Source organism: Paenibacillus sp. NPDC058367 (assembly GCF_042723305.1).
Classification (GTDB): Bacteria; Bacillota; Bacilli; order Paenibacillales; family Paenibacillaceae; genus Paenibacillus_AQ.
Window position 1 is genome coordinate 1880804 of sequence record NZ_JBHXIZ010000001.1, and the last position, 230686, is coordinate 2111489.

The 230686-nt window shown below is 44.2% G+C and carries 222 protein-coding genes, 5 tRNA genes and 1 riboswitch (2 of these 228 cut by a window edge); of the genes, 70 read left to right on the forward strand and 157 right to left on the reverse strand.

The window, feature by feature from the left end; genetic code table 11:
- The 8 genes from ACFWMP_RS08105 to ilvB form a co-directional block, all read right to left on the reverse strand.
- A protein-coding gene (locus tag ACFWMP_RS08105) for a response regulator transcription factor (protein WP_379422965.1) crosses the window boundary here: on the reverse strand, nt 1-189 show its 5' portion. The gene continues 1152 nt to the left of window position 1, outside the view; only the first 189 of its 1341 coding nucleotides appear in the window; the start codon lies at nt 187-189; its stop codon lies beyond the left edge, outside the window.
- Between the two features lie 2 nt (nt 190-191).
- Nucleotides 192-1931 carry a sensor histidine kinase gene (locus ACFWMP_RS08110; protein WP_076298237.1) on the reverse strand — a complete coding sequence of 580 codons (1740 nt, stop codon included), beginning with the start codon at nt 1929-1931 and terminating at the stop codon, nt 192-194.
- A gap of 130 nt (nt 1932-2061) precedes the next feature.
- Nucleotides 2062-2904 carry an MBL fold metallo-hydrolase gene (locus tag ACFWMP_RS08115; protein ID WP_042125099.1) on the reverse strand — a complete coding sequence of 281 codons (843 nt, stop codon included), beginning with the start codon at nt 2902-2904 and terminating at the stop codon, nt 2062-2064.
- 289 nt (nt 2905-3193) lie between these two features.
- Nucleotides 3194-7084, reverse strand: a complete 3891-nt coding sequence (locus ACFWMP_RS08120) for a collagen binding domain-containing protein (RefSeq protein WP_379422968.1) — start codon at nt 7082-7084, stop codon at nt 3194-3196.
- A gap of 320 nt (nt 7085-7404) precedes the next feature.
- Nucleotides 7405-8946: a 2-isopropylmalate synthase gene (locus ACFWMP_RS08125; protein WP_042125095.1), complete on the reverse strand. Its 1542-nt coding sequence runs from the start codon at nt 8944-8946 to the stop codon at nt 7405-7407.
- A 102-nt stretch (nt 8947-9048) separates the two neighbouring features.
- Nucleotides 9049-10041 carry a ketol-acid reductoisomerase gene (gene ilvC / locus ACFWMP_RS08130; protein WP_036679485.1) on the reverse strand — a complete coding sequence of 331 codons (993 nt, stop codon included), beginning with the start codon at nt 10039-10041 and terminating at the stop codon, nt 9049-9051.
- Between the two features lie 179 nt (nt 10042-10220).
- Nucleotides 10221-10709, reverse strand: a complete 489-nt coding sequence (ilvN, locus tag ACFWMP_RS08135) for an acetolactate synthase small subunit (protein WP_170880323.1) — start codon at nt 10707-10709, stop codon at nt 10221-10223.
- Nucleotides 10706-12448 (reverse strand): biosynthetic-type acetolactate synthase large subunit, encoded by a 1743-nt coding sequence (ilvB, locus tag ACFWMP_RS08140; RefSeq protein WP_042125091.1) that lies wholly within the window; start codon nt 12446-12448, stop codon nt 10706-10708. Before ilvB ends, ilvN begins: the two co-directional genes overlap by 4 nt.
- Before the next feature lie 590 nt (nt 12449-13038).
- On the opposite strand from ilvB, the gene ACFWMP_RS08145 reads away from it, so the two are divergent.
- The gene (locus tag ACFWMP_RS08145; protein ID WP_042125089.1) at nt 13039-13485 is read left to right on the forward strand and encodes a GNAT family N-acetyltransferase; all 447 of its coding nucleotides are present in this window, start codon (nt 13039-13041) and stop codon (nt 13483-13485) included.
- 22 nt (nt 13486-13507) lie between these two features.
- Here the strand turns inward: ACFWMP_RS08145 and ACFWMP_RS08150 are convergent, their stop codons facing one another.
- From ACFWMP_RS08150 to ACFWMP_RS08170, 5 genes are all read right to left on the reverse strand, one after another.
- Nucleotides 13508-13861 carry a hypothetical protein gene (locus tag ACFWMP_RS08150; RefSeq protein ID WP_042185715.1) on the reverse strand — a complete coding sequence of 118 codons (354 nt, stop codon included), beginning with the start codon at nt 13859-13861 and terminating at the stop codon, nt 13508-13510.
- A 200-nt stretch (nt 13862-14061) separates the two neighbouring features.
- Entirely contained in the window at nt 14062-15018 is a 957-nt protein-coding gene (locus tag ACFWMP_RS08155; protein WP_042125085.1) for an ABC transporter permease, read from the reverse strand.
- Nucleotides 15019-16092 (reverse strand): ABC transporter permease, encoded by a 1074-nt coding sequence (locus ACFWMP_RS08160; protein WP_042125082.1) that lies wholly within the window; start codon nt 16090-16092, stop codon nt 15019-15021.
- On the reverse strand, nt 16085-17623 hold the full coding sequence (locus ACFWMP_RS08165) for an ABC transporter ATP-binding protein (protein WP_042125080.1): 1539 nt from the start codon (nt 17621-17623) through the stop codon (nt 16085-16087). Before ACFWMP_RS08165 ends, ACFWMP_RS08160 begins: the two co-directional genes overlap by 8 nt.
- A 179-nt stretch (nt 17624-17802) precedes the next feature.
- Nucleotides 17803-18858: a BMP family lipoprotein gene (locus tag ACFWMP_RS08170; RefSeq protein ID WP_042185713.1), complete on the reverse strand. Its 1056-nt coding sequence runs from the start codon at nt 18856-18858 to the stop codon at nt 17803-17805.
- A gap of 307 nt (nt 18859-19165) precedes the next feature.
- Here ACFWMP_RS08170 and ACFWMP_RS08175 point away from each other — a divergent pair, with 307 nt between their 5' ends.
- On the forward strand, nt 19166-19708 hold the full coding sequence (locus ACFWMP_RS08175; protein ID WP_042185711.1) for an acyl-CoA thioesterase: 543 nt from the start codon (nt 19166-19168) through the stop codon (nt 19706-19708).
- 138 nt (nt 19709-19846) lie between these two features.
- On the opposite strand, the gene rplT is transcribed toward ACFWMP_RS08175, so the two are convergent.
- From rplT to ACFWMP_RS08195, 4 genes are all read right to left on the reverse strand, one after another.
- The gene (gene rplT / locus ACFWMP_RS08180) at nt 19847-20206 is read right to left on the reverse strand and encodes a 50S ribosomal protein L20 (RefSeq protein WP_042125073.1); all 360 of its coding nucleotides are present in this window, start codon (nt 20204-20206) and stop codon (nt 19847-19849) included.
- A gap of 31 nt (nt 20207-20237) precedes the next feature.
- Nucleotides 20238-20438 carry a 50S ribosomal protein L35 gene (gene rpmI / locus ACFWMP_RS08185; protein ID WP_036679507.1) on the reverse strand — a complete coding sequence of 67 codons (201 nt, stop codon included), beginning with the start codon at nt 20436-20438 and terminating at the stop codon, nt 20238-20240.
- Nucleotides 20439-20498: 60 nt separating this feature from the next.
- Nucleotides 20499-20996: a translation initiation factor IF-3 gene (gene infC / locus ACFWMP_RS08190; protein ID WP_042125071.1), complete on the reverse strand. Its 498-nt coding sequence runs from the start codon at nt 20994-20996 to the stop codon at nt 20499-20501.
- A gap of 279 nt (nt 20997-21275) precedes the next feature.
- Nucleotides 21276-22514, reverse strand: coding sequence for a glycosyltransferase family 2 protein (locus ACFWMP_RS08195; RefSeq protein WP_042185708.1), 1239 nt, complete (start codon nt 22512-22514; stop codon nt 21276-21278).
- Nucleotides 22515-22917: 403 nt separating this feature from the next.
- Here ACFWMP_RS08195 and ACFWMP_RS08200 point away from each other — a divergent pair, with 403 nt between their 5' ends.
- Both ACFWMP_RS08200 and ACFWMP_RS08205 read left to right on the forward strand, forming a co-directional pair.
- Nucleotides 22918-23445, forward strand: coding sequence for a phosphatase PAP2 family protein (locus ACFWMP_RS08200; protein ID WP_042185706.1), 528 nt, complete (start codon nt 22918-22920; stop codon nt 23443-23445).
- Nucleotides 23446-23494: 49 nt separating this feature from the next.
- Entirely contained in the window at nt 23495-24610 is a 1116-nt protein-coding gene (locus tag ACFWMP_RS08205; RefSeq protein WP_081382712.1) for an MGDG synthase family glycosyltransferase, read from the forward strand.
- Nucleotides 24611-24694: 84 nt separating this feature from the next.
- Here the strand turns inward: ACFWMP_RS08205 and trmB are convergent, their stop codons facing one another.
- Both trmB and ACFWMP_RS08215 read right to left on the reverse strand, forming a co-directional pair.
- Nucleotides 24695-25411 (reverse strand): tRNA (guanosine(46)-N7)-methyltransferase TrmB, encoded by a 717-nt coding sequence (gene trmB, locus ACFWMP_RS08210; protein ID WP_379422977.1) that lies wholly within the window; start codon nt 25409-25411, stop codon nt 24695-24697.
- A gap of 196 nt (nt 25412-25607) precedes the next feature.
- Nucleotides 25608-25793 (reverse strand): hypothetical protein, encoded by a 186-nt coding sequence (locus ACFWMP_RS08215; protein ID WP_042125061.1) that lies wholly within the window; start codon nt 25791-25793, stop codon nt 25608-25610.
- Between the two features lie 323 nt (nt 25794-26116).
- Between ACFWMP_RS08215 and mnmL the strand changes: the two genes are divergently transcribed.
- Genes mnmL through ACFWMP_RS08235 form a run of 4 tightly spaced genes read left to right on the forward strand, consistent with a single transcriptional unit; the run spans nt 26117 to nt 29668 of the window.
- Nucleotides 26117-27073: a tRNA modification radical SAM protein MnmL/YtqA gene (mnmL, locus tag ACFWMP_RS08220; RefSeq protein ID WP_379422980.1), complete on the forward strand. Its 957-nt coding sequence runs from the start codon at nt 26117-26119 to the stop codon at nt 27071-27073.
- On the forward strand, nt 27073-27675 hold the full coding sequence (gene mnmM, locus ACFWMP_RS08225) for a tRNA 5-(aminomethyl)-2-thiouridylate-methyltransferase MnmM (RefSeq protein WP_379422982.1): 603 nt from the start codon (nt 27073-27075) through the stop codon (nt 27673-27675). The genes mnmL and mnmM overlap by 1 nt, the downstream gene beginning before the upstream one ends.
- A 46-nt stretch (nt 27676-27721) precedes the next feature.
- Nucleotides 27722-28690: a type I phosphomannose isomerase catalytic subunit gene (locus ACFWMP_RS08230; RefSeq protein WP_042185697.1), complete on the forward strand. Its 969-nt coding sequence runs from the start codon at nt 27722-27724 to the stop codon at nt 28688-28690.
- Nucleotides 28691-28717: 27 nt separating this feature from the next.
- Complete coding sequence (locus ACFWMP_RS08235) at nt 28718-29668, forward strand: alpha/beta fold hydrolase (RefSeq protein ID WP_379422985.1); 951 nt, start codon at nt 28718-28720, stop codon at nt 29666-29668.
- 310 nt (nt 29669-29978) lie between these two features.
- Here ACFWMP_RS08235 and ACFWMP_RS08240 read toward each other — a convergent pair whose 3' ends face one another.
- The gene (locus tag ACFWMP_RS08240) at nt 29979-31886 is read right to left on the reverse strand and encodes a B12-binding domain-containing radical SAM protein (RefSeq protein ID WP_379423562.1); all 1908 of its coding nucleotides are present in this window, start codon (nt 31884-31886) and stop codon (nt 29979-29981) included.
- Nucleotides 31887-31902: 16 nt separating this feature from the next.
- The gene (recQ, locus tag ACFWMP_RS08245; protein ID WP_076284133.1) at nt 31903-33738 is read right to left on the reverse strand and encodes a DNA helicase RecQ; all 1836 of its coding nucleotides are present in this window, start codon (nt 33736-33738) and stop codon (nt 31903-31905) included.
- A 170-nt stretch (nt 33739-33908) separates the two neighbouring features.
- On the opposite strand from recQ, the gene ACFWMP_RS08250 reads away from it, so the two are divergent.
- The 10 genes from ACFWMP_RS08250 to ACFWMP_RS08295 all read left to right on the forward strand — a co-directional run bounded on the left by ACFWMP_RS08250 (nt 33909) and on the right by ACFWMP_RS08295 (nt 43045).
- Nucleotides 33909-35522: a spore germination protein gene (locus ACFWMP_RS08250; RefSeq protein WP_197071268.1), complete on the forward strand. Its 1614-nt coding sequence runs from the start codon at nt 33909-33911 to the stop codon at nt 35520-35522.
- Entirely contained in the window at nt 35515-36618 is a 1104-nt protein-coding gene (locus ACFWMP_RS08255; protein WP_379422988.1) for a GerAB/ArcD/ProY family transporter, read from the forward strand. The genes ACFWMP_RS08250 and ACFWMP_RS08255 overlap by 8 nt, the downstream gene beginning before the upstream one ends.
- A complete protein-coding gene (locus tag ACFWMP_RS08260) occupies nt 36611-37834 on the forward strand; it encodes a Ger(x)C family spore germination protein (RefSeq protein ID WP_042185689.1) in 1224 nt (407 codons plus the stop codon). The genes ACFWMP_RS08255 and ACFWMP_RS08260 overlap by 8 nt, the downstream gene beginning before the upstream one ends.
- A gap of 24 nt (nt 37835-37858) precedes the next feature.
- Nucleotides 37859-38047, forward strand: a complete 189-nt coding sequence (locus ACFWMP_RS08265; protein WP_042185688.1) for a CLC_0170 family protein — start codon at nt 37859-37861, stop codon at nt 38045-38047.
- A 93-nt stretch (nt 38048-38140) separates the two neighbouring features.
- A complete protein-coding gene (locus tag ACFWMP_RS08270) occupies nt 38141-39133 on the forward strand; it encodes an RluA family pseudouridine synthase (RefSeq protein ID WP_042185686.1) in 993 nt (330 codons plus the stop codon).
- Between the two features lie 103 nt (nt 39134-39236).
- Nucleotides 39237-39656: a GNAT family N-acetyltransferase gene (locus ACFWMP_RS08275; protein ID WP_042185684.1), complete on the forward strand. Its 420-nt coding sequence runs from the start codon at nt 39237-39239 to the stop codon at nt 39654-39656.
- Between the two features lie 97 nt (nt 39657-39753).
- Complete coding sequence (locus ACFWMP_RS08280) at nt 39754-40275, forward strand: hypothetical protein (RefSeq protein WP_042185682.1); 522 nt, start codon at nt 39754-39756, stop codon at nt 40273-40275.
- 47 nt (nt 40276-40322) lie between these two features.
- Entirely contained in the window at nt 40323-40718 is a 396-nt protein-coding gene (locus ACFWMP_RS08285; RefSeq protein WP_042185681.1) for a hypothetical protein, read from the forward strand.
- Between the two features lie 20 nt (nt 40719-40738).
- Nucleotides 40739-41308 (forward strand): TetR-like C-terminal domain-containing protein, encoded by a 570-nt coding sequence (locus ACFWMP_RS08290; RefSeq protein WP_042125036.1) that lies wholly within the window; start codon nt 40739-40741, stop codon nt 41306-41308.
- A gap of 156 nt (nt 41309-41464) precedes the next feature.
- The gene (locus ACFWMP_RS08295) at nt 41465-43045 is read left to right on the forward strand and encodes an oleate hydratase (RefSeq protein ID WP_379422993.1); all 1581 of its coding nucleotides are present in this window, start codon (nt 41465-41467) and stop codon (nt 43043-43045) included.
- A gap of 141 nt (nt 43046-43186) precedes the next feature.
- On the opposite strand, the gene ACFWMP_RS08300 is transcribed toward ACFWMP_RS08295, so the two are convergent.
- On the reverse strand, nt 43187-43909 hold the full coding sequence (locus ACFWMP_RS08300) for a DsbA family oxidoreductase (RefSeq protein WP_076298246.1): 723 nt from the start codon (nt 43907-43909) through the stop codon (nt 43187-43189).
- Between the two features lie 273 nt (nt 43910-44182).
- On the opposite strand from ACFWMP_RS08300, the gene ACFWMP_RS08305 reads away from it, so the two are divergent.
- The 3 genes from ACFWMP_RS08305 to ACFWMP_RS08315 all read left to right on the forward strand — a co-directional run bounded on the left by ACFWMP_RS08305 (nt 44183) and on the right by ACFWMP_RS08315 (nt 47401).
- Nucleotides 44183-45115, forward strand: a complete 933-nt coding sequence (locus tag ACFWMP_RS08305; RefSeq protein WP_379422995.1) for a glycosyltransferase family 2 protein — start codon at nt 44183-44185, stop codon at nt 45113-45115.
- A gap of 180 nt (nt 45116-45295) precedes the next feature.
- On the forward strand, nt 45296-46402 hold the full coding sequence (locus tag ACFWMP_RS08310) for an FAD:protein FMN transferase (protein WP_379422997.1): 1107 nt from the start codon (nt 45296-45298) through the stop codon (nt 46400-46402).
- Nucleotides 46403-46549: 147 nt separating this feature from the next.
- Complete coding sequence (locus ACFWMP_RS08315; protein WP_379422999.1) at nt 46550-47401, forward strand: RCC1 domain-containing protein; 852 nt, start codon at nt 46550-46552, stop codon at nt 47399-47401.
- Nucleotides 47402-47474: 73 nt separating this feature from the next.
- Here the strand turns inward: ACFWMP_RS08315 and ACFWMP_RS08320 are convergent, their stop codons facing one another.
- From ACFWMP_RS08320 to ACFWMP_RS08365, 10 genes are all read right to left on the reverse strand, one after another.
- A complete protein-coding gene (locus ACFWMP_RS08320; protein ID WP_042185668.1) occupies nt 47475-48185 on the reverse strand; it encodes an HAD family hydrolase in 711 nt (236 codons plus the stop codon).
- A gap of 36 nt (nt 48186-48221) precedes the next feature.
- Nucleotides 48222-48686 carry a GNAT family N-acetyltransferase gene (locus tag ACFWMP_RS08325; RefSeq protein WP_339269381.1) on the reverse strand — a complete coding sequence of 155 codons (465 nt, stop codon included), beginning with the start codon at nt 48684-48686 and terminating at the stop codon, nt 48222-48224.
- Between the two features lie 100 nt (nt 48687-48786).
- Complete coding sequence (locus ACFWMP_RS08330; protein WP_042185664.1) at nt 48787-49293, reverse strand: metallophosphoesterase family protein; 507 nt, start codon at nt 49291-49293, stop codon at nt 48787-48789.
- Between the two features lie 183 nt (nt 49294-49476).
- Nucleotides 49477-50670: an anti-sigma factor gene (locus ACFWMP_RS08335; protein WP_379423002.1), complete on the reverse strand. Its 1194-nt coding sequence runs from the start codon at nt 50668-50670 to the stop codon at nt 49477-49479.
- Nucleotides 50663-51166: a sigma-70 family RNA polymerase sigma factor gene (locus tag ACFWMP_RS08340; RefSeq protein ID WP_339245738.1), complete on the reverse strand. Its 504-nt coding sequence runs from the start codon at nt 51164-51166 to the stop codon at nt 50663-50665. The genes ACFWMP_RS08335 and ACFWMP_RS08340 overlap by 8 nt, the downstream gene beginning before the upstream one ends.
- A 197-nt stretch (nt 51167-51363) precedes the next feature.
- Nucleotides 51364-52356 carry a siderophore ABC transporter substrate-binding protein gene (locus ACFWMP_RS08345; protein WP_269321807.1) on the reverse strand — a complete coding sequence of 331 codons (993 nt, stop codon included), beginning with the start codon at nt 52354-52356 and terminating at the stop codon, nt 51364-51366.
- A 122-nt stretch (nt 52357-52478) separates the two neighbouring features.
- Nucleotides 52479-53234: an iron ABC transporter ATP-binding protein gene (locus ACFWMP_RS08350; RefSeq protein WP_042185659.1), complete on the reverse strand. Its 756-nt coding sequence runs from the start codon at nt 53232-53234 to the stop codon at nt 52479-52481.
- Nucleotides 53228-54172, reverse strand: coding sequence for an iron chelate uptake ABC transporter family permease subunit (locus tag ACFWMP_RS08355; RefSeq protein WP_042125012.1), 945 nt, complete (start codon nt 54170-54172; stop codon nt 53228-53230). The genes ACFWMP_RS08350 and ACFWMP_RS08355 overlap by 7 nt, the downstream gene beginning before the upstream one ends.
- A 2-nt stretch (nt 54173-54174) precedes the next feature.
- Nucleotides 54175-55122, reverse strand: a complete 948-nt coding sequence (locus ACFWMP_RS08360; RefSeq protein ID WP_042125010.1) for an ABC transporter permease — start codon at nt 55120-55122, stop codon at nt 54175-54177.
- A gap of 232 nt (nt 55123-55354) precedes the next feature.
- Complete coding sequence (locus ACFWMP_RS08365; protein WP_379423006.1) at nt 55355-55615, reverse strand: YqkE family protein; 261 nt, start codon at nt 55613-55615, stop codon at nt 55355-55357.
- A gap of 91 nt (nt 55616-55706) precedes the next feature.
- On the opposite strand from ACFWMP_RS08365, the gene ACFWMP_RS08370 reads away from it, so the two are divergent.
- Complete coding sequence (locus ACFWMP_RS08370; protein WP_042185654.1) at nt 55707-56051, forward strand: winged helix-turn-helix transcriptional regulator; 345 nt, start codon at nt 55707-55709, stop codon at nt 56049-56051.
- 18 nt (nt 56052-56069) lie between these two features.
- Here the strand turns inward: ACFWMP_RS08370 and ACFWMP_RS08375 are convergent, their stop codons facing one another.
- Both ACFWMP_RS08375 and ACFWMP_RS08380 read right to left on the reverse strand, forming a co-directional pair.
- On the reverse strand, nt 56070-56573 hold the full coding sequence (locus ACFWMP_RS08375; RefSeq protein ID WP_339245735.1) for a GNAT family N-acetyltransferase: 504 nt from the start codon (nt 56571-56573) through the stop codon (nt 56070-56072).
- Nucleotides 56557-57441: an SDR family oxidoreductase gene (locus ACFWMP_RS08380; RefSeq protein WP_379423009.1), complete on the reverse strand. Its 885-nt coding sequence runs from the start codon at nt 57439-57441 to the stop codon at nt 56557-56559. Before ACFWMP_RS08380 ends, ACFWMP_RS08375 begins: the two co-directional genes overlap by 17 nt.
- Nucleotides 57442-57732: 291 nt before the next feature.
- On the opposite strand from ACFWMP_RS08380, the gene ACFWMP_RS08385 reads away from it, so the two are divergent.
- Both ACFWMP_RS08385 and ACFWMP_RS08390 read left to right on the forward strand, forming a co-directional pair.
- The gene (locus ACFWMP_RS08385; protein ID WP_339245732.1) at nt 57733-58827 is read left to right on the forward strand and encodes a M24 family metallopeptidase; all 1095 of its coding nucleotides are present in this window, start codon (nt 57733-57735) and stop codon (nt 58825-58827) included.
- Between the two features lie 541 nt (nt 58828-59368).
- Nucleotides 59369-60148, forward strand: coding sequence for an alpha/beta fold hydrolase (locus ACFWMP_RS08390; protein WP_341126001.1), 780 nt, complete (start codon nt 59369-59371; stop codon nt 60146-60148).
- 160 nt (nt 60149-60308) lie between these two features.
- Here the strand turns inward: ACFWMP_RS08390 and ACFWMP_RS08395 are convergent, their stop codons facing one another.
- The 10 genes from ACFWMP_RS08395 to ACFWMP_RS08440 form a co-directional block, all read right to left on the reverse strand.
- The gene (locus ACFWMP_RS08395) at nt 60309-61274 is read right to left on the reverse strand and encodes an NAD(P)H-dependent flavin oxidoreductase (protein WP_379423564.1); all 966 of its coding nucleotides are present in this window, start codon (nt 61272-61274) and stop codon (nt 60309-60311) included.
- 6 nt (nt 61275-61280) lie between these two features.
- A complete protein-coding gene (locus tag ACFWMP_RS08400) occupies nt 61281-62084 on the reverse strand; it encodes an energy-coupling factor transporter transmembrane component T family protein (RefSeq protein WP_379423012.1) in 804 nt (267 codons plus the stop codon).
- Nucleotides 62077-62934 (reverse strand): ATP-binding cassette domain-containing protein, encoded by an 858-nt coding sequence (locus tag ACFWMP_RS08405; RefSeq protein WP_379423014.1) that lies wholly within the window; start codon nt 62932-62934, stop codon nt 62077-62079. Before ACFWMP_RS08405 ends, ACFWMP_RS08400 begins: the two co-directional genes overlap by 8 nt.
- On the reverse strand, nt 62919-63719 hold the full coding sequence (locus tag ACFWMP_RS08410; RefSeq protein WP_379423016.1) for an energy-coupling factor transporter ATPase: 801 nt from the start codon (nt 63717-63719) through the stop codon (nt 62919-62921). The genes ACFWMP_RS08405 and ACFWMP_RS08410 overlap by 16 nt, the downstream gene beginning before the upstream one ends.
- Complete coding sequence (locus ACFWMP_RS08415; RefSeq protein ID WP_379423018.1) at nt 63720-64541, reverse strand: SDR family NAD(P)-dependent oxidoreductase; 822 nt, start codon at nt 64539-64541, stop codon at nt 63720-63722.
- A gap of 2 nt (nt 64542-64543) precedes the next feature.
- Nucleotides 64544-64885, reverse strand: coding sequence for a MaoC family dehydratase (locus tag ACFWMP_RS08420; RefSeq protein WP_379423020.1), 342 nt, complete (start codon nt 64883-64885; stop codon nt 64544-64546).
- Nucleotides 64860-65261, reverse strand: coding sequence for an FAS1-like dehydratase domain-containing protein (locus tag ACFWMP_RS08425; RefSeq protein ID WP_379423022.1), 402 nt, complete (start codon nt 65259-65261; stop codon nt 64860-64862). The genes ACFWMP_RS08420 and ACFWMP_RS08425 overlap by 26 nt, the downstream gene beginning before the upstream one ends.
- A complete protein-coding gene (locus ACFWMP_RS08430) occupies nt 65258-66409 on the reverse strand; it encodes a thiolase family protein (RefSeq protein WP_339245715.1) in 1152 nt (383 codons plus the stop codon). Before ACFWMP_RS08430 ends, ACFWMP_RS08425 begins: the two co-directional genes overlap by 4 nt.
- Nucleotides 66406-67887, reverse strand: a complete 1482-nt coding sequence (locus ACFWMP_RS08435) for an AMP-binding protein (protein ID WP_379423025.1) — start codon at nt 67885-67887, stop codon at nt 66406-66408. Before ACFWMP_RS08435 ends, ACFWMP_RS08430 begins: the two co-directional genes overlap by 4 nt.
- Before the next feature lie 209 nt (nt 67888-68096).
- A complete protein-coding gene (locus ACFWMP_RS08440) occupies nt 68097-68810 on the reverse strand; it encodes a queuosine precursor transporter (RefSeq protein ID WP_379423027.1) in 714 nt (237 codons plus the stop codon).
- 10 nt (nt 68811-68820) lie between these two features.
- Nucleotides 68821-68866: riboswitch (PreQ1 riboswitch) on the reverse strand.
- A 343-nt stretch (nt 68867-69209) separates the two neighbouring features.
- Here ACFWMP_RS08440 and ACFWMP_RS08445 point away from each other — a divergent pair.
- On the forward strand, nt 69210-70898 hold the full coding sequence (locus ACFWMP_RS08445) for a methyl-accepting chemotaxis protein (protein ID WP_042185629.1): 1689 nt from the start codon (nt 69210-69212) through the stop codon (nt 70896-70898).
- A gap of 58 nt (nt 70899-70956) precedes the next feature.
- Here ACFWMP_RS08445 and ACFWMP_RS08450 read toward each other — a convergent pair whose 3' ends face one another.
- The 8 genes from ACFWMP_RS08450 to ACFWMP_RS08485 form a co-directional block, all read right to left on the reverse strand.
- On the reverse strand, nt 70957-71283 hold the full coding sequence (locus ACFWMP_RS08450; RefSeq protein ID WP_042185628.1) for a YnfA family protein: 327 nt from the start codon (nt 71281-71283) through the stop codon (nt 70957-70959).
- Between the two features lie 187 nt (nt 71284-71470).
- Nucleotides 71471-72286, reverse strand: a complete 816-nt coding sequence (gene cobS / locus ACFWMP_RS08455) for an adenosylcobinamide-GDP ribazoletransferase (RefSeq protein WP_379423030.1) — start codon at nt 72284-72286, stop codon at nt 71471-71473.
- Entirely contained in the window at nt 72283-72831 is a 549-nt protein-coding gene (gene cobU / locus ACFWMP_RS08460) for a bifunctional adenosylcobinamide kinase/adenosylcobinamide-phosphate guanylyltransferase (RefSeq protein ID WP_042185626.1), read from the reverse strand. The genes cobS and cobU overlap by 4 nt, the downstream gene beginning before the upstream one ends.
- On the reverse strand, nt 72828-73889 hold the full coding sequence (gene cobT, locus ACFWMP_RS08465; protein WP_042185625.1) for a nicotinate-nucleotide--dimethylbenzimidazole phosphoribosyltransferase: 1062 nt from the start codon (nt 73887-73889) through the stop codon (nt 72828-72830). The genes cobU and cobT overlap by 4 nt, the downstream gene beginning before the upstream one ends.
- Nucleotides 73890-73981: 92 nt before the next feature.
- Nucleotides 73982-75145 (reverse strand): aminotransferase class I/II-fold pyridoxal phosphate-dependent enzyme, encoded by a 1164-nt coding sequence (locus ACFWMP_RS08470; protein ID WP_379423033.1) that lies wholly within the window; start codon nt 75143-75145, stop codon nt 73982-73984.
- Nucleotides 75138-76070 carry a D-alanine--D-alanine ligase gene (locus tag ACFWMP_RS08475; protein ID WP_379423566.1) on the reverse strand — a complete coding sequence of 311 codons (933 nt, stop codon included), beginning with the start codon at nt 76068-76070 and terminating at the stop codon, nt 75138-75140. Before ACFWMP_RS08475 ends, ACFWMP_RS08470 begins: the two co-directional genes overlap by 8 nt.
- A gap of 19 nt (nt 76071-76089) precedes the next feature.
- Nucleotides 76090-77541 carry a MocR-like pyridoxine biosynthesis transcription factor PdxR gene (pdxR, locus tag ACFWMP_RS08480; RefSeq protein WP_379423035.1) on the reverse strand — a complete coding sequence of 484 codons (1452 nt, stop codon included), beginning with the start codon at nt 77539-77541 and terminating at the stop codon, nt 76090-76092.
- Between the two features lie 125 nt (nt 77542-77666).
- Nucleotides 77667-78203, reverse strand: coding sequence for a P-loop nucleotide/nucleoside kinase family protein (locus ACFWMP_RS08485; RefSeq protein WP_379423037.1), 537 nt, complete (start codon nt 78201-78203; stop codon nt 77667-77669).
- Between the two features lie 167 nt (nt 78204-78370).
- On the opposite strand from ACFWMP_RS08485, the gene catA reads away from it, so the two are divergent.
- A complete protein-coding gene (catA, locus tag ACFWMP_RS08490; protein ID WP_042185618.1) occupies nt 78371-79030 on the forward strand; it encodes a type A chloramphenicol O-acetyltransferase in 660 nt (219 codons plus the stop codon).
- 106 nt (nt 79031-79136) lie between these two features.
- On the opposite strand, the gene ACFWMP_RS08495 is transcribed toward catA, so the two are convergent.
- The 6 genes from ACFWMP_RS08495 to ACFWMP_RS08520 form a co-directional block, all read right to left on the reverse strand.
- On the reverse strand, nt 79137-79823 hold the full coding sequence (locus tag ACFWMP_RS08495; RefSeq protein WP_379423039.1) for a histidine phosphatase family protein: 687 nt from the start codon (nt 79821-79823) through the stop codon (nt 79137-79139).
- Nucleotides 79802-80761: an adenosylcobinamide-phosphate synthase CbiB gene (cbiB, locus tag ACFWMP_RS08500; protein ID WP_379423041.1), complete on the reverse strand. Its 960-nt coding sequence runs from the start codon at nt 80759-80761 to the stop codon at nt 79802-79804. The genes ACFWMP_RS08495 and cbiB overlap by 22 nt, the downstream gene beginning before the upstream one ends.
- Nucleotides 80762-80810: 49 nt before the next feature.
- Nucleotides 80811-81590 carry an adenosylcobinamide amidohydrolase gene (locus ACFWMP_RS08505; RefSeq protein WP_256721602.1) on the reverse strand — a complete coding sequence of 260 codons (780 nt, stop codon included), beginning with the start codon at nt 81588-81590 and terminating at the stop codon, nt 80811-80813.
- Nucleotides 81591-82153: 563 nt separating this feature from the next.
- Nucleotides 82154-83242: a pyridoxal phosphate-dependent aminotransferase gene (locus ACFWMP_RS08510; protein ID WP_379423044.1), complete on the reverse strand. Its 1089-nt coding sequence runs from the start codon at nt 83240-83242 to the stop codon at nt 82154-82156.
- A 260-nt stretch (nt 83243-83502) separates the two neighbouring features.
- Entirely contained in the window at nt 83503-84249 is a 747-nt protein-coding gene (gene map / locus ACFWMP_RS08515; protein ID WP_076284095.1) for a type I methionyl aminopeptidase, read from the reverse strand.
- A gap of 7 nt (nt 84250-84256) precedes the next feature.
- A complete protein-coding gene (locus tag ACFWMP_RS08520) occupies nt 84257-84841 on the reverse strand; it encodes a TetR/AcrR family transcriptional regulator (RefSeq protein WP_076298271.1) in 585 nt (194 codons plus the stop codon).
- Between the two features lie 281 nt (nt 84842-85122).
- On the opposite strand from ACFWMP_RS08520, the gene lplA reads away from it, so the two are divergent.
- Entirely contained in the window at nt 85123-86124 is a 1002-nt protein-coding gene (gene lplA / locus ACFWMP_RS08525; protein WP_042185606.1) for a lipoate--protein ligase, read from the forward strand.
- Between the two features lie 85 nt (nt 86125-86209).
- Here the strand turns inward: lplA and ACFWMP_RS08530 are convergent, their stop codons facing one another.
- Entirely contained in the window at nt 86210-86923 is a 714-nt protein-coding gene (locus tag ACFWMP_RS08530; RefSeq protein WP_341061352.1) for a metal-dependent hydrolase, read from the reverse strand.
- Between the two features lie 229 nt (nt 86924-87152).
- On the opposite strand from ACFWMP_RS08530, the gene ACFWMP_RS08535 reads away from it, so the two are divergent.
- Together ACFWMP_RS08535 and ACFWMP_RS08540 are read left to right on the forward strand one after the other, a co-directional pair.
- Nucleotides 87153-88100 carry a DMT family transporter gene (locus tag ACFWMP_RS08535; RefSeq protein ID WP_379423048.1) on the forward strand — a complete coding sequence of 316 codons (948 nt, stop codon included), beginning with the start codon at nt 87153-87155 and terminating at the stop codon, nt 88098-88100.
- A 12-nt stretch (nt 88101-88112) separates the two neighbouring features.
- A complete protein-coding gene (locus ACFWMP_RS08540; RefSeq protein ID WP_060624902.1) occupies nt 88113-88916 on the forward strand; it encodes a Cof-type HAD-IIB family hydrolase in 804 nt (267 codons plus the stop codon).
- A 224-nt stretch (nt 88917-89140) separates the two neighbouring features.
- Here the strand turns inward: ACFWMP_RS08540 and ACFWMP_RS08545 are convergent, their stop codons facing one another.
- The gene (locus ACFWMP_RS08545; RefSeq protein WP_379423050.1) at nt 89141-90868 is read right to left on the reverse strand and encodes an ABC transporter ATP-binding protein; all 1728 of its coding nucleotides are present in this window, start codon (nt 90866-90868) and stop codon (nt 89141-89143) included.
- A 414-nt stretch (nt 90869-91282) separates the two neighbouring features.
- Between ACFWMP_RS08545 and ACFWMP_RS08550 the strand changes: the two genes are divergently transcribed.
- Nucleotides 91283-92440, forward strand: coding sequence for a sugar efflux transporter (locus tag ACFWMP_RS08550; protein ID WP_379423052.1), 1158 nt, complete (start codon nt 91283-91285; stop codon nt 92438-92440).
- Nucleotides 92441-92469: 29 nt separating this feature from the next.
- On the opposite strand, the gene ACFWMP_RS08555 is transcribed toward ACFWMP_RS08550, so the two are convergent.
- The 5 genes from ACFWMP_RS08555 to cysT all read right to left on the reverse strand — a co-directional run bounded on the left by ACFWMP_RS08555 (nt 92470) and on the right by cysT (nt 97536).
- Nucleotides 92470-93261, reverse strand: a complete 792-nt coding sequence (locus ACFWMP_RS08555; RefSeq protein ID WP_379423055.1) for an MBL fold metallo-hydrolase — start codon at nt 93259-93261, stop codon at nt 92470-92472.
- Nucleotides 93262-93470: 209 nt separating this feature from the next.
- Nucleotides 93471-94538 (reverse strand): sulfate ABC transporter substrate-binding protein, encoded by a 1068-nt coding sequence (locus ACFWMP_RS08560; protein WP_379423058.1) that lies wholly within the window; start codon nt 94536-94538, stop codon nt 93471-93473.
- Between the two features lie 322 nt (nt 94539-94860).
- Nucleotides 94861-95925, reverse strand: a complete 1065-nt coding sequence (locus tag ACFWMP_RS08565) for a sulfate/molybdate ABC transporter ATP-binding protein (protein WP_042124940.1) — start codon at nt 95923-95925, stop codon at nt 94861-94863.
- Between the two features lies 1 nt (nt 95926).
- Nucleotides 95927-96724, reverse strand: a complete 798-nt coding sequence (locus ACFWMP_RS08570) for a sulfate ABC transporter permease subunit (RefSeq protein WP_042124938.1) — start codon at nt 96722-96724, stop codon at nt 95927-95929.
- Nucleotides 96721-97536 (reverse strand): sulfate ABC transporter permease subunit CysT, encoded by an 816-nt coding sequence (gene cysT / locus ACFWMP_RS08575; protein WP_379423060.1) that lies wholly within the window; start codon nt 97534-97536, stop codon nt 96721-96723. The genes ACFWMP_RS08570 and cysT overlap by 4 nt, the downstream gene beginning before the upstream one ends.
- 206 nt (nt 97537-97742) lie before the next feature.
- On the opposite strand from cysT, the gene ACFWMP_RS08580 reads away from it, so the two are divergent.
- On the forward strand, nt 97743-98144 hold the full coding sequence (locus tag ACFWMP_RS08580; RefSeq protein WP_379423063.1) for a secondary thiamine-phosphate synthase enzyme YjbQ: 402 nt from the start codon (nt 97743-97745) through the stop codon (nt 98142-98144).
- A 141-nt stretch (nt 98145-98285) separates the two neighbouring features.
- Here the strand turns inward: ACFWMP_RS08580 and ACFWMP_RS08585 are convergent, their stop codons facing one another.
- The 3 genes from ACFWMP_RS08585 to ACFWMP_RS08595 all read right to left on the reverse strand — a co-directional run bounded on the left by ACFWMP_RS08585 (nt 98286) and on the right by ACFWMP_RS08595 (nt 100991).
- Entirely contained in the window at nt 98286-98867 is a 582-nt protein-coding gene (locus tag ACFWMP_RS08585; protein ID WP_076284085.1) for a TetR/AcrR family transcriptional regulator, read from the reverse strand.
- A 4-nt stretch (nt 98868-98871) separates the two neighbouring features.
- Nucleotides 98872-99504 (reverse strand): YigZ family protein, encoded by a 633-nt coding sequence (locus ACFWMP_RS08590; protein WP_076284084.1) that lies wholly within the window; start codon nt 99502-99504, stop codon nt 98872-98874.
- Nucleotides 99505-99635: 131 nt separating this feature from the next.
- On the reverse strand, nt 99636-100991 hold the full coding sequence (locus tag ACFWMP_RS08595) for a glucose-6-phosphate isomerase (RefSeq protein WP_042185583.1): 1356 nt from the start codon (nt 100989-100991) through the stop codon (nt 99636-99638).
- Between the two features lie 234 nt (nt 100992-101225).
- On the opposite strand from ACFWMP_RS08595, the gene ACFWMP_RS08600 reads away from it, so the two are divergent.
- The gene (locus ACFWMP_RS08600) at nt 101226-102125 is read left to right on the forward strand and encodes an NAD(P)-dependent oxidoreductase (protein ID WP_076298279.1); all 900 of its coding nucleotides are present in this window, start codon (nt 101226-101228) and stop codon (nt 102123-102125) included.
- Between the two features lie 180 nt (nt 102126-102305).
- On the opposite strand, the gene ppnP is transcribed toward ACFWMP_RS08600, so the two are convergent.
- On the reverse strand, nt 102306-102623 hold the full coding sequence (ppnP, locus tag ACFWMP_RS08605; RefSeq protein ID WP_042185578.1) for a pyrimidine/purine nucleoside phosphorylase: 318 nt from the start codon (nt 102621-102623) through the stop codon (nt 102306-102308).
- A gap of 33 nt (nt 102624-102656) precedes the next feature.
- A complete protein-coding gene (tkt, locus tag ACFWMP_RS08610; RefSeq protein WP_042185576.1) occupies nt 102657-104699 on the reverse strand; it encodes a transketolase in 2043 nt (680 codons plus the stop codon).
- Nucleotides 104700-105001: 302 nt separating this feature from the next.
- On the opposite strand from tkt, the gene ACFWMP_RS08615 reads away from it, so the two are divergent.
- A complete protein-coding gene (locus tag ACFWMP_RS08615) occupies nt 105002-105634 on the forward strand; it encodes a hypothetical protein (RefSeq protein ID WP_042124922.1) in 633 nt (210 codons plus the stop codon).
- Nucleotides 105635-105700: 66 nt separating this feature from the next.
- Here ACFWMP_RS08615 and ACFWMP_RS08620 read toward each other — a convergent pair whose 3' ends face one another.
- The 15 genes from ACFWMP_RS08620 to ACFWMP_RS08690 form a co-directional block, all read right to left on the reverse strand.
- On the reverse strand, nt 105701-106543 hold the full coding sequence (locus tag ACFWMP_RS08620; RefSeq protein ID WP_379423068.1) for a GNAT family N-acetyltransferase: 843 nt from the start codon (nt 106541-106543) through the stop codon (nt 105701-105703).
- 33 nt (nt 106544-106576) lie between these two features.
- A complete protein-coding gene (locus tag ACFWMP_RS08625) occupies nt 106577-110407 on the reverse strand; it encodes a hypothetical protein (protein WP_379423070.1) in 3831 nt (1276 codons plus the stop codon).
- 13 nt (nt 110408-110420) lie between these two features.
- Complete coding sequence (locus ACFWMP_RS08630) at nt 110421-112685, reverse strand: PKD domain-containing protein (RefSeq protein WP_379423072.1); 2265 nt, start codon at nt 112683-112685, stop codon at nt 110421-110423.
- A 5-nt stretch (nt 112686-112690) separates the two neighbouring features.
- Nucleotides 112691-113353, reverse strand: a complete 663-nt coding sequence (locus tag ACFWMP_RS08635; protein WP_379423074.1) for a hypothetical protein — start codon at nt 113351-113353, stop codon at nt 112691-112693.
- Nucleotides 113354-113388: 35 nt separating this feature from the next.
- A complete protein-coding gene (locus tag ACFWMP_RS08640) occupies nt 113389-113886 on the reverse strand; it encodes a hypothetical protein (RefSeq protein WP_379423076.1) in 498 nt (165 codons plus the stop codon).
- A 20-nt stretch (nt 113887-113906) separates the two neighbouring features.
- Complete coding sequence (locus tag ACFWMP_RS08645) at nt 113907-114287, reverse strand: hypothetical protein (RefSeq protein ID WP_042185567.1); 381 nt, start codon at nt 114285-114287, stop codon at nt 113907-113909.
- A gap of 15 nt (nt 114288-114302) precedes the next feature.
- A complete protein-coding gene (locus ACFWMP_RS08650) occupies nt 114303-114446 on the reverse strand; it encodes a hypothetical protein (RefSeq protein WP_156113062.1) in 144 nt (47 codons plus the stop codon).
- Nucleotides 114447-114453: 7 nt separating this feature from the next.
- A complete protein-coding gene (locus tag ACFWMP_RS08655) occupies nt 114454-114663 on the reverse strand; it encodes a hypothetical protein (protein ID WP_042185565.1) in 210 nt (69 codons plus the stop codon).
- Between the two features lie 56 nt (nt 114664-114719).
- Nucleotides 114720-115589, reverse strand: coding sequence for a hypothetical protein (locus tag ACFWMP_RS08660; protein ID WP_042185563.1), 870 nt, complete (start codon nt 115587-115589; stop codon nt 114720-114722).
- An 11-nt stretch (nt 115590-115600) separates the two neighbouring features.
- Nucleotides 115601-116650, reverse strand: coding sequence for a hypothetical protein (locus tag ACFWMP_RS08665; protein WP_379423079.1), 1050 nt, complete (start codon nt 116648-116650; stop codon nt 115601-115603).
- A 12-nt stretch (nt 116651-116662) separates the two neighbouring features.
- Nucleotides 116663-118108, reverse strand: coding sequence for a P-loop NTPase family protein (locus ACFWMP_RS08670; protein WP_042185559.1), 1446 nt, complete (start codon nt 118106-118108; stop codon nt 116663-116665).
- Nucleotides 118105-119169 (reverse strand): CpaE/TadZ family protein, encoded by a 1065-nt coding sequence (locus ACFWMP_RS08675; RefSeq protein WP_042185557.1) that lies wholly within the window; start codon nt 119167-119169, stop codon nt 118105-118107. The genes ACFWMP_RS08670 and ACFWMP_RS08675 overlap by 4 nt, the downstream gene beginning before the upstream one ends.
- Nucleotides 119170-119181: 12 nt before the next feature.
- Nucleotides 119182-119922: an SAF domain-containing protein gene (locus tag ACFWMP_RS08680; protein WP_042185555.1), complete on the reverse strand. Its 741-nt coding sequence runs from the start codon at nt 119920-119922 to the stop codon at nt 119182-119184.
- Between the two features lie 178 nt (nt 119923-120100).
- Nucleotides 120101-121000: a formyltetrahydrofolate deformylase gene (gene purU / locus ACFWMP_RS08685; protein ID WP_042193405.1), complete on the reverse strand. Its 900-nt coding sequence runs from the start codon at nt 120998-121000 to the stop codon at nt 120101-120103.
- Between the two features lie 65 nt (nt 121001-121065).
- The gene (locus ACFWMP_RS08690; RefSeq protein WP_379423083.1) at nt 121066-122175 is read right to left on the reverse strand and encodes a deoxyribonuclease IV; all 1110 of its coding nucleotides are present in this window, start codon (nt 122173-122175) and stop codon (nt 121066-121068) included.
- A gap of 172 nt (nt 122176-122347) precedes the next feature.
- Between ACFWMP_RS08690 and ACFWMP_RS08695 the strand changes: the two genes are divergently transcribed.
- Nucleotides 122348-122812, forward strand: a complete 465-nt coding sequence (locus tag ACFWMP_RS08695) for a DUF2621 domain-containing protein (protein WP_042124904.1) — start codon at nt 122348-122350, stop codon at nt 122810-122812.
- A 40-nt stretch (nt 122813-122852) separates the two neighbouring features.
- Complete coding sequence (locus tag ACFWMP_RS08700) at nt 122853-123758, forward strand: TIGR01777 family oxidoreductase (protein ID WP_379423085.1); 906 nt, start codon at nt 122853-122855, stop codon at nt 123756-123758.
- 28 nt (nt 123759-123786) lie between these two features.
- Here the strand turns inward: ACFWMP_RS08700 and ACFWMP_RS08705 are convergent, their stop codons facing one another.
- From ACFWMP_RS08705 to ACFWMP_RS08770, 14 genes are all read right to left on the reverse strand, one after another.
- Nucleotides 123787-125442 carry a DUF6382 and FHA domain-containing protein gene (locus ACFWMP_RS08705; RefSeq protein ID WP_379423087.1) on the reverse strand — a complete coding sequence of 552 codons (1656 nt, stop codon included), beginning with the start codon at nt 125440-125442 and terminating at the stop codon, nt 123787-123789.
- 18 nt (nt 125443-125460) lie between these two features.
- A complete protein-coding gene (locus ACFWMP_RS08710; protein WP_379423089.1) occupies nt 125461-125970 on the reverse strand; it encodes an A24 family peptidase in 510 nt (169 codons plus the stop codon).
- A 24-nt stretch (nt 125971-125994) separates the two neighbouring features.
- Nucleotides 125995-126987: a TadE/TadG family type IV pilus assembly protein gene (locus ACFWMP_RS08715; protein WP_379423091.1), complete on the reverse strand. Its 993-nt coding sequence runs from the start codon at nt 126985-126987 to the stop codon at nt 125995-125997.
- Between the two features lie 18 nt (nt 126988-127005).
- The gene (locus tag ACFWMP_RS08720) at nt 127006-129264 is read right to left on the reverse strand and encodes a hypothetical protein (RefSeq protein WP_379423093.1); all 2259 of its coding nucleotides are present in this window, start codon (nt 129262-129264) and stop codon (nt 127006-127008) included.
- 60 nt (nt 129265-129324) lie between these two features.
- Nucleotides 129325-129999: a TadE family protein gene (locus ACFWMP_RS08725; RefSeq protein WP_339245629.1), complete on the reverse strand. Its 675-nt coding sequence runs from the start codon at nt 129997-129999 to the stop codon at nt 129325-129327.
- The gene (locus tag ACFWMP_RS08730; RefSeq protein WP_379423095.1) at nt 129996-130184 is read right to left on the reverse strand and encodes a Flp1 family type IVb pilin; all 189 of its coding nucleotides are present in this window, start codon (nt 130182-130184) and stop codon (nt 129996-129998) included. The genes ACFWMP_RS08725 and ACFWMP_RS08730 overlap by 4 nt, the downstream gene beginning before the upstream one ends.
- A gap of 13 nt (nt 130185-130197) precedes the next feature.
- Complete coding sequence (locus ACFWMP_RS08735; RefSeq protein ID WP_379423568.1) at nt 130198-131073, reverse strand: type II secretion system F family protein; 876 nt, start codon at nt 131071-131073, stop codon at nt 130198-130200.
- A 10-nt stretch (nt 131074-131083) separates the two neighbouring features.
- Nucleotides 131084-131887: a type II secretion system F family protein gene (locus ACFWMP_RS08740; RefSeq protein WP_339245626.1), complete on the reverse strand. Its 804-nt coding sequence runs from the start codon at nt 131885-131887 to the stop codon at nt 131084-131086.
- A 22-nt stretch (nt 131888-131909) separates the two neighbouring features.
- Nucleotides 131910-133151 (reverse strand): TadA family conjugal transfer-associated ATPase, encoded by a 1242-nt coding sequence (locus ACFWMP_RS08745; RefSeq protein WP_379423097.1) that lies wholly within the window; start codon nt 133149-133151, stop codon nt 131910-131912.
- The gene (locus ACFWMP_RS08750; protein ID WP_379423099.1) at nt 133144-134307 is read right to left on the reverse strand and encodes a P-loop NTPase family protein; all 1164 of its coding nucleotides are present in this window, start codon (nt 134305-134307) and stop codon (nt 133144-133146) included. The genes ACFWMP_RS08745 and ACFWMP_RS08750 overlap by 8 nt, the downstream gene beginning before the upstream one ends.
- Before the next feature lie 187 nt (nt 134308-134494).
- Nucleotides 134495-134929 (reverse strand): DUF6526 family protein, encoded by a 435-nt coding sequence (locus tag ACFWMP_RS08755; RefSeq protein WP_339801166.1) that lies wholly within the window; start codon nt 134927-134929, stop codon nt 134495-134497.
- Nucleotides 134930-134965: 36 nt separating this feature from the next.
- Complete coding sequence (locus ACFWMP_RS08760; RefSeq protein WP_379423102.1) at nt 134966-135874, reverse strand: copper amine oxidase N-terminal domain-containing protein; 909 nt, start codon at nt 135872-135874, stop codon at nt 134966-134968.
- 74 nt (nt 135875-135948) lie between these two features.
- The gene (locus ACFWMP_RS08765; protein ID WP_340974479.1) at nt 135949-136368 is read right to left on the reverse strand and encodes a thiol-disulfide oxidoreductase DCC family protein; all 420 of its coding nucleotides are present in this window, start codon (nt 136366-136368) and stop codon (nt 135949-135951) included.
- A gap of 93 nt (nt 136369-136461) precedes the next feature.
- Entirely contained in the window at nt 136462-136740 is a 279-nt protein-coding gene (locus ACFWMP_RS08770) for a hypothetical protein (RefSeq protein ID WP_042124803.1), read from the reverse strand.
- A gap of 339 nt (nt 136741-137079) precedes the next feature.
- Here ACFWMP_RS08770 and ACFWMP_RS08775 point away from each other — a divergent pair, with 339 nt between their 5' ends.
- Nucleotides 137080-137559: a glutathione peroxidase gene (locus ACFWMP_RS08775; RefSeq protein ID WP_042124801.1), complete on the forward strand. Its 480-nt coding sequence runs from the start codon at nt 137080-137082 to the stop codon at nt 137557-137559.
- 174 nt (nt 137560-137733) lie between these two features.
- Here the strand turns inward: ACFWMP_RS08775 and ACFWMP_RS08780 are convergent.
- Nucleotides 137734-137816: transfer RNA gene (locus tag ACFWMP_RS08780), tRNA-Leu, on the reverse strand.
- A gap of 83 nt (nt 137817-137899) precedes the next feature.
- On the reverse strand, nt 137900-138265 hold the full coding sequence (locus ACFWMP_RS08785) for a helix-turn-helix domain-containing protein (protein WP_340974476.1): 366 nt from the start codon (nt 138263-138265) through the stop codon (nt 137900-137902).
- A 230-nt stretch (nt 138266-138495) separates the two neighbouring features.
- Between ACFWMP_RS08785 and ACFWMP_RS08790 the strand changes: the two genes are divergently transcribed.
- Nucleotides 138496-139119, forward strand: coding sequence for a nitrogen regulation protein NR(II) (locus tag ACFWMP_RS08790; RefSeq protein ID WP_339269271.1), 624 nt, complete (start codon nt 138496-138498; stop codon nt 139117-139119).
- Between the two features lie 75 nt (nt 139120-139194).
- Here the strand turns inward: ACFWMP_RS08790 and ACFWMP_RS08795 are convergent.
- The 11 genes from ACFWMP_RS08795 to ACFWMP_RS08845 all read right to left on the reverse strand — a co-directional run bounded on the left by ACFWMP_RS08795 (nt 139195) and on the right by ACFWMP_RS08845 (nt 144610).
- Nucleotides 139195-139277, reverse strand: a tRNA-Leu gene (locus ACFWMP_RS08795).
- Between the two features lie 6 nt (nt 139278-139283).
- Nucleotides 139284-139355: transfer RNA gene (locus tag ACFWMP_RS08800), tRNA-Glu, on the reverse strand.
- Nucleotides 139356-139439: 84 nt separating this feature from the next.
- Nucleotides 139440-140300 carry a cation efflux transmembrane domain-containing protein gene (locus ACFWMP_RS08805; protein WP_340974473.1) on the reverse strand — a complete coding sequence of 287 codons (861 nt, stop codon included), beginning with the start codon at nt 140298-140300 and terminating at the stop codon, nt 139440-139442.
- 139 nt (nt 140301-140439) lie between these two features.
- Nucleotides 140440-140631: a hypothetical protein gene (locus tag ACFWMP_RS08810; protein WP_379423106.1), complete on the reverse strand. Its 192-nt coding sequence runs from the start codon at nt 140629-140631 to the stop codon at nt 140440-140442.
- Nucleotides 140632-140679: 48 nt separating this feature from the next.
- Nucleotides 140680-141285: a class I SAM-dependent methyltransferase gene (locus ACFWMP_RS08815; protein ID WP_379423108.1), complete on the reverse strand. Its 606-nt coding sequence runs from the start codon at nt 141283-141285 to the stop codon at nt 140680-140682.
- Between the two features lie 48 nt (nt 141286-141333).
- Nucleotides 141334-141759, reverse strand: coding sequence for a GNAT family N-acetyltransferase (locus ACFWMP_RS08820; protein ID WP_339245609.1), 426 nt, complete (start codon nt 141757-141759; stop codon nt 141334-141336).
- Nucleotides 141760-142404: 645 nt separating this feature from the next.
- The gene (locus tag ACFWMP_RS08825) at nt 142405-142596 is read right to left on the reverse strand and encodes a hypothetical protein (protein ID WP_339245606.1); all 192 of its coding nucleotides are present in this window, start codon (nt 142594-142596) and stop codon (nt 142405-142407) included.
- A 96-nt stretch (nt 142597-142692) separates the two neighbouring features.
- Nucleotides 142693-143154, reverse strand: coding sequence for a CDI toxin immunity protein (locus tag ACFWMP_RS08830; RefSeq protein WP_379423111.1), 462 nt, complete (start codon nt 143152-143154; stop codon nt 142693-142695).
- 378 nt (nt 143155-143532) lie between these two features.
- Nucleotides 143533-143621 (reverse strand) — tRNA-Ser (locus ACFWMP_RS08835).
- A gap of 7 nt (nt 143622-143628) precedes the next feature.
- Nucleotides 143629-143704, reverse strand: a tRNA-Asn gene (locus tag ACFWMP_RS08840).
- Nucleotides 143705-143857: 153 nt separating this feature from the next.
- The gene (locus ACFWMP_RS08845) at nt 143858-144610 is read right to left on the reverse strand and encodes an MBL fold metallo-hydrolase (RefSeq protein WP_379423113.1); all 753 of its coding nucleotides are present in this window, start codon (nt 144608-144610) and stop codon (nt 143858-143860) included.
- Between the two features lie 126 nt (nt 144611-144736).
- Between ACFWMP_RS08845 and ACFWMP_RS08850 the strand changes: the two genes are divergently transcribed.
- A complete protein-coding gene (locus tag ACFWMP_RS08850; RefSeq protein ID WP_149645207.1) occupies nt 144737-145168 on the forward strand; it encodes an Lrp/AsnC family transcriptional regulator in 432 nt (143 codons plus the stop codon).
- A 200-nt stretch (nt 145169-145368) separates the two neighbouring features.
- Here the strand turns inward: ACFWMP_RS08850 and ACFWMP_RS08855 are convergent, their stop codons facing one another.
- On the reverse strand, nt 145369-152196 hold the full coding sequence (locus ACFWMP_RS08855; protein ID WP_379423116.1) for an S-layer homology domain-containing protein: 6828 nt from the start codon (nt 152194-152196) through the stop codon (nt 145369-145371).
- A 203-nt stretch (nt 152197-152399) separates the two neighbouring features.
- On the opposite strand from ACFWMP_RS08855, the gene ACFWMP_RS08860 reads away from it, so the two are divergent.
- A complete protein-coding gene (locus ACFWMP_RS08860) occupies nt 152400-153038 on the forward strand; it encodes a pentapeptide repeat-containing protein (RefSeq protein WP_379423118.1) in 639 nt (212 codons plus the stop codon).
- Nucleotides 153039-153051: 13 nt separating this feature from the next.
- Here ACFWMP_RS08860 and ACFWMP_RS08865 read toward each other — a convergent pair whose 3' ends face one another.
- Complete coding sequence (locus tag ACFWMP_RS08865; protein ID WP_379423570.1) at nt 153052-153522, reverse strand: SprT family protein; 471 nt, start codon at nt 153520-153522, stop codon at nt 153052-153054.
- Between the two features lie 120 nt (nt 153523-153642).
- Here ACFWMP_RS08865 and ACFWMP_RS08870 point away from each other — a divergent pair, with 120 nt between their 5' ends.
- Both ACFWMP_RS08870 and cmpA read left to right on the forward strand, forming a co-directional pair.
- Nucleotides 153643-154005: a hypothetical protein gene (locus ACFWMP_RS08870; RefSeq protein WP_042124766.1), complete on the forward strand. Its 363-nt coding sequence runs from the start codon at nt 153643-153645 to the stop codon at nt 154003-154005.
- Between the two features lie 65 nt (nt 154006-154070).
- Nucleotides 154071-154208, forward strand: a complete 138-nt coding sequence (gene cmpA, locus ACFWMP_RS08875) for a cortex morphogenetic protein CmpA (RefSeq protein ID WP_094874036.1) — start codon at nt 154071-154073, stop codon at nt 154206-154208.
- 73 nt (nt 154209-154281) lie between these two features.
- Here cmpA and ACFWMP_RS08880 read toward each other — a convergent pair whose 3' ends face one another.
- Complete coding sequence (locus ACFWMP_RS08880; protein ID WP_379423121.1) at nt 154282-154452, reverse strand: hypothetical protein; 171 nt, start codon at nt 154450-154452, stop codon at nt 154282-154284.
- A gap of 122 nt (nt 154453-154574) precedes the next feature.
- The gene (locus ACFWMP_RS08885) at nt 154575-157937 is read right to left on the reverse strand and encodes a DUF5107 domain-containing protein (RefSeq protein WP_379423123.1); all 3363 of its coding nucleotides are present in this window, start codon (nt 157935-157937) and stop codon (nt 154575-154577) included.
- Nucleotides 157938-158111: 174 nt separating this feature from the next.
- On the opposite strand from ACFWMP_RS08885, the gene ACFWMP_RS08890 reads away from it, so the two are divergent.
- A complete protein-coding gene (locus tag ACFWMP_RS08890; protein WP_052404181.1) occupies nt 158112-159005 on the forward strand; it encodes an AraC family transcriptional regulator in 894 nt (297 codons plus the stop codon).
- Nucleotides 159006-159084: 79 nt separating this feature from the next.
- Here ACFWMP_RS08890 and ACFWMP_RS08895 read toward each other — a convergent pair whose 3' ends face one another.
- A complete protein-coding gene (locus ACFWMP_RS08895) occupies nt 159085-159579 on the reverse strand; it encodes a DinB family protein (RefSeq protein WP_042185502.1) in 495 nt (164 codons plus the stop codon).
- A 168-nt stretch (nt 159580-159747) separates the two neighbouring features.
- Here ACFWMP_RS08895 and ACFWMP_RS08900 point away from each other — a divergent pair, with 168 nt between their 5' ends.
- From ACFWMP_RS08900 to rsiV, 5 genes are all read left to right on the forward strand, one after another.
- Nucleotides 159748-160311 (forward strand): CGNR zinc finger domain-containing protein, encoded by a 564-nt coding sequence (locus tag ACFWMP_RS08900; protein ID WP_042185500.1) that lies wholly within the window; start codon nt 159748-159750, stop codon nt 160309-160311.
- 138 nt (nt 160312-160449) lie between these two features.
- Nucleotides 160450-161535, forward strand: a complete 1086-nt coding sequence (locus ACFWMP_RS08905; RefSeq protein ID WP_379423126.1) for a stalk domain-containing protein — start codon at nt 160450-160452, stop codon at nt 161533-161535.
- A gap of 188 nt (nt 161536-161723) precedes the next feature.
- The gene (locus ACFWMP_RS08910) at nt 161724-163604 is read left to right on the forward strand and encodes an acyltransferase family protein (RefSeq protein WP_379423128.1); all 1881 of its coding nucleotides are present in this window, start codon (nt 161724-161726) and stop codon (nt 163602-163604) included.
- A 58-nt stretch (nt 163605-163662) separates the two neighbouring features.
- A complete protein-coding gene (locus ACFWMP_RS08915) occupies nt 163663-164169 on the forward strand; it encodes an RNA polymerase sigma factor SigV (protein WP_042124760.1) in 507 nt (168 codons plus the stop codon).
- A gap of 1 nt (nt 164170) precedes the next feature.
- Nucleotides 164171-165049, forward strand: a complete 879-nt coding sequence (rsiV, locus tag ACFWMP_RS08920) for an anti-sigma-V factor RsiV (RefSeq protein WP_042124758.1) — start codon at nt 164171-164173, stop codon at nt 165047-165049.
- A gap of 69 nt (nt 165050-165118) precedes the next feature.
- On the opposite strand, the gene ACFWMP_RS08925 is transcribed toward rsiV, so the two are convergent.
- Nucleotides 165119-165640 carry a GNAT family N-acetyltransferase gene (locus ACFWMP_RS08925; protein ID WP_076298377.1) on the reverse strand — a complete coding sequence of 174 codons (522 nt, stop codon included), beginning with the start codon at nt 165638-165640 and terminating at the stop codon, nt 165119-165121.
- Nucleotides 165641-165646: 6 nt separating this feature from the next.
- The gene (locus ACFWMP_RS08930) at nt 165647-167626 is read right to left on the reverse strand and encodes a GTP-binding protein (protein ID WP_379423134.1); all 1980 of its coding nucleotides are present in this window, start codon (nt 167624-167626) and stop codon (nt 165647-165649) included.
- A 176-nt stretch (nt 167627-167802) separates the two neighbouring features.
- Here ACFWMP_RS08930 and ACFWMP_RS08935 point away from each other — a divergent pair, with 176 nt between their 5' ends.
- The gene (locus tag ACFWMP_RS08935; protein ID WP_042185493.1) at nt 167803-168594 is read left to right on the forward strand and encodes an SDR family oxidoreductase; all 792 of its coding nucleotides are present in this window, start codon (nt 167803-167805) and stop codon (nt 168592-168594) included.
- A gap of 86 nt (nt 168595-168680) precedes the next feature.
- Nucleotides 168681-169643: an S-layer homology domain-containing protein gene (locus ACFWMP_RS08940; protein WP_379423136.1), complete on the forward strand. Its 963-nt coding sequence runs from the start codon at nt 168681-168683 to the stop codon at nt 169641-169643.
- Between the two features lie 140 nt (nt 169644-169783).
- Here ACFWMP_RS08940 and ACFWMP_RS08945 read toward each other — a convergent pair whose 3' ends face one another.
- Nucleotides 169784-170530 (reverse strand): hypothetical protein, encoded by a 747-nt coding sequence (locus ACFWMP_RS08945; protein ID WP_379423138.1) that lies wholly within the window; start codon nt 170528-170530, stop codon nt 169784-169786.
- Nucleotides 170531-170699: 169 nt separating this feature from the next.
- Here ACFWMP_RS08945 and ACFWMP_RS08950 point away from each other — a divergent pair, with 169 nt between their 5' ends.
- Nucleotides 170700-171755 (forward strand): UvrB/UvrC motif-containing protein, encoded by a 1056-nt coding sequence (locus ACFWMP_RS08950; RefSeq protein WP_379423572.1) that lies wholly within the window; start codon nt 170700-170702, stop codon nt 171753-171755.
- Nucleotides 171756-172036: 281 nt separating this feature from the next.
- Here ACFWMP_RS08950 and pbfA read toward each other — a convergent pair whose 3' ends face one another.
- From pbfA to ACFWMP_RS08980, 6 genes are read right to left on the reverse strand one after another with little or no spacing between them, the layout of a single operon-like run.
- Complete coding sequence (gene pbfA, locus ACFWMP_RS08955; RefSeq protein ID WP_379423140.1) at nt 172037-173392, reverse strand: (R)-1-hydroxy-2-aminoethylphosphonate ammonia-lyase; 1356 nt, start codon at nt 173390-173392, stop codon at nt 172037-172039.
- Nucleotides 173382-174197, reverse strand: coding sequence for a phosphonoacetaldehyde hydrolase (phnX, locus tag ACFWMP_RS08960; protein WP_339269232.1), 816 nt, complete (start codon nt 174195-174197; stop codon nt 173382-173384). The genes pbfA and phnX overlap by 11 nt, the downstream gene beginning before the upstream one ends.
- Nucleotides 174194-175288 (reverse strand): 2-aminoethylphosphonate--pyruvate transaminase, encoded by a 1095-nt coding sequence (phnW, locus tag ACFWMP_RS08965; protein WP_379423142.1) that lies wholly within the window; start codon nt 175286-175288, stop codon nt 174194-174196. The genes phnX and phnW overlap by 4 nt, the downstream gene beginning before the upstream one ends.
- A 24-nt stretch (nt 175289-175312) precedes the next feature.
- Complete coding sequence (locus ACFWMP_RS08970) at nt 175313-176314, reverse strand: extracellular solute-binding protein (RefSeq protein WP_076284032.1); 1002 nt, start codon at nt 176312-176314, stop codon at nt 175313-175315.
- Nucleotides 176315-176361: 47 nt separating this feature from the next.
- Nucleotides 176362-177981, reverse strand: a complete 1620-nt coding sequence (locus ACFWMP_RS08975) for an ABC transporter permease subunit (RefSeq protein WP_379423145.1) — start codon at nt 177979-177981, stop codon at nt 176362-176364.
- Nucleotides 177974-178726 (reverse strand): ABC transporter ATP-binding protein, encoded by a 753-nt coding sequence (locus tag ACFWMP_RS08980; protein WP_042124736.1) that lies wholly within the window; start codon nt 178724-178726, stop codon nt 177974-177976. The genes ACFWMP_RS08975 and ACFWMP_RS08980 overlap by 8 nt, the downstream gene beginning before the upstream one ends.
- A gap of 197 nt (nt 178727-178923) precedes the next feature.
- Between ACFWMP_RS08980 and ACFWMP_RS08985 the strand changes: the two genes are divergently transcribed.
- Nucleotides 178924-179697 (forward strand): DeoR/GlpR family DNA-binding transcription regulator, encoded by a 774-nt coding sequence (locus ACFWMP_RS08985; protein ID WP_339801095.1) that lies wholly within the window; start codon nt 178924-178926, stop codon nt 179695-179697.
- Between the two features lie 294 nt (nt 179698-179991).
- The gene (locus ACFWMP_RS08990) at nt 179992-181335 is read left to right on the forward strand and encodes a methyl-accepting chemotaxis protein (RefSeq protein ID WP_379423148.1); all 1344 of its coding nucleotides are present in this window, start codon (nt 179992-179994) and stop codon (nt 181333-181335) included.
- Nucleotides 181336-181427: 92 nt separating this feature from the next.
- Here ACFWMP_RS08990 and ACFWMP_RS08995 read toward each other — a convergent pair whose 3' ends face one another.
- The 11 genes from ACFWMP_RS08995 to ACFWMP_RS09045 form a co-directional block, all read right to left on the reverse strand.
- Complete coding sequence (locus tag ACFWMP_RS08995; RefSeq protein ID WP_379423150.1) at nt 181428-183656, reverse strand: Tex family protein; 2229 nt, start codon at nt 183654-183656, stop codon at nt 181428-181430.
- Between the two features lie 118 nt (nt 183657-183774).
- A complete protein-coding gene (locus ACFWMP_RS09000; RefSeq protein WP_379423152.1) occupies nt 183775-184974 on the reverse strand; it encodes an MFS transporter in 1200 nt (399 codons plus the stop codon).
- A 171-nt stretch (nt 184975-185145) separates the two neighbouring features.
- Nucleotides 185146-185754 (reverse strand): TetR/AcrR family transcriptional regulator, encoded by a 609-nt coding sequence (locus tag ACFWMP_RS09005; RefSeq protein WP_379423154.1) that lies wholly within the window; start codon nt 185752-185754, stop codon nt 185146-185148.
- Nucleotides 185755-185910: 156 nt separating this feature from the next.
- Entirely contained in the window at nt 185911-186261 is a 351-nt protein-coding gene (locus ACFWMP_RS09010) for a type II toxin-antitoxin system PemK/MazF family toxin (protein ID WP_042124727.1), read from the reverse strand.
- Between the two features lie 3 nt (nt 186262-186264).
- The gene (locus tag ACFWMP_RS09015) at nt 186265-186546 is read right to left on the reverse strand and encodes a CopG family ribbon-helix-helix protein (RefSeq protein WP_025698676.1); all 282 of its coding nucleotides are present in this window, start codon (nt 186544-186546) and stop codon (nt 186265-186267) included.
- A gap of 214 nt (nt 186547-186760) precedes the next feature.
- Entirely contained in the window at nt 186761-187942 is a 1182-nt protein-coding gene (alr, locus tag ACFWMP_RS09020; RefSeq protein ID WP_094872535.1) for an alanine racemase, read from the reverse strand.
- Between the two features lie 221 nt (nt 187943-188163).
- On the reverse strand, nt 188164-189249 hold the full coding sequence (locus ACFWMP_RS09025) for a LolA family protein (RefSeq protein ID WP_042185477.1): 1086 nt from the start codon (nt 189247-189249) through the stop codon (nt 188164-188166).
- A gap of 234 nt (nt 189250-189483) precedes the next feature.
- Nucleotides 189484-189657: an aspartyl-phosphate phosphatase Spo0E family protein gene (locus ACFWMP_RS09030; RefSeq protein WP_076284026.1), complete on the reverse strand. Its 174-nt coding sequence runs from the start codon at nt 189655-189657 to the stop codon at nt 189484-189486.
- 122 nt (nt 189658-189779) lie between these two features.
- Nucleotides 189780-191180: a helix-turn-helix domain-containing protein gene (locus ACFWMP_RS09035; RefSeq protein ID WP_379423158.1), complete on the reverse strand. Its 1401-nt coding sequence runs from the start codon at nt 191178-191180 to the stop codon at nt 189780-189782.
- A 256-nt stretch (nt 191181-191436) separates the two neighbouring features.
- Complete coding sequence (locus tag ACFWMP_RS09040; RefSeq protein WP_339245543.1) at nt 191437-192195, reverse strand: DUF3600 domain-containing protein; 759 nt, start codon at nt 192193-192195, stop codon at nt 191437-191439.
- Nucleotides 192182-192769: a sigma-70 family RNA polymerase sigma factor gene (locus ACFWMP_RS09045; RefSeq protein ID WP_076284023.1), complete on the reverse strand. Its 588-nt coding sequence runs from the start codon at nt 192767-192769 to the stop codon at nt 192182-192184. The genes ACFWMP_RS09040 and ACFWMP_RS09045 overlap by 14 nt, the downstream gene beginning before the upstream one ends.
- A gap of 290 nt (nt 192770-193059) precedes the next feature.
- Here ACFWMP_RS09045 and ACFWMP_RS09050 point away from each other — a divergent pair, with 290 nt between their 5' ends.
- From ACFWMP_RS09050 to ACFWMP_RS09065, 4 genes are all read left to right on the forward strand, one after another.
- Entirely contained in the window at nt 193060-193479 is a 420-nt protein-coding gene (locus ACFWMP_RS09050) for a MarR family winged helix-turn-helix transcriptional regulator (RefSeq protein ID WP_076284020.1), read from the forward strand.
- A gap of 137 nt (nt 193480-193616) precedes the next feature.
- Entirely contained in the window at nt 193617-194264 is a 648-nt protein-coding gene (locus ACFWMP_RS09055; protein ID WP_042185468.1) for a hypothetical protein, read from the forward strand.
- A 103-nt stretch (nt 194265-194367) separates the two neighbouring features.
- Nucleotides 194368-195501, forward strand: a complete 1134-nt coding sequence (locus ACFWMP_RS09060) for a copper amine oxidase N-terminal domain-containing protein (protein WP_379423162.1) — start codon at nt 194368-194370, stop codon at nt 195499-195501.
- Nucleotides 195498-196280 (forward strand): TatD family hydrolase, encoded by a 783-nt coding sequence (locus ACFWMP_RS09065; RefSeq protein WP_379423164.1) that lies wholly within the window; start codon nt 195498-195500, stop codon nt 196278-196280. The genes ACFWMP_RS09060 and ACFWMP_RS09065 overlap by 4 nt, the downstream gene beginning before the upstream one ends.
- An 85-nt stretch (nt 196281-196365) precedes the next feature.
- Here the strand turns inward: ACFWMP_RS09065 and ACFWMP_RS09070 are convergent, their stop codons facing one another.
- From ACFWMP_RS09070 to ACFWMP_RS09085, 4 genes are all read right to left on the reverse strand, one after another.
- Nucleotides 196366-196932: a histidine phosphatase family protein gene (locus tag ACFWMP_RS09070; protein ID WP_042185462.1), complete on the reverse strand. Its 567-nt coding sequence runs from the start codon at nt 196930-196932 to the stop codon at nt 196366-196368.
- Nucleotides 196933-197333: 401 nt separating this feature from the next.
- Nucleotides 197334-198632, reverse strand: a complete 1299-nt coding sequence (locus ACFWMP_RS09075; RefSeq protein ID WP_379423167.1) for an MFS transporter — start codon at nt 198630-198632, stop codon at nt 197334-197336.
- 81 nt (nt 198633-198713) lie between these two features.
- Entirely contained in the window at nt 198714-199865 is a 1152-nt protein-coding gene (locus ACFWMP_RS09080; RefSeq protein WP_379423169.1) for a winged helix-turn-helix domain-containing protein, read from the reverse strand.
- 145 nt (nt 199866-200010) lie between these two features.
- Nucleotides 200011-200688 carry a YjgB family protein gene (locus ACFWMP_RS09085; RefSeq protein ID WP_379423171.1) on the reverse strand — a complete coding sequence of 226 codons (678 nt, stop codon included), beginning with the start codon at nt 200686-200688 and terminating at the stop codon, nt 200011-200013.
- Nucleotides 200689-200968: 280 nt separating this feature from the next.
- Between ACFWMP_RS09085 and ACFWMP_RS09090 the strand changes: the two genes are divergently transcribed.
- From ACFWMP_RS09090 to ACFWMP_RS09100, 3 genes are read left to right on the forward strand one after another with little or no spacing between them, the layout of a single operon-like run.
- On the forward strand, nt 200969-201499 hold the full coding sequence (locus tag ACFWMP_RS09090; protein ID WP_379423575.1) for an RNA polymerase sigma factor: 531 nt from the start codon (nt 200969-200971) through the stop codon (nt 201497-201499).
- Nucleotides 201496-201852 carry a hypothetical protein gene (locus ACFWMP_RS09095; RefSeq protein WP_339245522.1) on the forward strand — a complete coding sequence of 119 codons (357 nt, stop codon included), beginning with the start codon at nt 201496-201498 and terminating at the stop codon, nt 201850-201852. The genes ACFWMP_RS09090 and ACFWMP_RS09095 overlap by 4 nt, the downstream gene beginning before the upstream one ends.
- Nucleotides 201842-204154 carry a hypothetical protein gene (locus ACFWMP_RS09100; protein WP_379423173.1) on the forward strand — a complete coding sequence of 771 codons (2313 nt, stop codon included), beginning with the start codon at nt 201842-201844 and terminating at the stop codon, nt 204152-204154. The genes ACFWMP_RS09095 and ACFWMP_RS09100 overlap by 11 nt, the downstream gene beginning before the upstream one ends.
- An 86-nt stretch (nt 204155-204240) precedes the next feature.
- Here ACFWMP_RS09100 and ACFWMP_RS09105 read toward each other — a convergent pair whose 3' ends face one another.
- The 12 genes from ACFWMP_RS09105 to ACFWMP_RS09160 all read right to left on the reverse strand — a co-directional run bounded on the left by ACFWMP_RS09105 (nt 204241) and on the right by ACFWMP_RS09160 (nt 215500).
- A complete protein-coding gene (locus ACFWMP_RS09105; protein ID WP_042185448.1) occupies nt 204241-205050 on the reverse strand; it encodes an SDR family NAD(P)-dependent oxidoreductase in 810 nt (269 codons plus the stop codon).
- 46 nt (nt 205051-205096) lie between these two features.
- Nucleotides 205097-205531 (reverse strand): MarR family winged helix-turn-helix transcriptional regulator, encoded by a 435-nt coding sequence (locus ACFWMP_RS09110; protein ID WP_042185446.1) that lies wholly within the window; start codon nt 205529-205531, stop codon nt 205097-205099.
- Nucleotides 205532-205660: 129 nt separating this feature from the next.
- Entirely contained in the window at nt 205661-206200 is a 540-nt protein-coding gene (locus tag ACFWMP_RS09115; RefSeq protein WP_052404175.1) for an RDD family protein, read from the reverse strand.
- A gap of 212 nt (nt 206201-206412) precedes the next feature.
- Nucleotides 206413-206808 (reverse strand): hypothetical protein, encoded by a 396-nt coding sequence (locus ACFWMP_RS09120; protein WP_339245516.1) that lies wholly within the window; start codon nt 206806-206808, stop codon nt 206413-206415.
- A 57-nt stretch (nt 206809-206865) separates the two neighbouring features.
- Nucleotides 206866-208716 carry a ribosomal protection-like ABC-F family protein gene (gene abc-f, locus ACFWMP_RS09125; RefSeq protein WP_379423177.1) on the reverse strand — a complete coding sequence of 617 codons (1851 nt, stop codon included), beginning with the start codon at nt 208714-208716 and terminating at the stop codon, nt 206866-206868.
- 384 nt (nt 208717-209100) lie between these two features.
- Nucleotides 209101-210015 carry a L,D-transpeptidase family protein gene (locus ACFWMP_RS09130; protein ID WP_231573390.1) on the reverse strand — a complete coding sequence of 305 codons (915 nt, stop codon included), beginning with the start codon at nt 210013-210015 and terminating at the stop codon, nt 209101-209103.
- Between the two features lie 204 nt (nt 210016-210219).
- Nucleotides 210220-210612 (reverse strand): VOC family protein, encoded by a 393-nt coding sequence (locus ACFWMP_RS09135; RefSeq protein ID WP_339245508.1) that lies wholly within the window; start codon nt 210610-210612, stop codon nt 210220-210222.
- 149 nt (nt 210613-210761) lie between these two features.
- Nucleotides 210762-211460 (reverse strand): copper homeostasis protein CutC, encoded by a 699-nt coding sequence (locus tag ACFWMP_RS09140; protein ID WP_379423180.1) that lies wholly within the window; start codon nt 211458-211460, stop codon nt 210762-210764.
- Nucleotides 211461-211613: 153 nt separating this feature from the next.
- Nucleotides 211614-212582: a sugar phosphate isomerase/epimerase family protein gene (locus ACFWMP_RS09145; protein ID WP_339245500.1), complete on the reverse strand. Its 969-nt coding sequence runs from the start codon at nt 212580-212582 to the stop codon at nt 211614-211616.
- Nucleotides 212583-213314, reverse strand: a complete 732-nt coding sequence (locus tag ACFWMP_RS09150; protein ID WP_042124690.1) for a ThuA domain-containing protein — start codon at nt 213312-213314, stop codon at nt 212583-212585.
- Nucleotides 213315-213459: 145 nt separating this feature from the next.
- Entirely contained in the window at nt 213460-214539 is a 1080-nt protein-coding gene (locus ACFWMP_RS09155) for a Gfo/Idh/MocA family protein (protein ID WP_042185435.1), read from the reverse strand.
- Between the two features lie 7 nt (nt 214540-214546).
- Nucleotides 214547-215500, reverse strand: a complete 954-nt coding sequence (locus ACFWMP_RS09160; protein WP_339245496.1) for an AraC family transcriptional regulator — start codon at nt 215498-215500, stop codon at nt 214547-214549.
- A gap of 392 nt (nt 215501-215892) precedes the next feature.
- Here ACFWMP_RS09160 and ACFWMP_RS09165 point away from each other — a divergent pair, with 392 nt between their 5' ends.
- From ACFWMP_RS09165 to ACFWMP_RS09185, 5 genes are all read left to right on the forward strand, one after another.
- Nucleotides 215893-216897 carry a LacI family DNA-binding transcriptional regulator gene (locus ACFWMP_RS09165; RefSeq protein WP_042185431.1) on the forward strand — a complete coding sequence of 335 codons (1005 nt, stop codon included), beginning with the start codon at nt 215893-215895 and terminating at the stop codon, nt 216895-216897.
- Between the two features lie 155 nt (nt 216898-217052).
- Nucleotides 217053-218312 (forward strand): ABC transporter substrate-binding protein, encoded by a 1260-nt coding sequence (locus tag ACFWMP_RS09170; protein ID WP_052404174.1) that lies wholly within the window; start codon nt 217053-217055, stop codon nt 218310-218312.
- 82 nt (nt 218313-218394) lie between these two features.
- Entirely contained in the window at nt 218395-219261 is an 867-nt protein-coding gene (locus ACFWMP_RS09175) for a carbohydrate ABC transporter permease (protein WP_042185429.1), read from the forward strand.
- Nucleotides 219258-220079 carry a carbohydrate ABC transporter permease gene (locus ACFWMP_RS09180; RefSeq protein ID WP_179085741.1) on the forward strand — a complete coding sequence of 274 codons (822 nt, stop codon included), beginning with the start codon at nt 219258-219260 and terminating at the stop codon, nt 220077-220079. The genes ACFWMP_RS09175 and ACFWMP_RS09180 overlap by 4 nt, the downstream gene beginning before the upstream one ends.
- 37 nt (nt 220080-220116) lie before the next feature.
- Nucleotides 220117-221805, forward strand: coding sequence for a glycoside hydrolase family 13 protein (locus tag ACFWMP_RS09185; RefSeq protein WP_076301066.1), 1689 nt, complete (start codon nt 220117-220119; stop codon nt 221803-221805).
- Nucleotides 221806-221918: 113 nt separating this feature from the next.
- On the opposite strand, the gene ACFWMP_RS09190 is transcribed toward ACFWMP_RS09185, so the two are convergent.
- Genes ACFWMP_RS09190 through ACFWMP_RS09205 form a run of 4 tightly spaced genes read right to left on the reverse strand, consistent with a single transcriptional unit; the run spans nt 221919 to nt 224887 of the window.
- Nucleotides 221919-222464 (reverse strand): GNAT family N-acetyltransferase, encoded by a 546-nt coding sequence (locus ACFWMP_RS09190; RefSeq protein ID WP_339245492.1) that lies wholly within the window; start codon nt 222462-222464, stop codon nt 221919-221921.
- A gap of 4 nt (nt 222465-222468) precedes the next feature.
- Nucleotides 222469-222840 (reverse strand): cupin domain-containing protein, encoded by a 372-nt coding sequence (locus tag ACFWMP_RS09195; RefSeq protein ID WP_379423186.1) that lies wholly within the window; start codon nt 222838-222840, stop codon nt 222469-222471.
- Between the two features lies 1 nt (nt 222841).
- The gene (locus tag ACFWMP_RS09200; RefSeq protein WP_379423188.1) at nt 222842-223375 is read right to left on the reverse strand and encodes an NAD(+) diphosphatase; all 534 of its coding nucleotides are present in this window, start codon (nt 223373-223375) and stop codon (nt 222842-222844) included.
- Between the two features lie 36 nt (nt 223376-223411).
- Nucleotides 223412-224887: an amidase family protein gene (locus ACFWMP_RS09205; protein ID WP_042185419.1), complete on the reverse strand. Its 1476-nt coding sequence runs from the start codon at nt 224885-224887 to the stop codon at nt 223412-223414.
- A 269-nt stretch (nt 224888-225156) separates the two neighbouring features.
- On the opposite strand from ACFWMP_RS09205, the gene ACFWMP_RS09210 reads away from it, so the two are divergent.
- From ACFWMP_RS09210 to ACFWMP_RS09235, 6 genes are all read left to right on the forward strand, one after another.
- Nucleotides 225157-226002, forward strand: coding sequence for an STM4015 family protein (locus tag ACFWMP_RS09210; protein WP_379423191.1), 846 nt, complete (start codon nt 225157-225159; stop codon nt 226000-226002).
- Nucleotides 225962-227299 carry an STM4014 family protein gene (locus ACFWMP_RS09215; protein ID WP_231573389.1) on the forward strand — a complete coding sequence of 446 codons (1338 nt, stop codon included), beginning with the start codon at nt 225962-225964 and terminating at the stop codon, nt 227297-227299. Before ACFWMP_RS09210 ends, ACFWMP_RS09215 begins: the two co-directional genes overlap by 41 nt.
- The gene (locus tag ACFWMP_RS09220; RefSeq protein ID WP_042185413.1) at nt 227299-228081 is read left to right on the forward strand and encodes an STM4013/SEN3800 family hydrolase; all 783 of its coding nucleotides are present in this window, start codon (nt 227299-227301) and stop codon (nt 228079-228081) included. Before ACFWMP_RS09215 ends, ACFWMP_RS09220 begins: the two co-directional genes overlap by 1 nt.
- A 22-nt stretch (nt 228082-228103) precedes the next feature.
- The gene (locus ACFWMP_RS09225; protein WP_379423194.1) at nt 228104-229453 is read left to right on the forward strand and encodes an STM4012 family radical SAM protein; all 1350 of its coding nucleotides are present in this window, start codon (nt 228104-228106) and stop codon (nt 229451-229453) included.
- Nucleotides 229450-230316 carry an STM4011 family radical SAM protein gene (locus ACFWMP_RS09230; protein ID WP_379423578.1) on the forward strand — a complete coding sequence of 289 codons (867 nt, stop codon included), beginning with the start codon at nt 229450-229452 and terminating at the stop codon, nt 230314-230316. The genes ACFWMP_RS09225 and ACFWMP_RS09230 overlap by 4 nt, the downstream gene beginning before the upstream one ends.
- A gap of 158 nt (nt 230317-230474) precedes the next feature.
- On the forward strand, nt 230475-230686 hold the 5' portion of the coding sequence (locus ACFWMP_RS09235; RefSeq protein ID WP_379423196.1) for a glycerophosphodiester phosphodiesterase. 517 nt of this gene lie beyond the right edge of the window; only the first 212 of its 729 coding nucleotides appear in the window; the start codon lies at nt 230475-230477; the stop codon falls past the right edge of the window.

Genomic DNA, 230686 nt, shown 5'->3' on the forward strand with positions numbered 1-230686 from the left:
ACCATTCTTCTGAGGCATACGAATATCGCTAACCAAAATATCCAATTTCGTTTTCTTAGCAATTTCAAGAGCTTCGCTTGAGGAGTAAGCTTTTCGTATATCCAGTTCAAATTCCGAGTTATCCTGAAACAGTTGGACTAATCCATTCACAATCACAGGCTCGTCATCTACGATTAGTAATCTATACATAATCACACTTCCTTACTCTCATATTTAACTATCAGTTCTACCCTCAATCCTCCGTATTTGCTGCGTGAGACAAACAAGCCACTATCTGGTCCGTACTTCAATTGGAGTCTATTATTAACGTTGATTAATCCCGTCTTCTCAACTTGTTTCAGACCCATCGCAAGTTTCTTCTGCAAGTACTCTATTTCCTCATCTTTTAAAAGATTACCGTTATCTTCAATTGTGATAATTACTATTCCCTCTTCGCATTCGGCACCAATATAGACAACCCCTTGTCGGGAGTCGTCTTCGAAAGCATGCTCGAAAACATTCTCAACAATCGGCTGAATAATCAGCCTCGGTACTAAAATCGCGTTCGCCAAAACGGGTATTTCTTCATATTCGAAAGAAATACGATTCGAGAAGCGAATACACTGAATTTCACAATAATCAAGCGCATGCTGATACTCCTTAAAGAAAGGCACCTCGTCCGATCCACTTCTTGTGATGTATTGGTAGTAGCTCCCTAGCTTTTGTGAGAGCTCAGCCGCACTATCGGAATCTCCTACTTTACACATCATGTAAATATTAAAGAAGCTGTTATAGAGAAAATGCGGGTTAATCTGTGACTGCAATTGCTTCAACTGCGAATGCTGCAGGGCAATCTTCTGTTCATAATTCTCCTCAATAGAACGCTTAAGTCTAGAAGCCATGCGATTAAAACTATTAAATATATAGTAAAACTCATCTTTGGTCTTTGACTCGATGACTAAATCAAGATTATCCGTTTCTACCATACGGAATGTCTTAACCAATTTGGATAAGGGCCTATGAATCATTAGATTTACCGAATAAGAATAAAGTATCATTACCACAATAGCGATGACGAAAGAGGCGTATAGTAGTGTATTAAATTGGCTTAAGGGTCTTGTGATTTCATTCTGATTCACGTACATAATCAAGGATAGATTCAAAGAACTGATAAAGTTATGGGCAATAAAGTAACTTTTACCGTTCACCTTGTTTATTTCTGGGATATCGGAATTAAACTGATCCTGTTTGGTGATGAGCCTAAGGACCTCAGTAGATACTAACTGATCGTCTGTAGTAGATAGAATATTGCCCAGCTCATTACTTCCCAGAAATACCTCCGATTCTTGATATAAGGTTGCGATTTGATTTAGTGCCTCCAATAGCTTACCTTTTGAGATTTCAATATACGACCAAAGCTCCGCATTATCTCCTGTTTCTATAAGGAAAATCGCATCACCGCTCCGATAGAATGAAGGCTTCTGCTTAACCTTAAGTAACGAGGAAATTTTCTCGTACTCCATATTAGGAATGGCCGTGACCCCCGTCTTACCAGAGATCGTTTTGCCCAGAGACTTAATATATACCCCGGCGTTAACCACATATTCGCTTGAGGCAATGATCCGATTCAATAGATCTTCAGCATTACCGATTAATTCTACCTCTTCATACTTTTCTAAGCTTTCGCCTCGGAAACTAAGCTTCTGTATGTTTTTATCTTCTTGAAATTGTAATTGTTGATTGCGGATGAAATATATCTCTTTATCCAGTTGCTTGGAATAGAATGACGCCCCAGCCAGGGATGAGTCCAAAATCGTATTTTTGGTGAATGACATCCCCTTATAATTCACCCAAATATTCATAGAAATGAGCGGAATCAAAAAGACGATAAATACGATGACAACTTTCTGATAGACGAACCATTTTACTTTTCCCGTAGCCAGCAGCTTCATTCTCTACCTCCGTATCTACTCATTTTGAGCCCTTAAAGCTATAAAAAAGACCCGTAAAGTAGTCCTTTCCTCAAGGGAGGATTTTACGGGTAATGACTATTCTTTTAATTATAGATAGACTATCATCACATCATGCTAAGAAGACTTTCATCCCATCATAGGAAATGATGAAATTCTCCTCTGCTGTATTCTTAACTAAAGTATCATGCAACTCTGCGCTGTAGTGAGAGAAATGAGTCAGAATAAATGATGTACTAGTATCACAACTATTTTGGTCAAGCAAACGTTCTCTTACAATCCGACAACCGGAGATCCCCATATGATAATCATATCTATCCTCTAGCCCATAATTACAATCCAGACTAACAACGTCCAGGTGCTTATCACGTAGATAATTGAAGGTTTCATCACTGAATATACCACTATCATTGCCGTATAAGAATCTTGTGTTATTCTGCTCAAGTAGATAGATAAAGCTATGTTCATCCGGCTTGTGATGGGCTGGCAATGCGGTTACTGTCACTTCTCCAAGAGTGAAGGGCATAAAAGGCTGTATGATATGAAACTCGTAAAAAGGATCTTCAATCGTATCGGTTCCATAATCATAGCGAAGAGCTGATTTCATCGTTTCTTCTACCGTTTCATTTCCGTATATATGCAATTTTTTTCCACTCTCCTGCAGCTGACAATACCAATGTTCATGCCTCATCATGAGCTCTGCTGCTGCAAAATGATCCGTATGCGAATGCGTAACAATCAAATGATTAACTTTCCCCAAATCCAATTTGTAACGAAGCTTATTCATATACATGTCAGGTGAGAAATCCAGCAGCAAATCAGAGTTAATAAGCGCTCCTGTACGAGCGCGAATATTCTTGCCACCAAGCTCCATCGCCATAGAGCAACGTTCACATTGACAAAATAAAGCTGGATAACCCTCGCTTGCTCCAGTTCCTAAATACATAAATTCCATGGTATCATCTCCCAGCGCATTTTATGATAGCGCTTACTAATTAGTAAAAAAAAGATATATGCTAAATAGTGTCGCTGGCGCTACATTACGAATAATGAGTGAAAATCCCATTTTCGTCAAGGTTCACTTCGTTGGGAGTTGGGTAGCAAGTGAAGAAGGTTATGAAACGAGTAGCCATAGACCAAAAATAAAGAGCAAGGCTCCTCCAATAACAGGAGGAGCCTTGCTCCGTTGACTTTTATCCTATGGGTGTTGAGTGCCGGGACAGCACCCTTATCATTACGATATATTAATTACTTCGTTTAAATCTTCGAGCTAACACAAATCCCACAAGAACTAGACCTCCACCTACTAAGTAAATAGGAAGTGCACTGTCTTCTCCCGTTTTCGGAAGCTCTGTTGGTTTACTGCTGTTATCCCCTGGTTCTTTCACTGTACCTGTCGGTACTTCCTCGACATCAATCTCGATCTCGATCTCTTCTTCATTTCCATTCTCATCTGTCACAATGATCGTGAACTTGTCTTTGCCAATGAAGCCTGGATCTGGTGTATAAATCCACTTGCCATCCTTAGTAATTGTCACCTTACCATGATCTGGCTTTTCACCGACACTCGGCACGCCCCCAAGTGGGATTTCACCTTCAAGAGGAACTTCCTCATCTGTAGTCAGTTTCTCTACAGGTGGCGTCACCTTCGGAACAATAGGCGTGCTAGTTGGCACCGCCGTAATAGTTGGTGTTGCTGTTGGTGCTACCGTTGGTGTCGCCACCACAGGTGTTGCGGATGGAGTAGCCGTAACGATTACTCCCGGTATTGACGTCGGGGTCGACACAGGGAAAATTGGATTGTCTGGCGTCGACGTAGGTGTTACTGTCGACACAGGTGTTTCCGTCGGTGTTGCTGTCGGCGTTGCCGTCGGTGTTGTTGTTGGTGTTGCTGTTGCTGTCGGCGTCGGTGTTGCTGTCGGCGTCGGTGTTGCTGTCGGCGTCGGCGTTGCTGTCGGCGTCGGCGTTGCTGTCGGCGTCGGTGTTGCTGTCGGCGTCGGCGTTGCTGTCGGCGTCGGCGTTGCTGTCGGCGTTGGTGTTGCTGTCGGCGTCGGTGTTGCTGTCGGCGTCGGCGTTGCTGTCGGCGTCGGTGTGACCGTTGGCGCCGGTGTTACTGTCGGAGCGGGTGTTGCTGTTGGTGTTGGAACTTTATTCTTCACCTCAAGACTTACCCCTGTCGTCAAGGCAACAGTCACTTCATGTGGTGTTTGATCAAGTACATAACCCACAGGTGCTGTTTTCTCAATCACTACATATTTCCCACCGGTTAGCTTGGTAAATTCGAGTATCCCATTTATATCTGTAGTACCGTCCTTTATCCAGATCTTATCGTTGTCAACAACGCGATATAGATCAAATGTAGCTCCACTTAGTAGCTTTGCAGGATTACTAAAGTCTATCTTCGTAATGGTCAGGGGTCCTCTTACACCACTTCCTGTTCCAGAACCGCTGGAAAGCTTAACTGTAATTTCCTTGGTACTTTCATTTGTTATTACCTTGACGTTCTTACCATCAAAACTAACTTTATTGGTTACTTTATCATTGTTCTGTGCTGTAATCAGGGAGTCATATTTCAGAATATAAGCCTCCGAAATATCCTTTAGGAAACTAAGCTCAAAGCTTTCCTTTCCATTGCTGTCCGCAGTAATCTCCAGCTTATAATCCGTATCTTTGATCAACTCTTGATTGGTTGGTGTTATAGTCCCATCAGCTTTAACAGTCGTTTTATAGACATGAAAAGTATTAGACAGTAGGATCTGATTATCACTCGGAATATCTGTAATTACCGCTTCTTTTACAAAAGATTGGTTACGGTTGATGTTAACTGTCCAATGTATTTTATTGCCGTCCTGATCGCCGCCTTTATTAACGTATTCCCCACCTTGTGGAATACTAACAGTGGCTTCCAGTTTTGCGGATTCTTCTTTCGTACCGTCATACAATATGGCTGTATTTTTAATTTCATTTGAATCAATCGCTTGATCAGCGAATGTAGTTTTGAAAGTGACGTAGAACGCATAATTAATGGTTTTATTAAATGTCACCTTCAGCTCATTACCATTTAGCTTCACATTATAATCAGCGGAATTCACGTTAGCTTGAGGAGAAGGATCACCATTCTTCCCATATTCCCATTTATAAACTTTTACAGAATCCTCGTTGACGACTTGCCCAGCCGAAATGGTATCTACCAATTGTGCTTGGCTTAACGTTTTCTGATTATAATTGGCACCAATATTCCAGGTGATCTCTTTGGTTACAGCATTGTAGGACCCACTCTTTTTCCCATTTTTTTTAACTTCATCTCTTGGATTAAAGGTTGAGGTCGCTTCTTTATGCTTTGGCTCCTGTACCCCATTCACCGTTTCTTTCCAATCGAGTGCACCTTTATTTGAAAATTGCGTTTTGCCCGAAGCCAGCCAATCATAGTTAAAGCTTGTTGTATAAGTAATAGTATAAGGCTCATTAATTGAACCATTAAAAGTAATTACAAACCCATCGTCCACTGCAGGTGGATTATGATCATTGTATACAACAGTATGAACGGTAGCAGTTCCACCTTTGGTCGGTTTAACCTTTAATGTGCCAGGAATTAGCTTTAATCCCGCGTTGCCAAAAGTATCGGTCACCACTAAATTTTCCATAGTCTTGCTGTCATCGTTAATTTGAATCGTCCAATCAATAGTCTTTGTCGCATAATTAACATTGCTATAGTTCTTATGAAGAATTTGCTGTTTAATATCGCGATTTCCAGTTTCTGATTTTCCATCATAAGTAATCTTGTTCGTAATTTGGCCATCATCAAATACACGGCCATTTGCTTTTGTCTGATATTCAATTCGGTAAGCAGAACTTAAATCATTGTTGAATTTCAGATCAAAACCATTTAACCCCGTTGCAGTTGTTGGCGTCACCGTATATTCGCTTGAAGCAAGTTCTGCGCCTTTGATCCCTTTACCATTGCTGTCAATCGTTACCGGATAGACTTTGACAGAGGTAGGGATTAAATCTTGGGAGTTGTTAAACATATCCTTTAAGATAGCATTTGCCGCTAAAATTGTTTTTTCATTGTAATTGAAATTAACAGCCCAAGAAATCGTCTGAGTTGCCGCATCGTATCCAGTGGACTCTTTCGACAGCGGCTTGCCGCGCCCAACTGTAACTGTAGTACTAGCTTTCTTAGAAATCCCGCCATCCCCAGTTAGAATAGCCTCATTATAGAACGATGCTGCATCTATACCTGAACCGGTAATATCTGTATAAAATTGAACTCGATAGGCCTTGGTAATCGGGTTATCCGTAAATTTAAGTTTAAGCTCACCTGAAGAGGAGGCGGATACATCATACTTGCCGCTATTCACCAAACTACCAAGACTTGCAGTCCCATCGACATTCACGTCAAGCTCATAAACAGCAATAGATACGGTATTTAAAGACAATCCCAAAGGAAGCTTGTCTGTAACCTCTGCATTGTAAACACTATCCAGAACCTTGTTTACATCAACCGTCCAAGCAATGCTTGTTGGGTTATAATACTGCGGTTTCGGTGAACCGTTTTTTTCTATCGTAGAGCTAACCTTTGGCTTAAAATTAAGCTCAATGGTCTGAGTTCCTCCCTGAATAGGGAATGTTATTGTCTGCTTAGCAGAGCCTGTAATCTTTTTGGAGCTCAGTAGCGACCTTACTGTAAAGGTGCCGCCCACTTGATCATGGGATTCAATATATTTGTTAAATGTGAATACAACTTTATTGGTATTTTTGTCAACCGAATAAGTCCCTACAGGCTCATCGTCAAAAATGAGATTACCATTCAGATCATTATAAAGTTCAAACTGTGTTGGAAGATCAAACGTAAAGGTAGAACCCTCCTTATACCCATGCCCATCTGAAATTGCCCATGTATAGTTTAATTCCGAATAGGAATCAAGCTGATATACGCTTTCCGTAACCGTATTTGTGTATTTATCATCGGTGTATACTGCAAGCGAAACACTAGTAATGAGATTATCTCCAATCACAGTACCATTTCCACTCGCATATGCTGGCGTATTGAACCCGAAGCCAAAGCTATAAGCCCACTGCGTCACAAGTAATAATACTATGAGCCATGCGCTTATTTTCTTTTTTGATAACATTATTAAAATGCCTCCTTTTCAATTCGTTTATTGTGCTTTCCCAAGTTCTATACTTTGGATCTTGTGCTCTAATGCTCCGCAGTGACCTCCTTGATTTTTTCTCCTTCTACTAATCGCCATGCTTACATCTATTGTAAATAATGCATCTATACATAATCTGAACAGAGTCCTGTACAAGTCTTTTCCATACTTTTTCTTCCAAATAAAAAAACAGGGATATGCGATGTAAACTCGCATATCCCTGTCGTATCTCATGTATTCTCTTCTAGATCTTAATAGTAAGCGTAATACTACTTTTTAAAAAAAATACAATGTACATTTTATATACTTGCGTGGTCACGTTTGGTGTAAGTTTTACGCTTCTCTAGAAGCTTGTTAAGCGCATCAATATAAGCACGGGCACTCGCTTCCAGAATATCGGTACTAAGTCCACGGCCCTGTGCAGCAACTTCACCCTGCGACAGTACTACATGAACCTCGCCCTGTGCATCTTTACCACGGGAGACGGATTTAATGGAATAGTCCCCAAGGGTAACTTCCTCACCCGTGGCTTTATCAATTGCATTGTAGATGGCATCTACAGAACCATTGCCTTCTGCCTCTGCTACAATAGGCTCCGCTTCCGGACCATCGATAATCACCTTAGCAGTTGGAACAGCTTTATTACCGTAAGTAACGTAAATCGTCTGAAGTCTGAATACTTCTGGCGTATCAATTAGTTTCTCTTCAATTAATGCTAAAATATCTTCATCCGACACTTCTTTTTTCTTATCCGCCAAGTCCTTAAACCTTGAAAAAGCTGTATTAAGCTCTTCTTCAGATAAATCATACCCTAGATCACTTAACTTATCGCGGAAAGCATGGCGTCCAGAGTGCTTACCAAGTACCAGTTTGCTCTCTTTAAGTCCAATGGTCTCCGGTGTCATGATCTCATAAGTGGTTTTCTCTTTCAGCATTCCGTCCTGGTGAATACCCGATTCATGAGCAAATGCATTAGCTCCTACAATCGCCTTATTCCCTGGGACTACCATACCTGTCAACTTGCTGACCAAGCGACTTGTGCGAGAAATCTCGGACAAAGTTAAGGAAGTTTTTGCGCCAAAGAATTCAGCACGTGTCTCCAGCGCCAATGCCACTTCTTCAATCGCTGTGTTCCCGGCACGTTCACCGATACCGTTGATCGTTCCTTCGATCTGATCTGCACCATTCTGAATCGCGGCTAACGTATTGGCCGTAGCCATGCCAAGGTCGTTATGACAATGAGCACTAAGCTGTACGCGTTCAATATCAGGCACATTTTCTTTTAGATATTTAAAGATAGCTCCGTACTCAGAAGGATTCAAATAACCTACAGTATCCGGGATATTAACAACATTAGCCCCTTCCCGGATAGCCATGCCGACCATTTCAGCCATGAAATCATACTCCGTACGGCCCGCGTCTTCTAATGAAAACTCGAGCTTAGGGAAATATTTCTTTGCGTATCGGATAGCAGACTGTGCAGTTTCCAACACCTGAGCCTTATCCATCCGCAGCTTATGCTGCCGGTGAATAGGAGATGTAGCTAGAAAAATATGAATACAAGGGTCCTGCGCTCCCTGTAGTGCTTCTTTTACAGCATCAATATCTGTCTCTCTAGAACGAGAAAGGCCGATTACCGTGACGTTCTTCACAGCTCTTGCCACCGCATTAACAGAAGCTAGATCTCCTGGAGAAGCTGCTGGAAAACCCGCTTCCATGCGATCAATTCCCAGCTTCTCTAACTGGTAAGCGATCTCCACTTTCTCACGCGTGTTGAGGTTCACACCTGGTGACTGCTCTCCATCTCGCAGTGTCGTATCGAACACATAAATTTTCCGCATGCTAAGCACCTCCCAAAAATTGTGCTGAAACTCTCAAATGCGGCTCGCAAAGTCACGGCCGCATTTGAAGGTAATACTATTTAATCATAAGTATGATTATAATTATTTCTTAATCCAGTGCATCATTTCACGCAATTGGCTACCTACAACTTCTACTGGGTGAGCAGCTTCGTTGCGGCGAGTAGCGGTAAGGAAAGCACGTCCGGATTGGTTCTCAAGGATAAAGTCACGAGCGAATTTACCTTCTTGAATATCTGTCAGAACAGCTTTCATAGCTTTTTTAGTATCTTCAGTTACAATGCGTGGTCCAGTTACATAGTCACCGTACTCAGCAGTGTTACTGATGGAATCGCGCATGCTGGACAATCCGCCTTCGTATACCATGTCAACGATCAGTTTCAATTCGTGCAGACATTCGAAGTAAGCCATTTCAGGAGCATAGCCTGCTTCTGTCAAAGTTTCGAATCCAGCTTTGATCAGTGCGGATACACCACCACAAAGTACTGCTTGTTCGCCGAACAAGTCGGTTTCGGTTTCTTCGCGGAAAGAAGTTTCGATAACTCCTGCACGTGTACAACCAATACCTTTTGCATAAGCAAGACCGATTTCTTTCGCTTTACCTGTTGCATCTTGTTCGATAGCAATCAAGCCAGGAACGCCAAAGCCTTCAACATAAGTACGACGAACCATGTGACCTGGAGATTTTGGTGCTACGAGCAGCACGTCCGCATCTTTAGGAGCAACGATTTGTCCAAAGTGTACGTTAAAGCCGTGGGAGAACATCAAAGCTGCGCCTTTTTTGAGGTTTGGTTCCACTTCATTTTTATATACGGATGCTTGAGTTTCATCTGGCATTAAGATTTGCACAACATCTGCACGGGATACTGCTTCAGCTACTGGCAATACTTCAAAACCGTCATTTTTCGCAGTTTCAAAAGATTTACCTTCACGAAGACCGATGACAACTTGAAGACCACTGTCACGTAGGTTTTGTGCTTGGGCATGTCCTTGGCTACCGTACCCGATTACCGCAATTGTCTTTCCTTTTAATACACTAAGTTCTGCATCCTGTTCATAGTACGTTGTAACTGCCATTGTCAATATCCTCCTTTAATTTGAGACCCATCATAAAGAGCGGGTGCTTCAAGAGAACTGGATTCGTCGATTAGATCAAGCTGCTCCTCAAGCTCCCGCTCTTTAGCGGGAATGTCATTCATATCATATCAGATTAATGCAATCAAGCAGTAATCCGTTAAAGTCGCAAAATAAACTATTTAAGAGTTGCCACGTACCATAGCCGTAACACCTGTGCGAGACAGCTCTCTGATTCCATAAGGCTTCAATAGCTCGATCATCGCGTCAATCTTCTGTGTCTCCCCAACTACCTGCACCAGTATAGTGGTGCTGCCGATATCGACAACTGAAGCACGGAAAGTCTCAACTACACCCAAAATTTCCGGACGCTCACTTGGATCAGCATTCACTTTAATCAGAGCCAGCTCGCGTGCAACCATAGGCTTAGCTCCAAGATCAACAACTTTGATAACATCAATTAGCTTATAGAGCTGCTTCTCGATTTGTTCAAGGGTATGCTGGTCGCCAAGAGTAACGATAACCATCCGGGATAATCCAACCTCTTCGGACTGGCCGACTGTAATACTCTCAATATTAAATCCACGGCGACCGAACAAGCCTGACACCCGTTGAAGCACACCTGGCTGGTCATTTACGAGTACAGAAATCGTATGTCTTGTCACTGTTATTCATCCCCCATCAGCATATGATCGATGGTTGAACCTTGAGTTACCATCGGGTAGACATTCTCGTCTTTTGGAACAACGAATTCTACCAATACTGGACCCGGTGTTTCCAGAGCTTTCTGCCATGCATCACGTGCTTCTTCCTTATTCGTCGCCCGTAGACCTTTTACACCATAGGCCTCAGCCAGCTTAACGAAATCCGGACTACCTGCAAGGTCAGTATAGCTATAACGTTTGTCATAGATAAGATTCTGCCATTGGCGAACCATTCCAAGCACTTGATTATTAATAACAACGATTTTGACAGGTATATTGTTAATCGCACAAATCGCCAGCTCTTGGGAACACATTTGCATACCGCCATCCCCGTTAATCGATACTACCAACCGTTCAGGATGTGCCATTTGCGCACCGATAGCTGATGGGAATCCGAAGCCCATCGTTCCAAGACCACCTGAAGTAATCCATGAACGCGGATGATTGAACTTGTAATATTGTGCTGCCCACATTTGATGCTGGCCAACGTCCGTAGTAACAATCGCTTCACCATTAGTGGTGTCATTAATCATTTCAATAACCCATTGTGGTTTAAGCTCTGTCTCCGAATCTTTATACCGAAGTGGCTGATCAAGCTTCGACTGCGCGATATGCGTTCTCCAAGCATCAGCCTTAGATGCACGGCCAACCTCAGGAATCAGCATTTCCAGTACAGTTTTTACATCTCCAACGATCGGAATATCAGGCGATACATTTTTTCCGATTTCTGCAGGATCGATATCGATATGCACGATCTTGGCTTTTGGCGCGAAGCCGTCCAGCCTACCCGTAACACGGTCATCGAAGCGGGCACCGATATTAATGAGCAAATCGCATTGCTGAATCGCATTGTTTGCGGTATATGTGCCATGCATACCTGGCATTCCCATCCAAAGCTCTTCAGCACTTGGGAAGGCTCCAAGTCCCAGCAGGGTTGTAGTTATTGGAATCTCTGTCCGTTTCACGAATTCGAACATAGCCTCATGTGCTCCGGAGTAGATAACTCCACCACCTGCAATGATAATCGGACGTTCAGCAACCTCAATCGCACGAACCAGTTTATCAAGCTGCAGTTTGTTTGGAACTGTACAAGGGTTGTAGCCACGAAGATTTACGGTCTTCACTGGTGTGAACAACGTCTTTGCTGCCGACACATCTTTCGGTATATCGATCAATACTGGACCTTTACGACCGGTATTCGCCACATGGAAAGCTTCATGTATTACGCGAGGGAGATCCTCAACATCTCTTACAAAGTAGCTGTGCTTAGTGATTGGCATCGTGATTCCAGTTATGTCTGCTTCCTGGAAAGCATCTGTACCGATCAGGCTTGAGAAAACGTTACCTGTGATTACGACCAATGGAGTGGAGTCCATATATGCTGTAGCAATACCTGTTACAAGGTTTGTTGCGCCTGGACCCGAGGTTGCGATACACACCCCTGGTTTGCCACTTGCTCTAGCATAACCGTCAGCTGCATGAATCGCTCCTTGCTCATGACGTGTTAACACGTGATTGAAATCCGTAAAACCGTACAATGCATCATAAATGTACAATACAGCTCCACCTGGATATCCGAATACTGTGTCTACACCCTCCAATACAAGGCTGCGGAGTAGTATTTCCGAACCGGTAATAACTTCCGGCTCCATCCATTTTTCTTTTAGCTGCTCTGTAGACCGTAATTCCGGTATTTGCGCGCTCATCAGTATTCCTCCTCCGATATTTAACATTCATTATGCAAATGACGGACCGTCCTCTATACATCAGCAAATAGTTATTTATAAAACAAAAAAACCTTCCGCCTCCCACGCACAGTATTAGCGCGTGAGGGACGAAAGGTTGATCTTCCGTGGTACCACCCATGTTTGCATTACATCTCGCGATGCAACGCCTTATCAGGTATACAAAAATCCATCGATGTAGGCAAGGGCCCTAATCTCTGTAACCTGAAGTCCGTAACGCGGACTAAACGATTCCCCCTAATAATTCCACCACTCTAGCCAGTGGACCTTTCAGGGAAACAGCTCCGAGGTGAGCTCGTATATAAGGGATTTCGGTGGAGGTTGCAGCAAATCCTCACACTCTCTGAGCAAAAGAGCCCTTAAAACTTCGTCCTCATCATTGCCGATACATGTATGTTCGTTAAAATGTTTAGACACATTATATGATTCCTATCACGGATAGTCAATACCCTTATTTTTAAAATCGTCACAACTCCTGCTTCTACCCTCTCGGAACGCCTGCCCCTCTCCCAACATATGATGTACGACAATGCGTGGAAAGGGGACGCTCTATGATTCGTTATCGTCGACCGAAGCAGGATGACGTTGTTATTTTTGATTTAATCGAGCGACAGCTCGTTCCATTATCTCATCTGCCGCAAACTGAAATCACTAAAATCAAAAAGGATTTACCCCGTCGTCTAGGACACGGAATCACACTTGTCACCTGTCCCGACTATGAAAGCGATCCAAACGGGTTTGTCCATTTCTTGCTGCATGGTGATTTACTCTACATCGATATGCTAGCCATTGCACCAGATGCTCGGCGAAAACACTTGGGAAATATGCTTATGGATCGGGCAGAAAGATTTGCACTTTCTCGCGGTTGTCATCGTTCTAAGGTATCTGTCGATCTAGGGAATGCAGCAGCGCTAGCCTTTTATCGAAAATTGGGCTACAGCGTAGCCCGTTATCAATCGCTAAGTTTTTGTTACGAGCTTGAGAAACGATTCTCCTAGCCAAAGCAGCACTTATCGGAACTCAAAAGAATCCAAAAGGTGAATATGGTGTGCCTCCGTACCCATAACCTCCATAAGGAGTTCCATATCCGTAACCGCCACCATAAGGTGAAGCTCCACCATAGCCTCCTCCATAGCCTCCTCCATAACCTCCACCATAAGCATAAGGGGCAGTACCAATGGCGAGCAAATCAAACAACACTAATGGAATGATTGCTTTAGTTTGTACTTTTTTACCACTTACACGTTGCAAAATAAGACGATTTCCTGATACACGAAGCAGCTTTCCTGTAACCTGTGTGCCATCTTTTTTCACAGCGATGATCTGTTTACCTATGAGCCTCATAACCTGCTTTTTCGTAACTGGCTTAGTCATAATATCCCCTCCAAAAAGTTTTGCATGCCTCTGATTCCCACCATCTTCAAAACAGTTTATTCGCACAAAAGTACCTTCGCCTGTACACTTGCCCTTACCTCTTAATGTTTATCCATATCGATCCTAACAAAAAAAGCCGTATCTCCGGAAAAGTCCGGAAATACGGCTTGATAATGATATAAGCAAAAAATCGAAAAGATCTAGCGTTTACCAGGATCGTAAGGCTGACCTAATGCCTTAGGAGCAGCGGAACGACCTACAGCACCCACCAATACAATGATCGTTAATACGTAAGGAATCATAAAGATGAACTCTTGTGGTATGTCCTTTGACCATTCAAACAATTGTACGTAGTTACGGATCGCTTGAGAGAATCCGAAGAATACAGCAGCGCCAAAGGCACCAAGCGGATTCCACTTACCAAAGATCATCGCTGCAATAGCGATAAAACCTTGACCTGAAATCGTATTATGCCCAAAGGTTCCAGTTGTAGTTAGAGTGATTGTAGCACCACCGATACCAGCCAGCAATCCACTCAGCATTACGCCGATATATCTCATCCGCTTCACCTTGACCCCTAAGGTGTCTGCAGCACTAGGATGTTCACCTACTGCGCGTAAACGCAGTCCAAATGGCGTTTTAAACAAAACGAAATAAATAACAATAACCAGCACAATGGCCAGATAAGTGGTCGGATAGGAATTAAATATCCCTTCACCGATCACTGGGATTTTGGAGAGTCCAGGAATTGAAACCTTGTTAAACCCATCGATTAGTGGAGTTTCAGCAGATCCATCAAACAGCAGCTTTACCATGTAGAGCGTACTGCCTGCGGCTAAAAAGTTAATAACCGTACCACTGATCGTCTGATCCGATTTAAAGGTAATAGCTGCAACTGCATGAATTAGTGAACCAATTACCCCGACGGCCATAGCACATAGTACGCCAATCCAAGGAGCCCATTCACCCATCCCAGCATCTTGAGCATAATAACCGCCTACTGCTGCGGCAAAAGCACCAAACATCATCAAACCTTCAAGTCCAATATTTACGACACCGGAGCGTTCAGAGAAGATGCCGCCAAGTGAGGCAAAAATGAGCGCTGTGGAAAAAACAAGCGTTGTATTAAGCAGTTGACCTAACGTCTGCAGATCCATCTATAACACCTTCTCTTTCTTGCGCTTGAAGTAAAAGGGCTTAAGCACCCAGCGCACAATCCCTTGTGCCGCAATAAAGAATATGATTGAACCTATAACGATACGAATAAGCTCTGGAGGAACATCTGCAGCAAAACTCATTCCTGCAGAACCATAAGTCAACGTACCATAGAGAATCGCAGCAAGAACAACACCAAGTGGGTGTGTTAAACCAAGTAGAGCTACTGCGATACCATCAAAACCATATCCTGGTGATGCCGCGAACACAGATTGATAATGGAATACACCCAGTACCTCCCCTGCTCCGGCCAACCCTGCAAATACTCCACTTATGAACATTGCTTTTACAACGTTACGGCCAACATTCATACCTGCGTACTCGGCAGCATGAGGATTGTAACCAACAGCACGCATTTCATATCCTTGCTTAGTCTTCCATAAGTAAACATAGAAGAATACTGCTGCGGCAAGGGCAATAGCTGTTCCCCAGTGCAGACGTGCATTGTCAAATAACGAATTCAAAAACGTCATAGAAAGTGAAGCTGGAATATCCTCGGAACGATTCTGTCCCGGGAGTAACAGAAATGCTCTTACAATATAATTCGACAAGTACAGAGCAACCCAGTTTAACATGATCGTGGTAATAACTTCATTAATCCCACGTTTGGCCTTCAAGTAGCCGGCGATGCCAGCCCACAGACCTCCACATAACCCCGCTATAATAACAGCAAGCGGAACCAATATGAATCCTGGCAAGGCTGCAAATTTAATGCCCACCACGGTCGCAGCTGTCATACCAATCATCACTTGTCCGTCTGCCCCGATATTAAACATCCCTGAACGGAATGCAAAGGCTACGGCTAAACCAGTGAGCATTAATGGCGTCATTTCGCGCACGGCTTCACCAAAGTTGTACAAGTTACCAAATACACGTGAGAACAGTGCGGAGTAAGCAGTTATCGGATCATAACCACCCATAAGCATAACTATTGCTCCCACAAGAAAACCAAGTACGATGGCGACAAGAGGAACGATATAGCTGTCAGTTGTGAAGATTTTTTTGAACTTATTCAACTGCCTTACCTCCCCGCTTCAAGCTGCCTGCCATCATAAGACCCAGTTCCTGGTCATTCGTATCCTGCGGGAACACTTCACCGACAATTTTGCCTTCATAGATAACAGCAATTCTGTCTGATACATTCATAATCTCGTCCAATTCAAACGAAATGAGCAATACAGCTTTTCCTTGGTCACGCTGTGCGATAAGCTGCTTTTGAACAAACTCGATAGCCCCAACATCTAGACCACGTGTTGGTTGTGCTGCAATAAGTAATGTCGGATCTTTATCTATTTCCCGAGCAATAATCGCTTTCTGTTGATTTCCGCCGGATAGAGAACGTGCTTTGGTCTGAATTGAAGGTGTACGCACATCAAATTGCTCCACAAGACCTTCAGCATATTTATCAATGACATCATTTTGCATAAAGCCATTTTTGTTATATGGACTCTTATAGTAAGTTTCCAGAACCATGTTCTCACTTACTGAGAAATCAAGCACCAAACCATGCTTATGACGGTCCTCTGGAATATGAGACACATTCATCTCCGTAATCTTACGCGGGGATAAATTAGCTATCTCGTTCCCGGACACCTGAATAGAACCAGAATCAATTTTACGCAGACCTGTAATGGCCTGAATCAGTTCACTCTGTCCATTGCCATCTACACCAGCTATTCCGAGAATTTCTCCGGCTTTCACATCAAAGCTAAGGCCGTCCAGCACTGAGACACCATCTTTACTCTTGCTGTTCACATCCTTCAGCTCGAGTACAGTTTTGCCAACCTCAGGAGCCTTCTTATCTACCTTGAAGGTTACGCCACGTCCAACCATCTTCTCAGCTAGTTCATTCGGATTAGTCTCTGCGGTATTTACGGTATCGATTACTTTTCCGCGTCTAATAATGGTGACCCGATCAGATATTTGCATAATTTCTTTAAGCTTATGCGTAATCAGGATAATAGATTTTCCCTCTGCAACAAGCCGCTTCATAATCGCCATCAATTCCGTAATTTCTTGAGGCGTAAGTACTGCAGTCGGCTCATCAAATATGAGAATATCCGCTCCGCGGTACAGGGTCTTCATAATTTCTACCCTTTGCTGCATACCTACAGAAATGTCATGAATAACGGCATTTGGATTCACTTGCAGGCCATATTGCTCCGATAGCTTCCGAACCTGTTCCGCAGCGGATTTATAGTCAATTTTAAGACCTTTCTTCGGCTCCATCCCAAGAACAATATTCTCGGTTACCGTAAAAGGTTCCACGAGCTTGAAATGCTGATGCACCATACCAATACCAAGCTCAATCGCTTTATTGGGATTATCAATTATAACCGGTTTCCCGTCGATTTCAATACTACCTTCGTCCGGTTGATACAATCCAAACACGATATTCATTAGGGTTGATTTACCTGCACCATTCTCACCGAGCAATGCAAGAATCTCACCCTTTTTTAAGGTCAAGCTAATGGAATCGTTAGCAACAATACCAGGAAATCGTTTTGTGATTTGCTTCAACTCTACGACAGGAGCCGCAGCACTCATGGAATCACCCTCATCACAGAATATATAACTACCATGCAGACACGGATGTACCGCCCTTTTCAAGACGGTATAACTGTGTCCAACTTATCATAACCAGTGCTTTAACAAGGAATAAGGCCAGCACATAACCGGCCTTATTCTTTGTTGCTTATTGTAATCCGATAAATAAAAGGGAGATCTTACTCGGTAGGAACTGTAATTGTTCCATCAATGATTTGTTTTTTGTAATCTTCAACTTTAGCCAAGATCTCTTCAGAAACGTTAACTTTAGATGTATCAGAGATACCTACACCATTGTCTTTCAAACCAAGAACAGTTGTAGTACCACCTTTGAAAGTACCATCGATTACTTCTTTGGAAACCTTCTTCACAGCTTCGTCAACGCGTTTGATCATAGAAGTCAAAGTTACGTCCGTACCAAATTCAATGGATTGGTCTTTGTCTACACCGATAACCCATACTTTAGCACCGCCAGCTTTGTTACGGGATTTAGCTTCGTTAAATACGCCATTTCCTGTTGCACCAGCTGCAGGGAAGATAATGTCATTACCATCGTTATACAATGTAGCTGCAAGAGATTTACCAGTATCTGGCTTGTCATATGCACCTGCATAAGTAATTGTAACTTTAGCGTCAGGCTTAACTGCTAATACACCAGCTTTGAAGCCTACTTCAAAACGTTTGATTACTGGGCTTTCCATACCGCCGATAAAAGCTACTTTGTTAGTTTTTGTAGTCAAACCAGCAACCACACCAACCAAGAAGGAACCTTCGTTCTCAGAGAAAGTAACGGATGCTACGTTAGGAGCATCTACAACGCTATCGATAATTGCCAAGTTAGCATTTGCGTTCTCACCAGCAACCTTTTTAATTGCGTCGCCAAGATCAAAACCAATACCCCAAGTCAAGTTGTAGCCATCTTTAACAAATTGGTTAAGGTTTGGCTCATAGTCAGCGTTTGATTTACTTTGCAAATATTTAACGGAAGAACCTGTTTCTTTTTCAAGAGCTTGTAATGCTTCCCATGCGGATTGGTTAAACGATTTATCGTTTACGCCTCCGATGTCAGTAACCATACCAAATTTGAAATCAGATTTTGCGGCATTTGTTCCGCCATTTGTTCCTGCATTAGTCTCGCCATTTGCAGCATTCTTAGCGTTGTTGTTTCCGCAACCGGCCAATACTACTGTGAATGCCAGCAACATTACAAGAGATAGCTTGAAAACTTTTTTCATTGAATGTGATCCCCCTTAAAATATTGGATGTCATCTGTGTTCTACTTGGACATTCCATAGATCAAATTATAACTGCAATAAAATCTAAAATCCAGTCCATAAATGACCTCAGGTCAATAAATATTTGTACTTTTTCGTAAGTAACCGCTTTCCATGACACGACATGTTATCATCATGTTTGAATGATGTTAGAAAACCTTATTTTACTTTGTATAGTATTCCAACACATTACAAATATTATTGCACACTTATGTGTTTTCTATTATTATGATTGCTTAGTATTTGCACTGAAAGGAAGTTATCAGATATGACCGATGAAAAAAATCCACAAACGATGCCAGCTTTTAAATATTGCCGTGAATCCCGTGTCTTCAAAACCGGACGCGTTTTCCCTAATGATGTTAATAATCACAAAACATTGTTTGGCGGTAAGCTTATGAGCGGCATTGATGAAGTAGCCTCCATCTCAGCTATGCGCCATTGCCGTGCTAATGTCGTTACAGCCTCTACAGACTCTGTTGACTTCTTGAGGCCCATCCGACCTACAGACTCCGTATGCTTCGAATCCTTCGTTTCTTGGACCGGACGTACAAGCATAGAGGTATTCGTAAAGATCATTTCAGAAAACTTATATACGGGTGAGCGCGCCGTCGCTGCCACTTCATTCCTTACCTTTGTTGCAGTTGGGGAGGATGGTACTCCCACTCCAGTTCCTGCCATAATCCCAGAAACCGATGAAGAGAAATTGATCAGCGAATCAGCTAATGAACGTTCTGAGCTACGTAAAGTAAGAAGAACCATCAGTAAAAAGCTCGCTGCCGAGCTCAATACTGTAAAGTACTGGGAATAACTCTGCATTAAGCAGAGTTTTTTCTCGTTTTTTTACGGCAGAGAAATCATTTCCTCATTCTATATACTTCATACCACACAAAAAAGCACCGCTGCATGGGCAACACGCAGGCGGTGCTTTTCGATTATATTACAACACTTACGCGTTGATTTTCTCTTTGGCAATACCAGCCAAGGAGTTGAATGCGTTAAGATCGTTTACAGCCAGATCAGCCAGCATCTTACGGTTAACTTCTACACCAGCCAATTTCAGGCCGTATACAAGCTTGCTGTAAGAAAGACCGTTCAAACGAGCTGCTGCATTAATACGAACGATCCACAGTCTGCGGAAGTTACGTTTAGTTTGACGACGGTCGCGGTAAGCGTAAACCATCGATTTCATTACTTGTTCTTTAGCTGTTTTAAAAATGCGGTGCTTAGAACCGAAATAACCTTTTGCCAATTTCAATACTTTTTTATGTCTACGACGAACTACAAATCCGCCCTTAACTCTTGCCATATTAATAAACCTCCCAAAAATGTGTGATAAACTATTTCAAGTTAGCCAATCCTTGTTTCAAACGTCTTACATCCCCAGGGGCCATTACTGGATTACCGTTCAGAACGCGCTTAGCGCGTTTAGATTTGTGGGACAGCAAGTGGTTTTTGTGAGCTTTGTAACGTGTTACTTTACCAGTTCCGGTAATTTTGAAGCGGCCTTTCAGGCTGCTATGTGTTTTCATCTTAGGCATGGTGTTTCCTCCTTGAATATTATGCGGCGCCAAATTGCATGTAAGCAAGTGACTCCAGATTTATTGGGCTTTAGGAGCCAAGATCATAATCATGCTGCGACCTTCCAGCTTAGGCTGGCGCTCAACAACAGATATATCAGCCACTTCGTTCTTAACACGCTCGAGGATTTTCTGGCCGATATTCGCATGTGTAATCTCACGTCCGCGGAAACGAACGGAGCACTTTACTTTATCGCCTTCACCCAAGAACTTGATCACATTGCGGAACTTGGTTTGATAATCATGTTCCTCAATGTTAGCACGGAACCAGACTTCCTTGATATCAACGATCTTCTGGTTCTTACGGGCTTCCTTCTCTTTCTTCTGCGTTTCATAACGGAACTTGCCGTAATCCATGATGCGGCATACCGGCGGCTTAGCCTGTGGTGCTACATTGACTAAATCTAGATTAAGATCGATCGCCATTTGCAACGCTTCGCGGATCGGTTTAATTCCGATTTGTTCACCTTCCGCACCAACCAACCGTACCTCTTTGGCCCGAATTTCATCATTGATCATATGTTCCTTACTGATAACTCTCCACCTCCGGATCTTTTTAACAACTATACTGCCTTACTCCATAAAAAAGGGGTGCCGGTAACACCCGACACCCCGTGTTTGATCAACGTTCATGAACATTAACATTCATAAAGCATTGAGATCAAAACCAGCCGGCGAATATGCCAGTCAGGTGAGAAGCAGGTGCTTCTTCTTGCAATCCCTATGATTTGCGTACTTGAATACTATACACCACTCCAAACGGAGTGTCAATTCTTTTATTCAATATTCTTAAATATCTTATACCTGCTTGCTTTGCACTTCTTCAAGTCTTACGACACGCGTATGCTTGGTATGGCTCCATTGCTTGTTGTTCTGCGTGAAGAACGCATAGAACGTAATAGGATACCAAGAGATCAGGTAAATTGGGAAGAACACCAGATAAGCGTACACCTTCTTAAATTTAACCTTCTCCAAAGCCATCGCAATCCCAAAGGTCACCAGATTCAAACCGATCGCAAGGAAACCGAGCCAGACTGGCAAGCTGCCGTAAATATTAGCAATATTCGGTCCGTTAAAAAGGGCCATATCCACCCACATTACCGCCGTCATCAAGAAGGTGAGCAAAACAATGTACACATTTGCTCCGTAAAGCGCAAGGTCAAACTTCGTTAAGCTACGTTCTTTAATACTTTGCCAAAGTAATGGGAAAAAATAACGACGAGCTACAGTAAAGTGTCCTTGCATCCAGCGCAGACGCTGTCTTGAAGAGGCCTTGAAAGTTAGAGGCTTCTCATCAAATACCTTTGCGTCATAGTTGAACTTAGGATATACACCATGAGATGCACTGCGCATCGTAAACTCCAGATCCTCAACTAAGCTTGTAGCTCCCCAGCCCATCTCTTTAAGGAGATTGGTCTCGAAACACATTCCTGTTCCGCCAAGGAAGTTCGCCATATTCAAATTATGGCGTGAAAGTTGCCACAAACGGTTAATATACCAATACGACACACCATACGCTGCAGTAATCCAGGAATCTTCTGGATTCTTGGTGTCAATATAACCTTGAATAACACGCGCTCCTGAACAAAGATCATTATTCATCTCCATCAGGAATTCAGTATGTGCCAGATTATCGGCATCAAACATTACAACTGCGTCATATTGACGCTGCATGCCCCAAAGCTCCTTGAGCATCCATTCAATGGCATAACCTTTACCACGTAGATTCGGGTTAGTACGGACACAAGCGTTCATTCCGTGCTCTCTAACGATGCGAGCTGTGCCATCTGTACAATTGTCACAAATTACAAATACGTCAAACAGTTCTGAAGGATAGTTAAGCTGCTTCAGGTTCTCCATTAACGCGCCGACGACTTCTTCCTCGTTATGTGCAGCAACAAGTACTGCAAATGTTTTTTCTGGCTTATACTTTGTCTTTGTCTTTTTCTTGTGCAGACCAAATAACGAAAAGGTAAACTGATATACTGCGATTGCTGCCAAGATCACTTGGAGCGTAACAAACAGTGCGTCTGTCATGACCTTTTGATGCCCCCTTTTTTCACTCTCGGTGTTCTTTTTTTTCTCTCTAGCTTGCTTGACGTTCCTTCTGACCCTTTTGTTGCATCCCTTAACAATAGACCAAGAGTATTCTTATTCTAGGCAGACTTCACAATTTTTATATGTGTTGTTTAAAAGAATTGTATGGATTCCATTTATTTGGATCCTTATTTATCTCTTACCCTTTTAAACATGTTTAGTCCGCTTGAATCATTGTACGGCGTTAGCGGCTCTAAGTCAAAACTAGCAAATTTCTAGCAAAACTGAGCTTTTCCTTGAAATGGACTACCTTTAAAAAGTATGATTAAGACAGATCTAATGCTAAAGAACGGACTGCTCATAAGCACCTGTTATCGGTAGCCGACTGGCGGAGGGACAAGATATGAGACATTTATTCATGAAGCTACATCTCTGGGAGCGGCACCTTTTTAAGTGGATCAACGGTCGAATGCATAATCGTTTTCTGAACTTTTGGCTCTTCTATCTCACTCATTTGGGTGGAGCTACAAGCACAATTGTTATCAACATACTGATATGGGCATTTGCTCCTCAGCCATGGAGAACCGCTAGCCTGCAAGCAATGACGGCTCTAGCTGTTAGCCATTTGCCCGTTGCTGTCGCTAAAAAACTGTATCCACGCATGCGGCCTTATCTGGCGTTACCGGATACGAACACATTTCGTAATCCATTAAAGGATCATTCCTTTCCTTCTGGTCATACTACAGCTATCTTTGCTTCAACGGTCCCATATATGGTAGCATTTCCTGCCTTGACCGTTATTCTGCTGCCGCTGGCCTGTATTGTTGGGTTTTCACGCATTTATCTGGGATTACATTATCCATCTGATGTCTTTGCAGGCTTAGTGATCGGAACCAGTGTTGCAGCGGGCACTATAGCCTTATGGATCTGAAGTATATATGGTTAAACCGGGAAAACCTTTGAGAATAGGTGAATCAAAATTGCAAAAAAAAAGAATTTTAATACTCTCAGAAGGCTTTGGAGCAGGACATACTCAAGCAGCTTATGCGCTGTCGAGCAGTCTGCGCCAACTGTCACCTAATTTACAAACGAAGGTGCTAGAACTTGGGAATTTCCTTAATCCCAAAATGGCACCCATTATTCTGTCTGCTTACCGTAAGACGGTAACGACTCAGCCAAAGCTGATGGGGTACGTCTACCGTCACCAGAAATCATTTAATCGTCTTACCACGCTTGCCCTGCATCGTATATTTTATACGCATACCAAAAATGTTGTAATGCAGTTGAAACCTGACGTTATTGTCTGCACACACTTCATTCCGGGTGCTGTAGTATCTCGTCTTAAGAGAGTGGATCCTACCCTAAAGATGCCTCTCGTAACTGTTATAACGGATTATGACGCACATGCCAGTTGGATCAGTCCAGAGGTAGACCGTTATCTGGTATCAACACCAGAGGTTAAATCCAAATTGCGTATGCGAAACATTCCTTCTGCAAAAATTCAGGTTACTGGGATACCCGTACACCCTAACTTTTGGCAGCATCCTGGAAAGCAGGAGATTCGACAGCAATTCAATCTCAAGGATATGCCAACGGTACTAGTCATGGGCGGCGGCTGGGGGATCATGAACGATCAGGTTGTAAATGCCTGTCTGGCGGAATGGCGAGAGAAGATTCAGATTGTTTTCTGTCTCGGCAAGAATGAAGAGCTGCTTCAGGAAATGAAAGAAGACTCACGTTATAATCATCCTAATATATCCTTGATAGGCTTTACGCGAGAGATTGACAAGCTGATGGAGGTGTCCGATCTGCTCGTCACGAAGCCGGGTGGAATGACCTGCAGTGAAGGGCTCGCTAAAGGAATACCGATGCTTTTCTATAACCCTCTGCCCGGGCAGGAGGAGGAGAATTGCCGCTATTTTACCGCAGCAGGTTTCGGAGAGCCGATAGAGTCTTTAGACGTAGTCGTAATGTGGATGGAACGTCTATTAAACAACTACGAGGATGTGCAGAATAAGCGAAAACTTCATCTTGAGGAAATCGCCCGTTACCACCCATTGCAATGTGCTCAGAGCATTATCGAATTATTGGAATAGTTAATTTAAATGCGGCAGCCTCCAAACCACTTGGAGGCTGCCGCTTTATTATTGAAGCACATCTTTTGGAGTAGTGCTTTGTAACTACAACCGATATTTGTCCAAACGGGTAGCTTGATACTGCTTGAGCGCTTCCGTACCTACAATGGCCTCACAACGATGGATATTCACGCCACGTCCGACAAATTTCGTCTCGTATTCCGTCATAATATGATCCTCATTTATGATGCCGTCCGCATGTAGGTCTAACGAGATATTTTTCATCTGTAGACCAAAGTCCGCAAATGCATTTAATGAGAATTCAAATAGGCTTCGAGAATCTGTTTTCAAATGAATTTCACCTAAGTCGCTTAGCAGCCCCCGATATTTGTCAAGAAAACGCGGGTGTGTCAAACGACGACGAGCATGCTTACTCTTTGGCCATGGATCACTGAAGTTAAGATAAATTCGTTCCAGCTCTCCTGGAGAAAATACTTCCTCTGCATAATCAATATTGGCGAGTGCCAATTTCAGGTTGGGCGGCGTCTCATGACCTGCCGGCTCCCATACTGCTCTAGCCTTATCTCCAGCACGGCGGATCAGCTCATCATACATATCAACGCCGATAAAATTAATATCGGGATATTTGAAGCTCATTTGGCTGATAAACTGTCCCTTGCCCATTCCGAACTCCACATGGATCGGATGATCATTTCCGAATAGCTTGGACCACTCACCTTTATAACTCCGAGGGTCAAGAATGACTAGATCGGTCTGTTCTTCCAAACTTTCACGTATTCCTTTTCTTCCGCGTAAACGCATAGGTATTCCTCCGATTATCTCTTATACGATAACTGTCACTTGCAATATTGTGCCGAAATTGTCCCGAAAAGTAAAGGGATTGGGGTAAAAAAGAAAAAGGAATTCTCTGGCTCAGCTCTTAAATGAGCTATCCAGGGGAATTCCTTCGTTGTGTATATTTGGAATTAAGGCTCATTCTTGTCCGGTAGATTAGGATCTACTTTGTGTTTGAGCTTGTGGCAAATGTCTTTTTTTCGAATGCGCTGCGAATTTTACGCTGTGCATCTGTCTTGATCTTAGGGTTGCCGTTAAATTCCACACCTGTTAGTGCAAGGGCTTCATCTGGCGTTAAGTGGACTTCAATCGAATCTTTACCCTCAGCATATACCGTTTGAGAATTCATTGCTATCACCTCACGGTTATTATTATGGATCGGACGACACGAAATTATGAACTCCTGGCTGAATTTCTTTAAGCCACAGCAGCTTTTCACACTCTGAATATAACATACTATGTAAGCATTTTCAAGTTGAAAGCGCCTTACTTTCGGCCTATTTTTCATGCCAGTACCGGGAGTGAATGTTACGCCGAGCTCTGTTTTTTGATACAATGTATTGGATTATAAGAAACGGCTGTGTATTCTTTTATAAAGGATGCCATCCGTCTCAGAAAAATATAAGGATAAGGATACTTATCTATGTTTATATTTTCAGAAAGGGGCTCCTCGTGTCTAATCTTCAATACACTACTCCTCCGCAGCTTTGGGGAGATAAACGTTTTCATACCTGGAATTACGAAATGCGTGAACATTTGAACACCAAGGTATTCAAAGTTATGCTTGATGCAGGCTTTACCTGTCCCAACCGTGACGGCTCCATCGCTAAAGGTGGTTGTACTTTTTGCAGTGCCAGAGGTTCTGGTGATTTTGCGGGAAGTCGCCGAGATGATCTCGTCACCCAATTTAATAATATCCGTGACAAGCAGCATCTAAAATGGCCAAACGCTAAATACATCGGATATTTTCAGGCCTATACGAATACGTACGCTCCGGTCGAAGAGCTTAGAGAATATTTCGAAGTGATTTTACAGCAGCCAGGTGTCGTTGGACTATCTATTGCTACACGGCCTGACTGTTTGCCGGATGATGTTGTCGAATATTTGGCCGAGCTAAACGAGCGCACGTATCTGTGGGTAGAGATGGGTCTCCAAACTATACACGATTCCACTTCTGAGCTAATTAACCGGGCTCACGACAGCCAGTGTTATGTAGATGCTGTTGAGAAGTTGCGGCGTCACGGCATTCGTGTCTGCACCCATATCATTCACGGTCTCCCACAGGAGACGCATGAAATGATGCTCGAAACGGTATCTGCTGTGGCTCGCATGGATGTACAAGGAATTAAGATTCACCTTCTGCATCTCATGCGTAAAACACCCATGGTGAAGCAATACGAAGCTGGGTTGCTACGATTCATGGAACAGGACGAGTATGTGAAGCTCATTGCCGATTCACTCGAAATTTTGCCCCCTGAAATGATTGTACATCGCTTGACTGGAGACGCTCCTCGGGATCTCTTAATCGGACCGATGTGGAGCCTCAAGAAATGGGAAGTGCTAAATGCCATTGACGATGAGCTAGTTGCTCGTGATACTTGGCAGGGTAAGTATTGGAGGAAGAGCTAATGGGCTTTATGTCCGTTTTAAGCTTTGCTCATAAATTAATCTCTGAGCGGTTAACTTTAGGTGATCGTGCGATTGATGCCACTGTAGGTACTGGTGCTGATACGCTTTTTCTAGCCAAAACAACCGGAGCTCGCGGTGAAGTCTACGGCTTTGACATTCAAGCTGCAGCGCTGAACCTGGCTGAAGAGCGCCTGCGGCTTGCAAGAGAGGAAGCTCCCTCGCTCGCCACCGTCACCTTACTGGAACGTAGTCACGCCGAAATGGCTGAAGCTGTTCCAGCGAACTGGCATGGCACCGTTGGAGCTGTAATGTTCAATCTAGGCTACTTGCCTTCAGGAGATGCCGACAAGAACATCATTACTCAGCCGGACAGCTCCATTACAGCCTTGGAAGCTTCTCTCCAGTTACTGCGTCCAGGTGGGATCATTACGGCAGTTCTTTATCCCGGCCATGCAGGCGGAGATAAAGAAGCCGCTGCCGTTGAATCTTGGGCAGCAGCTGTTTCCCAAAAGGTAGCACAAAGCATTGTTTATCGTCAGCTGCAGCGCACGGATTCACCTTATATGATTGCGCTCGAAAAGAAAAAAGGAAACCCCTCTTAAGCTGTAAGCATCAAACTATTTTATATTTGGGAAGGAAGATGTAGCAATGACTCAACCATATCCTTTGAAATTTCAACCGGAGTTTAAAGAACGTGTCTGGGGAGGACGCGCGCTGGAGAAATTCGGCCTAGATCTACCTGAAGGACATATTGGCGAAGGCTGGATGATCGCCGATCACGCGAATGGAACGTCATCGGTGGTAAACGGAGAGTTAGCTGGTCAAGGCTTAGATCAAATTCGTGAGCAGTTCGGCCATGAATGGTTCGGAAGCAAAGGGATTTCAGAAACGGGTGGAAGATTTCCTCTACTAATCAAATTGTTGGATTGCAACGACAATCTTTCCGTTCAAGTCCACCCTACAGATGATTATGAGGGATTGCCACAAGGTGAACTGGGCAAAACAGAGATGTGGTACGTGTTAGACGCTAAGCCAGGTGCCAAAATCATCTATGGTCTTAAAGAAGGCGTGGATCGTGAAACTTTGCGGGAAGCACTGGAGAAAGGCACCGTTATGGATAGCCTTCAAGAAGTATCTGTCTCTGCAGGAGACTCCTTCTATATTCCCGCCGGAACCGTTCATGCGCTATGTGCTGGTGTCGTTGTAGCAGAGATCCAGCAAAATTCCGACACTACATACCGCATTTATGACTATGACCGTCCAGGCCTGGACGGAAAACCACGTGAGCTTCATATTGAAGATTCACTTAATGTTACAGCTTATGAAGGCGCCGGGGCTACTTCGATGAAGACAGATAACGCAGTCCCTGGAGAGTGGCTGCAACTTGCCGCTTCGCCATATTTTATCGTAGAAAAAGGAATCGTAAATGGTTCATGGGACCTCACCACTACAGAAGACAGCTTCACTATTCTAGTCATCTGTGAAGGCAGCGGACATCTTACTTGGGATGGCGGCTCCCAACCTTATGCTGCAGGAGAATGCTATCTGATTCCTTCCAGTCTCGGCCGTTACGCTATCGAAGGTCATTCTACTGTGCTTCGCTCTTATTTACCATAAGTCGAGAACCTTTAGGAGGAATGGACCATGAAGGAAAATAGCTTTACCCTAACGGATCCCATAGGTGTAAATATCCATGTCTATGAATGGTTACCTGAATCCGATGTGCCAGTTAGAGGAATCGTGCAAATTTCTCACGGTATGTGTGAAACAGCTGTCCGCTATGCTCGTTTTGCGGAAGCATTAACCGGAGTAGGTTATGCAGTATATGTCAATGACCACCGGGGACATGGTAAAACCGCTGGTCAAGTCGATCTGCTTGGCGATGTTGGGGAGGACGGATTCTATTGGATGCGGCGCAATCTGCTCCAGGTAGCAGCCAAAGCACTCTCCAAACATGAAGGTAAGCCCATCTTTCTATTCGCTCATAGTATGGGTTCCTTTCTGGCTCAAAAGCTGATGTGTGAAGAGGGTAACGAAATCTATGCAGGATTTATCCTAAGCGGTACAAATGGTCCTCGCGGTATGCTGCGCCTTGGAGAATCTCTGGCTAGTGCACAGCTCAAGTTAAAGGGTGAACATCACCGAAGTGTACTACTGAACAGCTTAGTATTCGGCAGTTACAACCGTGCTTTTTCTCCCGTAAGAACTGCATATGACTGGCTGAGCAGCGATGATGCGGAAGTTGATAAGTACATTGCCGATCCATTCTGCGGAGCCATTTGTACAACACGCTTTTTCCGTGGTTTTTTCCACCTCCTAAGGGAGATCCATTCCGAGGAATCACTTAGGACATTATGTACAAGTAAGCCCATTTATATATTTGGTGGGGATAAGGATCCTGTAGGGATGAGCGGCCAAGGCATTCCTCGCCTTGCGGAGCTGTACAAGAAACGAGGGATATCGGACGTAGAGTATCGGCTCTATCCAGGAGGCAGGCATGAAATGCTTAATGAGGTGAACCGGGATCAAGTTACAGCCGATGTGCTTAACTGGTTAGAACAGCATCTCCCTTCTGAGGTTACGACTACAGCTTAAAAGAAAACCGTAGGTTTTTTGGATTATTTGAGACAGAGCAGCGATCCTCCCGTTATTAGGGGATCGCTGCTCTTCGTTTTGGGTTGTGAGCAGCTTACATTACTCCTAGCTCCTTTCTTCCCCTCCGCTCCCGGACTCATCTGGCGCTTTTGGCAGCCATTACTATCCCACTTCGTTTTCGGTCTTAGAAGACTTTTATGGCCAATCATCACTTCCCTCCACCACTTGCGAATTCAGAAGACGCTTGCGCATGTAACAAAAAAAGACCGCCCCCAAAGGAACGGTCTTTCCTCCCAACACAATCGCCCTATTACAAAGGCAGCGTATAATACTGAGCGCGTTGGCTCTCGTTCTGCTGATACATTACGATTAGCAGCGTGCGACCTTCTCGAACGGAAGGTGATTCAGCTATGGCTACAGCAGAGCTTGTGGTTTGGACAGACTCTTCTAAACTACTCTCTGTAACTCCCTGTATCAATGACTCAGGAGAAGGTACAGTCCCGTCGTTAGCATCGCCTGCTTCCTCTTCCTCTGAACCCCCATCCGCCCGTAGACCGCTGATGGATTCCAGCACCGCTTCAAGCGAGAACGGTAGCACTTCAAGCACCGTATATTTTTGCAGCTCTCTTTCGCTGAGTCCGGTTTCTGCCAACTGCGCAGAGATTTGACCCGGATTAGCAGCAATATCCCTCAAGTAACTCGACCAATCCGACTTATCCAGCACGAAATCCCACCAGATTTTGCGAGGCTTATACTTGTGTCCTAGGAAATAATCAAGCTTCATTAGCCCAGTAATAATATCCATAGACGGAGTCCCTCGATCTATCAAGAAGGACTGCAAACGGGTAAAGAGATCTTCTAGCTGATGCCCAATCTTTTGCCAGCCTCTCTCCTCCCAGTAGTCACCGAACTCCTGAAAGAAATCAAATGGTGAATCAAACACGTGACGGATCAAGTATTTGGCTGTATGGTCCATCCGGTGGCTGTTCCAGTATTTCTCCAGCACATCCTCAAGCCGCTTCAAACGAATAATATCCGAGAAGGTCATCATATGACTGCTAAGAATTTCGTAAGGGGCATGTTCCATATACGTATACTCATATTTTGCCGCCTGTGCACGCAGACCCGTCCCGCGAAGCATTTTGAGGAATCCAAGTTGCAGCTCTTCTGGCTCCATAACGAATACATCATTAAAGGTTTTGCGGAAGGTGGAGTAATCCTCCATCGGAAGCCCCGCGATCAAATCCAGATGCTGATCGATATTGCGGCTTTCCTTAATCTTCATTACCGTACGAGAGAGCTTCTTGAAATTCTGGCGGCGTTTAACAAGCTCGTTCGTCTCATCATTTGTAGACTGTACACCAATCTCAAATCTAAAGATGCCCGGAGGCGCATTATTCGACAGGAAATCCAGAACTTCTGGCCGCATGATATCTGCTGTGATTTCAAACTGGAACACACAGCCTTGATGATTATCGATCAGGAATTGAAACATTTCCATCGCATAGTTGCGGTTGATATTGAAGGTGCGGTCCAAGAATTTAATGATTTTGGCGCCATTTTCAATTAAGTAGAGTAAATCAGACTTCACTCGTTCAATATCATAATAACGTACGCCTACCTCAATACTGGATAAACAAAATTGACAGTTAAACGGGCACCCACGGCTCGTCTCAAAATAAACAATACGTTTGCTCAGATCTGGAATATCCTCTGGAAAACGATGCGGTGTAGGCAGCGTATTTAGATCGCTTTTGGGACGAGGTGGATTTACAATGATCTCCTCTCCCTTACGATAAGCAGCTCCGTACACAAAATGAAATTTCCGGTCGTCTCTCAGCTCCTGCAACAAATGATGAAAGGTCTCTTCTCCATCTCCGTTTACGATGAAATCAATGCCAGCTTCTCTCTTCATCCAATGCAGCGGCTCATAAGAGACTTCCGGTCCTCCGAGAACAATCGTAACCTCAGGCATCACTTGCTTAAGAATTCCGATCAGCTTGAGCGTCTCTTCGATATTCCAGATATAACAGGAGAAGCCAATCACATCTGGCCGTTTCTGAAACAAGTCGGACACGATATTCATCACGGGATCTTTAATGGTGTACTCCACCAAATGAATATCTTTAAATTCATGCTCACTGTAGGCTTTAAGCAAACGGATCGCCAGTGAGGTATGGATATATTTTGCGTTTAGCGTGGTCAGAACGATTTTCAATGCTACACGACCTTTTCTACATTTCATTTTGAAAAAACTCTAGGAATGCCTTACCATACTTCCGGTATTTCACTTCCCCGACACCCTTTACCCTCAGCATTTCCGCTTCGGTCTGCGGGCAAACCACACTCATCTCACGCAGCGTGGCATCATTAAAAATAATATATGAGGGCACATGCTCACGTCCCGCCAACTCTCGCCGGATCAGACGCAGCTGCTCAAAGACGGTCTCATTGACTGCCGAAGGTGACAGGTCATGCCCGCGACTACGAACTCGCGTACCAGATGCCGCACCTGCTCGTGATGGCCGCGCTACTCGCTGCATGACCTCACGCTGTCCGCGCAGTACCTCAGCAGCCAAAGGCTGGAGCCGCACTACGGGGTATTGTCCTTCAGATAAAGCAAGATATCCCTCAGAGATGAGTACATTGATGCTCTCTGAGATCTCCTTCTCTGTCCGGCTCGACATCGCACCGTGGGTCGGCAGCTTATCAAAACCATACTGCATCACCTTCTGATTACGAGAACCTTTCAGCACAGAAGCCACCAACGCAACTCCATAACGTTCCCGCATACGGTGAATGCAGGAGAATATCTTCTGCGCATCTACGGTCATATCTACAAGCTCTCGTTCATCTGTACATGAGCTGCAAATGCCGCATAACTTGTCCTCATGCTCCTCACCGAAATAATCCAGCTGGGCACTGCGCAAGCAGCGGGTAGTATAACAATAATCAATCATTTGCTGAAGCTTGCGATATTCGTTAGCTTTACGGTCCGTATCCTGTGGATTCTGCTCGATCAGGAACTTTTGGGTCATAATATCCTGCGCGCTAAAAAGCAAAATACATTCACTCGGCTCCCCGTCACGACCAGCACGGCCTGCTTCCTGAACATAAGCTTCCATATTTTTTGGCATATTGTAATGTATTACGTACCGGACATTGGATTTATCAATCCCCATCCCAAAAGCGTTGGTGGCCACCATGACCCGGATATCGTCATAAAGGAAGCCTTCCTGGCTATCTGCCCGCTCCTGATCATTCATACCTGCGTGATAACGGCCTGCCGCTATTCCTGAAGCCTGCAGCCTTTGATATAGATCATCCACTTCTTTGCGTGTAGCCGCATATACAATACCCGGCTGATGAGAATGCGTTGCGGTGTAATCCATGACGAACTCCCGCTTATTCTCTCCACGTAGCACAGACATCGCTAAATTATCTCTTCCGAGTCCAGTCATGAAAATACCCGGCTCGCGCAGACGCAGCAGCCGAACCATATCCTCCATAACCTCTGGTGTTGCCGTCGCTGTAAATGCAGCCAAAATTGGCCGTTCTGGCAACTCGTTCACAAAAGGCGATACCGACAAATAGCTTGTACGGAAATCATGTCCCCACTGAGATACACAGTGCGCCTCATCCACAGCCACACAGGAAATCGCCAGCTCAGCCATCTCCAGACGGAACCAGTCCAGCTCTAGCCTTTCGGGCGCAACATAAAGCAGCTTCAAATCGCCGCGACGGGCAGCCCGAATCCGCTCATTTACTTCTTTCCCGCTTAACGTGCTATTAATAAAGGCTGCCGGAATACCTGCCGTGGTTAACGCATCGACCTGATCCTTCATCAGAGAGATCAATGGTGAGATCACCAGTGTCAGCCCAGGAAGCAGCAGTGCGGGAACTTGATAGCAAATCGATTTCCCACCTCCCGTAGGAAGAATACCGAGTGTGTCGCGACCTTCCAGCAAGTTCTGAACAATCTTCTTCTGACCATCCCGAAAATCCGGATAACCGTAATATTTTTGCAGCTCAGCCTGCGCCTGTTCAATAGTAGGTGCTTGCATCATCATATCTCTCATAACCCCTTAAGCGTTTCTATCTTTAGTTTAGCGGTCAAAAGTGTATTGAGCAACACTCCTTAACTATGGTCCCCATGTTCTTCCTTTGAAATATTTACATAAAAGGCCTTCTTTTTAGCCAAGCTTTAAGAAGAGAGATTTCAAAGAAGGGTGGAGCGACCGTGCAAAATTGGAAACAAAAATATACCTCCTTTAAACATAAGCCTGCACGCAAAGAGTCCTCTGCCCAGGACAATCGTCCGGTAAAGCCACTGGATTCCAGCCTGGAGAGCAATATAAGCTTCATTCAACAAGTCTTTGGAGAAGACAGCGATCTTATAGTCCGTAACTTCAAGGTGTACGGTAGACATGATGCGGCTATTATCTTTTTTTCTTCTGTGGTGGACCAGAATCAAATTCAGAACTATGTTTTAAAGCCATTAATGAATGTTTCCTCTGATCTCTCAGAAATTCCAAAAGATCTAAAGGATTTACCTGATTACATCTGGAGTATGACAGTACAAGTAACACAAGGTAACCGTACTAAGGACCTAAATACTCTAGCCTCCATCTTGTTGGAGGGAAATGTAGTTCTAATCATAGATGGAATGGATCAGGCACTTTACTTCAATCTGCGTAAAATTGAGCATCGTAGCATTGAGCAACCTCAAACTGAACAAGTTATACGCGGTTCGCGTGATGGGTTTATAGAGAATTTAGAATCCAATATCTCTTTACTTCGCTATCGACTACAAACGCCGGATTTTCGTGTAGTAACTGCCCCTCTTGGCGTACGGACGCGCTCAAAAGTAGCTGTTTGTTATATCGAAGGAATAGCCGATCCAGGGCTAGTTCAAAAGGTGATGAGGAGATTATCAGCAATAAATGTAGACGGCATCCTTGATGCGGGGTATATCGAGCAATTCATAGAAGATCATCCCCTCTCCCCGTTTCCACAGGTTCAGCCAACCGAACGCCCGGATAAATCTATAGCCTCTTTATTAGAAGGACGAGTCATCATCCTTGTAGACGGTTCACCATTCTGCCTCATCGTCCCGGCGCTTTTCAATCAGTTCTTTCAGACGATGGATGACTATACAGAACGTTTTGTTGTAGGAAGCCTCCTAAGAATGATCCGCCTGATCGCATTATTATTTTCCCTTTTCTTCCCAGCCTTATATGTATCCATTATCTCTTTCAATCCTGAGCTACTGCCGACAGAGTTCGCCGTAGCAATAACTGGTGCAAGAGCTGGCGTACCCTTTCCAGCCGTATTGGAAGTTCTGATTATGGAAGTCTTCATGGAGGTGCTGCGCGAAGCAACCATTCGCTTACCGCAAATGATTGGCGGGGCTCTTTCTATTGTAGGTGTGCTTGTCATTGGTCAGGCAGCCGTAGCAGCAGGTCTGGCGAGTCCAACTACCGTAGTTGTTGTCGCTATAACGACCATAGGGTCTTTTGCCACACCCGCTTACAATGCCGCAATCTCTTCAAGAATGCTTAGATTTCCACTGATCATATTGGCAGGCTGCTTTGGTCTGTACGGAGTAATGCTTGGCACTATTGTTATTGTTAACCACTTATTATTCTTGGAATCCTTCGGCGTTCCCTACATGACACCCTTTGTGCCTACGATTTGGAAGGACCTCAAGGATAGTATTGTTCGTGTACCTTTATGGTGGATGCGAAGTCGCCCAAGCTTTCTCAATACACCTGATCCCGATCTTCTTGCGAATGATATTCCCAAAATGCATACCGATCTGATTTTTAAGGAGAAAAGTGAAGCTGATGAATAGTAACCGCCCCATAACAACGATCCAAGTCATGGCTGTAATCATCAGTACGATTATAGGAATAGGAATCTTAAGTATTCCTCGTTATATGGCTGAAGCCGGAGACAGTGGTGCACCGCTCGTAACTGCTTCTGGCGTACCTGTTGCTTTTTTAGGTTGCTGGTTTACAGCGGTTGTCTGCCGAAAATTCCCTAACGAAACGTTGTTCTTATTCAGCCGCCGCCTTCTCGGAACTTGGCTCGCGGATATTTTCTCCATGCTTATTTCTTTGTTTTTTGCTTTCTCTGCTGGGATCACCATGCGCCAATTTGGAGAAGTATGTGTTGCGGTTGTCTTTAAAAAGACACCCATAGAAGTAGTAATTCTCTTAATGCTCCTACTGGTTTCCTTATCAATCCGTAGAAATATTGTAAAATTCACTTATGTACATGTTTTTTATTTACCCTTTATTCTATTATCCGCTATCGCAATTATATTGGTAGCTATGAGAAATGTTGATGTTCTGAACTTGCTACCCCTCACCGGAAATCACACCACCTTTTCAAGCTTTTCCAAAGGAACGATTACGTCCGCTGGCCTTTATCAAGGTACATTTGTCATCATCCTGCTGGTTCCTCTAATGAAAAAACCTCAACAGATCCTTAAAGCAGGCACTATTGCGCTTGGTATCATTGGATTCATTTATGTAATGATCGTTTGGGTCACTCTAGGCATGTTTGGAGCTCAGGAAACCAAATTACTGTCCTATCCAACCCTAGAAGCAGCTCGCTCCATATCCATCGGCGCAGGACTATTAGAACGGTTTGATGCTCTTTTTATAATAATTTGGGTGATTTCTATATTCACTACCATCTTTACGAACTACTACTTAGCCGCATACTCTCTGCAACAAGTGCTGCGGCACAAGGATCACCGCCTAATATCCAGTTTCTTACTTCCACTTATCTTCACTTTTTCACTTTTGCCGAGAAACATATTTCAGGTCTATTCATTTGCTAGCATTACAGCGATAATCGGTTTGATTTTTTTGACCTTCTATCCTCTTTTATTATGGTTAGTCTCTCTAATCCGAAATAAAGGAGCCATTTCTCATGAATAAAAAAATTTATAAGCGTGTAGTTCTTATTTTTATTCTCTCACTCCTGTCTGGATTGCTCGCAGGTTGCTGGGACCAGCTCGAAATTGAAGATCGTGCATTGGTGCTAGGGTTATCCATTGATTCCGTCCCTCCAGACAGCAAAACAAATGATGACCAAACCACTCATCTTAAAAGCGCAAATATTAACTTACCCCAAATTCGTGTAACCGCCCAAATTGCGGTTCCGGGAAGAGTTCCACTCGGACCAGGCAGTGGGGGTGAAGGCGGAGGCGGAAATCAAAATCCAGTATGGGTCGTAGAAGTATACGGGTACACATTAGATGACGCCATGAACAATTTGCAGCAGCAAATTTCTGATCCACGTTATCTGATTCATTTACGAGTGATTATTATTAGTGAGGACATAGCAAGAAAAAGCATGGATGACTTAAATGATTATTTGCGTCGCAATCCAGAAGTTCGTCGCCGGACCTGGCTGCTAGTATCCGAAGGGGAGGCTGCCAAATTTATGAATATTAATCCTCCGCTGCAGCGAGTGCCGACCCTTTACATCCTCTCTACCATGGAAAAAGCAGTGACATCGGGGAAATTTCCTGCTGATTATATAGGTGTATTCTGGTCAGCAGATTCCAAATGGGGCGAAAGTGGTTATCTGCCTTACGTCTCATTACATCAGGAAGACAATATCATGATTAAAGGCCTAGCTTACTTTAGTGGTGGAGTGATGGTCGGTTCGACGATTCCCATTGAGATTGGCGCATATATGTCCATGAAGGGCATTAATCCCGGGGGATACTCCGATCTTTTTTATGCTGATGAATTCGGTCCGGTGATGCTCAAGGTCAACGACCGGTTCACGAGGGTGAAAGTTCAATTCAAAGAGGGCAAACCTCACATCACCTATAACCTCTCTTTAGAGGCGGCTCTAGATGAGCATTTACGTAGTGATATCCCTATCAGTTCCAGCCGTTCTTTAGAAAAGATTGAAGATATCTTTCAAAAGAGAGTGATCGGTATTTTCAACCACCTTATCGAAGAAACTCAACAAGCGCATTCCGATGTCTTTGGCATGGGTGAATATATTCGTGCATATGCTCCCTCCTACTGGAAAGCCCATGTTCGTGACAAACATGACTGGGAGCAGCAGTATTCCAATCTCAGTATTGAAGTTAAGTTGAAAACTCACATCGACAGAGTAGGTCTTAAACAAAATTAAATGACCTTTATAGGAGGCTCTACTATGTTCTATCACCAGCTAACCTACGTAATTGTTGCGCTGCTGATCTCCAGTGTTCTGTTGCTTACTGTGGATACTAAAATATATGCAGTCAATGCTATGCACCGGGAAAAGAAATACGCTAATGTGATCGGTTGGATATATTTCAGCTTATTCCTGCTGATAGGACTAGCTCAGCTATTCTATCTATAAATCGAATTCGTTTCTTGCTGCCCTTCACATAGTATTTCTTAACCGCCCATGGTATATTGAGGAGTACAATATTAAAGGACGGAGAATGCAGTCATGAACACAAGAAGAAATCCTAAAGAAACAGCCAAAAGAGGTACTCGTTCCCACAGCAATTCCCACAGCAAGCCAAATGGCAAGCTTAATCATAAAGCTAAAGCACCCGCAGCGCCCAAGTCTTTTACAGTAAATGAACCTTCTGAGCTGCTACCCTTCTTACTCATCCATATCACAGGCCGTGGACGAAATGCTATTAAATCTATCCTCTCGCGTGGACAAGTAGCAGTGAATGGCAAAGTAGTCACACAGCATAATTTTCAATTGCATCCGGGTCAAACTGTGACGATTGATCAAGAGAAACCTGTACAAGTAGCGGAAATGATCGGACTCACCATCGTCCATGAAGATGATGATCTAATCATTATTCAGAAGGATGCTGGACTGCTGTCGATTGCCACTGCGGAAGAAAATGAATTAACAGCTTACCGCCAGCTTATGGAGCATGTCCGCATCAGCAATCCTAAGAATCGAATTTTTGTCGTTCACCGCTTGGACCGCGATACGTCTGGGGTAATGATGTTTGCCAAAAGCGAACGGATCCAGCAAGCACTGCAAACTACGTGGAAGGATACCGTGAAAGAACGTTCTTACGTAGCTCTAGTCGAAGGCGCCGTTAAAAGACCTGAAGGTACAGTGAGCTCTTGGCTAAAAGAAACCTCTACCCTGAAAATGTACTCCAGTCCTCATGAAGGCGATGGTCTACATGCGATCACACATTATAAGCTCATTCAGGCGAACCGCCACTTCTCGTTACTTGAGGTAAAGCTTGAAACTGGACGCAAAAATCAGATTCGTGTTCATATGGCAGATATCGGCCATCCGATTGCAGGAGACAAGAAGTATGGTGCAGAGACCAAAACGGTAGGCCGTCTCGGTCTGCATGCTCGTGTACTTTCTTTTATTCATCCTACTACAGGAGAGTTAATGACCTTCGAAAGTCCAATTCCGAAGACATTCCTGAAATATACCGCACCTGCACCTACGAACTAACAAGATCACAGTGAATACCCATTCATCCTAAGGGGGCTGATTACAGTGGAGCTTACTACACTACAATCGCTACAATAACTTAACAAAGAATGGGTGATTAGCTATGACAACAGCACATCATTATGAATGTATTGAACGTTTACCCACGCCTGAGGAGCATGCCTCCTTATGGGAAGCTGTCGGTTGGGGGAACGTGAATACGGAAATGACCGCAGCCTCTCTCGCTCATTCGGTGTATGGTATGGTCGTTGTACAGGAAGACAAGGTTATCGGTATGGGGCGGATCGTCGGCGATGGTCATATGTATTTCTATATTCAGGACGTAGCCGTGTTTCCCGAATTTCAGGGCCAAGGCATTGGTAATGTCATTATTGAGCAGCTACTACACTATATTCGATCTCATTGTTTTTCTGGCGCGTTCGTCGGACTTTTCGCATCACATGGGAATGATACCTTTTACGAACGATACGGCTTTCAGAATCATGCCCCGGGTATGACGGGCATGTTCAAGGTCATGGAGTAACAAGCGAAAGATGCCCGGTCCATATGGTCCCTGGGCATCTTTTTCACTTCTATTTAGATCATGTTACAATACTAATAAACAAAAGAAGGTGCCATTATTGTTCCATCCTACTGTCTTCGATAATATTAAAATTGCTTTTGAGAACCAAATCTACGATTACGATAATTTGGACGGAATTCTAGTAGTTACGGATCGTTCCGACCTTCTGAATATGGCATTGATGTCCAGAGAATTTAGCCTTTCCTTCCAATTGACGGCTGGCAGGAGCGTAACAGCCGAAGTCTTTCTTACTTCATCTGTGAAAGATCTTAGCGATGAAATATTGGAAGTGCCTAACACGGATCCCGGCTGCAATCTTTCGTTACGTTTTTATATGGAGATCGAAGATATTCCTGCTGAATGTCAGGCAATCGAGAGTATTCTCAAAGCGATCTGGGGGCCTGAATTCCAGCCCGTGCAATCTTTAAGCTTCATTTATGGTCAAGAAGGTGAAACCTACAACAACTGCATCGAGCTGCGATTCAAAAGGCAAATCACGGAGGAGCAGATGGAGGACATTCCGAACCTGCTGAATCATCTTCTGCAAAGTGTAGAAGAACTGGAATCTTTCTCCGTATAATCCCTACTGCACACCGTTCGTACTTTGGAAAAAGAGGTGAGCCAGAAATGAAATTCCTGCCTGCTACCAAAAGTAACCGTTGGTTTATCTGGATGGCTGTTTATGGTGTTTTTCTGTGGTTGCTTTTCATTCTGCACAGATTCGTTATGATGGCTCATACATTAGATGTCACACTCTTGCTGCGCTTCGCACTCTTTTCCATTATTGTATCTGGTATCGTTAACGTCTTAGCGTGGTTCGGAGCTCGTCTACTCTGGTTAATCACTACAACAGGAATAATCATCGGTTCAGTAATTATGCTAAGCTACACCTATAGAGAGATGTCCGGTTGGGAGGATCTCGCGGGACTCCTTGCTTTTTTCTTTTTTACATGTGGAGGATTTGCACTCGGTTTATTGGCGGAAGGAATTCGTCTGCTAGTTAAGCAGTGGCCGAAAGCTTGAACGGAGGAGATGATCGATCGTTGTCCAATTCTTTTCTAACCAAAAATGCATTGTCCCATTCCTTAAAAGAACTAATGGAACATACGTCGCTCAATAAAATTACAGTCAAACAGCTCGTGGACCATTGCGGACTAAATCGACAAACTTTCTATTATCATTTTCAAGATATATTTGATTTACTCGGTTGGATCTATAAGACTGAGGCTGTAGAGAGCATCGCCCAGTATCGTAGCTACAGTACGTGGACGGACGGTTTTTATAGAATCTTCTGCTATATCGAACGAAATAAAACCTTTTGCTGCAACACCTTGAACTCGCTGGGCAGAAATCATCTGGATGCGTATCTATACGAAGTGACGAATGATCTCATTATGGGTGTCATAAACGAACTGTCCGCCGGGATGGAGGTTAGCCACGAAGATAAACATTTCATTGCTAACTTCTATACACTGGCCTTCACAGGCCTTGTCATTCAGTGGATGAGAGACGGGATGAAGGAGCATCCGGATCACATTATCGAGAAGCTAAGTGTACTCATTGAGGGGAATTTTCTAAAAGCTTTGCACAAATATGAGAACAAACCGTTGTAACCTTTGGGTTCAGCGGTTTTTTTGTCTAAAAACTAGACACATAGACCGTAATGACTAAAATCCATACACTCTAAAAGGATTGATTATACCTTCGAAATTGGAGTTGGTTTACATTAAGAATGTGATTATTTCAACAACAACTTGGAGGCGACCATTGTGAAAAAAGAGTACGGTAATAAACAGGTTTATTTTGTCGGTGGCGGAATTGCATCCTTAGCGGGCGCGGCTTACCTGGTCAGAGACTGTGACTTTCCGGGACAGAACATTCACATTATTGAAGAGATGAAGATTCTCGGTGGCAGCAACGACGGCGCAGGTGACGCTGAGCACGGTTATGTCATTCGCGGTGGCCGGATGCTCAACGATGAGACCTATGAGAATACATGGGATCTACTCATGTCGATTCCCTCCCTCGACCATCCTGAGAAATCCGTTAGAGAAGAGATTATAGAATTCGATACCGCCAATCCAACACATGCTAACGCTAGACTCGTTAACCGCAACGGTGAGGTGGAAGATGTATTATCCATGGGCTTCGATATGGCTGACCGGCTTGCGATGGGTAAATTGATTATTACACCGGAAGAAAAAATGGGAAAAGCTCGGATTAACGACTGGTTTGGTCCACACTTTTTCACCACGAACTTCTGGTATATGTGGGCTACTACTTTCGCCTTCCAACCTTGGCATAGCGCGGTAGAGCTTAAACGATATATGATTCGCTTCGTTCATGAGTTCCCAAGAATACAAACCCTGGAAGGCGTAACCCGCACTCCATATAACCAGTATGATTCCATCATCTTACCTATGCACAAATATCTCGAAGGCTTTGGTGTAGACTTTACATTGAAATGTACAGTAACTGACCTGCAGTTCAAAGATGGAGATGGCATTACCGTAACCCAAATGAACGTCCTGCGCCAAGGTGTCCCAGACGTTATTAACATAAGCGAAGACGATATCGTAATCGTCACGAACGGCTCCATGACTGAAGGATCAAGCCTTGGATCCATGACCTCTGCCCCACGTCTCAATGGGAAAGGTAGCTCATGGAAGTTATGGGAGAACATCGCCGTCAAAAAACCAGGTCTCGGCAATCCATCCTCCTTCAATGATCATATCGATGGTTCGAAATGGGAGTCCTTTACCGTGACCTTCCGAGATTCCAAATTCTTCGATCTTATGGAGAAATTCACTCGCAATCGTGCGGGTACTGGCGCATTGGTTACCTTTAAAGATTCAAGCTGGTTAATGTCCGTTGTCTTAGCCTTCCAACCGCATTTCCGCAATCAACCAGAACATGTAAAAGTATTCTGGGGTTACGGTTTGTACCCTGACAACGTAGGAGACTTCGTGAAGAAGAAAATGAGCGAATGTACCGGTGAAGAAATTATGGAAGAATTAATCGGTCATCTTCATTTCGAAGAACATAAGGACGAGATCATGGCAACTGCTAATTGTATTCCATGTATGATGCCTTATATCACTTCACAATTCATGCCTAGATTAAATAGTGACCGACCTAAAGTAGTTCCTGAAGGCTCCACTAACCTTGCCTTCGTTGGCCAATATTGCGAAATTCCAGATGATGTTGTATTCACGGAAGAATACTCTATCCGAGCAGCAAGAACTGCAGTATACACATTGCTCGGCATTAACCGGCCTATCGAGCCAATCAATCAACATCAGTACGATGTCCGCACCTTGTTCACAAGCTTTATCACTTCTTTTAGATAAACACATCATAAAGAGACAAGCGCTCCCGGATAGATTCGGGGGCGCTTGTCTCTTTAGTGTGTAAAACAGAGCAGAGTTTCGGAATTAAAAAAAGAAGAAATGGATACTTCCCCATCTCTTCTTCTCCACACTATACGAACTTTATATATTGCAAGATCCGTCCGCGCAGCCATCATCCGTGGATACTTCGGATTTTCCATTGCCAACCACCTGCAGCGTTGGTCCTGCTTGCTCCTCCGCCCACACGGTATCCAATACCTCTGTAAATACAGGTCCTGGCTGTGCACCAGATAACGCATATTTATTGTTGAATACGAAGAATGGCACACCGGTAATATTAAGACGGCTTCCTTCTTCGATATCGCCGTTCACTTCAGCTGTATAAGCATCTGTCTCCAGCATTGCCGCAACTTCTGCCTGATCCAGCCCTACCTCGGCAGCAAGTGTAGCAAGTACACTGCGGTCTCCAAGATTCAATGAATCCGTAAAGTAAGCACGTAACAGACGTTCAGACATTTCTGCACCTTTTCCTTTTGAGCTTGCAAAGTGACTCAGGCGGTGGCTGTCGAATGTATTCGTATGCTTCACTGTATCAAAATTGAATTCCAATCCCACATCTTGTGCTTGCTCAGCTAACTGAGCATTCATTGCTTTTGCTTTTTCGATTGACATGCCGTATTTGGTAGCCAACAGCTCATGAATATTCTTATCTGTACTCACCTCTGCGTGTGGATCTAGTTGAAAGCTACGGAATACCACCTCTACTTGATCACGGTTCGGAAATTGACTCAGCGCATTCTCCAAACGTCTTTTACCAATATAACAAAATGGACACGCATAATCGGACCAAATATCTATTCTCATGAAAAAAACCTCCTAATATTATTGTTCATTTGTAACTGCTGAATAAGATTGATAACTAAATATTCGTCGCTTACTATTATATAGTTAAAAACCGAAAAATACAAACTTAACTTTTATTTTCAAAAACTCTCATTAGACCTGAACCCCAACTAAAAGTATACGAAAGTGGTATATACGCTCTTCATTAGGAACGATAGAATCAAGGTAACCATTTCGCCGGCAGACTACATTCAGATTAGCGGACGAAAGAAGTCCTGAAGGGAGATTCAAGATATGTATGATCTATCTATAGTGATTCCTACCCGTAACCGAATCGACGACCTTACGGTGTGCATAGAATCCATTGGCAAGCAGACACAGCTTGAGGACATCTCCATCGAGCTATGGATTGTGGACGACGGTGAGATCCCTGAGGACAGATTAGCCTATTATCGTGAAATACTAACTGGATTACCGCAGGCTAAACTACATTATCATCGCAAAACTAAGCCTGGTCTCTGGCTTTCACGTTACGAAGCGCTAGGACTGATCCATGCAGAAATTATGCTCCACTTAGATGATGATGCAGAATTAGATGACTCCTTATATATTCGACGACTGCTAGATACTTATGCAGCTGATGATTCCATTGTTGGAGTAGGTGGTGTAGCCAAAGGCATACATAGTAGCATGCCAAGCAGGCTATTCGGTATGCTAACCGGACAAATGTCCGGATCACCAGGCAGATTGTCGGCAAGTATGTTTGCAGGCTCGCAATTCCTTTGGGGAGAGAAGGAGCATGTATTTGAAACGGATTTTTTTCACGGATGCAATATGTCCTTCCGGCGTTCGGCACTGCGTGATATTAAGCCCTATCCATGGATGACAAGCTATTCCATAGCCGAAGATATTTATTTGTCCCATTTGGCTAGCCGCTATGGCAAGCTTGTAATTAATCCCGCGATGAAGATCGTCCATCATGAGTCGCCAGGCTCTCGCGATAAGGCAGGCGTTGTAGCACGTGCTACCGCCATCAACCACTACTATCTGCTCAACTTGCGTAAAGCTCCTTTTATGAATTATGCTGCCTTGATTTGGACACTGACTTGTCTGACGGCTAAAGCAACTCTAAAACGGAATTTCAAAGCCGTTAGCGGATATGCCAAGGGTATCCTCTTCGTATTAAATCCTCGCAAGAATAAATATAGTGAATATATGCTCGATTAAGTAGCATCGTATACTTCTAAATCTGTAGCACCGCTCCGAATCAGGATACGGGGCTTTTTTCTATGTCGCCCGATTATATCCCTAAATGTGTCATGAAATTAATTTCCATCAACTTGTTATCTGGGGTATGATATAAATAATGTGTTTTGTTTTAGAAACTAACTTTATGGATGGTGGAATATGTTCAAGAACAAAAAAACGACGCTGATCCTCGTTGTAATCGTCATCGCCCTCATAGCTGTCGGCGCTTGGCTAATTACTAAGGATAAGGACGATAAAACAGCGGGAACTACGGGTAGCGCAACAACAGCCGGAAAAGGAGAGGAAAAGTCTCTCTCACAAACCTTTTATATTTATGACACTGTTGTGAATATCAAAGTGTTCGGTGCTACAGTAGAACAGAAAAATATGGATGATATCCAGCAGATGCTGGAGCGAATGGATATGGAGCTTAGCCGCACCAAAGAAGGTGGAGAGACTTACGCAGTCAATCAGGCAGCAGGAAAAGAAGCGGTTGTTGTTTCTGACGAGACCCTGGATGTAATTAAACAATCCATACAATACGCAAAGGAAATGGACGGGCTATTTGATCCTACAATCGGTCCGTTAATCGATCTATGGAATATTGGTAGCGGTGGAGATAAGGTCCCTCCCCAAGCTGAAATTGATAAAGCGAAGAGCCTAACCAATTACAAGGACGTTGAAATTGATGAAGCTGCGAAAACTGTAAAGCTGATGAAGGAAAATATGGTGCTAGATCTGGGCGGTATTGGTAAAGGTTATGCTGCTGACCGTATCGCTGATTATTTGAAAGAGCAAGGTCTAAATAGCGCTATGATTAATCTCGGAGGCAGCAGTATTATTGCTCTCGGTAAGAAGCCAAACGGAACGGAATGGAATATCGGATTACAGGATCCAGATCAAAGCCGTGGCACACAGCTAGGAACCATTAAAATCTCAGATGAGGTCATCGATGCTTCAGGTGTATATGAACGGTATTTTATGCAGGACAATATTCGTTACCATCATATCCTTGATCCACGCACAGGATATCCTTCACAGAACAGTCTCAAAAGCCTTACCATTATGAGCCCGAATGCAACAGATGCGGATGCCTTATCCACTGGGGTATTCCTGATGGGAATCGAGGAGGGCATGAAATATCTTGAATCTTTACCTGAAGATGTTGAAGCTTTCTTTATTACCGACGACAACAAAATCTATGCCACTAAAGGTATAAAAGAAAGAATGAACCTGACAGATCCAACGTACAGCTTCGCAGATTAAACGAAAAAAGCTTGTCCCTTTGAGCCGAAGCTGGCTTTCTAGGGAGCAAGCTTTTTTTTGGATAGAAGGAGCAACAAGAAGAGCACTTCTCCCTCTGCGAAACATGAGAAAATCGAAACATCCACCATCAACTAAGGAGCGAGATTTATGAACCTTGTGAAACCCCTAACTTCCATAGCGGCGGGCTATCGTCATACCGCCCTCCTTAAATCAGACGGCACGGTGACGGCTGTAGGTGATAATAAATATGGCCAATGTGATGTAAGTGACTGGTGCGATATGATAGCGGTTGCGGCGGGTAATGCTCATACCGGTAATGCTCATACCATCGGGCTTAAATCAGATGGTACGGTGGCGGCTGTGGGTTGGAATAAGTATGACCAATGCGATGTAAGCGGCTGGGCTGATATTGTGGCGGTAGCTGCGGGTTGGCGTCGTAGTGTCGGACTTAAATCGGATGGCACGGTAGTTGCTGTGGGTCGAAATAATGAAGACCAATGCAATGTAAGTGACTGGCGTGATATAGTAGCAGTTGCTGCGGGTGATTGGCATACCGTCGGGCTTAAAACGGACAGCACGGTGACAATTGTGGGTAATAATCGGTATGGCCAACGCAATGTAAATGATTGGCATGACATAGTGGCTATAGCGGCGGGTTACCTTCATACCGTCGGTCTTAAATCGAACGGCACGGTAGTTGCTGCGGGTCGAAATCATGAAGACCAGTGTAATGTAACCAGCTGGCACGGTATTGTGGCTATAGCGGCAGGTAGTCATCATACCATCGGTCTTAAATCAGACGGTACAGCGGTTGCTGTGGGTTGGAATAAGCACGGCGAATGCAATATAAGTGACTGGCGCGATATAGTGGCGGTAACGGCAGGTTGCACTCATACCATCGGTCTTAAATCGGACGGTACGGTGGTTGCTGTGGGTAATAACGAACATGGACAATGCGATGTAAGCGGGTGGCGCGGCATTCAACTACCCGAAAATTAGTTATAAAAGTAATGAAAGCCATGCGCAGGTTTCTCTCGCATGGCTTTCTAATATCTTTGGAGGACTTGTTCTCTCACACCAAAGGAAGCTCGCCAAATTCCTTATAATTAGTAAAAATATAACTAGGCTTATGATCCGTAGCCGGTTGTCTTCCTCTCGGATTGTACCAGCAAACCTTCCATCCAGCCGCAAGTGCTCCAACTACATCGTTAGCCCAAGTATCCCCTATATAAAGCGAATTGTCCGCCAAAGTACCCGTCTTTTGGTTTACGTGTATGAATATTTCTGGGTCTGGTTTAGCAAGACCTACAGCATCAGAAATAAAGATCATGTCCTCGGGAATAATCTGATCTAAGCCTAGTCCACGAATCTTACTCATCTGATGATCCTTCGGTCCATTCGTAATAATGCCTACCTTATGACCATCCGCAATAAATCGTTCAAGATGCTCACGCACGCCATCAATCATCTGAATCGTATATTGACGTCCAATATATGCCGCTTGAACCGCCGTGGCTTGATCACGATTAATCTGCAAACCATACTCGGCAAAAGCAAGCTCCAAACGGCGCACCCTCGTCTCTTCAAGCGGAATCTCACCGCGCAAATACATTGGCCACAACACATCGCTATGATGTCTCACTTTATAAAATAATTCTGCAAAGTCCAGACTACTCTCATCTGGGCTGAGCACTTCCCGTACCGCTTCTTTAAATGGTACCAGATGATCATACAACGTATCATCGAGATCAAAAAAGATTGCCAACTTATGACTTGTTTCCACTTTAACGCCCCTTACTCGTCTTTCTCTCTAGCTGCTTTAGAAAAAAAGGTTATAGGTAAAAAATTCATCATCCCGAATGTAGCCATGCGCTTCATATAACCGCTGTGCCACCACATTCTCCGTCATCGTTGTCAGGGATAAGCCCTTCGTATTCGTAGAGACCGCATAATCTCTAGCACTTTCCAGTAGCATAGCACCTAGCCCTTGCCCTCGGATTTCTGCAGTAACGAACAAATCATTCAGTATCCAAAGGCGCTCCATCGTAACCGATGAAAAAGACGGATAGAGCTGTGTGAAGCCCCGCACGCGTTTCTCATCGCCTTCCCCCTCAACCACCATAAGGATCACAGATTCATTCAGCTTTAGTCTGTCAGCTAAGAAGACGCGTGCACCTTCCCGATCTGAGGCTGCTCCATAAAATACTCGATACTCATCAAATAATGGGATGAGCCGTTCTAAATCATCCAGAACCACTCGTTCTATCCGATAATTGTTCATCATCAGCGCTCACTTTCCGGCTTCGCCCGTTTTAACCTCATTGTAAATGGTTACCGAGCCGTTCACCATGGAGAGAACGCCGAATGATTTGGACAATTGAGCCTTATTCCTTTGAATCGTAGAACACATGCCGGGCACTAACTTTACCCGCTTCGATATCTAAAATTCCGAAAGAATACAATTTCTCACGCCGCTTATCTGTAGGAGAACCTGGATTAAATAGCAGGATACCATTCTCCTCTCTTAGCAAGGGCTGATGTGAATGACCGAAGAGAATACAATCCACCTCATCATTCGCAAAAGCAAGCAGTGCATTCCCATCCGTTCCTTTGCGGGAATGTGGCGTATGTCCATGTACCATGCCAATCCGGATTCCTTCAAGGGTAATGATCTTGCGCTCTCCGAAACGCGCAATGATCTCATCGCCATCATTATTTCCGGCAATCCCCTCCACCGGTGCTAGTTCTGACAGTAAATCATAGATTCCCATACTCACCCAATCACCGAGATGCAAGATTAAATCCACATTTTGAAACTCTGCTATCAACGCCTTTGGCAGAGACTTAGCCATTCTTGACATATGTGTATCAGATACGACTCCTACTTTCATAAATCTCAGCTCCTAATCTATCATACTTAACTTCGCTTATCATACTTATTCATAAATCTAATATTCAAATAATTGTACGATTTGCTTAAGCGAGAAGCAAGTTCTGTGACTCTATCACTATCTAGCTAGACCAAAAGCCGGGTACACCCTCCCATACAGGGCATATCCGGCTTCTATTAAATCTTAGTTCTCTCTATCCTGCCAATTCCACAGCCTTACTTCCCCAACATGCATTCTGCTGACCCATGTTTCTTCCTTCAGCTTGAGCAGTTCTTTCACCGGACCGGTTACGACAGCTCCATAGAGCTTAACTCCATTCTTCTCTATATAACTAATGGAATCATCCAAATCAATGAATGGAATCACCCTTTTGGAGATGGATTTATACTCTTGCATCAAGTGCAGCGTCTTGAGGAAGTTTGCATTACGCAGTTCACCATCCCCATATGACTCAACAGATGGAGAAATACTCGAACGGCTAGTCACCCCTCCAAACCATCCTCGCTTCTCCCTCGATTCCTGTGTCACTTTCATATCATCCGCATGCCAAATTGGCATATATGGAAAACCTAATGGATCATTAACTACTGGCTGTCGTGTCCGTGGACCTGTATCTGCCGCAAACCACAAAGGCTGAAGATTCTTAGGCTCAAACTTCTTCAACAGCTCATCTGTCGTAAATAATTGGTCAAAAGACAAGTATGCTTCCGCTACCGTCCCCTCAGGGAGCTTCTCTAATCTCTCCCACTCACTGCCATTATCCATACTATTTGCCGCATCATTCTTCCCCTGTGGATATAGAAAGTAATAACCAACACTTCTACTCTCATTCGTCCAGGAATAGTTGTAGAGCCTAGCCCAGCCAAATAGAAGCTTCATTGAATAATCTCCGACAGTGATTTGTTCATCTCCCACTTGTTTCTCTATCTTACTTGTCAGATTCATACTAAAAAATGGACCGGTACCACTGCTCAAATGTACAATCGTATTCGGCTGTGAGACAGCAATAGCGGAAGAAACAACATCACTATAAGTCTCTCCTCTTTCTCCAGTGCCATAAAATATCGCGGTGATGACACTACTGATAATCAAGAAAATTAAGAACGCAGAAATTACCGTAAAAGTATTCGATATACGGGCTCTCCATTTACCTCGGCGGATGATCTTTTTTTCCTTGTCAGATCTGTTTCTTTTACCCTTTCCGAATTTTATGCTCTTATCCTCACTTGAAGCCGGCTTTTCTTCACCCATGAGTTCATCCAGATAAGCCTGATAAGCTTCCATCTTCTCCAGTTCGCGCTCCACTTCATCCCTATCCTCGTCAGTAAGAGTACCTTCGCCGTATCTTCTTAACTTCTCCTTGAACTCCTCACTCATGTTCATTCCGCCTCCGCTCTGCTTCACGCAGCTTCTGTCTAGCTCGAAAGATTAAGATCTTATATTGGGACAGACCCACATTCATAATGTCCGATGCCTCCAGGTAACTAAGACCATGAAAATCATGTAGCAGAAGTGCATGCCTCTGATTGTCCGGTAGCTCACCTATCGCAATCCTCATTTCTTCCCAACGTTCCTGCCGAAGCAGCGTGCTTTCCGTGGTATCTGGATGGGCGAGCTGTTTAAAAAAATCCTCACTGTGAACAGTACTGCGTCCTTCCTTCCGCTTATAATCTACGAAGGCATTGTACGCGACACGGAACAACCACGGCTTAATCTTCTCGTCTTTACAATCCTCCAAATATAAATAAGCACGGTAAAAGGTCTCCTGCATTAAATCTTCGGCCGCGTGATGATCACCACAAAGGGAGCGCAAATAGCGGTAAATATCCATCACATACATCTGATATATTTCATCCAGTGAATTTCGCTTCATGCACTCCCCCCTTAACCTAACCACGTATACTCGCATAAAAAGTTACAGCTAAATTTAGCAACTAGTATGAATATACCAGTATTTCTATGGAAGAATGCGAAAAAAAGCCCGCTGACAAGGAGGTTAACTCCTGCCAACAGGCTTGTTAATAATTATCTGAATATTCATTGATCATTCAATTCCCCAGGTTACTCTGCTTACAGAACAACCTCAACTTCTTTGAGCATTTCACTAACAGAGATTAAACCGCCACCGGACAAGTACCAGTAGTTAGGATCAAGGTAAATGATTTTACCGTTTTTAAAAGCATTTGTGTTCTTCACGAGATCGTTCTCAACTGCATCCTTCGCTGAACCGGATTTGCTGCCATCACTCTTCACAGCCGCATCTCTATCTACTACGAACAGATAATCCGGATTCTTGTCGGCTACATATTCGTAAGATACGCTTTGACCATGAGTGGATACTTCGATTTTATCATCCGCTTGTGCAAATCCGAATACATCATGGATAATACCAAAACGTGAACCTGAACCATAAGCACTGATTTTTCCTTCATTGGCAAGAATGATAAGAGATTTTTTACCATCGGCTTTAGCTTTCTCATTCAGAGCTTTAACGGAGTCAGTAATAGTCGCAAGCTCAGCTTCTACTTCAGCTTCCTTGCCAAAAATTTGGCCCAGCGTCTTCACATTTTTCGTGAAGGATTCCATATAATTCGCATTATCTACAGCAACGTACAATGTAGGTGCAATTTTGCTGAATTCATCATAAGAATCTTGCTGTCTGCCGGAAATGATGATCAGATCAGGAGAAAGACTATTTATTTTTTCGAAGTCAGGCTCTTTCAAACCACCGACATTCTCATATTTGGCATCGCTATATTTAGAGAGATAAGAGGGTACATTGCTTTGAGGCACTCCAGTCACCTCTACGCCCAGTTTATCCAAAGTATCGAGTGTACCGAAGTCAAATACAACCACTTTCTGCGGATTAGTCTTAATCGTAATTTCTCCAAGTTCATGCTTAATAGTAAGCTCTTTGGATTCTGTATTCGGTGCAGTAGTAGCCTCTGTATTGCCTGCCGCTGCTGTATTATTATTTGAAGTTGCTGCATTATTGGAGCCACAGGCCGCCAAGATTACGGCAAGAAACACTGTCATGATTAGTAAAGATACGTTCTTCTTCAAAATATTCACCCCTATAATTTATAGTCAAGCTATTTGAATTATTCGCGTATACGTCAAGAAGCTGGCGCCTATCACTTCTAGCGTTACGTCATAATAATTTCCGAATATAAGCGGCGTCTTGTTTAAAAATAGACACCAATTTTACGACCACCTATTGTTTCTATAGGGATATCCATGTCATATACATCCCTAAGCACTGCTGTATCAATAATTTCATCCACCGTACCCGATGAAGCTACCCGCCCATTCTTGAGCGCTACAATGTAGTCAGAGTAACAAGAAGCGAAATTAATATCATGAATGACGAGCACAATCGTCTTGCCCTTCTCTTCTACCAATCGGCGTAACACCTTCATAATTTGTACAGAATGCTTCATATCCAGGTTGTTGAGTGGTTCATCGAGTAAAATATACTCGGTATCCTGAGCCATAACCATCGCAATATATGCTCTCTGACGTTGTCCACCGCTAAGCTGATCAATATATTTATCCTGCATCTCTTGAAGGTCCATGTAAGCAATCGCTTCGTCAACGAACGCTCGATCCTCAGGTGTGAGCTTTCCCTGTGAATAAGGGAACCTTCCGAAAGAAACAAGTTCCTTTACGGTAAGGCGTACGCTGATATGATTGGACTGCTTTAGTACCGATATTTTACGAGCAAGCTCATTACTCTTACAGCTGCCAATTTCCTTCCCTTCAATCAGTACTTCCCCTGCGTCTTTAGAGATAAGTCTACTGATCATGGAGAGCAACGTGCTTTTACCAGCTCCGTTAGGGCCGATAAACGAGGTGATTGCACCCTTTTTAATGGTTAAAGACACATCATCTACAACGGTTACTCCGCCATAACGCTTGCTTACATGCTTAACTTCTACCACGACTTATTCTCCTTTAACAGCAGATAGACAAAGTAGACGCCACCTGCAAAATTAATGATTACACTAACCGTAGTAGTGAATCCAAACACACGTTCAACTAGAAACTGTCCCCCGACAAGCGCAATAATGCTTAGCAAAATCGTGCCGGGAATCAGATAGGAATGCTTATACGTACGGAACAACTGATGCCCCACATTGGCTACTAGTAAACCCAAGAAAGTAATCGGCCCCACTAAAGCCGTTGATATTGAAACGTAGATGGATACAATTACTAACAATCTTTTGACTACATAGTCATAATTGATCCCTAAGTTAATGGCTTCATCTTTTCCTAAAGAAATAACATCTAAGTACTTCACAAATCGCATGAAATACAGCGTAGTTAGCGCTAGAACAACTGTAGACAATATCAGTAGATCACTGCTGACGTTGTTGAAGCTGGCGAACATTTTTCCTTGTAGAATCAGGAATTCATTCGGATCAATGAGCACTTCCATAAAAGAAGATGCACTCTGGAACATCGTCCCCATAATAAGTCCTACGAGCAGCAGGAAGTATATGTTTTGCCCCTCTCTTCGGAACATTAGCTTATATAGCACACCTGAGAACAGAACCATGATGCAAGCTGAGAACAAGAAATTCACATTTTTATTCATAAACGTCATATTGGATGAGCCTAGGGCGTATACACCGAACGTCTGGATCAACATGTACAAAGAGTCTAGCCCCAGAATACTAGGTGTCAAAATCCGATTGTTCGTAATGCTCTGAAAAACTACGGTAGAGACAGCTATCACCGCTCCGGTAATTAAGATGGCCGCCAGCTTTCTCCCCCGACTGGGTAGAACATAATCCCAATTTCCCATAACATGATAGGTCATAAACAAGACGATGAGAGCAACAGCGCTTAAGGATAATATAGTTAGTTTCGTCTTCATCACTAATTCGCCTTTCTTCTCATCAGCAAGTAGATAAATAGACCACTTCCGATGACGCCTACCGTGAGACTGATGGATATTTCGTATGGATATATAATGAGCCTGCCCAGAATATCACAGAACAGGAGGAACACCGCACCGAGAATGGCAGTATGCGCCAGATTTTTTTTCAAGTTATCGCCTATGTATAGCGTTACTATGTTAGGTACAACAAGACCCAGGAATGGAATCGTACCTACGGTTAAAATAACAACTGAAGAGATTAACGCTACAATCACCAATCCTACGTTCACTACCGCTTTGTAGTTCATACCGAGATTGACGGAGAAATCCTCCCCCATACCGGCAACGGTGAACTTATTGGCGAAAACATACGCGAGAATGACAAGTGGAATACTGATATAGATTAATTCGTATTGCCCCTTAATAATCGTTGAGAAATCGCCAAGCATCCAAGACGAGATATTCTGAACCAAATCATTTTTGTAAGCAAAAAATGTAGTAATCGAGCCTACAATGTTCCCGAACATGAGTCCGACCAGAGGGATAAAAATACTATCCTTGAACTTGATCCGATCTAAGATTCTCATAAATATAAATGTTCCCAGTAGGGCAAAAACAAAAGCAACGAGCAGCTTCTGCATTGGTGTCGCCCCTGTGAACAGCATCAGGGACACGAGAATACCGAATTTCGCGGAATCCATCGTGCCCGCCGTAGTGGGAGAAACGAATTTATTTCGTGATAATTGCTGCATAATTAATCCGGCAATACTCATGCTTACACCAGCTATAATCAGTGCAGCTAAGCGTGGAATCCGGCTGACTAACAGAGTCTGCATCTGAGATTCTGTAAGCGAAAAAAGATCCAAAGGTGAAATGTCTTTTACGCCTATAAACAAAGATATAAATGAGAATACTATTAGAAGTAGGGACAAATATTTTAGTTTCATGAGTTGTTCCTTATCTGTTTAATAGTTAAATATTTTAGGAAATAGATGATATGATCGGTATTGATAATGATTTTCATTTGCACTATGTTCGATTATACCTAAGCCCACTTTGAGGGTCAACCCTTTCGTATAGTAAAATTTAAAACAATTGATTTTTATAAATAACATTAAAAAAGAGACACCCTAATAGGCATCTCTTTATCACATGATCTATTTCCGCTAGCTATAGCAGTTATTTATACTTGTGCCAATCCTGATTACTGTTCTCCAACAGATGTGCAAAATCATTCTCAAGCCGCTTTTGCTCAGCTTTTCGCTGATCTTCAACCGCTTTACGAGCAGATTCCTTGCGGTCATTCTCTTCCGCTTTCAACGCATCAGATTGCGCCTTCAGCTTTCCAAGAACATCACTGCTCAACAGGTCTTTTAGCGTAGCTGGTGCATCGGTCGCAGCAGGACGCGGAGTGGTAGGCATTTTCTTTTTTTTAGCCACTGTCAATCATCCCTTCTAGTTATGAATTAAATTGGAATTTGTTTAAATTATTGGTCTTTTCGTTTATAATGTTCACTAAGAGGTGAGCCATATGAAGTCCACTGATTTATGTCCCCAGCTACAAAAAAGTATGGATATTATCGGCAGGCGTTGGACAGGTTTAATTATCTACCAGCTCCTCCAAGGACCGCAACGTTTCAATGTGATTGAAGCAGCCTTGCCCATCAGCGGAAGATTGCTCTCCGAACGACTTAAAGAGCTGGAACTGGAAGGGATTGTCCTTCGAGAAGTATTCCCTGAGACACCTGTGCGAATCCAATATTCCTTAACGGATAAAGGACTTGCCCTGGAGACAGTTATCCGGGATTTGCAGCGTTGGTCAAAAATATGGATTGATTGTGACACAAATAGCGTAAGCTCAACACTCAAAATGTAAGCGTTTCAATTGCGGCAATTAGATTTTAAGTCCAACAATCACTAAATCACGTTCTATACCATCCAATTCAGCTACACCGGGCAGTAATCCCCACTGCTTAAAGCCGAATTTTTCTAGCAAGCCAAGGCTTGGATCATTATGTCCAAACACAAAACCAACTAGATTCTTAATGCCGAGACTAGGTGCTTTCTCAATGGCCTCTTTCAAAAGAATTCTACCGGCTCCACCACCACGGAACTTTTCACTCACGTATACACTAATTTCTGCTGTTGCATTATACGCTGGACGACCATAGAAGGATTGAAAGCTGAACCATGCCGCAATCTCATCTCCCTGCCTAAGTACCCATAAAGGACGATGGTGGCTGTTATGCTCATTGAACCATTTTTCTCTGTCAGAAACAGTAATAGGTTCCAGATCCGCAGTTACCATCCGTCCAGCAATCGTTGAGTTATAAATCTCCACAATAGCTGCTAAGTCTGTAGGTTTTGCATCTTCAATCCTGCTATTCTCCCAATTCATCCCTTGATTCCTCCAAATGTGTTAATTCACTCAGGCCGACCTGCTCCTGGCTCCATTGCCACAGCCGCTGCGCCTCTTGTTTATTCTGTGCTCTGGGAGTCAGCTCCTGATTCTTTCGTCGATAATAATATTGACCGGTTACCTCTTGCAAATCCGATTCTGTAGCCAAATAGATCGCTGTATCGGCCCCTTGTTCAGGAGTTAAAAAGAAGTATGACAGCAGCTTAAGGATCGACTTGCCAAAGCCTGTCTCCCGGTTAACACCTATATTTGTGCCCACTGCTCCTGGATGCACGCAATTCACCGTTACTCTTGTCCCTTGCAGGCGTGCTGCCAACTCTTTTGTGAACAGTATATTGGCTAACTTGGATCGAGCATAGGCTTTTGCGGGATTGAAACGGCGTGCGAGAGTTGGATCTTCATAGTGAAGTGCACCTATTTTGTAAGCACCGGAAGCAACCACAACGATACGGCCTTGCTCTGCTGCTTTTAAAGGCTCCAGTAACAGATTCGTGAGCAAAAAATGACCCAAATGGTTCACACCAAGATCCATCTCAAAGCCGTCCTTCGTAAGCTGACGCTTAATCGTGACTACCCCAGCGTTATTGATGAGTATATCTAGAATCGGATATTTCCGGGTGAATTCCTCCGCAAAACTGCGAATGCTCTCCAGCGAGGCCAGATCACACAACATTAGCTCGATATCCTCAGAGTGGCTCTTTTGCTTGGCGGCAGCCAGTGCTTCCTCTCCACGCTGGCGATTACGGCATACCATAATTACTTTGGCTCCCTTGCGAGCCAGTTCAACTGTCGTCGCTAGCCCCATACCAGAATTCGCTCCAGATACAAGTGCAATTTTACCTCTCATCCCAAGAATCACTCCTCTCTCAACAACCGTACCCCAATAAGCTTCCGCCTAACCTTACGAGAAGTATATTTAAGATTATGTTACACCAACTAGTAGGCTCAAGAAAAGCTTCTTGTCAGGTTTTAAAAGTATAGGTGATCAAATATGCATCCTTGTTACGGAAAGCTTGCGAATAGGCATGTTATGATTAGCCCACGATAGATGTATTCCGTCTCGTGCGTCTAGTCTATTTTTGATCTATAATAGGAATATTGCAGTTCTAATCGTGAAGTTGAAAGGGGAACACCAACTATGAATAATGCTCTGACAAGCCTAGAGCAGCAAATGGCGGGCGAAGGCCTTGATGCCCTGCTCGTAACAGATCCCAAGCATGTCTACTACTTGACCGGATTCGCCAGCGATCCGCATGAACGTTTTCTCGGTCTGCTGTTGATACGCGGAGAAGAGCCAATGCTCATTCTACCCGCACTGGATGCGGAAGCGGCTCAAGCAGCTTCTTCGGTCACCAAAATCCTAACTCATAATGACACCGATAATCCCTATAACCTGCTTAAAGATTGTTTCGGCAGCAGTAAGCTAGGTACTCTTGGTATAGAGAAGGAACATTTCTCAGTAGCCCGTTTTGAGCATCTAACCGCAGCCGTTCCAGCAGAACGTTTTAGTGATATAGGTCCATTGCTGCGCAGCATGCGCTCCAAAAAGACCCCAGATGAAGTTAAGCGCATGAAACATGCCGCTGAGCTAGTTGAGGAAGCTTTGCGCCGCGTGCTTACCCATGTAAAAACAGGCGTTACAGAAAACGATTTAGTAGCGGAACTGGAATATCTAATGAAAAAGGTTGGCGCTTCCGGCCCTTCCTTCGACACTATGGTGCTTTCTGGTCCGAAAACTGCTCTGCCTCACGGTGTTCCAGGCAACCGGGTCATTCAGCCAGGCGACTTCCTGATGTTTGATATTGGGGTGTATGCTGATGGTTATGCTTCTGATATTACACGTACCTTTGCTATTGAATCCGTGGACGACAAGCTAATCACGATCTATAACACCGTGCTGGCTGCCAACGAAGCTGGGATCGCTGCTTCCAATCCTGGAGCTCCCTTCGGTTCTGTCGACAAAGCTGCGCGTGATGTGATTGAGGAAGCCGGATTCGGAGAATATTTCTTGCACCGTGTCGGACACGGACTCGGTATGGATGTGCATGAATATCCATCACTCCATGGACAGAACGATGACATTATTGAGATCGGCAATGTGTTCACCGTCGAGCCAGGGATTTATGTACCGGGACTAGCGGGTGTGCGTATCGAAGATGATCTGATTATTACAGCTGAAGGTGCGGAAACCTTAACAAGCTTCCCTAAGGAACTGACTATTCTTCATTTGTAGAAAAGAAAATATCAAGAGTATCCGAAAAATATTAGAATCAAAGATAACCCATCCCTAATAAGTTGGAAAAGAATCACTTTCAACTTATTGTGATGGGCTTTCTCTTTTTCCCGCACCATACTCGACTTGTTCAGACCTTTTCAAATCCATAATCCCTTTCAACCTTGCAAATTCTTGTTTTATAAGCGAGATACCAATCAGATACAGTAAAACCTTTTATGTTTTAGCAATCTCACTCATGACTTTGCCTCCGTTTTTTGGTTATTGCTATATCAATATTAGCGCATATATTCCTGAGTATAGGTTGCTAAACTAATCTTTCTGAAAGTTGAACAAATAAAAAAACGGCTGCCAAAGCAACCGCTATTCCACTAACGTACCCCGTGAGCTCAATGATCTGAAGAAATTGTTTCACTCAAGCTATTCCTCAGAAATCTCTACGTACTATCTTAACCCAATTTGACGCTGAAATTAGGCATTAACCTTGCCTAGGGCGAATATCTTAACGGGGAAATACATTAAAAAAAATGAGGCGATACACTTGGGATACTTCGTTACTGTGGAACCGGGCGTAAAAGTATTTATAGAGGACATCAATCCGAAGGGAAATAAAACGATACTTTTTATTCATGGATGGCCGCTAAACCATAACCAGTTCGAATATCAGTTCAATTTCCTTCCTAAGCTCGGATATCGTTGTATCGGAGTGGACTGGAGAGGATACGGAAATTCGGATAAACCATTCGATGGTTACGGTTTCGATAGATTAGCAGATGATCTTCGTATGGTCATCGAAGCGTTACAGTTAAAAAACATAACACTGGCAGGACACTCTACCGGAGGAGCTATATCAATTCGTTATATGGCTCGTTATAAAGGGTACGGGGTATCTAAACTCGTCCTGATCGACGCTGCGTCTCCATCAAGCGTTCCAAAAGAATTTACGAATAAAATCATCGAAGAGACAAACAATGACCGTCCGAAAATGCTGCAAAACCAAACGGAGATTTTTTTCTTTCAGTACATTTCTGAAGCGAAATCCGAATGGTTCTTTCTAATGGGTTTACAAGCTGCGAATTGGTCGACCTCCGCCATTATGGTCACGCTAAGAGATGAGAATGTTTACAACGATCTTGGACAAATCGATGTGCCCACATTAATTATTCATGGAATTCATGATAAAGTCGTTCCGTTTACCCAAGCTCAGGAAACAAATAAGCTGATTAAAAATTCGCAATTAGTTCCATTCCAATACAGCGGCCATTGCCCTTTTTTGGAGGAGCGTGATAGATTCAACCAACTGTTATCTTCTTTTGCATAACGCCTCGGATTAGCCGCACCATCGCTCCCCATAAATATAGTCCGATAATGCCCGATGATTGAGCAAACCTGCCCGTTAGCTTAATAAAGTATCGTCAATCTAATACCTATCTTTCAGTTCATTAATTCATCTTTTGGATACAACTGCTCTGCTGACAACTTCACGCCTGCATTCCCCACATCCCGCGAATCGACTCTGCGTCTTTGACCATCCTGCCGACTAGTTCCGAGACTGTAGGGATATCATGGATCATCCCTGTTACTTGGCCTGCCCAGCCAATGCCCTCTTCTTTGACATCATCATAAATCCAGCGCTTGTTGGCTGCACCGCTAATATATTCTTTTAAGGCTTCATAAGTCGGAGTCACACGCTCAATTTCGAGAATCTTATCTATGTACTCACTACGCAAAACTCGCGCGGGCGCTCCGATAGAGCGTTTGATTACGACTGTATCTGACTCGGAGCTTTCTACTAGGGCTTTTTTATAAGAAGCAGCCGCATGAACACATTCAACCGTAGCAACGAATCGTGTGCCCATTTCAATTCCCTCAGCCCCCAGTGCATGGGCCGCCATCCATCCGCGGCCATCCCCGATCCCACCTGAAGCAATCACAGGAATATCAACCGCATCAACTACTTGAGGAACGAGCACCATAGTCCCTACATCATCACGTCCCAAGTGGCCTCCTCCCTCCTGCCCGACAACAATAACCGCAGAAGCGCCTAATTGTTCAGCTTTTTGGGCTTGTCTAAGTGAAGAGACGAGCACGAGTGTTTTAATATCAGTCTGCTGTAGCATTTCCAGTATTGGGGCCGGATTCCCACCGGTGAGACTCACCACGGGAACCTTCTCGTCGATGGCGACCTGTACCCGATCTTCATAACCGATACCATGCACACCGATGGCAAAATTAACGCCAAAAGGCTTGTCGGTCATAGTACGGACCCGTTCGATTTCTGAACGTAAAGCCTCTGCGCTCGGAAGACTCATCGCTGTAACCTGACCCAATCCACCAGCATTCGAAACGGCAGCTGCGAGGTCTGCATAACCTAAATAAGCAAGTCCACCTTGAATAATAGGATACTCTATGTGCAATAACTCCGTAATACGGGTGTTCCATTTCATCTTCATCTACACCTTTCCTATCTTTAACCACAGCAGAATCACAGCAAATAAAAGAGCAATTCCCCCTGCCAGATAATCCATTTTCTGAAATTGCAATACCCTATAAGAAGTTCTTCCTTTACCATTTCCATAAGCACGTGCATCAATCGCATAGCTTAGCTGTTCAGCACGTTGAATCGTCGTGAAGAGCAAAGGAATAATGATCGGGATATAAGCAAATATCTGTTTAGGCAGTGATAATGCTGCAAGATCATAACCTCTAGCCTTTTGTGCGAGCAGAATACGATCAAGCTCCTCCTTGATGGTAGGAATAAAACGGATCGCAATCACTATCATTAAGGAAAATTGTTCTACGGGTACCCCCATTTTGGATAGAGGAGCAAGCAGCTTTTCAAGACCATACGCTAAGTCTAGCGGTTTAGTAGTTAACGTTAATACTGAGGCTAATAAGATGAGCAATATTATACGCCAAACGAAACGTAATCCTGTTCGCAGTCCCTCTTCAGTTACCTCAATAAAGGACCAAGACCAGAGGATCGTTCCTTTGGTGAACACAGCATTATACAGAAGGGTAAACAGCAAAACAAATAATAACGGCCGCAGCCCCCGCCAGAAGAAATGAATAGGAACCTTCGACAGCAGCAAAATTCCGAATACAAAAACGGTTGCAACTGCATAGCTAAGCCATGTTCCAAGCATCAGAAAGCTAAGCATGAGAATCACGATACTAACAAGCTTTATACGAGGATCTAAACGATGGAAAATCGAATGCGTCTCCACATATTGACCCACTATTACGGAATCAGCCATGTAGACGCCCCCTCGAATGCCAAATTGGCTGAACAGCATCGAAGATATCCTGCTCTTTACAGCTAGCAACCTCTATTTTTTGGCCAGATAGTTCCTCTACTAGCTTCAAAAGCTGTATGGGTTCAGGCATGGACAAGCCCAGCTCCACCAATAATTCTTCCTTTTCCATAAATAGTGTTCTGGGGTCAAAATGTCCTTCTAGCTGACCTTTATGAAAAACCAAAACCTCATCCGAGTACTCAGCAACATCCTCCATCTGATGCGAAACGAAGAGAATGGTACTCTGATTTTGTTGCTGCCAAGTCTTCAGTAGCTTCAGCAAAGATACTTGGCTAGCTGGATCTAGCCCCGCTGTCGGTTCATCCAAAATTAGCAGCTTCGGATTCGTCATCAGCACGGCGGCAATGGCCACACGGCGCTTTTCTCCACCGCTTAATTGGAATGGATTTAACGGGAGAATGCTCTCTGACAGACCCACTTGCGGTAAAATCCTTTCAATCGCCTCCGTGATTCGCTGGCGTGAAGCACCCTGCAGATTCAGAGCAAAAGAAAGCTCCTTTTGCACCGTAGTTTCGAATAGCTGATGCTCTGGATATTGAAACACGAAGCCCAGCTCCGGGACCACCTTTAATTGTCCTTTGGCATCTCTGGGAGCAGGCTGCTGATCAATCCAATAGTCTCCTTTTACGGTGGGAATCAAACCCTTCAGCACTTTGACAAAGGTAGACTTTCCTGCACCCGTGGGACCGATGATCGAAATCCATTTGCCCGCAGTAATGGTACAGTTTATATTGTGCAAAGCCACATGATCAGCATAGTTTACACTTAAATTATCTAATTTGTAGACCATTGTGATCGAATTATCCCCTTCCAATCGGCTGTTGGCGGCACTTCTGAATGGAGCAATGCATGTACACGCACGGCAAAAGGCAGTTGTAATTGATAGTCCGCAACAGGCATCGTTTCAAAAAAAGCCAGTGGAGCACCATCATACTCAAGTCGCCCTTGATGCAGGAGTAATAATCGTTCTGCTGAAAGCACTTCCTCCATATGGTGAGTGATCTGAATAATGGTCAGACCTTGACGATGCAGCTCTTGCATAATGGCAAGCACCTGCTGCCTTCCCTGAGGATCAAGCATAGAGGTGGCTTCGTCAAAAATAATGACTTGCGGGCGCATCGCCAATATAGCCGCAATAGCGACACGTTGCTTCTGACCTCCAGAGAGCTGATGTGGCATGGCATCCAGATAATCCTCCATATGAACGGCCTGCAAGGCATCCTCCAACCGGCTGCGCATTTCCTCCCTTGGCACACGGATGTTCTCCAAACCAAAAAGCACCTCATCCATAACGGTTGTGGTGATAAATTGATCCTCTGGGTTCTGAAAAATAAAACCGATTTGCTGATGAATATCTGCAAGGTCAGCTGGATTTGTGGTATCTAGACCCTTAAATTGTACCGATCCTTTTCGCGGCAGCAGCAGTCCGTCCATGAGCTTTGCAATGGTGGATTTGCCAGAGCCATTCGCGCCAACAATCGCCACAAACTCCCCCGCTTCTATCGTAAAGCTGATATCCTCTAGGACAGGCTGACCCTTTTTATAATAAAAATGAACTTGATCGAAGGTAAGCATTTATTCACTCCCCTTTTGACGATGCCAAGTAGCGAAAAATGCCCCAATGCTGTTCTCGGAAAATGCAGGTGCAGGCTTCTCCCATTTCGTCACTTTTGATCCATTCACAGCAAAGATTTCACCGGTTAAATCCGCGTCAGACTCACTCAATAATGCAGTCACAAAGGAAGCAATATCCTCCGGGCCACCTATTTTCCAAAAGTCTGGGAACGGTTCATTAAGACTGGCATGTTTCGCTTTCAAATGATTAATGACAGGTCTGGTCATATCTGTTAAAGCGGCTGGTGAAATCGCATTGACCCTAATTCCATCACGTTTCAGCTCCGCTGCGAGTGTCCACGTCATTCCAAGTATTCCAGCTTTGGCTGCACTATAATTCACCTGACCCACAGAACCTGTTAGTCCAGCCGTAGAGGTCATCAACAGGATATCGCCACCTGTCTGGCGCATATATGGAAGTACGCGTTGAATGCTATAGTAGGTGCCATTTAGATGCACATCCAGCACAGCCTTCCACTCTTCATCCGTCATCATTAGACATTTCTGATCCTGCAAATTCCCAGCGTTAGCTATCAATACCTCAATACGGCCATACCGTGTAATAACCTCATCCACCATTGCAGTGACCGCAACTGGATCTGCTACATTAGCAGAGTATCCTGATGCCTCACCACCCGCCTGACGAATCTCGTGGACAACCTCATCGATTAAGACTTGTTTTGTACCATTTACAACTACTATATAACCGGACTTGCCGAGCTGCACGGCAATACTACGCCCGATCCCTCTGGTTGCTCCAGTAATTAAGGCTACTTTGTTCATCACTACACCTCTTTCACTGAAAAAGCTCCCGAAGCAATAACATCGCCAGCTTCTGTTGTAAGGGTCACTTTAACCATGCAGTCATCCTCCGAAAAATCAAAAATCACGACATTATCGACCTCTATAGGCTTATGAAATTTCATATCATATTGAGTGATCCACTGTGCCTGATGCGCCTCGATATATAAGGATTGGGCTAATCCCATTAGATACATCCCATGCGCAATGGGCCGATTAAATCCAGCCTCAGCTGCAGCATCCTCATCTAGATGAATAGCGGCCAGATCTTGGGAAGCTGCTGCATATTGCCGGATGGCCTCAGCCGTTATGCATTTTCTCATCATGATCATCACCTACCCGAATTAACACCGTTTCTGCGGTGACTATAAGCTCGTCCTCACATTTACAAACCAGCGTATGTGTGTAAAAGGTCAGCTTGCCCTGCCGGCCATCTTTTTGCACCTTGCTCGTTAATGCTAATTCACAATCTAACGTCATCCCTGCCGTAATCGGAGCTTGATATGAGAATCTCTGACTGCCGTGAAGCAAAGGCTCTCCCTTGCTAAGCCAAGGAATATCGAAGGCCTGCCAGAAAATAATAGGCATCGTAGAAGGAGCAATTAGATTACCATTTATCGTCTGCAAGGGTGCTGCAATACTCTGTGCATAATCTGAAATCCGCTCAGCAGACATATGAATCTGATGTCGGACACTGTTCATTCTGTAACCTCCACAAGCGTTGCCAGCCCCAACCCGCCGCCAATGCCCAAAGTGGCAAGTCCCCTTTGATAAGGCGTATGCTGCATTTCAGCACATAAACGCGTCATTAAAATCGCTCCGGACGCCCCATATGGATGACCGATGGCTAATGCGCCTCCTCCAAGATTGACCTTTTCCTGTGGGATTTGAAGCTCATTCAGTGAGGCTAGAACTTGTGAAGCAAAGGCTTCATTAAACTCTACGATATCTAAATCTGCTATGGTCAGCTGTTGACGATGTAACACCTTTTGTACAGCTGGAACTGGGCCCATACCTAAATAATTCGGATCTACACCTGCTGCTTGCGCATCTACGACACGCAGGATAGGTTTAAGCTTGAGTTGCCGACATTTCTCACGGGACATCATTAATAGAAGCGCCCCCCCATCATTAATAGGACAGGCATTTCCAGCGGTGACAGTGCCCTTTTCTTCAAAGATTGAAGGTAGCTTTCGCAGCTTGTCCAGGCTCGTATTAGCCCTCGGACATTCGTCGGTGTTCACCCACTCCCCCTCAACCAGAAGAGGTACAATCTCCTGCTGAAACCTACCACTTTGCTGAGCATGAACGGCCTTCTGATGGCTTTTCAAGGCATATTGATCCTGCTCTTCTCGCGAAATCCCATACTTCCGCGCTACATTTTCCGCAGCAATTCCCATATCCGGATCACCGTAAGCGCTAGGTGTAAAATGAGCACGGGTATATAGCTGCGGAACCCCCATCAAGGTTTGGGGCTTAGCCATTTTCCAAGGGGCACGACTCGTGCTCTCAACACCGCCCGCTAAATAAATCTCACCTGCGCCACTTTGAATAAGCCGTGCTGCTATATTAATGGCCTCTAGCCCAGAACCGCACTGCCGATCCACAGTAACGCCCGGAACCGAAACAGGCAGTCCCGCTTCAAGCGCAGCTACCCGGGCAATATTTCCACCCGGACCGACCACATTTCCAATAATCACATCATCGATCATATCGACGGGCAGATTCGTCTCTGCCACAATATGCTGAATAAGCGGCGCCAGTAATGCTTCCGGCTCAAATGTACTTAATAAGCCGCCCATCCTGCCAATCGGTGTACGTTTTGCCATAACAATTACTGCTTCTATCATACCATCGCTCTTTTCACATAGTCTTTCATCGCTTGCCGGGCAATTTTGCCACTGCTTGTATAGATAAACTCATCAACTGTCAGCAGCTGCTTCGGCGCTTTGTAACTTGCTAAATACTGGCGACAATAATTCTTTATTTCGTCTATAGATAAATGCTTTGCACCATTCCATTTCACGAGGACTGCCAGCTGTTCTCCCCAATAATCGTCAGGGACACCAAGCACCATTACTTCTTGTATTTCCGGAAGATGCTCCAGTACTCGCTCTATTTCCTCTGGATAAACGTTCAGCCCACCCGAGATGATTCTATTTTTCAAGCGACCCGCCAGATATAAATAACCAGCTTCATCCTGATAAACATAATCCTCCAACACAAGCCATCCCTCTCGAAAAGCTGCTGCGGTCTCCTTCGGCAATTGATGGTAGCCTAGAAATATCATATCACTTCGCACATATAACTGCCCAATCTCCCCCGTAGGGACTTCACGGAACTCTTCATTACAAATGGAAATTTGCACTCCGGGATAGGGCTTGCCTACAGAGTTCGGATTATGCTCTTCCAGAACATCCAAATAACTAATATAACTCGCTTCTGAGGAACCATAGGATTCATAGAGACGCGTTCCAGCGAACACTTCTATGCCCCTTTTTTTGGACAACTCCGACCACTTTGCACCTGAGCTAATAATCGCATCAATCTGCGTCTGCCCAGGAACAGCCTGCTGCATCATGGATTCAAGCATTGTCGGTACAACAAACAACACCACACCCGGAATCTGCCTGCACAGCTCTAACACCTGTGTGGCGCTAAATTTTTGCGTAATATGAAAGTTTGCTCCACCATACAGACTCTGCATTACAGCGAACAAGGACAGCGAATGCACAAACGGACCCGGTGCTAAAACATCCTTTATAGCGTCCAATTCAAAGGCAGCACTCGATACCTCAAAGCTCTTTAACCACGATAAATGGGTACGCATATATCCTTTGGGTAGCCCCGTTGTGCCTGAAGTAAAGCCGATAAATAATAACTCGTTCGTCTCATCCAATTCAGCTTCTGGCTTCTGAGCCTTCAACCACTGATCATAGGAACCTGTTCGTTCATTTGAAAAAGTCAGCGTTGGGATTGCTTGGTCCTTGAAGACCAAATTCTTTGCAGCTTCCGGCTCGGCAAAAATCATTGTCGGCTGGCACTGCTCTATAATAACCCGCAGTTCATTTGCACTCCACTTGGGATCTAAAGGAATGGGAACGCAGCCTGCATAAATAGCCCCCAAGAAAACCTCGACAAATTCAATGCGATTCGTAGATAAAATAGCGATTTTGTCATGCTTAAGGCCCTTTTGCTGTAGACCATTGGCAATTCTCCGCATCGCTTGCACTAATGTTGCATAGGTATGAGTTGCTTGGTCATGGGTTAAGGCAATGCTGTCGGGCTGTTCCGCTGCATGACGGAGTATAGGAACTACTAGATTCATCCTTCACCACACCTATTCGTAATTTCTGTGACTACCGATTATGTACACTCTCTTCGCTCGGGATACAATTAGAATGGCTACGATAGCTTATTTTAGCTTTATATTAATTTTATGTACATATTTATATGGAACGATTGAGCCCTCTTACGACTGAAAAAATCAAACAGCGCGCATCGATTATGATCGGTACGCGCTGGCTGTATTGTTGTTTATTCCTTCTTATGAGCGGATGATGGTATTCCATCTTCAGCAAAAGTAAAAGTTCGGGCGATATATAAGATAGGTGTGCTTACTGCGGTTAGTAAGAATTTGGCTAGATACGTTGTAAGCAAAATTTCAAACCACACACTCCAGTTATACAACCCAGCAAATGCAATGGTACAGAAGATTAGTGTATCCACAAAGGAGCTAACCATCGTACTGCCGTTGGAACGAATCCACAACTGACTTGAGGTGCTGTAATATTTGCGAATCCAGGAGTACAACCGAACGTCTAGGAACTGACTAATGAAGTAAGCAGTTAGACTACCCAACGCTAGTCGAGGCATCAGACCAAAGATCGTCTCCAAAGAAGACTGAGCAATATCGGTCTCTTGCGGCTTAAATACTAGTACCATTTGCATAATGACTGTCGTCATAAGCAAGGTGAAGAAGCCAAACCAAACCGCTTTACGTGCTTCTGCTCTTCCGTACTTCTCATTAAGCAAATCGCTGGTCATATACAAAGTGACATACATCGTATTTCCGAGTGTCATCACGATATCAAATGGCATAGCAATCGTCTTAGCTACCTGAATGTTTGCAATTACAGTAGCGATACCTACCCAGGCATACATTCCACTTTTGCCGAACAGGCGGTAACAGAGTAGAAAAAAAGCAAAATTGACAACAACAAATAAAACTCCCCACATCAAATTAAACATATTGCTTAAACTCCTCCTAGTTTTGTTTACGCGGGATGGTTACGAACCGCGGCTTACATTAATTTTTGGAACAAAACATTAATACTCTATCACACTGTCGTCAAACAATCCATAAAAATAAACAATTTATGAAATGGGTATTTATACCCATTTTTATTAACTAAAAATAAAAGTGTCAGTAATAATTCATCTTTTTCAGAAAAATATGCTCTATAAACTAAAACTTTCACTATTCATCCAGAGGTTAATTCTATAGAATAGTATCAAACACTTCATTCCCGATCCATTTAGTTGATATATTACATAACTATGGAATATATTGCAGGTTGCCAGTCACTAGCAGTCGGTAGGGATATAAAGAAATGGGGCTTCACTGCCCATAAAAAGGGGGAGAACAATATGTTTCGTTTCAAGCAGTCGATCAGTCGCAGATTTACGCGTTTATTATTTGTAGTTCTATTACTCACGTCTCTTTTGTTAAGTACCAGCTTCTACTTTATATCCACCAGTATTTTCAACAGCTATGTCATGCCACAAATCAATCAAATTCTAACTGCAGCTGCTCAGGACGTATATAAGAATATAAATACAATGCATGCTCAGCAAGCACTAAAGAAGAACGAACAAGCAGCCACCAATCTTGAATTCTATTTCCAGGATAAGAGAAAGCAGCATGGGGTTGAGACTATTTTTCTACTCAATCTAAAAGGCAAGGAAGCTGAGGTTCTGTCTGTAGATCATGATGCAAAATTAAAGCCGGAGGAAATTGTTAAGGTGTCCTCTGCAATGCAGCAAGCTCTTAAAGGAAAGAGCGGACTAAGCGATACATACAAGGACTCGCATGGTGTACATAAGTCAGCTTATATCGGAATTCCCGGAAGTACGATGGTTATCGGAATCAGCAGTGATGTAAGCTTTATTCAAGAAAAAACAGACAGTATTCTGTGGACCAGTGCCGGGATCACTCTGCTAACGCTGATCATAGGCTCAACTGGTGCCTGGTTTATGAGTATGCGGATTACTCGTCCTATCTCAAAGCTTGCAGCTTACAGTGCCCGTCTCGCAGAGGGAGATTTCACAGAGGAATTAACGGTTAAAGGCAGTGATGAGGTAGCTCAACTGTCCAGAAGCTTCCAAGCAATGACCCTGCGCTTAAAAGAAATGATCGGACATGTACTCGTCACCTCAAATACTGTGGTCACCGATTCCAATTCTTTAAGAGAACGTGTTGAGGTCTTAAATGAAATGGCAGACCACTCTAGTACATCTGTTGTAGAAATTGGCAAAGGTAGTACGACCATCGCGAGCAGCGCTCTAGATAATTCAAAAGCTATGGAAGAAATCAATTTCGGCATTCAGCATATTGCTTCAGCAGCCACCGAAGTCACTGAGCAGATCAGTGAAGCTTCCGCTGAAGCCATTGGCGGTAATGAGATTGCCCAAAGTGCCGTTCTGCAAATGCGCCATGTTGAACGTGCCTCCCTGCAGTCGCTGGAGCAATTACAAGTTATGAATGAACGTTCAGTAATGATCGGAGAAGTCGTTCATAGCATTACTGAAATTACGAAGCAAATCCAAATGCTGTCGCTCAATGCTTCGATCGAAGCAGCACGTGCAGGAGAACATGGACGCGGATTTGCCGTGGTTGCCGGAGAAGTACGCAAGCTTTCCGAACAATCCCGTAATGCGAATGAGCAGATTCGTGATTTCCTACTCGGACTTCAGGAAGATATGAATCGCTCCGTTACTGAGATGAACCATGTGAATTCTGAGGTAGCCTCCGGGGTAGGCAAGGTGGCAGAAGCGGGCGATGCCTTCAATCACCTTCTGATTCTGATCCAAAGCATCAATCAGAATATTCAATCCGTATCTGCGGCTACGCAGCAAATCTCAGCAAGTACAGAAGAAGTTAGTGCTTCCGTCGAGGAAACCGCACAAATCACTTCAAGATCCCAAGAAAGTGCGGACACACTATCCGAGAACTCCGAGCGCCAACGTATAGAGCTTGAAGGACATGCAGTAACCGTGCAGCATCTATATGAGCAGGCTAAGAAGCTTCAGGAAGCTGTGCAACAATTTAAGATCTAAAGCTTAGGCTTAAATAAAAACAACCCGTTCACACGAAAGTGTTGAACGGGTTGTTTTGTTAGTGTCTTGGCGCCCAAAGAATGACCGAAACGCCGATCACACAAATAACAGCACCAACCCAGTCATATACATCGGGTGTTTTCTTGTCTACTAGCCAGCCCCATAACACAGCGAGCACGATAAACACCCCGCCGTAGGCTGCGTACACTCTTCCGAAGGACGGAAACTTCTGCAACGTAGGGATGATGCCATAGCTTATCAGAATCAAAGAACCTACCAAACCGTACCAGAGAGGTCTTGATTCTCTTAGCCATAACCATACTAAGTATCCACCTCCGATCTCAGCAAGGCCGGCAATTACAAATAGTAGAATGGCAGCAACCATGTCATCCCTCTTTCCTATTGAACTCTAAAAATATCAAATGATTCGCAAAATATGATACAACGTCATCACGGTTAGCAAGTATCTGTACAAGCAAGAATCGGGCCACCAAATAGCTAACCAAAGGCATCAATAGAGTATAAAATCAGATTGAGCGAGCTGGTTACTATGCGTCACCCGCAAGAGCGACTCACATGAAATTGTGCTGGAGCAGCACTAATACTAGTAGGAGCACAGCCTCTAGCAGTTCATTCAGCGCGCCGTACACATCGCCGGTGAGCCCGCCGAGCCGGCTGCTAATCCGCCGCGCAGCCACGGTGCCGCTGGCCAAGGCCGCAGCCGGCAGCAGTAACGCTGCCGCCAGATGCAGCGGCCACGCGGTTATGCCCGCGCCGAGCGCCAGAGGCGCACCGGCTGCGGCTAGCGAGAGCAGCGCGGCTATCGCCAGCGCGCGCCGCTCATGCGAGGGAGCGAGGCCGGCGAAGCTCGCGGCCAGCCCCTCGTTCCCGCGGGCAATGGGATAACGCACCATTGCCCGCACCATATACCAGCGGCTCCAGATCGCTGGCAGCAAGAGCAGTGGCAGCTCGTAATAGGCGTAGCCTTCGATTAATGCTGCCACTAAAGAGGCCTTTAACAGCAAGAGCAGCACGCAGGCGAGCACACCCATCGCACCCACACGGCTGTCCTTCATAATCTCCAGGATCCGTTCCCTCGGTCGGTAGCTTAGCAGACCATCCGCACTGTCCATCCAACCATCGAGATGCAGGCCGCCAGTAAGTCCTACCCATAAGATGAGGGTAATAACAGCTGCTGGCCAAGCCGGTAAAATCCAACCCGTCAAAGCTGCCCCAGCAGCTACGCACAGTCCGATAGCTGCACCCACCACAGGATAGAACAGCACACTTCGGCGCAGCAGCTCAGGAGAAAATCCAGGGTCACTCTTTACAGGAAACCGGGACAAAAACTGAAAGGCAGCCGCGGCAGCATCCCTGCGCTCCCTCATAAACGATACTCCCTGCTCTTGAGTTCAATTGGAATGCCCGCAGTCACTAAAAAAACCTGCTCGCATTGCCGAGCAAGCAGCGCGTTCATACGTCCTGCCAGATCACGGTACAATCGGCCAAGCGCATACTCCGGAACAATACCATCTCCAACCTCATTAGTGACCAAAATGAGGTTTCCTTGAAATGTGTGTACACTGTCTTCAAGTCTTGTAATCTCGCTCTCAATCAGCTCTTGCCTATCCGTAAATCCTTCCATGGCTAGCAGTACATTCGATAACCACAACGTTAGACAATCTACGAGAACCGCCTTTTCACCAGATAAGCGCTTAAGAAGATCTGGCAAATCATAAGGCTCCTCTAACGTCTCCCAAGCATATCCGCTTTGCGAGCGCTGTTGCTGATGCAGTGCAATCCGTTCATTCATTTCATCATCAAACGCTTGTCCGGTTGCAACATAGAAGGCCTGATCTGCCAGCGACGACATCAGTTTTTCTGCAAAACCACTTTTCCCGCTACGCGCCCCTCCCGTTACAAGAATACTCATTGTTTCCCAGCTCCAGAGATGCCTGCACTTTCAAAGGTGGCCATTTCGCTCAAAATGCGGCATATCGCCTCAATTAAATGAAGGGACAATACGCCTCCAGTTCCTTCACCCAAACGAAGACCCAGGTTAAACAACGGTTCAAGCCCAAGCCGCTCCAGCATCAGCTTATGTCCTTGTTCTCCAGATAAATGGGAGCCTATCATATAAGCAATGGATTCTGGCGCAAGCGCCTTCGCCACAAGAGCTGCCGCACCCGAAATAAAACCATCCAAAATGACAGGTACCCTGGCAGCAGCTGCGCCAAGAATCAGACCCGTCAAACCGGCGATTTCCAGTCCCCCTACTTTGGACAATACATCCAGTGGATCTGCCGGATTCGGCTGATTCACCTTTAAAGCGCGTTCCACAACTGCAATCTTATGTAGTAAACGTTCATCATCAATTCCCGTTCCTCTTCCAACGGCTACTTCAGGTGGTATTCCTTTTAGAGCACACAGAATAGCTGCGCTAGCCGTTGTATTCCCTATGCCCATTTCACCTGTAATAAAAATCTCTGTCCCGTTCTCAATCGCTTCTTGTGCGATTCTTATACCTACAAGCACAGCATTCATCGCTTCTTCACGACTCATCGCAGGTCCCACGGCTATATTATCCGTTCCTCGGCGCACTTTACAATCAATCAGATCCTCATGACTAAGGTCGCCGTTAACACCGATATCTACGAACTTTACCTCAGCCCCAGCTTGGCGTGCCAGTACATTCACAGCCGCTCCTCCGCTGAGAAAATTATAGGCCATCTGCATTGTGACTTCCTGTGGAAACGCGCTAACTCCCTCGCAGCATACACCGTGATCGGCAGCCATAACAACTACCGTTCGTTTGGTGAAACTAGGCTGCTCCGTACCCGAAATTCCGGCGAGCTTAACGGCCAGCGTCTCCAATTGTCCCAGGCTGCCCGGTGGTTTAGTTAGAATGTTCAAGCGGTGCTCCGCCTTTAGGAAAGACTGTTCATCCGCTGGTGTGATTCGTTTAATTACTTCTTGAATAGATGAAATCATATTTTAACCTCCAATTAAAGATATCCGTATAACCTATTCTATCTTATCTACACATAAAAGCCCCCATCTATGATAGATGGGGACCACTAGAATTACAACTTCACTTTCATAAATCCTTCGATTCTCTCCAGCGCTTCCGTCAATTTTTGTAGGGATGCTGCATAAGAGCAGCGAATATACCCTTCTCCACCCACTCCAAACACATGCCCCGGAACCGCAGCAACACCAACCTCCTTGAGCAGCTGCAAAGCGAAAACTTCTGACTTCATTCCGGTATTAGCGATGGAAGGAAAGACATAAAATGCACCCTCCGGCTCGTGGCACGGTAAACCAATAGATCGAAATCCACTAACCAGCAGCTTTCTTCGCTCATCAAAGCATCGTTTCATGTGGTCCTTATGCTCCATACCGTTCCGCAGTGATTCAATGGCAGCGATTTGACCTAGTATTGGAGCACACATCGCAGTGTACTGATGGATTTTGAGCATCGCAGCAATTAATTCCTGATCACCACAAGCATAGCCTACTCTCCAGCCAGTCATCGCAAAGGCTTTGGAGAAGCCACTAATGACAATCGTTCGTTCCAACATCCCAGGAAGAGAGGCAATACTTACATGCTGACTATCATAGGTTAGCTCGGCATAGATTTCATCTGAAATGACAAGTAAGTTATTCTCTTTTACAATCTGTGCAATGGGTATCCAATCCTCGTAAGTCATTACTGCTCCTGTAGGATTAGTCGGAAAATTCACCATAAGAATCTTGGAACGCGGGGTAATCACCTGCCGCAACGCTTCAGGAGTAAGTTTAAAACCCTGCTCGGCTGAAGATTCAACCTCTACCGTAATCCCACCGTTCAAATGAGTAATCGGCGAATACGCAATATAGCTCGGAGAAGGGACGATAATCTCATCCCCGGGTGTAATAAAGGCCCGCAGAGCCAAATCCACGGCTTCACTGCTCCCCACTGTAACCATAATCTCGTTAGTTGGCTCATAGCGGAGATTGAAGCTTGTGTGCAGATAAGAGGCGATCTCTTCTCTAAGCTCCAACAAGCCGGAATTTGGTGTATACATCGTCTCCCCATTATTCAAAGCACGAATACAGGCAGCTCTTACATGCTCCGGTGTAACGAAATCAGGCTCGCCTACACCAAGCGATATAATATCCTGATTCCCTGTACTTAGGTCAAAAAAAGCCCGAATCCCCGAGGGAGCAATCTCCCGTACACGCGGAGTAATCCATTCATTATGCATGACTGAGCACCTCTTCTTTCGGACTCTTTTCTGTTAGGGAAAGGGAAATGATCTCGTCCAGCAGTCCGCTGAAGGTGTAACCTGCCGCTTGCGCGCTTTTTGGTAAAAGACTCGCCTTCGTCATGCCCGGTAATGTGTTCACCTCCAGCACATATGGAATACCATCCTTAATGAGCATATCCACCCTTGCGTACACGCTGCATTTTAGTGCTTTGTAGCAAGTTAAGGCTGCATCACGTACTCGCTCATACACCTCAGCTGGTAGATCAATGACCCGTTCGTCTGCCCCGCCATCTTCGTATTTCGCACTGTAATCGAACCACTCCGCATGCGCCGAGGTGATTCCCAAAACGGGCAGCATCTCTCCATTTAGAATAGAGCAAGTGATTTCCTGGCCTTGAATGTAGCTCTCGATCAGAATCGACTGATCACAAGCAAAAGCCTTCTCTACTGCGCTCAACAGCTCCTCGCTGCTGCTCACCTTTTCCATACCGATACTCGAACCGCCTGCACATGGCTTCACCATAACAGGATATCCAATCCGCTCTACGGCTTCTTGAGAATAATCCTTCATACTATCCCAGCACAGCCAATCCGCCGTATTGACGCCTGAGCAGCGCATAAGCTTTTTGGAAAGATCTTTATCCATACAAATGCTGCTAGACAAAACGCCACTACCCGTATAAGGAATCCCCATCGTCTCCAGCGTCCCCTGAACCGTACCGTCCTCTCCGTAAGCTCCGTGGAGCGCAAGCAGCGCGATATCGATTCCTTTTGCCTGCTCAATAAGCTCTTCACGCTTGGTGATCACTATTGGAGTAACCTCATATTTATTGGGATCTAGATTCTTCAAAATCTCTCTACCGCTATTCATGGATACCTCATACTCTGAGGACACCCCGCCCATAATTACGCCTACCTTCATCTTCATCTCAAGCACCTCTTTATCCCATTAGTTGTCGTGCTGTTCTGCCAATAATCTCGATCCCCTTGCGGATATCCTCATCCGTCACTCTGGAGAAACCGATCCGTATCGTATTTTGACCTTTACCGTCTGTGAAGAATATATCTCCTGCTGTAAAAATAACCCCTTGCTCATGACAGGCCGCTAGCAGCGTCCTTGTATTAAAACCCTCCGCGAAGGTTACAAAAAGATGCAATCCGCCATCCCCTGATAACGCCGTATAAGGAATAAACTCCTTACAGAATTGCAGGGTTAATTCATATTTTCGTTTATATTCCGCTCTGGCTTTTTTCAAATACTTCTCTAAATGGCCACCCAATAAGTATTGATACAAAATGGATTGATCCAGCGTCGAGGTATGAATGGTACGTGCGCGCTTGACGCTTTCGAGAGAATTGATCAGCTCCTGATCTGCCAACACCCAGCCTACGCGTAGTCCTGGAAATAATACCTTTGAGAAGCTACCTAGATAGATCACGCTGTTGCCGCTCCCTGCTGCTGCGATAAGTGGAGCCACATGTGAGCCCGAATAGCGTAACTCCTCGTTAAAACCATCCTCGATCACTGGTATTTGGTACCGGTTCATCAGCTTCATTAGCCTCTGTCTTTTCTCGGGAGACATTACAATGCCGGTCGGATTATGATAAGAAGGGACAAAGTAGGCACAGTCAAAAGCTTGCTCCTGCAATGCCTTCTCCAGCTCAACCAGATCAATCCCATCACGCTCCATAGGAATCCCGGTGATCTCAAAGCCATTCAGCTTCAGATTTTTGATCGCCGTATGATGCGTTGGATTCTCACAGATGACCGAACCATTCTTTTTGCTAAGTGCAGACAATACAATATCGAATCCCTCTGTAAAGCCATTGGTGATCAATATATCCTTGCCTTTCATTTCAACGCCTTTGTGCTCCATGTACTGCTTCAAATAGTCTATTAAAGGCTTATACCCTTTGGCATATCCATAATTTAGTAAGACGTTGCCTTCCACCGACATACGATCCATAAAGGAGCGTTTCACATTATCTAGATCAAAAAGACTCTCATCAGGTGCGATGCTCGTGAAGGAGATCGTCCCCTTCTCCGCTCGTATGCCGCGCTTCATGATATCCAGATCCTCCGCCAGCCGCGCATGATCATTGATACGCGTCTTCCAGTCCATCGTCCAGGAAGAGATTGTTTCACTGCCGGGAGGTGTAGGTGCCACATAACTTCCCTGACCCTGCACGGCATACGCAAATCCATCATCCTCAAGCTCTGCATAAGCAGAGATTACTGAGTTACGGCTAACCTTAAGCAGTGTGCTGAGCTCTCTTGTGGAGGGCAGCTTTTGATTGCCTTGCAGACCGCCTTTTATGATTAAGTGCTTCATATAGTCTTTAATTTGTATATACACCGGCCGTCCGGCTATGAGCTTAAAATCCTTAAACATCTCTCAATCGCCCCCATGACTATCATGGCACAATCACTCGCTTAAAAAAAGAACCACAGCCATGGGATTTTAATCCGGCTGTGGTTCTATGAGGGGACAAATGCCCAAAATATCAAGTTATAGATCTATGCTTCGATCACAAGCTCCCCTTCTCCAGCAGGGATCTCAAAACCATTTAAAAACCGGGTTAGTATGTCCTCAGTAATCGGAAATGCGGCATTAGCGTCAAAACGTTCACTCCGGATAAGCAGTCTCTGACGCAATTCATTTGGCTGAATTTTTAAGTGAATCAGTTCCCACACGCCACCATAACTCTCAATAAGTTGCTTGTAATCGTTCCGTCTCTGACGTTGCCAGAAGCTGAAATCGATGACAACATGATGTTTTGCCTGAAGCAGATTCACCAGCTCCCCCCGCAGCTTTATCTCCGACTCTTCTTTATAGGACTCATAATTCTGCTCTGGATAATCCACCCCGAAACGTCCGTGCGTGGCCCAAATATCTTCATCTATCGAAAGTCTGGCGAATCCCTCTTTCTCCAGCTTTTTAGCAAAGGTTGTTTTACCCGACCCCGCTACACCGCACATCATCACTACGATGGAAGCAACACTCGTACGCTTTTGCTGAAGCAATTTTTCAATAACCAACTTTTCACTCAGCATTATAAATGCATCTTCCTTCCACTTGATCTAGTTTAATTACGGCGATGATGATGGTATACTCATCGTTACAAAATACTTTCTCAAAGGATTGTGATAAGGATATGGTGAAATCAGTCCAGCAGACCTCCTAAAATGAAAAATGAAATAATTTTAGGAGGTCATAATAAATGATTTTTAACCCGATTGTCATTGATAACTGGAGTAGAAAACCCTATTTTGAACATTATTTAAACAATGTCAGATGCACCTATAGCATGACCGCAAATATTGATATCACCCTTCTACTATCAGAGCTTAAGCATAAGGGAATTAAGCTGTACCCAGCACTAATCCACATGATAACTACGGTGGTGAACCGTCATAGTGAATTCCGCACATGCTTTGATTCTGAAGGTAGATTAGGTTATTGGGATAGCTTGTCACCTAGTTTTACAATTTTCCATGATGATGATAAGACCTTCTCAAGCATCTGGACTTCGTACGGTGAAAAGTTTAATGATTTCTATAACCGTTATCTGGATGATATGAAAATGTACGGAAGCGTGAAACAATTTATCGCTAAAGCAAACGAACCCCCGAACACCTTCCCTATTTCTAGTATTCCGTGGGTCAGCTTCACGAGCTTTAACCTGAACGTGTATAACGAGGGAACCTTCCTGCTTCCCATCTTTACTATAGGAAAATATTTTCATCAAGACAAAAAAATACTATTACCAATATCGGGGCAATTCCACCATGCCGTGTGCGACGGTTACCATGCCAGCATGTTGTATAATGAATTGCAATCACGTGCAGATACCTATAAGGAATGGTTACCTAACATCTAATTATCCACTTTATTCTGCTGAGGGCGAACGATAGTTTAAACATAAAGGGTTCCACATATTAGGTATGACTAATATGTGGAACCCTTTTTTTCATTTGATTTTCTCATCAATCTCCAGAAATATCTGCCGACCATTGCCCGTTCCGCCAAAATAGCCTGAGTACCATTGCTGTTCCCGGAGAAGGTGCAACTGCGCTGTAGAATGAGACACCAGGAATTAATTGTGCAAGGAAATTCCGAATAACACCACCATGTGTGACTACCAATACCCTGTTTGTTATTACCTCAGCCTTTTTTTCACTAATTGCAGCCTGCACAAATGTATCCTCAGCCCCTCGCCCCAGATCTGACAGGAAGCTACGCAACCGTTCGTCAAACTGCGCCCATGTTTCACCATCCGGCGGTGTAATTGTGGAAGGATTATCAATCCACCTTCTATACAGTGAGTTATCCTTCAATTCCTCATAAGTACAGCCTTCGAAAGCTCCAAAATTTATTTCGCGCAGACGCGGATCGTAGACAGCCACCTTCTCTAAAGAAGGAGAAATGTAAGCTAGAGTCTCCCGACATCTAAGCAAATCGCTGCAAAATACACACCAAAAATCATTCGATACTTCAGACTGCTGCTTAAGCTGAGATAGCTGCTCTACTGCACTAGATAGCAACGGGAGATCCGAATGTCCTAAGTAACGATGCTCAGCATTCCACTGAGTTTGCCCGTGGCGAACAAGTACTAATTCTAGCTCTATTGAAGGAAACGCCATGTCTAGCATTAGCCCCCGATCCATATCCATGCCACAACCGCGCATAAGCCTACAAAAATTGAAGAGCAGAGCATCATCATCCGCGAGGTCTGAATAATATCGTCCGGCTCCATCGCTCGTACCGGATCACCCATATAGGCTCGGAAAGAAGCGACACCATGATAGACGTTCTCTCCTCCGAGACGGATACCAAGTGCGCCCGCAACAGCGGATTCTGGATAGCCGCTATTTGGGCTTGGATGGAGACGCGCATCCCTCTTCACCATTTGCAGACAATTGCGCCAATCCAGACGAAGCAGCCATGCACACAGTGCCAAGAGCAATGCCGTAATCCGTGCCGGAATGAAGTTGGCAACATCATCAAGCCGAGCGGATGCCCAGCCGAGATCTCGGTATTTATCATTCTTATATCCCACCATGGAATCGAGTGTGTTTACTGCTCGATAAGCCATAGCAAGCGGCGCGCCACCGATTAGCGCATAGAACAATGGAGAAATAATCGCATCGACGATATTCTCTGCTACAGTCTCTACCGTGCCACGCACAATTTCCGGGGAATCTAGCGAAGTCGTATCACGCCCCACGATCATTCCCAGTGCCTTGCGAGCAGCAGGAATATCGCCTTTACGGAGTTCCACGTACACCGCCATCCCTGCATCCTTCAGTCCCTTAGAGGCAATCGTCGTCGAAATTAACCAAGCCTCGGCTAACCAGACGAGCCAAGGTGAGATAAACGACAGCAGCCATAATAGGATGGCTGTCAGTGCCCAAGCACCGCCCACCACACACAGCGGAAGCAATACTCCCGCTCTCCGCAGGCTTTGCGGTCTGGACCATATAAGGCGGATCGCCCGCTCCAGAGCCGTGATTGCTTTGCCCATACCGATTACGGGATGGGGCAGGCTACGCGGATCCCCTACGATCCGGTCAATCACATAAGCCGCAAGCAGAACTAAAGCGATTGTCACAGGCGATCACCTCTGAACAATCTTCTGTTTCTCCAGCAATCCATTCTCATTAGCTGTCCTTCCTTGCCTGCACCGACAGCAAGCTGCCCGTCACTGCGCTGTATACAAGGCGTCCGATTGCGCCACCAAGGTCGGTAGCGGTTCCGGCGTAAACATGCTCTGCCTTGTATCGCCCACTTTGGCTCACAGCGAGCACTATCGCATCCGTAGTTGTTCCGGTAGCGATCAGGCCATTCTCGGGATCGGTAATCCCGAGATCGGCCAGAGCAGCAGCTTTGGCTTCGACAGCTGTCTGCACAGCATTGACCATGGCCGCCGGTGTCAGGCGGCCATCAATACCTAGCATTATGTTAATCGTACCCGGGCGATAAACAGCCAGCACATTGCGTTCCACACCCGCGCGCGCAGCATTTCCTGCGGCGGCAGTAACGCAAACAAAAATACCCGCTGAGCCGGTGTCTTCCTCAGCTACCGCTGCATGCTCTAGCGGTACTGCCGTCATCAGACCGGCACAGCCAGACATTGAATAACCCCACTCGCGGAGCTTATTCTCCATATCCTGAACAGGATCACTACATTCATAATTGCGGTCAACATATAAATTGACGGCCCTCTCTAGCCGATTCATTCCTCCACCATAGAACGCACTCGATAAACCATCTGCTTCAGCAGGTAGCTCTAGTAGCAGATGGTTTCCCTTCCACTGTAAAGCAAGCCCTGGCCAGATGGCCGAATGGTACTCTTTTACACCTCCTGCGAGGTTAAATGGAATCTTTACTTGCACCATATATCGATCTTGCTCCTTCCACAGCACATTACTTTTATCCATTCATCCAACCCGCTTCACGGTCGCGCCTGTACTTCCCCAACCGCCTCACTTAGAAACTACCTAATTCTCTATTTCAGCAAATGACTATCTGCTCTAAAATCTACTCCAACACATGCCCCTAATTTCAGCTCTGAACACATACTCAATATCCGCTCCACAGATACTCGATTTCTACTACAACACATACTCCAATATCCACCTAGAAATCCATCCCTCACCCATCTATTGCACTTTATACAACAAATTCAGCTTTATTCACTGGCAAAAACCATTCTGCTGTATTTCGTGCAATAGAATGTCACGTAAAAGCCTATTTCGCATCAATTTCTAAACTTCTATTGTACAAAGTGCTATAGAATCGAATTCCTATGCCAGCAAAGCGAGTTCTGTTGTACGAAATACAACGAATGCACTTTGGAGGATGTCCATCAGAAGCTATCTCACCAAACTTTGTCACACCCCTAAGCATGCGAGCTGAAGCCCGCCATCCGGTATCAAATCGCAAATTTTGCTCTACACCAGACACTTTAACAGCAAACCCGCTGCCCTCTAAGCTACACAGTTCACTTATCCGCCAGAATTTCCTTCATCTGTTTTAGCAGCCGGACATTATCCTCATGTCCCTTAACGGCTACTCGGATATGCTCGTCTCCTAGACCGGGGTACATAGCGCAGCTGCGCACCAGTATACCGACACGCCCAAGACGGATCTGCATCTCAGCCGCAATCCACGGCGAAGGCAGGCCACAGAGCAGAAAGTTGGCTTCTCCTGGCGGCACATCGCAGCCTAGCTGCATAAGGCCTTGCCGCAGCAGTTCCCGTTCCGTGGCGATCAGTTCGCGTGTGCGATGTCCATACTCGTGCCCACACTCAAGGCAGGCTTCGCCCGCCAGCAGCGCCAAACCATTCACGCTCCAGGTAACCTGCTTTCCGGTCATCGCCTTTGCCAGCTCCGGATGCGAAATGGCAAACCCGAGACGCAGTCCGGGAATCGCATAAAATTTCGTCATCGACCGCACCAAAATCGTATGCGGAAACTGATCCAGATCCGGCAAAAGCGTATTCCGTTCTGCTTCTGGAATAAAATCAATAAAGGCTTCATCCACAGCCAAATACGTCCCGTAGCTTTCAGCCTTCTGCGCTAACCAGCGCAGCTCATCCACAGTATACTGAACGCCATTAGGGTTGTTCGGCTGTCCAAGGAACAGCAGATCAACCTTCTCCAGCAGCCCGGCAATCTCGTTCACTCCAGCTTGGAAGTGCTGTTCCCTTGTCCCCTGAACAGATAATACTTCTGCGCCGAATTGCACAGATAGCTGCCGGTACTCAGAAAAACAAGGTTCTAAGATACCTACCTTTTGCGGAGCAATCGCAAGCAGCAACAATGCCATAGATTCTGCGGCTCCGTTGCCTACTGTCAACCAACTACTATGTATACCAAGGTCCTTTGCTAGCAGACTTTTGAAGCGCCGATGTCCAGGGTCAGGGTAGGCAACCACCGTAGACAATGCTGTTCTAAGTAGCTCTAAGACGGCTGGCGGAGGCCCGATAGGATTGATGTTTGCGCTGAAATCAAGAAATGTGCCACCAGCCTCCTCATAAAGTTCCGCAGCTGTTAGCAAATCACCGCCATGGCCGTATTTTTCAAGCATATTTACACTCCCTCTATCCACTTTCGTTTGTTCGATATGTATCTCATTGCCACCATTATTGCGTCTTTGCCGGGAATACGTCAATGCTCACTAAAAGAATCACCTGAATAACCGCTTGCCTCAAATCGACATTAAAATCTACGAGATGTCAAAAGATAATAAAGTTCTAGACTGGCAGCCTCATCAGATCTATGGACACGCTGTCCCAGAACCCGAAAAAAAGAAGTCGACCATTTCGTTGGTCGACTTCTAATTTTTTTCTATTGCGCGGTCAAAATTTGTGGACCTTCAGCCGTAATGGCAATCGTATGCTCGTATTGGGCGGCGAGCTTGTTGTCCATCGTCCGTGCGGTCCAGCCGTCCGGATCGATTGTCATCAAGTAGGTACCTTCGGTGATCATGGGCTCAATCGTGAACACCATACCTTCCTTGATACGTGGGCCTTTTCCAGGCTTGCCGACATGCATATAAGTCGGCTCCTCGTGCAGGTCGCGGCCGATGCCATGAGCGAGAAGGTCGCGCACGACGCCGAAACCGTGTGATTCCGCATGCCGCTGAATCGCGCTCGTCACATCGCCGAGTCGATTGCCGGGCTGAGCCTGCTCGATGCCCAGATCAAGACATTCCTTCGTGACACGCATCAACTTCTCGGCCATCGGCGAGATCTGCCCTACCGCATAACTCCAGGCCGAATCGCCGAGCCAGCCATCGAGCTCAGCGACCGTGTCAATCGTCACGATATCCCCTTCCTCAAGTGGCTTATTGCTAGGGAAGCCATGCGCGATTACATCGTTGGCGGAGGCACAGGTCGCATATTGATAGCCCCTATAGCCTTTCTGGTATGGCTTTGCGCCGTGCTTCAACATAATGTCCTCGAATATGCGCTCAATCTCGTTGGTGGTAATACCCGGTTTGATAAGCGGGGCGATTGTACGATGACATTCAGCCACCACTTGGCATGCCTTGCGGATAGCCTCAATTTCATGCTTGCTTTTTAAAATGACCATGTTCGTATCAGGACCCCTTCGTAATAGCTTGGATAGCGAGTCGGGCGATTCGATCGACGTTCAGATCGGAATTGCCCGCATAGTAGTGCAGCCCACAGCAACCAACCAGCACAGCAAGCATATGGTCGACGCTGTCGTCTTCGCACTGGGCGATCGATTGGAGTGGAACGTACAGGCGTTCCATAAACCGTCTCTTGGCGTGGTGTCGATCCCTTTCAGACAAGCCTACATAATGTTCCGCCGCCATTTTGTAGACGAGATATGCGCGGGCGTCCGACTGCCACAGCTGGAGCAGTGCTTTACAATACATCAACAACTGCCTGTCATCCGGTGGGCTGCCGCTGATGTCTGCCCATTTTGCGATAACTTGCTCACATCGCTCAAAGCCGCTTTCTAACACATCTTCTATTAATAAATGCCGGTTGGGATAATAATGGTATACTGTGCCGTAACCAAGACCTGCCTCGCGGGCGACGTCGCGAATATCAAAGCTGCCGCCCGTGCGAAAGTAGGAGCGCGCGGCGACGTCCAGGATCTGTTCTTTGCGCTGTATGCGTATGAGCTCATTTTGTTCTTTGGTACGGGGGCACATAACGTGTAACCTCCTTATTTAGACCTGCAAATTTGTCAATATAAAAATAGTAACCCATGGGCTGAAGAAATGCAAAAGATTTGTTGATTTTCGATAAAATGAAGTACTTAACAATAAGACTGGGCGCTGGAAATTCTTCAACTTAAAAATCGCATTAATTCAACGATTCCAGTCTAATACTTTATTTCCACCGAAACACGAAGCGATCTCTTTTGTTAAAAAACTGCTTTTGGTTTAAAATGAGAACTGTAATCAATTTTGCTGCAACGGAGGAATTCACTATGATTTTTATTGATAACACAGGGATTACTGACGCTTCCATCAATTTGGCGATTGAGGAATATGCGCTGAAACACTTGCCGATGGACGAGAGTTACCTGCTTTTTTATATTAACAGCCCATCTATCATCATCGGTAAACATCAAAATACGATTGAAGAAATCAATCAGGAATATGTTAAAGAGAATGATATTAAGGTTGTGCGGCGTTTGTCCGGCGGTGGAGCTGTCTATCACGATCTCGGAAATCTTAACTTCAGCTTCATTACTAAGGACGACGGCCAATCCTTCCATAACTTCCTGAAATTCACCCAGCCGGTGATCGACTACTTACAAAGCATGGGTGTAAACGCTGAGCTTAGTGGACGGAATGATCTTCAAGTCGGCGAACAAAAAATTTCCGGCAACGCTCAATTCTCCACACGTGGACGCATGTTCAGCCATGGCACACTGATGTTTGACCTCAATTTGGACAATGTACAAGCCTCTCTAAAAGTAAATCCAGAGAAGTTCAAATCGAAGAGCACCAAATCCGTACGTAGTCGCGTAGCCAACATCAAAGAGCTGCTAGGTACAGACATGACCATTGAAGAGTTCCGCTCCGGTCTCCTACGTTCGATCTTTGGCATGGAGCCATCCGAGGTCCCTCAGTATAAGCTTCAGGAAGCAGACTGGGACAAAATCCACGAAATTTCCAAAGAGCACTACCAGAACTGGGACTGGAACTACGGTCTGTCACCAAAAAGCAATGTCAAACACACACGTAAATTTCCTGCTGGAATTATTGATATTCGTATGGATATTGAGGATTCCCTCATTAAGGACATCAAAATCTATGGTGACTTCTTTGGGGTTGGTGACGTAGTAGATGTTGAAAATGCACTTCGTGGCAAACGTTATAATGAGGCAGAGGTTAGAGAAGCATTAGCTGATCTGGATTTGAAGCATTATTTTGGACGTATTGAGCCGGAGGACTTTATCGGACTGGTTTTCCTAGAAGAATAGTTACACAAAAATAAAGGGGCCTGCTTATCCTATGCGCAAATTTGCGTAAAGAATAGACAAGCCCCTTTTTCATATTCATTTTAGTTCAAGTAGAAAGTATAAATACATAGACAACGAACGCTAGAGTCAGCATGATGCAGATGTTCTCTACGGCTCCACCTTTTTTCGTGCCTGTACTCATTAGCTTTAGACGCAGCTTAAAGGGTATTGGCGGCAGGGGTGTAATTCCCCGTTGGGTAAGAGAGTCAGCTAGTAGGTGAAGCGCATACGACATGCCCCCAGCTATCCATAGACTGCCACCGTCATTTATACCCGCTGAGGCAAAATACAATAAGGCGCTCCAGCCCGCAACGCCATACAAGGTATGTGTCAGTCCACGATGAGGAACAACCGATGAGACTACAAGCACGCACGCTGCAATGTAGTTCCATGGATCATAGGCTTCCCCGAAGGCAAAGAGTGCTATGGCAATCAAGATCATGACCAAATGGCGCAGCTTTCGACTAGGCAGGAAAGATACACTTCCGACTAGCAGTGCAAGCACAATATTCCAAGGACGTTCCACGATTCCGGCAAAATAGAGATAGATCGCCGCGCCTATCAAAGCAATTTGCAGCGCTCTTAATAGAAATTCTGGAATCGCTTTGCGCACAAGCAGCGAATTCGGTTCATCGATATCAGGCAGCAAAGAGCTTAACGCTGCGACTGCAATAACTGGAATCGTAATCTCGTGTGACATCAAACTCATTACAGATAGGGTAACCCCAGTGCTGATTATTAAATGGGATCTGCCCATCATGGTGAAACCGCTCCTTTCTAAGATGCGAAAAACAAGAACAAATGTGCGGTTATCGAAGTATATCAAGACCCTGTTTTTTTGTCTAGCCTAATCCCTTAAATCCCTTTAAATATAAGCCTTTGAGCGATTCCTATCTTGTCCTCCCCATGAATATACGATACAATTTGGACAACTTGACCTTGTCGTTCTTACAAGGACGGCATTTGCCGAAGAGAGGATGACCTAAGAAGTGAAGCGTTCCCGTATGGCCGATTTCAGCCTGCTACTTGTAGCGATGATGTGGGGATGCACCTTTCTGATTGTTCAAAATGCTGTCAAAGTGCTCCCTCCACTCGCGTTTAACAGCATCCGCTTTACAGGTGCTGCCCTGTTGCTGGCTCTAATCACTTTTATTTTTTACCGCAAGGAGTGGAAACAGCTGAGTTTCCGCATGGTACGTGATTCTCTGCTGCTAGGCCTTTTTTTGTTTATGGGCTATGGCTTCCAGACCATGGGACTTCTATATACAACCACCTCCAATACCGGGTTTATTACCGGTCTATCGGTCGTATTGGTTCCGTTTCTCTCTCTGGCGCTACTAAAGCATGCCATTTCACGTTACACTTGGTTCAGCGCGGCGCTTGCCGCAGTAGGTCTTTATCTGCTAACCTTCACCGGCTCTGCTTTGTCCCTGAATAAAGGCGATGCTTTGATCTTGCTCTGCGCCATAGCTTTTGCGCTACAAGTCGCATATACTGGCGTTTATGCACCTCATTATCCGGCGTTGCCGCTGGCAACCTTGCAGCTCACCTTCGTTGGACTGTTCAGCATTGTCGCTTCGCTTATCTTTGAAGGAGCTGCACCACTGGCACACAGCGCAGAGCTTATAAAGGACCCGGACGTTCTCTGGGCACTTTTAATCTCTATTGGTCCTACCAGCGCTTTTGCTTTCTGGATTCAAACCGCCTGCCAGAAATATACTACGCCTTCACGGGTAGCCATTATTTATGCCACAGAACCTGTATTCGCTGTTCTGACAGGCTTAGCCTTTGGCGGAGAAACGCTTGGTATGTCCGCTCTGCTCGGTTGTGGTTGTATTCTGGGAGCTATGCTTATGGCAGAGCTGAGTCCGGAACCGGGTCAGAATCAACATAAGAAGAATTATTTTTCCAAATTACATTTATTTAGAAAGAGATAAGGAGAGAGACAAATGTACAAATTGATCGCGATTGATATTGATGACACTCTAATTAACGATGACAAGGAAGTAACACCCGCTACACAGACTGCGCTTGAAGAGGCTGTAGCCGCTGGCGTTGTTGTAACCCTTGCTACAGGCCGAGCTTATGCTTCTGCGCAAGCCATTGCCCGTCAAACTGGACTTAACGTGCCAATCATCACTTACCAAGGCGCACTCGTTAAGAACTTGCTCGATGAAAAGGTACTATATGAGCGTTACGTGCCACAAGATGCGGTACACAAGCTGTTCACTTACTGCGTGGAGCATAATCTGCACTTGCAAACTTACATTGACGACAAGCTGTATGCCCGTGAAGACAACCAGAAGATCAAAGATTATACAGACCTGAACAAAACGCCATATTATATTGAACCAGATTGGGAGAAGCTTGTTCCACAAAAAACACCAAAAATGCTGATTATCGATGATCCTGCATTCTTGGATGAGCTGGCTCCAATTCTACGTGAATTGCTCGGCGATTCCGTGCATATTACCAAATCCAAACCACAATTCCTAGAAATCATGCATCATGAAGGAACCAAGGGAATTGCGCTTGAATTCCTAGCCAATCATTTTGGTTGTGATCTCTCCGAGACTATGGCTATGGGTGACTCTTGGAACGACCATGAGATGCTTGAAGCTGCCGGTCTTGGCGTTGCTATGGCGAACGCTATTCCCGCGCTGAAAGAAATTGCTGATTTCATAACCCTAAGCAACAATGAAGATGGCGTAAAATACGCGATTGATAAATTCATTCTCAATAAAGTGAACTAAATCGGCTGAACTTAATAGTTTTATATACGTTAAACTTAAGATTTTTCTATTAAGGTAAGTGCGTGACTGCGGGGAATGTTTGGACTTCCCCTCCGTCACTTTTCCCTTTTTAGAATGTTTTAAAGTTCAACTTATATAGAGTTAAAGTTCTATCTATATAAATTCACTTTCTTAAGAAAAGGGTGCTGTAACGTCATGATATATGACGTTACAGCACCCTTTTGTTATTTCAGCAAGCTCGGTACTCCTGTAGATGCAAGCTCCATTAGCGCTTCCTCACTCCCCACGGCTTCTTCCTCTTCCAGCTGAGAATAGTACAAGCCATGATATCTTCCTTCTGCTGCAAGTAGCTCCTCGTGGGTACCACTCTCCACAATTTCACTGTTCTCCATCACTAGAATGACATCAGCGTTCTGAATCGTTGATAGACGGTGAGCGATAACGAGTGTGGTTTTGTCTCCCATTAATTTACGAATCGCTTGCTGCACCAGCTTCTCCGATTCATTATCAAGCGCAGCAGTAGCTTCATCCAGCAACAAAATTGGAGAGTTCCTAAGAATCGCTCTCGCAATCGATAGTCGCTGGCGTTGTCCACCCGACAGGCGTGAACCTTCCTCACCGATATCTGTATCGAGACCCTCCGGCAACTCCATTACAAAATCATAAGCGTTCGCTTGTCGCAAAGCTTCCAGAATTTCATGCTCATCTGCATCTGGATTTCCATTTCGGATGTTATCACGGATACTTCCTGTATAAAGCCCGGACTCTTGCGGCACATAAGAGAAGTGACTCCTAAGTTTAGCTAAACTCATCTCGCTTGTCTTCTCATTATTTATAAACACTTCACCCTCATCAGGTTCATACAACCCAAGGAGTACCTTAAAAAGTGTAGATTTCCCTCCACCGCTCGGTCCCACAATTGCCATTTGAGCCCCTTTGTGAAGCTCTAAGCTGATTTTGTTCAAACTACGTCTCTCCGCTCCCGGATAAGAGAAGGATACCGAGGACATGACCATACGCTCAAATTCAGGTTGTTTCGTAGCTGCTTCGGGTAAAGCCTCCACTTCTACAGGGCTATCCAACACTTCAAAGATCCGTCCCGCCGCCCCAAGTGATTGCTGCATCGAATTGATCAGTCCTGGCAATGCCGAGAACGGCATCACTAAATAATTCATGAGCTGGATGAAAGCAATCATCGCACCGACCTCAAGTGATCCTTTTGCCACAAAATAACCAGCCACGACCAGCGCCAGAAGAAACGTAAAGTTTCCCAAAAAAGAGGAGAATGAGCCAGTAGCTCCCTCAATTCTTCCCCGTTTTAATTCTTCGGAAGTGATATTCTCACTATGTTCCTGATACTGCTTCATTAGTCTGCGTTCAATGCTAAAGGATTTAAACACCATACTACTGCCTAGAATGTCATGTAAAAAGGAAGTAATCTTGCTCATATTAGTCTGAATCTTCACACTGTTCTCACGCATCGCTGAACCGAAGATTTTTCCCGTAAGGAACATCAAAGGCCCCATTGCAAAACAGATCAATGCCAGTAGCCAGTTAATATAGAGCAAATAACCAAAAGCCGCAAGAGCAAGCAAAGGGTTACGGATTAAATCAATCATTACCTCGCCGGTAGCATTACCCACAGATTGATTATCATTAGTGAAGCGGGACAACAAATCTCCGGAGTGATTACGGTCAAAATAAGACTGAGGAAGAGCTAAAGCATGTCGCATCATATCTAGCCGCAGTTCATTTCTGATCTTGGCTGAGATTTTATTTTTGAGATAGCGATCGAAAAAACCGTTGATTGCACTCACTAATAAGTAGATTAATCCGAATATAACCAGCCCTTTAAAAGCTTTCACATCAAGTCTAACCGCCGCATCCGTAATTACTGAGAGCAGCCAAGCAATCGTTAAATCCAGAACAATCCCAAATAAAGTCGTAAACAATAAAACCGTATATAAGAGCTTGTGCCTTAACATGTATGTACTTAATCTTGAGAAAACACCTTTCTGCTTCAAAAAAATCAGCCCTCTCCCCTATTAGCTACTTATTACTCCCTTCCTGTCGTTGATAATTATTCTATATATGTAAATATAAGACGGCAATACTTTCTGATTATAAAGGATAAACATGATTCTGAATACCGAATGCAATAGATATCACAAAAGGAACATCAACTGTCCGAGATTTGCCCGAGTGATGCCCCTTAGCCAAATCGCATATATATTGTTGCTGTCTTTTTCATGTATACTAGAACCAGTTTGACTATCTTAACAAAAATAGAGGAGTAACATCACAACATGATCAAAAGACTTACTGCACTATTTTCAATTCCCTCTTATGCCTTACTCTTTTTATGTATGCTACTTCAGGGAATGGGGATTTCACTCAGTTCACCCTTCTTATCCATTTATTTCACGGAACAGCTTGGCGTATCTGTCGGATTGTTTGGTGTTTTTCTAGCCACCACGTTAATTGCCGGAATATGGATCAGTACACTAATCGGGAGACGCTCTGACCTCGGCTTAAATCGAAAAAACATTTACTTTGTTGCCACACTCTGTAATGCGCTGGCTTATAGCGGGTACTTGCTCATTCAGGATTTCACGATCTTGTTCATCTACATGATTGTGTTCACCGCCCTCGGTGCACCAGGGATGCCTCAATTGTTCGCCATTGCTAGAGAAGCAGTGAATAAGAGCAATTTTACGGATACTGCGTTTGCTAATTCTACCTTGCGTTCAGCTTTCTCTCTCGGCTTTATTACAGGTCCTTTAATCGGCACCCTGCTAATCGCTGCTGTTGGGTTTAAGGGGATTTTCACGGGTACGATCGGAGTATTCCTGCTTGTTGCCTTACTCGTTTTCTTCTTTCTCAAATCAAATACAGATACAGAGCTGAGCAGCAACAAAGCTGAAGTAAAAGTGAAAACTTTCCGGCTCAGACAGAACCGCAATATTCTGCTTCCTTTTCTGATTCTGATACTCATGTATGTAGCTCACTGGACGAGCAGCATCAATACGGCACTCTTTATTACAAACAATCTAGGGGGATCGACAAGTGATGTCGGTCTAGTCAGCAGTATATGTGCTGCGCTGGAAATTCCATTTATGATTATGCTCGGTCTACTCAGTGCGAAGTACAGTAACCGAGCATTGATGATGTGCGGGGCCATTTTAGGAGGAGCATATTATCTCGTTGTCATTTTCTCAGGCGAGATGTGGCAGATACTTGCAGCCCAAGTTCTACTCGCCGTTTTCGTTGCTGTGATATCAGCAATTGGCATTAGCTACATCCAGGATCTGCTCCCAAACATGCCTGGGTATGCATCCACTCTTTACTCTAATTCATCCACGATCGGTAGACTGATTGGGAGTCTTGTTGGCGGGGGCTTAGCCAGTATTGTAGGTTACCGGTATTCATTTGTGCTCTGTTTTATACTCATCATTGTTTCCTTAGTCATGCTTGCGGTAAGCGGACGTCACCCTTTAAATGAACCAGAACAATTAACTGTTTAATCCGTTTATTTCTACTTGCCCATTCTCTTCTAAAGTGAAGAAAATGGGTTTTTGTATATTGGAATTCTCATACCTGTCTGGGCTAGAGTAACATTCTCCGGTAAAATATAAGCTTCTCTCATATCTACATCATGCGACATATGGGTATACACTGCCTTTTTAGGCTTCACGATTTGCAGTAGCTCCGCTGCCTCCGTCATGTCGTACACAGAGCGAGTGGATAGCTCCGCCGCTTCATAATAGAAGCTTGTACCAAGGACCAGCAAGTCCGCCCCATGCATCAGGCGTGTCTCCTCAGCCCCAAGAGATATGGAATCAGGACAATACACCCATGTATAATCTTCCTTCTCTAGCCGAAAGGCGTACGAATATCCATTCTTACCATGGTTTACTTTCCAGGTATCTATCTTCCAGCCGTCCAGTTCTATCCCTTCATCACAGGGAATCATCTCGATGTGATTTCGCAGCCAAGGGTATTGCCGTTCGATAATAGGAATGACTTCTGCTGGAGTATAAAGTTCACCCTTAATGCCCGTCCATCGACAAGCATCTGCCCATTCCGGTAGCCCACCAATATGATCAAAATGAGCATGCGTCACCAGCAGTCTTCGCATATTCCGAACTCCCTGCGCCTCCATCTGACGTCGCCAATCTGGCCCACAATCAATCACTAGAAAGTCACTGCCATTATCTATAAGTACAGAGGAACGCAGCCTTGTATTGCTCCCATGCTCCCTTGCTTCTGTGCAGGTCTCGCAGCTGCAATATATCCGTGGAACACCCATGGCATCCCCAGTACCCAAAAACACCAACGTATCCATAATCTATCTCTCCTTCAGTTCCCATCAAGGAAGTCTTAAATTATCATATGTCTATCTTAAAGATGCTCACCAAAATATCCCCACAAAGTGAAGCTTTGCTTCGATGCGTACCCAGGTACTTTGCGGGGGCCCCAAATATATACTTTCGTCAAAAAAGTCATCCCTTAAGCAGTTGCCCTGCTAGGATGACTCTATTTTTACACCTCTACCTATATTCCGGCAAGTACCTGATACCAAATTCCCCGCTTGGAATAAAGCGTGCTTCGCACCTCATCCCAGCCCCCTAAATAATTGATATCGAAGAGACCCGCTGGATCGGGGTAGCGGCTTTTGTTCTCCGCATAGACCTGTTTATCTACGGGACGAAAGCCATATTTTGCAAAGATCTCTTGTGCCTGTGGGGTCATCAAGAAATCAACTAATGCTTCTGCTGCCGCGCGTGTCCCATGCTTATCCGCATACTTCTCTACGACAGCCGCCGGGTTCTCAATCAGCATTGTATTTCTAGGAATAATGACTTCATATTTAACACCCTGAGCAATCCGGGCCAGCAGTTCATTCTCATAGGTGACAATGACATCACCCACTCCATACTCGAAGGCAGCCATAGATGCACGTCCGCTCTTATCCAAAGACTCCACATTGGCATGTACACTTTCTAAAAAAGCTTTCGCTGCTGCTGGATCCTTAACGCCCTCTTGCTCCTCTGACAGCTTCAGACCAGCCCCATAGATCGCGTTAATATCCCACTGCGCACCACCGGATGTTTTGGGATTTGGGTATAACACTTTAATCCCTGGCTTGGCTAAGTCCGCAAAATCGTGAATTCCTTTGGGGTTTCCCTCACGGGTACCAAGTGCGACTACCGAACGTGTCACCATGCCTTGTTCACCCTGCTCTTTCCACGTTGGCGCTACGAGTCCAGCCTTAACCAGCTTCTCGACATCACCTTCCATGGCTAGCAGTGTAACATCTGCTTCGAACCCACCTACGATTGCACGTGCCTGTGTTCCGGAAGCTTCATAGGACTGCTGAAAACTAATCTCCTGTCCAGTATCCGCTTTCCACTGCGCTGCAAATAACGGCAAAATATCTTCCATCGCATCCTTAGCCACACTGTATGCGCCAACGACTAGCGTAACATCCCCTTGCTTCGAAGGATCTGCCATCGTCGTAATCGCCTTCTCATTCCCGCAACCGACTGTTGCCAGCATGAGTATGGCCAGCATTAGGGCAGCAAAACATCCGTGCAGTTGTCTGCTCCTTTTGAAATTCATTGCGGCCCACATCCTTCGAGGTAATGATTTTAATATTTCCTTGAAAGTTGCTCTATGGCTGAACTTAAAATTCAAGTAACCAACGTTCGGTATTTGCCGTAATTACGCGGAATGTTTGGACTTTCGGCCGCTGTTATGCTCTAATTTCTTGATTGGAACCGTATTACGGTTGAAATTAGAGCATAAAGGCGGTCGCTACAGCTCCTACAGTTCCAAACTTCCACTCCATTACTCTATACCAATACTTCAGTTCCTCTAATCCTAGCTCATCACATTCGCTACTCTTCAAAAAAAAATTGAAAATCATATTATTTATTTTATATTAAATAAATATCGGCATCGGATCTTCTTTCAGGTTGTTCTCCTGGATCCAGCTTCGCTCATCATTAAACAGGTAAGCGCGGTGCACAAGGACTGAGATATCCTGTCCCGGCTGCAATGTTTCTTTCTCCAAAGAACGGTAAGTGACCAGCTTATGACCATTAACTTCAACCTCAACGAGCCATTCACTTCCACGGAAATGCAGATGCTTTACGACGCCTTTTTCCGTAGCTGAAGCCATCTTGAACTCATGCAGGTTACCAACTTCAATATACTCAGGACGAATTAGTGCTTTGGTAGGCTTACCATCTCCAGCGCCTTTAAAGCCTTTCACCTCAGAAGCATCTTCAATCAGTGTCGACTCCCCGATAAAAGTTGCCACAAATGGTGTTTTAGGCTCCTTATAAATATCCCAAGGTGTACCCTTTTGTTCCAACTGCCCTTGGTTGATGATCATAATTTCGTCCGCGACTTCAATCGCTTCATCTTGGTCATGCGTTACGAAGATGGAAGTGATGCCAACACGCTCAATCAGCTCACGTAGCCAAGCGCGCAGCTCCTGACGGATCTTCGCATCAATAGCTGCGAACGGCTCATCTAAGAGTAATAGCTGTGGTTCAGGCGCAAGTGCACGGGCAAAGGCCACACGCTGGCGTTGTCCACCAGATAGCTGATGCGGGTAACGCTTCTCGAAGCCTTTTAATCCCGTAAGCTCCACCAGTTCCATAACACGGTCACGAATGGCAGTTTTGCTGGCCTTCTTAACTTTTAATCCAAAAGCAATATTATCAAAAACAGTCATATGCTTAAATAATGCATAGTTCTGAAAAACGAAGCCGATCCCGCGCTCTTGAGGAGGAAGATTGTTAACTGTCTGACCATGAAAAATGATCTCGCCATTATCCGGTGTCTCCAGCCCTGCGAGCATACGAAGAATCGAAGTTTTACCGCCACCACTCGGGCCGAGCAGTCCGATCAGATGACCTTTTGTAATGGTGAAATTGACGTCCTTGACCGCATGAAAATCTCCAAAATGCTTATTTAATCCCCGCACTTCAACATGCATATTACTGCACTTCCTTTCTTCTCTTGGTCCATTCCATCAACAACAGTAGACCTGCGGAAAATGCAGCCAAAACTAGCGCTATTCCTCCAGCAGCCGTTACATTAAAATTCTCAACATCCTGATAGACTAGCGTCGTCGCCGTCTGGGTTTTGTTCATAATGTTACCCGAGACCACGAGCACCGCCCCGAACTCACCTAGTGAACGAGCCACCGTAAGGATGACCCCATACACAACCGCCCAACGAATCGAAGGCCAAGTCACCTTCCAAAAAATTGTCCAGCCACGAGCGCCCAGTGTAGAAGCAGCTTCCTCCTGCTGTGAACCAATCTCCTGAAGAACCGGCATTACCTCACGCACCATTAAAGGAAAGGTTACGAACAAGGTGGCAATGATCATTCCGGGAATCGCATAGACGATCTTCAGCCCAATCCCTTCAAAAATCGCACCCAAGGCGCTATCCGGACCCAGCAGCAGGACAATCATCAGCCCGCCAATGACAGGGGACACAGCATAAGGCAAATCAACAATACTGTTAAGCAAGCCCTTTAGACGTCTATTTATCCAGTTCGCCCGGACAAGATACAGCGCCATCATAATTCCGAACAACGTATTTAATAACGTAACTACGATCACAACAAGCCCAGTCATCATAAGCGCATGCAGCGCTTCAGGCCTAGTCAGTGCATTCCAGAAACCACCAAATCCTTCACTAAAAGCACCTATAGCCATTTTCCCTAGCGGTGCAGCGATTAGCAGAAAAAACACCAAGTAGGTGAGTCCGATCCACAATTTTCTCATGAGCGTCTCCCCCGCATCTGCAGCATATTAATGAGCCAAAGAATGAGAAAAGATAAGGTCAAGAGAATGACAGAAACCGCTGCTGCGGAAACCGGATTATCACTTTCAACTTCACCAAAAATAAAAACAGAAGATACGAGTGTACGACCTGGAATATTGCCTGCTACGAGGACTACAGCGCCGAATTCAGCAAGTGCCCGCGAGAAGGCGAGCATTCCACCGCTGATCATCCCAGGAGCCATAGAGGGGAGAATAACATGCCAGAAGACTCTAGTTCCCTTGGCACCCATTGTATATGCCGCTTCCTCTTCGGAAGGATCAAGTTCCTCCAGCAAGGGCTGAACCGCTCGAATCACGAAGGGAAAGGTTACGAAGACCATAGCAATTACGATTGCCGGTTGATGAAAAACAATTTCAACACCAAGCGCTTCTGCAGCCTTGCCGATAAGACTACCAGGTCCGAGCAAGAGTAAAATCATCAAACCACCAACTGCCGTCGGCAGTGCAAATGGTAAATCCACAAGACTATTAAGCAATGCTTTACCAATGAATTGATAACGAATAAGAACCCAGGCAATCATTGTTCCTAAAAAGACATTAATTAAAGTAGCGATGATCGCCAGCTTTAAGGTTAACAGCACCGACTTCCAGGCAATCGGGTCGCTTATGCTTTCCACAAAATTACCGAAACCCAGTGAAAAAGAGTTGTAATAGACCCCAAGTATAGGCAGCACGATCAATACTACAAAATAGAGCAAAATTGTAGTTCGGAAACCCCAAGTCCAACCTTTGTGTCTAAGCAGCGAATTCAATGATTTTGCCCTCCCACCTCCGGATAACCGGTCGGTATACTAACCAACATCTCCATTAATTATTCCTATTTATATACTTGGTTTTATATTATTACTACTTTACCAAATCCTTCTCGTTGTCGTCAATTACTTTCAAGTGAATTTGGGGTAAAATATATATAATAAAGGTTAGGAAAAAGTGGCACATCACAGGAAGGGGAATGATTATGCTGCATACACTGGAGATTACTACAACGAAACGGGATGAATTACGGGATATTACTCGTGAAGTCATTTCTTTTGTGAAAAAAAGCGGGGTGCGTAGCGGGGTGATCGTAGTTTATTGTCCACATACCACCGCAGGAATTGCAATCAATGAGAATGCAGATCCTGATGTGAGGCATGATGTTCTGATGCGTTTGGATGAAGTCTACCCTTGGGAGCATCCGAAGTATCGACATGCTGAAGGCAATACTGCCTCCCACCTTAAGTCTATTACATCCGGACCTTCCCAGAGCATAATCATCCATGATGGCGAACTATTACTTGGACGTTGGCAGGGTATTTATTTTTGTGAGTTTGATGGACCTAGACGTAGACAATGTTTCTTAAAAATTATTGAGGAATAAACGATGAATGGCCGCTTCCGTTATTGCTACGGAGCGGCCATTAAAATATAACTAGAATTAAATATTACTTTGACCAAGCAGAGAAGTAGTGTTATACCAATGCACAGCTTTAAAGTGTGAACTTATAAAAAAAACAGCATGTTAAAGGCTGCGACATAAAACCTTGATATGAGCTGATGCTGCCTCTTTTACATCCTCAAATGATACTTTATCTTGGATATAATAAGATATAAATCCGTGAGCGGATAAGAACAAGGTTAGCGGCACGTTCTGCCAATCCTCGGACACATATCCCTCTTCCTTCATATGACGGCGTACAATACTTGAGAATAAATCAAAACATCGTCCCTGCTCTGCCCTACAATAAGCCAGCAGCTCTTCATCACGAATCATAAACATAATTTCATACTGATAAGGATGATCTATTCCAAACCTTATAAACTCCATAATTAGCTGCTCTACTCGAGTCATACCCTCTTCAGGTGGCTTATTCATTACTTGACCAAGCAAAGTAGCCACATGATTAAAATCTTCGACAACAATGGCGTAGAACAATTCCGCCTTCTCTTTGAAATGATAATAGAGAGAGCCGTGGCTGTATCCCAAATGCTGACCGATGCTTCGCATTGAAATCGCTCGATACCCTTTGGTAATAAACAGATGCCTAGCGGCCTCTAATATTCTTTCCCTCGACAACTCCTGCTCCACTGCTCTCCTTGCCATATACCTAATCCCCTTCGCTGTAGTAAATCCGCCGCCCTTCTGTTACCAAGGCTTGCCCTTGGGTTAGATCTGTTATCCATGCCATAAATGCGTCTCCCTCGTCATTTCGCGGTAAGCATAACAACGTTACTTTATCGGTGAACAAAGTCTCGCCGGTCTGAATACCTCTTCCCCGAAGTTCGTTCTCAACCTTGCCTAGCCAAGTGTAATCAATTTCTACGAATACCTCTCGTCTTAGCACACGGGTGATTACTTCTCCTGCTTCAAGCGCAAGCACTGCCCCATCCGTATAAGCTCTAATCAGCCCTCCGGCACCCAGCATAATGCCTCCGAAATAACGGGTAACAACAATTGCAACATTTTTAACTCCCTGGTTGCGAATTACTTCCAAAATCGGTTTGCCGGCTGTTCCACTCGGCTCCCCGTCGTCCGATTGCCTCTGGATTTCGTCTCTCTCCCCAATCACATAAGCAGAACAGTTATGCGTTGCGTCCCGATGTTTCTTCTTGATGTCTTCGATAAACAACAATGCTTCTTCTTCATTCTCAACTGGCATAACATGACCAATGAAGCGAGATTTGCGGATTACGACTTCCTTAGAACCGGAAGATCGCACCGTTCGATATTGTTCTAACATAATTATTCCAGTCCTTATATACATATGATGTCTTCATATAATGTCAGGAGCAGCCCCGGTATTGGATTACCTATGGACTGCTCCTGGTGACTTACACTAGTATGAATGGTCTCTAAATTACTGCTGCAATACTATTCTGTAAGTCTTGCTTCCAGCTCTGCCTTTTCTTTTTCGTAACCCGGTTTGCCAAGCAGCGCAAACATATTTTTCTTGTATGCTTCAACGCCTGGTTGGTCGAATGGGTTAACACCGAGCAGGTAACCGCTGATGCCGCAAGCTTTTTCAAAGAAGTAAACCAAATAACCAAATGTGTATGGTGTTTGATCAGGAATAGTAACGATAAGGTTAGGTACTTGACCATCTGTATGCGCAAGCATTGTACCTTGGAAAGCCTTCTTATTTACGAAATCCATAGTCTTTCCTGTTAAGAAGTTCAAGCCATCCAGATCATCTGGATCATTCTCAATGGTAACATGATGAGCCACTTGATCTACTTGGATTACCGTTTCAAAGATATTACGGTTACCTTCTTGTATAAATTGACCCATGGAGTGTAGATCCGTAGAGAAATCAACGGAAGAAGGATAAATTCCTTTGAAATCCTTACCTTCGCTCTCGCCAAACAATTGTTTCCACCACTCCGATACAAAGTGTAAGGAAGGCTCATAGTTAACGAGGATTTCAGTTGTCTTACCTTTGCGATACAGAGCATTACGAACTGCAGCATATTGATAAGCTTGGTTAGTAGCTACATCTGGATTATTGAACTCATCCGCAGCGGCAGCAGCACCTTGCATCATCTCTTCAATGTTAATACCTGCTACAGCGATTGGAAGCAAGCCTACAGGTGTCAATACGGAGTAACGTCCGCCTACATCGTCTGGAATGATGAAGGATTCATAACCTTCTTCAGTAGCCAATTTCTTAAGGGCACCTTTTTCCTTATCTGTAGTAGCGTAAATACGTTTGCGAGCTTCTTCCTTACCATATTTCTTCTCCAGAGCTGCGCGGAAAATGCGGAAAGCAATGGCTGGCTCAGTCGTAGTTCCTGATTTGGAGATTACGTTCACAGAGAAGTCTTTGCCTTCTACTAGATCAAGCAAATGCGTGATGTATGTAGAACTGATGTTATTACCAGCGAAATAAACTTCTGGAGTTTTGCGCTTATCTTTAGAAAGGTTATTGTAAAAAGAATGCGAGAGCGCTTCAATCGCTGCGCGTGCTCCCAGATAAGAACCACCAATACCAATTACAATCAGTACTTCGGAATCGCTCTGGATCTTCTTTGCGGCTTGCTGAATGCGTGCGAATTCTTCCTTATCATAAGCTGATGGAAGATCAATCCATCCAAGATAGTCGGAACCTACACCAGTCTTATTATGCAACTGTTCGTGCGCTAACTTAACTGGAGCGGCAAGGTTGTCAATTTCTTGTTGATTGAAGAAAGTAAGGGCTTTGGTGTAGTCAAAATTAATCTTCTTAGACATCGGTAATGGAAACCTCCTGTTTATCTCTTTAAATTTGAAACCGCTTGTTACAACTTTATAATTAGGATACTTTAATTTGCCTTGACTGGCAAGGTCTTAGGGCACATCCCGGGCTTTAGAACCAAGTTTTCGAAAGTTTCATGGAAGCGTTTCCCGCATCATTAGGCATGGCTGAGCTGTGGTGCTAGCCTAAGTGCCGTGATAGAATGAAGAAAACGGAAGGTGGCTATACAAATGAAACAAATCGGTTTTATCGGACTTGGAACAATGGGAGCGCCAATGGCTTCCAACTTGCTTCGTGGCGGCTTTCAGGTGACGGTGTACAACCGTACAGCAGCTAAATGTAAACCTCTTGAAGCAGAAGGTGCCCAGACTGCCCTTACGCCACGTGCCGCCGCTGAAGGTAAGGATGTTATTATTACCATGATCAGTAATGATGATTCGGTTCGTGAAGTGTTTTATGGTCAGGATGGTATTCTTGATGCACTTAAGCCAGGCGGCTTAATTATTGATTCCAGCACAATTTCTCCAGGACTAGTTCACGAAATTGCCACTGCTGTAGAAGCTCGAGGTGGACATTTCCTTGACGCGCCAGTGACCGGAAGCAAGCCGGCAGCTATTGAAGGAACCTTGGTGTTCATGGTTGGCGGCAGTGCTGAAGTTATAGAACAGCATCGCGATATCTTCGATACTTTGGGCAAAAAGCTGATACATATGGGTGAGAACGGCAGTGGTGCTGTAGCCAAGCTGGCTCATAATGCTATGGTCGGCATTCACAACGTTGCCCTGGCTGAAGGATTCGCTATCGCTGTAAAATCAGGTGTTCCAGCTGACAAGTTCCTTGAACTAGTGCAGCTTGGTTCTGCGGGTAGCAAACAAGCAGAGCTTAAAGGCCGTAAAATCATAGAAAATGATTTCAGCAATCAGTTCTCCCTTGCATTAATGTTAAAGGATTTGAAGTTAGCCTCCGCCCACAGCGATTTCACAGGCGTCCCTTCTCCAATGCTGGGACTAGCTAAAAGCATGTTTCAAGCTGGGTTTACCCAAGGCTATGGCGACGAAGACCTCTCCGCTGTAGTGAAATGCTATGAAGAGTGGATCGGACAAAAAATGGGTTCTACTGTATCCGAATAACATTTCACTTACTTATGTCCGTTTCCCACATGATTTCCAATGTGAGAGGCGGTCTTTTTTAACGAATTTTCAATCTAAAAATAAGAACACTTGTTTGCAATAATAATACTAAATTATTCTTTGTAGTACAAGAAAAAAAGGAAGCCCTGCTTTTCAGCAGAGCTTCCTTTAGTTATGTCTTTATAGAACCGGGTAAGAACAGCAATAATCAGTTACTTCAAATACTTCCAACGCAAATTTTGAGTTGCCAGGGACATTGAACGTTGCCGCTCCCTTAATCTCCTGCCATACCTCAGTGCCGGGAAGCAGCACTTTTAGATCGCCGGACAGAATCTCCATAATTTCAGGACCATCCGTACCAAATTCATATACGCCAGGCAACATGATACCAAGTGTGACCTTAGTTCCATCCTGCAAAATTACCGTACGGCTTGTTACTTGTCCGCCATAATATACATTGGCTGCTTTTTCAATCGTTGCGTTGTTAAACTGACTCATTACTTGTTCTCCCCCTAATGATTATTCAGTTAATTACAGAAGTGCTTTCACACGGCTAACTACATTTTCAACAGTAAAGCCGTATTCTTTCATTACTCTGTCTCCAGGTGCGGAAGCTCCGAAAGTAGTGATACCGAGGATATCGCCTTGGTCACCAGTGTAACGTTCCCAGCCAAAGGTTTGTGCCATTTCGATTGCAAGACGAGCCTTAACTCCTGGAAGAATTACGGAATCACGGTATTCTTTATCTTGTTTTTCGAACAGATCCCAGCTTGGCAAGCTGATTACACGAACATCGATACCTTCTTCAGCCAAAGCAGCTTGTGCTTTAACAGCCAATTGTACCTCAGAACCAGTAGCGATCAGTTGTGCTTGTGGAGTGCCATTCTTGGAATCAGAAACAACATAACCACCACGTTTGATGTTTTCACGAACGCCATCAACTGTTCCAGCAAGAATTGGCAAGTTTTGACGAGTCAGAACCAAAGCAACTGGATTCTCTTTGTTTTCCATAGCATAAGCCCATGCTGCAGAAGTTTCGTTAGCATCAGCCGGACGAATAACAGTCAGACCTGGGATGATACGCAGGGAAGCCAATTGTTCGATTGGTTCATGCGTAGGACCATCTTCACCAACTGCAATACTGTCATGTGTCAGTACATAGGTTACTGGCAATTTCATGATCGAAGCCAAACGGATGGCTGGACGCAGGTAGTCTGTGAACACGAAGAATGTTCCTCCGAATACTTTAAGACCCGTGTGCAGTGCAATACCGTTCATTGCAGCAGCCATACCAAACTCACGTACGCCGAAGTAGATGTTGCGGCCATCATAAGATTCTGGTGTGAACGATGTCAAACCATTCAAATGTGTCATAGTGGAGCTTTCCAAGTCAGCGGAACCGCCCACAAGCTGAGGAACGCCAGCAGTCAGACCGTTAAGCGCACTACCAGAAGCTACACGAGTCGATACTGCCTTATCTTCAGTAGTGTAAGTTGGAAGGTTAGCATCCCAGCCTTCTGGAAGATCGCCGTTGATTACTGTTTCGAACTGTGCAGCAAGCTCAGGATATGCTTTTTTGTAAGCTGCGAATTTGTCATCCCAAGCTTTGTTAGCTGCGATTCCGTTTTTCTTCACTTCTGCAAAATGAGCACGCACTTCGTCAGGTACATAGAAATCTTCTTCGTATACCCATTTGTAGAAATCTTTGGTAAGCTTAGCTTCTTCTGCTCCAAGTGGGGAACCGTGAGTACCGCCATGGCCGCCTTTACCTTGTTTGTTAGGGCTACCATAACCAATTACAGTTTTCACTTCGATCAAAGTCGGTTTGCTAGTCTCAGCTTGAGCTTCAGCAATCGCTTTGGCAATAGCCGGAAGATCATTTCCGTCTTCAACGCGAAGTACTTGCCAACCATAAGCATCAAAACGTTGAGCCACGTTCTCGGAGAAGGAAAGGTTCAATTTACCATCAAGGGAAATATCATTTGAATCATACAATACAACCAATTTACCCAGTTTCAAATGACCAGCGAGTGAAGCGGACTCGGAAGAGATCCCTTCCATCAGGTCACCATCACCACAAATAGCGTAAGTATAGTGGTCAACCACTTTATGTTCATCTTTGTTGTAGGTAGCTCCCAATTGAGCTTCAGCCATAGCCATACCAACAGCCATACCAATACCTTGTCCAAGTGGACCTGTTGTTGCATCGACACCAGCGGTGTGACCTACTTCTGGGTGACCCGGAGTCAAGCTGCCCCATTGACGGAAATTTTTCAATTCTTCCATAGGCAGATCATAACCACTAAGGTGCAACAAGCTGTACAGAAGCATAGAACCATGTCCTGCGGACAATACAAAACGGTCACGGTTTACCCATGTTGGATGATCAGGGTTGTGTTTCATTGTTTTTGCAAACAATTGGTAGCCCATTGGTGCAGAACCCATTGGCATACCTGGGTGGCCGGAGTTTGCTTTTTCAATGGCGTCAATCGCCAAAGTACGAATCGTTGTAATGGACAGGTTATCTACAGTTGAGTTTTCTTCCTTTTGAATCGCTTGTTCTTGTTCACTCATTTAATAGTTCCTCCTCTGAAATCTCAAGAATGTCATTTTGACTCTTATTGTATCATTAGTGTGGAAGCAATTCCAATTGTTTTTAAAAACTCTTTATTTGAACAGCTTATCTTTTGCAATATCGACGTATTTATATACACACAAGAACTATGAGACAAGCCAGAATTGCACTAGTCTATGGTCTAGTTTTTAATTGCGACTAAAGATTGTTTTACAATGCTCAAATATACAGTAAGATGGAGTTAGTTAAGCATAATTTTCATTCATTACCCAACATTTCCTAGTGGAAAGGAACTTTGAACATGAGTTCGAATAAGGACATCTTTATTGTGCTTACCGGTACAGGTACGGCCTTTAGTGGTTTTATTAAGTGGTTTACAAAAGCCGATCTGAATCATGCTTCGATCGCCTTTGACTGTGAACTGCGGGAGGTATACAGCTTCGGAAGAAAAAAAATGCACAATCCATTTGTGGCAGGACTAATCCAGGAGAACTTTATCGACCCTTTTTATAGCAGTGCTAATTGTTCCATCTATCAGTTGCGTGTTAGCGCTGAGGAATACGATACGATGTACAATCACGTCCAAGGGATGATGCAAAATCAGGAGCGTTATAAATACCATCTTTTAGGACTAATCGGTGTGCTTCTGAATATTAAAATCGATAGAGAAAATGCTTATTTTTGTTCCCATTTCGTTGCCTCTTTATTTGAAGAAACTGCAGTTCAGCCTGTGAATAAGCCTTCCTGCTTCGTTACACCGGAAGATTTCGCGCTTTCACTCTGTGCACATAAGATTTTTACTGGCAAGCTATCCTATTATTTACGTAGAGCTCAGAGAGCCTCTGCGCGCCCATCCTCTTTACCATTACATACTACTTCGGTTGCCGCACGAATGATGCGAATGAATGAAGACCGGACTGAAGGGGTCGTATAAAAGGTTCTATGCTTGTGAAAAAGGACTAAGCGGATTTAAATCCGCTTAGTCCTTTTTCATTAACCATCAAATAACAAATTGGACCATGTACTGTTTGCACATAAGCTCAAAGCCGATGGATTGATATAGAGAAATTGCGCCTACATTTTCCTCAAGGACATTCAAATACACGTTAGAGGTGACCTTCCCCCCCGCTCGGGTGAGCTCGGCACAGATTTTTTTTCCGTAGCCTTGCCTTCTCCATCTTACATCCGTTCCGATGTTCCCCAATTCAACGTAATCTTCGCTATAAATATGGTATCCACCTACCGCAATCAGCTCATGTTGTTCCATCACACCATAGAACGGATACTGTAATTCTTCTTTTGAGAACGCCATTGTATCTAAATCGGCCATTTTCGACTCAATGAGTTCAAAATAAGGGGGACCCAAATGTAAAACGCTTGTATCCACCGGTGGTAACGCTTCTTGATGGATATGCTTCATTAGAAGCAGTTTTTTGGGTGACTTAACAAGTTCAAGCTGTGAAGCGAGTACAGCCATAACTTCTTCATTCACGATTACATTACCGACAGCATCGTCAGGTAAATTCAGTTGTTCTTTCATAAATGAAAGCACGGACCGGAGACAAAATGACTTCTCCACAGGGAATACGGAAAAAGCATAGAATGGAAGCCCTCTTAAAAAGGCCAATACGCCGAGCAATTCTCCCTGGTCAGTAAAATGTCCATAGTGTACCGAATTATGCTTACGAGCTGTAAGATATGAATAGTATAAAAAATGCTGTTCCCTATTAATCGAATTCAAGATTGATTTCAATTCCGCTGGTGTTAACTCTCGAATCATGTCCCCTACCCCTATCAATGTTTGATACAATGCTTCAACATTAACATGATCCTGTGAAGTCACGCAAAAAAGATGGGGTGATTATAGGCTCCTACTCTACTTAATTCGATGACTCTGGAAATACTCCGACCAATCCGATGATATAACAACGGTAACTGTATCCGTTTTGGTGTTATACGCATTCTGAGCCGTAAAGGTAAAAGTAACAGGGCCATCTGGTAGCTTTTCAAAAGAGCTATCGTACATTTCACCTGTCCAGAAGGTTTTATCGTCGTTAGTTGGGCCGAGCTGCGTAGTGAACCCTCCGTTCATGGTTACTTGCACAGTATCCGGGAGACCTGTTGCTGTACCTTGCAGAACAAAACGTTCTCCTGCCCAAAATACGTTGTATCCTCTTGGACTCTCCTCATTGCCGCTTTTTTTCAGATTGTAGCCTTTACGGTTGTTGTTCCACTCTTCGGTGTGCTTAACGCCTCCTTTAATACTCAGTAAATTCACCATGAAGTATTTTCGTGGAGAGACATCGCTCCAGTTGTAACCATCAAAGACTTCCATTTCAACGGCATATTTTTCATTCTCAATCAGTGAACTGACTGGAATCTGCCATTGTTTTGCGCTTGAAACTTGTTCACCAGATTGTACCTTGATTGCACCGGTGGCCAAGTTAATAATTCGCACCTTATAACGTTGCTGCAGGTCTCCGTCCTCATCTTGATAATCCCATTTAATGATCGGTGTGAGTGTACTTGCGATTGTCGGTTTTGACGAGTCCGTACTGGTTGGATACGTAATATTAACTGTTGGAATTCTATTCACAACTGTTATACTATGGGATATTTCACGGTACAGCCCCAGAGAATCCGTTACAAGCTGTCTAAAGGTGAATACACCATTACTACTAAACTTCTTCGTGAAGTCCTTTTGAATGCTTGCTAGCGCTTCTGTTCCACTTGATGGTTTTAAGAAATACTTGTGGCTTATTGTATCTCCTTTTGGTTCGTCCGGATCAGTTGCGTTACTCTTAATGTTCAGAACGTCCGTCCGGTAGATCGGTACCTTAGTCGCATCTTTACCAGTATCTGTGATCAGAGTGAATCCCGGCTTAGGTGCATTATCGATGATGAATGTTTTTTCATTTGATACATCTGACCATGAAAATTTGGAGTACGCCCGACCTTTCACTGTAAAGTATTCAAACCGTTCAAATGTATTATTTGGGATTTGATATTGTCTGAGCAATCCTGAAGGATCCGGATTTTCTATGGTGGAGACTAATAGACCATCCTTCGTAAAGAACTCTAACCTGTATTTCTCTTGTGAATCATTTTCCGGATCCGCGTAAGTCCACTTGATTAATGGATCGCCTTGTTCCGAGTCAATCACAGATGGGTTTGTTGCTGTACCTAAAGGACTAGTTAAAGTCATAGTAGGTGCCAAGTTTTCTTTCACTTGGACTTGCAATCCAGCGATATTCGACTTATCTCCTATTTGATCGATTGCCCAATGTTCTAACGTATATACTCCCGGATCTGAGAAAGTAAGCGTAATGTCACGCGTAAGATACGATTTCATTTCACCAGTACTGTTCGTTACTTTCCAATAGTATTCTAATGAGCCCTGATCTGATGTATCCTCATCGATATCCCCTGAAGTATATTGTTTCGTATCATACTGATTTACGGATGAAGGTCCGTTAATCTTAGCAACAGGGACATGATTCTTAACCATAAATGTACGTGTAGCATAAGAGCTTAATTTTCCATCAGAGGCTGTGAGCTGCATTTCCCAGCCATCAGAAATGGCTTTTTTATGTGATATACCGTTACGATTAATAAGATCACGAACGGTCATTGATTGATAACGGTTGTTTCCTGCCCAGTAGTAGGGAGAGTCATTAAATTTTGCATTCCAGGCATAAGATAAAACATCTCCATCTTCATCCGGATCTGGTGTTAAGTTATCCATTGTGATAATCGTATCGCGGTATATTTCGTTAGGCATTGTAAATGCTGCAGCCGGTGGATGATTGACTACCTGTACATTTTGACTGTACCAATCTGACCACAAGCCACGATTATCATGTACTTGTAGATTGAGTTGATAATTCCCTTCTCCGAATGATGCGATATTCGGTGGTGTTGTTGCTCCACCCCAATGTTCCCATACTTTATTCCATCCGTCTTTGATTACAGTCCAGTAGTATACATCTAATGGATCATTATCTGGATCGAAAGATTTGTCTATAATGCTCGTAGATTTACGATAGGAAACGATATTCGGATTAACGGTAAATAATGCAACCGGTGGTAGATTAACAGAGGCATTCCCCACAGTCCTTTGACACCAATCACTCCATACACCGATTCCATTATCTCCATCCACATCACGGACCCTTAAACGTATGTCGTAACTGTCTTTTTCAAAAACTCCCCCAGGCGGCTGCCCGTCGATCCACATCTCATCAACGGTCTTTTTATATTGCCATTGCCACTGCATAATCCCTTTATCAGAACTTGTAATATGATCTAAATCGTAGGATGAATCTATTAATTGAACATTTCCATTGATAAGCCTTGCTGAAAAAAGCGCTATTGGCTTGCGATGGACTTTAAAACTCATCGTAGATGCGGCATCTTTACTCCACATCTGATATTCAGCAAAGCGAGCATCCTGTTTCGGTATATCCTTAGCTTGATAACTCACTACATATTGTCCGGTATACGGAAATGAAGTGTAAAGGCTCGTCCTCCATAGTCCCGAATCCCCTATAATCCCCATTGAGTTATCAAAGTAATTCGGATCATGATCATATCTCACTCGATCAGCGTACTTAGCATCCCACTCATAATCTTCATAGGTGGTGCCGCTATTCTCTATAGGACTATTAACGAGAACAAAAGCGTTTCGCTTCAGTCTGTTTGTAACCTTAAAGGTCATACTCGCGGATTCTGACATATTTGAAGGATCTGCTACTTTTACAGTCATCGTATAATCGCCCGGCGGGATCGAATCAGCCACAGCGTCTACAGGGATAGAGAAATACTGATACCCTTTCGTTTGAGATACTACCGTCTTCCTATAAAATATATTTGGTATCTCAGCGCTTACGATAAGATCATCATTATCTGGATCGTGGACATATCCCTCGATGTTAAGTATGTTTCGTCCAGGCTCGTTCTGCAGGACTTGATTATTGGGTGTATTTAACGAAATGGTAGGTGGACTATTAGGTATCAAAGGAAATACTCTTTGAAAATTATGACCAATGTACGGCCCTCCAAATCCATGTTCTGGACCATATCCACGCCATCCATCTTGTTGACCTGCGCCAAAACCGTAGTTAATTACTAACCCTATTGGAAGTTCGCCGTACCCTAAAGTCCCCGTATAGTTGTAATAGGTAACATCTGTCGCTAGATTAAATGTATGTTCAAATGTATTCGGGTAAAACGGTCCATCAAACCAACTCTTGTACAATGGGGTGAAATTGGTATACTGACTGGTCCAGTCACTCGGACAACCGTATTGGTAACTTGGTAAATCTAATGGTTTCCCCTCTGGAATTGCCGCTACACAGAGATCCGCTCGAACGACACGTTTATCTAGAGCACTTTGTGAAGGAACCAAGTTTACTCCTAAAGTCAATGTTGCATCCGAACTAATGTCAAACGTAAGTTGCTTAGTGGTACGATTAAATTTAATATTCGTTAGCTTTTGGTTATTTATTGTCCCACTAAGAGTGCCATAATTCCAACCAGCATCAAAAAAAGAACCATCAGCAGGTATATTTATATCTTTATAAGTAATGAAATTTGGATCACCCGTCGCAGCCTCTGCTGTCTGAAGATACACTCCCTGACTAGGGAAAACTCCGAATAGGATAGTGATTATAATTACTAGTGAAAGTATTTCTTTTGTCTTCTTCATTTAAGCACCTCTCCTACCAGGACCAATCAACTTCTGGCGCTCGATTTTTCACTTCTACAATCCGTGAGCTTAACTTTTGTCCATCTGAATTTGTAGATTTCCGATCAGCTTCTGTCACAAACTCATCAATAGTTGGTTGACCAAACTCTTCAAACACAGTAAGTCGGACTTCATATTTCCCTACCTCGCTCAGCTCTAAATTTAAGCGATCTTTGTTCTCATTACTGAAGGTCACCCATGCTTCTCCGCTAAAACTCCCGTCATTATTAGAATCATAGCGATACTCCCAGAGTCTCCGACCCACTACATCTTTATCAGGTGAATAGGATATATCATCCAATGAAACCACCGCTTTATTACCGTAATCAGGACTTCGATATACCACTCCAGGCAGAGTAAAATAGTTGTACGGCGCTTCATCTGGCACAATATCAAAAGTAATCTCATCACTATCAGAATACCCAAGCGTATTTTCCACATAAATCGTAGCCTTATATTTTCCAGCTTTTTTAAATAAGATGTCTTTGCTTTCAAGTTCAGATAATGTACCACTATATTTAATATCTGCGTTCGTACCACCAGATACAGCAGTGATGGTAACTCGTGTTTTCGATGGTATTAACGGAAAGCGTGTTGGACTCTGGCTTCTATTAAACAATGTCGTTTTACGATTTTGTTTAAGTATTCCTTCTATATTTATAATTGCTGCTGGCTTCGGCTCAATGACGGTAACTTCTGTACTTGTACTACCTATTTGTCCATCATTGTCAACGACTGTGAGAGCTATAGGAAATGTCTCTCCAACTTGTTCTATGGTATACCATACATACCCCCTTGGGACATTTCCGATTTCTCCCTGCGCTCCAGATGTGCTCCAAGCATAATCAGTGATATATCCATCCGGATCATAGGAAGCATTCCCACTAACGAGCATATCAGACCCTGCTTTTATGTATCTAGCTGTTGATATTCTCGCAATAGGTGGCTTTCCTTCAGGTTCTGTTGGAATAGTTGGATTTGGAGGAAAAGTAACTTGAGGATTGTTTTTATAAACACCTGCTGAAATCTGTAGGGGCTGTTCCAGAGAGGTGATCGTTCCATTCTTTGTGACGATTGGCTTTTTAAAGCGGACGAGAACGGTTAAAGCATATTCCTGAGTAAAATATTCGCCCGTTACACTCGACTTTTTGATCTCAAAATCAAATAAAGTACTTACGTTAAATGTCTTTGCAGACTCCTTTTTCGTTTTGAGTGTGTTGTTCCTGTCTTTCTCTTTAGCATAGAACACCCACTCATCAATGTTTGAAGCATCATTGTAGCCTTGCAGCTGCCCCATTAACGAAATTTGAACGGGTTCGTCTTTATCTCCCAATTTTGTTGGATTGGGATTAGGTTTATTTAGAGTTACCGTACCGGTAAGTGTTGGTTCTGTAGGGAGATTGTAATCAAAGGAGACATTTCCACTATATTTGTACGTAGTTACATTAGCCGAACCTGTAAAGTAGTAGCTTAAGTCTGTTTTATAACGTCTCCCCAGCGCATGACCACTTTTGTCAAAATTCGGACTTAATTGTTCAGGGTCAAAATTTTGCATTGCTGCGTTAGTTTGATAATAAATAATAAATTGATTCCCATTTACAACATTATGATTTACATATGTTATTGGGAGTAATTCTTTAGGTACAACTAATTGAACGGTTGACTCTATGATTTGAGATGAATCTATTACCAAATTCACGTTTTGGTCGTACCATTTAATTCCCGAACGTGATACTGCTGATTGAGTTACCACCGTCATATCAGGAGGATCATTTCTAGGTGTACCATTTCCTTGTCCATTCCTATCGTTATGTTTCTGAGCATTAGCGTATGGGTCCCATTCATTAATCTGCCATCTTATACCGTCTGAATATCGCCAAATAGAATTACCGGGAGTTGTTACAAAAAGGCGTTTAAACGAGCTGTAATACCCAAGTATATTATCTATTCGTTGTTTTGCTTCAACGCCCTTTAAGGTAACCTTTACTTTTCCGTTCTCCATTGAAAGAGCAACTTTTTGATTAGTCCCATTATATTTAAGAGAAGAGACATCAATTGCCGAACTGGATACTCCACTTGGAAGATCTAAGTAAAAAGATTTTTGAGCATTTACAGACCCATTGAGAATTTCTGATGGTATGGCCACTGTTTTGTTTTGCGAATTAGCTGCCTTGATGTTCTCTGGAATATATGAAAAAATCAATATAAATGTAAGCAGAACAATCCAAATTTTCTTCATATAAATTACTCTCCTGGACGTTTAACAATGTATTTCTCTTCAAATTCCCCTTCGAGATTAACATATATAGAAATATCTGAAGGGTCTTTAATGTACCCATACATCTGATAGCTAGATAGCTTTTCACCCGGTTTCAACACCCAATTCCACAATGCTTCTTTATTGTTCAACTCTAACATTTTATTTCTAGGTGAAGGTGTCAGCAGATTATAACCATCTACTGTTAACCTCCATTTTGCACTTGGATCTTTAGCACTTAATTGAATGACTTTACTCCCCTTATTTTCAATGGTGAGTTTAGTCCATACCATATATTTCGTAGGTGTTTTATAAATTTTATCTGAATAACCATACATCTTCATTAAAGACTGTGATTCTTTAGACTTTACATCGTAAAACATCAGCTTTTCTAACGTGTACGTTAATCCTCCAGCGCTGATCGTCACAGGCAGCTCCAAGTCTTTCTTCAATCCAAATTTACTCAGATTATCCCTCATAATAGGCACTGGCGTTGCTATAGGTTTCACGGTTGCTGTGGGTACCGCGGATGTGGTTGGCTTAGCCGTAACTACTGATGTAACCGTTTCCGCTTTTGCAACCACTCCCTGCCCCAAAACCACACTAAATAACATTGCCGCTACCAAAGTCGCCTTTACAACTCTCTTCATCCCCAAATCTCTCCCTTGTCTCAATTGGATTTTTCCTACTTATTAAACTTATACTCCTGAACTGCTGGTACTCTGATTGGCTCTTGTGTTTTGGCTCTGGAGATCAGCAGCGGATGCTCCGTCTCAATGACGGCAATAACCGAGGGACCCTCTATGTATTTGGTAATGCCATATTCACTATCCTCGTATAAAAGTGGAAAAGTCACTCCGTCCGAATCATCAACAATATCAAACTTCACAATCTTTACTTGATTTTTAAATCGGCTGCCCATTTTGGGAGAAAGACCGTTATCAAGTCCAAGATTCGCCTGCAAGGCATGCTGAAAAGTATCGTAAGCAAGCGCGGGATCGATAATTAGACGACCTCGTGTGAGTTCAGTTTCATCTAATTCCTGCGCGGCATCATGAACAGCGATATTGTTTGCATCTTTTAGCATGCTGCGCAGCATGTCCCACTCCTGATTCTGGATCTGAAAGAACCAGGAGTAGATAAAGATCAGTAGGACAAATGCCAGCTTAATAATGTAATCCATAAATTAGGCTCATCCCTTAATCAATCGAGATATTCACTCATAATTGACCCATGCCCATAATATCGGGTCGGCTGAGAAACCGTGGAAAAGTTATACGGAAACAAATTTATCCGTGGTGCTGTTACATACACATCAATTCGTTGTTTGCGTTCTTGGATGGTATCCGTACTGCTCGTAATTTCTATAGAATCCTCTGAGAACCCAATCGCCTTCAGATTTGAAATCACTTCGTTCCGCATAGACGCTGTGACCATCCCCTCCGTTGCAGCTTTTTGTGTGATGTAGGACGTATTAGCTTTGACCTGTAAATCTAGCAGATAATCAATATAGGTGAATATGGGCTGCAGGATAATAAACAGGACAAGCCACATGAATAATGCCCGGAGGACGGTCTCCTTCAATAGAAACGCCTCCTTCTAATATTGCTCTACTTGCTTAGTATGTGTGATGATATCGTCTTGACTGCTGCCAATGATATGCGTAGCTACTGTGATAAACATCCCTGCGATCACAAAGCCAATAGCCAGAAACATTGCTATGGAGATAGAGTCTTTTTTCATAATCGAATTAAACCGAAGGTTGGGTTAAGACCCGAGCAGTTGCAGTTTGGCTGGAATCCAGCGGTTGAATAAATGTCACACCCGGAATCGTCGGTTTATTATCATCCGTAGCATCAATTACATCTCGAACTACAGGAATCAAAACGGCAATTACGATGGCCACACATAAAAATCCAATAGCAATAAACAAACCTGTAGAAATAGCATCCTTTTTCATTGTTAAAATCTCCCTTTTATTTTATATTTTTTGAATAATATTGAATATACTATTTTTCACTGGAACATACCGACCCCATTAAAATTCCCTTTGATCAGTAAAATGTACTGCATCGCCATCGCGACGATCATCAAAAAAGTAGCAATCGATGGGATAACATTAATGATCGTAGATAGATCACCGATAAAAGACCACTTTTTCAAATACTGATCGCTGGAGATTTTGGAGATAATCTTACCTTGCTCACGCAAATAATTCGCCGCTTCTGTGTCGTCATCCATACCCTCAGTAGCCAGCAAAATGGACCGAATGTCATTAATAAAACTATGATTATCCGGAAACTTTGCACAAAACCATTCAATCGCCCCCTCCACACCCTCATCTACTGCTCGTTCTGACAACTCGTACAGATCCTGACGTATATATTGAAAATGTCCAGCCGTACTCCCGCAAAAAGTGCCAAATTGCGCATATCCGCGCTTGCGTAGCCGATTATTCTCGTATAGACGGATGAAAGAGATCAGCTCACCGTCTTTTTTAATAACCGTTTTTTGATGAAGCCATGCAAGCACCCAGCCAAACGGAAGGTAGCGCATCGGACTGCTGATTACGAGAATAAGAAGAGCAATTAGAGGGTCATAAATAGAAAAAGAATTAGAACGAATGAAATCACTGACGACTTGAGTTATTAAATAAATCAGCGCTGCTGAGTAACGGAAAAGCGTAATTTTACGGGCTGAAATCGATAAACCAGAATCATTCAATAATTGCTGAAGTCTATCCCCCTGCACCCGTTCCCCAAGCTCATTCCACCGTAGTCCTAATCGGACAAGATATCTTTCCTGTTTACTACTACTGCTTACAAAGACAAGTAATGCGACATAAACAATCCCGATTACAGTAACTAATAGTAACAATCTGTCCATAGCTCATCACCTTAGTGGTAGTCCAGTTTAGGTCTGGCGAGAATAGTGCTGATCACAAAAGAAATAAAAAGACCGGAGACGATCACCATCAAAAAAGAAAGTCCTACTGTAGTCTCAAACTGCAATTGGAAATAGATATCAGGCTTCAGCATGTACATAAAGGTTCCAACCGTTGATACCAGCACCAAAAGATTCCCGTATAAGCCAAGGCTGATCGCATCTCTACTTCCCGCTTTTACAGTCAAAATCGTTTCTCTCTGTTGCTCCATAGAACGGTTTAACAGCATCAGTGAGCTTTTTAAATAACGGGTTCCTTCCTTCTCGGCATAGAGCAGATCCGATATAAATTCTAGGGCGAAGGTAGTACCAATCGCATTGGAAAATCTCCCTGCTTCCTCAACAAGCTCCTTCTCATTACTGTAATTGGAAAACGCAGCCCCTAGCAGCTTCAAAGGACCCTTCAGCACATTCTTATCCGTAAGAAAATCCGCTGTCCGATCGAGAACGGAATCTACCGACAAGTGAGTGAATTTGGTGGAGATTTTGACTACATCGAGTAAATCATAGCTTCCATGCACCTTCCTTTGCGCGTAGATGTATCTCATACGAAAATAAGGAATCGTCGCAGAAATCACAGCCATAAAAAGTGGAAATCTCCATGCCCCCTGAATCGAACGCCCTTCGTTAAAAGTTATCCCTTCCAGAAAAGGATTGTTAAAACTTAATTGTCCAGGAAGCTCGCTTAGCGTCAGTAGTCCTGATAGAAAAACCGCGATAAACACTATTGCTGTACGCATGATAAAACGCATAACGCTAATTCCCGGCTCATATTTTCGGTGTACGAAATATAAAAGATTATCTAGATGACGGTAGAGCCATAGCCTTTTTTTTACCGAGCTAACTCTTTTGCCAAAAATACTCATTTTATGTTTGATACGAATATCGAATTTCTGACCCACTTGTCGTAAATGCCTTTCGATTAGCGGTTTAATGAGCAGCCAAATTCCCCATACAATTAACAAATGAAGGACAAAACGAAGAATATACAATAATAAATCCACGGTTTCACCTCCTCACTCGTTAAGAATGATCTTAGATTTCAAGCTTTCTTTGATAGGCTGATCCATTGGTTTTGCTGCTGCAAGCTGTCCCAGCTCTTTTTGAAGTAACTGTGTTGCCTGCTCATTTTTCCTAGTCATCTTCAGAATCAGGTTCTTTGTCAGCTTGTCATTATAGGACCAACACATCTTCTGGGGTTCCCAGCGCATCAGATCATTCGCAAATACAGAGTTCTTTTCCTCGTCATAAAAGACTTCCGATATTCGCGTTAACCGCTTCTTCCCGTTCGGAACACTTTCCAAAATAAAGACCAGCTCGCACGATTTCAGTGCAGAGATCAAATGCCCCTTAAGGCTCCCGCCAATCCTTGTCGACACGGCAAAAGAGCCTTGATAAGGAATATCCTCCGAATCAACGGTGTGGAAGGTTCCGGTGATGCCGTCATACCCTTTTTCCCCACTCCACAGATAAAATTCCCATTCGTTATAACGCATTTCCGTCATATACAAAATGTTTGGGTCATGCCGCAGCGATTCTACCCCTACCTCCATCAATTCCTCGTTCGCAGCCTGGATTGGAATAATTCGGTGCCCTTTAATCTGGTAAGGTAAAATCGACTCCGGATGCTTTTCTATCATCACTACACCCATACAGGATGAAGATCCGAGCAGTTGCTCACCGACGATCGTATTTGCAAAGGTTGTTTTTCCCGAGCCTACAGCGCCCGCAATAATGGTATTGCGAAAGGTAGATGATAACGCCCGAATCATTTCGACCGATTCCGCAGGAATACATTCTGTACCCGCCTGATCTTCCAGACTCAGAAACTCTACAACCTGCCGCCGTAACGATATTGTGGTGAAGCCATCCCATACTCTCGGGGATACCCAAATGGCAAGCCTAATAAATCGACCAGGCCAGAGCGGGTCATCCATTTTAAACTCCACTGAAGGGTTGTCCTTGTTCAGCTTTTTGTTGGGATCACTTTTTAATAAGGAGCGCTTTAACTGTTCAACCCGATCTAGTGAAGGCATCTCATATGGATAAGCTACAAACTCACCTTTCTGGTTATAAAAGATCTGCTTTCCGATCATCTGTAGCCCGGTTGATTCACTGTATGCACGATCAGTAAACCAACGATAAGCCGGACCAAAACCCTTCCACTCATGATAGAGCGCTTCTGCAGCCGTTCTGTATGCTTCTGGAACCTTGCCCGTAAAGGGTGTCTTCCTCAAGTATTTCTCTATCTCATTCATAAAAAAGCTAACCGCCTGCGGATCTCCAATTAGCGCCTTCGCATTTAACTCGAAGTAAGCATCATCCTCACGTTCCAGCCCTTCGTTCATATCGTTCTTCATTTTTTGCAAAAATGCATAAAAGTCTTCCTTGCCCGGTTTGCTCATGCGTAGGATACTTTGTTTTAGAGAGAACAACGGACGGTTCGGTTGATTTCCATTCATAGGAATATGCCTTTCTTTTTAGCTTCTGGTGCCAGGCTCATGGACACGAGCAGAGAATGTACCTTATCATCCACATGCTGCAGCTCTTTTTTGCCTAGAGGTAAGCTTTCCTGCAAGGGCTGGTAATACGGTAGCTCCAGCAATATTTCAGCCCCAAAGCGAAGCGCTAGATTTTTAGGAGAAGATATTTCTTCCACATTACTGCGGTTAATAATCAGTTGAAAATCATGTGGACGTAGATCCATATGCCCAGCAAGCTCTAGAAGAGGTTCGAGTCTGTATTCATGCTTTGGATGAGTGACGATCATACGCAGTGCCGATTTGTGCATTCCGACATACCATGCAGCACTTTCCGGAATAGAGCCAAAGTCAGCAATAACCACATCTGCATTTGCCCCAGCTCTAGCTAAAAAATATTCAATCTCATCCTCCTGATAATCTTGTGCACTCAAGTAATCGTAATTGCCTGGGAGATACGAGTAACCGTCTTGCTTAATCAATTGTTCAAAATCCTCATCATGAATCATCTTCCCTGTGAGCCTTGATCGAAGCCTATCCAGACTAATTGTAGCTTTGCGGTCATATCCGGGATCATATAAATCAAGTCCAAGGACAATAACACGAAGGCCTGCCGCGGCAATTCGTCTTGCGAACAGTTTGGCTACACTAGTGCAGCCGATCCCAGGACCAGATCCAAAAAAACCAACCAGATTACTTCGTTCCTCCCCTTCCTCGTCTAGAATAAAGCGAATCTTCTCTATCACCACTGACGAGGTAGAACGAGGAGGGATAAAATAGATTCCTAAGCTTTCACACAGCATATGTACAGCTTGGTAACCACTGATTCCCTTTTGCAAATATACATATAGGATCATTGAGCTCGGATAATTCCGGCGCAGTTCGCTAAGTGACTGAGCTTGAATCTGGTCACTGGTAACCATTAGCATATGGCCCTCTGCATGAGACGGATCAGGAAGTACGCTTTGTGTAATTACAATAAATCCTGCATTTTTGATATCATTAATGGTTAACTGATCTATGCCTAGACTAAATATTTTCAAGACTCTTCCCTCCTACTCGACCCGTACGATCCACAGCTTTTTTCCCTGCTCCAAAAATTGTCCGAGCCGCTCGCCATCACTTTTCTTCAGCTTCAATTCTGGTGTCGCCACCTTGCCAGTCGAAGTGAACCGATTATTGTTGTTTCCCTTTTCTGAATCCAGCACATCATTATTGTCTTCTGTTCGCACATAATTCACGGTGACTCCAGATATAAACACCTCCTTTGCAGGTTCACTAATTGAGCTCTGCACGATCAGTTCCTCCTCTTCCTTCTTGTTTGGGCTAAGCGATTCACTCCGCCTCTCTCGGTCTCCATCAACAAGATAAATATCTACCTTATCCCGGCTGCGCAGTGAACCATTGATGGCATAGATCGCTTCCTTTGGTATAGGAAAAATCCCTTCATCCTTGAGGGGTTCTAAATCACTAACATCCACTAAGGATGCCGTCAAAATACTTCCGTTGGTCAGATTTACATTCGTAATTTTATGCTCCACTTGTGCGATTTCTGTAATTACACCCGAAGGTATATCCTTGGTCTGAACAGAATCCAGATATAAATCACTTGCTTTCAGCTCATAGTTTTTTGGAAGAAGCTCCCCGCCTTCCACCTTGATTTTGACCACAGTTCGGGATAGTACGTAGGGCTTGAAGTAGAGATCATAGCCTAGCAATCCCCCGACTCCAGTAATCAAAATGAGACTTGCGAAGAAATAATTGCGTTTCAACAGTTGCCTACGCTGTAAAGCCAAGCCTTCCACCTCCTCAAAAACACAGTTTTGAAAAACGACAAAAAGCAACTTGGCGTAAATAGCCAAGCTGCTGGTAAAATGCTTTTTTACCTGTAGAGATTTAGAGAGCTATTAGATTATAGAGTTCCGGTAAAAGCGCTCAGGTTCATACCATAGGCTCTCACCGAAAAATAACCTTTTATTTAAACACTACGGTCTTATTTTGATGGACGAGGATCCGGTCTTCGATATGCCACTTCACCGCACGAGCCAGAACAACCCGCTCAATGGTGCGTCCAATCCGCTTCAGCTCGATGACATCATCACCGTGACTTACCCGCTGCACATCTTGTTCAATAATCGGCCCACCATCAAGCTCTTCTGTAACATAGTGAGCAGTTGCTCCGATAATCTTTACCCCGCGTTGGTACGCTTGAGCGTAAGGATTACCGCCAATAAAGGCCGGCAGGAAGGAGTGATGAATATTAATAATTTGGTGGCGATAGTGCTCAATAAACGACGGTGAGATAATCTGCATATACCGAGCCAGAATTATAACATCAATGTCGTCTCCGATGACCTCAAGCTGACGTTTTTCCGCCTCAGCCTTAGTATCAGCTGTAACTGGAATATGGTGAAAAGGAATGCCGAAGGACTCGACATACGATTTCATATCCAAATGGTTGCTCACGACGAGAGCGATGTCGGCTTCTAGATCACCAGCTTGCCACTGCCAGAGCAGCTCCACAAGACAATGGTCTTCTTTAGAGACAAATATGGCTAATCTTTTCTTATGACGAACATTGAAAATTTTCCAGTTCATCTTGAAACGTTCAGCCACCCCACCGAACAAAGAACGTATCTCTTCCAGACGATCTCCTAATTCGGGAAGGTCAAACTCAACTCTCATGAAGAACATTCCGCCATCTGGATCCATTGTGTACTGATCCGATTGCACAATATTCGCGCCATGCTGATACAGAAAGTGTGATACAGCCGCCACGATTCCCGGTCCGTCAGGACAAGAAATGAGCATACGCGCCCGGTTGGAATAAGACTCAACACCTGACGAATTGTTTCTTTTTACGTGTAATTCCATGATCCTCATCCCATCCTCTCATCTACATGTGCAATCTGAAGTCTAACTTATGCGTGAACGAGCACTTACTTGCCTGCTAACCATGCAATCAAGCGATGATTAATGGCTTCCTCGCTCAATTGCGGGAACAGCTCGGCAGCGATGACTTCATCATATAGACGCTCCAGCGGTTCACGTGGATCAGCTTTTTTAGCCTTGGCATCGTTCTTCAGCATCTCCCAGACATTAAGCACAAATTGACGGGAATCGATCTCCTTATTAGCAAAAAACTCACGCAGTTTTTCAACATCCTCTAGAAACTCCGGTCCAAATCGTTCCGCTACGTTACCACGGAGCAAAGCAATCTCTACCTCATACATCGGACGCTGTTTCTTCGCATCTTTACCAACCCATGGCGTCTCAAGAATGAATGGCAGACCTGTCAATTTCTCATGATGGACGATTTTGTTAATCGTATCAAAACCGATCCAACCCGAACCAATTGGAGTGTGACGGTCTTTACCTGCTCCACATGGATTTTTGCTGTCATTGATATGGATAACCCCAAGACGATTCAAGCCGATAATCTCATCAAACTTGTTAAGAACGCCATCCAAATCATTAACGATATCATAGCCAGCATCATGAATGTGACAAGTATCAAGACATACGGACAAACGCTCGTTATTTTCAACCTTATCAATTATAGAAGCAATCTCCTCGAAGCTGCGCCCGATCTCTGTTCCTTTACCAGCCATAGTTTCTAGGGCGATATGAACTTCAGTTTCATTAGTTCCCCCAAGAACCTCATTAAGTCCATCTGCAATCCGCTGAATACCGTATTCTGCATCCTTATCAGTGAATGCACCTGGATGTAATACGATATGCTTGACCTCAAGCGCATGCGTACGGCGGATTTCCTCTTGTAAGAAATCAACGGCCAACTGATACGTGTTCTCTTTATAGGAAGCGAGATTAATAATGTAAGGTGCGTGGACGACAATCTCCTCCACACCGTTTTCTTTCATTGCTTGCTTTCCTTCAACCGGATACATGGCATCAATCGGCTTGCGGCGCGTGTTCTGTGGCGCTCCTGTATATATCATAAATGAGCTGGAACCATACTCATTTGCTTCATTTGCTGCGGTCAAAAGACCCTTGTCCGAGCAAGACACGTGTGAACCTATTTTCAGCATACTTCTTCCCTCTTTCCTTCACGAATTACCCCCTATTCTACCGTGATCAGAAAAATAAATCTAGACAAGGTCAATATGCTGGGTTCTGCTTCGCAAAACTTTGGAAATAAGCTATACTTTAATATGAGATTAAATTATGTGAGAATACTCATTGCCAAAAGGTGGTGTATGCATGTCTATCCAATCAGGACTTGGTTTATTATCCGCAACACCGAGCAATTGGTTCATGAACTCTATCGCTTTCTGGACATTTATGCTGCTGGGTTCCATGTGTATCGGCGGTTTTTTTATGTTCCGGAAATTCCTAAAGGTGTTGCCGAAAGCTGATGGAAAATCAAAGCTGGACTGGCAAAATTACTGGGTAGAACGCAGCCGTTCACTCTGGAGTGATGAATCAAAAGCTTTCTTAGACCAGCTTGTTCAGCCTGTGCCCAGCCCTTTTCGCGATATCGCCAAACATTCCATTGCTGCCGAGATCGGTAAGATCGCTGTGGAAAGTAATGCAAAAGAGGTAACTCGTGATCACTGCATTAAAGGTTACATAGTCGCCACACCACGGCGTGACAATCGTTTCCTCGTCAATTTTCTTGAAAAGAATAAAATCGACTACTCTGCTTACCAGCATTTGTTCAAGTGATTGATAATCTGATGTTGCGTTCAGAACGGAGGCCAACCTTATGAAATATGTAATATGTGGCGGCACCGGTTTTATTGGCAGCGAACTAGCAAAATACTGGCTACTAGCAGGCAATGAAGTTGCAATCGTCGGTCGCAATCTACCTAAGGCTGCACCTTATCATCCTAAGCTGAGTTACCACAAATGGGACAGCCTTAACAATGATCAAGTGCCTATAGAAAATGCGGATGCCTTGGTCAATCTTGCTGGCGCTTCTCTTAGCCAGCGTTGGAGTCCAAGTGGTAAAAAGGCAATCATGCAATCCCGTCTTGCAACCGTTTCCGCTGCTGCTAAGCTACTCGACCGTTTGAAACACAAACCTTCTGTAGTCATTCAGGCGTCAGCTGTGGCTATTTACGGAACCACTTTGCAAGATACTTTTAATGAATCATCGCCAGCCCATGTCATGGACTTCCCTTCTGACGTGGTTATGACATGGGAAGAAGCTACTGATGAAGCATACATGAATATCCGTGTGATCAAGTTGCGTACTGGGGTTGTGCTCGGTAACCGAAACGGAGCATTCCCCAAGATGAAGCTTCCCTATTTACTGGGTTTTGGTGGTAACATCGGCGCGGGAAACCAGTGGGTATCCTGGATTCACCTGACGGATATCGTCCGTCTAATCGATTTTTGTATTCAGAATCCCACCATCGCCGGTCCTGTTAATGCGACTGCACCACATCCGGTCACGAACGAAGAGTTCGGTAGAACGATCAGCAAAGTATACAAACGGCCGCATTGGTTCCCACTACCCGCCATCCTGTTAAAAACAGCAGTAGGTGAATTGTCTGAGATCTTGCTCAAAGGACAACGCGTTCTTCCATCGGCGGCATTAGAACATGGCTTTATCTTTACCTTCCCCACACTTCAAACCGCTTTAGAAGATTTGAAAAGCCAAAAATAGCAGAATTAACATTCTTTGCTTGTACTCTTCATCCCATGTGGAATGTGTAACTTCCTTTTACAATCTTGAATACGGTCCCCTCTGACAGCGGGTACTCTTTGTAAGGGATCATGGCTTCGCCTTGAAAAAGCGTTCCATTTCTGGAGTCGAGATCCTTAAGTACGAATCCGCTTGGGCTCCTAGATATCTCCGCATGTACTCTTGAAGCTCCTTCTGATCTTTCTACATACTGAGCTACTTCTGCCGATCGGCCAATGATAAAACTAGTTCGGTTTAACGCTATAGTTTCCGACTCTGCCTCTTCCTCATCGCTTCTTTTGAGATAAGGAACATTTCGAGCTAGCTTCTCATTTCGTTTGCCTTGCTCAGGTGTTTCCTCCCGTGATAATAAAGCGGTTGGGGCTATTGGACCTGGTGGTATTACAGAACTATCCTCCTCTTTCCTTGATTCAGATCGCACAGACGGAATGTTAGATAAAGGGTCGGATGGATGCTGATCTCCCTTTGGAATCGATGCTGCTGGACGCACAGGGGTCACAGGATACCTACCGAAATCCCACTCCAGTTCTCTTCGATTCGGACTCCGGTTTGCATCTTCAGAATCCTCACTCGTATGTTCCTTTTCTTCGTCACTTCCAAACCTAATTCTTTCGCTCCATACCATCCAGCTAAAAGCAGCCAAGGCAATCGTTGCGATCCCACAAACGGCTAGCCATAACGGTTTTGGGTTATTCAAATATAGGAATTTCCATAATAATGCATCACCCAATAAGCAAACTAGAATAATATAGGTTCTTGAGCTTGAGGGTTGTGAATTCGTCAACTTATTATCGTCTGTAGACCGAAGAGACCTTTCCTCTTCTTTCACCCTAAAATTCGGACTGGAATAGCTATTTAACCACGGAGCTGAATTCTGCTGCGTACGCAGACCCTTATCCTCGTTCCGCTCACTCATTTTTTTCTGGGGAGCAGGCACCTCATTCACAAACAGTTCCCTTACTCTCTCTTGCATTCGTCTTTCAGGCTCTGCCGGACGTACTTCTGTCAACTTAGGTGATGTGTATGCCATTTCTGCGTTATTACTGAATTGTCCTCTACTAGAGTCGCCCTCTGTCAACAGCTCTGAGAGAAGACCCTTTAAGCCCGCTGGTGTAAATTCTTCTTCCCCACAGTATTGCAGCACTCTTTGAACACCACTGCCAGTAAGCTCTGTGATAGAAGCCATCATCACCATGATCAGCGATTTGAGAGACTCTCCCAGCCTAGAAACAGGCTCATTCCCCTGAACAGGGATATAGGTGAGATATACCTTACCACTCTGCAATGATCCTTCAATAAAAATATAATCTTCATGCAAAGCATACTGATCCGCCCGAAGCATATATAACCTGCCATCTTCCATCCCTTGCGCAATTTGCAGAAGTAATCCAAAAAATGAGGTCATGCTCAACTTCTCACTTTTGAGCAAATGACTGAGCATTTTTTTACGCAGAACAGCATATTCCATCGTAACTTTTAAATCAATTTCCCTAAGTAACAACCTTAAATGATGAGGAATGTCAGTGTTCATCAGCATACGAGCTTGAACCATATTAAGCTTACCTACCGGCATTCCTTCTGGTTCGCCAAGCATCATATATATACCGTCCTGCTGTATAAAGTCACGGGATAATCCGTACAACAAGCATCACCACCTCCTATTTTAAAAATAAAGATAAGCGCAAATGGTACCAGGGACTACAGCCAGCATAAAGGGAAATCTCAACAGCTCATTATCTTTATTTATTAATAGGAATGAACTCTTCAATAATATAAATCCGGAAATTGTGTTAAAGATCTTACGCGTACGCCTGCCTGTCTCCCGTCTCTTTAAGACAATTAGCCAGCCTATCAAGGCCCCAAACAGTACGGAGTACATCACGACCTGCAATGTAAATAGCATTCCTGTCCACGCCCCAATCCCGGCAAAAAGCTTAACATCCCCTGCACCAACCGCCCCTATCAAATGCATAATTAGAAGCACTGCAAATCCTGCAGCGGCACCTACACCAGCCTTAAGCAGTCCATCCCAGCCGTTCATCAGCGCTTGAGCAAGCAGACCAGCAAGCAAGCCTGAGACAGTGATCCAGTTTGGTATTCTCATCGACTTTATATCCGTAATAAATGCAGCTGCCAGAAACGGCAGACATCCCCAGAAGGCCCACTCCGCCATGGATTACACTCCTTTCCCCTTCACTCATTTCACTACTGTGAACATCACCTCAATAGATCTACCGTCATCGAGCTGAATTACAAATGGCCACGAGCCCGGTGTGGTATTCACACCAATTTTCCACTCCCACTCGATATATCCGTCCGCATCCGCTTGTTTCCAGCCTAAATATTTAGCAGTGCTTCCCCCGCTTTTATAAAAAACGGATAAGCTAGCGGAAGCATTCGGCGGAATTTTAGCACGAACTTTGCCTTGCTTATTGGCTACAGCTGGATTCGGTTTCTCCAAAATCTTAATAAAATCCTCTGGTTGACCAGTGCCGTCATTGCTCTTATTTGTACCCTCTCCTGTATCCCCGATCCAAAGACGTTCAACAGCACTTGCCTCAAGTACAATGCGTTGGTTTAGAAAGGGAACCTTCATCGGCAGCTCATAGCTAACCACTAATCCAAAGTAAGGTCGGGTACCATTCTTTAACTCAGGCACGATAATGTTGGATACATGAATTCGATCATAATCCAGTAAGTCTGATGACAGATACGGCTTTAATAGGGGTTTTACCGCTAGATCCAGTACACTTTCAGAGGTCTCAGCCTGTAGCTTCTGCAGAGGTCCCTCGCCCTTCTCTAAAGCTGACATGACCCACTCATTCAGCGGCTTAGGTAATGACATTGCATAACTGTTGCCCCAATCTGTAAGTGACAAGCGAGGAATCGTCCAATTCGATTCGGCTTGATTGCCAGCGGATAGGTCGGTGCCATCCTTCACTGGATTAGCGCCAGCTTCGCTTGTTGCTCCCCATTTCTGCACAGCCAAAGCTGCCGGGTACATATGCGTTGAAATAGATTTCACAGTATCAGATGCTGTGCTTTGTAAGGCTGTTGAATACAAGGTCATCTGTACGATAGAAATTAGGAACAAAACAAACAGTAGGAAGATCGGAAGTACCATCGCCGCTTCTACTATCATGCTGCCTTCTTCCTGCGTCTTCCTCCTAATCCGGTACCCGTCCCCCATATCCTTACCAACCTCCTGCTAGTATGAAAAATCAGCCTGCACTGCTCTCATATATGTACTGCCTTGCACTTCTCCAGAATACCCAGCGCTATAGTCCAATAGCTTCACAACACCCGGTAGAAACCATAGTCGCATTCCAAGCTTAATATTCGATGAGACATACGTACTTCTTTCATCTGGATTTATTCCTGTGTTCAGTCGAATGAGAGCCAGCATCCGAGATAATTGAACATTCCCGCCTCCATGCAGCATCATGAACAGACGCAAATGATCACGATAAGTCAGCTGGGCCGGTAAATATTTAGACAGTGGTATGGAATCTTTCTCACAGAGTAACAACATGTCCTGAATAGCTTGCTGGATCCCATACAACAGTGCTGCGGCCAGAACAGCCAATGGGTTTCCTAAACTTCCCTTCTCAATAAAACCTTCCATCGTTCGAATAGACAGCCGCATGGCAAATATTTCAGCATACGCTGCGGCTACATTTCCAGCGGGATTATGAAATCCGTAAAGAATGTATTCCAGCTCTTGCGCTTGAGGATTAAGCTGGTCTGTAAGTTCGGCTGTGCCCTCAGAACCTTGTGCTAGAGTAGCTAACTTGGAAACATCAAAATGTTGAAAATAGAGAGCAGAATACTCCGTTTGAAAAAGTCTATCTCTAGCCCCTCCCATAATGCCACCCATCGCTGCATAGATTCCGTCCATATCCTCCATCGCCGAACTCCCAGCAGTATACGGGTTAGTGCTGACTTCAGATTTAACAAGTGGATCTGATACTAATTCCTTATTAAAAGCAATATTCTCCTCGTAATATTGACGAAGTGTATCATAGCTTTTCAGAGAATCTGTCACTCCGTTACCCATCATTCGAATCTTATCAAGCAATGCTTTCGCTTCACCCAGCTTCGATTTTGCTTCTCTCTCCAATTGCTTACGCTCTTTATCTGAGCTACGGTGCTGTTCGATTAAAGCCAAATCACTAACGATAATACTTCCCTTCTTACCGTAATTCTGTAGATAGTTATTCACTACGCGTGAAGCTTCAAGAACAGAAGAGATCATTTGATAGGAGTCACCATATTCACTCAAAGCTTCATACAGCACACCCGACATTCCTGTTACGATAGGTTCAATGGCCTCGTAAGAACTTTGCTGCATAGATATACTATTCTCCATCTGACTTAGATCAGTTGAGGAGAGAATCAGTGCATCTTCCTGCTCACGCAGCTTTTTAAGCGGGTCTGAGCTTATCTCTCCTGAGCTCGCCGGAATATCCCAGTCATTAGCAGGATCATTTGATAGATCCACCCCCTCCATTCGTGACTGTTCCAATATATTTCTCATCTCGTCATTCAATTGCTCTGCCTTCTTTAACGCTTTATTCGCTCCCTCCATTGTTCTTTCATGATCTTCACGAAAAGCTGTTAATAAGGCAGGAAGCCGCGATAACATTTCAGTAGTTCGACTCCGGTAGAGAGACAATTGATAAGTGTACTTTGCAGGCTTTTTACTATCACGATAAAGATCATCGTAATATTTCCCAAGATAGTCACTATACTGTGCAGGAATATCCGCCGCCGATTGCATACTTCCGAGTGAACTGGCAGAAATGGACTCTTCAGGCGGATTCATAATCCATTGAAGTAACCTTCTTCCACTCTCCGCAGCTTGGCTTCTTTGCTCTAACATAAGATCCAAAGCCTCTTCTCGCTCGTCATATAACGGCTGCAGCTTACTGAGTAGTTCAGTAGCCCGTGAGGCCTCTGCCATTACTCCTGACATCGGCTTGAATTTACCTGCCAATTCCAAAGCAAAATCCACCGGAGCCTTATACTTCATTTCCTCCAGTATTTGTCGACTCACAACATCATAGCTACCCAGCGGTCTGCTCCATTTCAAAGACGACGATTCCAAAGCGAAGGGTACAAGATTGAACGCGTCACTCCTACCACTTTTATGCATATTATCATTGAGTACCTGAGAAAGCAGCATATCCCCGTCACTCTCTCCAAAGGCAAATAAACCATACTTTTCTCGTAGCTCAACATCGTAAGATGACATTACAGAGCGAACGCTAGCCCTCGCTAAACGTTCCTCCTGAACATTGAAGGCAGCAATCCGCGCATAGTCAATCAGCACAGCGGTAAACAGAAAGACGAAAGCCAGCACCATAATTAAAAAAATTGAGACTGAACCTTCCGTTTTGCCCTTACCCTGCCTCTGTTTCTTTCGACTCTTACCGCTAACAAGGAAACTGGTAAAGATGCTCCTCATCAAAACCTCCCTCCTTATCCCTACCTTCAATAGATACAAGATCCATTAGTAAGGAAATATTCACTTATCCTGAAGCTTGGTCATCATCGCGGATGCATCCTTCTTCTCCATGTGGACTCCAGACCCACTAGTACCCTCTGAACCTCCCTTGAACTTAGCCCCGAAGTAACGCATCAGGTCGACCGTACGGATAAACTCAACAGGCTCAGCGATGATAGATTGAGTTTTTACAGTTGGCTTTGCCTCATCAGACAAAACTTCATCAAGTACAGGTAAGTGCAGTAGACGATTTAATTCAGCACTTACTTTCCGTCCTGCAAGTGAATATGCGTAGTTCAAATTTCCCGGCATATTATTCGGAATCATAGAGGACGAATGTCTGAGTTTAAGCACTGGTAGATCACTTTCCTCTGACACTTCACCAGGTAGCTCTATTGTCGCGCCATCACTTCCAGCTTCTCCGCCGAATAAAGAGGCTAGCAAAGCATCGTCTCCAATTCTCCAATAAAGGGAGTCATACTCACCTGCAGCATAGGAGCCAGAAACCTCTTTGTGGCTGTTGTCCCAATTGTAAGCCGCACGCTCAGTAGCCCCTGAGGCCACTTGCAGGAGCATAGATTTCTGGTAGCTATACAAACAGAAGAACAGAAGAAGCATTGTAATACACATGACCATTGGTAGCAGAATTGAAGCTTCAATAGTAAAGCTGCCTCGATCGTCCTTAAGCTTTTTCACTCGAATACTTCCTGGCTCTTTTCTCCTGCAGTTTTAATCAAAGCCTCCACTACTTCCTGAATTTTGTCCTTAAACAAAAGAACGACCGCAATCAGCACTGCAATAATCAGAATCATTTCCAGTGTCCCCAGGGCTTCCTCGTCCTTCCAAAAATTCTTCACGCTACCCAACATTGTCGTCATCATTAGTTTCACCCTCCTACACTTTTAACATCATGAATGCTGGCGTTCCCACCAGTACAATTACTATTAAAAAGATAACTACCATCGGAAAGACTAGTTTAGAGGAAGCTTGCTCCCCTCGCGTTCGGCTGATAGCTTTCCGTTTATCCCACAGCATCCGCGAGAGATCGCGTAGCGATAACACAAAATCCGCTCCACCTCTGCGATAATTCAGAAGAACCGTCGTCGTGAACAACGATACCTCCTGCACTGCACATCTCTTGCTAAAATTCTCGAATGCCTGCTGAAATGAATACCCTCCTTCCCATTCACTGGTCATGATCCTAAGTTCCTTATACAATGGGTGATTAACATCACCTCGGTGGCTCTCCACACAGCGGATAATCGACCGTTGCACAGTCTCACCTGCTCCTACCAGCAATACAATGCTGTTCAGAAGTTCTGGTAGCTCGAGCATAATATTCTGCTCTCTCACCCTCACCTTTTTATGTAAATCACTCACCATAGCAGCTGGTAGAGCTACCGCCAAGAAAAAACCTAGAATCAGACCTGTCTGATCGCCGCTAAAACCTGTGATCAAACTTCCACCCACAAGCAGCAACCAACTGTAGCTAAGCATCTCACCCATGAACAACAGGGTTCGTTCTGCACTGTAACGCATCCCATAACTTCGCTGCAGGGAACGTTGAATCCTGAACATCAATGATGGAAAACGGCTGGCGATGCCGGTTTTCTCAATGAGCAGTAGCAGCGGTTCACCCAGCTTTCGAAGACGTAATCCTTCCATAGGAAGTCCTCTTAATCGGGCATATCTTTTTCCGCATTTAATTCGTAACAGAGCCCAGACAACAAGTAAAAATATAGTGACTACTGCACATAGCCATCGCATGATTTCATCCCCTTCACAGCGGAATGTCCATTATTTTAGTAGTCCAGAGATAACATAAAAACAAAGCTACTAATGCAAGCGTCGATATGGCTATACCCGCTCCTGTGTACATGGGCTGCATGTAGTCTCCTGCAGTCAAACTCATAAAGATCACCATAATTAGTGGAGATATTAACAGCGCTTTCGCTTCGAATTTCTTCTGTGAAATGCTTACAGTAATATCTTGCTGAATATCCAGCTTCTCTCCAATAATCGTAGACGTACGGCGCACTACTTCTACCAGATCACCGCCTGTACGTTTACATACAGTGAACACGTCAGCGAACCGCTCAATATCTTCCATTCCTGCTCTTTCACTGAAATCCCGAAGCGCTTCCTCCACTGGCTGACCGTATTCCATCCGCGTACAGATAATATTTAGCTCCGAGATCATATCGCCGCCCCCCTCCGGGTCCAGCATACGTAAGTCTTGGACCGCTTCCCGGAAAGCATTCTCGACCGATCGCCCTGCTGAGAGTGAGGAAGACAATGAAAATAACGTCTGTTTAAACTGTAAATTAAGCATACTCCGGCGTCTTTTCAGCAAATAATTACGCAGCATACGAGGTGCATACAGCCCACCTGGCATAAGTAGTAACGACAGTATCCAATGATGATAAAAAAGATATCCCACTCCAAACAGCAGCAAACCACCTACTGCAATAGCCAGAGTTTTCTGCACCAAGGTCAACTCATATACCGTATAATCCGGCAATAATGAATGGCCTCTGGAATCAGCTTTCTTAGGCTTTTCAGCAGCAAACTTAATCTTAAACATTACCTCTTCCCCCTTTTAGAATTCAGAATCCAGCCTGTGATAACGGATAGGAGGTCACACCAGCCATTCTAAGCTTTGCTGTATGCATAAGCGGGTTTGCGCAAGAAACCAGCCCTCCTTGTACCCGGCCCTCTCGTTCACCGGACTCTCGAAATTCATATAGAGGGTTCAAGACCACTTCTCCATCTTTCAGGCCTGCAACCTCACTAATCTCCATCACTCGCCTAGAACGATCACGGAGCCTGGATAAGTGTACGAATATATCAATCGCCGATGAGATTTGCTGACGAACAACCGTTACCGGCAGATCCGCAGCACTTAACACCATCGTCTCCAGTCGACTGACCATATCGTGCGCGCTGTTACTATGCCCTGTGGACAAGCTTCCATCGTGTCCAGTGTTCATCGCCTGTAGCATATCGAGGCATTCCGCTCCCCGCACCTCACCCACAACAATTCGATTGGGTCTCATCCGCAACGAAGAACGAATCAAATCTCGAATAGAAATCTCCCCTCTACCTTCCGTATTCGCGTTCCTAGTCTCCAGGGAAACGAGATTTGGCACCGTTACAATCTGTAGCTCAGCAGAATCTTCTATTGTGATGACCCTCTCCTGTGAAGGGATAAACTGAGATAACGCATTTAGAAAGGTGGTCTTCCCCGAGCCCGTTCCCCCGCTTATAAAAATGTTGTATTTAGCACCTACTAAGATTTGCAGTAGCTCTGCTGCTTCCAGGCTTAAAGCTTCACGGCTCACCAATTCATTCATCGTCATCGGCTTCTCCGGGAATTTACGTATGGTCATCGCTGGTCCTTTCAGCGAGACTGGCGGAAGTACAATGTTCACGCGGGATCCATCCTTCAACCGAGCATCAACGATAGGGGAGGAATCATTTACTACCCTGTTAACACCGGATACAACCGTTTGTATAATGTCCTCCAGCCTGCTACTAGACTCGAATTCCAAAGGAAGACGACGAATCTGCCCCTCCTCTTCTATAAAAATCTCAGTATGACTGTTGATCATAATCTCCGTAATCGCCGGATTATCCACTAATGGCTGAAGCACATCCAAGCCTCGGAAGGAGTCAAATAGTCTCTTCACTAGCTCATGCTTCTCCAGCGCTGTTAAATAACGGAGACTTTCACTTTCTAGAATCGTTCGTTCGATATAGCCAGTGAGTTCACGGTTCCCTACTGCAGAAGTTACATCAAGTCCTGCACGAATCTCACTACGTAGAGCCCTGAACATCTCCTCATTCATGCAAGTTCTTCCCAGTAAAAACTAATGGGAGCGCTGGCTCTACAATCCGCTTACACAACTGCAAGATTTCCCGCTGAAATTGCGGAGAGTTCAAAAAGAGCTCCTCACGGTGTTGCAGCGTCCATGATGGGATAAAGGGACATACACCTTCAATGATAATTCCTTCAGGAGGCACCCATTCTTCCAAACGATCCACTGCAAAATTCACTACAAATTTACTCTTCTCCATCACATGGGGGGGCATGCCAGAGTTAGGAGCGGTGCAATGCGACAGCCATCTCATAGTCTTATACATGCTTACATCATCATTTTTCAGGACCCAAAGTAGAATCCCACTTCGCTGCAGCACAGCTTTCGCACGCTCTTCCTCGATGCTGCCGGTGTCCACAATAACAACATCAAAGTTTCTCTCCGCAACCAGCCGCTCTAACAAATCCAGCGTATCTTGCAAAGTCATCTGCAGCATTTCCTTCACATTAATAACTGGTCTGAAAGCAGCAGTTCGGAGGTGATCATATCTAATGAAGTATTGTCCTAATTCGATCGTATCCGCTTCAGCCTTGTCTCGATTGGCCTTTATTTCATACAGCAGCCTCTCTAGTCCAGGCGTATAACCTACAGGGATTCTGAGAAACAACCCACTGCTGTCTACACTCTCAAGGTTCAGATAGAACACCGAAAGGCCCATTTCACCAAGCTGCTTCGCCATATTCAATGCTATCGTTGTTTTGCCCATGTTGCCGCTGGCAGAGACAACCCCCAGCAACAGCGTTTCATCTAGTACAGAAGATCCTCTACCTCTTTGAACTTCACATAACTGGAGAAATGCCCCAAGGAGGGAAGGAAGCGCCTGATATTTGGCAATCATCACTCCCCCTCCCAGACTTTTAGCACTCTTACCGAGATAACCTCCATCCTCACTCAAAACTGCCCATGGAACCGTGCTTTTCCCTTCTACTAGCCAAGCCTCAATAAAAGAAGAATCCCCCACAACAGCATCCGGGATGTCCTCTCCCCTCATAAATTCGATAAAAGCATCCATTCGGCTAAAAGCCGTAATACGCAGTATTTCTCCGTACTCGCTGTGATGAAGATAGTGCAGTAATGGTTCGATATATTGACTTTCACGCACTGCGAGCACAACCCTTGCCGCCATGAAACCACGCTCCTTTCGATAAGAAGAAATGCATTATTTCCTCAAAAAAAGACAGCAAAAAAAGCACCGACAATAACCGTGGATACGGTAATTGAACGGTGCTTCCGTTACTATTCCTTTAATTTACAGCTATAGTAGCATATATATATGAAGGCAGCAATAAGTTTTTTCGCACACTAGCTGGATACTATACTCTCATCTTATCTTCGCGCCAGTTCTTAATGGCAGAGCGAATATCGGCAGGGTTGAGCTTCTCCTTCACCGCCCGCTGACACAGTGCTGAAAACTCATCATCACCCGCATAACGTAGCGCTATAATTTGGGCTATTTCAAGCTCTGGGCTCAAAGCTTCGCCTGTCAGACGGAAATAGCGAAACTGCTCTTCCACCCTCACCACGCGGTCCTGATTTTTTGTCGCATATATACGAATTCTTGTAATCGCAAAAAGTAAGCATAAGGACATACCGAATAACAGCAATGGCACCGTTAAAGCACCATCATCACGTATCTCTTGAACAGCATAAATCGCCGACCACACAAACAAAATTAGCGCAAGCGGCATCGTCACAAAATGAAAAGGCCAATCAAAACGCATAAATCCCTTGGGCTTGCCTTTATTCATAATTCATCTCCATATTTTATATGACTTGTAGAGCGCTTAAAGCTTCGTCTCGCCGGGAATAGCCACGATAAAGGGCTCGTTGTTCTCCCAGTTCAGCGACTTCCCTGATACTTTAGTCGTTCCATCCGCATTAACGATTCCGCAAATAATCTGACTTCCCCATACACTCGTATAATAATAGGCATAGGATGGGGCTAAAACAGGGGCTTTACCATATTCCTTCGCAATGGGGTGTCCGAATATCGCGGTAAAATCCTTTTTATCAGCCTCTTTCGAATTGTCCAAATCTGCTTCCCATACGACTGTTCTAATGTTGTCTTTAATCTCATAATACGATACAAAATGCCCATAGATTATGAAATATCCATCAGATCTGCCTTCAGGAAAATAATACGACATAGACAACGCTTCATTATCACCCGTTAATTGGGACGGTTCTCTTTCTTCAACCGGGAATTGTAAAGCAGCAATGCGGGAAACTACCAAGTCCCTACTATTATAATTCTGCACAAGCTTCGCATTTGCACGTTCCTGAACCCAGACAGTATTCGTAGTAGCATCTACCGTTACTCTTGCTCCAAGAGCTTCCGCAATAAATCTCAGCGGCACTGTAACTCTTCCATCCATGATGCTAGCAGGTGCATCCAGTTGTACAGATTCGGAGTTCTTCCACGCCGTTCGAGAACCCACAGCAAGCATAATCTTCATGGAGTCTCTAACGATCGTTACTTGCTTTGTACGGGCTTCCCACTGAATAGAAGTATTCTTGAAGCTCTCAAAAGCCTTCAGCGGAACCATCGTCTGTCCAGAGACGATTTGCACGCCATAATTCACGCTCGAATTATTCACCATTACCTTGAGCTTAGCATCTGCGGATACCGTTCCCATCGTACCTAAAGAAACTAGCATAACTATTAATAGATAAAGCCCTGCCTTTCGCAACATCCCTTCGCCCCTCGCTAAATGTCCTTAATTATACCAAATTATGGTTACATTATAACATCTAGCCAAATCCCGGATTACAAAAATCTTTGTTTAATCTCCGGTGTTGGGAGTAGACACTGCTCATCACGCCCGAACCAACGGTAACGATTCCTTGCAACATAGCGGTAGAGGGTATTCCGTATTGGGCGCGGCACTATAATGAAGATATACGCAGCAGGCCAAGGCCATCTCAATCTACGTGCAATCCGCAGTACAGCAGCCGACTCTGTATAATACACACCGTTCTCCAGCAATACAACTGTGTTCAACTGCCCAGGTTGAAGTCCAGCCTCACTCATTAGCTTAGCAGCAATTTCACTTTGTAAAGGGGCGAATAGAAATTTAGCCTTGGGATCACGCGGGATGATGAAACGAATCAAACCTTGGCAAAGATGACACACCCCATCAATCAACACAATGGACTTATTTTGCATAATGTTCAGCTCCTCGTTCATAGCTCCCCCTCCCTATAAAGATAAGTGTATCGCATATTTTGGGTAAACAAAAACGCGGGATAGAATCCCGCGCCAACATGTACCGTTCTTTAATTATTCAGCAATTGCCTTTTCAATCCATTGATCACCGATCATTTGTCCTTCGAAATCAGCAGTGAATGCCTCCATGCATTTACAGATGAAATCTTTGCGGCAAATTGGACATGGAGTTTTAAGCAGGCGGCTGATGTTCGTCATTTTCCATTCCGGAAACCGATTATAAAACGCACGGCACTCCGTTCCATCAGCAAGCTTGATAATGAACTCGTACAATCCTTCCTTATCGTTGCTGCTGGCTTTGGTCACATTCGTAATATTCGGTCTGTAAGACATCTTCATCACCCATTATTTAAATTTTTGGTTGTAAATTGCACACGCAACATATTCTCAGATACTTAGACATATTAAAGAATTTTAAGAGTGATGTCAACCAAAGACGCCTAACACGGAGGCTATTTATTGCTCTTTTCTGATCAACGCCTTTATTCAGTCATTATTTCCATAAAATATATACAGATACATTTAATTTATGATCATTCATTTTGCTGTGATTTGATAAACCGAATGGGCGTTAATGGTTCATAGAATTTTCTTATTTGGTTCCCCATCATAAATAGTGTACAATTAAATTGCGATAAATTAAAATTAGAAATTACAAAGGAGGTGGCATCCATGAGTATTTATGATTTTGAGGTCAACACTCTTCGGGGTGCAGAAGAATCATTGTCCAAGTACAAAGGTAAAGTACTCCTTGTTGTGAATACAGCTAGCAAATGTGGGTTTACGCCTCAGTATAAAGGGCTTCAGGAAGTGTACGAGAAATTTAAGGATCGTGGATTTGAGGTACTTGGTTTTCCAAGCAATCAGTTTGCTGGCCAAGAGCCTGGCGAAAGTGATGAAATTGCAGAATACTGCGAGATTAACTATGGGGTAACTTTTCCAATGTTCGAGAAGATTGATGTAAAAGGTGATGAAGCACACCCATTATTCAAATACTTATCAAAGGAAGCACCTGGTGTTCTAGGCTCAAAAAGCGTGAAATGGAACTTCACCAAGTTCCTAGTGGATCAAGAAGGCCGTGTCCTTAAGCGTTTTGCTCCTAAAACTACTCCTCAGCAGATCGAATCCTATATCTCCAAGCTTCTGAAATAATCCATTCAATAAGAAATTCTAAAAAAAGATACTGGCCACATCACTCAACCCACTAGGTGATATGCGGTCAGTATCCTTTTGTCATTATTCAATATACGAACATACAGCTTTCCGATTGCTCGTTAAGCATAAAAAAGAAGCCTTGCATCGCAAGGCTCCTTTCGTCATTCTGTATGCGGTAGAGAGGACTCGAACCTCCACGGGTATACACCCACTACCCCCTCAAGATAGCGTGTCTGCCATTCCACCACTACCGCGCGGTGAGATAAAACATAAAACTTTGTTTGAGGTCAACATTCATTATTATAAATGTACTTCCCCGAAATGTAAAGGCGTTGATTTAAGAATTTTCGTCAGCCCATTTCTGCTTACGATATTCAGTGAATGCTAGGTATTCCTTAATGAATTCCTTTTCCTCTGGACGCAATTCATTCGTTCGATCTTCATTCAACTTCGCTTCTCCGAAATCATAGTCCTCATTGCTCTCTTTCAATATTTCAGATGTATTTCTACCTAAAATAAGCCAGTCCAGACTTACATGAAAAAAAGCGCCGATCTCAATTAATTTATGTGTTCCCGGAGTAGATTTGCCCCGCTTCCAATCTCCCATATTACCTGTGCTTATATTTAACTGCTCGCAGAATGATTTCTTGGTGAGACCTTTTTGCTTAATTAAGTACTCTATACGTTCGTATATGGTCTGCATCCGTAAACCGCCCTTCACAAAAAAATAAAAAAAGACTTATTTAAGTAATTACCTATTGCAAAATAACGTAAAAAAGTATATAATTGGTGTTACTATGTATTATCCGATTATATCATATGGTTAGAGTGACGATAAGAGGCGACTCAGGTGACAAGTGTCTGATGTAATGCCGTCTGACCCCCTTAATTAACATGTCATCCCGAAGGATCTCTAGGAGGGAGCGGTGACTTTTGTCAAAATGCTTATCATCTTCCATTATCCATTCACTTGAATATCTGCCGCACAATGCAGTGGTCATCAACAGCCAAGGAGTTATCCAGTTCACCAACAGGAAGTGGAAAGCATTTAGTCATGAATATGGCCTCTCCCCTCACAAACAATGGATTGGAGCTTATTATTCGGAGCTTCTGCAAGATGTAATCATCGATTCCGATCAATGGGCCAAACTTTATGATTCGGTGAAAATTATACTCCGCAGAGAGCAACAGATTTATACCTCTGAGTTCATCATTCAAACCGCCTATAAAGGGACGCGTATCTTTCGTTTGGAAATCTATCCGCTACTCTCTGATTATTATCTAGAAGCTGCTTTTATAATTTCTCTATATGATTTGGGTGTATTTATAGAAGGAACTAAGATGTCGGGGATCACAAGCATCTGTTCGACATGTCAGCCAACACAAGAGTTAATCCCCATCTGCGCTTCCTGCAAATCCATTCGAAATTCTAAGGATGAATGGATCAACATTGAACTTTTTTTAAAACATCAGCTTTCTCTGCAATTCACCCATGATATTTGCCCAGACTGTGTCAGACAGCTCTATCCCCAATATGCAAGAGCCTTCAAGAACTAATCAACTTGTCTAACCCTATAAAAAAAAGTAAGAAAACCTCTGCGAAGCAAAGGATTTCTTACTTTTTTATTTGTATGCGGTAGAGAGGACTCGAACCTCCACGGGTATACACCCACTACCCCCTCAAGATAGCGTGTCTGCCATTCCACCACTACCGCATAATATGACCCGTATGGGATTCGAACCCATGTTACCTCCGTGAAAGGGAGGTGTCTTAACCCCTTGACCAACGGGCCTTAGCAAGGTTGTCTTAACGTGACAACAAAAATTATGATACCAGAAATATAAGGACATGGCAAGCACTTTTTTTTCATATCACTTCAGCCTATAGCATTCTTCGATTCTTCAATCATCTCTATATCCCAATCACGTCTAATCCTTGCCTTGATCACCTCATATTGTTCCCTGGAGTCGCTGTGTATCTCATGAACATAAAGAAGCTTCCTTCTAGGACCATGATCCTCGTAACGAATAAGTTCAATAGAAAGATTCACGCCGCAAGACTGTATAGTTTTGATTAGCTTTCTCCTAACAAAAGGATAATGCTTAGCAATCAGTACGAGATGCATATGTAGCATCATACCAACGCCGATCAACGCAGCAAGCCCACCAAAGATCAGTCCCGCAAGACCGTTATAATAAGACATATCCCCTTGATGTGTAAACGAAAGTATAGCTGTCTGTGTAAGAACGAGAGATATTAAAGAGGCCGCTAGATTGGATAACTTGATTGCCGAAACGGCTGGCGCTTTTCCTTTTCTCATCATAACGATCGACCCATGCACCGCCATAACAATTTCTACAAAAGTCATGCATGCGATGGCGAGTGCTACATTCTTCGAATAACTCACGGAACTGCCATACAAAAATAACAGCAAACAATAGATGATAAAAACAACGCTAGACGTAGTTAAGATGACTCCAACCTTGAAATAACTCTTATATTCTTCTCTACCGTAACCGTAGGGATGTGTTTCGTCAGGCAGCTGCTTCCCCGCGTAATGTCCCTTGACCGCCGTTGCCTTCGCCAAGGCCAGCCCTACATTGTAAAAAGCATATATGCATAAGAAGACCGAGGCAGTGTATAACCCTACAATCATTTTCCCAACGGCCATAACAATGTTCATATAGTACGATACTTTTGCATAGGTGATTGAACGTTCTATTTTCCTATAATCCATGTTCCTCACTCCCGCCAACTAACAAAAAAAGAGCCATAATAGGCTCTAACTTGTGTGCTCTGTCAAATAGGTTTATAACTTAACATACTATTTTGAACAAAACAAATGCTTTTTCTTACAACCAGATTAAAAGATAACTTTACACTTTAACCATCAATTTCTTCTTTAAGCGGGTTACGAACAGCTCCATCAGAACGGCTAGGACTAAAATGAAATACGTTATAGCCCCAATCTCAATATTCCCGATGATCAGCTCTGGCGAAGACTTCGTAGAGTTCCAGTCAAAATGAGAATGGCCCGAATATGAAATAGCAAACCAAGTTGCGAACAATTTATTATTGCTATATCTTTATCTGACCTTATTCTAAGTTGTTCTTAACTATTTTTCATATATGTAATCGATAAATCCTTGCCGTATCCATTCGCCTTCAAACTTTCTTTCAAGCACTCGATCTTCTTTATATATTAATTGCATATCTTCAAACATAGAATCCGCCTCATCATAATCATAATAAGAGTGAATTACTAATTCATCATCTTCCATTTGCTCATACTGATGTTCTCCTAAATCAACTCCGTCACCGACTCGAAAATCCTTGATAGTTAAAAAATTAACAAATAATAACCCACCAGGTTTTAGCACCCGTTTCAATTCATTTATTGCTTCTTTCACTTCTTGTTTTTTCATATGAAAAATAAAATTATAAGAATACACAAAACTCATCGACTCATCGTTTAATGCCAACTGTCTCATGTCACCCTGATGTATGTTTAAATTTTGCCCTCTTTCTGCTGCGAACTGATTAGCTCTGTTCATTTGTTCAACATTCATCTCTATTCCATATGTAGCGTATCCATAATTCGCAAACAAACTTAGTGGAGGAGTATCCCCTCCTGCCCCACAATCTAATACGGTCTTTTCCATGCCACTTTCATTACATAAAGCCAAAAATCTGTACAAGGGTATTTGTTTAAAAAGCTCCACAGTTGTTTCTCTCCTTTGATTTTAGGTTTATGCCTTCCTCAAGCCACCTTAATCATAGCTAAGATCCTTCTTGTAGTAAAAGTGTTTACTTCCAAGCGGAGCATCTTCGATAGTTGCAATTACTTTATATCCATACTTCTTATAAAATTCGGGCGCTTGAAAACTGAATGTATCTAATTTGATAAAAGTACATTTCTTTGCTTTGGCAACTTTCTCTGCTTCTTCCAATAATCTTTTCCCGTAACCTTGACTACGATAGTTATCATCCACCCACAAAATACCAATTTCCATCCAATTCCAACATATCGCACTGTTGATACCGGCAACAATATCTCCGTTATCATCCTTCAAGCATAAATTTATCTCCTCATAAATGCCGTTTGGTACTTGTTTAGAGTTAAATTCAATAAGTTTTTTTCTGACGTAATCTGTTTCTTCATTTGTGCTATAAAATATCTTAGGATTAATCGACATAAGTTCCTCCTGATGGTTTATTTCTAACATTTCGACTAGCGTTTCTGAGTGGTTAACCACTCTATTATAAATAATAACCTATCTCATTTAAGTGACCACTAGAAACCCATTCCTGTGCCTCTCGAATTGTCTCAAACTTTATTTTTCAACAAACCAGGATATTGAATTCTCAGAATTTTGATCAAAGTGATTCATTTAACGATCAATACCTTCTGGTTTTAAGGCTAAATGAATTTGTGACTGTAGTCCAACAATAAAATTATGATATGGCATTATAAAACCCTTTCAGATTAAGTCGTATGCATATGCATTTCTGACGTCCAAGCCGCTTCAGGTGCGTAGCATCGGTTAATTTACGAAGCAGAAATGCGACGTTATCCGCAGGTTAATTCTGCCTTGATTACGCCTTTATAATGCTTGTTCACCTTTTGGTTATTTCCTTTTTTCAAAGCTCAAAGACGCATAGAATTCATACAAAAAAACTTCACCTTGCAGATCCTATGAACTTTATGTGTTTTACGTAGGTAGCCTCGCAGGGTTATTCTCCTGATTCAACTCTATTCGAAATTCCTTGAGTGGACCATCAGTAAGACTACGATGCGTAGACGCTATGCTATCGAAAGTTTCTACTTCAATGGAACACTCTCAAATTTTCTTATCAATTATATGTTTGTTGTTCTTAATTTCTGTTCTAAGCATTCTAATTTCATCAATTAAAACATCCATTTTTTTTGACATATTTGATCCATCAATTGCACTTCGAATTATTAATATAAACATTGAAAAACTAAATAATAAAAGAAGAACTCCAGATATTATCAATAATATATTATCCATTAATTACGCTCCCACAGATGTTTTTTTATGATCGCCTTTTTGATCATGAATATAATTCGTCTTGCTGACGACTTCATGAATCACATAAACAATATTTCAATATTTTTTATGTCCTCTTATTACTCCATCATGAAAGATCTCAATCACAAATTCATTTAGTCGATAAAACCATATATCTGGTGAGACCGCAGTTATATTATTTAAGTTCTTTAATGCAGATTCTAACGTAGTTTGTATAACTGGATCTTCGCCATGACTCCACAGTACATACATCTCTTTTGATCTATCAATATATCTCGTGTTGTTTTCTATTACTTCTGCCGTTATTTCTATAAAATCATAATTTGACCATTCGATTCGACCATAAAATGTGATTTCATACTCTGCACTAAAATCTTTATATATTTCCTTTGATTTCTCTGAACTAAATATAAGGGTCTGCTTTCCAAGAGTTTGTATGCATTCATCAAACAAAGAACTTGTTATAATCTTTTTATTCTTTTTGTCTTGATGTTGTAATAGATATTGAAGTCGATCCTGCCTATGTTTGGTATCCATGAATTTTCCTCATTTCAAATTTTTTCGTCAATCTCCCACAACTCCAAACTACCACTCACCTAATCATCTGTTCCTATACAGTCTAATAGTCTCTAGATTCAGGATACCACTGATGTATTTGATGCTAAAATCGATTTCTCAAACGTCTTCTATTTTGCGTATACTTCAGTAAACTTTCGCCTTTCTCACTCTATTCACCTTCCAAAATATTGAATATGATCACTGATAATTCAGATAAAAAAAGACAAATCACACATCCGCGTGATCTGCCCCAGGTACTACCTCAATTCCAGATAATTCGAATTTAGCCATCTCAAATAAATTCACACAACAAAAAAAGAGCCCCCATAATGGAAGCTCTTCTTATGTAATTCAGAACGGAGAGAGTGGGATTCGAACCCACGCACCGCTTACGCAGTCTAACCCCTTAGCAGAGGGTCCCCTTATAGCCACTTGGGTATCTCTCCATAAAAATGGCTCCCCGAACAGGACTCGAACCTGTGACAACTCGATTAACAGTCGAGTGCTCTACCAACTGAGCTATCAGGGAACATTAGAAGTAAATTAGAAGTGAACATGAATTAATTTATCATGATTTCAAGGTCTAGTCAAGCAGGTAAAATAATTTTTGTGATCGTTTTCAAATTCATGCATTATTTCTGCCATTAGCTAGATTTAAGAGGGGATCACTCCCCCCTTTAGTTTATGCGTAACACCATTCCCCGTCTTGCGGAAGCTGTACTCGATCCCGTAGCTCCTCCTTCTCCAAGTGAGCTTTTAGCTTATCCCGGGTAACAAGGCAATGGTTGATGGCGTCCATGTGTACAGCGATCACCTTAGTAGAAGAAGCATATTCGCATAAATCTACGACATCCCGCTCATTCATTGTAATATGACCTCCGGTTAAAAACTGCGCTCCACCAGCATTAACGATCGTCACCTCAGGTTTAATGGCATCGAGTGCAATCTTCACCTCATCACACCAAATCGTGTCTCCTGCCAAATACACAACTGGTTCGTTTTCCGCCTGAAAGACAAACCCGGATACCTTCCCCATCAGCTTGCCAATCTCTCCGGTTCCATGCTGTCCACCGGTACGTGTTATAGTTACTCCTTGGAATGTCAGCTTATCGGTGATTTCCGAGACGTTCTCAAATTCCTGCTCTACTAGGGTATCCCTATCCCCCTCCTGACAAAATAACGGGAGATTATGCGGCAGCAAGGAAACGGCAGCAGCATCCCAATGATCTGGATGAAGATGCGTGACTATTATTGCACTAGGATTCAGCCATTTGTCTACTGATCCCGGTAACGATACAAGCGGATTCCGACGGTCATTTTCCGTATTAAAAATGGGAGGATTAGCGCCCTGCTCACTCAACATAGGATCGATCAGAAATGTACTTCCCCCATACTCCATCCATAGGGTCGCGTTGCGAATATGCTGTATTTTCATCGTAAGCCCTTCTTTCTTTCAGATATCTTCTGCTACAATTAATTATAGTTGGACCTTGAAACAGAATACATTGAGATTGGAAAGAGATTGGCCTGTTCTACTTTCACGCAGAAAGGATTTTAAATAATGACGAGTTCTTATTCCATAGATGATGTGGATTTTCGCATCCTACAGCTTCTTATTGATGATTCCACGATCAGTCACAGAGACATTGGGCAGCAAGTGCATATGACAGGCCAAGCTGTGGGCGCACGTATTCGCAAAATGCAGGACACCGGAGTGATTGAAGGCTACACCGTCCGCTGGAATCCAGATAAAGTTGGTGAGGCGATCAATGCCTTTATAACGGTCTTTCTAGGTTCGAATACGGTACATCCAGCCTTTCAAACATTCGCAAAGCAGCATGACAGCGTAAAAGAAATGCATCGCGTCAGTGGAGAAGGCTGCTATTGGATACGTGTTCGTACGGGAAGCCAAGAGGATTTGAATAACTTTCTCGACGAGCTGCTAAAGTTCGGAAATTACAGAGTCAATTTGTCGATGGGGAAGCTTAAATAAGGCTGTATCGCCTATGAGGCCGCTATCGGAGCCAGTTGACCTTTTACGCAGCATAATCGAATATTTGGCATACTAACGGACCCTCTAGTCGCTATTGGCATGAAAATAACCAAATATGTTCTGGCAGACAGCCTTCGTCCAAAAAACGCAGAGCAGCTATTCTCCAATTACTGGAGAATAGCTGCTCTTTTAGTAGAAATTTAATTCAATAATCCAGCAGCTTTAAGTAATCTTGTTAGGATCACTGCTGCCTCTGCACGGCTAGTATCATTACCAGGTGCAAAGCTATCTGCCGATTGGCCCTTCATGATTCCTTTTGCTGTTAAGACATTCACAGCCTCTTTAGCCCAAGAAGAAATAGCAGATGAATCTGTAAATACATTTGTCGCAGGGTTAGCTCCCGATTCTCCTGCTCCAAGGTTTAACAGCATCAGTGCCCTAGCTGCCATAACAGCTATTTGCTCCCGTGTAATAGGGGCGTTCGGACGGAAGGTTCCATCCTCATAGCCTTGAACCAGTCCTAAGGCTGCCGCAGCTTTGGCGTCTGCAGCATACCATGATAAATCAGACACATCACTGAAGGTCTTCGTTGTGTTTGCAGCGGCTAGGCCTAAAGAGCGAATTAGCATAGCTGCGAACTCAGCACGACTAACGGAATTCTGAGGTGCAAAGTTATCTGTGGATTGTCCGGTCAAGATCAGTCGACTGGCAAGCGTTTCGATCTCGTTCTTTGCCCAGTGTGAAGAAATATCTCCAAAAGTTACAGGGTGTTGTGCAACGACGAATATACCGCTAGCACTGCTGCTCTTAACAGTAACCTTGGTCATCCCACCTACGAGCTCGAACAATGCAGGTACATAACGGAAGGTACCCGTCTGCTCATCGTAAATAAGGACTACTCCCGTCTTTACAACCAGTGCTCCCTCCATCATAAATGTACGATCTACATACGTAGTACCGAACCCATTAGCAGGTACAGTGTTTTTGCCATCTGTAACCTTTAAGGTGACATTTGCCGGAGTTCCTTGCACATTAAAACCTTGCTGCTTAGCCTCGGCAAGCAGTTCTTCCAATCCTTTTCCGCTTAGCGGATTTAGTTGAAACTCTAGCGTGCCCGCTGGCATTTGTGCCGCTTTCAGCACGCTCTCCACGAGTCCTAACGGGAAGCGATAGCTCATATCGCCACTGGCAATGACAAGCACCGCATTCGGGCTAAGTGCTGCTGCATTGCGTAGAGCTTCTGCGCTAAAGCGAGCTATACCCTCTCCGTTAGCTGAAATCTCGATAAGAGCTTGCCCAGCAGTCGCCTTAGCTTTTAGCTGCGCATCATGATTAGCAGCTGGTGTTGGCGTTGGTGTAGCGACAGGTGTAACAGGATTTACTGACCCCGCCGGATCAGGAGTGCTCGTTGGTTCAGTCGGATCCACAGGATCCGTCCCACCATTAGGTAACACCACCTCAACTGTATACACCCTCTTATCGTTGCCAACAGTTACCGTGAAGTCTGTGCTTCCCGCTTTAACTCCATGAATACTGTTGTTTGTAAAAGTAGCAATGTCACTGCTCATAAAATTAAGTGTAGCTTGTGTAGTAATATCCGCTCCTTCTTTGTCCAACACCTGAAGAATAGCTGACTTTCCTTGTTCTAGTACAACAGGTCCGCTCTGTCCATCTGCTAGCTTGATGGAGAAAGGTTTAACAGCTGTGGCTATCCCTTGATTCTGTTCATTGATGTTAAAGTCAGGAGATGCATTGGACAGGAGGTTCATCCGTTCACCACGAATAATCAAGTTGTCGACGAGCAGGTTACCTTTCAGATTCTTCGTTACTTCTATACCGCTCGTACCTGCACCGTCTAATACATTATTCGTCAGAACAACTCCATCAATCGTCGTGAGGGCATTTCCCTCCAGATTACCCTGGGCAATCAGGCCAGAATAGGTGCTGTCGAGCGCCGTATTGTTACGGATGAGTACTTTTCCTTTTAGGTCGCTCTCACCAGCGTACAGCCATAACGCACCGAGGTTTACCCCGTAGCCCGAATCATAACTACCTGTGCGAAGCAATGTATTCCGCTCAACGATTGTCGTTCCTTGGAACGGCTCTGCGGAGAAACGGGTAGATACAGCGATCCCGGCTCCGTTAGTTACAGTGTCTTTTACCACGTTATCTTGAACTTTGTTATCTTTACCACCGAAGACCACAATGTTATCGGCCAACCATGGCAGTGAGACGTTATTAAAACGTGCCGTATTGTTATAGCTAAATGTCCGTTCCGCGCCATTCACTTCATTCAATTTGGCATCTGTGAACGACCACATCGCAATACCATCATCCCCTGGATAGCGGATGTCACTTTGTTCCATCATGCTGTTGCCAGTGCCTACAGCAAAGTTAATTCCATCCGCCATCAGATTGCGGATTCGAAGACCTGCCATATACAGACCATTCGTGCGAGCCTTCTCACCAATAGGTTGTGTTAACCACAAGCCTGCTTTGGTATGTTCAATCCATACGTTCTGAATGACCGAGCCTTGGCCAAAAGCACCATGGAAGGCGTTAGTGAACGCTTCATCGTCCCGTACATTAATGCCACCTTCAATCAATAGATCGTATACACCAACCTTACCGCCGTGACCGTAAAATTTGGCGCCATTCAGTACCGTATACCACATGCCTGCTCCACGGATTTCGGCTGTATCCAGATCCAGCAGACCCTCTCCGACATTAAAGGTACCTACCGGGAACCAAACCCCTTTCCCTGTTCCCTTCGCTTCGGCAAGCGCTGCCTTAAAGGCTGCGGTATCATCTCCCTCATCATTGGCTACTGCTCCAAAATCCGTTACAGAAATAAAGCCGTCAGGGCGAGTCAACTCAGGGGCTACCTGCTCCATATCCACCAAGTCGATGACGTATGAAGTCGCTTGGTCTCCTGTTCCCTTCTCTAAACGAATGCTTGCTCCGGCAGGAGCATCGCCAATCAGAGCATGAATTTCATCAAAGAAGCGATGTCCACTACCTTGACGAGGATCATTTGACCATGGGTAGCTGCCATATTCCCAAGCATATTTTGAAGTCAAATTAAGCTGTTTCTTAACTCCATCTACATATAGAGTCAATGTTTCTTCAGCACCAGCACCATCCGAGCTGTCCGGAATGGAATAGCGCAGAACAATAGAATTAGCTGCTTCTGCAAGCTTGAACTCTATATAGTCCCCAGTATTCTTCAAGGCGATGGCTTGTCGTCCAGAAGCCTCAGAAGCCATAGTGCGATATTTCCGCGAAGGACCGATTAGTGTTCCGTTAGTCACTGCATCCTCAGCTTCATAGCTAATATAAGGAACTGTTGCCCCACGGTAAACTTTGTTCACGCTATTTTTTACTGTCAGGCTATCAATACTTACTTTATTCCAATCGATATTGTCGTTGCTTAGAGAAACGCTGTTGATTCCTGCACGCAGCTGCAGCTTCACCTGTACAGTCTTCCAAGAGGAAGTCTTGACCACGTTAACTTTATCTAACTCCTTCAGGCCGTTCACCTCAAGCAACAGATCTGTTACATCACTGGAAGTATTCTTGTAACGAACAACGGCATCATATTCACCGGCTTGCTGGGCATTGACTGCAAACCGTATAACATGATCGCCTTGGAATGCTTCTCCTCCTGCATAAATCGCATCTGTAGGGATAGGCAAGAAGCTCCAAAGAGTGCTATCGGTTCCCACAGCAGAACCAAGTTGAACCGCCGATGCGCTGTGAGTAAGAAAGCCCGTTCTATCAGCACTTAGCAGGAGGTTGTAGCCTAACTTCTCTTCCAGCATCCACTGGGAACGTTCTGTTTCCCCGGAAGATAACAAGACGACTTGATCCCCTTCATTTAAAGAAAGATATTGCTTCGTCTGAACATTCATTATGCGTTTACGTCCATTTACATCCTGAACGATCCACTGGGAGTGAGCCGTCTTATCAGAAGCTTCTGCATATACGATTGCCCCTTCTTTTTCTGCCAATACTTTGCCAGTCGTCCCTTTCGGTACGATTGTTATAATGTTGGTATCGTTCTGAACTGGAGTTGTTGTATTGTTGTTGCGCAGTTCTCCAGACGGAGTAGTAAACTCCTGTGGAGCTGCTTCAAGCTTCCATTGAGCTGAGCCGTCACTCTCTAGTAGGAGTGCCCGTTCAGCATATCCTGTCTTATTCGCAATGTTTATTAATTCATCGTCGTACTCTCCATAGAGACTACGAATGGTGTAATTCGTATAATCGGAGGCCAAGCTTACTTCCCATGCAGATGCCCCGTCTATAGCCGGTTCCGCATTACTGCTCTCCAAGTAAGAATAATCCCCATTCACTGTTAAATAATGACCGGTTGCTCGGTTAATGATCGTCTGTTTGCCATCCTGCACAGATATATTCCAATGCGAGAATCCATTGTCTGCTGACGGCTGTCCGTACAGAACAACTCCATGCTCATTTTCATATAAATACTCCCCACTGCTTGCATTCTTAAATCTTAGAGGGTAAGTAGGGATTGGTGGTGCAATCGCTTCAACCGCTTCGGCGGTAAAATGTGCACTGCTTTTATCCACCGCACCGGGAGCCTTACTGATCCTAATAATCGTATTCCCATTCTCATCGGAAGCCCCATACATATAGTGGCCAGCCCATCCACTTTTGAAGGTGGTCAGACCCGAAGGCTGCATATCCACAATCCACTTAATGCTACCCCATACATCATAAACCGTCTGTAGAGTTTGAACGGCAACGTCCGGATCATCTTCACCTTCAGATCCAGCAATATGCTCCAGAGAGAGATAACGTCCTGTTCCTACATTTTTAATTTTTACAGATCCATTGGCCCCGGCTATTTCTTGCAGCTGCCAGACAAAGGAATCGTCGTTAATATCAAGTGGGCCATAAGTAGCCTGACCTACTGTCACATCCTCGTTTGCAGCAGCTAGAGGTGCATTTTTTGCATCAGAGATTGTAGGTTCCACCACTTTATCCTGCGGCACCATTGCTTCAGTGTCCTGTGAATCATAGACAGATTCAGTGACAGTCTTAGATTCTAGCAATTTCTCTAGTACATTTGGAGAAGTCAGCAAAGGACCATCTTTAAGATACTGATCCTCCCCATTTACAGTGTCTAGCTTAAAGCGGAATAAGTCCTGCTTTTTCTCTGTGACAGTAACGAATCTCCACTGTGGACTGCCCCAGCCTGGATTGATCACACCATACTCGGCGTATTTAGTGAGATTTTGAAGTGAAATGAACTTCTCAGGGAATTTATTTGGTTCCTTGTCGAGAACACTGCTAATTACGTATGTGTTGTCGCCAATATTTTTGCCTGTCCATATAAATTCCCGCTCCACATTATTCCTGTCTGGAAGCTCAGTGACCTGAATATGGCCATCTGGCATGTTCACTGTGTTAATGTAATGGCCTGTTTTCTTATTCTTGAATAGCTTGCGGCCATTATATTTCTCCACGAGCCACTGATCGGAGCCATCCTTCTGCATATTTCCATACTTCAAGAGGCCGTCAGCAGACTCATACCAATAAAAAGACTTCCATCCATTTTGAATTCGATAATATGGAATGGTTCCATCAGTCGGTGTATTGGGATCTAGAAGCTGCCACTGGGCGCTCAAGGAAGTCGCATCCCCATTTGCTCCAGCATTACCTCCACCCAAGGTAGAGATATAGATGTCTTTGCTCTCAACATTTTCTAGTGTCAGGTAATCATCATAATCATCAGAATCTTTAAATTTCCACTGATCCGATAGTTGACTTTTACTGATCTCTACAGCCTTGGCTGTGCCGTCAGTGTATGAAATATAATGATTAGTTTCCGCATTACGGATACGCTTATTGCCATCATAATCCTCTACATACCATAGATAATCGGATGAATCTGCATCCTCTGAAGCCATAACGCCATGCTTAAGCTCGCCGTCTGCAGCTTCATATAAAAAATCTGTAGCTACTTGTGCATCTGTATAAGTAGCCAATCGTACCGGCTTAAATTCAGAAATTGGCACGATGCTCCACTGCGCACTTGGATTAGAGGCTGATCCCGGCCAGCCGTTAGAGCGCACGTTATTGTCATCGTTGAATTGTGGATTTAGCCATAACGGACTCCCACTATCAGTTAAACCACTGTTACGAAGCGTAATAAAGCCTGTTCCATCTGGATCTGGTGCGCTCTCTTGGAACCACTCACTTAGCTTTACATTATTCATATCGATTTCTTGTGAAAAAACTCCAGCCCAAGTCTGCTCATTCTGCTTAATATAATGACCCGTCTCACGGTTACGAATCATCAACGTTCCTTCGTCCGTTCCCTGATCAAGATACCACTGGGCTGCTTCATTTTTCAAAGGCTGTTTGCCGTAGAGAACATTTCCTTTTTCGTCCTCATACATTACCTGACCGGGACGCATCCGGCTTTCTAGCCTTACAGCTACTGGTACTGAATTCAGATCAATAAAAGCCCACTGCGGACTCTCAAACGTAATATTGATATCCGAGCTTACTTGCGCGTAACCAAGCTGATTCTCCTCGTGGATAACCAGTTTACTCTCTGGCACTGTCGCACTGCGGATGATCATATATCCGTTTCTATTGGAAGTATCGATCAACCATTGATCCGTAACACTCCCAGCTCCTTGGAGATCTGCCGTCTTTAGCGTATCCTCTTTGCCGTTATTACCAGCCATTGTAATGTAGTGGCCCGTCTTCACATTCTTAATTCGTGACAGACCATTTACCGTCTCCACTGTCCAATGCGATGATGTGTCCGCTGGATTGGTCATGCCATAACGCACGATACCATCAGACGTTTCATATAAAAAATTATTTTTCCACTTATTCTTGATGAGTACCATCCCTGATGGAATTTGCCCTGCGCCTGTTCCTCCAACCCCTTCTGCTCCTACGGAACCGCTACCGATTCCCATCACAGGCAAGCTTGAGAAAATCAGCAGCATCGCGAGCAGACCCGCCATCGCGGACCTGAATCTTTTCATAAATGTGCCCCCTCTACCTAATATGGACTTCCCTTCCATCTTAAGTTGGTAACGCTTACAAAACGATGTGTGATTTTATCCAGAAAAAGGTGTATTTGTACGTATCTCCCGAAAGGTCTGAGCGCTACTCAAATTGACAAATCTGCTGAACCCTAAGATAGTTAATTTAATTAGAAACGAGCATTCATTAAATGGAGGTACATATGAAATTCAAAATGGAATCACCTAAAATAACAGATCCAGAAGCTCTACTCCCTGAGCAAATATACTCGCTGCAAACCAAAGATGAATTCAGTCGTTGCAGCATAAGCGATACAGTTATTGATAATCAAGAAGCTAACAAGGTCAGCTTTGATCAAGTGATTTTTAAAAATGTAACGATTACCGAGTCGTCTCTGACTGGAATTGAGCTGATGGATGTGGTTTTTGAGCGATGCGATCTGTCCAATGTGGATTTTACGAATGCGATTATTCATCGAACCGAATTCCGAAACTGCAAGCTTATCGGTACGGACTTTACAAGAGGCAGATTCCAGAATGTACGCGTGGTCGATTGTATCGGGGATTTTGCAACATTTCGATTGGCTAATCTGAAGCAGGTTTCTTTTGAGAATAGTTCATTGATGAGCTCTGATTACTACCAATCCAATTTCCAAAAGGTCAGCTTTAGTGAGTGTAATATTGATCAAGCCACATTGTCAGGATCAAAGCTTAACGGGATCGATCTTAGTGACTGCGAGTTCAGTGGCTTGATCGTGGATATACAAGATTTAGAAGGGTGCATCATTTCGCCTCAGCAAGCTGTTTCTTTTGTGGGATTGATGGGGCTGGTTATAAAATAACGCCCTTGTCTGCTTACTGGACTTCCAGCGCTAACAGCTTCAGCTTACCTGAACATTTGCCGCAGCGGTAGCGCTTTGGATCTACTTTTCGCTTACGCGGATACTCTATAGCACATGCTGTACATATCAGCTTGTACCGATAAGGTAGTGTCTTCCGAGCTTTCGCACCCGGCAATGTCTGACAGTAGCGACTCCCGCCGACTTGTGCCAGCAGTCTTTTGAAATCAGTGTCACGATGCATATACCCTCGCTTCGCCAAATGCAGATGATAATGGCAGAGCTCGTGTTTTATAATCTTCTCCGTCTCTTCTCTACCGAACATAGCAAGCTGATGGGGATTAATCTCTATATTATGGCTCTTGGTAAAATATCGACCGCCTGTTGAAGATAATCGGCTGTTAAAGCTTGCCTTGTGCCTAAAGGGTACGCCAAAGCTGTCCCGTGATACCTGCTCAATCCACAGCTGCAGCTCTTCGTTGCTCATCGTTTCCATAGCGTTCTATCACAAGTCCTTTCCACGAGAATTAAGATCTCTACTTGAATTGTAACTTGTGCATAGGCTAAACTGTCAAGAAGGAAGACAAGTACGGAGGGAGAATGACCAATGCCGAAAATGCGGTATGTAATTTTGCAACAACATCAAGAATTGCAATTCGTGGAGATGCCCGAGGAATATGCGTACCAGCTAAGTGCGCTCAATTTACGTCTAAACAAAGAAATCGACAAGCTGACAGCCGATAATGTACCAGATCTGCCCTTGGCCATTGCTGAGTGTGATTCACTGGATCTGCTGCGTGAGGACTACTCCTTGGAGTCCGGTCTGGATTATATCAATAGATTGGAACAGGCCTTTGCCTCTGTACAGGAGCAGAAGAACTATCCACTTATCTCCCTGCTGACCGAGATTCGGGCGCTGCAAGCTCAATTAGAGCAGTGGTACGAAGAGGAAGCAGAAAGCATTCTGTAAATCGTCACCTTTAGGCTCATTTCTCCATATGCTAACTTACGTAAGCAGTTAGAGGAGTGATACCCTTGCCACAGTGGCTCTGCCATCAACTGATGAAAGCTTATTACAAAAAAGACCGCCGTCAGATCAAGCTGCTGAACGAGTGCTGGTTCTTTTATCGTAATTCTGCGGAATCACCGGATTCCATCCAGAGAAATTTATAGGATTCGTTATATTCAAAAATCCATCCCGCTACTTACAGGGGATGGATTTTTGTATAGGATTCGTTGGACTGAATTAGAACATAGGGAATACATATCTGACCAAGAAGAAAAGTGCTCCGAAAAAAATAATAATATAAGCAGCATATTTAATAAAGGTAGATGCGACAACACTGGAATCCGATTTCCGTTGCACCTCTGTATGCTCCACTTCAACGCTTCTATCTTTATAGCCCGGTCCCATCATCAATCTCTCCTTTCGAATATAGGCTGGTAGATAGTCTCCATTAACCCGGGGCTTTCAGAGTTGAAACAAAATTCCAAATCAAACCAGTTATTTTCCGGCATCATGAAACTGCTTTATTTCTTTTATGATTCCAAGCACATCGCCTTGTGAATTCGAGCTCCCTGATGGTTCGGCTCCAAGTGCAACGCTTCTTCAAATCGTTCTTTCGCTTCTGCCATTTCCCCTAAGCCTAATAAACCTAAACCCATCATGAACAAGCAATGAATTTGATTGCGTCTATTCAGATCATCCTCAAATACGAGGAAATCAGGTAAGGATACGGCAAAATAATCAATCTTCACCTCATCAAAGAGATGTCTTTCTGCGAAATCGATCAGCTTATTAAAACGCCGGTTCGCTTCCTTCGGATGATTCAGCTGTACCCATGCTAAGCCCTGATAGAAGATCATTTCTGGCGGCTGATCGTTGTAGTACATCGCGCTGGCTGGTTCTTTCAAGCCTTGAGACGCAATCGCCCAGTGTCGTGCAGCTTCTTGCATCTTGCCTAATCCGTTATAAGCCACACCAAGCTCGTAATACACATTATTCTCTTGCGCACCATCGAGCTTACCCTCACCTAAATTCTCTGGATAATGAAGCGCACGTGTTAATAATGAGATAGCCTCTTCATATTGGCCTACCTGATTCGCCTGCTTACTCAGTTCAACAAGCGCCAAAACATATTGCCCCGTAGCTTTCCCTTCGCCACCTTCCCATGGATGGAATTGGCGTCGTAATAGAACTGACAAAGCAACTTCATACTTGCTAAGCAAATTCAGTAAGGTCACATATTCAAGGTATAGATCATCCCGCTTCTCCACCAGCTCCATATGCTGCTGCAGTCTTGCCATCCGCTCCTGAGCAGAAACACCCATCTTCTTATACAATTGGTCCAGCTCGTAGAATACTCTCGCATCATTCGTATTGCACTGGAAAGCTTGATCAAGTGACTGCAAGGAAGCCTCAGCATCATTACGCTTATTGTAATAAGCAAGCGCAAGGTTACGATGAACCGTCGGGAAACGATCATCAAGCGCGACGGATTGCTCCCAATGGCGAATGGCATCGTCGGTACGTTTTTTATCATAGAATAGATTTCCTAGATAATAATGAGCCTTACTATCTAACGGATTGCAGGCAATCGCGCTTTCTAATACCTGCAGCTCAAACAAGCTGTTCGGGAAGCAATAATCAGAAGATGCTGCTTGAGCAAGCTGAAGCTGCGCTGTCGCCTCTTCCTCACGGCCCATTTTCTCGTGTACATAAGCCAATGTGTAATGCACCATCGGATAATTGGGTTCATTCGATTTCCTACGAATTTGCTCTAACACCTGTGCAGCTTCCGCGAACAATCCACTACCTGCATAATCGGAAGCTAGATTTAAATAGTTATGCACATCGTTTCGCATGAACCGTGCAAGCTTCATCTGAGCCTCAGCTGCTTCCTCTTGTCGCCCGAGCAATGTAAGCGTAAGCACTCTCTCATACGCTGCCCCGAAGTCCGCGATATCTAGTTTCAATGTCTCCTCTGCGAATGTAATCGCCTCAGAGTAACGTCCAAGCTTGCGTAAAAGTACTGTTTTTACATGTCTTGATTTATAGTTTCTTGTGTTACGTGCCAAAGCTCTAGTTGCGAGTTCCAACGCTTCTTCATACGCCCCACGTTCACAAGCAATTTGACTCAATGCATAGTATCCACTGTCTTGAAATGCTGCAGACCATACCGCCTTGTAGAAGGCAGCAAATGCTTCTTCCTTGCGATCCTGCAGTCTGAGAACTACACCAAGCTGATAGTATGCTTCACTATCATATGGATTCGGATTGCGCCAAGTCAGCGATCGTATAGCCGTACGGAAATGATTTTCCGCTTGCTTGAACAATCCTCGACGAAGCAGCAGCGTCCCATAAGCCACATTAAGCCGAATATCGGATGCATCTCTTCTTAAGCCTTCTTCATAATAATGCTCTGGCTCGAACGTGGCATGACGGTATTGCTCCAGGTGAACTCCAGCCAAATACAACTGCTCTGTGCTTTTTAATTCTTCCGGTAGTGGAAGTGGCTTGGCTGCATCTGGAACCTTCTCAATACTAGGCTTCGCTGGACGATATGATATAAGGCTGTTTCCGTTCGTATCAAATACCGTTACGATTAAGTGATGCGGTCGATCGGCTTCATCTAACGTAATGACCGATTTGTAGGTTAATTCTGGAGAGAGCGTGATCGTATCCTTCACATACGTTCTATGCTGACCCCTCAGTTCAATAACCGCATCCTCAAATACCGAAGTTCCGTAGGCCATCACAGTTGCAGTCTGTAAAGTCTCATCTACCTCAAGATTGACTGCAGCATCAACAGAAGCATTTTTCACAATTCCGATGTTCTTATATGGCATGAAATATTGTGTAAATGACTTCTCTTCATACGGCTGGAGCCAAGTGAAATCGGGTTGATTATCCGTAAATACCCCTGTCATTAATTCAATATAGGGTCCGTCCTCATCGGTTAAATTACGGTCCCACGCTTGACCAAATTCGCCGTTCCCCCAAGTCCACTGCTTTTTACCCGGAGATACATGGTGATTCGCTACGTGAAGCAGACCCGCTTCAACCCCATGATCATAGCCACCCACGAAATTATATTCGGATTTGTACGCCATGTATGAGGTAGGAACAGGAATATTTTTATAGCGCGAAATATCTACACCTTCGGAATAGTCCATCTTGTAATACGTTCCTGTTGCAATAGGGAATCTGGACACATCACGCTTACCATGGTCGAATACGGCTGTGACATCCGGTGGAAACACCGATTGCGTATGGTCATTGACTGCAACCGCAGGGTTTGCCCACCATAAGAAGGTTTGTGGCTCCGAAGTTCGGTTATATAGCTGTGCTGTAACTTCGAGATAGGCTTTTCCAGGATGCAGCGTGAAGCCCGTTGTGACCTTCGTTCCATACATCCGGTCAATTTCACTCACCCATACGGTTGCACTGCCATCTTCATTCTCCGTAATTACATGCTCCACAGGGCCAAACGTGTTCGGACGATGATGCTGCGGCCAGTTAAATTCAATTCCACCTGAAATCCATGGTCCTGTCAGACCAACAAGCGCAGGTTTAATCACGCGATTATAATAAACAAAATCATAATTGTTCGTCTTATCCAGAGCACGATAGATACGGCCGCCAATTTCAGGCATGATCTCGATGCGTACATATTCATTTTCGAGCATTACCATCTGATACGATTTCATTTCTTTCTCATCCATAATTTTATCAACCACAGGATGTGGATATACTCGCCCCGAGCTGCCTTGATAGACTCGCTTCTCGAGGAACATTGGATTTTTATCGGGTTCGCCTGTTTCATAGGTAGGAATTTCAACCATTTCCTCCCATATGCGGACGCTGTTCGTTAAGATTGTAGAAGGCTCTTTCATACTCATTTCGTTCTCTCCTCCTTCGTGATATAGCTCTAATTTATCGTTGTATGCGCTTTTAAACAATTGACGATAATCTGTAACTGATGGACAATATTCTTATCCTAAAAATAATAATCTCCTTATGAATATGTTGTTATTTCAAATAAATTAATTATGTTCTTAAAAAGGAGGGTTATCATGACAGATATCTCATTAAAGCCGGATGGCTTCGATGAGCAGAAGCTTTTTGTGCTGCCCGATTTCATGATGAATGAATTAAATGAGAATCCGTTAACAAATTCCTTCTATGTAAGTGACATTGGCTGCTTCCCAAGAGCGAAGTTTCATTATCGAGAGCGTCCACAAGGATGTGACTCGCATATTCTTATGTATTGCGTAGAGGGTGAAGGGTGGATGGAGAGTCATCACAGTAAGCTGATCCAAATAAAAGAACGGCAAATAGCTGTCATTCCTGCCGGAACACCCCATCGATATGGTGCTTCAGATGTGAATCCCTGGACGATCTACTGGATGCATCTAAAAGGAACGCATGCCGCTGCGTTGATTCAAACTTATGCCATGGACGTAGAGCCGCTAACCTTTACACTGAACCTTCATACCCAATGGATCGAAGATTTCGAGCAATGTTATGCCCTGTTATCGGATAAGCCTTATGCCATGCGTAATCATATCTATGTGTCTCAGTGCATTCGTCATCTGATCAGCCACGTGGGGTTGAGTACTATGAACTCTGAGCAAGATAAAAAGAACGAACGTTATCTTGAGCAAGCCATTCGCTACATGACGGATCGAATCAACAGCTCCATTTCACTCCCGGATGTAGCGAAGCATATGGGGTTATCGAAGCAGCATCTAATTTATCTATTTAATCAAGAAACCGGGGTTCCCCCGATTGAATTCTATCTGCGCCTCAAAATGCAGCGTGCCAGTCAACTGCTAGCATTAACCGATTTACATATTAAAGAAATCTCTAGTGCTATCGGGATGCAGGACCCCTACTACTTTTCTAGATTGTTCAAAAAAATAATGGGATGCTCGCCGACTCAATATCGAAGCACCCCAAAAGGTTAAAATAAAGAAAAGCCACACGACCGCTGCACCAGGTAAACCAGTATAGTGGAGTGTGGCTTATATTTTTATTGTAGAGGTTCTAATTAAAACTACGGTTGGAAACCCAGGAGCCTTGCAGTTTACGAAGCATAATAATTTGTCCGGTGTGGTATGAATCATGCAGGATAAGACTCATTACCTCTTCCCCTGGGGCATGACCCGAACCACCCCAATCATATGCGCCTTCTTCCAACGCCTCAATGATTTCTCTAAGAGCAGCGTGCACGTCTTTCAGGTCTGCAACGGCCTTCGACCATGCTTCTTCCCCTTCCGTTGTTACAGTGAAGGTATCATCGTTGCTTTCAGCATCAGGTTGTTTGGGCAACCCTTTTAACTTTCGCAGCAAACGCACCTTATAATATGTTAGATGGTTAACCGTCTCCCAGATGGAATTGACTGTACTCCCCTCTGGCTTCCAAAGTGCCTGTTTACTGTCCACACCTTCCAGTGCATCACTTAATGGCGGGGCCCAATCCTCGATATCCATGCAATAATCCCAATTTTGCAGCAGAACCTCACTGATTTTATTTTGCATGTTCAACCTCCTAATACTTACTGAATTATGTAACTACTTAAACCATTATATAGTGGTTACACAAGAAATGTAGCATATTTCCAGCGTTCAATCAAGTAACTAGCTAATCACAATTTTAACTGTTACAATCGTTGTAATCGAGAGTTGTGCGGAAAGGATGAACAGGACGTGTTGTGGGAGGATTTCATTAATAGTTACTGGCGGGATTGGCGAACAGGAGATAAGAATAAGGATCGGGATGAACTCGAAGATCCGGAGTGGATTGCGAAATGGCTGAAGAAGCATGCTCTGCTAGAAACACAGCTGCCGAATACGATAGAACTGGAACAGCTAAAGAAGCTTCGATCCCTATTATGGGACTGGGTACAGGCTATTGTACAAGGAAAATCGATGGATGGAGAAATGCTAAAGCAGCTCAATATCTATATGGACAAGGGTCCTGTTACGCGGCGAATGGTATGGAAAAGTGCCGAGCAAGCGGAGATTTCATTATTGCCACTACATAGCGGTTGGGAGCAGGTGATGGCGGAGATAGCGGCGTCTTTTGCGGAGGCTTTGCTTGAAAAAGAACCCTCAAGATTCCGTATCTGCGAGAATCCTGATTGTCTCTGGGTGTACTATGATGATACACGTAACCGTTCTAAGCGTTACTGCGATGACAAGGCTTGTGGCAACCTCATGAAGGTGCGGCGGTTCCGGGCGCGGAAGAAGGCTGAAAAGGGTTCGGAGTGACTATTAAAGGAACTCTTGCGGGATGACGAATTTCGATCAACATTTATCCCCCCCAAACTTTTCAACACTCCTAATACGTCTTGCTAGTAAGTGCGCTAATAACACACTTATTACAACGAAATGGAGCGTGAACAAACAATGAAAAAGAGCCCTTTTAACGTATTGAAGCTTGGTGTAGTCGGATTAACGGTTATGGGAATAAGCGCTGGCATGTTACCAATGAATGGCACTGCTTTTGCTGATGCAGTGAACACGACTAAGCCTGCCATCAATGCCCCGATTTCAGCTGTAACGATTTCCACCATCAATAACACTGGGATCCAAATCAAAGAAGTAATTCTCACATCTTCAACGGAGCTTCTGAATACAAATATTAAAGTGCCACAGATCGTAGGTATGTTGGATACGAAGGCTCAAGAAGAGATCAACAGTGTCATTCTCTCTAATGCGCAGAAAGACCTTGCTCTTTGGGAAAAGGATGCAACTGAAGCAGCTGCAGACGCTAAAAAGGCTGGTTTTGAGTATCGCCCATATGAACTTAATATTATTTATGACTTAAAGGAAAATAAAACGGATAACCCTTCTGGAATGATATCACTTGTCGTTACTTCTCAAGGTGAAACTGGTGGAACGGGTATGCCTCGTGTAGATACATACAATGTATTTAATACGAAACAAGCGAAGCGGATTGCCTTGTCAGATTTCTTTGGAAACGACTTTAAGGAAAAGTTGAATGCCGGTATCCTTGCGAAGATCAATGAGGAACCTGAGAACTATTTTATTGAGGATTTCAAAGGGATCGACGAAGAACAAGGTTTTTATATTGAAAATGGTGAGGTTGTCATCCTCTTCCCTAAATATAGTATTGCTCCAGGCGCCATGGGAACTCCTGAATTTCGTTTCAGTACCCATATTACGAACAACCCGAAGCTCGATTTAAGTACAATAGCTACATTTAAGAATGCTAATGGGGTTTCAATGGTGTCATTACGAGATGTGGCGAATCGTTTAGGATATGAAATCAAGTGGAATCAAACGTCGCGCTCAGCTGAGCTAAAGAAAGGTGCACAGTGGACAAATGTTACCTTAGGTAAAGATTCTTACTTTTTTGCCAAAATGGCTCCTGTCACTTTAGGTACTGCTCCTATCCTAAAGAACGATACGATATACGTTCCGGTTAAAATGGTTACCGATATTTTACGTGTGGAAATTAAGAACGGCTAATTAGGCTAATGGCATTCCAGAATGATTTTTTGTTCTAGAATGCCTTTTTAAATTCATAGGCACTTGTGTACCGATTTCTGATCCATTCATGGTCACTCCTTTATTTACCAAGAGAAGTTAAGAACTTTTTTAAGTTAGTCATACGTCTTGCTGACATAAGACAACTGATGACGAAGGAATGAACTACCATGAAAGAAATCAAGGTTACACCATCGACTAACTCTTTAGAACCTGACAATTCCACGACTAGAAGGCGTTATATGCCGGGAATAGATGGACTTCGCGCACTCTCTGTGATCGCAGTTATTGCGTATCATCTCGACCTCAATTGGGCTCCAGGAGGACTTATAGGGGTCGGAATATTCTTCGTTCTGTCTGGATATCTGATCACGGATCAAATCATCCAAAGGTGGAAGCAAGACCGACGGTTCGACCTTAAAGATTTCTGGATCAGACGAGCGCGACGGCTATTGCCTGCTATGTTTGTCATGCTTTTTGTCACTGCTATGTGGCTTCTGTTGTTCGATCGTTCACGATTAGCAGCATTACAAGGGGACTTTATATCTTCAACGTTATACTTCAATAACTGGTGGCTTATTTTTCACGATGTATCTTATTTCGAGAGCTTTGGACCTCCTTCTCCTATCGGTCATTTGTGGTCGCTCGCTATTGAGGAACAGTTCTACTTCATTTGGCCATTGGTTATTATTGTAGGGTTACGCCTTGCACCTCAACGAGGTAAACTCATTGTGATGTGTCTAACAGGGGCATTCCTCTCGGCACTTGCTATGGCGCTAATCTATCAACCTGGAGTTGACCCAAGCCGAGTCTATTATGGTACTGATACTCGAGCTTTTGCTCTACTGATTGGAGCCGCTCTCGCTCTAGCATGGCCGAGTCAAAATTTGACCGATAAGATTTCACGCAGATCTCGCTATATCCTTGACTTCAGTGGTGCAATCGGATTAATCACCCTCATTCTTATGATTTGGCGGACGAATGAGTACGGACAATTTCTTTATTATGGCGGCTTGGTTTTAGTGTCGATCCTTTCCGCAATTGTAATAGCTGTACTCGCACATCCTGCGAGCCGACTAGCTAAAATCATGGGTTGCAAGCCCTTGCGTTGGATTGGCGTACGTTCCTATAGTATTTACATATGGCATTATCCAGTCATCATTCTAACTAATCCTACAGTAGATACAGGTGGGTTCGATGGTTTCCGTGTTCTTTTTCAGCTGGGAGTTAGCCTCCTATTAGCCTCACTATCGTGGAAATATATCGAAGAACCTCTTCGTCAAGGTTTATTAGGAAGATGGTGTACGAAATTAAGCATTCGTCTGCAATTCAAGATTCGACCCTTATTCATCTTTATTGCAGTCCCGTTAATCATATTGTCCATATCCTGTAGTAGCAACTTGGATACTAAGATATCCGCAGATCCGAATACAGGCACTAATACTAATCACGATAAGAATGAACATAATGTCACACTAGTGCCCCCTCAAAACGTACCAACACCTGTGCCTGTACCAGTACCAGTACCAGTAGATCCACCGAAGAAGCCAGAACCTCAGCCTCAGGTAGAAGAAGCAGGTAAAGGTGTTACTGCGATAGGTGATTCCGTAATCCTCGATGCTGCTCCTTATCTACAAGAACTTCTGCCAGGCATTGTTATCGATGGTAAGGTAGGCAGGCAGATGTCACAGGCACAAGAAGTGGTCGATAAACTTAGGACGAAGGGGAAACTTGGCACTCGAGTGATCATTAATCTAGGTACGAACGGAGCTTTTAACTCCAATCAATTGCGGAAATTACTTATTTCACTTGAAGATGTTCAGCAAGTCGTACTAGTAAACACACGTGTACCGAAAAAATGGCAAAATACTGTGAATACTTTGCTTAAAAAAGTGGCTTTAGAATTCCCCAATGCTATGGTTGTAGACTGGCATTCCTCAAGCGAAGGAAAGGATTCTTACTTCTATGAGGATGGCGTTCATCTAAAACGAGAAGGTGCCAAATCCTATGCCGCACTTGTAGCTAAAGCCATACAAAAGGAGAATCAATGAGAATAGTAATCTAACATACTAAAGCTACGCAATATAAAAAGAGAAGGGTTTTACGAATATGCTTAAGAGGAATAAAGAGAAATTACTCACTCTTTGTATTACAGATAACAAGGAGAACATATACCGTCTAGCTTACAGCTATGTGAAGAACAAAGAGGATGCATTAGATGTTGTTCAGGATTCGATTTATAAAGCTCTCTCCTCTATAGGGTTGCTAAAGAACCCAGAATCCGTAAAGAGTTGGTTGTTTAGAATCGTAGTAACTACCTCTCTGGATTTTCTGAGGAAACATAAAAGAGTTCAACCAGTAGATGATGAAGCACTCGACTTTTTTATCCCTGGTGCGGTAGACGTGTATCCAGATATTGATTTAGAAAGATCGCTGGATGATCTACCCCTTAAGTATCGAAATGTCATCGTCCTTAGATATATCGAAGATTTAAAGATCGAGGAAGTTGCGGAAGTATTAAATGAAAACGTCAATACAGTAAAGACTAGACTATATCAAGCACTCCAGTTATTAAGAGTCAACATGCAGGAAGAATCCTCAAAGGAGATCAATTAGAATGGATAACCAAATCAAAAAAATTATAGAAGATTATAACAAACTCCCTATTCCTGAGGAATTAGATTTCGTTGTAAGTAAAGCATTAAAGAAAAGGAAGATAAGAAGAATACGTTACCAGTGGATATCTGGAGTTTGTGCGGCAGCCCTATTTTTCGTGATTGGGATTAATGTCAATGTTAACATTGCCAATGCCTTCTCCGCTATACCTGGTGTAGACAGTATTGTTAAAGTGCTAACTTTTAGAGAATACAAAGTGGATGAGCAGACCTATAATGCAGACATAAAGGTCCCCATCATTACTAACCTAGAGAATAAAGAGCTGGAATCGACTCTGAATGAAAAATATCTCGAAGAAAACAAAAAACTATATGATGAGTTTCAAGCAGAGATGGAATCTTTAAAGCAATCCGGAGAGGGGCATTTAGGGGTCGACACAGGCTTTGAGGTTAAAACGGACAATGCTGAGCTATTTGCTATTAGCAGATACGTGGTAAATACCGTAGGTTCATCGTCAACAACAATGCAGCACGATACGATAGACAAGAAGAATCAAATCCTGCTAAGTCTGCCTATGTTATTTAAGGATGATCGATATATCAGTATCATAAGTGAAAATATTAAAGAACAGATGCGCTCCCAAATGAAAGCAGATAAAGATATGTTCTACTGGATTTCAACAGATGAACCCAATGAAGACCTTTTTTATCAATTTGAAAATATAGCTAAAGATCAAGATTTCTATATCAACGATAAGTACCAGCTGGTTATTTCCTTTAACAAATATGATGTGGCTCCTGGCTACATGGGCGTTAGAGAATTCATCATTCCAACAGATGTAATTGCAGATGTTCTGGTCAGCCGTACGTACATTAAATAAATCATTATGAGACTCATAAGGGGTATGCGTTTTGTATCCCTTATGAGTCTTTTTTTGCGTAAAAAGTCATTAATCAATCCCTATGCCTCTAATGTCTTGCCATCCTATTTTTATTTCTTCTAATAATTCATTCCCTATCTTAACTTCTATACTTGAGATAGACTCTCCCCCAACGCTGTGGTAGAAATGAATCGCCGGATTGCCCACCAGCACCCAAGTCATGAACGAGCTATAATTTTTCTTCAATAAATTCTGTGCTACACTTCTTATGAGCTGCTTCCCTAGACCTTTTCCTTGGTGTTCCTTAAGCAAATAAAGTGCGTAAAGCTCCGCATCGTAGAGATCCGGCTCTCTTCGCGCCCCTCCATTTGCAAAGCCAATGATCATCCCAGACTCATCTTCAGCAACATACATTACCTCGTCTTTATTGGGATTTTCAAAATTCTGAATCCAACGCTTCCTTCTAGCTTCTACTGTGAAATTATCAAGAAACTCGTCTGATATTAGTCCTTTATACGTGGTTTTCCAACTCGTAGCGTGGACGAAAGCGATCCCGTCTATATCACTAGCTGTTGCTTCTCTGATCTTCATTTTATCTCACCCCTGCAGCGCCTTTCGCACGCTTAATATATATTTCGCCTGATCTAATGGATTCACGCCCCGGCGGGTGCGCTCAGCGGATACGTCTGGCGGAGATTCTTCATAGCCGGCAAAAAAAGAAGTGAACGTGCTACGCCCCTTCGTATAGGAGCTTAAAGTAACCGGATAATCGAGCGACGTTGCCAGTGGCAGACGGCCTTCGATGATCATCCGCTCGCCTTGCAGCACAGGTGGCTCGAAGGTGCCGCGCATCTGAACCAGGTCGTTCATCACTCGGCCGCCATTCTCCTCAGGGACAACGATGCGAACCTGAAGAATCGGCTCCAGTAGTTTAGTGCCTACCCGCGCGAGTCCATCCATAATCCCCATAGGAGTCGCTACGGCAAAATCTAGCGGATGGGTATGCCATACATGATGCTGTCCCTCGATTAAGATCACTTTAAGATCGGTAACCTCCCAGCCGTACAAGCCCTGTTGCAAGGCTTCTGGTACACGGCGTGCGGTCTCGCTCTGATATTGCGGCAGCAGATCGGAACTCCGCACTACCGAATCATAAACTAAACCACTGCCAGGAGGTCCGGGCTCTATCTGAAACCGCAGAATCGCCCAGCACGGCTTCGGCATCGTATAAGCGATAAAGCCTTCCCCAGCAAAGGCTGGCGTTTCTTTATAGATGACAGAAGGCTGACCGAAGGTAACCTTCAGCGCATACCGCTCCTCCAGAACACTATTCAGAATCTCCAACTGAATAGGTCCCATTACTTTGATATGCAGCTCTCGCTCATCCTGCAGCCACTGCGCATCCAAGAGCGGATCTTCATCCGCCAGCTCCTGCAATGCTCCGATAACCTTATGGTCATCCATATCGGTTCCCCAGAATACGCGCACCGTTAGCAGCGGTACAGCCAGCTTCGCTTCCTCCGGAATCGCCTCCGGATGGCCGAGTACATCTCCGATCCGTACCCCTGAAAGACCATAGATTACAGCGATATCCCCCGCTTCAAGCGATCCGACATCCTCAGTACGACCACCCTCGACCTTGCGGATCTGGGTCACTTTTCCCTGAATATTCTGCGTGTAGTTCATTACCGTATCGCGGTTACGGATCGTTCCTTCATAAAGGCGGACAAACGCCATTCGCCCCATGCTTTTATCACGCTGAATATTGTAGACAATGCCGGACACCGGCCCCTCAACATTGCCACCAGCTCGCGGAAAATACTCAACCATCGCGTCCAGCAATGCAGTAATGCCAAGCCCCTTGGCGGCAACACCATAAACCATTGGGAAGAAGCGTCCTGAAGCGGAAGCTGTCTTCATATATTTTTTCCAAGCTGCAAGATCAATCGAACTACCTGACATATACGTCTCTAGCAGATCTTCATCCCGCTCAGCCAATGCCTCCAACAATTCAGTCTGTGCAGCAGGATCGGCATCGCTCCCCCACAAATCTATTGCGCCTATGTACTCCTGCTCTTTCCCGGTGGGTTGCTGTACAGGAATGATATCACTAGACAAATAATTTCGCGCTTGCGCCAGCACAGCCTCAGGGTCTGCACCTACACGATCCATTTTGTTCATAAAAATAAGCGTCGGTATTCCCAGCTTCCTCAGCGCGTTCCAGATCATCTCACTTTGAGCCTGCACACCCTCTACCGCCGACAAAATTAGCACCGCACAATCCATCACTCGCAAAGACCGTTCAACCTCTGACAGAAAATCGACGTGTCCTGGTGTATCAACGAGGTTGATCTGCACACCTTTCCATTCAAAAGAAGCTAATGCCGCCCGAACGGATATTCCTCGTTGCCGCTCCACATCCATAGAATCCGTCAATGCTGTCCCACTGTCTACGCTGCCGAGCGCTCGAATGCGACCGCTTTCATACAAAATATGCTCTGTTGTTGTTGTCTTGCCGGCATCCACATGGGCAAATATCCCCACATTAATCCGTTCTGCTCCCTGCTGCTGAATCATCTATAGTACCCCTATCATGAGCTAGATTGATCTAAATTTATATTGTACACATCCTTATGTCTCATAGTAATACATCCCTCCTTGTTGTTCCACCCTCCTACTAAATTGGTTAAATTCAGCTATGCCGGGTATGTAATTACTAAGTAAGAAGTCTAACGCCAAGGAGGAAATTCATCATGTTAGATCAACGATTGCAAAATAAAGTTGCAGTAGTCACAGGCGCAGGGTCCGGTATTGGAAAAGCTACAGCCATAAGGTTTGCTCAGCACGGAGCTAAGGTATATATGCTTGATCGCACCCCTGAGGAATCCTATGAAACTAAACGTGAAATTGAATCCATTGGAGGAACAGCTACAGTTATCGAATGCGATGTTTCCAATCCAGGTCTTGTCGAAGAAAGTATTCGTAAGGTTGCGGATGAGGCTCGGAAGATTGATATCATTTTTGCGAATGCTGGAATTAATGGTACATGGGCTCCAATCGAAACACTAGAAATCGAAGATTGGGACCAGACGCTAGATACCAACCTACGCAGTACCTTTGCCACAGTAAAATATGCTATCCCCCATATGAAAGAAAATGGCGGCAGCATCATTATCACTAGCTCTATTAACGGAAATCGAGTGTTCTCGAACATCGGCGCTGCTGCGTACTCCTCTTCCAAGGCTGGACAAGTCGCTTTTATGAAAATGGCTGCGCTAGAGCTGGCGCAATACGGTATCCGCGTAAATGCGGTCTGTCCTGGATCGATCGACACTCAAATTGGAGATAATACGGATAAGAGCGATGATCTTCAAGAAGTGAAGATTCCTGTAGAATTTCCGAAAGGCAATCATCCTCTGGAAGATGCGCCCGGTAAACCTGAACAAGTAGCCAATCTAGTATTATTTCTCGCCTCGGATGAGTCTTTCCATGTCACAGGAACTGAGATCTATGTAGATGGTGCCGAGTCACTCCTTCGCGGATAACGTTTTACTTGAATCTTTATAATATTTTAAATTGCCTGCAACATTTTGGTCTAATCTACCATCTAAGAGTATGGAGGTGACGCATAATGAAGAAATCATTATTCATAAGTAATGTCAAAACAATGACGATAGCCTGCGGTATTCTAGCAGCAAGCCTGTCATTTGGAGCATCTGCTTTTGCTTTTTCGGATTTGAAAGGTGATCCTGCGGAAGCAAAAATTAACTCCCTGCATAAAGAGGGGATTATAAATGGAGTAGACAAAGATAAGTTCGCGCCTAAATCCAAAGTAAGCTTTGCCCAAGGGATTCAGTTCATCGTTGGGGGTCTGAATCTGTCTCCGAAGCCAGAGGCGGGTAACAGCTCATCCAAAGCTAGTGATTATTTTGATAAGGTGAACGACAAATCCTGGTATGCTTCAGCCTTCCTGACTGCCAAGCAAAATGGTCTTTCACTTGATCGAACAGTAGATCCTAACGGAACCATCACCCGTGCTCAGTTCGCTCACTTATTAACGCAAGCACTGCAAAGTAAAGGTAACTTCCCGGTTACACTGATGTATGTAGACATTAAGGATGGCGATAAACTTTCTACAGAGGTTATAAATAGTCTCCAGATCCTGTTGAATACACATATCGCCACACTCGATAAGAACGGTAATTTCCAGCCAAATGATGCCATTACCCGTTCGGAAGCAGCCGCAATGACCTACGATGCAGCTGCTTTTGCCAAACGCGTAATTGTGTCTAATGGCAGCCCTACTACTCCAACCTATGAGACTGAGGTTACACTAACCAAAGCGGGTGAAGGAGTAAACAAGGCTACATTGACCGTTAACAACTTACCGCATTCTGGATATGGACTAGTGATTGAGCGAATCGAATTTGGCAAAGACAAGACCGCAGTGTTTTATTTTAATGTGACTGCTCCTGATCCAGGAAAAATGTACGCACAGGTGATCTCAAAAGCATCTGTTGTCACTTATCTGCCAGAGGGATATAAAGCGATCGCTAAATCGGTATCTGGATCTACATCTAGCGCTACGCAATAAAAGCTCCGGACTCGATTCTTATGGAACGAATCAAACGAAGGTGCCCCAAAAGCCGTAAAATGGCTACTGAGGCACCTTCGTTTTTTGGGTTCTCCCCCATGTTCTAAACTACCCAAGGACTAATAAGAATTTCTTACTTCTCAGGGTGTCCATTGATCGTGAATAATGCCTACTAGTGCATGATCCTCTCCAATCTTCTCGAAAACTAGACGCAGGCTGCGCCAGTCCATCTCTTCGACAGAAGGATCGATGCCAGTAATATGATATTCAACGAAATCATATTGCTCCTTGGGATACACTTCGTTCAAGTTATTGATCGTTGTACCTTGACCAAGCCCCTTGTTCACAGCAATTTCGGCCGTCTGAATGAAGTCTGCATCGTAGACAAACCGCATGTAGTAATCTGCGAATGTCAGCTCAATTAAATCACCCGATCCAGCAAATGTTCGCCAGACTCTTTTGGTAGAGTCATTCATTAATCCTTCCACTTCATCCTTGCTGAATACAAGATCATTCTTCGTATCTACGTATGCGTATGGAGAAAAACGTAACCCTTTATCTGAATGTACCCATGCGGCCAATTGCTTCATATCCTTATTTTTAATAGACCTTATGACTGTCGTCGCAGCTTCCTCTACAGTTGGCGGAAGTCCCTCCTGATCCAGTGGCTGATCCGTGCTTGATGGCTCCGTCTCCTGTAGTGGCTCCGTAGTAGCCGCTGGTTGTGCAGTTTGTGTCTGCTCTGGCGTTTGCTCAGGCATCTGCATTTGCGTCTGTTCTGGGGTCACCTTCGGTTCCGTTCCCGCTTCTGGCGTTCCTCTGCATGCTGTAAGCCATAACATAGCTGCTATCAGCGCCAAACCACCGATATTTCTTGCGAAGTACATAAGATCCCTCCTCGTTTTTGATCCCTCGCTCTTTAGACTGATTTGAACAAATGAAGGTTGCAGGCTTATACTAAAACTATCAGTCAAACAACTCTTATGAGAGGGCGGGGTTACTATTCATTTATCAGAGAAACTAAAGAGCCTTCCTCTGACTCCCGGCGTGTATCTCATGAAGGATGGCCTCGGCCATATTATATATGTGGGAAAGGCGAAACAGCTGAAACGGAGAGTGAAATCCTATTTTCAAAACTCGAAGTCTCATTCCCCAAAGGTAAAACAGCTCGTTCGCCATATTAAAGATTTGGATATTATCCTTACAGATACCGAATTCGAAGCTTTTATGCTGGAGTGCAAATTAATTAAAGAAATAAAGCCCATGTACAATAGAAAAATGAAAAATCCGCAGGCCTATACGTATATCGTAATAGGAACGGATGATAAAATGCATTCGTTAGAGATTACTTATGATCCTGCTGTTCAAAAAGGTAACCATATTTGGGGCCCCTACACGAGCAGAAGTACCGTGGAAAGAGCCGTGCAAGGCATCAAGGAAAGCTCAAAAATCCTTTGCAGCAATCCAAGCTTCAAAAATTCTTTATGCCTAAACCATTCGCTTGGCTTATGCATAGGGATGTGTGCTGGCGGCGATGCTGCCGTTCAATATAATACAATCATTGATAAAGTCATAGCCCTACTAAACGGAACGGATTCCAGTATCCTTGTGGAGATGGAGCAACAGATGACTGAAGCTGCAGAGCAATTTGACTTCGAAACCGCCGCCAAATATAGGGATTACATCGGAGCCATCAGCTTCCTGAATCACAAAGAGAAGGTTATCGAATTCGCTGCAGAGAATCAGAATATCGCGATCCTTGAGGCCATGGATGAACAAACGCTTAAACTCATATTGCTCAAAGGCAATCGTATCCTGGCGCATACTAAGCTCGAATACGATCAACCCGATATTACCTACCTGCAATCCGTTATAACATCAGCGATTATGGACACTTTCTGCGGTGAACTTAACCAGGCCCCGGCAGCAATTACTCGCCATGAAATTGACGAAGCACAAATTATATACAGCTATTTAAAAAGCAGCTCGTGCAGCTACATCATCGTGCAAGAGGATTGGCTTGCAGCTAACAATCATTCTCGTCTAGACACTGCGGTGGACAAGCTGTTGCGTATCTTTTTAAATGCTGCTCCAGCCCATTCGTATAATTAATCTACCTTGTAACTGCGGTGAATGTTTGGACTTCCGCCCGCTCTTGTCTTCAGATTTCTTGATTTCAAACCAGTATATGTGGTAGAAATCTGAAGACAAAGACGGACACTAACGCTCCTCCAGTTCCAAAACCCTCCTCCGTCCCCTTCATCTCATCTATTGGCTCAACTGTTACTCTAAACTTACCCAAAAAGAGCAGGTCTTCATTCCTTAAACGACAAAACAGGTTTCTCCCCCCATGTACGGAGCGGAAGAAACCTGTTTTGAAGCTTGCCTATCTCTCAACTATATTTACACAATCCTTCATCCAGAAGATTAACAGCAAAAGTTAATTTCTCTTCAGATACAATAAGCGGAGGATGCCAGGTGATGCAGTTTCCTCCAGCCAATTTAAAAGAAAGACCCTTCTCCAAGCAATAATACAGTACTTGCTCAGCTAATTCCTCATTCTTCTCTCTAGTCTCTCTGGACTTCACAAGTTCAATAGAAATCAGTAGTCCAGCAATACGGACATCTCCTATGCAAAGATGTTTAGCCGACAGAGTCTCAAGCTTCCCTCTTACAAATTCAGACCTGCTGATACATTGTTCCTGCAGATTTAAGTCATCGATATAATCGATGGTGGCACAGATCGCTGCACTTCCTAACGCCGGTTTCTCATGGGTATAGTGCCCCAAAGAAATATCCCCCGCACAATCATATTGCGTTCTGGTAAGCACCGCTGCTTGCGGGATCACCCCTCCGCCTAACCCTTTTCCGAGCACGAGGATATCCGGTTCGATATCGAAATTCTGATGGACGTAGAACCTACCGCTTCGCATCAGCGCTGTTGGAATCTCATCAAAAATCAGCAGAATCCCATATTCATCACATATTTTTCTTAATCTTGTGAAATAAGAGATAGGCGGGATATGCGTATCCGTCGCCCGAATAGGCTCAAGTAAGATCGCCCCGATCTCCCCCTCATGCTGAATCATATATTCCAGATAGTCGAGGCAGAAGGTAGCCACTGCTTCATGGGAATGACTTCCCAGCAGGTTGCGGTATGCGTTAAAAGGAATGGCTTTCAGCATTCCTGGCATTTGCGGGCCCATGTCCTTTTTAAACACGTATTCTCCTCCGACAGCGATTGTGTCCAGCCCCGCGCCATGGAAGGACTCCCACATGGAGATGACCTTATGCTTCCCCGTCCATTTGCGAGCAATCTTAAGGGCCAGACCTACAGCTGCACTTCCGGAAGGCGTAAATAATACTTTATAGTCCTTTGAGGTTGTTTTGTTGATTAAAGCTTCTGCAGCTTTCACCGCAATATCTGCCGTAAATCTTCTTGGAATGAACGGTAGCTCGTCGAGCTGTTTTTTCACAGCTTCAGTTACATAAGGATTCTTATAGCCAATCTGATGAATGCTATTTCCATGAAAATCAAGATATTTGTGTCCATTCACATCTGTGATATAACATCCCTCAGCATCTACGATACTGTTCAAGCATGGCGTTGACATGGATTGTCGCATATATGCACGCTCGTCCGCTTCGATCCTATCTATACTCACAGCGCTTAACTGGGTCATCCACTCTGTCCGCAAGGGGCTAAAGTTGATGTCACCTTCTCTTTTCAGCTCATGATTATCTCGCATAAGGTCTGATTCCTTGAGAAATCAGTACATTGATTCGCCCAATCAGCTGAGGCAGCTCACTCATCGATTGAATCGTAAAGTCTGCCCCGTTTTGAATAAAAGAGGTCTGTGTCGCTGAGATCACCGTTTCCTTCTCCACGTCTGAAAGTGCATTAAATTCCTCCTGGCTTAAGCCCATTTCAGAGCTTCCAATGATTACACCTACGGACCAGACGCCTGCATTAACACCTTCTTGAATGTCTGAAATCGTATCGCCTACCTTAACAACCTTCCATGCTGCCGATAGCTTTAAAGCTTCCATATTATGATAAATCATATACGGGTAAGGTCTTCCCAGTGAATGCGTTCCATCTGGCGTGATTACATAATCCGGTTGATAGCCCTTCCCAGCGGCATTCGGAATTACAACATCCATCATGGACTCTGTATATCCAGTCGTTGAACCAATCTTTAGTCCTTGGCTTCTGAGCAATTGGACGGTCTCAATAACCTGCGGAATCGGATCAGTATATTCGGATAAGGATGCCATCAATGCCGGTTCGAATTCAGCATACAGGTTCTCTACATCCTGTTCAGTAAAAGCTCTGCCATACTTTTCTTCCCACAAGGCACCTACTCTTGGCATGGATAACATCGAACGGATATGATCTATTTTCAGCATCCCCATAGGGGCTCTAGCTTCCTGCATCGTAACTTCAATCCCAGCCTCCCGAAAAATATCAAGGAACACATTCACCGGTGCAAAGCAGCCAAAATCTACCGCTGTTCCTGCCCAGTCCAGAATTACGCCTTCGACTTGATTCATTGTGTCATTCCTCCCATGTATGCTTCGATAATATTACATAAGTTCTGAATATCTTCTTCGTAAATCTCACCAATATTCCCAATCCGGAAGGTGTCGTGCTCCGTTAATTTGCCTGGGTAGAGGACGTAGCCTTTTTCTTTCACATATTCATAGAAATCTTCAAAGCTGAACGTCTCGTTCGGAAAAAGAAAGGTGGTTATAATAGGAGACTGCTTATCGTCTGTGATATACGCCTCTATTCCTATTCTCGCAAGTCTTTCTCTCAGTATGCGGTTATTATTCTGGTATCTTGCTGCCCTTGCAGGAATGCTGCCTTCTTCGATCAGTTCTTCAATCGCTTTCGAAAATGCAGCCACTACATGGGTCGGAGACGTATAGCGCCATTTCCCATCCGCGTCCATCGCCTTCCATTGATCGTATAGATCAAGTGATAGACTACGTGCATTCCCTTTACATGTGAGCAGCTTATCCAGCTTTGCAATGACAAACCCAAATCCCGGAACACCCTGAATACATTTATTGGCGCTGCTGATTAAATAGTCAATTTCAAGCCCAGGTACATCAATCTCTATTCCACCGAAGCTGCTCATCGCGTCGATAATTAATGTTTTATCGTAGGCTTTTGCCAGTTGTGAGATCATCTCCAGCGGGTTAAGAATCCCTGTCGTCGTCTCGCAATGCACCATCGCAATGTGCGTAATGGCTGGATCCTCTTTAAGAATTCCTCTAAGCTCTGCCTCTTGGGGGAATTCATTATATAGGGCACTATACACACGATAATGGAGTCCGATATATTGCGCCATTTGCACAATACGTTCTCCGTAGGCACCGTTTGTAATAATCAAAAGCTTATCATCCGCTGAAATCGCCGTAGTCAGCACAGATTCCACTGCAAACGTACCACTACCCTGCATGAGAACTGCCGTATATTCATCGTTCGTTGCCCTTGCCAAATCCAGAAGTCTGGATCTGATTTGTTGTGTAATGTTCTTATAGTCCTGGTCCCAAGTACAACGGTCAAAGAGCATTTGCTCTTTGACCGTGTTAGTAGTTGTCAATGGACCGGGTGTCAGCAATTTATAGTTGTTCATGGCCCTTCACTCCTTGTTCTAATCTTATTTATTTTCTTTAAAGAATTGTTGATGTTGCTCCAGCAGTTCCACAGTCAACGGCTTAACAAATTTCATACTGTGTGCAGGCTTATGGATATCACTAACCGTTTCATCTTTATATAGAGCCACTGGGTAATTTGTAATTAAGTCTTTTCTAGCATCTTTAATAATGGTTTCTGCCATTTTCATAGCCAGCTCTGTTGTTGCATCGTCTTTTTTCACCACGGCTACGGATTCTGTAAGCGAGAAGTTACCTTCCGTTGGATCTACATAGTCAATCGGTGCGCCTTCTTCTTTAGCTAATACTGCCTGATGACGAAGTCCAAAGCCTGCAGCTACTTCTCCTGCTTTTACCTTTTTAATCGGACCGGAGCCGGAGCTTTCCAGATGTGGGCCTACATTAGCAACTAAATCATGCAGAACCGTTTTACCTTCTTCTTCCCCGTATTGCGAAATAATCGCCTGAACCAACAACCAGCCTGTCGAAGAGTCCATAATGTTCGGAACAGATACCAAGCCTTTAAATTCTGGTTTTGTTAAATCCTTAATGGACGTTGGCATCGCCAAGCCCTTATCTTTAAGCACCGCTGTGTTTACAAAAATAGCACCGGTATTCGCCAAAATCGGCGTATAGTACGCTGGATAGGAATCTAGCGCGTTAGTCGTAAACGATAGATCTTTAAACATGCCATGTTTCTCTTGCGCACTTTCTACAAAATAAGAGCTCATCGTGATCAGGTTAGCCTCAATTTTGTCTCCCTCTGCCATCAGCTTTCCACCCAGCTCAGAAGTGCCCAAGGATTGAAAGAGATATTGCCCTTCGTACCCCGCACCTTTTAGCGCAGTCTCCATAGAGGCTACAGCTTCTTCATCCGCATTGGTCAAAATCACTACTTTACTCGCATCACCCGCTGCTTTATTTCCACAACCTGCTAATGTGAACACCAAACTCAAAGCCACGATAGACAACATAATTCCTTTGAATCCCTTAATTCTCTTAGACATAATTTCTCCCTCACTTTAACTGGTTTTTTTATATTTAAAATCGTTAACTAACGAGAGTTTGAGTGCCGTTTCTGGAGATAGTCACCTAGGAGCTTAATGATAAGGTTGGTGCAAAAGATCAGGATGGATAGGACAAACACCTCATTAAATTTGGCGAAATGCTGCAGCTCTTTTATTTTGCTGGCAACTACCGAGGTTTGGGCAGTCACTAGAAAGATAATTCCGCTAATGGTCACCATCGCATTGATAAAATAGTAGCTGACCATCTCTATCACCGTGGATGCAGAGTTCGGTAGAATGACCCGGCGGATCGTCTGCAGCCAGCTGTCACCTAATAACTCAGCAGTGGTTTCCCACGATGGATTCATTTTCGCCAGAGAGTTCTTTGCCATCAAATAAGGAGTCGTAAAGTAATGAACAAGGGTGCAGAGCACAAGAATCGTAAAGGTTCCTTTGAGACTGCTGTTATTGAACAGAAGTAGATACGACAGACCAATGACCATACCCGGTACCGTGTTCGTCACCATCGATAGGATGTCAAAAGTCGCTTTCCCTTTTATAGGCGTTCGCACATTGATGATAGCCGCAGCATAAGCCACGATCGTACCTACGATTGCCGTCAGTCCTGCTACGAGCAAGGAATTTTTATATACATTGATTAAATCGCTTGATTGAAAAACATCCACAAAATGCTTGAATGTAAACGTAAGATCATAAGGATAGCCATTCATCAGTGGTGCAACGAACATGACTGCAAATACAGCCAGTAGCCCGATTAGAATCACGGATGAGATTAGTCCAAGAACCGAATCTCTGCCTTTATTCGGGATCATCTCGATTTCAGTCACCTTGTCATAATGGAAATTGAATTTTTCAAGATACGTTAACAGCACAACCCCGAACGCCGCCGGTATTAACATCAGTACAGCAATAACTGCCCCATTGTTGAAATCCGGTATAGCCCCAAGCATGACCTGATACAGCTGAGTAGCAACCACGTTATACGTCCCCCCCACCGATGCAGGGATCCCAAAATCCGTGAAGCTTAGGATAAAAGAAAGAACAAACGCCCCTCCCAAAGTGCCCCACAAAGGCCGAACGATCGTGTTCATGAAGCTTCGCAGCGTCCCATCCCCCATAAGCTTGGATACGACGATGAACTTTTTATCAATGTACTTGAACGAATTATGAATCAGCAGGAAAGCAGAAGGTAAGGTATAAATTACGTAGCCTATCAACAGCCCATTAAATCCATAAATCTCGAATAAATTCCGTCCGAAGATTTTAGTAATCAGTCCCTGGTTGCCAAAAGAGTACATTATCGCAAACCCGTAAGTAATGGTAGGCAGAAGCATAGGAATCAGAATTCCAGTTCTAATGATGCTTTTTAACGGGCGATAGATTCTTGTACAGTGGATAGAATAGGCTAGGATAAAAGCTAGAACCGTCGTGATGAGTGCCGTAACACCTGAGACCTTCATACTATTTCCGATGGACTCTCGAATCTCTTGATCTTTCAGAATGGTGAGATAATTGGATACCGAATAGCCTTGGCCCGTTTCAAACGAGCGGATAAATAAAACTGCCAGTGGTAAGATCAGAAACACGATAAATAACAATACGATTGGGATAAAAATGATCCGCATTTCCGGTTTAGCTTTAGGCATAATGTTCACCGAACAGGTTATAGATATTTTCCCGTTTCACTTGCAGTTGCCCTAAAATAAATTCTTTTACAAAATCATTGCTAGGTTGTTGAATGATCTCTTGAGGTGTTCCAAATTGGGCAATATGACCTTGATTAATGATGAGAATTTTATCCGACAGGGTTAACGCCTCTTCCGGGTCATGGGTGACGATAATCGTCGTAAGCTTGTATTCTCTGGCGATGGATTTAATCCGAGCTTTAATAGATTCCTTGATGATTCCATCCAGTGCGCTTAGAGGTTCATCGAGCAGTAATAATTTGGGCTTCATTACGAGTGTTCTTGCCAAAGCCACCCTTTGCTTCTGCCCACCCGATAGAGCGCCGATCTTCTTCGTTAAATGCGGCTTTAATTCCAGAAACTCGATATACTCCTGAACCTCATGCTCCGACGTTAATCCCTTTTTATTTTTCAGACCATAAACGATATTTTCGTAAGCATTAAGGTTGGGGAAGAGCGCATAATCCTGGAACACTATATTAAATCCGCGTTTCTTCATGGGTACATTGCTTAAATCTTGATCATTAAAAATGATTTGCCCCTGCTCCATCTTAGCCAATCCCAAGATGATGTTTAGCAAGGTGGTTTTGCCACTCCCGCTGGGGCCGAGTAAGGAGACAATTTCCCCTGCTTGGATGTCTAGACTAATATCCTCTAGAACAACCTTGTTATCGTAATGCTTGCTTATGTTTTGTAATTTAAGCAAAGGTTCCACCTCCTCAAGTACAACCTCAGTATAAAAAGGTTTTGTTTTTGAGGATAAACAGTTACGTAAAATGTATGTAAATTATAAATAAGTTGTGAGTATATTATAAGTATATCATGACTAACTTAGAAAGGAGTAGTTGCTACCCTATATTAATCCCTTTATACTTCAACTATCGAAAGCGATATAAACTTTGAATGGGTGATTACATGTTTCCACTGGAAAGACAAAAGAAAATCATAGAAATCTTAATGTTCAAAAAGGTTCAGAAGCTGCCGGAGCTAGCAGAAGAGCTTAATATTTCTATCGATACCCTTCGCAGAGATATCAACCTGCTGGACAAGCAAGGGAAGATCAAGAAGATTTATGGTGGAATTAAACTGGTGGAATCGGAGTTTGCTGAATCTCCAATGGATGCGCGGATGGTCGGTCACTTAGAGGAAAAGAAAATGATCGCCCAAAAGTGCAGCGAATATATCAACGATGGGGATTGTATCTATCTGGACAGCGGCTCTACCACCTATCAGATCGCCAAATATATCAAGAATAAAAAGAATCTCACGGTCATTACGAACTCCATTCCTGTGGTAAACGAGCTTATGAACAGTGCGGTTGAGCTTATTATCATTGGCGGAAAGGTCCGACTAAATGAGCAGTCTGTCATTGCATATGATTATCTATTTAATTTCAGTGAATTAAATATCCTTAAGGCTTTTATTTGCGCAAGCGGCATTACCCTTGAAAAAGGCATCTCCGACTATAACCTGGAGGAAGCCCAAACGCGCAAAAAAATTATCGATCTCTCCAAAGAAGTTTATGTTGCTGCTGACCATACTAAATTCGGGAAAGATGTGACCATCGGCATCGCCTCACTCGATAAAATTGGGTACATTATTACCGACCGTAATATAGATCGAAGCTTCCAGCAGAAGTTTAAAACCAAACGCACGAGCTTGATAATTGCGGAATAATATTACAAAAGAAACCTCTCTCGGATCTGAATGGTTGTGTGGTACTTCCATTTTACCTAAGGGAGGTTTTTTTCGTGTTTTTTTAAGGATCGCAGACACTTACCTTAACATCATAGACATCATTTCGTGAATCTCTTAAACTTAAAAATCAGAAGTACTATTACATTATGGAGTGTGAATATGCCCTTGAATCAGATGTCCGAATTACACCAGAGAAACAAATTAATTATTTACTTGTTTTGGGGCTGTTTGTTGTTCGGTTCAATTTCGCTTTACAGATTTCCACAAACAATCATGGCGATTATATCAGCAGCGGTCCCCCTTGGATTATTGTGTACGGTACTAATTTGGAAACGTGTGGCTACACCCTATATTATGTACATAACAGCTATTGGCTTTAATATCATTACATACTTCTACATCGATGCAGGGGCAAACATCATTAGTACGTTAATTCTATACTGGGGTCTAGGCATCGTATCCCTCTATCACAACTATCGCCCATTGCTCCTTAATGGAGTGATAGCTTGCATCTTACTCAACTATTTTCTGATGACCAAACCCGCTTTCGAATCCGTTGATGCCTTAAGTGTTAACGTTTTTCTCATCATGATGATACTGGTTCTGATCTATCAGAGTCAGATTGGTGCGAAAATGTTCAAAAATATGTCTAAGAGCAGCAACGAAGCTGAACGTGCCAGAGCGGAAATGGAGACTATCCTTACAGGTGTTACTGAATCCGTAGGAGTTCTGAGTCAATCTAGTAATCTAATGCATAACAACGTACTGACAACAGATCGAATTTCCAAAGAAGTCGTAACCGCCTTCCAAGAGATAGCTAGTGGAGTAGAATCACAAGCACAGAGTGTTAGCGATATCTCAAATGCTATGCAGCAGTTAAACGAATCAGCTATGCAGGCAAATGCTGCCTCCGTCTCCATGAGCAATAGAAGCCGTGAAACGGATCAAATTACGCAAGAGGGGCAAGATGAAATCATTCGCTTAACTGGAACTATGTCTGAAGTTACGGATATCGTAACGAGTACTGCTGGCTTGATGACACAAATGAATGAAGAAAATCAGAAGATTGAATCGATTGTTTCCAGCATCGTAGGAATTGCTGAGCAGACGAATCTTTTGTCGCTAAATGCTTCCATTGAAGCCGCTCATGCGGGGGAACACGGCAAAGGTTTCGCAGTCGTATCCAATGAAATCCGAAAATTGGCACAGAGCTCCCACAATGCATCGGCGGACATTGCCCGGATTCTCAGAAGCATTCAAAATAATATTACCCAGGTTGGCGATATGGTTTCTAACGGGTTGCTAGTTGTAGAATCAGGGAAAAATTTCACTGATGATATCGCTCGATTATTCGAGGGCATTCGAAATAATACACACCAGGTGCTTGAACAAGCAGAAGACCTGAAGGATAGGAGCGATCATATCCGGCACGCATCCACCCTTGTACTGGGCGAAGTTAATTCAGTGGCTGCAATTACCGAAGAGAATACCGCAGCTATTGAACAAGTCCTCGCTAGCGCTGAGGTCCAGCAACAACATGTTTCTGAAACGGTGATCAGCATCAGCAATCTGAATGAGTTAGCTATTAAGTTAGACAATTTAACGAGATCTTCATAGATACAGCTGTTTGTTTCAATACCATTCAGTCAAAAGAAAAAGCCATCTACTCCTCACGAAGTAGATGGCTTTATTTGTTCATTTAGTTCACTTTAGCTAAGACTTCCTGCCTCAACACGCGGCGGACGCATGGTCAGGCTGACCCGGCCCTTCTTCAGGTCAACACCCATCACCCAGACGGTGACATTATCTCCTACGGAGACAACATCCATCGGGTGCTTCACAAAGCTGCCGCTGAGCTGGGATATATGCACCAGCCCATCGTTCTTGATCCCGATATCGACGAATGCGCCGAAATCGATCACGTTGCGGACGGTTCCCTGCATTTCCATGCCGGGAACCAGATCCTCGATCTTCAGCACGTCGGTGCGGAAGATCGGCAACGGCAGCTCCTCGCGCGGATCGCGGCCCGGACGCTGCAAGCTCTCCAGGATGTCGCGAAGCGTTGGCACGCCGACATCCAGCTTCACAGCCAGCTCCTCGGCATTTTGTGCCTCCAGCTGTGAAGCCACTTCTTTGCTGCCAAGCTTATTTACATCAAGGCTTAGCTCGCGGAACAAGCGATCCACCACCGGATATGACTCGGGGTGAATAGGTGTGCGATCCAAGGTGTTGTCTCCACCTGGAATCCGCAGGAAGCCGATACATTGCTCATAGGACTTCGCACCCAGACGAGGGACCTTTTGCAGCTGCTTCCGAGTCGTGAACTTACCGTTCTCTTCACGATATTTAACGATATTTTTAGCAATTGTACCGTTAACGCCAGCCACATAAGAGAGCAAGGCAGGAGATGCCGTATTTACATCCACGCCCACATGGTTAACCGCCGATTCTACGACAGCCTTAAGACTCTCTTCCAGATGCTTCTGGGAGACGTCATGCTGATACTGACCCACACCGATAGCTTTCGGATCGATCTTCACCAGCTCCGCCAGCGGGTCCTGCACACGGCGGGCGATAGAAGCTGCACTACGCTCTGCTACATCCAGATCCGGGAACTCCTCCTGCGCCAGCTTGGAAGCAGAATAAACACTCGCACCAGCCTCATTAACGATCAGGTAAGCCAGCTCTGGATCGCCAATTTCGGCGATCACTTCTGCCGTAAATTGCTCGGTCTCACGAGAGCCTGTCCCATTTCCGATCACGATGAGCTGAATGCCATATTTAGCAATTAGTTCTTTAAACTTAGCAGCAGCTTCAATTTTCTTGTTGTTCGGCGGCGTAGGATAGGTCACGGCTACTTCAAGCAGCTTACCAGTATCGTCTACGACGGCCAGCTTACAGCCGGTACGATAGGCAGGGTCAACACCCAGCACACAGCGTCCCTTAACGGGCGGCTGCAGCAGTAGGCTACGTAGATTACCAGAGAAGATCGAAATCGCTTGGTTCTCACCCCGTTCGGTCATCTCCCCACGAACCTCACGCTCCACAGAAGGAGCAATCAGACGCTTATAGGCATCCTCAGTTACTGCTTCTAGCAGTTCCTTCACTGGGGATGGCCCTTTAATAATCTTCCGCGCAATGTAGGCATGAATTTTGTCAGTGACAACCTCAATGCCTACCTTTAATATATTCTCACGTTCACCGCGGTTAATAGCGAGTATACGGTGAGGTGGCATTTTGTGTACAGGCTCACGATAGCTATAGTAGTTCTCGTATACGGATTCCTGCTCTGCATCCTTAGCTTCAGACACAAGGATGCCCTGACTTGCCGTATATTGCCGAACCCAAGAGCGGATCGCAGGATCATCTGCAATGTTCTCGGCGATGATATCCAGTGCGCCTTGAAGCGCTTGATCTGCGGTCTCCACTCCTTTTTCAGCATCTATATATTTCACAGCCTCGGTTTGTGGATCCCCATGTCTCTGCTGCTCCATAATCCAGTTCGCAAGCGGCTCTAAGCCTTTTTCCTTCGCGACACTAGCACGAGTCTTACGCTTCTGACGGAAAGGACGGTACAAGTCCTCCACTTCCTGCAGCTTGACCGCATTGGTGATTTGTTCATGAAGTTCCTTCGTCAGCTTGCCCTGCTCTTCAATATTGCGGATAACGTCTTTCTTACGTTCGCCCAAATTGCGAAGATAAGCCAGGCGCTCTTCAATATCACGCAGCGCATTCTCGTCCAGCTCACCCGTCATTTCTTTCCGGTATCTGGCGATGAACGGAATCGTATTCCCCTCATCCAGCAGTCCAACCGTTGTACGCACCTGCTTTAGGCTAATGTTCAATTCCTTGGCAATCGCTACAGTAATCAATTCCTGCTCCCGCTGTGCGGCCGCCTCATCCGTAATGACTCCCGTATTGCTGTTATCTACCGTCATTAGTATCCCTCTTCCCGTACACAATCTGCTTATACAATTCTTGTTCTCATAACTAAAATAGTATCACAGATCGGCTCTGTTCCAAAGTCCAGCCTAGAGAGGAGGTAGATTGGGTAGTTTACGCGCGTTGTCCCATTCCCCTTTTTCCAGAACTAAGTGACAACATAAAGCATACTGCTAGAACAAACGCCGCTGCCACATATGGAAAGTTAATACTTAGATCAAAAAGATACCCTGCAACGATAGGCCCTGCGATATTTCCAAGACTCGTATAAGCAGAGTTCATTCCTGCTACGAAGCCTTGCTGCGTTTCCCCCGCCATCTTGGATAACTGGGTGCCTACCGCTGGTCGAAGAATATCCATAGCCAAGAATACGACAAAGGTAATCGCACAAATCGCCCAGAAGCCACTTACAAACAGCGTCAACAGAATAAACATTGCAGCAGTTATAAGGCAAGTGGAGATTACCTTATTCTCGCCGAATTTATTCAGAATCCAGCCAAACGCGGATACCTGCACCACAGCACCGGCGATTGAGCCAAAGGTAATCACAAAAGCAATATCTTTAGGGGTAAAGCCAAATTTATGGTCCACGAACAATCCGAATACCGTTTCATAGTTAGCCAATCCAAAAGCCATAACAAATACAATAATTAACCCGAAAAAGTAAGGTTCACGATAAGAACGCATCAATTGCGTGAAGAAGCTCTCCTGATTATTTTTAGATAGCTTCGCTTCCATCCGTTTCTCTACAGACAGAGACTCAGGCAAGATCAAAACTGTGATTAGAGCTGCGATCCCAGCCGCACCAGCCGCACAGAAAAAGGGTACCCGCATGCCAAGCTCAGCAAGATAACCGCCAATCCCTGGACCGATAATAAATCCGGTAGTAATGGCTGCATTAATAAGCCCCATGCCTTTCGCTCTCTCTTCAAAAGAAGTCGTGTCCGCTACATAAGCCATAACTGCTGGCATAATTAACGCAGCGCCTACACCACCGAGCAGTCTTGAAACGAACAAGAGCCAGGACACATTCGCCAGACCAAAGAGCAGCTCTGAAAAAGCAAACACGATCAGACCCGCAACGATCACTTTTTTTCGGCCAATTCTGTCGGATAACCTGCCCGCGAATGGCGATACTAATAATTGGGCAAGGGAGAATGAAGCCACTAACAGCCCAACGGTACTTCCTGTGATCCCAAGTTCATTCATGTAAGTAGGCATGATAGGGACTACAAGTCCGATCCCTGTAAAAGCAAGAAAAATATTAAGCATAACAAGTAGCATAGCGCCCCTGTTTCTAAGTAGTAATGACATTGTGTTAACCTCCGTAGTTTCTAAAGCCAAGTCTTCGAATAGTTTCCTTTTAGAGACCGACCATCCGGTCTAAATTATAGCAAAAAAATAGTCCTTCTAATCCGGTGCCTTTAAGAAGCTTCAGCCTTCTTGATTCCTGAATGTAAAGCTCCTTTCAAGCCCCTTTATATCTTACCCCGTATATATCCCTTGTAATAACAATCGTACTGATTCCCGGTAATATTTTTTGATATCATCCGGAGTCTTTTCAGGAATAGAACATTCAGCAGCTCTTCCGATCCCTTCGAGCATACCATTTACAATAATCACATAATCCTCTAAATCACCCTTAATAAAATACCCCGTGTCCATGCCTTCTTTCAGAAGATCACGACACGCATGCGAGGCAGCCTCATATAAATGAGCAAGCCGCTTAGTGATTTCCTCCGGATGAACTCTGCTTCTTGAGAATTCCTCAAGCGCCTGAATCAACGGGTTCTGAAAATCATTTGCATAGTGCTCAGCTAATGCATACAAACGCTCTTCAACACCAACAATTTCCTTCTTCTTATCTTCCCACGCCTGTAGCCACTGCGCCGTATCCTCTTCTACTACATATAGAAAAAGTTCATCCTTGCTCGGAAAATGATGATATAAGCTGCCCTTACTGACATTCGAGGCTGCGCAAACTTCATTCATGGTTACAGCTGCATACCCCTTCTGAACAAACAGCTGTGTGGCTTTAAGTACAATTCGTTTCTTTGTTTCTTCTCCATCTGAACGTCCTCTGATTCTAAGCACCTCCTAAACCGACCGTACGGTCTAATACTATCAGATCATTTTTAAAAAGTGAACCCCTGATCCTTAATTACCATCAGTTCGTAAAAATGCACATCAAAAGACGCCCGGATTCGTACCCGAGCGCCTATCTCATGGATTATCTATAACCCTGGGTGATTAAAAATCAATCAGCCCTAGGCTGATTTGCAGCGAATCATCCACCTTCTTCATTGTTTCATCATCAAGGTGGGTGATCTTGTCAGTTAAGCGTTGTTTGTCAATCGTCCTAACCTGCTCCAGCAGTATAACAGAATCTCTGTCAAAGCCATGAGCCGCTGCGTCAATTTCCACATGCGTAGGTAATTTAGCCTTCTGGATTTGGGCCGTGATTGCGGCCACAATTACCGTCGGGCTAAAGCGATTGCCAATATCATTCTGGATGACCAGTACTGGCCTTACTCCGCCTTGCTCAGAACCTACAACCGGCGAAAGATCAGCAAAAAAAACATCGCCACGTTTAACGATCAATGTCTACACCCCGCTTACTAAGCGGCCAAGAGTGCTGTCTGCATCTTCCTCCGCGAGGAACGCCTCGCATGCCATGGTCAAGTTGATCTTAGCCATTTCCATGTAGCCGCGCTGCATGGACTCCCGGATAGAACGTTTCCTCCGTTCGCTCAAATACAGCTTCATGGCCTGCCTAATCAATTCACTCCGGTTGGAATTCTCCAATTGAACAATTCCGTCCACTTCCTGTAAGAGATGATCGGGCAAGCTGATCATGATTCTTTTGGTGTTCTGCAAATTGGCCACCTTCTCTTCCACCCCCACAAACCTTCTGCCCTTGTGTTCCAGTGTTGCAATATACAAGGAATTTTATACAAGGAATATATGCCGCCAGTATATCAAGTATGCTGCATCCCATTATAAACTAGAAATGGCGGTTCGTATAGGCTTTTAGTCACATCTCCTAAAACGATACAATTCCTTCTATTTTCTCCCTTGAATAACATCACTGTCAAGAACTTTAAGATTGTAGCAGAGCATTAACTAATTTAGGAAGTGTGCCTTCACGGATATAAACGCGCGGCACTCGATGAGCCAGCATGCAAATTACCTCGTAGTGAATCGTTCCAAGATGGAGAGCCAACTCGTCTGCCGTGACCATCACGTCAGCTTGCCGGCCGATGAGTACAACTTCTTCGCCTGCTTTAATTTGTTCCGCTTCTTCAGCGAAAGATTTGAGTGATACCATACACTGATCCATGCAGATTGTTCCGACGACAGGAACGCGGCGTCCACGTATTAACACCTCCGCCTTGCCAGTTAGCATGCGGGAATATCCATCTGCGTACCCCACAGGTAGCGTTGCGATAATCTCCTCGCTGTCTGTGAAGTACCGAGTGCCGTAGCTGACGCCCCAATGAGGAGGCAGGCTCTTCACATATACAACCTGCGTCTTCAGCGTCATTACCGGATGTAGTTCTACCAGCTGACGGTTTACCTCAGTTGAGGGATAGAATCCGTACAAGCTGATGCCTACCCGCACCATGTTGCTGGATAAATAAGGTGAATCAATGGCCGTAGCGCTATTGCCCGTATGTATGATCGGGATCTGAATGTTCTGCTCCCGCAGCGTTTCCGCCACGCTCATGAACCGTCGATGCTGTTCCAGTGTATAGCTTTTGTCTAGTTCGTCTGCCTTGGCAAAATGGGTAAACATACCCTCCAGCTCCGCCTGCGCAACAGACTGCACTTCAGAGATAAATGCAGGTGCGTCAGCTGGTAAAAGACCCAGTCGCCCCATCCCGCTATCAATCTTGATATGCACCTTCAGCCGATGTTCCGGATCTATAGGAAGCTGTCTAATAGCCTCTAATACTTCCGGTGTGAACAGTGTTACAGTTACATGGTTCTCCCAGGCAACGGCTATTCCTTCAGGAGAAGTGTAGCCAAGCACCAGTATAGGAATTAGTATTCCCGCCTGACGCAGCTCCAATGCTTCATCCAGAAAAGCCACACTAACATAATCTGCTCCGAGTCTTTCCAGTTCCCGTGTTACTTCCACTGCTCCATGGCCGTACGCATTTCCTTTGACGCATCCCATAAACTTTGTCTCTGCCGGCAAGTAGCGGCGAAAGGCTTCGTAATTGGCACGCAATTCATCCAGATTAATTTCGGCTACTGTCGGTCGATAGCTTGCTTGCACTTCAAAGTCACCTTCTTACGTTGTAGTAAAACGTCATAGCTGTATTGTATTGATTTTTGTCTTAGTACTCATGGTAATGCTATGGAAGGTGGCTGTCAATGTGAGCTCAGTTATCTTTTCGCTTCAGTTCAAAGCGGCTGGAGCGCTGGCAAATATAGAAAGGCGGATACTACGTTGTAGAGGAAAGAATCCCACAAAACGCAGTATCCGCCTACTTTATATTATTTACCCGATTGTGCCTCCATAGAAGCGGCAATTTGCATCATTTCGTTAACAGGAAGATTAGCACTTGTAATTCGATATTCTATACCCTCAGACATCCAAGTCAAAGTCTGCTGCTCATCACCACTCAGAAGTCCTGCGGTAAAACCAAGATCTATCAGCGTTCCAGGAGCCAATGCTACTGCACGGTCCAATGGACGGGCTTCCATAATGGTGTATTGATAAACCCCATCATACCGGATGAGAACAGCATGATCCTTGTTCCCCTCCATTTTATGGGAGTCCTTCAACTCGACACCTGCCGGAACGTACCCCGGTTCGATAATACCAAAGTCACCCAGCTCAGCAGCGACAGGTTGCCCCTCTTGCTCCTGACCCTCAGGAACTACAACCGGATTTCCATTTTCGTCAACCTGAGCTACTGTACTTTCTGAAGCAGCACCTGTAGTCATATTCTTTTGCATATCAAAGGAATCCTTAGTGAAATCTGTATCGAATTTAAAGGTGTCAAACTTCACGTCTACAACTACCTTGGCTTCAGAATCAGAGACTTGAACCTGTTTAGGCTCATAAGTCTTTTTATCCAGCCAAATCTTCTGCCGCACAAGGGCATTGCTCTGATAATTCGCAGCTACCTCAAACACATAGTTATTTCCATCTTCCACAAATTGACGATTGTTATCTGAGACGATGCCCCGAACTAGTGTCTGATACAAATAAACCTGGCCTTGATTGTCCGGCCAATCACTCTGGAAGCGGAAGCTCTTATTCATACTTGGTGTAAGTACGAACACTCCCTCATCATTACGAAGCACGATCTGCGTAATATCCTTCTGTACATTCGCCAAGCTGATCCGGTAATAAGAAGGGTTCTTGTACCATACCTCTACCTTATACTCCTGCGGCTGCTCGCCGGTGAATAGGGTCATAATGCCTGAAGCTTGGTACGTTCCCTGCTTACTCTCCAACTTGTCGGCCACATTGTTCAAATCCTTGACCACGGAAGCGGCATCCTTCTTCCCGCACCCCGTCATCACCAGGGCCACGCTCATAATGATCGCGAGTACCCATATTGTCCGGCGCATGACATCATCCCCTTAACCTGTTTTGAATGCATTGATTAGTACATGTCTATGAGGGACTTGGCCGCAATATGCAGACGGGCATGACAAGCTGGGAGTTAGATTTATTTTTTAGGAACATACAAACAAAAAAAGCCCACGCATAGCGCTGGCTTTATGTTTTATACAGAAATGTAATAACATTATGTAGGTCTTATCTTTTGAATAGAGAGAAAATTATACGATCAGTTTCTTGTTTCAACTCTCATTATCACTATGTATTGCTTTATTGTACTGATTGATTAATTCATCCAACCTCATCGACTGTCTGATCACATTTGGATGTAACAATCCACCGTATTCCCTTTCCATTAAATAAAGTTTGGCTCTAGCACCCTCTATTCTCTTTTGGATAATTTCTGGATTATTCATTACACTACCTCCTCAAATTAATATACTAGAGGTATATGTCAAATTCTATAATTTACAAATAAGTGCAGTACTATAAAGAAATGATTCTAATAAATACTAGAATGAAGGTAATAATTACGTTACTATGCACTGCTAACAACAAAGCCATTTTTCTTTTCGTTGATTCGCTGCACCTTACTAATTAGGTTTCTGTATTCTTTTTGCGTTTCTAAAGATAGCGTATGACGAAGCTCTTCGAACATTCCAACACATTTTATAATACATGATTCACTATTGATTTTTACTGAATATTCTAAACTTTCCATTATATACTTTATACTAATCTCATATTTATTTCTTCTTATATAATAAAACGCTATCTCAGCCATCAAGTTGGTATATCTATCTTCGAAGATTTGTTGATTATAGGATCTAATCTCTAGCTGATGATGATCTCTACAATCTGATATTTTTCCCTCAAACTGCAGAAGAATATCATCCACATTAAATTGGTAATAATTAGCTGCTTGAAGGATTTTGAACAGACCTGAGAGGATCTCTTCCTCCCTTTGTTCAAGATATGCTACATATTCCGGCAGCACCGTTATATCCCCTTTTAAAATTCGCAGCAAGTTAATATTAGCCCGTGCCCACTCCATACATTGATTCATAAGCTGCAAAGCTTCTTCGGTGTCTTCCCGAATCCAGTTCATATCCATATACATGTTAACATAATGTAAAGCCCTATCATAATCTCCTAGCTCTCTATAAACTACAGAACGTAACATGTAAGAGTATTGAATATATGAGAATAATGGTATTTCAGGTTCCTTTTGAAGCCTGCTTTTTCTGGCACGGTCGTATTTAGCATGATATTGAATTGTTGCTTTATTCCCCATTTCCTTAGCCATTGCCATTACCTTGTCCCAATGTCGTAAAGCACTATATGTATTCGCCAAATCTTTCAGCGCATCAAGCTGGTCCACCTCATCAAGCCGGTTAACAAATCCTTCAAATTGCACAGCTGCTCGCAAATTAGCATCCCGATCTTCACCCAAAGCGATCGTGAATAGCCTGTATTGGCAAAGGGCCAGCCGCTCTGAATGTTGATACTTCTCACTCTCAGCCACACTCTCATATAACATCGCTGCTGCTTTGTGCTTCCCTAACGTAAAAAAATCTTCTGCAGTATCAAATAACGAAGGCGTATAAGATAAGCTATCCATCATGATCCCAACTACCCGTGCAATACATTCCAGCTTATCCAGCTCTGCACAGCGATATAGAAATGGCCGAAGACGTCTCCAATTCGGATTGGAGTGAACAAAACACTCATCCACATACAAATCATAGTAGCAGCCTTCTTCTAATCCCATACCTTCTGTAATCCGGTCTAATTGTTGCATGGCTATTGGGCGATTCCCATTGATGATATTACTGATCGTGCCTGAATTCACCTTAGACACCTCTGCGAACTGATTGATCGTTATCCCCTGCTTCTTGAGATAGTCTGCCAGTTCTGCACGAATGGTCATCTGCTTCATGATCAAAGCCACCTTCCGCCAACATAATTCATAGATAAGCAAATAGCATTTTAATAAATATATGTCTAATTATTCCAGTGGTCAAATACTTTTTTTCTATTCCTTTTCATTATGCAATTATTCGGTGATCAATGTATAGACTTTAAATTAGTAAAAGATAAAAACCACCAGAATACAAGGTGTAATAGACCTTTTCTGATGGTTTTTCTTATGATATTGCTATCAATAGTTATTCAATACATGTATTTAAATTCAACTAAGAGCTAGGTTTAATTATCATATCCAGCTTTTTAATATAAGGGTCTATCGTTTCAATTAACTTCTCTTGGTTTTGTATCTCTTCTTTCGAAAGCCGATCCATATGAACACTGCCATCTGCATCAAATACCTTAGCATCATAGCTTTGTAAGTCTATGATTAATCGTTCGATCTCCTCAAACTCTTTTTTAGTAAGCCTTTGTTCAGCTTTTTCAAGCAATCCATTCCAGAAAGCATCACGATCTACGGATTGCACTGATTTCTTTGATGTTTTCGCTTCATTTATTTGTTTGAAATATGGTTCAAGCTTAGCCTGTAACTCTTTATATGCCTTCTGGTCCTTCGCACCTAACTGTTCTAGGTGAAAGACGCCTTCAGCATCGGCCATTTGCAGATTATAAGCTCCCAAATCCTCTAGTAAGGACATCAGCTTTGTGAATTCCTCTTCGTCAAAGCTTTGCTTCGCGTTTTGCAGTTTGGCCTCAAGCCTGTCATATTGTTGCTGGGTTACTCCTATCGTAGCAGCAGTTGCTGGGGATCCATACATATTGTCTGCCAAATAATGATATCCGGCATAAGCTCCAGTAGGAATTAATAGTGCAGCCGCCATAATACTTGCCACGAGCCATTTCTTCATACGTCTTCCCCCTTGTTTGGCTACGGCCCTATTTAATATTTGCTCCTTCAGTTCCGGTGGGGCACTTATATTTCTCGCCTCTTCCTGCAGAACTGTCCGTAACTCTTCATTGAAATTCATGCAGGTCCTCCACCTTTCCCTTAAAAAGAGTATGATTGTCTGGCTTCTGACGAAGCTTCTGCAGTGCAGCGTGAATACGGGATTTCACGGTTCCGAGCGGAATACCCAGTATCGCAGCACTTTCTTCCTGTGAATATTCGTTTAAATAATGCAGAATAATCACCTGCTTCAGCTTAAATGGAAGACGATCTACACTTGCTAGCAGGCGGCGGTTAGATAACCTGTCCACAACATCACTCGTGAAATCATGCTCCAGCATTAGATCTGTTTGTTCTACTTTTTTTACCATTCGGAGATGCGTCCATCTCTTTCTTCGATAGGCATGAATTTGCCGCATGACCACTCCCATCAGCCAAGGCTTAAAGGGGCGGTTTACGTCAAATTGTTCAAGAGAACGGTGCACCTGAATGTAAATCTCCTGAACGATATCATCCACATCGGAGGTTTCGCGAACGAGGAAATGAACGGTCTGATACACATCCCGGATCGTTGCTTCATATAGCTCACCATACGCTTCACGACTGCCGGCTAGCGTAAGCGCAATAAGCTGAGAATATTCATTTGGATGTTTCATCCCTCTCAATCCCTCCTTCGGTCTTACACTATATATTGGTAAATCAAAGAGATATCGTTCGATTTATTTTAACGAATTTAACCCAGCCTTTTGAGCTGCATCAGGTTCAAGTGGTTTGACCGCCGTTATGGACCAAGCACCACGCGCTCTGGCATCACTCAAACTCTCCTTTCCCGCAAAATTTACTTAGCTAAATAAATTCGCCTGTAAGAAAGAGAGAACCCCTTAACTTGACAAGCTTATTATAGCTTCTATATATTTTAGGAACTAAAGTAAATTGGAGCGTGGCTATGAGCACAGAGCAAGATAAACAATATGCTATCCATAAGGTTATGGAATCAATGGCAAATGTGCAGCAGAAATCCCAGTTCTTCATTGATATGATCACCAAGCAGGAGACCCTGACTCACAATCAGATCCTACTGCTGTTCCAGCTCAGACTGATAGGTAGCTTGAACATTACTGACATCTCCGAACGATTCATTATTACACCAGGAGCCGCTTCCTCGATGTGCGATAAGTTGGAAGATGCCGGTCTTATCGAACGTGTGCGGACGAAGGAGGATCGCAGAGTCGTCAACATTGTCCTTACAGAACAAGGGCATCAGCGGATTCTCCATATCTTTGAAGCCTTTCCTACCTCGGATTTGGATAAAATTTCAGGAACTTTAGAACAAATAAATGTGCTAATGGATAAAATGATGAACTAAAAGCTTTTGGGTTAAATATGCTGCCTGTCAGGAAACTGACGGCAGTTTTTTTATGCCCAAAATACTATATTGACTATATATTATAATAATTATATATTTTAATCATTAAAATATATTTTGAAAGGCGGCCCCTGTAAATGTCCAATGCTAATGATCTTTTTGAACGCCAGGAAATGATCGGTCCACCGCTGAAAGTAAGAGGTTCACTGACCCTCAAAGAAGATGTTCGTGCGGATACCATCGATGTTGTCGGCCATTTAAGTGCACAGAAGAATGTTACTACCGCTAAGTTAAAAGTATCTGGCGATTGTTCGATTGGAGGTCATTGTAGAGCCAAACAGGTTATCAATCTGGGAGGTCTCCGTGTTCAACACATCCAGGCAGACAGACTGCAATCGTCTGGATACTTTTCTGCAGCACAAGATGCTGCACTCGAAACCTTCTATGCCGAAGGTGCTGTGAAGATCCATAGGTTAACTGCTGAATCATCCATTGAGCTACGTTTAGGAAACAGAAGCACAATCGATGTCATAAAATCTAGCGGTACCATTACTGTTAAGCCATCTTTGAAGCTAATGAATGCGCTAATCCCCTACTTCCGGAAGCTCACCTGCAAAACGATTGAAGGGACTAGCATCATGTTATATCGAACGACAGCAGATCTCGTCTGCGGTGAAGATATTGTCATCGGACCGGGTTGTTCTATTGGGGAGATCCGCTATAGCAAAAGTCTAACGGTAGACCCTAAATCACAAGTTACTCGGACCGTATTTTTAAATAAATAGCAAACGTAACAACCTTGTCTCTGCTTTGTTTACAGAAAGTGACCTACTACGCGCTGATTTAATCTATACTTAAGAGGATTGGACTTAATCCTCGGAGGTAATTATGAATAAAATCATCGTAATCGGAGCTATCACGCTCTTTTTAGCCGGATGCGGAGCATCGGCATCTATAGATATGGATACAACAATGGCAATTAACCAAACACAAACTACTGAAGCACCACTGAAGCTAATCGTTGATGGAGAAACCGTTCTTCCTTCTCTCCCACCTTTTTTCTCAGGTGATAAGGTCTATGTACCTGCAAAAGTACTCATGGAGTACTACTCATCTGAACAACAATGGGATAATGCTACGAAAACCTTAACCATCTCTGATGGAAGCAGTAAATATGTTTTGAAGCCAGGTAATGAGTATATGCAAGGTGACGGTTATCAAAATGAGCTGGGGGGACCTGCAATTCTACGAAATGGTATTATATATATTCCGGCAGACTCTCTAAACTCTCTCTCTGGTGCCACTGCGCAGCTGAATGCCTCGCAAAATGAAGTTTCCATTACATCAGGGGATGTTAGTACTACCGTAAGAACACCCAGCGAACCTCTCGCGATTGCTACAGAAAATGACCAAGTTAAGCTGTATACTGCCCTCAAAAATGGCGGTACCTACGAAGGATTTGTTGTAGAGGTGAACGGTAACCAGCATACGTTTAATTGGGAAGCACCAAGATTGTTAGGTTACACTCCTGAGATTCATTATGCCGACATAGATCAGGATGGGCAGGAAGAAGTTGTTGTCATACTGTGGCTAGGAACAGGTACGGGCATGTCTATGCAGGAGCTTCACGTCATTAAGCCTGACCAGTGGAAAGAAATGAATGTACCTTCCGCAGATAAAGCTGTCTCAGCATTTGTTACCTCAAAAATCTCCAATGAAAAAGGCGATGCCTTAATTCAAATTCAGGTAAAAGGTTCAACTCCATCTATGGTTACTATGCGATATCCGGATCGTGGCGGGGATGGCAATCTTGGCGAAAAAGCCGGGATTGGTGCTGTGACTTACTACATGGTAGAAGAAGGCAAGCTGAAAGCTGAAACCAATGTTTATATTGGATTTTTAGAGAGTATTGGCACATTAACCTTTTCCTACAAATCAGGGAATGATGGAATGGAACCTGAATCCATTCGTTTTGAGCCGCATGAGGAGTATGCCTCTTATGTGGTGGGTAAGCAGCTATGATTGATGCCCATGTACATTTAGAGCAATATGAGCCTGAGGTTTCAGAACAAATGTTGAGTGAGATTCCTAACTTGGGGATCGAAGCCCTGATTGCTGTCTCCATGAATTTAGACTCTTGCGTTCGCACTCAAAAGCTTGCCGCTACCTATCCCGGAGTGGTACGTCCAGCTTATGGTTTTCATCCAGAGCAACCCATACCGCAGAAAGCTGAGTTATCCTCTTTGCTGGAATGGATTGAGCGTCAAGCCCGGGAGGATTTCATCGCTGTAGGTGAAATTGGACTGCCTTATTATTCGCGTGCTGAAGCGCTGGAGCGCGGCGAAGCTTTTGATATGGAGCCTTACATTCAGCTTCTTGATCAGTTGCTTGAGCTTGCCGCCCGTATAGATAAACCAGTGGTCCTGCACGCTGTCTATGAGGATTCGCTGATTGCCTGTGATCTACTAGAAAAGCATGATATAAAGCATGCCCACTTCCACTGGTTCAAGGGACCCGATGAAGCCATTGCCCGTATGATTAAGAATGGATACTATATCTCTTTCACCCCTGACATCCTTTATGAGACGGAGATCCAAGAGCTTGCCCGCCGCTATCCCCCAGAGCTTGTCATGGCGGAGACCGATGGTCCTTGGCCATTTGAAGGACCTTTTGCGGGTAGAGTCACGCATCCATCTATGATTCGAGATGTTGCTGCCGCTTGGGGAGCGCTACAAGGCTACACTTCCAGCCAAGCAGAAGAGATACTAACTGCGAATACTAAGCGATTTTATAGCTTGTAAATAAACAAAAGGATGGTTCCTAGCGAACATTATCTAAGCTAGGCCATCCTTATGAATAATCACAGCTTTATCCCAATTTGGGAGTTCACAACCTCTCCACACCCATTAACGTTCCTCCTGCAAACTCCATTTTATAAATATCCGGCTTTGTGGTTTGTAGTAGAAAATCCAGATCATATTTAGCGTCAAAATAATTCATCATAAGCGTCATGACTGCACCGTGAGTGCCAATCGCAATCTTTTGCCCACTGTGTTGTTTCAGTATATCTTGCAGTACGCTAACTGATCGCTTCTGACACGCATAAATGGACTCTCCACCAACCGGAACAAAATTTGGATCAGCAAACATTGTTTCCAGTAATGGATATAGCTCCTGGTCAGGCATGATCATATTTCCATCCGAAAAATGGATTTCCCGAAGATCTTCAACACTTTGAATCTCTGCCCCTAACTCCTGCGCCAAGCCAGAAACCGTATGTATAGCCCGAAGATATGGACTTGAATAAAAGACTTGAATTCCTTCGAGACGTAATTTTTCCGTTAACTTACGGGCATCCGCCTCCCCCTTCGCTGTTAATCCACGTGTTCTCTCAGTTCCTCCGGGCAGCTTGGGTGACTCACCATGCCTTACCATATAAATAAAAGTTGCCATTCTTCCCCCTCCTCTACCTTTACATTTCTCGTGTTCTATCCAAACTCCTTCATAAAAAAAGCCCTTACGGGCAAGAATCGATCCTAGCGAGCTAGGAAATCTCTTAATTGCACTCTATACAACTATTAAGCGTAAAAAGAGGTCTGCTGAGCAAATAAGTGTAGTTTCTGCAACTAAAAACCATCAATTCTACCCCAAAAGAGAAAAAATCAATTTATAGCTGCACTAAATACAACTAAAGTTCGGCTTGAACGATGGAACAGCATTTAATTGCAGATTCTGCAACTAAATGCTAGGTAAGCCTGCTAGGTAGTCTATGCTACTCAAGCCTTCTAGTCTGGCAAGTTTGCCTGACCTTCACTCCAACCTTCGCAAGCTTATTTCTGAATAAATCTGCAGCCTCAAGTTTCCACCACTTTAACCTTACCCGGTTGCTCCGTTGAGCTATCACTTTTCTCTTTCTGAACAGGCCACAGCACGCGGCCAAATACTATCCCCAGCACACCTATCAAAGCGATTACGATACCAAAGTTTAAAAAGATTCGACTAGGCCCAGCAGCCTGAACCAGCATTCCACCGAGGAGTGGAGCGCCAATCATAACTCCGCTAAGAATGGTACTTTGAATACCGAACACACGCCCTGTCATGTGCGGAGGAGTTTCTTTTTGTAAACAATAATTGAAGGTAATCATAAACATTCCGTTTCCGAGACCCAGTACGAATCCTAGCAGCAGTACAGGAAGGCTAGTAACACCTGGCTGAAGCAGGCCTAGCCCTCCGACCGATACACCAATAAGTGCATAACCCGTACCTAGCTTCCAGCCGTAGCCTGTTCCCCGGTTCATTTTGTTCATGACCATGATCATCAATATTGCACCCACGCCAGTTGCCGCGACAAGCCAGCCCAGCATAGATTCCTCAGCAGGTGCGATAATTCTGAATAGACTTGTAAACTGAAAATCGATCATCTGAATAGCTAACGCACCAACTAAACCAAACAGCATGCTGTTTAGCAGCAGTCTGCTGCGCAGCATAAAGCTCCAGCCTTCCTTCCACATCGTGCGGAGAGAAACATGCTCCTCTGGATCCCCCTTGCTCTCTGAGCTGACTTGTCCTGCTTCACTATTTTTAACAGTAAGTAGGAGCAAGTAAGAACAGCCTCTTAGACAAGCATTGATCAAAATACACCACTGCGGCGTCAGCACAGACAATGCAAAACCACCCAGCAATGGCCCAGCGATTTTGGAACCCTGATTTACGATTCCATTAAGTGAAGTGGCTTGAAGCAGTTGATCCTCTCTAACCATACTGCGGGTCATCGACTGCTGGGCAGGCACATTTAACGTCGAGATAGCAGCACGCAACATCAGTAACGGAAGTAGCCACACCATACTGGGAGCGAAAAGAACTAGTACTGTTAACAATGCCGTTAGTAGATCACACATCCGCATTAGCTTTAGCTTATTTAGTCGGTCAGCCGCTACCCCCGCCACGGAGCCGAGCAGAATCCCAGGTAAAGCGATGGAGACTGGAATCAAAGCCAGCATTAACGGACTAGCCTGCCAGCGGTACCCTACGAGTACCTGAATCGCCAGTGCATCGAACCAATCCCCAAAAGTGGCTGTCGCATATGCGCTGTACACACGCATATACACTTTGTTTTTTAGCAGACTCGTTCCTGCTTGTGATGAAGCATTCATCGGACATTCCTCCAAGATACGATTAAGAACAAGAACATATGAAGCATGATCTTAATGTAACGGAGAATTGTCAGAGAATTATCAGAGAGCTGTCACGATATTCATAAGCACGTTTTCCAAGGATTGCTCCAAACGATGGAATCCCCGCTCTTCCTTCTCTCGTTCAAATAAATCTGCATATTTCTGATGCAAAGCTGACTGGGGAGAAAACTCGTTACAATAGTGAACAATTCGGTATAACGCATATATCCGCATCGGCACGAATCCTGACATCTCTAGCACCTGAAGCGCCTCATCCAATAACTGCTCTGCTTCACGCCAAGACTTGCGCCGTAGACACCACAAGCCTCTTGCAACTTTATAACTGCCGATCTCACGCAAAAAAGGTTTCTCCTGCAAAAGCACTTCAATGTCTTTTGCCATCCGCTCCAATTCCTGATCTTTTGTCCCCATCCACAAGTGTACGAGCATTTCGGAAATGGCCGTTACAGGAATGAAGTTCTCATACCCAGGCTCTTTAATCACCTCATGCGTTAGCTTTAATCGTTCTATTGCTTTTTCCGGTTGCCCGGCAAATGTGTACAAATCCAGAATATTAAGGATCTCCATTTCACGATGCTGGGGCGGCAAAAGAATCTTTTTCTCAAGGACTAGCTCACAGAACTCTAATTTCTTCTTCGGATCACCCAAAAATATATAACAGATCATCAAAGAATAGAAACGCTCTTCTATCTCAACTTCCTCTGTGTTCAGAAGCCATTCCAAATCTCCCTGCACAAAATGAATATAGATCGAATAGAACGGATCCATTTCATAACCCAAAACATCCTGTTGTCGCGCTAAAGTTAACATGGATCGTCCTTGGCCGTATTGATGATATTTTACGAATACCTCCCGCATCGTCTCTTGCATCTTTGCGTCATATGTAGTCGGATTGGTCATAGTTACTGAGGGTTCCCGCATCGTCAGACTATAGCCAAATCCACGAACAGTCTTAATATCCAAGCCTTGTAGCTTGTTAAGCTTTTTACGAAGGCGATAAATATGATCATCTACCGTTCGCTCTACTGGGTATTCTAGGGGCCATACCTTATCCAGCAGTTGTTCTCGACTAAACGTACGCCCTCTATTTTTGTACAAGAACTGAAAAAGCGTAAACTCTTTTGGGAATAATTCGATCGTTATCCCATCTCCGGTCACTTTATATTCACTTTCGATTAATTCCAGCTGCATGATAGAACCTCTCTTTCCCCCGAATCCGCTCATTGGTTACATTATATCAGCCCATCCAAGGCGTACTCCAGATTAAAAATAAACATACAAAAAGAGCAACCCGCAGATTTCTCTGCATGATTGCTCCTTGCACCCATTGCTGGTCTTATCCAGCCATATTATTAATGGAATCCTGTTCACTAAAAACAGAGATGTGACCTACCTTACCCGTCGAGTTTGGAATAATGAATTTCAACTGGAATTGATCATTAGCTTGATAAGTGTAGATCTTATCCTCGCCATTTACTTTGGTATCATCCGGCTTGCCCAGTGTGGACTCGATCTGTTTCAGTGTTAGCTCTTGCAGCGCAGCATCACTGGAACGAACATCGAAGATTAGGCTCCCTTTATTGAATCCGAATACGACATGTTCATCAGTATAGGTAGCATAAATACCTTTTCCCGCTGACTCTTGTTGATCAGGTTTACCCCAATCGGCTTCTACCTCATCAATTAGACCGGTATGAGCAGCATATTCAACACCGGGCACCTTCCCCTTTTTAGCAAGCTCAAGTAATTCTTGAAGTTGTTTGTCGCTATTCTGCGGATTCGCATTGGCTGTATCTTTATTAGTCTCCATAGAGGAAGCGGTCGCTGCTGGTGCGGTTTCCGAAGGAGTGGTTGATGGGCTAACATCTGGTTCTGCGGTTGCTGTTACCGTTTCAGTTGGCGCCGTAGTTGGGGAAGCAGAATTAGCTTGCTCATTGTTCGAGCTGCATCCAGCTAATCCAATCATTCCTGTGAGCAAAATAGAAGCTGCTAAAAATTTAATCTGTACCGACATGATGTCATCTCCTTAGTAGGTTAGCTCAAAACCAGCTTGCAAAAAAATGGAACTGAAAATATAGACGATACTGAAATGAAAAAGTTTCATCAGCCAAGGAGGGCTTGGCTTGGTCTAACGATCATTTACCCAAATCTGCTGAACATCAATAAATTACGGGACATCATCTCGGGAGATACTCCCCCTTAGTAAAAATATTCCACACAAACGCAACCTTAATCCTCCAAGCCGCATCTTATTAGTAAAGGGAGGGGAGCTTCATCTGAATATTATAGAGAGAATCAAAGCAAAGGATGAGTCAGCTCTCCGCCTATTGATGGACGATTACGGCGATATGCTGCTCCGAACCGCTTGCTTACTGCTCAAGGATCGACAGAGTGCCGAAGAGGCGGTACAAGATACTTTTATTCAAGCCTATGCCAAGATGAATCAGTTGCAGGATCCGGAACGGTTAAAGGCTTGGCTCATTCGCATCGTAGTCAACCGCTGCCGCATGAAGCAACGGACTTGGAGCTGGCGTAATATTTTCCCCTCGGGTGGGTCAGAGCTACAAGCCAGCGATGATTCGGGCTTCACTGCCGGGGCAGAAGAGCTTTTTATGGTGGAATGGCATAATTTTAGACTCGCCGAGTTCATTAGGAATCTCGATTATGTATACCGCGAATGTCTGACGTTATATTACTTTCATGAGATGAGCATCCGTGAAATTTCCGAGCAATTGAATACACCGGAGAATACGATTAAATCCCGGTTAGTTAGAGGACGGACACTCTTAAAAAAGATGTTGGAGAAGGAGGGACATTTCTTATGAATACGGGGAACACGGAGAATACGAAACGCGAAGCTATCAAGCAACAGCTAGATGAAGAACTACAACCCATACACTTCGAAGGACATGAACGCGTCCTCAAGATGACCCACCCTCCAACCTTTGGAGCCCGTCTCTTGGCTTTCTGGAATAAAGAAATCGAGATCCCTGTGAAACCTATAGGCGCGATTGGTGCCATTATTCTAGTCGTATCATTGACACTTCATCAACCAGAGGTTAAACATCAACCACAACAAAACGTCCAGCAGCACCCGAACCGTGAACTTATTGAGGCTGGGGGCAATACGTACTGGAAGGATATCTATGATCAGGCGGTGAAGAGACATGCGAATTAAGATCAAAGTCAAACATCTAGTGTCATTCGTGCTACTCCCTGCCTCCCTGCTCATTCTTCTATTTAACTTTCTGCCCTCCTCAAAGGCACAAATGGAGGAAAGCCCAGCTGTTCAATCTAACCTGGCCCGTACAGAACTTCTGAAAAAGCTAGAGTCTACAACTGGCAGTAAACGTATGGAGCTTATTCAAACAAATATCATCGATAAGGAGCACGGCTACGATCCGTATAGATACGACGTAAATATTGGCCCCTCTATGAGTCAGTGGAATCATGATGAACCTAGTATTTCCGGCTTGCTGTCAGAGGATAAAATCGCGTTGCTAGAGGAATACATTCTTGATGGGCCAGCGAATAATACACGTATATTTGCGGTAAAGCTGCTTGCCTACGAATATGATGCTCTTGGTCGTAGAGACGACGGAGATCAAGCGCTAAACACCGCCGCGAAACAGTTAGACAGTAATTCTAGCGTGGCAAAAGAACTGGCGCTGCTTCAAGCAGAACGTGCCCTGAATCGTGGGGATACAACAGCCGCTGAATCTATTCTTGAACAAACTACATTTCCATACGAGAATCAGAAAGATTTAGAAGCGCAAAAAGCATGGCTTACCGGGCGCCTGCTCTTCACGAAAGGCAAAGCGCAGGAAGCCCTTGCCGTAGTAACCAATGGCTTGGAGAGCTACAAAAAATACTGGCAGGATATTCATAAACAAATGAGTCTTGTCATTAGTAACTCTGATAAAGACACCGCAGACAGCGAAGCAGCGGGCTCATCATCAAGTTCAGCACCAACGATGGGCACTTCAGAAGCCGAAATGCAGCTTGAAGCGCTAATATCTGCCATTCAGTCAGCTGTAGATATGGGAAGTACCTCAACAGCTGTCATATCTGGAACCCTAACCCGAAGCAATGGGACACCAATCTCGCGCGCAGGTATTTTTCTCCGTGCTGAAAGCGAAGTTAATCACAGCATCACAGCTGCTGAACCGTACCGAATCGTTACCGACGATGAAGGGCGTTTCGAATTCCACGGTGTGATTCCGGGCTTCTATCAATTGCAGCTTGGACTTAGCTATGATCAGATCGACGGATGGACTTGGCCTGTACAGTATGACGATTGGATTGAAGTTAAACCGGATGATAGGTTGAATGAGAGCATTGTTCTACAACCTCTGCTTGAGCTTCAGTCTCCTATTAATCAGGAGACTATAACGGGTCAGTCTGTAGATTTCCACTGGAAGGCTGTTGAAGGTGCGGCTTACTATCGTTTAAGCGGTGGGGTCTCAATGGTGGGGAGCTCCTTCAGTTCGCAGATTCGGGACCATATCACGGACAATCAAGTCTCTATTCCAGTAGATGAACTCTATTACAATAGTGGTTTCTCCTACGGCAGTGGCGGAGAGGGCTTTGAATCGATTGATCCTCTATCTTTTCTCGTGTTCATGAATCCTGAAGCACGCTTTTCTTGGAATATCGAAGCATTTGATGCGGATGGACATCTGCTTACCCGTAGTAATGGCTACAGATTGAACGAAGACACCGTTGGTAATCTGCCCTTCTTCTATCTCAAGGAACGAGAATTAACCACAGCCGATAGACTATTGCTAAATAAGAAACCTGATCAAGCCATAGAAATGTACCAACAGAATGTTGCCGATGATCCACAGGATGCTCATGCCCTGCATATGCTTGTGAAGCTGATGCTCGCTAAATCCTCCCTGACGAAGGATGACTCATTAGAAGATCAGGCGATTCCGCTACTCCAAAAGCTCATACAGTTGCATCCTTATTCTAATTATACCTTCACGTTGACACAGTATTATTTTGACCATAAGGACTGGAAATCTTATAACGAATTTCATTCCCGCTACAACGAGTTAAACCCAATCGAATTAAACAGTTATGTACGCTCTATAAACGCCGTAGCTCTCATGCATCAAGGCAAGCTTACAGAAGCTCGGGAGCAATTTGCTATCGCCTTAGAGCATGATGACAGCCATCGTTTTATTGGCAGCTATTTGGCGGCAGAATTATACGCTGGTGAGTCGCTTTCTTCTGTATTGACACTGGCTGAGCATTACCCCGAACACAGCTTTGGTCTTAATGGGTATCGTTGGCCACAAATGATTAAACAGCTCATAGCTGAACGAACAAAACAGCCTAACAACTTTGACCAAGAGCTGAAGGAAAAACTCGGATGGTATGTAAATGGTCAGACAGATGTTTTGAAGCAATGGATCGAAGGGGCAAAGTCCTCCGCATTGAAGACCTTTATGCAAGCTGTTGAAAAGGTAAGCTAACTTAGCCTAACTCACTTATACAAACAAAAATCCGGTCCCTCTCGATTAACACGAGCATGGACCGGATTTTTTAATTACGCATGATTTTATTTACCTTTAGCTTCCATCATGTAATTCTGGAAGTCCGTAATGCTCGGGTTGGACATATAGTGACCACCCTCTACTTCAATCGTTTGACCAGTAATGAATTTAGATTCATCCGATGCCAGGAACAACACTGTGTTTCCGATATCATCCGCTTCTCCATGGTAAGGCAGAGCGTTGAACTTCTGAAAAATATCCAGCACAGCTGGCGGCATATTTCTTGCAGCCGCAGGTGTTAAGATCAGGCCCGGAGCCACTCCGTTGCAACGAATCTTATCTTTACCATATTGTGTGGCGATGTAACGAGTTAGGTTCACAACAGCTGCCTTAGAGGAGCCATAAGCCGTGCGCAATGAATCTCCAGCAAATGCTGACATGGAAGCTGTGTTAATGATCGAACCCCCGCCCGCTTTAATCATATGTGGAATGGCAAACCGGCTGCCTAACAGAACACTTTTGGTGTTCACATTCATCAAGCGATCCCATTCTTCCAAATCTATGTTGACGACATCTAGGTCTTTTTGCAGATTAGTTAGACCTACATTGTTAAATAAGACTGTAATTGTGCCATACTGAGCGACTGTGAAATCAACAGCTTCCTTGATCGAATCCGCTTGGGATGCATCCAGGAAAAGACCTTCCGCCTCTCCACCTTCACTTTTAATCTTAGCCGCTGCTTCTTTGGCAGCCTCTACATTAAAATCAGCGATGACAACTTTGGCTCCTTCTCTAGCCATTAAAGTAGCGGCTGATAAGCCAATACCTGAAGCGCCTCCAGTTACTAATGCAACCTTACCTTGAACTCTTCCCATATTCATACCCCTTTATAATGTGATTAAGATTCTTAGATGACTTCATTTATGTTTCAGAGCTATCAAAGCTCGTTAACAACTTTTCATAGATTTTCAAGAATTGCTGCAGTTCTTCTTCATCGAGCTTCTGAAACATTTCAGCTCGGAGCTCCTGCCCTTTTAGCTGTGCTTCCTTCAGTACATCTCTGCCTTTGTCCGTGATAGACAGCAGTACATTTCGGCGATCATCCTCGTTATATTTGCGCTCGGCCATTTCCTGCTTAATTAAGCGATTGGCAATATTCGTCATCGCCCCCGGCGTATAACCTAGCTTCTTAGCCAAAGTAGTTTGCTTCTGGGGACCCTTTTTATTCAATTCTCCCAAGACGAGAACAGGAGATATCCCAATATTGTGGTCAAAAGCATTCATCCATCGAACAATAATTTCATTCGTGAATAATTCAACTGCATGTATGAGTCTAAAAATATCTGGGTTTTCCAAGACATCCTCCTTAGATATTCATAATTATTGGCTGCTTCGACATATATTTTAACACTAAAATATTTAATAGTAAATTGTTTAACAATAAAATACTTAACATTAAAAAAAGGATGCTTATAAAAGCATCCTTTAGATTGCGGATTTATCAACAACATAAGTACCAGCCATCATATCGTGAAGCGCCCGTTTACGGGGAGTAAATGCGACAAATAGATAATCCACAAGCATGATGAGGCCAAGTATTTTACTGAGGTCAGTAGCTAAAGGTGCCCATAAATTAAGAGTGGTGGAAATCACAGTGAGATCGTAGAGGCTTACGCCAACAATCATTGAAAAAATCGTACTAATGATTCGGAAAATATTTCGAATTAGAGCTTCCTTCAACGTTGGGATATTCCCTTGCTGATTGACAATTTTCATCTTTAAAACCAGCTTCCCAGGCGTTCCGCCAAATCTAACGATCATAAAAACATCAAACACGACGAAGAAAATATACTCAAGGATGATGGGAATCTCCGAATGCAAGGATACAGCTAATGAATTGAATATCCAGTATACAATAACCGCAGGTATCAGAATGATAAGGAGATCAAGAATAGTAGCGAGAACTCTTTTCCAAAAGCCTATGAAATCCTCCTGTTCCAAACGTTCAACCTTATAATTATCCATATTAGGGCCTCACTCTCTATGCTTACTTTATTCATTCATCCTGATTATCCGCTCTTCAATAATGGTTTCCAGTTCCTTATTATGCTTTAGAATCATTCGTCTATCAGAAAATTTATTCGTTAATTCAACTATTCTATGTATCGCTTCCTGATCATATCCCCGATTCCATTCAAAAATCATCACAGCCCCCGATGATTCTAATCCTCATAGGCTTAGCCGAGCCCGATCGGCAGGATGATAAGTCCTAGCGATACAACCATTGTGATTCTCGTAGTGAGGATCGTTAGCTTTTGATTTTTCTGCGATTTGTACCAACCTTTAAACTGAAAATGATTCCGATACAGCATAAAAAATATCAATAAATTCCCGAGCGCCATACTCCAGTTATACATAGGCTGACCAAATATAGATTGATATATAAATCTCTCTACCCCGCCTAAAATAAACAAGGTCAACACAAGCAATACACACATTCGAAGTAATTCCAATATAAAAGAGCCGAATTTTGTCATTTCTACAGCCTTCCCTTCAAGATTTTCTGTACGCAAAACATCCATATTCATCCAATTATACACTTTGACTGTGATGACTCCTAATGGAATATTCAAAAAAACAACCCCGCCCAAGATACCTTCTATCCTGAGCTAGGTTGTGTCGGTTCTTCCCTATGAGTGTATAGCTTTTTCCTTACCCTCTATTTCCTGAATCTGCGCCCTCAGATTAACGATTTCCGCCATTAACGCTTCATTCTCCTCCTCTGTATTCCTAGTTCCGCTCTGGATCAGTTGATTCAGACGCAGCTGCAGAAGAACGAGGTCGTCCTCAAGGGTCTGTTCTTTACGGGTAAGCACTCGACTCCTGTCTTTTGAGATGTATTCCTCATAGGAACCTTGAAAAAACTTTGGTGCCTGAGTCGGTGCTAGTATTACCAAACGATTAGCTACTTTAGTGTGAAGATACCGGTCATGTGAGACCATCACAATTCCTCCCGGATATACCCTTAGCGCTTCTTCTACTCGTTCCCTAGTGTCAATGTCCAGATAATTGGTGGGTTCATCCAGTACTAATAGGTTAGCTTTTCCAAAGTACAGTTTAAGGAAAGCTACACGACATTTCTCCCCCAGACTTAAATCACCAATTCGTTTAAAGACATCATCCCGCGAAAATAAAAAGCAGCCCAGAATCGTTCGTGCCTCCGTTTGGGTCATACCTGGCAGTTCAAGCAAACTATCCAGAATGGTGGACGACACCGCTAGATTATCGAGCTCTTGCGCAAAATAACCAACCTTCGTACGCGGATGCAGCCGCACTTCACCTTTGGTAGGTTGATGAATACCAGCAATCAGCTTCAGCAAAGAAGACTTACCGACACCATTAGGACCCAGAATAGCGAGACGATCTCCTCGATTCAATGACAAACTGAAATTTTTCAGTACAGGCGCACTACCCTTATATGCAAAATCAATCTCACGGAGTGACAGCAAAGTGTCCGCCATAAACGCTTCACTTTCCAGCTTCATCTTCAGCTTACTTGTCTCGCGTGGTAATTCCACACGGTTCTTATTTAAGCGTTCGAGTGCAGCTTCCTTCGCATGAAGACGAGATACGTTCTTCTTTGATTTCGCACGCAGGAAATCATGCTGTCCGGCAGCACGGTGTGCCTGTTGGAACCATTCGGAATACCTTCTGATGCTCTCCAGCAGCTTCTCCTTTTCCTGTTCCTGCTTCTTATATTGTCCCTCTAGCGTTCGCGCCTCTACCTCCTTCTGCTCCCGATACTGCGTATATCCACCCGAATACCGACGACACCCCTCTGGACTAAGCTCCAGCAACGCCGTCGCCGTTCGATCGATGAACGTACGATCATGCGAAACATAAAGCACAGTTCCGGGATAGGTATGGACCCATTGTTCCAACCACTCCATCGTTTCTCCATCTAAGTGATTCGTCGGCTCATCTAGAATCAACAGCTTCGGCTGCTGAGCTAACAATGCGGCCAATTGAACGCGTGTCTTTTGCCCACCGCTTAGCGATGGGTACGGCACATTCCAAACCGAACGCTCAAGTTTGAGCTGCTTCAAGCATTTTTCCGCTTTTGCCTCCCAGTCATAACCACCAAGCTGCAAGTATTGATCGTACACTTCGGCGTATTCAGTAAGTCCCGCTTCACTCTCGTCGTTCTGCTCCTGCAACCTCTGACTGAGAATTTCAAGCCTGCGCTTCAATTGGGGGAGCTCTGGCGATCCGGCGATTACGTAATCCAAGGCGGTCACTTCTTCGGACACTTCTAGCTGCTGATCCAGCACACCCCATTCCTCACGTGGCAAACCATGATAGATACTTCCCTCCTCAAAGAGGAGGCGACCGATCAGCCCCTTAAGCAATGTGGTTTTGCCGATTCCATTACGACCGAACAAGAGCACACGCTCTCCTTCTGATATCTCAAAGGACACCTTCTCGAACAACAGGGTCCCGTTCCATTCTTTACGTATATTTTTTGCTTTTATTAGGGTCATATTTCATTCCTCCGATTATATTGCAAATAAAAAACCGCAGCCAGCGGTCTGCGGTCAAATAGCGTATGATGGGGGGGGAAATATGCCATAACATGAATAGACTACGGCCGTGATCACCTGCTGTATGCAGAGTAAACCAAACAATAGATAGATCTATTCATATAAAAGCAACGTAAGACCCCCGACCGACACACGTATCCCTGACCGTTATCACCCTGAACGGGTGATCCGTGACTTGTGCATATGCACTTCACAAGCTCTATGGTCTTCTTCTAGGAAACGTGTTAGTTATTCATTAGTCGGTGGTCCTCCGTCATTGTCCGAATTGGTTTGAATGAATATAGTATATACCCATTTAAGCCAGAATTAAAAGTTCAAGAATAGTTATAAAATAATCTTTACCGACTGAGACTGTGAACTCCATTGCACCTGAATACCAAATAATTCGGGCAAGATGCTCAGCGGAATCATCAATCGACCATTTTCATTACGGGACGCTGGTATCGTAAACGTCTTTCCATTTACAACAGCCTGATCGGATAAAGGCTGATGTGCCACCGTACGATTTCCTATCGTAATTAGCAGTGCACCTGTTCCAGCTTTGCTCTGTAAAGTTCCACCTAACAAGGCTACAGATTCTCTCAGCGGAACAAACACACGGGAGTTATCCATTAAAAAAGGATCTTTTAGCTTTGTCGTGACTCCATCCAGCTCAAAAGCTCCAGCAAACATCTTACTTCCTACGGAATACCCATTTTTAGTCGCAATACTCTCCATAGCCAGTGTGCTTGTTGTAATAATGACCCTTGTATTTTTAGCTATTTTTGGGTACAGCCAGTGGATGTCATCATTATGCATTCGAATACATCCGGCGCTAACATACTTTCCTATGGAGGACTCATTATTATTGCCATGAATCGCATATGTGGTACCATAAGTTCCGTTCACTTCTAGCCCTAGCCAGCGGTCGCCAAGTGGATTGGCCGGATCACCCCCGGGTATTTTCTCTTTGTAATAGGGTCTGTTCTTTACTTTAACTACCATTTTGAAGCTGCCTTCAGGCGTCAGTTCCTTTGATTTTCCTGTTGCGACTGGAAAAGTCTTCACAAGCTTGCCATCACTGAAATACGCGAGTTTGTTTGTCTTTTTGTTCACGATAATCAGATCGGATCCAGCAGCAGCTTCCGCCTTTCCCACACCTGTAAAACATGCAGCGAACAGAAGTCCAAATACAAGCATCAGCTTCATGTTCCGCTGTAATAATGATTCAAACCGGCCACCCGAAACGAAAAATCCCAATTTTCTCCACCTCCATATATAAAGACGAAATCATTTCAATTTTGTTGCATACCAACCTGTACCTATTCTTTTCAACTCGTCCCCCACATTTGACGCAGAGATTGCAATACTGTAACCAAGTGAACGCACATTAAAAAAGCCGACCTTTGGATAACCAAAGATCAGCTCTATATTTTATATGCTCAGTATTTCATGATTAGACAACTAATGTTTCTTACCTGAACCAAATGCAATCACGTATCCATCCGGATCTTTAATCGCAAAATCCTTCCAGCTCCCCCAGTCTGCTTCCTGAAGATCAGGCTCTTGAACAAATTCTGCTCCTTTACCCTTTAGCTCTTCATATAGCTCGTCAAGCTCAGAATGAGTCTCCACATAAGCATAGGTGTCCCACGGAGTGATCTGACCTTGTCCGGCTATATTTGGTTGTACATCTTCCGTACGAGCTGCTTGTATTAGCTTAAATCCCAGTGCAAATTCATCGCGTACCGCCCACCAATCATTCACTTCACAGCTTAACACTGTAGCGTAAAATTCCTTGGACCGCTCCAGATTGGATACCAGCCTTACTTGAACCGAAAACTGTACCTTACTCACTGTGGATCATCCTCCGATTGTCATATTTGACTTGATCAACATTTGCAAATTTAATATTCCGATTTTATAATATCATCCAATATACGGAAATTAAATCGAAATCTGCTGACAAGCTTATCGAAGAATGGAATCAATAAGTAACGGTGAGGTTACAGCTCTTTTCTTTGATCCAAAAAGTTTCGAACAGCCTGCAAGCGAAGAGGATCTATCGACTTTAGCGCATCTCCATCTTCTCTAACGGCTGAACCGAAATGCACTCGTCGCACACCCGTTTGTTTTATAAAATCACTTAACCCGTCTGCCGTTAACCCACTGCCAGCAAGAATAGATATAGATTGCTCCGAGGTAAGCTGCTCCAGTGCAGCAAGACGTTCCGCACCTTTAGGGGCTGTATTCTCGGCTCCTGATGTTAGAATGTCAGTAATTTGAGGATAACGCATCAATATTTCTAACGCCTCAAATTGATCCCTCACTTCATCAAAAGCACGATGGAATGTCACCTCCAAACCTTTTGCAGTATGAAGCAGCCTTTGAAGTGACTCTTCGTCAATTGTTCCATCAGGGCGTAACATACCCATTACGACAGATACCCCGCCGATAGATACGATATGCTGAATATCCTGCTCCATGGTTTCTATGTCATCCTTATCATAAGAAAAGGATCTGGCATGGGGTCTAACCATTACCCTGACCGGGATAGAGACAGCATTGCGCACTTTTTCAATAAGTCCCAGACTGGGCGTCAATCCCCCTTCACTGATCCCAGTGATCAATTCAATTCGATCAGCTCCATAACGCTCGGCCATTACTGCATCACTTAATGTTGTAGCAATAACTTCTAGTAACATTGTTGTCTCTCCTTTATTCATCTTAGAACCTTGCTTTCTGCTATTTTCTTCATCCGCACATTATCCTAACCCACATCCACATAAACACGCAAAAAAAGATCTTGATCCTCTACAAACACTAGAGAATCAAGACCTTTCGTTCTTAAACTATTCTTACGCCCACCACATACCTTGTGGTTGATCGCGAATAAGAATGGATTGCAAATTGGTTACGGCACGTTGGAAGCCTTCGTCTACCGTCATAAGAGGGTCTTCATGCTCGATGCTGACCACATAATCATAACCGTAAGTACGCAGCGCACTCATGATATCCGACCATTCAGATATGCTGTGTCCACAACCAACGGAGCGGAAGGTCCACGCGCGGGTCTGTACATCGCCATAAGGCTGCATATCCGTCAGACCATACATATTAATATTGTCCTGATCCAGGTACGTGTCCTTGGCATGGAAATGATGGATCGCGCCAGCTTTACCAAGAATCTTGATCGCGCCTACAGGATCGATGCCTTGCCACCACAGATGGCTCGGGTCTAGATTCGCGCCGATCGCATCACAGGTTGCTTCTCTAAGCTTCAGAATCGTGTAAGGAGTATGGCAGAGGAATCCGCCATGAAGCTCGATACCGATCTTAACGCCATGCTCCTCAGCCAGCTTACCAATTTCCTTCCAGTAAGGGATCAGTTTATGCTCCCACTGCCAGGTTTTAATGTCGCTGTACACGGTAGGCCAAGGTGTTACTGGCCAGTTTGGTGCTTTTGCATCTTCGCTGTCTCCCGCGGTTCCCGAGAAAGTGTTCACTACCTTAACGCCCATTAGCGAAGCTAGCTTGATCGACTTACGCAGAATTTCGTCGCCTTCACGAGCTTCTTCTTTATCCGGCGAAATCGGGTTATTATGGCAACTGAATGCACTGATCATAATGCCACGTTTCGTGAACTTCTCCAGATATTCCTTACGTGCTGATTCGCTGGCAAGCAGCTCATCTGTTGGACAGTGGGCATTTCCGGGATTGCCTCCTGAACCGATCTCTACCGCATTCAAACCAGCAGCAGCGATTTTATCAAGCATCTCATCGAGAGTCAAACTTCCAAATACAGGATCAAATACGCCTAATTTCATTTATAATACCACCTTTTCTTTGATTGGCTCCAAAGCTTCAGAATGTCCGTAAACTGGATAATCACGCTTCGTTGGTGCACACCAGTTCACACCATTGATGATCACTCTTTGGATTTCTTTGTTGTAATAGGTTGGATAAGATTCATGACCAGGTTGGAAATAAAAGATCTTCCCGTTCCCACGACGATAGGTCGATCCGCTTGGGAACACATTGCCGCCTTCAAACCAGCCGACAAAAATTAGACTCTCTGGTGCTGGCACATCAAAGTGTGCTCCGTACATTTCCTCTTGCTCCAAATCGATATATTCGCCAATGCCCTCAGCAATCGGGTGACTTGGGTCCATAACCCAAAGACGCTCCTTCTCCCCTGCTTCACGCCACTTTAGATCACAGCTGGTGCCCATTAACTTCATGAATATTTTGGACATATGACCCGAATGAAGCACTACTAGCCCCATGCCTTGAAGCACTCTTTGGTGAACACGATTTACAATCTCATCACTAACTTCTTGATGGGCAACATGTCCCCACCAAATCAGTACATCCGTGTTATCCAGTACTTCTTGTGTCAGTCCATGCTCCGGTTCATCCAGCGTAGCTGTCTGAGCGTCCAGTCCAGCTTCCTGAAGGAAGCTTGCCAATTGTCCGTGAATCCCTTGCGGATAGACCTTGAGAATTCTCTCTTCCTGCCGTTCATGGCGGAATTCATTCCATACCGTTACTCTGGTCACTTTGGACACACTCCTAGTTCATAGTTATCTATGTCGTTAAACTTGACTGTTTATTCAAGAAGAAACGCCGTTGTCATCCTTAGAAGATGATAAACGTTTCTCGTAGAAAAGTAAGGATTAAGTATAACGTGGAACTTATACTTTCTTACTTTTCAAAAAATACAGGCATGCCAGTTTCAGAGGATTTATAAATAGCCTCCAAGATGCGGGTAACAACGAGCGCCTGCTCTGGCTTCACTACAGGCTCGGTGTCATTGACGATGCTTTCGATCCACTGAGTAGCCTCGGTCAATGCAGGATCATCTCCCGCGCCATCATAAAAGTCAACGCCACCGGCTTCCAGGCTGATATGCTTCTCGAATGTTTTGCCGTATTCTTCTCCGTTAATGCGCAGACCGTTCTCCATGTCCGCTCCACCTTCAGTACCGCAAAGCACCGTCTTAGCTTCACCAACATCAAGGGTATTCAGCGCCCAGCTTGCTTCGAGAACGATGCTAGCTCCATTCTCCATAGTAATGAATCCAATGGCGGAATCCTCAACTGTAAATTTCTCTGGATCCCACGGGCCCCAAGCGTTCGCAGCGTTTTTACGACCGGACAGCTTATGATAAGCGTTACCGACAACATATTTTGGTTTGTAGTTATCCATCATCCAAAGAGTCAAATCAAGGGCATGAGTACCGATATCAATCAATGGACCTCCGCCTTGCGCTTCCTCGTCCAGAAACACGCCCCACGTTGGAACGGCACGACGACGGATCGCCTTAGCTTTAGCATAATAAATCTCTCCAAGACCATCATTCTCGCATACCGTATGCAGATAAGCTGAATCTGGTCTGAAACGGTTTTGGTAACCGATGGTCAGCTTCTTCCCAGTTCGTTTTGAAGCATCGATCATTGCTTGCGCTTCTGCTGTGGTCTTAGCCATCGGCTTTTCACACATTACATGCTTGCCTGCCTCCATTGCCGCAATGGAAATCTCTGCATGAGAAATGTTTGGTGTACATACATGAATTACATCTATACTTGCATCTTTAAGAAGCTCTTTATAATCTGTGTAGACCACGGAGCCCTCATCCCCAAACTCCGCTTTTGCCTTCTCAGCACGCTCTGGAACGATATCGCAAAAAGCAACCATTCGAGCACCTTCCACTTTTGATAACGCTGGCATATGTTTGCCGTTTGCAATGCCTCCGCAGCCGATAATTCCTACTGTTAATGTCATTTTTGTTCTAACCTCCACTTGTTCCTGTTTTGATATCTCTATCATACAAAGCCCGGGGGCGTCTTTCTTCCTGCATTCTTGCTGTATTATTCCCGAATATTGTCTTATGGTATTTTAGGGGGGATATCCCCGTGGCATCTTTGAAAAAATGATGGAATGTCTTCACGCTGCCAAACCCGGCGGCTTCCGCCACCGCAGACATCGGCAAATCTTCATTGATTAAGATCCATTTAGCTTTGTTAAGCCGATATTCGTTTAAGAAAGCTATAAAGGTCATACCAGTATTCTTCTTGAATAGCTTGGTAAAATAATACGGGCTAAAGCCCATATAGCTAGCTACCTCATTTAGCGTAATGGCTTCCTGGTAATGCTGCTCTACATAGATAAAAATTCGCTCTAATCTTTCCAGTGTTTCTCTAGACTGGTTCAGCGTATCTTCCGAGAACTTAGGCTGTTTATTGAGTGTACTCTTCGGCACTTCCCGTAAAATAACGGTCAATAGTTCAAACAATCTAGCTTTGATTAAGTAAGCGTACCCATCTCTTCGCTGCACGTCTTCCTCATAAATACTCTCAATCAGCCCTTTGATCTTCACTGCGGTTGCTTCGGGCCATTTTGAACTAGAATGCTCCATAAGCGTAAAAACCTCACGAAGCGAATAATCACTTCCGCTCAAAGCTGCGACTTCCTGAAACAGGTTAAGATCGAATTGAATTACTACCCGTTCGCTTTCAGGTGAGGCGAGAAAATAATGGACATCCCCACCGTTGATAAATTGAACCTCACCCTGCTCCATGTGAATAGGGGTATCGTTTATTCCCAGATTTAGACTTCCTTTAGTTACATATATAATTTCAATTTCTTTATGCCAATGCGGATAGCACAGCGTATCTCCTCCACATAGTAAACTTCTAAAAGGAAAATGCTTATCCACATCTGGAATTTCGAGATAAATATTCATAAGCGCAGCTCCTTATCCGGTTAAACACTAAACCAACGATAAACATGTCAATCCGATTTCACGTAAGCGTTTACTGTCTAAATGTTAGTCCTCTAATATTCTTTTGTCAATTCTGGGTCTCTGTATTCTTAATATCCTGCTCCAACTACATTTCTCCCTCTTATACACCACTTTAACAGAGATTTTCTGGTAATTTAATCGGTTTCATTCTATTAAAAAATAATTACCTTTCATGGTTCCTATCATTCACATATTTTTTAAGTGGAGTTGACAAGCATACCTGCCAGGATTTATATTCAGGGTAAGCGTTTACGTAATACTTTTTAAGTAATTTGATTTTCGAAGCGTAAACGTTTAATCTAAGGCTAACCGTAATCTAAGGAGTCGTATGAATGAACCCAACAATTAAAGATGTTGCACAAAAAGCGAACGTTTCCATTGCAACAGTCTCTCGCGTGCTAAACAATTTAAGTGGGTACTCCGACAAGACGAAACAAAAGGTAAATGAAGCTATCAAAGATCTCGGCTATCAACCTAACGCGATTGCTCGTGGCCTAATCAATAAGCGTACGCAGACGATTGGTGTAATGTTTCCAAGTGTTTCTGGAGCGTTCTCCTCCGATCTGCTTAAAGGCATTGAGGAATTGGCCAATGACCGCAATTACAGTGTAATGGTCTGTAATACCGACCAGGATGGTAAACGAACGTTAAAGTACTTACAACTCTTAAGGGAGAAGCAGGTCGATGGCATTATTTACTCTAGTGAGGTCTTGAAGAAAGAGTATTACGATGTGCTAGAAACCATGAAGATCCCAGTTGTGTTGGTTTCTTCTCAAACGGAATTTGCCAGTGTACCTTACGTGAAAGTAGACGATTACCAGGCTGCTTATGATGCTACCCTCTACTTAATTTCCAAAGGTCATAGCAAAATAGCCATGATCAGCGGAAATCCAAGCGATGCTATCGCTGGTGCACCCAGAGCCGAAGGATATCGTAAAGCGCTTGAAGCGAGTGGGATTCCTTTCGACAGCCGCTATCTCACCTTTGGAGACTTTCTGTATGAAAGCGGGAGCATTGCAATGGAAGCTCTCTTGGAGCAAGCCCCTGATGTCACTGCCGTCTTTGCCGCTAGTGATGAAATGGCGATTGGTGCTCTTTCCACGGTCATCAAATATGGTTTAAGTGTTCCCGACGATATATCCATTATGGGTTATGACGATCTTGGAATGGCGAAAATGATTATTCCTCCGTTAACTACAGTGCGTCAACCACTGTACGATATTGGTAAGATCGCCGTAGAGAAGCTTATTCAGATGATTGAAACAGGCGAGACTGTGGATAGTAAAATTGTCGATCACTTAATCGTGGAAAGACAAACGGTAAGATCACTTACCTGAGTCTTTTTACCCCTTTTACGTAAACGTTTACTCTCTCTATTGGTGATGCATATCTGCCGCCTATAAGTAGCAGAATATCAATTAGTTTTCATTTACGTACATGTTTAATCTCTTACATGTTCATAATACCAACAAATTATTAGGAGGATTTAATCATGAAAAAAACAATCAAACCCGTAGTGGTTAGCGTACTGGCTATGTCCGTACTTAGTGCCTGTGGTAGCAATGCGGCTGACAACAGCGCAAATAGTGGTGGAAATGCCTCCTCCGGTGAAAAGGTAAAAGTCGAGTTTTTCCAAAATAAAACCGAAGCCAAAGCCACCTTCGACAAGCTGGTTGCGAAATTCAATGAAGCCAATCCAAATATTGTTGTCACACAGGTTAACCCGCCAGATGCTGAAACGGTATTGAAAACTCGTGCAGCGAAGAAAGATATTCCTGACGTGGTAGGGATCGGAGCAACTGACACCTACAAGACGTTATCTGGCAGCGGTCTTTTTGAAGATTTCACAGGTGATCCACTCGCTGAGAATATCCAGCCAGCATATCTTCAAATGCTGAAAGACCTGACGGGTTCGGACGAACTGAATGGTCTTCCATTCTCTTCAAACGCAAGTGGTGTTATTTACAATAAAGCGATGTTCGCTGAAGCCGGTGTTACTGTTCCAACTACTTGGGATGAGTTCATGGCTGTCGCTCAAAAGTTCAAGGACAGCGGTAAAAATGCTTTTTACCTGACACTGAAGGATTCATGGACAACACTTACGCCGTTCAACTCCCTCTCCACGATCATTAAAGGGAATGATTTCTTCAAGGAGCGTGCAGCAGGCACTGTAACCTTCGCAGACAGCTTTAACGAGGTTGCTGAAAAGCTGCTTAAGCTGACGGAATACGGACAAAAAGATATTTTTGGTAAAGGTTACAATGACGGAAACACAGCATTCGCTAAAGGTGAATCCGCAATGTACCTGCAAGGCGTATGGGCGATCCCAGAAATCGTGAAAGCCAATCCATCCATTGAACTTGGCGTATTCCCATTCCCAGCAACAAATGATGCTGCCGATAACAAAGTCATTTCTGGTGTAGATACGTTGCTGACGATTTCCAAGAACACTAAACATAAAGAAGAAGCAAAGAAATTCGTAGACTTCCTGCTTCAACCTGAGAATGTTAGCCTATACATCAATGAGCAAAAAGCATTCCCAGCTGTAAAAGGTGTAACACAAGATGATCCAACGATGGATGGCTTCAAAGAAGCGTTTAGCGCTGGCAACTTGGCTGACTTTGCTGACCACTACATTCCAAGTGCGATGAAAGTGGATACCATCAACCAATCCTTCTTGCAAAAGAAAGACATTAAAGCTTACCTAGAACAGCTTGATAAGGAATGGGATAAAGTAGCTAACCGGAAATAAACTGATCAGACAAACATGAACCGCGAAAGAGAACGGGGCTTCCCCTCTTCTCTTTCGCTTTTACAATGAGGAGGATTACATGATGGCCAAACGCCGAGTCGCCTTTTATCTGATGACTATACCGGCATTACTTCTTTTCTTTGCCTTCCATACCTTTCCTGCAATCCAGGGTATATATTATTCGTTCACGAACTGGGACGGCTTTAGTGACAGCTTTGATTACGTAGGATTTAAGAACTTCATTAACATTTTTCAAGATGAAAATGTGTTGAATTCATATGTGTTCACTTTTAAATATGCCATTCTAACCACTATTCTTATCAATATCATCAGCTTGTTGATTGCGCTTGGACTTAACGCCAAAATTAAAGCTAAAAACTTTTTCCGTGGCGTATATTTCTTGCCGAATATCCTCAGCGTATTGATTGTTGGTTTTATTTTTAACTACTTGTTCGCTAATGTATTCCCTATTTGGGGTGCGAAAATCGGCAGCGAATTCCTATCACAGAACATTCTCGGTAACTCCGACTGGGCTTGGATCGGTATCGTCATTGTAGCCGTTTGGCAGGGGATTGCTTATAACACGATTCTCTATCTGGCGGGTCTTCAAACCATTCCTCATGATCTTTACGAAGCTTCCAATCTGGACGGCGCTAGTCGCTGGAGAGAATTCTGGAGCATTACGTTTCCAATGCTTGCTTCCTTCTTCACCATCAATATGGTGCTCGCGATGAAGGGCGGTCTAATGGTATTCGACCAAATCGTTGCCTTGACAGGCGGGGGTCCAGGTCGTTCAACGCAATCCATTGCCCACTTAATCTACACAGGCGGCTTCCAAGGCGGAGAATTTGCCTATCAATCGGCGAACGCCGTGATTTATTTTATCGTGATTGTCGTTATCTCCGCCCTTCAGCTTAAATTTCTGCAGAAACGGGAGATGGACTTATGATCAAAAAATCAACCAACTGGCCTGTAACGATTCTTATCGCCCTAGGCTCAATACTGATCCTGTTTCCGCTGTACATGACCATTGCCATCGCACTCAAGAATCCCGAGGAAATGGCTCAATCAATCTTCTCGCTGCCAACTGGCCTGCATTTTGAGAACTTCTCCAATGCGATTAAAGCAACGAATTTCTTCAATGCATTAGGAAATAGTACGGTGATTACCATTACAACAGTCGTGTTCATATTGCTTACCAACTCCATGGTAGCCTATGCTATTGCACGTAATATGAAGCGAAGATTTTTCAAAGTGCTGTACTTCTATTTTATCAGCGCAATGTTTATCCCTTTCCAGATTATCATGCTGCCTGTGGTCAAAGTGACTACGGATCTGCACATGAACAACATTGTAGGGATTATTATTCTATACGTCGTATATGGTCTGGCTTTTAACGTGTTTGTTTACACCGGTTATATCCGTTCCATTCCGTATGAACTGGAAGAAGCGGCTACTGTAGACGGTGCATCGACCTTCGGAACGTTCTGGAAGATTATTTTTCCACTTCTTGCTCCTGTTAGTGCAACGATCGGTATCCTGTCTTGTCTATCCACTTGGAATGACTTTATGCTACCGCTGGTTCTGCTCGGCGATCAGGATTCCTACACACTTCCGCTGGTACAATATGTATTCCAGGGGCAGTTCAGTACAGATTTTAACTTAGCTTTCGCTTCATATTTGCTCGCATTAACCCCGATGCTCATCGTCTATTTGTTCGCTCAAAAATGGATTATCAGCGGACTTACATCAGGATCCATTAAATAAAATAGTAAGATCTATATAGAGATAGGAGATTACAACCTTGGATAAAAAATGGTGGAAAGAAAGCGTAGTGTATCAAATTTACCCCCGCAGCTTTAAAGACAGTAACGGGGATGGTATTGGTGATCTGCAAGGGATTATTTCGAAACTTGATTATTTAAACCATCTTGGTGTCGACGTGGTGTGGCTGTGCCCAGTGTACCAGTCGCCTAATGACGATAACGGTTATGATATCAGTAATTATCAAAGTATCATGGATGATTTCGGAACGCTCTCCGATTGGGAGGAACTGCTTGCTGGTCTTCACAGCCGTGGCATGAAGCTGATTATGGACCTTGTGGTCAACCATTCCTCAGATGAGCATGCTTGGTTCGTAGAGTCCCGCAAATCGCAGGATAATCCTTATCGTGATTATTATATCTGGCGTCCGGGTAAAGACGGACAGCCGCCGAACGACTGGGGCTCCTTCTTCAGTGGATCAGCTTGGGAATACGATGAGAAATCGGAGGAATATTACCTCCATCTATTCTCCCGTAAACAACCCGATCTAAATTGGGACAATCCAAAGCTCCGCAAGGAAATCTACGATATGATGACCTGGTGGCTAGATAAAGGAATTGACGGATTCCGCATGGACGTGATCAACCTGATCTCCAAAGTACCGGAATTGCCTAGCGTTTCTGGGGAAAGTAACGGAGAACAGCCTACGTACCACTTCGGTGGAGACTATTTCGTTAACGGTCCACGCGTACATGAGTATATGCAGGAAATGAACCGTGAGGTGCTATCCAAGTACGATATCATGACAGTGGGCGAAGCCGTTAATGTCACTCCAGAAGAAGCTTCACTGTATGTTTCCGAGGATCGTAACGAGCTGAACATGGTATTCCATTTCGAGCTCATGGACGTCGATTCCGGTCCTGGAGGTAAATGGAATGTACAGCCTTGGAAGCTGGCGGACATTAAGTCCATTATTTCCAAGTGGCAAGTCGCACTCGACGGTAAGGGTTGGAACAGCTTGTATATGAACAACCATGATCAGCCACGTATGCTATCCCGCTTTGGTGATGATAAGCTGTTCCCGAAAGAGTCTGGCAAAATGCTAGCAACACTGCTTCACACGCTCCAAGGTACACCTTACATCTATCAAGGTGAAGAAATCGGCATGACAAATGTACAATTTGCTTCCATCGATGACTACAAGGATATTGAAATTGTAAATATGTATAAGGAATACTTGGCTGCCGGACACTCGGAAGAAAAAATCATGAATTCCATTTACATCAAAGGTCGGGACAATGGCCGTACGCCGATGCAATGGAACTCGGAACCGCAGGCAGGCTTCACTACCGGCAATCCGTGGTTGGCTGTGAACCCTAACTACAAAGATATCAACGTAGAGAAGGCACTGGCTGATCCCGATTCTATTTTCCACTACTATAAGAAGCTAATTGAACTGCGTAAGCAGCATGAGATTATCGTATACGGAAACTATACAATCTTGGCCGAGGAGAATGAGCAGGTATACGCTTATCTACGTACTCTTGGAGAAGAACAGCTACTGGTTGTATTGAATTTCTTCGGAGAGCCTACGACTTTCGAACTTCCTTCTACTGTGAAATTCCAAGCGAAGGAATTGCTTATTGCCAACTACGAAGTAAATCCAGAAGAAGAACTAAACACAATTCAGCTTCGTCCTTATGAAGCTCGTGTATATAAGCTTAAATAATAAAATCCATTCGATCTGTCAGCAAAGGTCAATGGTAGAACTATAAAAAGGAGCCCTTCGGCTCCTTTTTGTTTTATATGCTTGTAAAAACTTTAAAATTCACTTTATATAGCTTAATCCTCAGAGTTAATAATTCCATAATGAATAAGGTCATCATATTTATTTTCTTTATAGATATGTTGTATGAATATGCCTTCCTCCACCATTCCACATTTTTGCATTACCTTCCCAGAGCCGGGATTTGAAGCAAAGTGTCTTGCAAATACTTTATGATAATGCTTTTCTGAAAAAGCAAACGCAATGATCGCTTTTGTTGCTTCAGTCGCGTATCCTTTACCCCAATATTCCTCACCGATCCAATATCCAACTTCACCATTTCTGTGTGCTTGCTTATTTGTCAGTCCTATAGCTCCATAAAGCTCGTTTGTACTTTTATCAGTAATCGCAAACTCATAATACATATTATTGATAAAATTCTCTTCATGAGCTTCAATCCATGATATTGCACATTCGATAGTATATGGATAGGGTAGAGTCAACGTACTTTTGTAGATATTATAATTATTACAGAGTTCAGAGACACGTTTTGCATCAGATAATTCAAAGGGTCTCAGTATCAATCTTTCGGTCGTCATTGTTCTTTTCTCTTGATTGAACATTGTTTTATCTCCGCTCCAGAATCTCTTGCACAATTGGCATCGTCAAACCCATATTCTCCGCTTCGATTACTATCGCTGTTAGTCCCTTCTCTGTGCGTGTCTCATGCCACTCGCCCTTGTCCCAATATACAGCAGAGCCAGCGCTAACTGAAATTTCCGCTTCTTCCCCTGCTCTGACCCAGCCTTCTCCGCTAACAACCAGAAACAGCTGTGGAATCGGAGCCTGATGCCAGCCAATAAGTCCATTCACGCCCAAGTGCATACAACCTACTTGCGGAGAAACCGCCTCTGTCAGTATTCTCGACATATAAAGCTGCTGGCTTCCGAAAGCATCAATAGATTTACCAGCTTCTTTGGCAAAGCTATATACTATCATCTTACATTGTTCCTCCTACCGACACTGGATTTACCTGTACCTGATCTGCATGCAATTTTTCAATAATCGCCAATAGGAAGATTTCGGCTAGACTATTCTTTTTAATAGCACTGGCGGCCTCTTCCAAAGTAAACCATTCTGCATGATCTACCTCAGCACTCACCTGACTTAAGTCCTCCGTATCTGCAACACCTATAAAATTCAGCATCAGCGTATTAGAAGGTGCGAAATACAAGCTGCGCATATATTCATAAGCTACAATATCAATTCCTACCTCTTCTTTTACCTCACGAATAAGTGTGGTTTCCGCATCTTCACCTTTATTCACGTACCCTGCAAGCAATATATAATCTGGTCGGTTATACTGCTGAATCAATAGAATCTTATTCATATCCCGATTTAATACTGCTGTACTGATCGCCGTGCTAAAAATAGGGAATCTGAACGTTTCGCATGCATTACAATAAGGTACCTGCCCTTCCCCATCGCTTTCTTTCATTACTAACGCTGTTCCACACTCTAGACAATATTTCAAGCTGATCTCTTCCTTCTATAATAAAGTAGTCAATACCTATTCCAGTTGCGGTGGAACACGATGCTGCGTAGCTTGTTCAAACCCATAGGCTATGGATAGGAGCGTAGGCTCACTATAGGCTTTTCCGGAAAAAACTACACCAAAGGGACCCCGAGTAGGATCACCATCAGCATCAATAATGCCCTGTTCTACATACCCTGCCGGCACGGTAATTAACGGATACCCTAAGCGTGCCGCAATATACATACCATCTACATCACCTGGCAGTAATAGCGCATCCAAACTATATTGTTCCAACACGTAATCTATTCCTTGCTCGAGCGCTAGCTTTCTGTATTCTTGTTTCTTTTGCTGATATTCTTCTTCTGTTAAAGTTACTTCCTCTGACCTAGTTAATGTGTCTTGCCCATATTGTAATGCGATTTCAGCATGGAGCTCATTATACGCTATCAGTTCTTGCAAAGAGTGAATCGGAACGGAATCATCTACCCCAGATAAATACGCGTTGAGCCCCTTTTTAAATTCATAACAGATTACATCATTATTCCAGTTTTGTTGTTCAACGTAAAGCGTAACCGGATCTATAATCGTAGCCCCTTCATTCTTCAAAGTCTGGATAGCTGCTTCCATAATTGAAAGTCGCTCTGCATCTAAATGGTTATAATAATGCCGTGGGACACCTATTCTTGCTTGCCGTATAAAGCTTTTATCTAGAAATGGAGTATAGTCAGTAAAAGCATGCTTCTCGCTCGATAATGTTGCTTCATCCTTGTCATCCACTCCCGTTAATGCCCCCAAAATAATCGCCGCATCCATAACCGTTTTAGCAATAGGTCCAGGAGTGTCTTGGCTAACTGAAATAGGAATCACTCCAGTACGACTGACTAATCCGACCGTTGGTTTGATCCCGACGAGAGCATGCTGACAGGCTGGCCCAACAATTGATCCCGCGGTTTCCGTTCCGATCGATGCTGCTGCCAAATTCGCCGCAATAGCTGCTGCAGGTCCAGAACTAGATCCGCTGACAAATACGCTCCCAGGTCCATAAGGATTCAGCACTAGCCCTCCCCGGGAACTATACCCAGCTGGCATTGAACTAGACATGAAGTTAGACCACTCCGACATATTCGCCTTTCCAAGCAAAACAGCTCCTGCCGACCGAAGTTTCGCAGCTACGAAGGAATCTTTTGCCGCGAATGATCCTGCTAAAGCTATTGACCCAGCACTCGTATGCATTTTATCCGCGGTATCTATATTATCCTTCAACAATATAGGAATACCGTGTAGACTTCCCCGACTTCCTTGTTCCCTACGTTCAATATCCAGTGCTCTAGCGATGTCTTTAGCCTCTGGATTGATTTCTAAGATTGCGTTTATGTCTATATCGTACTTATGAATCCGTTCCAAATAGGCTGCTACCAAATCTTCTGAGCTGACTACGCCTGCTTCCATAGCCGCTTGCAGCTTTGCAATATCCGCTTCTATTATCCATTCCTGAATTTTGATCTTCATCAGAACAGCTCCTTCAAGTATAATCGCCTTCGGCGTCCTTATAAGGACGGTAAGCGTTTAGCGAGAAATATAAGGATAAAATATAGTGTGAAACGTATACTTTCTTATATTTCAAAATAATGTAATTCTCCCTAGCATAAACCTACCATAAATGATTAGCTCAAGGACATGACGAATTTGACTATAATTATTTAAACCTGTGATTTGACTCCCTCGGCTACAGATGATAGGGTATTTTCGAAGTTAAATTTTTCCGGGAGGGAATGCCCATGACGGAAGTAAAGCTTAGTATCGGATACGACGAATTCGAAGAAGGCCAAAGAATTGGCACTGAAATTGAGAAACTTAGTAGCAGCCCTGAAAGTTCTTCGCTGACAAGTCTAATTATTGGTGATTGGGGGCAAGCCTACGAAAATAGTTCAGAAGAAGTTGTAGAGTCACTGGTTACGCATAGTGCTAGTTTCCCTGCTTTGCGCAAGCTTTTCATAGGCGAGATGGGCTATGAGGAATGCGAGATTTCTTGGATTACCCAAAGTGATCTATCGCCGTTGCTCCCTGCTTTTCCAGAGCTACAGTCACTCACGATTCAAGGTGGGAATGAGCTGAGCCTCTCAGAACTCAAACACGACAAGCTAGAAGAACTGATTATTATAAGTGGAGGCTTAGGTAAAGCCGTTCTTGAACAGATTGCAACTAGCCAATTGCCGAATTTGCGCAAGCTGGAGCTATATCTCGGCGTAGATAACTACGGATTTGACGGCAGCCTAGCAGATCTTCTCCCTCTTATAGAAGTAGGAAAGTTCCCTAAGCTTACTTATCTAGGTTTAAAAAATAGCCAGATCCAAGATGAGATCGCAGGTGCATTAGCAAATGCTCCTATTCTGGATCAGCTAGATACGCTCGATCTATCACTCGGTACCCTAAGCGATGAGGGGGCAGAATTGCTTCTAGCCAGCGACAGAATCAAAAAATTAAAAGCATTAAACCTAAGCCATCATTATATGTCTGACGAGATGATTACCCGCTGGAAACAAAGTGGATTGCCTGTTGATGTTAGCGACAAGCAGGAAAGCGATGATGAGGAAGACTGGCGTTATCCTTCCATCACAGAGTGAGCCTCTCATGAGGCCGATGATCGTTATCGGTATTCCCGGTGATAAACGGACTAGCGGCATCCAGCAAGCGCGTTCCGATCTTGGAATGCCCCCTGCCATTATTTTATCGTACGCTGAGTTTCTACAAGGAAGATCGTTAGGCGATCTTATGGAAGAGCAGAAGAAACAGATACCCCGTCAGTCCTCCGTTTATAACGGAGTAGATCTCAGTGCAGCTCCCCCGCTACTGAGACTGGAATCGCCTGGCAGCAGCTTCGAGATAGAACGAGCCATTATCGCTCTGGGTGCACCGGATTCGGATGATATGGACGATTCCCTTCATCCCTTCGCCGATAGGCCTGATCCGCGACCACTCCGCGTGAAGGTAGCCCGTCAATTGAAGGAAATACAAGGTGTCCTGCATCATCCATCACAATGGTTCCGTGGCTACTGCCGAATGCTAGCTAGACTACAGCGAGAGGCCAACACCGCGTGTCCAGGTTCGCTGTGGTTAAATGACCCTACTGACATTGCGGCCATGACCGATAAACGCCAGACACAACAGATTCTGAGCGAGGCAGGGATTCCAATCCCTCGCCCAGTAGGCGAAGATCAGCAGCCTACGGATTACGACTCTCTCCGGGAGATGATGTTATCCCGGCGCATGCACCGGGTATTCATTAAGCTAGCCTTTGGTTCTGCCGCTTCTGGAGTGATCGCCTATCAAATCCATCCTGTGACGGGGGCCGAAATTGCCTTAACAACAGTGGGGGTCGAGGATTACATCACTCGACCACCCATTTACTATAATTCCGGTAAACTGCGACGGTACACGGATACCGCCACAATCTCGGGAATTATGAACTGGATCTACCAGCACGGTGCTTATGCTGAGCAATGGATCCCTAAAGCGGGGCTTAAGGGTAAAGCATTCGATATTCGCCAGCTAGTCGTTCTCCGCGAGGCCTGCCACGCGGTTGCTCGGGTCAGCCCTACACCAATTACGAATCTGCATTTACGCAACCAGCGGATGTCTCTTTCGGAAGCCGGTCTGTCTGAATCCGTACAGGAGCAGGTGCGGAATACCGCTGTGCAAGCACTGGCTGCTTTTCCCCGTTCCGGGGTAGCCGGAATCGATGTACTCGTCTCCGGGGGTTCACAGCAATGTTTTGTCGCGGATGTCAATCCATTTGGCGACTTGCTGTACGATGTAAAATACCGCGGCTGCAGCACCTACGAATGGGAAATGAAGGTATTGTCGGCTAGAGACTATATCACACCTCCCTCCACACCGCTTATAAAGGAAGGATTATCTTAATGGATATGAACACCATCGTCGGCACTCATGACATTCTTATGATCACACTCGATACTCTTCGTTATGATGCTGCTGTTATGGAAGAATCAAACTGCCCGAACTTGTGCGGAACCGGATCATGGGAGAAAAGACATACCCCAGGCAGCTTTACCTATGCGGCTCATCACGCCTTCTTCGGCGGTTTTTTGCCTACTCCAGCCACAACGGATAAGACGGAACATATCCGAATGTTCCATTCCCGAAACACCGGAATGAAGACGCATCCCCATACCTGGCTGTTCGATACACCCGATATCGTATCCGGGCTTGCTGCCGAGGGCTACCGTACGGTTTGTATTGGGGGCGTTATTTTTTTCACCAAAAAAAATCCACTCGCTCGTGTGTTACCAAGCTATTTCCAGCAAAGCTACTGGCGGATGACGTTCGGGGTCACCAATCCGCGTTCCACAGAGCATCAGGTGAATCATGCCTTGAAGCTGTTGAAGGATACTCCGGGCGAACAAAGATTGTTCATGTTCCTCAATGTCTCAGCCATCCACGGGCCGAACCATTATTTTATACCCGGTGCTAAAAAGGACTCCGTAGACAGCCAGCGCGCCGCACTCCGCTATGTGGATGGTGAACTGGGCCGATTATTCGATGCCTTCCGGGAACGCGGTAATCCTACCTTCTGTCTGGCGTTTTCTGATCATGGAACCGCTTTTGGCGAAGATGGTTATCAGGGGCATCGCTTGGCTCACGAGACCGTATGGAACGTCCCTTATCGGGAATTTATTTTATAAAAGGAAAGGATGGAGAACTGTTATGACGTTATCGTCCTTCTCTTTAGAAGAGCTTCACCAATGGAAAGACAATATTACTGCTAACCCTTACCGATCTTATCTGTATTCCTATCCACACAAAACAGCTTACAGGGATTTGCAGCCTCCGATGCCGCTAGAAACCTTATGGCGAGATGAACCTGCAGAATCCTTTTTTCTATATATGCATATCCCGTTTTGCGGTGCTCGCTGTGGATTCTGCAACCTGTTCACCTTGCCTGATAAACGCGCGAATGTTCACGCTACATACGTAGACGCGCTAGAACGCCAAGCCAAGCAGTGGGCAGCGTTCACCAAACATAAGCCGTATGCCCGTTTCGCGATTGGTGGTGGAACACCTACATTATTGGCGGCAGATCAACTGCGTCGTTTGTTCCACATTGCCGTTGATACGATGGGACTGGATACGAGCTCAGCCTCCATCTCAGTGGAAACTTCACCGGAGACGATCACCGAAGAGAAGCTGAATATTCTAAAAGAATATACGGTGGATCGGGTCAGTATGGGCATTCAAAGCTTTGTCGCAGCTGAATCTGCGGCCATCTATCGCCCGCAGAATCCGGATGAGGTGTATCGCGCATTGGAGCTGCTAGGAAAATATGATTTTCCCATTCTAAATTTGGATCTGATCTATGGTCTTCCAGGGCAGACCGTCGACTCTTGGCTGTATTCGCTAAATCAGACGCTTAGCTATGATCCTGAGGAAATCTTTATTTATCCGCTCTATACCCGTGAGCATACCATCGTAAAGCCTGATGATATCCAGCGTCAGGAGGATATTCGCCTATACTGCTACAAGGCCGCTGGGCAGCTGCTTAAAGCCAGAGGTTATCGCCAATATTCCATGCGTCGTTTCGCCAAGGAAACCGCAGGAACAGATAAACGCATTCTTGACTACAGCTGTCAGGAAGAAGGAATGGTCGGGCTAGGCTGCGGGGCTAGGTCCTATACCCGCAATGTGCATTACGCTTCCCGTTATGGGGTGAGCCGTAAAGCAACCGAGAGCATTATTGCCGATTACGTCAGTGCAAATCGTTACGATACTGCAGATTACGGAATTGTGCTAAGTCTGGAAGAACAGAAGCGCCGCTTTATTCTAAAGGCGATTTTACATAGTGAAGGTCTGAGGCTTGAAGATTATAGTCTGCGCTTCGGAAATTCACTCTGGAGTGATTATCCTGAACTGTCTAACCTGCTTCATACCGGCTTAGGGAAAGAAGAAGATGGAGTATTACGCCTCACTACTGAAGGCATGGGCTACTCCGATTCCATCGGTGATTGGTTTATTTCAGGAGAGATACGAGAGCAGATGGAAAGGTTCGTATTGCCATGAATGCGGTCCTCTACTACCGTGGGTCTCTCACCTCCTGCAACTATGACTGCCCCTACTGTCCTTTCGGCAAAACAAGAGACAGCGCAGCCACTCTCGCGAAGGATCGACAAGGACTGGAGACCTTTGTCGAGTGGGCCTCTCTGCAAGGTACAGCGGGCCATCGGCTGTCTATCTTTTTCAATCCTTATGGCGAAGGGCTGATACATCGCTGGTACAAAGAAGCGATGGTCTTGCTCTCCAATATGGAGCATGTGGAGAAGGTAGCGATTCAGACGAACCTTTCAGCAAATCTTGACTTCATTCATAAGCTGAATCGAAACAAGGCTGCCTTTTGGGCTACTTACCACCCCGGACAGGTGAGCGAGGATAAGTTTCTAACGCAATGCATAACTTTGTATGAGAATAATGTGCCTTTCAGTGTAGGGAGCGTTGGGATCCGCAGCGCCTTTCCTGCTATAGCCTCGCTTCGCGCAGCATTACCGGAGAGTGTATATCTATGGGTCAATGCTTATAAAGATAAACCGGATTACTATACTGCCGAGGATCTTTCCATTCTTAGCAAAATTGATCCGCATTTTGCTGTGAATGCTATGGATTACGAGAGCCTTGGTCAAACCTGCAATGCTGGAAATGAAGTCTTTTATGTACAAGGCGCCGGACTGGTGAAACGCTGCTATAAGGACAGAGGTGTCATTGGCAATCTCTACCGCGATGGCTTGGAAGGCCTATCCGCTGTAAGAGCCTGCCGAATGAAGGTATGCGACTGTTATATCGGTTATATTCATATGCCAGAGCTGAAGCTGCAAAACATCTATGGATCAGGTCTGCTGGAACGGATTCCTTATGGCGCTATGAATCATTGAGGCGAGAATTTGCAGTAAGATTAACTGCATGTTAAATTTCAAGAAATAGAGCCCTGTCAGTATTTCTAGACAGGGTTTCTTGTCTTCATGTGGAATATGAAAAGTAGCCCTCGTCTACAGGGCGACAGCAAACACTAAGTTGGAGGGATGAATAGCTGATGAAAAACATTATTAATTTTGCGCATCGCGGCGCATCGGCAGTGTGTCCGGAAAATACTATGGCAGCGTTCCGCAAAGGTCTTGAGTTAGGTGCAACCGGGATTGAAACCGATGTACAAATGACCAAGGATGGCGGGCTTGTTCTTATTCATGATGAAACCCTAAACCGTACGACAAGCGGAACTGGCTATGTGAAGGATAAAACCCTTGC

Excerpts from the sequence above, each read along its gene's own strand:
- ACFWMP_RS09115 (WP_052404175.1), bottom strand. The coding sequence starts at position 206,200 with ATGGATAATTATAAGGTTGAACGTTTGGAACAGGAGGATTTCATAGGC.
- ACFWMP_RS08970 (WP_076284032.1), bottom strand. The coding sequence starts at position 176,314 with ATGTCTAAGAGAATTAAGGGATTCAAAGGAATTATGTTGTCTATCGTG.
- ACFWMP_RS08975 (WP_379423145.1), bottom strand. The coding sequence starts at position 177,981 with ATGCCTAAAGCTAAACCGGAAATGCGGATCATTTTTATCCCAATCGTA.
- ACFWMP_RS08505 (WP_256721602.1), bottom strand. The coding sequence starts at position 81,590 with ATGGATAAAAGTAATGTGCTGTGGAAGGAGCAAGATCGATATATGGTG.
- ACFWMP_RS08305 (WP_379422995.1), top strand. The coding sequence starts at position 44,183 with ATGTATGATCTATCTATAGTGATTCCTACCCGTAACCGAATCGACGAC.
- ACFWMP_RS08925 (WP_076298377.1), bottom strand. The coding sequence starts at position 165,640 with ATGAAGATCAGAGAAGCAACAGCTAGTGATATAGACGGGATCGCTTTC.
- ACFWMP_RS09230 (WP_379423578.1), top strand. The coding sequence starts at position 229,450 with ATGAATGCGGTCCTCTACTACCGTGGGTCTCTCACCTCCTGCAACTAT.
- ACFWMP_RS08600 (WP_076298279.1), top strand. The coding sequence starts at position 101,226 with ATGAAACAAATCGGTTTTATCGGACTTGGAACAATGGGAGCGCCAATG.
- ppnP (WP_042185578.1), bottom strand. The coding sequence starts at position 102,623 with ATGAGTCAGTTTAACAACGCAACGATTGAAAAAGCAGCCAATGTATAT.
- ACFWMP_RS09195 (WP_379423186.1), bottom strand. The coding sequence starts at position 222,840 with ATGATAGTATATAGCTTTGCCAAAGAAGCTGGTAAATCTATTGATGCT.
- ACFWMP_RS08370 (WP_042185654.1), top strand. The coding sequence starts at position 55,707 with ATGAAGTCCACTGATTTATGTCCCCAGCTACAAAAAAGTATGGATATT.
- ACFWMP_RS09140 (WP_379423180.1), bottom strand. The coding sequence starts at position 211,460 with ATGTTACTAGAAGTTATTGCTACAACATTAAGTGATGCAGTAATGGCC.
- ACFWMP_RS08330 (WP_042185664.1), bottom strand. The coding sequence starts at position 49,293 with ATGAAAGTAGGAGTCGTATCTGATACACATATGTCAAGAATGGCTAAG.
- ACFWMP_RS08820 (WP_339245609.1), bottom strand. The coding sequence starts at position 141,759 with ATGTCGATTAATCCTAAGATATTTTATAGCACAAATGAAGAAACAGAT.
- ACFWMP_RS08860 (WP_379423118.1), top strand. The coding sequence starts at position 152,400 with ATGAAATTCAAAATGGAATCACCTAAAATAACAGATCCAGAAGCTCTA.
- ACFWMP_RS09055 (WP_042185468.1), top strand. The coding sequence starts at position 193,617 with ATGTCCAATGCTAATGATCTTTTTGAACGCCAGGAAATGATCGGTCCA.
- ACFWMP_RS08175 (WP_042185711.1), top strand. The coding sequence starts at position 19,166 with ATGACCGATGAAAAAAATCCACAAACGATGCCAGCTTTTAAATATTGC.
- ACFWMP_RS08395 (WP_379423564.1), bottom strand. The coding sequence starts at position 61,274 with ATGAAATGGAACACCCGTATTACGGAGTTATTGCACATAGAGTATCCT.
- ACFWMP_RS08845 (WP_379423113.1), bottom strand. The coding sequence starts at position 144,610 with ATGAAAATACAGCATATTCGCAACGCGACCCTATGGATGGAGTATGGG.
- ACFWMP_RS08410 (WP_379423016.1), bottom strand. The coding sequence starts at position 63,719 with ATGCTTACCTTCGATCAAGTTCATTTTTATTATAAAAAGGGTCAGCCT.
- ACFWMP_RS08230 (WP_042185697.1), top strand. The coding sequence starts at position 27,722 with ATGACTCAACCATATCCTTTGAAATTTCAACCGGAGTTTAAAGAACGT.
- ACFWMP_RS09180 (WP_179085741.1), top strand. The coding sequence starts at position 219,258 with ATGATCAAAAAATCAACCAACTGGCCTGTAACGATTCTTATCGCCCTA.
- ACFWMP_RS08585 (WP_076284085.1), bottom strand. The coding sequence starts at position 98,867 with ATGGCAAGGAGAGCAGTGGAGCAGGAGTTGTCGAGGGAAAGAATATTA.
- ACFWMP_RS09075 (WP_379423167.1), bottom strand. The coding sequence starts at position 198,632 with ATGAATGCTTCATCACAAGCAGGAACGAGTCTGCTAAAAAACAAAGTG.
- abc-f (WP_379423177.1), bottom strand. The coding sequence starts at position 208,716 with ATGACCCTAATAAAAGCAAAAAATATACGTAAAGAATGGAACGGGACC.
- ACFWMP_RS08385 (WP_339245732.1), top strand. The coding sequence starts at position 57,733 with ATGAATAATGCTCTGACAAGCCTAGAGCAGCAAATGGCGGGCGAAGGC.
- ACFWMP_RS09175 (WP_042185429.1), top strand. The coding sequence starts at position 218,395 with ATGGCCAAACGCCGAGTCGCCTTTTATCTGATGACTATACCGGCATTA.
- ilvC (WP_036679485.1), bottom strand. The coding sequence starts at position 10,041 with ATGGCAGTTACAACGTACTATGAACAGGATGCAGAACTTAGTGTATTA.
- lplA (WP_042185606.1), top strand. The coding sequence starts at position 85,123 with ATGATTTTTATTGATAACACAGGGATTACTGACGCTTCCATCAATTTG.
- ACFWMP_RS08750 (WP_379423099.1), bottom strand. The coding sequence starts at position 134,307 with ATGGCGGCAAGGGTTGTGCTCGCAGTGCGTGAAAGTCAATATATCGAA.
- ACFWMP_RS08915 (WP_042124760.1), top strand. The coding sequence starts at position 163,663 with ATGCTTAAGAGGAATAAAGAGAAATTACTCACTCTTTGTATTACAGAT.
- ACFWMP_RS08690 (WP_379423083.1), bottom strand. The coding sequence starts at position 122,175 with ATGCTGAAAATAGGTTCACACGTGTCTTGCTCGGACAAGGGTCTTTTG.
- ACFWMP_RS09045 (WP_076284023.1), bottom strand. The coding sequence starts at position 192,769 with ATGAAACATCCAAATGAATATTCTCAGCTTATTGCGCTTACGCTAGCC.
- ACFWMP_RS08895 (WP_042185502.1), bottom strand. The coding sequence starts at position 159,579 with ATGCAAAATAAAATCAGTGAGGTTCTGCTGCAAAATTGGGATTATTGC.
- ACFWMP_RS08615 (WP_042124922.1), top strand. The coding sequence starts at position 105,002 with ATGAGTTCGAATAAGGACATCTTTATTGTGCTTACCGGTACAGGTACG.
- ACFWMP_RS08755 (WP_339801166.1), bottom strand. The coding sequence starts at position 134,929 with ATGAATAAAGGCAAGCCCAAGGGATTTATGCGTTTTGATTGGCCTTTT.
- ACFWMP_RS08630 (WP_379423072.1), bottom strand. The coding sequence starts at position 112,685 with ATGAAGAAAATTTGGATTGTTCTGCTTACATTTATATTGATTTTTTCA.
- ACFWMP_RS08275 (WP_042185684.1), top strand. The coding sequence starts at position 39,237 with ATGACAACAGCACATCATTATGAATGTATTGAACGTTTACCCACGCCT.
- ACFWMP_RS08335 (WP_379423002.1), bottom strand. The coding sequence starts at position 50,670 with ATGAGTGAGGAGTTCAAGGAGAAGTTAAGAAGATACGGCGAAGGTACT.
- ACFWMP_RS08265 (WP_042185688.1), top strand. The coding sequence starts at position 37,859 with ATGTTCTATCACCAGCTAACCTACGTAATTGTTGCGCTGCTGATCTCC.
- ACFWMP_RS08880 (WP_379423121.1), bottom strand. The coding sequence starts at position 154,452 with ATGATGGGACCGGGCTATAAAGATAGAAGCGTTGAAGTGGAGCATACA.
- ACFWMP_RS09105 (WP_042185448.1), bottom strand. The coding sequence starts at position 205,050 with ATGGGAAGAGTTCAAGGTAAGGTTGCATTAGTAACTGGAGGCGCTTCA.
- ACFWMP_RS08115 (WP_042125099.1), bottom strand. The coding sequence starts at position 2,904 with ATGGAATTTATGTATTTAGGAACTGGAGCAAGCGAGGGTTATCCAGCT.
- ACFWMP_RS08660 (WP_042185563.1), bottom strand. The coding sequence starts at position 115,589 with ATGGACAGATTGTTACTATTAGTTACTGTAATCGGGATTGTTTATGTC.
- cobS (WP_379423030.1), bottom strand. The coding sequence starts at position 72,286 with ATGAGGGAGCGCAGGGATGCTGCCGCGGCTGCCTTTCAGTTTTTGTCC.
- ACFWMP_RS09160 (WP_339245496.1), bottom strand. The coding sequence starts at position 215,500 with ATGAATATTTATCTCGAAATTCCAGATGTGGATAAGCATTTTCCTTTT.
- ACFWMP_RS09210 (WP_379423191.1), top strand. The coding sequence starts at position 225,157 with ATGACGGAAGTAAAGCTTAGTATCGGATACGACGAATTCGAAGAAGGC.
- ACFWMP_RS08700 (WP_379423085.1), top strand. The coding sequence starts at position 122,853 with ATGAAATATGTAATATGTGGCGGCACCGGTTTTATTGGCAGCGAACTA.
- ACFWMP_RS08360 (WP_042125010.1), bottom strand. The coding sequence starts at position 55,122 with ATGAAACTAAAATATTTGTCCCTACTTCTAATAGTATTCTCATTTATA.
- ACFWMP_RS08785 (WP_340974476.1), bottom strand. The coding sequence starts at position 138,265 with ATGCAGACCATATACGAACGTATAGAGTACTTAATTAAGCAAAAAGGT.
- ACFWMP_RS08770 (WP_042124803.1), bottom strand. The coding sequence starts at position 136,740 with ATGTCTTACAGACCGAATATTACGAATGTGACCAAAGCCAGCAGCAAC.
- ACFWMP_RS08520 (WP_076298271.1), bottom strand. The coding sequence starts at position 84,841 with ATGTGCCCCCGTACCAAAGAACAAAATGAGCTCATACGCATACAGCGC.
- ACFWMP_RS08530 (WP_341061352.1), bottom strand. The coding sequence starts at position 86,923 with ATGATGGGCAGATCCCATTTAATAATCAGCACTGGGGTTACCCTATCT.
- ACFWMP_RS08380 (WP_379423009.1), bottom strand. The coding sequence starts at position 57,441 with ATGAGAGGTAAAATTGCACTTGTATCTGGAGCGAATTCTGGTATGGGG.
- ACFWMP_RS08125 (WP_042125095.1), bottom strand. The coding sequence starts at position 8,946 with ATGCGGAAAATTTATGTGTTCGATACGACACTGCGAGATGGAGAGCAG.
- ACFWMP_RS08550 (WP_379423052.1), top strand. The coding sequence starts at position 91,283 with ATGCTACTTCAGGGAATGGGGATTTCACTCAGTTCACCCTTCTTATCC.
- ACFWMP_RS08485 (WP_379423037.1), bottom strand. The coding sequence starts at position 78,203 with ATGCTGAGTGAAAAGTTGGTTATTGAAAAATTGCTTCAGCAAAAGCGT.
- ACFWMP_RS08260 (WP_042185689.1), top strand. The coding sequence starts at position 36,611 with ATGAATAAAAAAATTTATAAGCGTGTAGTTCTTATTTTTATTCTCTCA.
- ACFWMP_RS09205 (WP_042185419.1), bottom strand. The coding sequence starts at position 224,887 with ATGAAGATCAAAATTCAGGAATGGATAATAGAAGCGGATATTGCAAAG.
- ACFWMP_RS08340 (WP_339245738.1), bottom strand. The coding sequence starts at position 51,166 with ATGAAGCGAAATTCACTGGATGAAATATATCAGATGTATGTGATGGAT.
- ACFWMP_RS08760 (WP_379423102.1), bottom strand. The coding sequence starts at position 135,874 with ATGTTGCGAAAGGCAGGGCTTTATCTATTAATAGTTATGCTAGTTTCT.
- ACFWMP_RS08825 (WP_339245606.1), bottom strand. The coding sequence starts at position 142,596 with ATGGATAATATATTATTGATAATATCTGGAGTTCTTCTTTTATTATTT.
- ACFWMP_RS09170 (WP_052404174.1), top strand. The coding sequence starts at position 217,053 with ATGAAAAAAACAATCAAACCCGTAGTGGTTAGCGTACTGGCTATGTCC.
- ACFWMP_RS08745 (WP_379423097.1), bottom strand. The coding sequence starts at position 133,151 with ATGAATGAGGAGATGTTCAGGGCTCTACGTAGTGAGATTCGTGCAGGA.
- pbfA (WP_379423140.1), bottom strand. The coding sequence starts at position 173,392 with ATGCGAGATAATCATGAGCTGAAAAGAGAAGGTGACATCAACTTTAGC.
- ACFWMP_RS09215 (WP_231573389.1), top strand. The coding sequence starts at position 225,962 with ATGATGAGGAAGACTGGCGTTATCCTTCCATCACAGAGTGAGCCTCTC.
- ACFWMP_RS08440 (WP_379423027.1), bottom strand. The coding sequence starts at position 68,810 with ATGTTTAATTTGATGTGGGGAGTTTTATTTGTTGTTGTCAATTTTGCT.
- phnW (WP_379423142.1), bottom strand. The coding sequence starts at position 175,288 with ATGAACAACTATAAATTGCTGACACCCGGTCCATTGACAACTACTAAC.
- infC (WP_042125071.1), bottom strand. The coding sequence starts at position 20,996 with ATGATCAATGATGAAATTCGGGCCAAAGAGGTACGGTTGGTTGGTGCG.
- ACFWMP_RS09155 (WP_042185435.1), bottom strand. The coding sequence starts at position 214,539 with ATGACATTAACAGTAGGAATTATCGGCTGCGGAGGCATTGCAAACGGC.
- ACFWMP_RS08120 (WP_379422968.1), bottom strand. The coding sequence starts at position 7,084 with ATGTTATCAAAAAAGAAAATAAGCGCATGGCTCATAGTATTATTACTT.
- ACFWMP_RS08930 (WP_379423134.1), bottom strand. The coding sequence starts at position 167,626 with ATGATTCAGCAGCAGGGAGCAGAACGGATTAATGTGGGGATATTTGCC.
- ACFWMP_RS08110 (WP_076298237.1), bottom strand. The coding sequence starts at position 1,931 with ATGAAGCTGCTGGCTACGGGAAAAGTAAAATGGTTCGTCTATCAGAAA.
- ACFWMP_RS08435 (WP_379423025.1), bottom strand. The coding sequence starts at position 67,887 with ATGAATCTAGTAGTTCCTATACTCCGTCATGCAGCGGAACAGCCCGAC.
- ACFWMP_RS08570 (WP_042124938.1), bottom strand. The coding sequence starts at position 96,724 with ATGAGAAAATTGTGGATCGGACTCACCTACTTGGTGTTTTTTCTGCTA.
- ACFWMP_RS08625 (WP_379423070.1), bottom strand. The coding sequence starts at position 110,407 with ATGAAGAAGACAAAAGAAATACTTTCACTAGTAATTATAATCACTATC.
- ACFWMP_RS08510 (WP_379423044.1), bottom strand. The coding sequence starts at position 83,242 with ATGCTTGAAAAATACGGCCATGGCGGTGATTTGCTAACAGCTGCGGAA.
- ACFWMP_RS08720 (WP_379423093.1), bottom strand. The coding sequence starts at position 129,264 with ATGAGGAGCATCTTTACCAGTTTCCTTGTTAGCGGTAAGAGTCGAAAG.
- ACFWMP_RS08325 (WP_339269381.1), bottom strand. The coding sequence starts at position 48,686 with ATGATGAACAATTATCGGATAGAACGAGTGGTTCTGGATGATTTAGAA.
- purU (WP_042193405.1), bottom strand. The coding sequence starts at position 121,000 with ATGGAATTACACGTAAAAAGAAACAATTCGTCAGGTGTTGAGTCTTAT.
- ACFWMP_RS08415 (WP_379423018.1), bottom strand. The coding sequence starts at position 64,541 with ATGAACAAAGTAGCCTTAATTACTGGAGCAACCAGAGGGATCGGGCGT.
- ACFWMP_RS08565 (WP_042124940.1), bottom strand. The coding sequence starts at position 95,925 with ATGCATGTTGAAGTGCGGGGATTAAATAAGCATTTTGGAGATTTTCAT.
- ACFWMP_RS08270 (WP_042185686.1), top strand. The coding sequence starts at position 38,141 with ATGAACACAAGAAGAAATCCTAAAGAAACAGCCAAAAGAGGTACTCGT.
- ACFWMP_RS08830 (WP_379423111.1), bottom strand. The coding sequence starts at position 143,154 with ATGGATACCAAACATAGGCAGGATCGACTTCAATATCTATTACAACAT.
- ACFWMP_RS08885 (WP_379423123.1), bottom strand. The coding sequence starts at position 157,937 with ATGAGTATGAAAGAGCCTTCTACAATCTTAACGAACAGCGTCCGCATA.
- ACFWMP_RS08475 (WP_379423566.1), bottom strand. The coding sequence starts at position 76,070 with ATGAAGGTAGGCGTAATTATGGGCGGGGTGTCCTCAGAGTATGAGGTA.
- ACFWMP_RS08445 (WP_042185629.1), top strand. The coding sequence starts at position 69,210 with ATGTTTCGTTTCAAGCAGTCGATCAGTCGCAGATTTACGCGTTTATTA.
- ACFWMP_RS08590 (WP_076284084.1), bottom strand. The coding sequence starts at position 99,504 with ATGTTAGAACAATATCGAACGGTGCGATCTTCCGGTTCTAAGGAAGTC.
- ACFWMP_RS08235 (WP_379422985.1), top strand. The coding sequence starts at position 28,718 with ATGAAGGAAAATAGCTTTACCCTAACGGATCCCATAGGTGTAAATATC.
- ACFWMP_RS09060 (WP_379423162.1), top strand. The coding sequence starts at position 194,368 with ATGAATAAAATCATCGTAATCGGAGCTATCACGCTCTTTTTAGCCGGA.
- ACFWMP_RS08695 (WP_042124904.1), top strand. The coding sequence starts at position 122,348 with ATGTCTATCCAATCAGGACTTGGTTTATTATCCGCAACACCGAGCAAT.
- ACFWMP_RS08375 (WP_339245735.1), bottom strand. The coding sequence starts at position 56,573 with ATGAATTGGGAGAATAGCAGGATTGAAGATGCAAAACCTACAGACTTA.
- ACFWMP_RS08420 (WP_379423020.1), bottom strand. The coding sequence starts at position 64,885 with ATGATGAGAAAATGCATAACGGCTGAGGCCATCCGGCAATATGCAGCA.
- ACFWMP_RS08540 (WP_060624902.1), top strand. The coding sequence starts at position 88,113 with ATGTACAAATTGATCGCGATTGATATTGATGACACTCTAATTAACGAT.
- ACFWMP_RS08315 (WP_379422999.1), top strand. The coding sequence starts at position 46,550 with ATGAACCTTGTGAAACCCCTAACTTCCATAGCGGCGGGCTATCGTCAT.
- ACFWMP_RS09035 (WP_379423158.1), bottom strand. The coding sequence starts at position 191,180 with ATGAAGCAGATGACCATTCGTGCAGAACTGGCAGACTATCTCAAGAAG.
- ACFWMP_RS09065 (WP_379423164.1), top strand. The coding sequence starts at position 195,498 with ATGATTGATGCCCATGTACATTTAGAGCAATATGAGCCTGAGGTTTCA.
- ACFWMP_RS08555 (WP_379423055.1), bottom strand. The coding sequence starts at position 93,261 with ATGGATACGTTGGTGTTTTTGGGTACTGGGGATGCCATGGGTGTTCCA.
- mnmM (WP_379422982.1), top strand. The coding sequence starts at position 27,073 with ATGGGCTTTATGTCCGTTTTAAGCTTTGCTCATAAATTAATCTCTGAG.
- cobU (WP_042185626.1), bottom strand. The coding sequence starts at position 72,831 with ATGAGTATTCTTGTAACGGGAGGGGCGCGTAGCGGGAAAAGTGGTTTT.
- ACFWMP_RS08710 (WP_379423089.1), bottom strand. The coding sequence starts at position 125,970 with ATGGCGGAGTGGGCCTTCTGGGGATGTCTGCCGTTTCTGGCAGCTGCA.
- ACFWMP_RS09080 (WP_379423169.1), bottom strand. The coding sequence starts at position 199,865 with ATGCAGCTGGAATTAATCGAAAGTGAATATAAAGTGACCGGAGATGGG.
- map (WP_076284095.1), bottom strand. The coding sequence starts at position 84,249 with ATGGTCATTTTAAAAAGCAAGCATGAAATTGAGGCTATCCGCAAGGCA.
- recQ (WP_076284133.1), bottom strand. The coding sequence starts at position 33,738 with ATGATGATGCAAGCACCTACTATTGAACAGGCGCAGGCTGAGCTGCAA.
- ACFWMP_RS08450 (WP_042185628.1), bottom strand. The coding sequence starts at position 71,283 with ATGGTTGCTGCCATTCTACTATTTGTAATTGCCGGCCTTGCTGAGATC.
- ACFWMP_RS08655 (WP_042185565.1), bottom strand. The coding sequence starts at position 114,663 with ATGAAAAAGGATGCTATTTCTACAGGTTTGTTTATTGCTATTGGATTT.
- ACFWMP_RS08255 (WP_379422988.1), top strand. The coding sequence starts at position 35,515 with ATGAATAGTAACCGCCCCATAACAACGATCCAAGTCATGGCTGTAATC.
- ACFWMP_RS08890 (WP_052404181.1), top strand. The coding sequence starts at position 158,112 with ATGACAGATATCTCATTAAAGCCGGATGGCTTCGATGAGCAGAAGCTT.
- ACFWMP_RS08950 (WP_379423572.1), top strand. The coding sequence starts at position 170,700 with ATGAAGGATGGCCTCGGCCATATTATATATGTGGGAAAGGCGAAACAG.
- ACFWMP_RS08945 (WP_379423138.1), bottom strand. The coding sequence starts at position 170,530 with ATGTACTTCGCAAGAAATATCGGTGGTTTGGCGCTGATAGCAGCTATG.
- ACFWMP_RS08425 (WP_379423022.1), bottom strand. The coding sequence starts at position 65,261 with ATGAACAGTGTCCGACATCAGATTCATATGTCTGCTGAGCGGATTTCA.
- ACFWMP_RS08495 (WP_379423039.1), bottom strand. The coding sequence starts at position 79,823 with ATGGATATGGATCGGGGGCTAATGCTAGACATGGCGTTTCCTTCAATA.
- ACFWMP_RS08990 (WP_379423148.1), top strand. The coding sequence starts at position 179,992 with ATGGCGATTATATCAGCAGCGGTCCCCCTTGGATTATTGTGTACGGTA.
- rpmI (WP_036679507.1), bottom strand. The coding sequence starts at position 20,438 with ATGCCTAAGATGAAAACACATAGCAGCCTGAAAGGCCGCTTCAAAATT.
- ACFWMP_RS08905 (WP_379423126.1), top strand. The coding sequence starts at position 160,450 with ATGAAAAAGAGCCCTTTTAACGTATTGAAGCTTGGTGTAGTCGGATTA.
- ACFWMP_RS08870 (WP_042124766.1), top strand. The coding sequence starts at position 153,643 with ATGCCGAAAATGCGGTATGTAATTTTGCAACAACATCAAGAATTGCAA.
- rplT (WP_042125073.1), bottom strand. The coding sequence starts at position 20,206 with ATGGCAAGAGTTAAGGGCGGATTTGTAGTTCGTCGTAGACATAAAAAA.
- ACFWMP_RS08195 (WP_042185708.1), bottom strand. The coding sequence starts at position 22,514 with ATGACAGACGCACTGTTTGTTACGCTCCAAGTGATCTTGGCAGCAATC.
- ACFWMP_RS09100 (WP_379423173.1), top strand. The coding sequence starts at position 201,842 with ATGCGAATTAAGATCAAAGTCAAACATCTAGTGTCATTCGTGCTACTC.
- ACFWMP_RS08995 (WP_379423150.1), bottom strand. The coding sequence starts at position 183,656 with ATGACGGTAGATAACAGCAATACGGGAGTCATTACGGATGAGGCGGCC.
- ACFWMP_RS08935 (WP_042185493.1), top strand. The coding sequence starts at position 167,803 with ATGTTAGATCAACGATTGCAAAATAAAGTTGCAGTAGTCACAGGCGCA.
- phnX (WP_339269232.1), bottom strand. The coding sequence starts at position 174,197 with ATGAATCAAGTCGAAGGCGTAATTCTGGACTGGGCAGGAACAGCGGTA.
- ACFWMP_RS08775 (WP_042124801.1), top strand. The coding sequence starts at position 137,080 with ATGAGTATTTATGATTTTGAGGTCAACACTCTTCGGGGTGCAGAAGAA.
- ACFWMP_RS08650 (WP_156113062.1), bottom strand. The coding sequence starts at position 114,446 with ATGAAAAAAGACTCTATCTCCATAGCAATGTTTCTGGCTATTGGCTTT.
- ACFWMP_RS09190 (WP_339245492.1), bottom strand. The coding sequence starts at position 222,464 with ATGTTCAATCAAGAGAAAAGAACAATGACGACCGAAAGATTGATACTG.
- ACFWMP_RS09165 (WP_042185431.1), top strand. The coding sequence starts at position 215,893 with ATGAACCCAACAATTAAAGATGTTGCACAAAAAGCGAACGTTTCCATT.
- ACFWMP_RS09000 (WP_379423152.1), bottom strand. The coding sequence starts at position 184,974 with ATGTCATTACTACTTAGAAACAGGGGCGCTATGCTACTTGTTATGCTT.
- ACFWMP_RS08560 (WP_379423058.1), bottom strand. The coding sequence starts at position 94,538 with ATGAATTTCAAAAGGAGCAGACAACTGCACGGATGTTTTGCTGCCCTA.
- cobT (WP_042185625.1), bottom strand. The coding sequence starts at position 73,889 with ATGATTTCATCTATTCAAGAAGTAATTAAACGAATCACACCAGCGGAT.
- ACFWMP_RS09085 (WP_379423171.1), bottom strand. The coding sequence starts at position 200,688 with ATGTCGGTACAGATTAAATTTTTAGCAGCTTCTATTTTGCTCACAGGA.
- tkt (WP_042185576.1), bottom strand. The coding sequence starts at position 104,699 with ATGAGTGAACAAGAACAAGCGATTCAAAAGGAAGAAAACTCAACTGTA.
- catA (WP_042185618.1), top strand. The coding sequence starts at position 78,371 with ATGATTTTTAACCCGATTGTCATTGATAACTGGAGTAGAAAACCCTAT.
- ACFWMP_RS08405 (WP_379423014.1), bottom strand. The coding sequence starts at position 62,934 with ATGGTCTACAAATTAGATAATTTAAGTGTAAACTATGCTGATCATGTG.
- ACFWMP_RS08740 (WP_339245626.1), bottom strand. The coding sequence starts at position 131,887 with ATGTTTAAGATTAAGTTTGCTGCTGAAAAGCCTAAGAAAGCTGATTCC.
- ACFWMP_RS08400 (WP_379423012.1), bottom strand. The coding sequence starts at position 62,084 with ATGGCTGATTCCGTAATAGTGGGTCAATATGTGGAGACGCATTCGATT.
- ACFWMP_RS08355 (WP_042125012.1), bottom strand. The coding sequence starts at position 54,172 with ATGAAGACGAAACTAACTATATTATCCTTAAGCGCTGTTGCTCTCATC.
- ACFWMP_RS08155 (WP_042125085.1), bottom strand. The coding sequence starts at position 15,018 with ATGGATCTGCAGACGTTAGGTCAACTGCTTAATACAACGCTTGTTTTT.
- ACFWMP_RS08765 (WP_340974479.1), bottom strand. The coding sequence starts at position 136,368 with ATGAACGAGGAGCTGAACATTATGCAAAATAAGTCCATTGTGTTGATT.
- ACFWMP_RS08310 (WP_379422997.1), top strand. The coding sequence starts at position 45,296 with ATGTTCAAGAACAAAAAAACGACGCTGATCCTCGTTGTAATCGTCATC.
- ACFWMP_RS09025 (WP_042185477.1), bottom strand. The coding sequence starts at position 189,249 with ATGCGCCGGACAATATGGGTACTCGCGATCATTATGAGCGTGGCCCTG.
- ACFWMP_RS08985 (WP_339801095.1), top strand. The coding sequence starts at position 178,924 with ATGGGTGATTACATGTTTCCACTGGAAAGACAAAAGAAAATCATAGAA.
- pdxR (WP_379423035.1), bottom strand. The coding sequence starts at position 77,541 with ATGTTTAAGGATTTTAAGCTCATAGCCGGACGGCCGGTGTATATACAA.
- ACFWMP_RS09145 (WP_339245500.1), bottom strand. The coding sequence starts at position 212,582 with ATGAAATTAGGCGTATTTGATCCTGTATTTGGAAGTTTGACTCTCGAT.
- ACFWMP_RS08855 (WP_379423116.1), bottom strand. The coding sequence starts at position 152,196 with ATGAAAAGATTCAGGTCCGCGATGGCGGGTCTGCTCGCGATGCTGCTG.
- ACFWMP_RS08635 (WP_379423074.1), bottom strand. The coding sequence starts at position 113,353 with ATGAAGAGAGTTGTAAAGGCGACTTTGGTAGCGGCAATGTTATTTAGT.
- ACFWMP_RS08670 (WP_042185559.1), bottom strand. The coding sequence starts at position 118,108 with ATGAATGGAAATCAACCGAACCGTCCGTTGTTCTCTCTAAAACAAAGT.
- ACFWMP_RS08640 (WP_379423076.1), bottom strand. The coding sequence starts at position 113,886 with ATGGATTACATTATTAAGCTGGCATTTGTCCTACTGATCTTTATCTAC.
- ACFWMP_RS09225 (WP_379423194.1), top strand. The coding sequence starts at position 228,104 with ATGACGTTATCGTCCTTCTCTTTAGAAGAGCTTCACCAATGGAAAGAC.
- ACFWMP_RS09050 (WP_076284020.1), top strand. The coding sequence starts at position 193,060 with ATGAGCACAGAGCAAGATAAACAATATGCTATCCATAAGGTTATGGAA.
- trmB (WP_379422977.1), bottom strand. The coding sequence starts at position 25,411 with ATGCGTTTACGCGGAAGAAAAGGAATACGTGAAAGTTTGGAAGAACAG.
- ACFWMP_RS08165 (WP_042125080.1), bottom strand. The coding sequence starts at position 17,623 with ATGAGTGCTGCGGCTCCTGTCGTAGAGTTGAAGCAAATCACAAAACGA.
- ACFWMP_RS08215 (WP_042125061.1), bottom strand. The coding sequence starts at position 25,793 with ATGAATTCTCAAACGGTATATGCTGAGGGTAAAGATTCGATTGAAGTC.
- ACFWMP_RS08300 (WP_076298246.1), bottom strand. The coding sequence starts at position 43,909 with ATGAGAATAGATATTTGGTCCGATTATGCGTGTCCATTTTGTTATATT.
- ACFWMP_RS08430 (WP_339245715.1), bottom strand. The coding sequence starts at position 66,409 with ATGATAGAAGCAGTAATTGTTATGGCAAAACGTACACCGATTGGCAGG.
- ACFWMP_RS08940 (WP_379423136.1), top strand. The coding sequence starts at position 168,681 with ATGAAGAAATCATTATTCATAAGTAATGTCAAAACAATGACGATAGCC.
- ACFWMP_RS08580 (WP_379423063.1), top strand. The coding sequence starts at position 97,743 with ATGCTGCATACACTGGAGATTACTACAACGAAACGGGATGAATTACGG.
- ACFWMP_RS08150 (WP_042185715.1), bottom strand. The coding sequence starts at position 13,861 with ATGACTAAGCCAGTTACGAAAAAGCAGGTTATGAGGCTCATAGGTAAA.
- ACFWMP_RS09070 (WP_042185462.1), bottom strand. The coding sequence starts at position 196,932 with ATGGCAACTTTTATTTATATGGTAAGGCATGGTGAGTCACCCAAGCTG.
- ACFWMP_RS09030 (WP_076284026.1), bottom strand. The coding sequence starts at position 189,657 with ATGAATAATCCAGAAATTATCCAAAAGAGAATAGAGGGTGCTAGAGCC.
- ACFWMP_RS08595 (WP_042185583.1), bottom strand. The coding sequence starts at position 100,991 with ATGTCTAAGAAGATTAATTTTGACTACACCAAAGCCCTTACTTTCTTC.
- ACFWMP_RS08865 (WP_379423570.1), bottom strand. The coding sequence starts at position 153,522 with ATGAGCAACGAAGAGCTGCAGCTGTGGATTGAGCAGGTATCACGGGAC.
- ACFWMP_RS08805 (WP_340974473.1), bottom strand. The coding sequence starts at position 140,300 with ATGGATTATAGGAAAATAGAACGTTCAATCACCTATGCAAAAGTATCG.
- ACFWMP_RS08910 (WP_379423128.1), top strand. The coding sequence starts at position 161,724 with ATGAAAGAAATCAAGGTTACACCATCGACTAACTCTTTAGAACCTGAC.
- ACFWMP_RS09095 (WP_339245522.1), top strand. The coding sequence starts at position 201,496 with ATGAATACGGGGAACACGGAGAATACGAAACGCGAAGCTATCAAGCAA.
- ACFWMP_RS08145 (WP_042125089.1), top strand. The coding sequence starts at position 13,039 with ATGATTCGTTATCGTCGACCGAAGCAGGATGACGTTGTTATTTTTGAT.
- rsiV (WP_042124758.1), top strand. The coding sequence starts at position 164,171 with ATGGATAACCAAATCAAAAAAATTATAGAAGATTATAACAAACTCCCT.
- ACFWMP_RS08850 (WP_149645207.1), top strand. The coding sequence starts at position 144,737 with ATGACGAGTTCTTATTCCATAGATGATGTGGATTTTCGCATCCTACAG.
- ACFWMP_RS09040 (WP_339245543.1), bottom strand. The coding sequence starts at position 192,195 with ATGAATTTCAATGAAGAGTTACGGACAGTTCTGCAGGAAGAGGCGAGA.
- ACFWMP_RS08200 (WP_042185706.1), top strand. The coding sequence starts at position 22,918 with ATGAGACATTTATTCATGAAGCTACATCTCTGGGAGCGGCACCTTTTT.
- ilvB (WP_042125091.1), bottom strand. The coding sequence starts at position 12,448 with ATGAGCGCGCAAATACCGGAATTACGGTCTACAGAGCAGCTAAAAGAA.
- ACFWMP_RS08170 (WP_042185713.1), bottom strand. The coding sequence starts at position 18,858 with ATGAAAAAAGTTTTCAAGCTATCTCTTGTAATGTTGCTGGCATTCACA.
- ACFWMP_RS08470 (WP_379423033.1), bottom strand. The coding sequence starts at position 75,145 with ATGCATAATGAATGGATTACTCCGCGTGTACGGGAGATTGCTCCCTCG.
- ACFWMP_RS08285 (WP_042185681.1), top strand. The coding sequence starts at position 40,323 with ATGAAATTCCTGCCTGCTACCAAAAGTAACCGTTGGTTTATCTGGATG.
- ACFWMP_RS08730 (WP_379423095.1), bottom strand. The coding sequence starts at position 130,184 with ATGATGACGACAATGTTGGGTAGCGTGAAGAATTTTTGGAAGGACGAG.
- ACFWMP_RS09220 (WP_042185413.1), top strand. The coding sequence starts at position 227,299 with ATGGATATGAACACCATCGTCGGCACTCATGACATTCTTATGATCACA.
- ACFWMP_RS08715 (WP_379423091.1), bottom strand. The coding sequence starts at position 126,987 with ATGGGGGACGGGTACCGGATTAGGAGGAAGACGCAGGAAGAAGGCAGC.